Below are 230,686 nucleotides of genomic sequence, written 5' to 3' on the forward strand. Positions count from 1 at the left end.
GGCCGTCGCCCCGGAAGAACGCCGGGTCCTGGCGCACCTCGTCGGGCAGGTCCACGACCTCCGGCAGCCCCAGCTCCTCGCCCTGATAGACGTAGGCCGAGCCCGGCAGCGCCAGCATCAGCAGTGCCGCCGCCCGCGCCCGCCGCAGCCCCGGCTCACCGGCGCCGTAACGCGTGGCGTGCCGCACCACGTCGTGGTTGGAGAGCACCCACGTCGTCGGCGCGCCCACCGACAGCGTGGCGGCCAGCGACTCGTCGATCACCGTGCGCATCGCGTCCGCGTCCCACGCGCAGTTGAGGAACTGGAAGTTGAACGCCTGGTGCAGCTCGTCGGGGCGCACGTAGAGCGCGAGGCGCTCCGAGGTCGGCGCCCACGCCTCGGCCACCCCGATCCGCTCGCCCTCGTAGGAGTCCAGCAGGGCCCGCCACGAGCGGTGGATCTCGTGCACCCCGTCCTGGTCGAAGAAGGGCAGCACCTGCGCGCCGATCAGCTTCGCCTGCTCCTTGCGGCCGATGTCCGGCAGCCCCGGCGCCTTGACCATGCCGTGCGCCACGTCGATGCGGAAGCCGTCCACCCCCAGGTCCAGCCAGAACCGCAGCACGGAGGCGAACTCCTCCCGGACCTCCTGGTTCTCCCAGTTGAGGTCCGGCTGCTCGGGCGCGAAGAGGTGCAGGTACCACTCGCCCGGCGTGCCGTCCGGGCCGTACGTGCGCGTCCAGGCCGGGCCGCCGAAGACGGACTCCCAGTCGTTGGGCGGGAGTTCGCCCGAGACGCCCTTGCCCGGCCGGAAGTGGTAGCGCTCGCGGGCCGTCCCCCCCGGACGGTCCGCGAGCGCGGCTCGGAACCACGCGTGCTGCTCGGACGTGTGGTTGGGCACGATGTCGACGATGATCCGCAGACCCAGCCGGTGCGCCTCCCGCACCAGGTCGTCCGCGTCCGACAGCTCACCGAACAGCGGGTCCACCGCGCGGTAGTCCGCCACGTCGTAACCGCCGTCCGCCTGCGGCGACGCGTAGAACGGCGTCAGCCACACCGCGTCCACGCCCAGCTCCGCCAGATACGGCAGCCGCTGCCGGATCCCCCGCAGATCGCCGATGCCGTCACCGTCGCTGTCGGCGAACGAGCGCACGTACACCTGATAGATGACGGCGCTGCGCCACCAGCCCTCCGCATGCGCGGACGAGGAGTCGGCGGCCGGGCGGACGGAGGGCGCGAGATCCTGGGTCATGTACTTCCCTAGGTCGAAAAGTGCGGTCACGGAAACAGGCGGTGCGAAGGGCCGTACGGGGCGGTGCTGGCGGTACCAAGGTGACAACGCGCGTCCGGCGCGTCCGGTGACGCACCCCGGGCCGGGTCAGCCCTTGGTGCCACCGGCGGTCAGCCCGGCGACCAGGTGCCGCTGGGCGAGGAAGAAGACGACGGCCGCGGGGACGGTGATCAGGACGGCCGCGGCCGTCATCAGACCCCACTCGGCCTTCTGCTGGCCGACGAAGGTCTGGAGCCCGACCGCGAGGGTGTAGTGCTCCTCGCTGCTCATGAACTGGGTGGCGAAGGCGACTTCGCCCCAGGCGGTGATGAAGGAGTAGAAGGAGGTGACGGCCAGGCCGGGCCGGGCGAGCGGCAGGATCAGCCGCCAGAAGGTGCCGAACGGGCTCAGCCCGTCCACCCGGCCCGCCTCGTCGATCTCGGCGGGAATGGTGTCGAAGTACCCCTTGAGCATCCAGGCGCAGAACGGGACGGACACCGAGCAGTAGGTCACGATCAGACCGGTGTAGGAGTCCAGGAGTTCGAGCTCACCCAGAATGTTGTACAGCGGCACGATCAGTACCGCCATCGGGAACATCTGCACGATCAGGAAGGTCCACATCAGCGGCCTGTGCCCGGGGAAGCGCATCCGCGACACCGCGTAGCCCGCCGTCGCCGCGACGAACACCCCGAGCAGGGTGGCGCCCACCGCCACGATCACCGAATTCCCGAACCAGGTCAGGAACTTGGTGTGCCCCAGGATGTGGGAGTAGTTGGAGAAGTCGAAGCCGACGAACCGCGTCGGTTCCTGCCAGCCGTCGCGGCCGCGCAGCGAGACGAAGACGACGAACAGCACGGGGAAGACAGCGACCAGGCTCGCGAGGGCCAGCGCCGTGTGCAGGGCGGCCGAGGCGCCGCGCGACCGCTCGCCGCGGAAGCGTGGGGTGGTGGAGCTCATCGCGTGGTCTCCTCCTGTCGGGAGAGCATCCGGCGGTAGAAGACGGCGAAGACCAGCAGCAGCGAGAGGATGAGGATGCCGTAGGTGGCAGAGCCCGCGTAGTCGCGCACCCCCTGGAAGGCCAGGCGGTAGGCGTACGTCACCAGGATCTCGCTGTCGGAACTCGCGCCCTGCCCGATCAGCAGATAGATCACCTGGAACATGTTGAACGTCCAGATGACGCCCAGCAGGATCACGGTCCCGCTCACCGGCCGCAGGCCCGGCAGCGTCACGTGCCGGAACCGCTGCCAGGGCGAGGCCCCGTCCATCTCGGCCGCCTCGTGCAACTCCCGCGGTATCGCCTGGAGTCCGCCGAGTATCGCCACCATCATGAACGGCACGCCCAGCCACACGTTGACCGCGACGGCCGACACCTTCTGGAGCGTCGAGTCCCCGAGCCAGTCGACGGGGTCCAGGCCGAGCTTGGTCATGAAGGCGTTGAGCACGCCGTACTTCTCGTTGAACATCAGCCGCCACGAGAAGGTCGCGACGAACGCCGGTACCGCCCACGGCAGGATCAGCAGCACGCGGTAGAGCACCCGGAACCGCATCGGCCTGTTGAGCAGCAGGGCCAGCCCGAGGCCGATCGTGTAGTGCAGGAACACGCACGACGCGGTCCAGATCACCGTCCAGCCGAGCCGCGAGTAGAAGTGGCCCTCCTGCCCCGAGAGCACCTTCCAGTAGTTGTCGAGACCGACGGACTTGTACGTCGAGGCGATGTGGTTGACGCCGATGGTCCGGCCGACGTTGGCCTCGTTGGCGTCGGTGAAGGACAGATAGATCCCGCGCCCCAGCGGATACCCGACGAGCACCGCCAGCACGACGACCACGGGCAGCACCATGGCCCAGGCGTACCAGTGCGTATCGAACGACCGCCGGAGCCGGGTGAACAGCGTGGGCGGACTACCGGTTTCGGAGACTGCTGCGGACATGGGCGACGGCTTTCTGAGGGGGGACGCGGATCGAGGAAAGGGGCGCCTCCCAGCGGCAGCTGGGGGAGTCCGGGGCGGAGCCCCGACTTCTGGGCACTTCCAGCCCGTTGAGGGCGGGGGGCGAAGCCCCCGACTTCCGGGTAACTTCAGCCCGTCCGGCGTTTGAGGACAACGCGGCAAGCCGTGTTGCGGGGTCTGGGGCGCAGCCCCAGTTGCGGGAAGGGGCGGGGTGGGGAAAAGACCCCCGCCCCCTACTGCCGCACCGACCAGTCCTTCAGCAACGCCCCCTGCCAAGCCTTGGCCGTCGCGTCCAGCCCCTCCTTCGGCGACTCCTTCAGCGTCAAGATCTTCGTGTAGTGCTGGAGCCAGTCCGTGAAGAGATCCCCGCCCTGCGGAATCTGCGGCCGCGCGTGCGCCTTGCCCAGTGCCTCGTAGAAGGACTTCCGCACGGGATCGGCCAGCACCTCCGACGTGTACGCCGACTTCCGCGTAGGCAGCACCCCGACCGCCGACGACACCGACTCCTGCTGCGTGGCCTCGGTCATGAACCGCGTGAAGAGGTAGGACGCGTCGAAGTTCTTCGACCCGGCGTAGACGACGAGGTTGTGCCCGCCGACCGGCGCCCCCGCCGTGCCCGTGGAGCCGGCCGGGATCGGTGCGATCCCGAGGTTGTCCTTCGACTTGTACGCGTCGCCGCCGAAGATCTCCTTCGTCGCCCACGGCCCGTCGATCAGCATCGCCAGCTTGCCGTTCTTGAAGTCCGTCTTGAGCGCGTTGTAGCCGTCCGTGCCCGCCGGCTTGGGCGCCGCGCCGGACTTCACCAGGTCGACGGCCGTCTCGATGCCCTTGAGGGACGCCGCGTCGGAGATGGTGATCTTCTTGTCGGCGACGTCGACCATGTCGCTCTTCTCGCCGTAGAGGAAGGGCAGCGAGTAGTAGCTGTCCGGGCTGAGACCGATCCCCTCGGCGCCCGTCCTGTCCTTGATCTTCAGGGCCGCCTCCTTGACGGCGGCCCAGTCGGCCGGGGGTTTGTCGATGCCGGCCTTCTGGAAGAGCTCCTTGTTGTAGAGCAGCCCGAGCGTGTCGGTGACCTGGGGGACGCCGTACGTCTTGCCCTGGTACGCGGCGTTCTTCAGCGGCCCGTCGAGGAAGTCCTCGGGCTTGTCGAGCGCGGGCGTGCCGGTGAGGTCCTTGAGGTAGCCGAGCTGGGCGAAGCCCGGGGTCCAGCCGACGTCCGAGCGCAGCACGTCCGGCGCGCCCTTGCCGGTGGAGGCCGCGGTCTTGAACTTCTGCTGGGCCTGGTCGAAGGGCACGTTGACGTAATCGACCTTGATCTTGGGGTACTTCGCCTCGAAGGCCGACACCAGCTTCTTGAAGGCCGGTGCCTCGTTGGTGGCGTCCGAGGTGTCCCACCAGGTGACCGTCCCGCTCACGCTGCCCGGGTCGTTCGCCGCCTTGGATCCGTCGCCGCCGTCACCGCCGCCGTCACCGCCGCACGCGGTCGCGGTCAGGGCCAGCGCGCCGATGACGGCCGCAACCGATATGCCTCTTCGCATATGGATCTCCTCATCAAGGAGGCCGACCAGTCGCGGACGGCCCGAGCTGTGGAGGAAGTTAACAGGCTGCAATCTCTTGCGAAAGGGTTTGCAAGAACGAAACAGCGAGATTTCCGGGTCGTAACCGGACCGTGTCCCAAGGGTTGACCAGCGGCTACCGGCCTCGTACGGTCTCGTGCGCGGCAGTTGTCGCGGTCGTGCGGACCGGAAGTTGCAGCAAGAAGAGCAAGAACCTTCATCGGCCTGCTGGGTGCGGTGCGTTGCCGCACCAGGTCGTTCTGTCCCGGTTCGTCAGGAACCGGTCACCCCCCCCTCAGGAGGCGCCGTGCCCCCCTTCGCCCTGCCCGGAACCGGCCGGAGAGCCCTGCTCGCCGTCGCCGCCCTGGTCGCCGGAACCCTCACCTGCGCCCCGCCCGCCCAGGCGGCCGCCCCTGGTGAACGCGACGTCACCGCCGTGCTCTTCGAGTGGAGTTACGCCTCCGTCGCCAAAGAGTGCAAGGACACCCTCGGCCCGGCCGGCTACGGCTATGTCCAGGTCTCCCCGCCCCAGGAGCACATCCAGGGACCGCAGTGGTGGACCTCCTACCAGCCCGTCGGCTACCGCGTCGCCGGACGGCTCGGCGACCGCGCCGCGCTGAAGAACATGGTCGACACCTGCCACGCGGCCGGGGTCAAGGTCGTCGCCGACGCCGTCGTCAACCACATGGCCGCCGGCTCCGGCACGGGCACCGGCGGCACCACGTATACGAAGTACGGCTATCCGGGCACGTACGAGGACCGGGACTTCCACGGCTGCCGCAAGCCCGTCGGCGACTACCGCGACCGCGGCGACGTCCAGAACTGCGAACTCGTCGGCCTCGCCGACCTCGACACCGGCGCGGAGCGCGTACGCGACCGCATCGCCGCCTACCTCGACGACCTGCTCTCGCTCGGCGTCGACGGCTTCCGCGTCGACGCCGCCAAGCACATCGCCACCGAGGACCTCGCCGCGATCAAGTCCCGGCTGAGCAAGCCCGATGTCTACTGGAAGCAGGAGACCATCTACGGCGCGGGCGAGGCCGTCCAGCCGGACGAATACCTGCGCAACGGCGACGTCCAGGAATTCCGCTACGCGCGCGACCTCAAGCGCGTCTTCAACGGAGAGCGGCTCGCCTATCTCAAGAACTTCGGCGAGGGCTGGGGCTATCTGCCCGGCGGCCAGGCATCCGTCTTCACCGACAACTGGGACACCGAGCGCGGCGGCGACACCCTCAGCTACAAGGACGGGGCGAACTACACCCTCGCCAACGTCTTCATGCTCGCCTGTCCCTACGGTTCCCCCGACGTCCACTCCGGCTACGAATTCACCGACCGCGACGCGGGCCCGCCCAACAGCGGTGCGGTGACGGCCTGTTGGCAGGACGGCTGGAAATGCCAGCACAAATGGCCCGAGATCAAGTCCATGGTGGCCTTCCGCAACGCGACACGGGGCGCGGCCGTCGGCGACTGGTGGGACAACGGATACCAGGCGATCGCGTTCGGGCGCGGGGACAAGGGCTATGTGGTCGTCAACCACGAGTCGTTCGCGCTGAGCCGCACCTTCAAGACGTCGCTGCCGGCGGGTGACTACTGCGACGTGCAGGGCGGCCGAAGGGTGGCGGTCGCGGGGGACGGCACCTTCACGGCGACGCTGGCCCCGAACACGGCACTGGCGCTGCATGTGGGTGCGCGCACGTGCGCCTGATTTTTCCCCACACCGGCTCTTCCCGTATCCAGGGGCTTCGCCCGAGGACAAGCGGCGCAGCCGCTTTGGGGGTCTGGGGGCTTGCCCCCTCACGCGGCGGAGCCGCATACCAATGCGGCCGGGAAGGGGCGGGACTGGGGCAGACAAACGGATCAGCGAGCCCAAGGAGCCCCATGCGCCGTCGTAAACGCCTGGCCACCGTCGTCCTGCTACTGCTGCCCCTGGCGGGGCTCGGGCCGGCCCGGGCCACCACGCCCCAACCCACCCCGCCCCAAGCCACCGTGCAATGGATCGACCGCACCACCGTCGCCTGGCCCAAGAACCTCGGCGACCCCGGCCACCCCCACCGCCTCGTACACGACACCGGCACCTTCGCCCTCACCCCGCAGCCCGGCGGGCTCACCCCCGGCCAGCGGGCGAAGTATCCCCACCTCGCCGCCTACGACGCCTTCCGCATCGCCCCCGGCGACCGGTCACGCGTCCCCGCAGCGCTGCGCGGCCAACTCACCGCCACTACGGACGACATCACCACCGGCGTACAGACAGCCGGCGTCCTCGACGACCTCTACGCCGCGCCCGCGGCCAAGGCCGAGCTCGGCCCCGCCTTCCGTCGAGGCTGCCCCACCCTCTCCGTCTGGGCGCCCACGGCGCGTCGCGTCGCCCTCGAACTCGACGGCCGCACCGTGCCCATGCGGCGCGACGCCACCAGCGGCGTCTGGAGCGTCACCGGCCCCCGCGAGTGGACCGGCAAGCCCTATCGGTACGCCGTCACCGTCTGGGCCCCGACCGTGCGGAAGGTGGTCACCAACCTCGTCACCGACCCGTACTCCACCGCCCTCACTGCGGACTCCGCGCGCAGCGTGGTCACCGACCTCGCCGACCCCGCCCTCGCCCCGCCCGGCTGGCAGGGGCTCCGCAAGCCCCGGGCCGTGCCCCTGCGGGACGCGCGGATCCAGGAACTGCACATCCGCGACTTCTCCGTGGCGGACCGCACCTCGGCGCACCCGGGGCAGTACCTCGCCTTCACCGACCGGACCTCGGCCGGCATGCGCCACCTGAAGGGCCTCGCCGACGCGGGCACCTCCTACGTCCACCTGCTGCCCGCCTTCGACTTCGCCACCGTCCCCGAGAAGCGCGCCGACCAGGCCACGCCCGCCTGCGACCTCGCCGCCCTGCCCGCCGACTCCGAGCGGCAGCAGGAGTGCGTGGGGCGGACGGCCGCCCGGGACGCCTACAACTGGGGCTACGACCCGCTGCACTACACCGTCCCCGAGGGCTCCTACGCCTCCGACCCCGACGGCCCCCGGCGCACCCTCGAATTCCGGCGGATGGTCCAGGGCCTGGCCGGCGCCGGGCTGCGCACCGTCATGGACGTCGTCTACAACCACACGGCCGCCTCCGGACAGGACCCGAAGTCCGTCCTCGACCGCATCGTCCCCGGCTACTACCAGCGGCTGCTGGACGACGGCACCGTCGCCACCTCCACCTGCTGCGCGAACACCGCGCCCGAACACGCCATGATGGGCAAGCTCGTCGTGGACTCCGTCGTCACCTGGGCCAAGGCGTACAAGGTCGACGGCTTCCGCTTCGACCTCATGGGCCACCACCCCAAGGCCAACATCCTGGCCGTGCGCAAGGCCCTCGACGCGCTCACGCCCGCCAAGGACGGCGTCGACGGCAAGTCGGTGATCCTCTACGGCGAGGGATGGAACTTCGGCGAGGTCGCGAACGACGCCCGCTTCGTCCAGGCCACCCAGAAGAACATGGCGGGCACTGGCATCGCGACCTTCTCCGACCGCGCCCGCGACGCCGTCCGCGGCGGCGGCCCCTTCGACGCGGACCCGCGCGTCCAGGGCTTCGCCTCCGGCCTCTACACCGACCCCAACGGCGCGACCCCCGGCACCCCCGAGGAACAGCGGGCCCGCCTCCTGCACGCCCAGGACATCGTCAAGGTGGGCCTGACCGGCAACCTCGCCGCGTACCGCTTCACGGACTCCACCGGCCACAGCGTGCGCGGCTCGGACGTCGACTACAACGGCGCGCCCGCCGGCTACGCCGCCGCCCCCGGCGACGCCCTCGCCTACGTGGACGCGCACGACAACGAGACCCTCTACGACGCCCTCGCCTTCAAACTGCCGCAGCGCACCACACCCGCCGAGCGGGCCCGCACGCAGGTCCTCGCCATGGCCACCGCCGCGCTGTCCCAGGGGCCCGCGCTCTCCCAGGCCGGTACGGACCTCCTGCGCTCCAAGTCCCTGGACCGCGACTCCTTCGACAGCGGCGACTGGTTCAACGCGATCCACTGGGACTGCGCCGACGGCAACGGCTTCGGCCGCGGCCTGCCCCCGGCCAAGGACAACGCGGCCAAGTGGCCCTACGCCCGCCCCCTCCTCGCCGACCCGGCCCTGCGCCCCGGCTGCGCACCCACCGAGGCGGCCTCCGCGGCCTACCGCGACCTGCTGCGCATCCGCACGACGGAAAAGGCGTTCAGCCACACCACGGCCGCCGACGTCCAGGCGGACCTCTCCTTCCCGCTCTCCGGCAACGACGAGACACCGGGCGTGATCACGATGCGGCTGGGCAACCTGCTCATCACCCTGAACGCCACCCCCGGCCGCCTCACCCAGCACGTCCCGACGCTGTCCGGAACGCCGTACGCCCTCCACCCACTCCAGGCGGCGGGATCCGACCCGGTGGTCAAGTCGGCGTCGTACGACCGCACATCGGGCACCTTCACGATCCCGGGCCGCACGGTGGCGGTCTTCCGGCAAGGGGGCTGAGGACCGACGCAGGCTGACGCCCCTCAGACCGACAGCGGCGCCAGTGCCGAGAGGCGGGTCAGGAGGTCCGTGAAGGGGCCGAGGTCCGATTCGTCGGTGAGCATGTGGCGGAGGACCTCCGCCATGTCCTCGTCGTAGGCCGCGCTCACCGCCGTGAGGGCCACGAAGTCGTGGACCAGCTGGCGTTCCAGCTCGGCGCGGGGGATGCGGCGGTCGTCGAGCCAGAGCAGGGCCGTCGTCTCGGTCAGGGAGATCCAGGAGCGGACGGTCAGCTCCAGCCGCGGGGGCGGTGACTGCACGCCCAGGTGGCGCAGCACCTCGGCGTACGCCGCCTGCCGCACTCCGCCGATCACGGCGCAGGCCCGGCCGCTCCCGGCGGCGGGGCCGCCGCGCATCAGGGCGGAGAAGCCCGTGCCGTGCTCCTCGACGAAGTCGAAGAAGCGGTGCATCACCCGCGCGAGCCGCTCGCCCAGCGGGCCCTCGCACGGCTCGTCGAAGAGCGCCGCGAGCTCGTCCGCCGCCCGGCGCAGCGCCGCCTCGTACAGGCTCTGCTTGCCGGGGAAGTAGTGATAGACGAGCGGCCGGGATATCCCGGCCGCCGCCGCGATCTCGTCGATGGAGACGTCGTCCGGGCGGCGTCGGCCGAACAGCTCGAGTGCGACCGCGATCAGTTGCTCGCGTCGCTGCTCGACCGCCATTCTGCGCCGTATCCCGTTCGTCATGGCGGTCATACTAATGGCAGCCCGGAGGGGCTGACCGTGCTCAGGAGGCAGGTGGGCAGGGGTCGTTCGTCACCGGGAGCCCCTCACTGGATGGCCGTGAGCTTCTTCCCGTCCGTCAGCCGTGCGCTGAGCGCCGTCCGGGAGCCGGGCTTCGCGGGGACGGCCAGCAGGTGGCCGGAGGCGGTGGTCTGCACCGCGCCGGTCGCGGCGATCGACTGCACGTCGTCGCTGCCGGCCGCGAGCGCGTACCAATTGCCGCCGGGCGACTTCCACAGCACCCCCGCCAGGGCGTGCGGGTCGCGCTCCCCGCATGCGGGGGAGCCCTCGGCGCGGGCGACGGGCGGGCTCGCCGCGCCCGGCCGGGTGCCCGGCGGCTGGAACAGCGCCAGCACCCGGCTCCCCGCGCCGCGCCACGTCTCGGCCCGGGTGCACAGCCACTCCGCGCTGCCCGCCGTGCCGCCGGGCAGCGGCTGGGTCGCGAAGGGCCAGGAGTTCACCGAGCGCACGCCCTGCGCCCGCATGGTCTGCAGGTGGCAGGCGGTGTGCGCCCAGTCGGCGCGGGCGGCCGGGCCGGTGACGTCGTGCTGCTCGCCGGGGGCGCCCGTGGTGAGCCGGGCCGGGGTCAGCTCGCCGAGGTCGGTCACCAGGCGGCCGCCCATCTGGAGGGCGGGCCAGCTGTGGCAGTCCCTGGCCGAGGCCGGGCTGATGGTCGGGTCGGTCACCCCGTCGGCCGCCGTGCGCAGCGGCCGCGGGCTGTCGCCTGGCTTGAGGAGGTCGCGCACCGAGACCTCGCTCACCCAAGGGGCCGTCAGATAGCGGACGTCGCTGTCGGCCCGGCCGACGACGACCGCGGTCGCGGAGTCCTCGTCCGCCGCGTCCGCGCGGGCGAAGTCGAGGGCCGCGCCGCCGGTGTCACCGCTCCTGGCCTCGGCGTAGCGCACCAGGCGCAGCCCGTCGTGGAAGACCACGACCGTGGCCTGGCCGACCTCGCCCGCGTACAGCAGCTGCGGCGGGCCGGCGGCGGGGCCGGTGGCGGTGCCCGGCGTGGCGGTCACCCGCACGCTGCTCCCCGGCCGCGCCCAGACGGCGAGGGCCCGGCGCAGCAGTGCCTGGTCGTCGGTGCGGCTGCCGCGGGCGGGCCAGACGGCGAAGCCGGAGCGGTCCGCGCGCTGCCACGCGTCCGCGCTCGCGCGGGTCAACTTCGCGGGGTCCAGGGCCTGTTGCGCCGAGGCGTTCTGCGCGTACGGGGGAGCGGCGGCGCCGTCCGGGCCCCAGCCGCTGTCCGGCAGCACCAGCAGCGTGCCGCACACGGCGGCCGCCGCGGCCGCCGCGAGGGCGGCCCGGCCGTGCTGGCGGCGGCGCATCAGGTCCGTGGGCCGCGCCTGGAGGGAGCAGGGGTCGAACTCCATCGACTCCAGCAGCGACGCGTCCCGGCTCCCGGCCGGCGTGCGCAGCCCGTCCGCCTCGATGAGCGCGGACGCCGGGTCCTCGACGCCGGCGGCCTTGAGCGCCTGCCGTACGTCACGGTCGGAGGGCAGCTCCAGGGCGCGCAGCACATAGGCGGCCCGGCCGGGCCCGGAGAGGGCGGCGAGCGCCTGGTCCAGGGCGAGTTCGTCGGCGCCGCCGGAGCGGGGGAACAGCCGCAGCCCCCACACCTGCGGCAGCAGCGGTGGAAGCCGGCCCGCCTTCGGCAGCTGCCACCGCCCGCGCGGGCGGCCCGCCTCCAGCGCGGCCCGCAGCACCCGCTGCCGCACATACGTATAGCCCGGGTCGCCCGGGGAACCGGCGCCCCCGCGCGGGGCGGGCACGGTCAGTCCGGCGAGCTCGGCCTGGGTGACCCGGTTGCGGGGCAGGGCGCGCTGCACGAGGGCGTGCGCGGTGAGCACCCGGCGATTGCGGCCCAGGGTGGGCGGCAGCACGAGATACCCGAGCCTCACGAGACGCGGGTAGTGCTCGATGAGCGCGGCCTCCGCCTGCTCGACGTCGACGGGCGGGACGGTCCGGGGGGCTGTCGCTTGCTGCTCCACGGTCCGTAGAACGAGTGAATGGTGAGATGGTCACCTCACGCCCGTCGGGTGACCGGGGGCACGGGGTCGGCGCTGGTGGAAGCCCGCGGGCCGCCGTTCCCGCGCCACCGCGGCGCGGCGTCCGCCGTGCCGCGGGTTGACGGCCGGGCCGTGCGCCGGTCAGGCCGCCTCAGGCCACGTAGCGCGCGCGGATGCGGTCGACCGCGTCGTCGGGGACGCCGAGGCCGTCGCGGACGTACGCCTCCACCCCGCCGTACGCCCGCTCCATCTCCTCCAGCGCCGCCGCGAGATAGGCGGGCCGCACGCCGAGGATCGCGTCGGAGATCTCCGGGTCGCCGCCCGCCTCGGTGAAGCGGTCGATGAGCGGCGCGAACGCGGCCCGCACGGCCGGGTTGACCGAGAGGTACTCCTCCTGGACGGTGGCCTCGTCCGCGCCGAGGAGCAGCAGGATCACGGTGGCCGCCCAGCCCGTGCGGTCCTTGCCCGCGGTGCAGTGGAAGAGGAGCGGGCCGCAGTCCGGCTCGGCGAGGGCCGACAGCAGGAGGCGGTACGCGTCGCAGGCGGACTCGGAGGTCACGAAGGCGCGGTAGGCGTCGCAGAGCAGCTTCTCGGCCTTGCCGTTGCCCAGGTGCTCGTCCGCGACGGCGGGGTTGCCGAGCACCGAGTCGAGCTTGGCGGGGACGCTCTCGGCGCCCGTCATCCCGGCGGCCATCACGTCCGCGACGATCAGCCGGGCGCTCTCGGGCACCTGGTCGGGGCGCTCGTGCCGCTCGTGCTCGGAGCGCAGGTCCACGACCGTGTGGATGCCGAGGGCGGCGACCGCGGGGTCGAGCTCCGGGTCGAGCCGGTCGAGCTGGCCGGAGCGAAGCAGCAGGCCTGGGCGGACGGCCGAATTGCCGGCGAGCGCGATGCCGCCGAGATCGCGGAGATTGATGATGGTCGAGGCATCGAGCTGCGGCATGGTCGCGTCTCTCCTTGTCGGATATCTACCGTTATTGTGCCGAACGGTAGCCGAGGGCGCGCTCGCACCCCAGCCCCAGGGCCACCCCCAGCCCCAGTGCGGTCAGGTGCCCGGCGTCCGTGAACGTCGGCCTCCCGCGCAGCAGGGGGCGCACGCCGAACGCCAGGAGCGCGGCGTACGCGGTTGTGCGCGCGGCGCCCCGTGGAAGCAGTGCGCCGAGCGCGCCGAGGACCGCGTGGTAACCGTAGCTCGGACCGACGTCCGTGGCGGACCGTGTGCGCGGAGAGGTGCGTACGGCCCGCAGGCCGCCGTACACCAGCAGGGTCGCGCCGACGTGCCCCAGGGCGAAGGCGCCCGCCGCCCACCACGCGCCGTACGCGTACTCGGCGTAGCCCAGGACCGCCAGGAGCAGCAGGGCGTACGGCAGTTCCATCGCACCCTCCATGACCAGGGCGCTGGTGGCGAGGGTGTCCCAGCGGCCGCTCCCCAGATTGTCGACGTTCGTCGAGCAGCGCTTCAGCAGGCGCTCCCGGGCGGCCGGGGCGAGCCAGTGGTGGGTGGCGGCCGTGGCAAGGGAGAGCGCGCCCACGTAGGCGGGGGCGAGGCGGGGGAGGCGTCGGGGCGTGTGTGGTGCGGTCATGCGGCCATGGTCGCCCGTGCGGGCCCGCTCCGGCAGGGTTCGGGCCCGCACGGGCATGCGGGGTTCACGGCCGGCCGAGCCGCCACCCGCTGAATTCCGCCAGCCCCCGCGCACCGCTGCCGTCATTGCCCGCGGTCAGGAAGAGCCCGACGTCCTGCGCCGGGGCCGTGCCCGGAACCCGTACCTCCGCGACCGTCCGCCACGGCCCGCCCTCGTCCGAGGAGCACTCGCCCCGGAAGACCCCCGGGGCGACCCGGCCGAGCCTGAGCCACACGGGCCCCCGCACCCCCGTGATGCGCCGGTAGGTGTCGAAGGCGCCCGAGCCGCTCGCGTCGTAGGACAGGACCACGCCCTGCCCCGGCGTCAGCGCGAGGTTCACGGCCCCCGGCGACCGCGCCGTCAGGTCGTCGCGCACGATGATGCCCGCACGCGCCCAACTGCCGGTGTCCGTCTGCGAGTCGACCCGCACGGTGGCGGTGTCGCCGGTCCGCAGCGCGCCCGCGCGGTAGAGCGCGCCGAACTGCTCGGTGCCCTTCCACAGGTCGTCGCCCGAGCCGTCGATCGCGAAGCGGTCGTCCTCCAGCTGGCCGAAGACGGCGGCGTTCCCACTGACCGTGCGCCACCCGGCGGCGAGCGGACCGGCCAGGAACAGCACGTCGCTGCGTGCGCTCCGCACCCGCGTCGCGCCCTGCGGGCCGTAGAGCGCGCCGGCCTCGTACGGCAGCCGGCGCAGCGGGCGGTCGAGCGGTGCGGCGGGCGCGGTGACGCGCCAGCGGGCCGTGCCCGTGCCGCCGGGCGGCAGGCCGGGCAGCGAAGTGGGGCCCTGTGCCTCGGCGTTGACGCCCGTCACGTCGAGGTCGACGCGGCCGGTGGCCCGCAGGCCGTTCACGTTGGTGAGGGCGACGGTGACCGTGGCGGTGCCGCCCGGCGGCACGGCGGCGGGACGCACGGTGGTGGACAGCGCGCCCTGGTACGGGGCGGCGGCCAGGGCGTCCCGTACGCGTACGGCCGTGCCGTAGGTGTCGCCGGCCGGCCGCTGCGCGTACGCCGTTCCCGCCCGCGTCCACGGCTCCTCCACCGCGAACCAGTCCACGGCGCGCGGCGCCCGCCCCTCGCGCAGCGCGTCCTCCAGCTCCTCCAGCCAGCGCCGCCAGCGCGGCAGATAGAAGCCGCTCATCAGGCCGTGCCAGTCGCGGTTGGCGTAGTCGTGCAGCTTGCCGCCGTCGGAGGTGGCCCGTCCGCCCCATATGGTCAGCAGCGCCCGGCCCGCGCGCACCAGCTCGTCCGCCTCCTGCGGCCCGGTGGCCATGGCCCGCGCGGCGGCGTCCCAGGGCCCCAGCAGGAACGCCTGGTGCGTGCCCGCGATGTCCTCGGCCAGGCCCATCAGCTTCAGCCACAGCGCCGCGAGCGCCCGGAAGGCGGGCAGGTCGCCGCGCTCGTGAGCGGCCCGCAGCTCGGGGAGGAGCTGCCTGCTGCGGTGCGCGAGCGCCTGGCGGGCGACGTCGGCCAGGTCGTAGCGGTAGGTGTCGCGGCCGCGCAGGCCCGCGCCGACGGCCAGCAGCCCGGTGAGCGCGGCGTCGAAGCGGACCGGGTCGTACGACAGGGCGCTCGGCGCGTACTCCCCGGCCCGGTCCGTGGCCAGGTCCGGGCGGGCGGCGAAGAGGCTGTCGTGCGGGTCGCTGCGCCCGGGCGCGTGCTGCCGGTAGGCGGTGTCCCGCAGCGCCGCCCACGCGTCCCGGGCCGCGGCGTCCCGGCGGCCGTAGCGGAAGTCGGCGTACGCGCGGAACCACTGCTCGCGGTCCGGCGCCTCCTCGTGCCAGGCCAGCTCCGAGAAGAACTCGAAGGCAGCCGGGTCGCGGTCGGCGGCCTCGGGCATGTACGCCGTGCCGGCCAGGGCACTGCCGGGCTTGTCCCGCCACGCGAAGAACTTCGCCTCCCAGACGTCGGTCTTCGCGCCCAGCGTCGTGCGCCCGCCGAAGTTCGGGATGCTGCCGAAGGCGTAGGGAGTGCCGCCCCAGTCCTTCTCCCGGTCGGTGATGCCCTCGAAGCGGTCGGAGATGCCGTCGACGATCAGCATCCGCCCACGGTCGACGGCGTCGAGCAGCTCGGGGACCGGGTTGCTCTCCCAGCCGAGGATCACCCAGGTCGCCTCCGGGTGCGCGGCGCGCAGCGCCTTCTCGACGCCCCGGGCCGCCGCCGCCACGGGGACGTCGCCCGCGGTGCCGCCCTCGTGCAGCAGGTCCATCTTGAAGTGCGCTGCCTCACCGAAGAGTTCGCGCTGGTGGCGGTAGAAGGACGCCGCGGTACGGGCGAAGGCGCCGGTGCGCGGGTCGAGCCAGTCGGGGCGCCCGAAGCCGTGCCACACGCCCTGCGGGACGACGCGCGCGTCCGGGTTCCGCTCGGTGAAACCGTCGGGCACGGAGCCGCAGTAGCCCGGCAGGACCGGGGCCATGCCCAGCTCGCGCAGCCGGTCGCAGATCCGCCGGCCCAGCGCGGCGCGCCGGGCGATCAGCGCGGGGGAGAGGGGGCCGCCGTACCCGCTCAGGTTCTGCAGCAGCCACCACGGCTGGTGGGAGGGGGCGGGCAGCCAGGCGCGCGCCTCGGCGTCCGTGTAGCCGCTGTCCAGCAGGACGCGGTGGTGTACGGCCTCGTGCCCGGCGATCACCAGCACCTCGTTGCAGCCGTGCAGGGCGAGGATGTCGATCATCCGCTCCCAGTAGGGCCAGTCGGCGTACGGGAAGGTGTAGCCGTCGTTGGTGTCGTTGAGCGCGAAGCGGTGCGGCAGCGCGGTGGAGCGCCGCAGCGGCTCGCCCGGCGCGGGGAGGGCGGCCGGCAGGTCGAGGTGACGCGCGCTCCAGGTGATGTGGGCCCCGCACACGTATTTGAGGTACCAGTGCACACCGGTCAGCAGCACCGCCGGGCTCGTGCCCGCCACCTCGATCCGGCCGGCCGTGCCGGTGACCTCGAAGCGCTCCCGGCCCGAGGGCAGCGGGGTCAGCGTGAACTGCCGCGCGTGCGCGGGCAGCAGGCGCTCCAGCGCGGCACGGGCGGGAGCGGAATCGAAGGGGGCGGAGGGGGCGGTGTCGGAGGGGACGGGGAGCCGGGGGTCGGAGGCGGCCGCGGGAGAGGTGGTGCCGAGGGCGGCTCCCGCGCCGATCGCTCCGACGGCCCCCAGCACCGCACGTCTGGACGGCGACGGCGTCGGCAGCTCGGTCATGGCGCTCCCCACTGTGCGGTACGCGACAACGCGCGCGTGCGAGGCGCACGCTAGCGGGGGCCATCAGAGGGAGCAATGACGGCTCGTCGGCGGCTTCGCCCGGCCGCCGGTCAGGCGAGGCTCTCGCCCCGGTCGAGATAGGCCAGAACCGCCAGCACCCGCCGGTTGTCGTCGTCGGACGGCGGCAGGCCGAGCTTGGCGAAGATGTTCGACGTGTGCTTGGTGACCGCCCGCTCCGTGATGTGCAGCTGCGCGGCGATCGCGGCGTTCGACCGCCCCTGGGCCATCAGCTCGATCACCTCCCGCTCGCGCGGCGTCAGCCGCCCCATCGGCGTGTCCCGCGACCGCCGGGTCAGCAGCTGGGAGATCACCTGCGGATCCATCGCGGTGCCGCCCGCCGCGACCCTCCGCACGGCGTCGACGAACTGCGCCGCGTCGAACACCCGGTCCTTCAGCAGATACCCGATGCCCCCGCTGCCGTCGGCGAGCAGTTCCCGCGCGTACAGCTGCTCCACGTGCTGGGACAGCACCAGCACCGGCAGCCCCGGCGTCTCCCGGCGGGCCGCCAGGGCGCACTGGAGCCCCTCGTCCGTGAACGACGGCGGCAGCCGTACGTCCACGACCGCGACGTCCGGCTTCAGCTCGGCGAGCGCCCGGCCGAGCTCCGGGCCGCTCTCCACGGCCGCGGCGATCTCGAAGCCGAAGGCCTCCAGCATCCGGACCAGCCCGTCCCGCAGCAGGAACAGGTCTTCGGCGAGCACGACGCGCAAGGGGTTCTCCCTGGGATGGTGACGGGGCGTCAGCGGAGGGCGCAGGGGATCTCCATCGTGACCATCGTGGGCCCGCCCACCGGGCTGCTCACGGCCAGGACGCCGTCGAAGGCGCCGAGGCGCCGCTCGATGCCGAGGAGGCCGGTGCCGCCGCCTCCCTCACCGGGTCCGCCCTTCTCGCCGCGTCCGCCGCCGGAGCCCGGCGCCGCGCCGCCGCGGCCGTCGTCGGTCACCGAGATCCGCAGCGCTCCCTCGGTGTGGTGCACGTCGAGCTGGACCCGCTGGGCGCGGGAGTGCTTGGCGGCGTTGGTGAGCACCTCGCTGACCGCGAAGTACGCGGCCGACTCGACCGGCTCCTCGGCCCGCCCCGGCAGTTGGACGTCCACCTCGACGGGCAGCGGCATCCGCAGGGCGAGGGCGCGCAGGGCGTCACCGAGGCCGCGCTCGGCGAGCACGGGCGGGTGGATGCCGCGGATGAGGTCGCGCAGTTCGGTGAGGGCCTCGGCGGAGTCGGCGCGGGCCGCGGCCAGCAGCCGCTTGGCCTGGGCGGGGTCGTGCTCGACCAGCGCCTCGATCGTGCCCAGGCTCATGCCCATCGCCACCAGCCGGGCCTGCGCGCCGTCGTGCAGGTCGCGCTCGATGCGGCGCAGCTCGGCGGCGGAGCTGTCCACCGCGTCGTGCCGGGTCTCGGTGAGGTGCTCGACGCGCAGGGCGAGCTCGCGCTCCGGGGTGGGCCGCAGCAGCACCGCGGCGAGCCGGAAGTGCGTGCGCACGAGGTACTGGTTGACGAACACCCCCAGCAGGCCGAATCCGAACCCGGTCGCCGCCGCGAGGTTGGCCGTGAACTGGTCGGTGACGGGCACGAACGCGAACCACTGCACGTCATTGACCCGGACGATCGGCTTCCACACCCCGAGGGCCAGGACCAGGCCCCAGAACACGTAGAGGATCAGCGTCGCGGGCAGCACCCCGAGCACCGCACCGGCCGACAGGTCCACGAACAGCCACTGGATGTCGCGCCACGTCGCCTTGTCCTTGAGCAGGTTCAGGCAGTGCTCCACCTGGCCGGCGAACCCGCCACGCCGCTCGGGCAGCCTGCGGTACGGGACCGGGATGCGCACCCCCGACCACGCCTCGGCCTGGCGGCGGCGCGCGTTCGCGTACGACCGCACGGCCGACAGGACGACCGGGGTGGTGAAGAAACCGATCCCCAGCACCATCAGCACCAGGGACACCAGGGTGAACGTGAAGAGCAGCGTGGACATCACCAACCCGGAGACCGTCAGCCACAGCCCGCGCGCAGCGGCCAGTAGTGCCTTGGCGATCTTCATGCCGGTGTCCCCCGTGTGCGTCGTGCCAGGACCGCGGCTCGGCCCTGGACCGACTCTAGTCTCTGTCCGCACACACGGTCGGTCACTGGGGCGGGCACCCCGGCCATGGTGTACCTAACCCCCCTGACCTCGGGCGATGCCTTCTCGGGGGCGGCACGTGGAGTGCGCCGGGAGCCTCGCGTGACGCCGCGGGGCCCCGGCGCGCGCCGGGGTGGATCAGTAGCCGGCGGGCGGCGCGTACTTGTAGCCCACGCGCCGCACCGTCACGATCGAGGCGCGGTGCTCGGCCCCCATCTTGCGGCGCAGCCGGGCGACGTGGACGTCGACCGTACGGCCGTCGCCCACGTGACCGTAACCCCACACCGTCGTCACCAACTGGTCGCGCGTGTGCACCCGGTGGGGGTGCGCGACGAGGTGGGCGAGCAGCTCGAACTCCAGGTAGGTCAGGTCCAGCGGCTTGCCCGCGATGCGCGCGATCCGCTGCTCCGGGTCGATGCTCACCAGCGCGTCCCCGCGCCCGCCGGGCGCCGTGGCCTCGGGGACGGGCTGCTCCGCCGGTACGAGCACGAGATAGCCGATCATCGGCGGCTGGCCGGGGAGCGTGGGCACGGTGTGCTGGGGGGCGGGCATCCAGGTCGCCGCCCCGGAGTGCAGCAGCTCGGCGACCGGGGGCACCTCGTCCGGGGCGACGGCCCGCAGTCGGTGCCGGTGCGCCCCGTGGGCGGCGGCGGTGGTGTGGGCGGCGCCCGAGGACGCCGGGGCGGACGCGGCGAGGGTACGGAGGTTCGTCATGGAGAGCTCAGCTCTTTCGCGCGGGGACCGTCGAGGGACGTGCGTGTGCGCGGGGCCGTTGGCCGGGACGAGGTGTCCGGCGGCTGACTTCGACGTGAGGGTCAGCGAGGGGAGTGGGCCTGCGCGGAAGTCGCGCGGCAACACACTCGGTCGAAGTCGTGGTGCTGGCGGGAAGGCCAGAAGGGCTCGAGGTCGCTGCGACCCGTCGCGGTGTTCTGGAAGCTGGCCATGCGCCTATTGAAACATGCCGCGCGCCGGGAGAGCAGGGGTTACCGGGGGTTGTTGACGCGAGATGAACGCGCTTCGGGGCGGGGCCGGTGCGGGGCAGGCAGGGCGGAGGGGGAGGTTCCGGGCGATGTGTTGCGGGAAGTGGGGGCGGGGCGGACGGCCCCGGAGTCCCGGTGCGGGGCCGGAGTCGGGACGGGCCCCTGGAGCCCCGCTGTGGGCGGGGGCCCCGGGTACCCCGGGTACCCCGGGTACCCCGGGTACCCGTCCCTTCCGCGCTCGCCTCTCCCGCGCCGCGCGGGAGGGACCGGAGCAGGGACGGGTGAACCCCCGGAGCCCCGCGCGCCCGTCCCTTCGGCACCCGCCCCTCCCGCGCCGCGCGAACCGTTCGGCCCCGCGCCGCGCGAACCGCCCAGCCCGGGGCCATCAGCCCACGCGCCGGCGCCAGTCCAGCCCGGCGAGGGATATCGAGCGCTCCGGATCGCCGTCCCACGACACCGTCAGGCCCGCCTCCGTGAGGGCGTCCACCACATCCCGCCCCACCTCCGCCACGGCCTCCCGGTCCCCGGACGCGTGCGTTCCGTACGACAGCCACATCTCCTGTCCCTCCACCGCGGCCCTCGTGTCCTGGGAGTGGAAGAAGACGAATCCGTGGTCCCCCTCCGCCGCCTCCCCGCCGATCTCCGCGAAGCCGCACCGCGAGCAGCAGGTGAAGTGCATGCGGGCCGTGATCCCGGCCGAATCCAGCGCCGCGAAGGCCGCCTCGACCCGGTCGGCGTCCGTCACCTCCGGCCAGTCGGCCTGCTCGGCCAGCCGCTCGCGCCACAGCCTGCCGACGATCCGCCGCGCGGTGGCCACGGGAAGCGGCGTGGCGCCGTCCGCGTGGAAGTGGTCGGAGATCTCGTCCGCTATGTCTTCGGCCTCGTCGAAGCCGCACCGGATCAGCAGCCGGACCTGCCCCTCGGCCTCCTTGAGCAGCCGGGGCCCCAGCTCGGCCTCCAGCTCCGCCACGGGCACGTCCGCGAAGTCCGCCCCGAGACCGGAGCCGGGGTCCTCCTCACCCAGCTCGACCCGCTCCCAGGCGTAACCCTCCGACCAGCCCTCCGTGCCGCGCGCCCACGCCACGAAGACGGCCGCGACCTCGTCCGCGCTCGCCATCCGCACCCCGAAGTGCCGCTCCGCCGAGCCCTCGCGGTACTCCACCTCGTACGGCCCGGCGCCCTCGTGCCACGTCTGGAGATAGTGATCGCCCCCGCTCTCGTCGGCCGTGCGCTCGGCCACCACGAACCGGTCACCGTCCGCGCCCAGCCGGCCGATCAGGCGGCCCAGCTCCTCGGCGCCGATCCCCGAACGGACCTCGCCTGACTCGGTGTTCACGGTGATGGGCAGCATGGTTCCCCCTCGCTCCGGGGACCGCTCGCGATCAGCGGCCCGCTTGGAGGAATCCTGTCACCCGCCACTGACAGTCGGGCGACGGCGGGGTGCCGGGCGCCCGGCACCCCGCCGTCCGGCTCACTTGTTCCCGGCGATCAGCGGGTAGTGGTCCGACAGGTTGGTGTACGTGTAGCCCTTGCCCCAGCTGGAGACCGTCCACGGCGCGGACTGCTCCTTGACCACCGTGTTCTGCCAGTTACCCGGCCGAGCGTGGCCGTTGCGGTGCAGCACGTAGTCGAGATCCTCGCGGGCCTCGCCCGGATAACGGAAGGACGCGATCGAGTTCTCCTCGGTGTCGAAGGAGTACGGGTGGCCGGTGCGGGCCGCCGCGGGCGCCAGACCGGCGTTCGCGAGCATCGAGGCGTATTCCGGGCCGTGCGAGTCCACATTGAGATCCCCGGCGAGCATGACCTGCTCACCGGCCGGAATCTTCTTGGCGTCCAGGAAGGCGCCGATCTGCCGGAACTGCTTGGCGCGGTCCGCCACCGCCTCGCCCGCCTTGCAGCCGCTGTCGGTCGACTGGGTGTGCGTGCCAACGAGGTGCACCTTGGTGCCGTTCACGTCCAACACCACATAGGCGAAGCCCTTGTTGGACCACCAGTCCGAACCGCACGCGTCCTGGTAGATCACCTGCTCCTTGTGCACGATCGGCCATTTGCTGAGCACGGTGACGCCCCCGTCCTCCGGTGTGGTGGAGGAGTAATTCCCGCCCGTGGCGTCCCAGCCGTCCTTGCTCCGTCCGACGACCGGTGTCTGATACGGATATTGCGCCGCCGCGTTCACCTTCAGGGCGTCCGAGGCGCTGTTGTCGAATGCTTCCTGGAGAACCACGACATCATTGCCCTGGAAGAATCCGGCGGCGGGTATCGCCTTGGCCCGGTGGTCCTGTCCCCAGTTCGGATAGAGGTTCTTGCTCATCAGGAAGGTGTTGTACGTCAGCACCCTCAGCTCCGGGACGGCGCCGTCCGCCGGCGCTGCCTGGGCCGTTTGCGGCAGTGCCGCGGATATCGCCACAGCGGCGAGTGCTGTGGCGAGGATTCTCGCGGACTTCACGGGCTTGATGTGCGGCACTGCGTCTCCCTGGGGGGTGTGGGGGCGAAACAGACGAACCGTCAACATCAAATCAGGTGCGGTTACTTGGAGACAGCCTTGAGGTGAACGAATTACTTACGGTAATGGTCGAATGCGCTCAGGGTGGCGTGCCGGGGCCCGGCGGTCTTTCGGTGGCGGGGGTCAGGAGGTCGCCGACCTCCCCAGTGCCTCCCGTACCGCCTCCTCCGTACGACCCACCACCGCGGACCCGTCGTCCGCCGTGATGATCGGCCGCTGGATCAGCTTCGGGTGCCCCGCGAGCGCCGCGATCCAGCGGTCCCGCGACCCCGCGTCACGCGGCCAGTCCTTCACCCCGAGCTCCTTGGCCTCCGCTTCCTGCGTCCGCGTGATGTCCCACGGCTCCAGCCCGAGCCGGTCGAGCACGGCGCCGATCTCCTCGGCGCTCGGCACGTCCTCCAGATAGCGGCGGACGGTGTAATCGGCCCCTTCCGCATCGAGCAACGACAGCGCGCCACGGCACTTCGAACAGGCGGGATTGATCCAGATCTCCATGCCGGACACCGTACCGCGTGAGCGCTCAAGTGGCGTCTGACCTGGGCCGATTGTCAGTGCCCGGCAGTAAAATAGGAGGTGTTGAGCGAGGGCTCACACACGCGTCAGGAGGATGTCGATGGCCGTAGCCGCACCACCTCACCCGAACCTGCCCAGTCTCCCGACCCTGCCGAAGAAGCGCCTGCCCGCCGAGCAGCCCCGCGAGTGGTACGAGACGCACAACCGCCGCCTGAAGGCCATGCGCCTCGCGATCGCCCTGCTCCACTCGGGCGTCTACACCCCGGACCGAGCCGACAACCGCCGCATCCGCGTCGCCGCGACCCAAATAGGTGTCCACACCCCTTCGGACACGACGTGCGCGCTGGTGCGCGCGCTGATTGCCGGCTGAGGGGGGAACGCCGGTCCCCTGGCCTCCCCGAGGCGAGGGGACCGGTGGCGGCGTCACACGGCTACGAGACGCACCCGGTCGCCGCACAGTTTCGTCATGTCGTCGATGTCCGAGATGAGCATGGCGACCGGCCGCCGCTGCCGCAGCGCCAATTCGGCCACGACCGCGTCGGTGGCGTACTTGTGCCCGTGCAGCCCGGTGTTCAGCAACAGTTCGGAGGCGGCCTTGGCCTCCTCGTCCCCGATGTGTGCGATCCGCATCCCGGAGAGCGCCCACGCGAGTCTCGCTCTGTGCGTCCGGCGGTGCGTGGCCTCGATGACGGTGAGCGCGCTGATCACGACTTCCATGCCGCGCCTGCGGGCCTCGGCCACCAGCGCGACCACCGGCTCGTGGTCGTCGACGAATTTCGACAGGCCCGCGCAGTCCAGAACGAGCGTCCCTTCATGGCTCAGCCTGCGGCGGGCCACTCGCCCTCCTCGGTGAACACCTCGTCGAAGATCTGCCGAGCGCGTTCCTGCTCGTGCGCCGACACCGGACCTTTGCGGTGCTCGTAGTCGGCCAGATACTCGTCCAGGATCCGCCCCCGCAGCTCGCGCTCGACGGCCGCCGCGATGAAGGCGGAGAACTCGCGCTTGCCCACCCGCTGTTTGATGGCTTCGGCTGTGCCCTCCGGCAGCGACAGACTCACCCTGGTCGCGGGTCCCTCACCGATGTTGTACGGAGTCTCGGCCACGCATCGAGATTATCAAAGAAGTAGGAATCTGCTCGGCGTGCGCACGATCCGCGCCGGGCAGCACGAAGGCCGCCGTCCCCTGGAAGGAGACAGCGGCCCTCGCGCCTGACGGCAACGGCGATTTAGATGTCGAAGTACATCTCGAACTCGTGCGGGTGCGGCCGCAGCTGGATCGGGGCGATTTCCTGGGTGCGCTTGTAGTCGATCCAGGTCTCGATCAGGTCGGCGGTGAAGACGCCGCCCGCCTGGAGGTATTCGTTGTCGGCCTCGAGGGCCTCCAGGACCGCCGGGAGGGAGGTGGGGACCTGGGGGACGCCCGCGTGCTCGTCGGGGGCGAGCTCGTAGAGGTCCTTGTCGATCGGCTCGGCCGGCTCGATCTTGTTCTTGACGCCGTCGAGGCCGGCCAGGAGGAGGGCCGAGAAGGCGAGGTAGGGGTTCGAGGACGGGTCCGGGGCGCGGAACTCGACGCGCTTGGCCTTCGGGTTGGAGCCCGTGATCGGGATGCGCATCGCGGCGGAGCGGTTGCGCTGCGAGTAGACCAGGTTGACCGGGGCCTCGAAGCCGGGGACCAGGCGGTGGTAGGAGTTCACCGTCGGGTTGGTGAAGGCCAGCAGCGACGGGGCGTGCTTGAGGATGCCGCCGATGTAGTAGCGGGCGGTGTCCGAGAGGCCCGCGTAGCCCTGCTCGTCGTAGAAGAGCGGCTCGCCGCCGCTCCACAGCGACTGGTGGACGTGCATGCCCGAGCCGTTGTCACCGAAGATCGGCTTCGGCATGAAGGTCGCGGTCTTGCCGTTGCGCCAGGCGACGTTCTTCACGATGTACTTGAAGAGCATCAGGTCGTCGGCCGCGGCGAGCAGCGTGTTGAACTTGTAGTTGATCTCCGCCTGGCCGGCCGTGCCGACCTCGTGGTGCTGGCGCTCGACCTGGAGGCCGGACGCCTCCAGCTCCAGGGAGATCTCGGCGCGCAGGTCGGCGAAGTGGTCGACCGGCGGGGCCGGGAAGTAGCCGCCCTTGTAGCGGACCTTGTAGCCGCGGTTGTCGTTCTCCGCACCGGTGTTCCAGGCGCCGGCCTCGGAGTCGATGTGGTAGAAGGACTGGTTCGCGCTGGTCTCGAAGCGGACGCTGTCGAAGACGTAGAACTCCGCCTCCGGACCGAAGTACGCCGTGTCCGCGATGCCGGTGGAGGCGAGGTACGCCTCGGCCTTCTTGGCGATGTTGCGCGGGTCGCGGCTGTACTGCTCGCCGGTGATCGGGTCGTGGATGAAGAAGTTGATGTTGAGCGTCTTGTCCCGGCGGAAGGGGTCGACGCGCGCCGTCGACAGGTCCGCGCGGAGCGCCATGTCGGACTCGTGGATGGCCTGGAACCCGCGGATCGAGGAGCCGTCGAAGGCGAGCTCCTCGGCCGGGTCGAACGCCGCCGCCGGGATCGTGAAGTGCTGCATCACGCCAGGCAGGTCGCAGAAGCGGACATCGACGAACTTGACGTCCTCGTCCTTGATGAACTTCTTGGCGTCGTCGCCGTTCTGGAACATCCAACTCCTCCTAGCCCGGCCGCGAGCGGTCGGGGTTGCTTCGGTGGCGCGGCCCATATGCGGGTGTGGTGCACGTTCATATGCGGGTCCATATGCAGCGCCGCGCTGAGGCCGACCCTAGAGAGACGGGATTTCCCAAGCATGACCCATTTGTTTCGCCGAGGTTAACCGGAACGCGCCTCGAAGCGTGGTCGAAACGGCGAATACCGGACCCGGACGGAAGTGAACGTATGCGGTCGCAGTACCGTTGTCGGGTGGACAACAGGCAAGCAATGGGCTCATGGCTCTCCGGACCGCGCGCGGCCGCCGAGGAGATGGGCATCGACTTCGGGTACCGCGGCGAGCGCCTCGGACTGCCGGAGAGCGGGCCGGGCTCGATCGCACGGCCCGGCCGCCGTCTCGCGGCGATCTTCATCGACTGGGCGCTGTGCATGCTCGTCGCCTACGCCTTCCTGGCGGGCGGCAAGGCCCAGCAGTCGGGCAACTGGGCGCTGCTGATCTTCTTCGTACTCAGTGTGCTCACCGTCGGTACGATCGGCTGCACCCCGGGCAAGCGGCTGCTCGGGCTGCGCGTCATCAGCGAGAACGGCGGCCGGCTCACGCTCCCGCGGGTCCTGCTGCGCAGCGTGCTCCTGGCGATCGGCATCCCGGCGCTCATCTGGGACCGCGACGGCCGCGGCCTGCACGACCGGCTCGCCCGCGCCGTCCAGGTCCGCATCTGAGCGAACAGCGAGCTCTGAGCGAGCGGGGCGCGAGGGCGAAGAAGGCGAAGAAGACAGAGAGGCGGGGCGGAACCGAGAGGTTCCGCCCCGCCTTCGTCGCTGTGATCCGGGGTGCGTACGGGCCTCAGCGGCCCTTCGGCATCCGCGTGCCCTTCGGCATCGGCCCCTTCGGGATGGGCATGTTGCTGAGCAGGTCGCCGAGCGCCCGCAGGCGGTCGTTGACGACCGTCACCTGGGCGCCGGGCAGGACGCGGGGCAGCTTGAGCAGCGTCGTGCGCAGCTTCTTGATGGGCACCTGGCCCTCGCCGTCGCCCACCACGATGTCGTGCACCGGGACGTCCGCCACGATGCGCGCCATGCGCTTCTTCTCGGCCGCCAGCAGGCCCTTGACCCGGTTGGGGTTGCCCTCGCCGACGAGCACGATGCCCGCCTTGCCCACCGCGCGGTGCACGACGTCCTGATTGCGGTTCATCGCGACCGCGGGCGTCGTGGTCCAGCCACGGCCGACGTTCTCCAGGACCGCGGCAGCGGCGCCCGGCTGGCCTTCGAGCTGCCCGAAGGCAGCGTGCTCGGCGCGGCGTCCGAAGACGATCGCCATCGCGAGGAAGGCCAGCAGGAAGCCCAGGATGCCCAGGTAGACCGGGTGGCCGATCCAGAAGCCGATGGCGAGGAGCACACCGAAGGTGACGATGCCCACAGCCGCGACGACAAGACCGACCTTCGAGTCGACCTTCTTGGTCATCTTGTAGGTCAGGGCGATCTGCTTCAGTCGCCCGGGGTTCTCGGATGTTTCCTTCCTCGCCATAAGGCGAAGTTTACGTGGCCTGCGGACCTGGGGCGGCCACGGCCTCCAGCAGGTGCTGCGCCTCGCGCCGGGCCTTGGCCCGACGGCGGTCCTCCAGCACCGCGGTCCAGGCGTTCCGGCGGGCGGTGCGCTGACCGCCGCGCATCAGCAGCCCCTCCAGAGCGCGCAGGGCCCCCGTGACGGACGGGGGCCGCACGGAGAGGGTGGCGGGCAGTGCGGAGGGCGGAACGGAAGAGGCGCGTACCGGCGCGGCCTGCATGTCATGGTCCCCTCGGAGAGCGGAATGGGATGACTGAGCAGCGGGGGGCTGGCGGTGCGGGTGCGGGAGCACTGCTGCGGTGCGTGCCCCCATCGTCACTGAACGGTGTTACCAATGGATGACCAGTTGGTCAAACACCTATGAAACGTTGACGCGGCCGATACCGTGCCCACTTTCGGGTGGGGGGTACCGGCCGCGTCGGGGTACTTGCGGGCGGGTCGTTCAGACCGCCTGCGCGGAGGCGGCCGCGCGCCGCTCCATCGCCTGCTGGAAGAGCCGGCCCGCGCGGTAGGAGGAGCGGACCAGCGGCCCGGACATCACGCCGGAGTAGCCGATGGCGTCGGCCTCGTCCTTGAGCTCCACGAACTCCTGCGGCTTCACCCAGCGCTCGACGGGGTGGTGGCGCGGGGTGGGGCGCAGGTACTGCGTGATGGTGATCAGCTCGCAGCCCGCCTCGTACAGGTCGCGCAGCGCCTCGCTGACCTCCTCGCGGGTCTCGCCCATGCCCAGGATCAGATTGGACTTGGTGACCAGACCGGCCTCGCGCGCCTTGGTGATGACCTCGAGGGAGCGCTCGTAGCGGAAGCCGGGGCGGATGCGCTTGAAGATGCGCGGCACCGTCTCGACGTTGTGGGCGAGCACCTCGGGGCGGGCGGAGAAGACCTCGGCCAGCTGCGCGGGCACCGCGTTGAAGTCGGGGATCAGCAGCTCGACCTTGGTGTGGCCGCCCTCGCGCTCCGCCGTCATCGCGTGGATCTGCCGGACCGTCTCCGCGTAGAGCCAGGCGCCGCCGTCCTCCAGGTCGTCGCGCGCGACGCCGGTGATGGTGGCGTAGTTCAGGTCCATCGTGACCACGGACTCGCCCACGCGGCGCGGCTCGTCGAGGTCCAGTGCCTGCGGCTTGCCCGTGTCGATCTGGCAGAAGTCACAGCGCCGGGTGCACTGGTCGCCACCGATGAGGAAGGTCGCCTCGCGGTCCTCCCAGCATTCGTAGATGTTCGGACAGCCGGCCTCCTGGCACACGGTGTGCAGGCCCTCGCTCTTCACGAGGTTCTGCATCTGGGTGTACTCGGGGCCCATCTTCGCCCGGGTCTTGATCCACTCGGGCTTGCGCTCGATGGGGGTCTGGGCGTTCCGGACCTCCAAGCGCAGCATCTTGCGTCCGTCGGGTGCGACAGCGGACACGTCCGGCTCCCTATGGCTTCGATTCTTCGGCGGACACCAGGGTACGCCCGTTAATTCGTACGTGTTTACGCGTATGGGGGCGCGTGCGCGTTACGGGTGGGACAACCCGTGGCCGGTGGGGGCCATTCCCCCGGGCCGCCGGGGTGTCCCGGGGTAACGGCTAGACCGCCCGTGGCAGGGGCTCCGCCGACTCCAGGACCTCTCGCAGCCGCTTCTCCACCACGGGCACCACCTCGGTCACGGGCACCCGGCGTCCCAGCTCGTTGGAGAGCGAGGTCACTCCCGCGTCCCGGATGCCGCAGGGCACGATCCGGTCGAACCAGGTGTTGTCGGGGTCACAGTTCAGCGCGAAGCCGTGCATGGTCACGCCCTTGGCGATGCGGATGCCGATCGCCGCGAGCTTGCGGTCCTCGCCGCGCTGACCGGCGTTCGAGGGGGCGTACTCCGGGCCGTTGAGCCGCGGGTCGAACTCCTCGTCCGCGAGCCGCGGGTCGAAGTCCAGCTTCAGCCCGCCGGTCGCCGGGGCGCCCTCCCGCGCGTCGCCCAGCACCCATACGCCGCTGCGGCCCTCGACCCGGGTCGTCTCCAGGCCGAAGTCCGCGCAGGCGCGGATGAGCGCCTCCTCCAGGCGGCGCACGTGCGCGATGACGTCCACCGGGCGCGGCAGCTTCAGGATCGGATAGCCGACGAGCTGGCCCGGGCCGTGCCAGGTGATCTTCCCGCCCCGGTCGACGTCGACGACGGGGGTGCCGTCCAGGGGGCGCTCGCTGTCCTCCGTGCGCCGTCCCGCGGTGTAGACCGCCGGGTGCTCCAACAGCAGACAGGTGTCCGGGACCTCGTCCGCGAACCTGGCCGCGTGCACCCGCCGCTGCTCCTGCCACGCCTCCTGATACTCGACGGCGTCCGCCCCGAAGCCCAGGTGGACAAAGCGCAGCTCACTCACGGCAGCTCCTCTTCGAACCTTTTCGAACCTTGCAGTGCACCGTGGGTGCCGCCCGCGCGTCTCTCGCCGTCTCACGCGATTCCGCACGCTGTCACTCACGCCCTTGCCACTGTACGGCGGGCCGCCGGCAGGGCCGCAGGCGGCCGGTCGGCCCCGCCCCGGCCCCGTGCGCGCCGGGGGCGCCTTCCATGCGTATTTGATCTGTCCTCACACGATCGGATGAATGCGGGGCGAAGGCGGCGATCGGGGCGTTGCGCGGCCGCTAAGTTCGCGCCGTTCCACAACGCGATCAGGGAGACCGGCAGGCTGATGACGGAACGACCCCCGCAGCGCATCCCCAACCGCCAGCTCGCCGCGTTGATCGCGGAGGCCGGCTTCTCCAACGCAGGGCTGGCTCGGCGCGTCGATCAGTTAGGGCTTGAGCACGGCCTCGACCTCCGCTACGACAAGACCTCGGTCACCCGGTGGCTGCGCGGCCAGCAGCCGCGCGGCACCACACCGGCGCTGATCGCCGAGGTCTTCACCCGGCGGCTCGGCCGGCGGCTGTCCGCACAGGATCTCGGACTGGACGCGTGCGCGCCGGTGTACGCCGGGCTGGAATTCGCCGCTTCGCCGGAAGAGGCCATTGACATCGTCAGCGGCCTGTGGCGGAAGGACTCCGGCAGCCACACCGAGCTCCGGAAGATCGCCTTCACCCCGGCGGGGCTCGTGGTGCCGAGCCGGGACTGGCTGATCGGCCGGGCCGACGAGCGGGTCGCCCGCGGCGCGGCCCCCGTGCCCGTCACGGACGGCGCCGCCCGGGTGCCCGCGCAGGCCCGCGGGCTGCCGCCGCGCCAGCGGCACGCCGAGCGCGGCCCCGGCGGCCGGGTCTCGATGGGCGACATCGCCGCGCTGCGGTCGGTGGGCGAGCTCTTCCGGACGCTCGACCACGCCTATGGCGGCGGGCACGCCCGGCAGGCCCTGGTGCGCTATCTGGAGCACGAGGCCGAGCCGATGCTCCGCGGTACCTACGGCGAGGCGGCCGGGCGGCGGCTCTTCGGCGCCGTCGCCGACCTCACCCGGCTCGCCGGGTGGACGTCGTACGACATCGCCGCCCACGGCCTGGCGCAGCGCTATTTCGTGCAGGCGCTGCGGCTCGCCCAGGCGGCGGGGGACCGGCCCTACGGCAGCTATGTGCTGGTGACCATGAGCAGACAGGCGGTCTATCTCGGGCACGGCCGGGAGGCGGTGCAGCTGGCCCGGGTCGCCCAGCAGGGCGTGGGCTCGGGCGCGCCGTCCGTGGTGCAGTCGCTGCTGCACGCGGTCGAGGCCCGTGGGCACGGTGTGCTCGGCGAGGTACGGGCCTGCTCGGCGTCGCTCGCACGGGCGGAACGGGCGCTGGAGAGCGCGCGCCCCGGCGACGAAGTGCCGTACTGGGCACGCTTCTTCGACGAGGCGCAGCTGGCGGACGAGTTCGGGCACTGCCACCGCGACCTCCAGCAGTACCGGGCCGCGGCGCAGCACGCGGAGCGGTCCCTGCAACTGCGCAGCGCGGCGTACGCCCGCAGCCGCCTCTTCTGCCGCGTGGTGCTGGCCACGGCGCGGCTGGGGCTGGGCGAGCTGGAGCAGGCGTGCACGCTGGGCGCGGAGGCGGCGGCGCAGGCGGCCGAGATGCGGTCGGTTCGGGCGCTGGAGTATGTGCGGGATTTCGAGCGGCGGTTGGAGCCTTATCGCGACGCGGCGGCGGTTCGGGCTTACCGGGAGAAGGTGGCTCTGCTCTAGCGCTGCCGCGCGCGGGCAGGTGTGGGGTCCGGGGATGTCCCCGGGCCCCTCGCGTTTTCCGGGGCTGCGCCCCGGAGCCCCGCGTTATTCCCGGGGCTTCGCCCGGGCCCGTTGCGCCTACCGGGGAGGGGCGTGAGGCCGGTTCGCGGCTGCCGGTTGGCTGCGGCTGGTCGCGCAGTTCCCCGCGCCCCTGATGGGGCGCGCCCCGGTAACTTCGGCCAGCCGCTCATAGTGACAGTCCCGCGCCCCTTACGGGGCGCCCCCGGTAACTTCGGCCGGCCGCGCCCCGCCCACCCTCTACGCCGCCTGCAGTTCCTCCGAGTCGTGCGGTGCGCGGATGCCCAGGTCTCGTAGGACTGCCAGGGCCGCCCTGCGGCCCGAGAAGAGGGCGCCCTGGACTGTGCTGGTGTCGCGGTGGTCGCCGCAGACGTAGAGGCCGGACAGCAGGCGGACCGGGCGGCGTACGTCGTGCGGGGCCGGCATCGCCGGGACCGCGTCCGCGTCGTGGTGGGCGGCCAGCAGCTGCCAGCCGGTGGTGGACGTGCCGTAGACCCGGGCGAGTTGGGCGCGGGCCGCGCGGTCCAGTTCGGCGGTGGGCAGCCCGGCCGCGGCGCCGAGCACCGTCGAGGTGATCAGGGCCCGGCCCGCGGGCGCCCTGGTGGGGTCGACCTCGCTGGCCACCATCGTGTGCGCGACGGGCCCGCGCCGCCCCCCGGCGATGATCAGTGACGCTTCGCGCAGCGGCGGTTCCGGGGTGGTGTGGTGCAGCACCGTCACCGGGTGGAACCCCGGCATCCGCAGGCCCGGGATCAGCTCCGCCGCCGCCCGGGCACCCGTGGCCACGACCACAGAACGGCAGCGGAACTCGCCGTGCCCGGCCGTCTCGACGGAGGTGGTGCAGGCGGCCTCGGCGCGGACGCCCGTACGGACCGTGCCGGGCGGCAGCAGCGCGGCGAGCAGTTCGGGGACGGTGTCCGCGCCGCCCTCCGGCAGGCACAGGCGGCCGCGGGCGTAGCCGCGCAGCACCAGGTCGGCGCAGCGGCTGGACGTCGTGAGGTCCGGATCGCACAGCAGGGACGCCAGCAGGGGGCGCAGGAAGCCCTCGACCGTGCGGGACGGCAGGCCGCGCCCCGCGAGGGTGTCGGCGGTGGGCCGGTCCGGGCGGGCGAGCACCCGGTGGGCGGGCAGGGCGGCCAGCCGGGCCAGGGCGGTGCCGAGCCGGGCCTGGTCGAGGCCGCCGGCGCGGGAGGAGCGGGCGGCCGTGGCGAGGGCCCGGGCCGTGGTGAACGCGCGCTTGCCGTGGCCCGGTTCGCCGGTGCGCTGGTTGCGTCCGTCGGCGTGGACCAGGACGCCGGGGGCGAAGGGGCGCAGGGTGAGGGCGTCCAGGCCCGGGGTGCGGAGCAGTTCGGGGAAGGCGGTGTTGAGCAGCTGTGCCGTGCGGTCCAGCCGGAACCCGTCGACCTGGCCGGTTGTCATCCGTCCACCGACGTAAGGGGCGGCCTCCAGGACGGTGACTGTTACCCCGGCGGCGGTGAGCCGGTGCGCCGCGGAGAGCCCGGCGAGGCCTGCTCCCACGATGACGACGTCGGCGTCGTGTGCGGTGTCGCGTGCGCTGCTGAGCACGTGCCCTCCTGGGGTCGGTCCGCTCGCTCTGGGGCCTGATGCCCTCAACGGGCAGCGGCAATGCGCGATTTGCCTCGACCGTAGAGAGAAATTCGGTCAACAACAGTCGCGCACGGACAGAGCACGGTCGCACGGTGGTCGCACGTTCCGGAGGGCCGCGTCGGGGCCGTGTTCAGCGTGTGTCGGTCAGCGCCGCGCGTACGGCGCTCTCGACGTCGGGGAAGGCGAAGGAGAAGCCGGAGTCCAGCAGCCGCCGTGGCAGTACGCGCTGGCTCGCGAGCACATCACCGGCCATCTCGCCCAGTGCCAGCCGGAGCGCGGGCGCGGGCGCGGTGCACAGCGTCGGCCGGTGCAGCACGCGCCCCATGACCTCGGTCACCTCGCGGTTGGTGACCGGCCGGGGCGCCGTGAGGTTCACGGGCCCGGACAGGCCCTCGGTGTCCAGAAGATGGCGCAGGGCGGCGACGTGGTCGTGCAGCGCGATGAAGCTCCAGAACTGCCGCCCGCTGCCCAGCCGTCCGCCCAGGCCGAACCGGAAGAGCGGGAAGAGCTTGGCCCAGGCGCCGCCGTCGCAGGAGACGACGAGCCCGGTGCGCGCGAAGACCGTGCGCACGCCGGCCTCGGCCGCGGCACCGGTCGCCTCCTCCCACTCCTGGCAGAGGTCGGCGAGGAAGCCGTGGCCGGGCGGGGTGCTCTCGTCGGCCTCCTGCTCGCCCGTGTCGCCGTAGATGCCGATCGCGCTGCCGCTGACCAGCACGCGCGGCGGGGTGTCGAGGGAGGCGAGGGCCTCGGCGAGGGCGGCGGTGCCCAGCACGCGGCTGTCGCGGATCTTCTTCTTGTAGGCCGCGGTCCAGCGGTGGTCGCCGATGCCGGCGCCCGCCAGGTGCACCACGCCCTCGCACCCGGCGAGCCCGTCGGTGTCCACCCACTGCCGCTCGGGGTCCCACTCCACCTCCGCCGCGGACCGTGGCGGGCGGCGCACCAGGCGCACGGCCTGGTGGCCGTCCTCGGTGAGGGAGCGTACGAGTGCCTTGCCGATGAGACCGGACGAGCCGGTGATCGCGATCCGCATGTACCCATCCTGTCGGGTGGTTCACTGCTCCCTGAAGCGGGACCACAGTCTGGGGAAGCGTTCCGCCAGCACGGACTCGTCCTCCAGGTCGAAGGGCGTGCCCAGCGGTTCGCGCGGCGGGGCGGGCAGCGCGAGGTCGGGCGTCTCGGCGCCGGTCAGCTGTTCGTACGCCTCGTCGGCCGCGTAGCCCAGGTCCTCCCCGTCGCCGTCCACCTCGTCGTCGAAGTCCTCCAGGAGCTCCGCGAGGTGGTCGGGGTCGTGTATGCCGCCCTCGAAGACCTCCCGGCCCTGGCCGATGAGCCAGCAGCGGAAGTAGTCGAAGGCGTCGTCGCCGGCGCCGTTCAGCAAGACGGCCGCCGCGCCCCACAGGTCCCACAGATAGGACCGGTTGTAGCGCGCCTCGAAGTGCCGGGCGAAGTCCACCACGTCGTCGGGGTCGAGCTGCATCAGCCGCTCGACCAGCAGATCGGCCTGGTCCTCGGCGTCGCCCTCGGCGGCCTCGCGCGTGGCGTCGATCAGTTCCCAGAACTCCGTCTCGTCCATCACGGCACCAGCATCGGGCCAACCACCGGGCGCCGCACGTGGAGCGGACCGGATGCGGCCGTGTCGTTACCGGCGCGTCGCCCGAAGGGGATCCCGCGAATCAGGACAGGAGGTGTCTGGAATGGCTGGCAGGGTCCCCCGTGCGAAGACCGGCAGGACATCGGCAGGACATCGGCACGACGGAAGGACACCAGGACGTGAACACTCAAAGCGCGTCGGACGGACCGCTGGCGGGCAAGGTGGCCCTCGTCGCGGGAGCGACACGGGGAGCGGGCCGGGCCATGGCCGTGGCGCTGGGCGAGATGGGCGCGACCGTCTACGCGACGGGCCGCACCACGCGCGAACACCGCAGCGAGGTCGGGCGGGCGGAGACCATCGAGGAGACCGCCGGGCTGGTCACGGCGGCGGGCGGCACCGGCGTCGCCGTGCCCACCGACCATCTGGAGCCGGAGCGGGTGAAGGCGCTCGTCGAGCGGATCGACCGCGAGCGGGGGCGGCTGGACGTGCTCGTCAACGACGCCTGGGGCGGCGATCACCTGATCGAGTTCGACAAGAAGGTGTGGGAGGCGGATCTCGGCAAAGGGCTGCGCATGCTGCGGCTCTCCCTGGAGACGCACGCGATCACCAGCCATTACGCGCTGCCGCTGCTGATCCGGCGGCCCGGGGGACTGGTCGTGGAGATCACCGACGGCACGGAGGAGTTCAACGCCGCCTACCGCGGCAACCTCTTCTACGACCTCGCGAAGTACGGGCCGATCCGGATGGCGCGCGGCCTCGCGGAAGAGCTCAAGGAGTACGGCGGGACCGTCCTCTCCCTCACGCCGGGGTTCCTGCGCTCGGAGGCGATGCTCGATCACTTCGGGGTGACCGAGGAGACGTGGCGCGACGCGGTGCGCAAGGACCCGCACTTCGCGATCTCGGAGTCACCAGTGCTCGTCGGCCGGGCGGTCGCGCACCTCGCGGCGGACCCGGACAGGGCCCGCTGGAACGGGGCCTCGCTCTCGAGCGGTGAGCTGGCCCGGGAGTACGGGTTCACCGACGCGGACGGTTCGCGCCCGGACTGCTTCGCGTACTTCAAGAACGTGGTCTCCGGCGGAAAGGAGGCGCCGGCGGCGGACTACCGCTAGGGCACGCCCTCCGGCCCGTACAGCTCCGCGCTGCGCGCCGCAGCCGAGGCGAACCGTTCACGCAGGGGCTCGGGTTCCAGGACCTCCGCCTCCGGGCCCAGGGCCAGCAGCTGTTCGTAGGCCACCTCCAGCGACTCCACGCCCAGGGTGACCGTGATCCGGCCCCGGTCGTCCGGCGGGCCGGCGGACTCGGTCGCCTCGCGGGCCGCCGTGCGGTCGGTGACGTGGGGGAGGCGGCGGGCGCCCTCGGGGGTGAGGCGGAGCACGGTCTGTTCGCGCAGCAGTGAGCGGGTGAACTCCGCCGCCCGCGCCTCCCAGAAGACCGGCAGGTCGAAGTCCTCGGCGCGGAGGAACCGTTCCTCCCCGACGGTCACGGCGGTGAAGCGGTCCACGCGGTAGACCCGGAAGTCCGCGCCCGCGCGGGCCGCGAGATACCAGACCCCGGCCTTCAGGACGAGGCCGTACGGGTCCAGGTCCCGCTCCACCTCGGCGTCGCGCCTGCGGTAGCGGGCCGTCAGCCGGCGGTCGTCCCAGACCGCGTCGGCGATCGCGGGCAGCAGTTCGGGAGGGTCGGCCGGCTGCCACCAGCCGGGGGCGTCCAGGTGGAAGCGCTGGGCCGCGTTCGCCGGGGCGTCGCGGAGCTCGGGCCGGAGCGCGGCGGAGATCTTGAGCCGGGCGGCGGAGGCGGCGTCGGCGAGACCCATCTCGCGCAGCGCGGACGGGACCCCGGAGAGGAACAGCGCTTCCGCTTCCGTGCGCCCGAGACCGGTCAGCCGCGTGCGGTAGCCACCGACGAGGCGATAGCCGCCGGACCGGCCGCGGTCGGCGTAGACGGGGACGCCCGCTTCGGACAGGGCGAGGACGTCCCGGGCGACGGTACGCTCCGAGACCTCCAGCTGCCGCGCCAGTTCGGACCCCGTCATCGACGTCCGGGACTGGAGGAGCAGCACCAGTTTGATCAGGCGGGCCGCGCGCATGAGTTCATCATGCCCAGTGGCACCGGCGTTACGGTTTCCGGCATCCGGTGATCGCGGCGACGACAGGACTCCGCGCGTCGGCCAGGGCATGGAAGGCGCACGGAGTCCTGCCCTCACCGTCGAGCCTCGCCATGTCACAGGACAGGGCGCCATGGCGGGGCTCGCACCGGAAGGACCGGATGACCGGGACGCGATGCGTCCCGCGGAGACGATACGCCTCTGATCGATGATCGATCAACGTCGGGTACGGAAAAACTTTCCCGCGCAGCGGAGACCGGGGGGTCAGATCCGCGGCGCGCAGCTCAGGACGTGGGTCTTCAGCAGCTCGCCGATGTCCGGGTCGCGCCGCCTGAACGCCTCCACGATCTCCGCGTGGTCCTCGGCGTAGGACCGCGGCTCCGGGCTCAGCCAGCGGATCGACAGCGTCGTCCACACCTCGATGCCCAGCGACTCCCAGGTGTGCAGCAGGACGGCGTTCCCGGCCGCCCTGACGATCTCCCGGTGGAAGGCCACCGTGTGCCGCACCTGCGCCTCCCCGTCGCCCGAGCGGTCCGCGGCGTACAGCGCCTCCACCTCCGGCCGCAGCGCCGAGTCGTCCTCGGCGAGCACGGGCGCGGCGAGCTCGGCCGCGAGCCGCTCCAGGCCCGCCCGCACGGGGTAGCTCTCCTTGAGGTCGGTGGCGGTGAGGCCGCGGACCCGTACGCCCTTGTTGGGCACCGACTCGATCAGCCGCAGCGACTCCAGCTCGCGCAGGGCCTCCCGGACGGGCGTCTGGCTCACCGCCAGCTCGGCGGCGATCCGGCGCTCCACGATCCGCTCGCCCGGCTGCCAGCGGCCGCTGATGATTCCCTCGAGGATGTGCTCGCGGATCTGCTCACGCAGCGAATGCACGACGGGTGTGGCCATGGGGGCTCCTTAGGGGCGGGCCCGGATCGGACCGGAGGTCATTATTCCCGGGAGGTGGACGCCGTCGGCGGCGCGGCTGGTTTCGGGAGCGTAAAGCCGCGCGTACGGCGAAGGGCGCGGCCCCGGTCCGTACCGCAGTACGGGACCGGGGCCGCGCCCTTCAGGCTGCCCTGGGAGGCGAGGAGCTACAGACCGATCTCGGTCTCGAACTCGGCGGCCTCCAGGATCTCCTTGACGGCCGTCAGGTAGCGGGCCGCGTCGGCGCCGTCCACCAGGCGGTGGTCGTAGGAGAGCGACAGGTAGGTCATGTCGCGGACGGCGATGACCGTGCCCTCGGGGGTCTCGACGACCACCGGGCGCTTGACGGTCGCGCCGATGCCCAGGATGCCGACCTGGTTCGGGGGCACGATGACCGTGTCGAACAGCGCACCGCGCGAGCCGGTGTTGCTGATCGTGAAGGTCGCGCCGGCGAGGTCGTCCGGCGTGATCTTGTTGGAGCGGACCTTGCCGGCCAGCTCCGCGGTCTTCTTGGCGATGCCCGCGATGTTGAGGTCACCCGCACCCTTGATGACCGGGGTCATCAGGCCCTTCTCCGAGTCGACGGCGATGCCGACGTTCTCGGAGTCGAAGTAGGTGATGGTGCCCTCTTCGTCGTTGATCCGGGCGTTGACGACCGGGTGGGCCTTCAGCGCCTGGACGGCGGCCTTGACGAAGAACGGCATCGGGGAGAGCTTGACGCCCTCACGCTGCGCGAACGCGTCCTTGGCCTTGCCGCGCATCTTCATGATCTTGGTGATGTCCACCTCGACCACGGAGGTGAGCTGCGCCTGGCCGTGCAGCGCCTTCATCATGTTGTCGCCGATGACCTTGCGCATGCGGGTCATCTTGACCGTCTGGCCACGCAGCGGCGACGGGGCCGCGGCAGCGGCCTTCGGCGCGGCGGCGGGGGCGGCGGCCGGAGCCGGCGCGGCCTTGGCGGCCTCGGCGGCGGCGATGACGTCCTGCTTGCGGATGCGGCCACCGACACCGGTGCCCTGGACGCCCGCGAGGTTGACGCCGTTCTCGGCGGCGAGCTTGCGCACCAGCGGGGTGACGTAAGCGCCGTCGGACGCGGCAGCGGCGGCCGGGGCCGGGGTGACGGGCGCGGCAGCCGGAGCGGGCGCGGCCGGAGCCGGAGCCGGGGCGGCAGCCGGGGCCGGGGCAGCGGCGGGAGCCGGGGCCGGGGCGGCCGGAGCGGCGGGGGCGGCCGGGGCCGGAGCCGGGGCAGCCGGAGCCGCGGGCGCCGGGGCAGCGGCCGGAGCCGGAGCGGCGGCCGGGGCAGCGGCGGCCGGAGCGGCACCCGCGGCACCGATGACGGCGAGCTTGGCGCCGACCTCGGCGGTCTCGTCCTCACCGACGACGATCTCCAGCAGGACGCCGGCGACCGGGGCGGGGATCTCGGTGTCGACCTTGTCGGTGGAGACCTCGAGCAGCGGCTCGTCGACCTCGACCGACTCGCCGACCTCCTTGAGCCAGCGGGTGACGGTGCCCTCGGTCACGGACTCGCCCAGGGCGGGGAGCACGACCGGGGTGCCCTCGGCGGCACCGGCGGCGGGGGCCGCGGGGGCCTCCTCGACCGGAGCCGCGGGGGCGGCGGGGGCCTCGGCGACCGGGGCGGGAGCCTCGGCCGGAGCGGCGGGGGCCTCCTCGGCCGGGGCCGCGGCCTCGGCCGGGGCGCCGGTGCCGTCGTCGATGATGGCCAGCTCGGCGCCGACCTCGACCGTCTCGTCCTCGGCGACCTTGATGGAGGCCAGGATGCCGGACGCGGGCGCCGGGATCTCGGTGTCGACCTTGTCGGTGGAGACCTCGAGCAGCGGCTCGTCGGCCTCGACACGCTCACCCTCGGCCTTGAGCCAGCGGGTGACGGTGCCCTCGGACACGCTCTCGCCGAGCGCCGGCAGTGTTACGGAAACCGCCATGGTTGCGGTTGCTCCTTACGAGTAGTGCGGATGGTGGTGCGCTCGGGAATTAGTCGTGCGCGTGCAGCGGCTTGCCGGCCAGGGCCAGGTGGGCCTCGCCGAGAGCCTCGTTCTGCGTCGGGTGCGCGTGGATGAGCTGCGCGACCTCGGCGGGCAGCGCCTCCCAGTTGTAGACCAGCTGGGCCTCGCCGACCTGCTCACCCATACGGTCACCGACCATGTGGACGCCGACGACGGCACCGTCCTTGACCTGGACGAGCTTGATCTCGCCCGCGGTCTTGAGGATCTTGCTCTTGCCGTTGCCCGCGAGGTTGTACTTCAGGGCGACGACCTTGTCCGCGCCGTAGATCTCCTTGGCCTTGGCCTCGGTGATGCCCACGGAGGCGACCTCGGGGTGGCAGTACGTCACCCGGGGCACGCCGTCGTAGTCGATCGGCACGGGCTTGAGACCGGCCAGTCGCTCCGCCACCAGGATGCCCTCGGCGAAGCCGACGTGCGCGAGCTGGAGCGTCGGGACGAGGTCACCGACGGCCGAGATCGTCGGCACGTTGGTCTGCATGTACTCGTCGACCAGGACATAGCCGCGGTCCATCGCGACGCCCTGCTCCTCGTAGCCCAGGCCCTGCGAGACCGGGCCGCGGCCGATGGCGACGAGCAGGATCTCGGCCTCGAACTCCTTGCCGTCCGCGAGGGTGACCTTCACGCCGTCGGCGGTGTACTCCGCCTTCTGGAAGAAGGTGCCGAGGTTGAACTTGATGCCGCGCTTGCGGAAGGCGCGCTCCAGCAGCTTGGAGCTGTTCTCGTCCTCGACCGGGACGAGGTGCTTGAGGCCCTCGACGATCGTGACGTCGGTCCCGAAGGACTTCCACGCGGAGGCGAACTCGACGCCGATGACGCCGCCGCCCAGGACGATCGCGGACTTCGGCACGCGGTCCAGGGTCAGACCGTGGTCCGAGGAGATGATGCGGTTGCCGTCGATCTCCAGGCCCGGCAGCGACTTCGGCACGGAGCCGGTCGCCAGCAGGATGTGGCGGCCCTGGATGCGCCGGCCGTTCACGTCGACGGAGGTCGGGGAGGACAGACGGCCCTCGCCCTCGATGTAGGTCACCTTGCGGGAGGCGACCAGACCCTGGAGGCCCTTGTACAGGCCGGCGATCACGTCGTCCTTGTACTTGTGGACGCCCGCGATGTCGATGCCCTCGAAAGTGGCCTTGACACCGAACTGCGCGGCCTCGCGGGCCTGGTCGGCGATCTCACCGGCGTGCAGCAGCGCCTTGGTGGGGATGCAGCCGTTGTGCAGGCAGGTGCCGCCGAGCTTGTTCTTCTCGATCAGAGCGACGTCCAGACCCAGCTGCGCTCCGCGCAGGGCAGCGGCGTAACCGCCGCTACCGCCTCCGAGGATCACTAGGTCGAAAACGGTGCTGGCGTCGTTCGCCACGTCACGTCCTCCATGCATGGAATACGCCGGAGCCGGTCGTCTCTGACCGGGCGGCGGCTGTTGTTCGGCCGCTTTTGCTTCGGCCCTGGGTCAATGGGGCCCTGTCCTGCCGAGACAACATCTTCGCACTTGTTGACGGACGGCGGGACGCCGGGCGGGGGCTCCGAGGAGACTGATGCGTCACCTTCGGGGGTTACTCGCGCGTACGAGGTGTGGATTTCGTTACGGGCGAACGAATGGCGGGCGGCCCCGGGCGAAACGCTCGGGGCCGCACATTTCGTACGCGGGTCCGATCCGGCTCAGCCGAGGTCGCCGTCGGCGGTGTGCTCCGCCAGCCGGACCAGGGTGCGGATCGCGGAGCCGGTGCCGCCCTTCGGGGTGTAGCCGAAGGGAGCGCTCTCGTGGTACGCGGGACCGGCGATGTCCAGGTGCGCCCACGGGATGCCCTCGCCCACGAACTCCTTCAGGAAGATGCCCGCGAGCAGGCCGCCGCCCATCCGCTCGCCCATGTTGGCGAAGTCGGCGACCGGCGAGTCCATCGCCTTGCGCAGCTCGGCCGGGAGCGGCATCGGCCACGCCTGCTCGCCCGCCTCCTCGGCGATCTCGTGGACCGAGGCGCGGAACGCGTCGTCGTTGGCCATGACGCCGAACGTGCGGTTGCCGAGCGCGAGCACCATGGCACCCGTCAGGGTGGCGACGTCCACGATCGCGTCGGGGTTCTCCTCCGAGGCGCGGGCCAGGGCGTCGCCCAGGACCAGGCGGCCCTCGGCGTCGGTGTTGAGGACCTCGCAGGTCTTGCCGCCGTACATCCGCAGCACGTCACCCGGGCGGGTGGCGGTGCCGGACGGCATGTTCTCGGCGAGAGCCAGCCAGCCGGTCACGTTGACGCGCAGGCCGAGCCGCGCGGCGGTGACGACCGCGGCGAACACGGCGGCGGCGCCGGCCATGTCGCACTTCATCGTCTCGTTGTGGCCGGCCGCCTTCAGCGAGATGCCGCCCGAGTCGTAGGTGATGCCCTTGCCGACCAGCGCGAGCGTCTTCTCGGCCTTGGGGTGGGTGTAGCCGAGGCGCACCAGCCGCGGCGGGTTGGCGGAGCCCTGGCCGACGCCCATGATGCCGCCGAAGCCGCCCTTGAGCAGCGCCTTCTCGTCCAGCACCTCGACCTTGAAGCCGTGCTCCTTGCCCGCGGCCTGGGCCGTGGCGGCGAAGACCTTCGGGGTGAGGTCGTTCGGCGGGAGGTTGACCAGGTCGCGGGCCCGGTTGATCTCCTCGGTCAGCGCGGTCGCGCGCTCGGCCGCCGCCTTGAACGCCTTGTCGCGGGGCTTGGCGCCCAGCAGCGCGACCTCGCCGAGCGGGGCGTTCTTGCCCGACTTGTCGGCGTTTTTGCTGCTGCCGTCGACCGGCACGAAGGAGTACGCGCCGAGCAGCGCGCCCTCGGCGACGGCCGCGGCCGCCTCGGCGTCCTCCACCGGCAGGGCGAACCCGGCCTTCTTGACGCCCGTCAGCGCGCGGGCAGCGGAGCCGGCGGCGCGGCGGAGGGCCTCGTGGCCGAAGCCCTCGTCCTTCGCCGGGGCGTCGCCCAGCCCGACCGCCAGCACGAGCGGGGCCTTCAGCCCGGACGGGGCGGGGAGCTTGGTCGTCTCGCCCTCGCCGCCCGCGGCGCCGAGGGTCTCCAGGACGGCGGCGAGCTTTCCGTCGAACGCCTTGTCCACGGCTTCGGCGCCGGGCGCGACGACCGGGCCCTTGGGGCCCTTCGCCACGCCGATGACGATGGCGTCCGCGCGGAGCGTCGCCGCACTGGATGTGCTGAGAGTCAGAGCAGACACGGTGGTGGGGTCCCTACTTCCGTTGAGTTCCTCGGCCGATGGGTGGGCCGGCCGCACCCTGCGCATCGTATGCGCCTCCTGCGCGCCGCCGGGGTGCGGCCTCCCGGCGGGGCCCTTCTTCGGCCCTTCTTCGGCCGCTCTTCGGCCGCTCTTCGGCCGCGACCGGCTCCGCTCCCGACTGCGGAGCGTGGCGGTCAGCCCATGGTCAGGACGACCAGAGCCGTCGTCGCCGAGGTCTCCGCGAGGGCGCCGAAGACATCGCCCGTCACCCCGCCGAAGCGGCGTACGCAGTGGCGTAGCAGCAGCTCACCGGCCATGAGGGCGAGCGCCACCGCGACCCCCGCGCGCAGCGCGGCGTACGGTCCGGCGGCCCACCGCGCACCCGCCGCCGCGCAGACCACCGCCGCCGCCACCGCCACCGCGGACCGGGTCCGTACGACGCCCGCGACCGCCGCGCCCAGCCCCTCCGGGCGTGCCGCCGGGACGCCGGAGCGGGACGCGAGGGTCAGGGAGCAGCGGGCGGCCAGGGCGGCCGTGGCGGCCGCGAGCGCGCCGCGGGCCGGGGCCGCGGCGTAGAGCGAGGCGAGCGCCGCCACCTGGCCGAGGAGGGCCAGCAGCAGGGTGACGACGCCGAAGGGCCCGATGTCGGACCGCTTCATGATGCGCAGCGCGTCCTCGGCCGGCTTGCCGCTGCCCAGGCCGTCGGCGACGTCCGCGAGGCCGTCCAGGTGGAGGGCGCGGGTGAGGACCGCGGGCACCGCGACCGTGGCCACGGCCGCGACCGGGGCGCCCGCGCCGAGCAGCAGGAACAGCAGCCCCACCGCGCCCGCGACGGTCCCCACGGCCAGCCCCGCCAGCGGTGCCGCGAGCATGCCGCCGCGCGCCGCACCCCGGTCCCAGCGGGTGACCCGCACGGGCAGGACGGTCAGGGTGCCGAAGGCGAACCGGAGGGCCTCGCCGGGAGTCGCGCGAGCTGAAGTCGTGTCGGTCATCGCGGGCACCCTATCCCGCCCCCTCAGCGCAGTAGGTTTGCTGGTGAGAGGCGTTCGGGAGCGGGAGATCCATGGGCCACTGGTGGGCGCGCAACATCGTCGAACCGGGCAAGTTGCCCCTGCTGCTCGCGCTGACCGCCTTCGTCATGACGTTCCTGGTGACCCGGGTGATCACCCGGCTGATCCGGGCGGGCCGGGGCCCCTTCCGCAACATCAGCCCCGGCGGCCTGCACGTGCACCATGTGGTGCCCGGCATCGTGCTGATGGTCGTCGGCGGCTTCGGCGCGGTCGCGGAGGGCCGGCACGGCTTCGGCGCCTCGGTCTCGGCCGTCCTCTTCGGCACCGGCGCAGGTCTCGTGCTGGACGAGTTCGCGCTCGTCCTGCACCTGGACGACGTCTACTGGACGGAGCAGGGCCGCAAGAGCGTCGAGGTCGTGGTGATGACGGCCGCCCTGGTGGGGCTGGTGCTCTCCGGCTTCCTGCCCTTCGGGGTCAACGAGCTGACCCCGGACGAGCTCCAGAACCGCAGCATCGTGGTGACCAACTTCGTGGTCAACTTCGTGATCGCCCTCTTCGCCCTCGCCAAGGGCAAGCCGCGGATAGCCGTGATCGGCTGCGTGGTGCCGCTGGTGGCACTGATCGGCGCGGTGCGGCTGGCCCGGCCCGGGTCACCGTGGGCGCGGCGCTTCTACCGCCACCGCCCACGGGCCCGCCGCAGGGCGCGGGTGCGCGCCTACCGCCACGACGCCCGCTGGGCCGCGGTGCGCAACCGCCTCCACGACCTGCTGGCGGGCGCCCCGGACCGCTGACCGGCGGCCTCCTGGTACGCGTCGTCGCCGGGTTTGCGCCGCCTGCGCACCTCGTCGGCGACGCACAGCACGAGCATCGTGAGCACCGCCGCTATGTGCTCCTTGCCGGCCAGATTCGGCTTGATCACGGCCTCCGCCACTATGCCCAGCACCACCGCGCCGCAGGTGAACCAGGCGCGGTAGCGCCAGGAGACGTACACCGCGAGGCCCACCACCGCGGCCGAGGGGCCGGTGTCGATGACCTTGGCGGCCTCCGGCGGCAGGCCGAAGACGGAGTCCGGCCCGATGTGGATGGCCAGCCGCGCGTACATCGTCCCGGCGAGGGTGGCGACGTACGAGATGGCGAGCGTGCGCCACTTGCCCAGGCAGATCTCCGCGATGCCGAAGACCAGCAGGATCTGGGCCAGCGCGCCCCACACCGGCAGGTCGAGCGCGGGGACGAACAGCGACAGCGGGGTCCGCAGCAGCGCCAGCCACCAGGGCAGCTGTGCCTGCACGGACCCCAGCTTCTGGACCGGCTCGAACCCCCAGGACTGGTTCTGCACCAGCTGGAAGACCGAGGTCAGCACCACGGCCGTGAGCGTCATCGGGATCGCGCGCAGCCTCTTGCGCGCGAGGGCCCGCCGGACGGTGCCGACGAGCGGACCCCATTCGGTGTACGCGGCGCGACGCAGCGCCGCGCGGTTCATCGCGGGCTCTCCAGATGCTTGCGGTTGAGCCACTTGGGCAGTCCCGGGGCCTCCAGGAAGCCTTCGGCCCGGGCGCTCGCGATCCCGATCCGCAGCAGATCGCTGCTCTTCTCGAAGAGCATGAAACGAGGTTCCCAGATGGGGCGGTACTTCGCATTTGCGCGGTAGAGCGACTCGATCTGCCACCAGCGCGAGAAGAAGCTCAGCAGCGAGCGCCAGATCCGCAGCACCGGGCCCGCGCCCAGCCGCGAGCCCCGCTCGAAGACGGACCGGAACATCGCGAAGTTCAGCGACACCTGGGTGATGCCGAGCCCCTTGGCCTGCTGGAGCAGCTCGATGACCATGAACTCCATCAGGCCGTTCTCGGAGTCCCGGTCGCGCCGCATCAGGTCCAGGGACAGACCCTTGGGGCCCCACGGCACGAAGCTCAGCAGCGCCCGCAGCTCTCCGTCGCCGTCGTGGCACTCCAGCATCACGCAGCGGCCGTCACCGGGGTCGCCGAGCCGGCCCAGCGCCATGGAGAAGCCGCGCTCGGTGGCCCCGTCGCGCCAGTCGTCGGCGCGCCGCAGCAGCTCGGCCATCTCCGCCTCGGGGATGTCCTCGTGACGCCTGATGGTGACGCCGTAACCGGCGCGCTTGACGCGGTTGTACGCCTGGCGCACGGTCCGCATCGCGCGTCCTTCGAGCGTGAACTCGCCGGTGTCCACGATGGCCTCGTCGCCGATCTCTAGGGCGTTCAAACCGTGCCGGGCGTAGATGGTGCCGCCCTCCTCGCTCGCGCCCATCACCGCCGGGCTCCAGCCGTGCTCGCGCGCCTCGGTCAGCCAGGGCTCGATGGCACCGGGCCATGCCTCGGGGTCGCCGATCGGGTCGCCGGAGGCCAGCGAGACCCCGCCCACCACCCGGTAGGTGACCGCCGCCTTGCCGCTGGGCGACCAGATGACGCTCTTCTCGCGGCGCAGCGCGAAATAGCCGAGCGAGTCCCGGTCGCCGTGCCTGGCGAGCAGGGCGCGCAGCCGCTCCTCGTCCTCCCCGGTGAGCGGGTCGGTGGCCCGGCGGGCGCGGAAGGCCGCGTACACCACGAGCAGCAGCAGGGCCGTGCTCATGACGTTGATGAAGACGTTCACCCAGCTGGGCGTGGAGACGCCCGGATAGCGCTCCTCGTCCACGGAGATCGAGATCAGCCGCATGAAGCCGTAGAGCCAGCGGTCCCAGAAGGTGGAGCGCCAGGCGTCGGCTGCCTCGTTGGTGGCCGTCACCAGCAGCCCGGCGATCAGCGAGGTGACCAGCAGGCCGCCCGCCGCGACGAGCGTGGCGAGACGGGGGTTGGCGCGGTCGCCCTTGGCGTAGAACTCGCGCCGGCCCGTGATCAGCGCGGCCACGAAGAGGCCGGTCACCACCAGGGAGAACCAGTTCAGGCCGTGCCTGCTGAACTGCCGGTCGGTCATGAGCAGCGCCATGAACACCAGGAACAGCCCGGACAGCACCAGATTGAGGATCCACGAGGCGCGCTTGCGCCGGCGCAGGGTGACCGCCATGACGAACGACCACAGCGCCGACGCGAAGCCCGCCGTCAGCAGATAGGGGGTGAAGAACTCGTCGACGTTGTGCCGCCGGATGTCCGCGCCGAACGACACCCATACCGCGCTGAGCAGATTGACGAACGTGACCACGCGCAGATACCACACGGCGAACGTGGCGGAACGCCGTGGCCAGACGCTGCCGGTCGGCGTTCCCTCATCCGGAGTCAAGCGAGCTTCTCCCATGAAAAGTGAGCATATGGGGCACCTTCTGCGGTGGAATTCCGGCGTCGGACGGACCCCTGGTCACAGAGGCCGGTCAGGCACGCTCCGGGAGTTCCGCCGCCAGGGCCGCGGCCGCCTGCACCAATGGCAGGGCGAGCAGCGCTCCTGTCCCCTCGCCCACTGTGACGCCATGATCGAGCAAAGGGTTGAGAGCCATCCTGTCGAGTGCCTTCGCCTGGGCCGGGTCCCCGCTCGACTGCCCGGCCAGCCACCAGTCCGGTGCCCGGAACGCCACCCGCTGTGCCACGAGCGCGCAGGCCGCCGAGACCACCCCGTCGAGGATGACCGGCGTCCGGCGCACCGCGCTCTGCAGCAGGAAGCCCGTGGCCGCGGTGAGGTCCGCGCCGCCGGCCGCCGCCAGCAGCTGGAGCTGGTCGCCCAGCACCGGACGGGCCCGGCGCAGCGCGTCGCGGATCGCGGCGCACTTGCGCATCCACGCCAGGTCGTCGATGCCCGCGCCGCCCCGGCCGGTGACCACGGAGGCGTCCGTGCCGCACAGTGCGCCGATCAGGGTGCCCGCCGCGGTGGTGCCGCCCACGCTGAGGTCGCCCAGGACCACCAGGTCCGTGCCCGAGTCGGCCTCCTCGTCGGCGATCGCCATGCCCGCGCGGAACGCCGCCTCGGCCTCCTCGGCCGTCAGCGCGTCCTCGATGTCGATCCGGCCCGAGCCGCGGCGCACGCGGTGCCGCGTGACCTCCTCGGGCAGCTCGGCGGGGTCGCAGTCCACCGACATGTCGACGACCCGCAGCCGCGCCCCGGACCGCCGCGCCAGGATCGCGCCGGTGCTCCGCCCGTCCAGGGCCGCCCGTACGAGCTCGTGGGCGCCCCCCTTCGGGCCCGCCGAGACGCCCAGCTCCGCGACGCCGTGGTCGCCCGCGAACAGCAGCGCCGTGACCCGCTCGACCGGCGCGACCGGTACGGAGCCCTGCGCCGCGGCGAGCCACTCGCCCAGCTCGTCCAGCCGGCCCAGGGCCCCCGGGCGGGGCGCAAGACGCTCCCGCCGTGCTTCGGCATCCCTGCGGACGCCGGGGTCGGGGCGCTCGATCAGGGTGGCGAAGTCATCAAGATTCAGACCGCTCATCCGCGCAACACTACCCGTGGGGGCGGGGGGTATCCCTGTCGGTGCGCCGTGCTTTGCCGCCGCCGGGCCGGGGTCCGCTCCGCCGCCTGTGCCGCGGGCGCCGGCGGGTTCGCCCCCGGCACAGGTCAGCGCAGGGGCAACGCCTGTCCCGCCACCACGAGCACCACCTGCTCGCACTCGCCCGCGACCCTCGCGTTCAGCCTCCCCAGCGCGTCGCGGAAGCGGCGGCCCGAGGACGTCGCGGGGACCACGCCCGAGCCCACCTCGTTGCTGACGGTCACCACCGTGCGGGTCGTCGCGCGCAGGGCCGCCACCAGGGCGTCCACCCGGGCGGCGAGCGCGGCGGAGCCGCCGTTCGACCACGTCGCGTCGTCCCAGGCGCCGGCGGAGTCCATCGCGTCCGTCAGCCACAGCGACAGGCAGTCGATCAGCAGCGGAGGGCCGTCGGCGGCCAGCAGGGGGACGAGGTCGCAGGTCTCCGCCGTACGCCAGGAACCCGGGCGGCGCTCGCGGTGGAGTGCCACCCGGGCCGCCCAGTCGGCGTCGCCCTCCCGCGTGCCGCCGGTGGCCACGTAGAGCACGTCGGGGAAGGACTCCAGCCGCCGCTCCGCCTCCACCGACTTGCCCGACCGGGCGCCGCCCAGGACCAGCGTGCGGCGCGGCAGGTCCGGCACCGCGTGGTAGTCGCCGACGACCAGCGTCGTGCCGTCCGGCACGGCCCGCGCGCCCGCGGCGGCCAGCCGCCGGTGCAGCTCGCGGCCCGGCGGCACGTCGTGGTCGAGGTGGACGGCGAGCACGTCGGTCGTCGCGGCGACCGCGCCCGCGCCGCGCAGCCGGGCGAGCGCGTCGGGCCGCCCGGCGACGTCGAGCAGCACCATGTCGTACGGCTTCGGCCCCACCGGCCCGGCCGTGGCGCCGCCCGGCGGGAGGTAGAGCAGGCGCTCGCCCTCGGGGGACGTCACCTCGTAGCCGGTGCCCGGCGAGTCCAGGGCCATCGCCCGCACCTTGTGCCCGCTGATCAGCGACAGCTCGCGCCCGTCCGGGACCCGCACCGGCGCGGGCAGCCCGGCCGGGAACTCCACCGACGGCCCGTCGTGCGGGTGCGAGAGCAGCACCTGCCGCACCCCCGCGATCGAGCGCCCCGCCCGCGCGGCCGCGAAGGCCGGGCCCGGGGTGAGGTCCAGGAGCAGCGCCCCGTCGACGAGCAGCGCGGTCGCGGCCCGCGCGTCGTCGCCGACGGCGGTGGCGCACGACGCGCAGGGGCAGGCGGGGCGCGGCAGCCCGTCGGGGGCTCCGGTGCCGAGCAGAGTCAGTTCCACGCCCTGATCGTCTCGCGTCCCCGGGCCGCGGGCGCGCGGGGCTCACCCCTTCGCCACGCCGCGCGGCGGTGGCGGGGCCGGAGCGGCCCGCGGGGAGGGCGTACAGGATCCGGCGCGCACGGCCTAGGCTGCGCTGCACAGCACATGGACGTGCGTTGCTATCGAAGGCCCAGGAGGCGGACATGGCGTGGGTGTGGCGGTTCGAGAAGGCCGACGGGACGGAGACGTCGCCCGCGGTGGAGCCGGAGGACTTCACGACGCAAGGGGACGCGGAGTCCTGGATCGGTGAGGTCTGGAAGGACCTCCTCGATGGCGGGGCCGAGCAGGTCACGCTGTTCGAGGACGGCACGGAGATCTACCGGATGAGCCTGCGGGCGGCCGTCGACGGCTGACGCGCTGTGGCCCGGCGCCCCCCGGCGGGGTGCCGGGCCGCGGATTACATCTGGCCCAGGGTCACATTCGCCGTGTGCTCCGAGCCGTCCCGGTCGTACGCCACCTCCGCCCGGTCGCCCGGCTTGAGGGCCGCGAGGGCCTCGGTCAGCGACTGCATGGTCGTGATCGGGTTCTTGTTCACCCGGGTGATGATGTCGCCCGCCTTGAGGCCCGCCTTGTCGGCGGCGCCGTCCCGGGTGACGGAGACGACCGCGACCCCGGCCGGCGCGAAGTCCTGGCCGATGATGGTCCGCGCGGTGATGCCCAGCGCGGCGCGGCCGGAGTCGGTGACCTTGCCGCTCTTGACGATCTGCCCGGCGATGGTGCGCACCGTCGTGGCGGGGATCGCGAAGCCGATGCCGGGCGCGGCGCCCTGGCCGAGCTCCGGGTCGGTGGCGGCGAGGGTCGGGATGCCGATGACCTGACCGGCGAGGTTGACGAGGGCGCCGCCGCTGTTGCCGGGGTTGATGGCCGCGGACGTCTGCACCATGTTGGAGATGGTCGCGCCCGTGCCGCCACCGCCGCGGCCCTCGCTGACCGTGCGGCCCACGGCCGAGACGATGCCCTGGGTGACGCTGCTGGACAGCCCGAGGGGGTTGCCCATGGCCAGCACGATCTGGCCGACCTCGACCTTGGCGGAGTCGCCGAGCGTGGCGGGCTTGATGTTCTTGGGCACGCTGTCGAGCTGGACGACGGCGAGGTCCTGCTCGGGGTAGCTGGACACGAGCCGGGCGCCGACGGTGTCGCCGCCGGTGGCCAGGGTGACCTTGAAGCTCGTGGCGTCGCCGACGACGTGCGCGTTGGTGACGACGTGCCCCTTGTCGTCGTAGACGACCCCGGAGCCGAGGCCCTCACCTGTGGTGATCTGCACGACGGACGGCAGGACGTCCTTGACGACCTTCTCGTACGCGGCCTGGAGGTCCCCGGCGGGCCCGGCGACCGAGGGGGCGGCGCCGGAGGAGGCCGTCGAGGGGGCCGGGGAGGCCGAGGTGTGCGAGGGGGAACACCCGGCGAGGAGAGCGGAGGCACAGGCCGTGGCGGTCAGGGGGAGGAGGATCCGGCGGGCGAGGGCAGGTGCGCGTGAACCGTCCATAGGGGGAGTATCACGGGCGGGGCCGCCGGTGTCCTGGCCGATGAGGCATCGGGGGCGAACGGTGAGCAGGAGCGGTGACAGGAGATCGGTCCCGGGCGCCGGCCGCCCGGAGACCGAGCCCGCTCGGCCTCAGCCCCGTACCCCGCACAGGTGCAGCAGCGCCGCCACCGCGCGGTAGGGATCCGTCCGCCCCGCCCGGTCCTCCGCCGCCAGCAGGCGGTACAGCTCCGCCCCGGACGGCGGCTCGGCCGCGTCCGGGGCCTGGTCGGTGAAGACCCGCACGCCGTACCACGCGTGGAGCGGCGCCCCGATGCCCGCGAGGGTCGCGGTCAGGGTCTCCAGCTGGTCCGCCCGCACATTCAGGCCGAGGCGGTTGGTGTAGGCGGGCGAGTCGAAGGCCGCCAGCGCGGTCTCCCAGTCACCGGCCAGCCCGGGGCGCATCGCCAGCGCGTCGGCGTTCCGTACGACCAGGGAGAGCAGGCCGCCGGGCGCGAGCACCCGGGCCAGCCCGGCGAGCATCGGGTCGGGCTCCGGCACGTACATCAGCACGCCGTGGCACAGGACGACGTCGAACGCGCCGGGCAGGAAGTGCGCGCCGGTGTCCCGGCCGTCGCCCTCGATGACCCGCACCCGCTCCTGGATGCCCTCCGGCTCGGCGGTCAGCGCCTGCCGGACGGCGGCCACCATCCGCGGGTCGGACTCCAGGCCGGTCACCTCGTGGCCGGCGCGGGCCAGCCGCAGCGCCTGGGTGCCCTGGCCGAGGCCGACGTCCAGGACGCGCAGCCGGCGGCCCACCGGGAAGCGGGCCGCTATCTGCTCGTCGAGCTGGCGCGCGACCAGCTCCTGGCGGACGGTGTTCCGTACCCCCCCGAGCCCTCGTAGCCAGGCGTCGGCGCCACCGCCGAAGCCGGCCGCGGGGGCGGCGCCGGTCAGGGCTTCGCCCCGCGCTTGACCATGGGCTTGGGCAGCCGGAGCCGGCGGATCTGGAGCGTGCGCATCAGGCCGTAGGGCACCGCGCCGCGCAGGTTCTCACCCGGGAAGCGCTGCTTGAGCGCGCGCCGGAGGGTGATGCCCGTGATCACGGAGTTGATGACGATCAGGGCGATGACGACCATCCAGGCGAGCAGCACGTACGCCTGGAAGGAGCCGCGGTTGATCATGCTCATCACGAGGATGATCACGGCGAGGGGGAGGAAGAACTCCGCCACCGAATAGCGCGCGTCCACGAAGTCGCGCGCGAAGCGGCGGATCGGGCCCTTGTCACGGGCCGGCAGGAACCGCTCGTCCCCGTTGGCCAGGGCTTCGCGCTGCTTGGCCAGGTCCACGCGGCGGGCCTCGCGGGCGCGCTTGGCGGCGTCCTTGCGGTTGGCCGGCGTGCTGGCCAGACTGCGGCGCTGCGACGAGGCCTCGCTGCGCTTGGGGGTCGGGCGGCCCTTCGGGGCCTGCGGGTCACGGGGCTGCTGAGGCCGGTCCGCGGTCGCCTTGGCGGCTGCGGCCTGCTCATCCTTGGAAGTGGAACGGCTTCGGAACACGAAACCCAAGGGTACGGGGTGCGGCCGGGCGGTCACCGGCCGCACGGGGAACGATCCGGCAACGGCGGCCCGTTCACCCTGCGGGAGCGGGGGCGAGGCGCACCCCCGGCACCCCGACGCCCGCGTACTCCTTGCGCCGGAGGGCGACGGTCTTCTGATCGTCCTGGAGGAGGAGCGCATCGGCGCCCGAACAGTGCGGTAATGGAAGCAGGCCCCGTACTGTGGGTTCTGCAAGATGTGCTGGAGTTCGTAGTCCGTCAGAAGGGGGCGCCCGAGGCCCATGAGCGGTGTCATGAAGCGTATGGGAATGATTTTCCGCGCGAAGGCCAACAAGGCCCTGGACCGGGCCGAGGATCCGCGCGAGACCCTCGACTACTCGTACCAGAAGCAGCTCGAGCTGCTGCAGAAGGTGCGGCGCGGAGTGGCGGACGTCGCCACCTCCCGCAAGCGCCTGGAGCTCCAGCTCAACCAGCTCCAGGGCCAGTCCGCCAAGCTGGAGGACCAGGGCCGCAAGGCGCTCGCGCTCGGCCGCGAGGACCTTGCGCGTGAGGCGCTCTCCCGCCGGGCCGCGCTCCAGCAGCAGGTCAGCGACCTGGAGACGCAGCACTCCACGCTCCAGGGCGAGGAGGAGAAGCTGACGCTCGCCGCGCAGCGCCTCCAGGCCAAGGTCGACGCCTTCCGCACCAAGAAGGAGACCATCAAGGCCACCTACACCGCCGCCCAGGCCCAGACCCGCATCGGCGAGGCCTTCTCCGGCATCTCCGAGGAGATGGGCGACGTCGGCATGGCCATCCAGCGGGCCGAGGACAAGACGCAGCAGATGCAGGCCCGCGCCGGCGCCATCGACGAGCTGCTCGCCTCGGGCGCCCTCGACGACCCCACCGGCACCGCCAAGGACGACATCACCGCCGAGCTGGACCGCCTCTCCGGCGGCTCGGACGTGGAGCTGGAGCTCCAGCGGATGAAGGCCGAGCTCGCGGGCGGCACCAGCGGCCAGCAGCAGGCCATCGAGGGCGGCAACGGCGGCCAGGCGCACCAGGCGCAGCCGCAGGAGCGGCCGCGCTTCGACAAGCAGTGACCGGGTAATGACCGACAGTGAGTCAGCAGGCACCGGACCGAGGGAGACCGTCATGATCGTGCGGATCATGGGGGAGGGGCAGGTGAAGCTGGCCGACAGCCACTTCACCGAGCTGAACAGGCTGGACGACGAACTGCTCGAGGAGATGGAGAGCGGTGACGAGGAAGGCTTCCGCCGCACCCTCGGCGCTCTCCTCGACGCCGTGCGCCGCCTCGGTACGCCCCTGCCCGACGATGCCCTGGAGCCCTCCGAGCTCATCCTCCCCGCGCCCGACGCGTCGCTGGACGAGGTCAAGGACATGCTGAGCGACGACGGTCTCATCCCCGGCTGACGCCGCCGGACCGGCCACCGGCCGCGCCCCGGCCGGCCCCGCACACTCCAGCACCCGCGGCGCCCCCTCCCCCTCGTGGGGCGGGGGCGCGGCCGGTTCCGCCGGTGCGCCCCGCGCCCCACGAGGGCACCGCGAGACCCTCCTGCCGCGAGACCCTCCTGATGGGACCCGATGACCTCTCTCGCCGTCACCGGTCTGGCCCGCCCCCGCGGCTGGCTGCGCGCCCACCCGCTCGCCGCGGACTCGCTGCTGGCCGCCGCCACCTTCGCGACCGTCCTCATCGGCTCGGTCGTCAACCGCCGCTCCGGCACCCTGCCCCCGCCGGGCGCCGGCTTCATCCTGCTGAGCACCCTGGCCTGCGCCTGCCTGGTGGCCCGCCGGAGGGCACCCAGGACGGTGCTCTGCGCCACCTCCGCGCTGACGCTCATCGAGGTCGTCACCGGCCGTGACGGCCTGCCCCGCACCCAGATCGCGGTGGCCGTCGTCGTCGCCCTCTACACGGTCGCCTCCCGCACCGAGCGGCCCGCCGCCTGGCGCATCGCCGCGCTCACCGTCGCCCTGCTCGGGGGCATCGTGGTGCTCTCGGGGGTGCCGCCCTGGTACTCGCAGGAGAACCTCGGCCTCCTCGCCTGGACCGGCCTGGCCGCCGCCGCGGGCGACGCCGTCCGCAGCCGCCGCGCCTACATCGCGGCGATCGAGGAGCGGGCCGTACGCGCGGAGCGCACCCGCGAGGAGGAGGCCCGCCGCCGCGTCGCCGAGGAACGGCTGCGGATCGCCCGCGAGCTCCACGACGTCGTCGCCCACCACATCGCCCTCGTCAACGTCCAGGCCGGGGTGGCCTCGCACATCATGGACAGCCGCCCCGACCAGGCCAAGGAGGCCCTCGCGCACGTCCGCGAGGCCAGCCGCTCGGCGCTGGCGGAGCTGCGCGCCACGGTCGGCCTGCTGCGGCAGTACGGCGACCCCGAGGCGCCCACCGAACCCGCGCCCGGCCTCGCCGTCCTCGGCCACCTCGTCGACGGCTTCGCCCGCGCGGGCCTGCGCGTCGACGTCGGCGCGGCCTCGGGCCTCCCGGGCGACCGCGCCACCGGTACGGACGCGGCGGAGGCGGCCGCCGTGATCGGCAAGCTGCCCGCCGCCGTCGACCTGGCCGCGTACCGCGTGCTCCAGGAGGCCCTGACCAACGTCCAGAAGCACGCGGGGCCCGGCGCCCACGCCGAGGTCCGCCTCGTACGCGACCCGGAATCCCTCCTCGTCGTCGTCCAGGACGACGGCGGCGACCCGCCCCCGGAACCGGGCGGCACGGCCCGAACCCCTGGCGGCCACGGCCTGATCGGCATGAAGGAGCGCGCCTGCGCCCTGGGCGGCACGTGCGAGGCGGGCCCCCGCGACGGCACCCCCGGCTTCCGGGTCCGCGTCCGGCTTCCGACCGGTGTGGCGGGAGATCGCGCCTAGGCTGAGGCCATGCCTGACGAGCCGTCCGCAGAAGCCATACGAGTCCTCCTGGCCGACGACCAGGCGCTGTTGCGCAGCGCCTTCCGGGTGCTGGTGAACTCCGAGCCCGACATGACCGTGGTGGGGGAGGCCGCGGACGGCGCGGAGGCCGTCGAGCTGGCGCGCCGCCACCTCCCGGACGTCGTCCTGATGGACATCCGCATGCCCGGCACGGACGGCCTCGCGGCCACCCGCGCGATCTGCTCCGACCCCGTGCTCTCGGAGGTGCGGGTGGTGATGCTGACGACCTTCGAGGTCGACGAGTACGTGGTGCAGTCGCTGCGCGCGGGCGCGTCCGGCTTCCTGGGCAAGGGCGCGGAGCCGGAGGAGTTGCTGTCCGCGATCCGGATCACCAGGGCGGGGGAGTCGCTGCTGTCACCGGCCGCGACGAAGGGCCTCATCGCGAAGTTCCTGGCCCAGGGCGACCCGGAGCCGTGGCACGACGGCACGACCCCGGCGGCGACCCGCCTCGACGCCCTGACCGGCCGGGAGCGGGAGGTCCTGGTGCAGGTGGCCGGCGGGCTGTCGAACGACGAGATCGGCGAGCGGCTCGCTGTCAGCCCGCTCACGGTGAAGACGCACGTGAATCGTGCGATGGCCAAGCTGGGGGCTCGTGACCGGGCTCAATTGGTGGTGATCGCTTATGAGTCGGGGCTGGTGCGGCCGCGGGCGGAATGACTGCCTTTGACGCCTGCGGCGGCGCCGTGTTTTCCCCAGCCCCGCCCCTTCCCGAACCGGGGCGCGTGCCCCGGGCCCCCGGCTGCGGGCCGGTTCGCGCTTGCGGCGGGCTTTTTCCCCTACCCGCCCCTTCCCGAACTGGGGGCAAGCCCCCAGACCCCCTGACCGCGCTCCGCGCGGTGTCCTCAAACTCCCCCAGCGGTAGCTGGGGGAGTTTGAGGACGCGGCCGCAGGCCGCTCCCGCCGCAGGCAGCAACGAACCCGCGCAATTCAGCCCGGCCGGCGTTTGAGGCCGCCCGCCGCAGGCGCACACAACCCGCACCCGGCAACGAACCCGCACCCCCAAAACCGCTGCCTACGGCAACGAAAGCATTCGTTCCAGAGCCATCTTCGAGAACGCCGCGACCTCCGGGTCGACCTCGATGCGGTTGACGACCTTGCCGTCCGCGAGGGACTCCAGCGCCCACACCAGGTGCGGCAGGTCGATGCGGTTCATCGTCGAGCAGAAGCAGACCGTCTTGTCGAGGAAGACGATCTCCTTGCCCTCATCGGCGAAACGGTTCGCCAGGCGGCGTACGAGGTTGAGCTCCGTGCCGATGGCCCACTTGGAGCCGGCCGGGGCGGCCTCCAGCGTCTTGATGATGTATTCCGTCGAGCCGACGTAGTCCGCCGCGGCCACGACCTCGTGCTTGCACTCGGGGTGCACCAGCACGTTGACGCCCGGGATGCGCTCGCGCACGTCGCGCACGGAGTCCAGGGAGAAGCGGCCGTGCACGGAGCAGTGGCCGCGCCACAGGATCATCTTCGCGTCCCGCAGCTGCTCGGCGGTCAGTCCGCCGTTCGGCTTGTGGGGGTTGTAGATCACGCAGTCGTCCAGGGACATGCCGAGGTCGCGGACGGCGGTGTTGCGGCCGAGGTGCTGGTCGGGAAGGAAGAGCACCTTCTCGCCCTGCTCGAAGGCCCAGGTCAGGGCGCGCTCGGCGTTGGAGGAGGTGCAGATCGTGCCGCCGTGCTTGCCGGTGAAGGCCTTGATGTCGGCGGAGGAGTTCATGTAGGAGACGGGGACCGTCACCTCGGCGACGCCCGCCTCGGTCAGCACGTCCCAGCACTCCGCGACCTGCTCGGCGGTGGCCATGTCGGCCATCGAGCAGCCGGCGGCCAGGTCCGGCAGGATCACCTGCTGGGCGTCCGTGGTGAGGATGTCCGCGGACTCGGCCATGAAGTGGACGCCGCAGAAGACGATGTACTCGGCGTCGGGCCGGGCGGCCGCGTCGCGCGCGAGCTTGAAGGAGTCCCCGGTGACGTCCGCGAACTCGATGACCTCGTCGCGCTGGTAGTGGTGCCCCAGCACGAAGACCTTGTCGCCGAGCTTGGCCTTGGCCGCCCGGGCGCGCTCCACGAGGTCCGGGTCGGACGGCGCCGGCAGGTCGCCCGGACATTCCACGCCGCGTTCGCTCTTGGCGTCGGCCTCGCGGCCGAGCAGCAGGAGCGCGAGGGGGGTGGGCTGGACATCCAAGGGTTGGGCGGTGGTCACGACACGCACCCTTTCTGTTTCCGCTGACGGCCCTGAACGGCCTTGTCGTCAATTTGACGCTATCTATCATAGTCGCTTCACGTCACTTTGACGATGTCCATAGTGTCGATGTGACGCATTCCCGATCGGACGCGGGGTGTGCGAGCATGAAAGGCGAGAAGTGACATGCCAGGCCCGGAATGAATCCGGGAGACCGGCGGTTGCAGCCGAGGGCAAGCAGTCCGCACAAAACCCGGGAGTGAAGCAGATGTCCGTTCAGGACGAGAAGACCACTGTGAGCGACGGCATCCTCCTGTCCGACGCCGCGGCCGCCAAGGTCAAGGCCCTGCTGGAGCAGGAAGGCCGTGAGGACCTCGCCCTGCGTGTGGCCGTCCAGCCCGGTGGCTGCTCCGGTCTGCGCTACCAGCTCTTCTTCGACGAGCGCTCGCTCGACGGCGACGTCGTCAAGGACTTCGACGGCGTCAAGGTCGTCACCGACCGCATGAGCGCCCCGTACCTGGGCGGCGCCTCGATCGACTTCGTCGACACCATCGAGAAGCAGGGCTTCACGATCGACAACCCCAACGCCACGGGCTCCTGCGCCTGCGGCGACTCCTTCAGCTAGGCGCTCCGCCGGAAGTCCGGTGCGTTCATCCGCGGGTAGGTTCTGGCTGATCGCGCGGTTCCCCTCGCCCCTTCGGGGCGCTGCCGAACCGCTCCGGATTTCGTCGAGCCCGCTCAGGTGACGCGGGGCCGCCCCCGGCGCGGCCCCGCACGACGCGCGAAGGCGGCGCCCCCGAAGAGGGGGCGCCGCCTTCGGCGTTCCCGTGAACTACTTCCCCTGGCCGGACGCCGGCACGGGCTCACCCGTGACCGCGTCCACCACCTTCCGCCCGTCCAGCGGGCTGTCCAGCGTCACCGTCCGGTCGAAGCGCTCCGCCATCATCACGCACATCCGGCCGGGCTGCTTCTCCGTGCCGGTGACCTTCACCGTCACCGCGTCCGACGACTGCTCGGCCGAGACCGCGTAGTTGTCGCACACCCCGCCCCAGAAGTGCAGGACGAGGTTCTTGCCGTCCTGGTCGTACGCGTAGACACGCACCGCGGTCGTCCTGGGCGTGCCCGTCGCCGGAGGGCCGGACGGCGTCGAGGGCGCGGCGGACGGCGCCGCGAGGAACTTCGGGTCCACCGCGGGCTGGACGACCGGCACCGTGGCCTCCTCGTCCGTGACACCCGGCATCCGCACCTGGAAGACCCACGACGGCACCAGCGTCTCCCGCCCCCGCACATACAGCTGGGCGAGCGCGAACGAGGCGCCGCGCACCACCGCGGCCTCCCCGCCCGGCTTGGCGGACGCCGGCGGGCAGGGCGCGGTGGGGTTGTCCGGCGTGGCGGGCACGGCCGTCGCGCAGCCGCCGACGGCCACCGGCTGCCCCGGGCCGCTGTGCTTGTTGAGCTCCTTCAGCGCCTCGGTCGCGTTGATCAGCGGGTACTCGACGCCCTTCTTCGGTGCCTCCAACTGCCCGGCACCCTTGACCAGTTGCGCGTCCGAGCCGACCTCCAGCGTCGTCTGCCTGCCGTACGTGGGCGTGCCGTCGACCACCGGGTCGGCGCGCACGGCCCGTACCGCCCCGAAGGTCTGGTGGGCGTCGAGCTTCGCATCCGACTGGCCGAGGGCCCTCAGCACGGGCGCGGCGGCGTTCTTCGCCTTCTCCTGCGTCACCGCCCGCGCGTCACCGGGCGCGATGCCCCTGGACTGCGGGCAGTTCGTGGAGGGCGAGGCGAGACCCTTGTCCAGGCCCTTGTCCGCGCTCTGCTGCGGACCCGCGCCCGGCGGGTGCGCGCAGCCGCCGCCCGGCGAGCCGTACCGCGAGAACGACCAGTCGCCCGGCCCCTGTTGCTTCACCTGGAGTGTCGGCTCGTCGGAACCGGGCGCGCCGCCCACCCGCCACACGCCCCCTTCGAGCCGGGGCGCGCCCTGCACCGACAGGGCCTTGGCCAGTGCCGCCACCCGGTCCTTGCCTACCTGGTCGCCGGGCGGATACACCGCCGCCTTCCGCGGCCCGTCCGGCAGTTGCCCCTCCGCGCGGTACCGCACGCCGTTCGGATCCGGCTCGCCCACCGCGATGCCCTGCGAGGAACCGCCGCCCGTGCGATAGCCGTCCAGCACCAGGGGTGGGGGAGGGCCGTCACCGCCCGGACCGCCGGACGCCTTGGAGTCCCCGTCCGTCGCGGTCGAGGCCCAGTACGCGCCGCCGCCACCGGCCAGCAGCACCGCCGCCGCCACCGACGCCACCGCCAGCCGCGGGTGCTTCCGCCGCCCTTTGGTGTCCGGGGTGCGATCGGCGGGGGCATTGCTGTCCGGTGTGCCGCCCTCGGTGCTCACCACATCGCTCCTTCGCTCCGCTCAATGTCTGTACTGCCCTGTCCCCCGAGAAGGGGACGCCGCTTGGACGGAGCGGAGGAGCGAGCGGTTCCACCAGGCTCAGTCGCCGTACTCCGACATGGCGTCGAGCAGCCGGGCGGACCGCACGGGCACCGACACCCCGTGGATCCGGGACGGCGGTACGGGAGCGACGGCCGCGGCCGCCTTGGCGGCCGCCCAGTGCGGGGCCATCCGGGCGCACAGCCCGCGCAGCTCCTCCAGTGACTCGGGGTCGTACTCGGTCTCGGACGGAGTGACGTGCTTCACAGGGTTCGGCATACCGGCACCGTACGCACCATGGAGCACACCGAGAAAGGGCTACTATTAGGTAATTTTGTCCCTTCGGTGGCTTGATTCACCCCCCTGGGACGAGGGCGGGACCCGATAGCGTGGTGTGGCTTTTCCCGTTTTCCCGTTCGTCCAGTCTTGCCGCCATGTTCACCTCGCCCCGCAGGAGCAGACCCGCCGTGCGTATCGCTGTCACCGGCTCCATCGCCACCGACCACCTGATGACTTTCCCCGGCCGTTTCGCCGATCAGCTCGTGGCGGACCAGCTGCACACCGTCTCCCTCTCCTTCCTCGTCGACGAACTGGACGTGCGCCGCGGTGGCGTCGGTCCCAACATCTGCTTCGGCATGGGCCTGCTCGGCCTGCGTCCCGTCCTCGTCGGCGCGGCCGGCCAGGACTTCGCCGAGTACCGCGCCTGGCTCGACCGGCACGGCGTCGACACCGCCTCCGTCCGCATCTCCGAGGTCCTGCACACCGCGCGCTTCGTCTGCACGACGGACACCGATCACAACCAGATCGCGTCCTTCTACACCGGCGCGATGAGCGAGGCCCGCCAGATCGAGCTCCAGCCGGTCGCCGACCGCGTCGGCGGCCTCGACCTCGTCCTCATCGGCGCGGACGACCCCGAGGCGATGCTCCGCCACACGCAGGAGTGCCGCACCCGGGGCATCCCCTTCGCCGCCGACCCCTCCCAGCAGCTTGCCCGGCTCGAGGGCGACGACATCCGCCAGCTGGTCGAGGGCGCGGCCTACCTCTTCACCAATGAGTACGAGAAGGCCCTCATCGAGTCCAAGACCGGCTGGTCGGCGGACGAGATCCTGGCCAAGGTCGGCACCCGCGTCACCACGCTGGGCGCCCGGGGTGTGCGCATCGAGCGCGTCGGCGAGCCCGCCGTCGAGGTCGGCTGCGCCCAGGAGGAGGCCAAGGTCGACCCGACCGGCGTCGGCGACGCCTTCCGCGCGGGCTTCCTCGCGGGCGTCACCTGGGAGCTGTCCCTGGAGCGCGCGGCCCAGCTGGGCTGCATGCTGGCCACGCTCGTCATCGAGACCCTGGGCACGCAGGAGTACGAGCTCCGCCGCGGCCACTTCATGGAGCGCTTCACCAAGGCGTACGGCGAGGACGCCGCCGCCGAGGTGAAGGCCCACCTGGGCTAGGGCCGACGCCGGGTCACCCTCCGGGGCTGCCGCCCCGGACCCCGCCGCCCACCGGGCTGCCTCGCCTGCCCCGTGCGCGGCCGCGGGCCGCCTTCGGCCGGTCGCGCAGTTCCCCGCGCCCCTGTGGGGCGCCGTCTCGCACGAGGTGCGCCCCGTGAGGGGCGCGGGGAACTGCGCGAGCAACCCCCGCCGGGGCGCAGACGCACGACAAGCCGAGGCGGCACCCCGGTGGGCGCCGCGTCAGCGGCCCGGCACCCCGGTGGGCGCACCGTCAGCGGTCACGTGAGGCGCCGCACCGTGTAGGCGACCCCGCCTTCCACCGGCCGCTCGCCCACGTACTCCTGCTCCCGCATGGCGCACCACGCCGGCACGTCGAGCCGGGCGGCCTCGTCGTCGGACAGCACCGTGACCAGCCCGCCCACCGGCACTCCCGGGAACGCCTTCGCCAGCTCGATCACCGGGATCGGGCACCGCTTGCCGAGCGCGTCGACGACCAGCTCCGCCGTCTCACCGGCCGGCGCCGCCGCCTCCGTCGGGGCGCCCAGCTGCTCCCGTACCGACGCCACCACCCCGGGCAGCACCTGAAGGAACCGCTCGACGTCCTCCTCGGCGGTGCCCACCGGCAGCGATACCCGGACGTTGCCCTCCGACAGCACCCCCATCGCCCGCAGCACATGGCTGGGCGTCAGCGTGCTGGACGTGCACGAGGAGCCGGACGACACGGAGAAACCGGCCCGGTCCAGGGCGTGCAGCAGGCTCTCGCCGTCCACATAGAGGCACGAGAAGGTGACCAGGTGCGGCAGCCGCCGCTCCGGGTCGCCGACGACCTCCACGTCCCGTACGAGCTCCGGCACCCGCGTCCGCACGTGGTCCACCAGCGCCCGCAGCCGGGCCCCTTCGGCCGCCGCCTCCGCCTGCACGGCCCGCAGCGAGGCCGCGGCGGCCACGATCGCCGGGAGGTCGGGGAAGCCGGGGGCGCGCCCCGACTCCCGCTCGTCCGCCGGTCCCTGGGCCGCGAACCGCACCCCCTTGCGCACGGCCAGCAGCCCCACGCCCGAGGGCCCGCCCCACTTGTGCGCGCTGGCCGTCAGCAGCGACCAGCCGCCCCCGACGCGCCCCCAGCCGAGCGACTGCGCCGCGTCCACGAGCAACGGCACGCCCGCCGCCCGGCACTCCTCGGCCACCTCGGCGACCGGCTGCTCGGTGCCCACCTCGTGGTTGGCGGACTGGAGGGCGGCGAGCGCGGTGTCCGCCCGCAGGGCCGCGGCGTACGCGCCCGGTGCCACCCGGCCCGTACGGTCCACCGGCACCTCGGTGAAGCCGCCGCCGGCCGCTTCGAGCGCCGCGGCCGACTGGAGGACGGCGGAGTGCTCCACCGCGGACACCACCAGATGGCGGCCGACGCGCCGCCGGCCCGCGAGGGCACCGGCGATGCCGTCGTGCAGCGCGCGGGTACCCGAAGGGGTGAACACCAGCTCGTCCGGCCGGCAGCCCACGGCGTCCGCGGCGGCCTCGCGCGAGGCGTCCAGCAGCAGGCGGGCCCGCCGCCCCTCGCGGTAGAGCCGGGCGGGATCGGCCCACCCCTCGTCGAGCGAGGCCAGCAGGGCCTGACGGGCGACGGGGTGCAGGGGCGCGGCGGAGGCGGCGTCGAAGTAGGGCACGTCTTACGCTAACGCGCTGCCCGCTGGGCCGTTCGGCGACGCTGCCGCAGCCACGAATCACCCTGGCGAAACACGGTGGATCCGTGTGTCGGACGCCCCTGCTGACGGTCTTCCAGATAGCCTCCGGACGCCGAGATTCCATCCCTTCGGGGAGTGACCCGGCGCGTTGGGCACCCTCCCCGCGCGACCCCAAATAGCGTCCAGTAGGGTTTGGTCCGCATAAACATCCAAACCCCTGCCCGCAGCGGGCCGGCGACCGACCAGAGAGACGGCCGCAGCCGGCCGCACGGGCGAGACTCTCGGGAAGGCGCTACGTGAGTCCCAACGGCTCCGACCGCTCGTCGCGGCGCCCGGTGCGGCGGAAGCTGCTGCAGGCGCTGGCCGCGGGCGCTGTCCTGGCGACCGCCTCCGGTTGCACATATAAGGACTTCCCCCGCCTCGGAATGCCCACTCCCGTCACGGAAGAGGCCCCGAGGATCCTCTCCCTGTGGCAGGGCTCTTGGGCCGCCGCCCTCGTGGTCGGCGTCCTGGTGTGGGGCCTGATCATCTGGAGCGTCATCTTCCACCGGCGTAGCCGGACGAAGGTGCAGATCCCCACGCAAACCCGGTACAACATGCCCATCGAGGCGCTGTACACCGCGGTTCCGATCATCATCGTGTCGGTGTTCTTCTACTTCACCGCGCGCGATGAGAACAAGCTTCTGACCAACCCTGAGAAGCCGAAGCACCTCATCAACGTGGTGGGCTTCCAGTGGAGCTGGGCGTTCAACTACATGGAGAACGTCGACGGCAACACGGCCACTCCGGCGCAGCCGCTCCGTGCCAACAAGGAGCTGGACGCGATCCCCGACCGGTTCCTGAAGAAGGCACCGCAGGGCGCGGAGGGTGTGTACGAGGTCGGTACCCCCGGTGAGCGGAACCCGCAGAACGGCAACCCGGGCCCGACCCTGTGGCTGCCCAAGGGTGAGACGGTGGAGTTCGTCCTGACCTCGCGGGACGTCATCCACTCCTTCTGGGTGGTGCCGTTCCTGATGAAGCAGGACGTCATCCCGGGGCACACCAACAGCTTCACGGTGACCCCGAACAAGGAGGGCACCTTCTTCGGCAAGTGTGCCGAGCTCTGCGGCCAGGACCACTCCCGCATGCTCTTCAATGTCAAGGTCGTCTCGCCTGAGCGCTACCAGCAGCATCTGAAGGATCTTGCGAAGAAGGGCCAGACCGGCTACCAGCCGGCGGGCATCGCGCAGACGGATCACGCGAAGAACGCGGAGACCAAGAACAAGTGAGCATCCTCAACGAACCCCAGGGTGCCGCCGCCGCGACGGCCTCGGCAGCACCACCCGTACGCCAGAAGCAGCCCGGTAATCAAGTGATCAAGTGGCTCACCACCACTGACCACAAGACCATCGGCACGATGTATCTGGTCACGTCGTTCGCGTTCTTCTGCATCGGCGGCCTGATGGCGCTCCTCATGCGCGCCGAGCTCGCCCGTCCCGGCACGCAGATCATGTCGAACGAGCAGTTCAACCAGGCGTTCACGATGCACGGCACGATCATGCTGCTGATGTTCGCGACGCCCCTGTTCGCCGGTTTCGCGAACTGGATCATGCCGCTCCAGATCGGTGCGCCCGACGTGGCGTTCCCGCGGCTGAACATGTTCGCCTACTGGCTCTACCTCTTCGGCTCGCTGATCGCGGTGGCCGGCTTCCTCACCCCGCAGGGTGCGGCCGACTTCGGCTGGTTCGCCTACTCCCCGCTGTCGGACGCGGTCCGCTCGCCGGGCGTCGGCGCCGACATGTGGATCATGGGTCTGGCCTTCTCCGGCTTCGGCACGATCCTCGGTTCGGTCAACTTCATCACCACGATCATCTGCATGCGCGCTCCCGGCATGACGATGTTCCGCATGCCGATCTTCACCTGGAACGTCCTGCTGACCGGTGTCCTGGTCCTGCTGGCCTTCCCGGTGCTCGCGGCGGCGCTGTTCGCCCTGGAGGCGGACCGTAAATTCGGTGCGCAGATCTTCAACGCGGCCAACGGCGGCTCACTGCTGTGGCAACACCTCTTCTGGTTCTTCGGCCATCCAGAGGTGTACATCATCGCCCTGCCGTTCTTCGGCATCATCTCCGAGGTCATTCCGGTCTTCAGCCGGAAGCCGATGTTCGGTTACGGCAGCCTCATCGCCGCCACGATCGCCATCGCCGGTCTCTCGGTGACGGTGTGGGCGCACCACATGTACGTGACGGGCGGCGTGCTCCTGCCGTTCTTCTCCTTCATGACCTTCCTGATCGCGGTCCCGACCGGTGTGAAGTTCTTCAACTGGATCGGCACCATGTGGAAGGGCTCGCTCTCCTTCGAGACGCCCATGCTGTGGGCCATCGGCTTCCTGATCACCTTCACCTTCGGCGGTCTGACCGGTGTCATCCTGGCCTCGCCGCCGCTGGACTTCCACGTCTCCGACTCGTACTTCGTGGTGGCGCACTTCCACTACGTGATCTTCGGTACGGTCGTCTTCGCGATGTTCGCCGGCTTCCACTTCTGGTGGCCGAAGTTCACCGGCAAGATGCTGGACGAGCGCCTGGGCAAGATCACCTTCTGGACGCTGTTCGTGGGCTTCCACGGCACGTTCCTGGTGCAGCACTGGCTGGGTGTCGAGGGCATGCCGCGCCGCTACGCCGACTACCTGGCGGCGGACGGCTTCACCACGCTGAACACGATCTCGACGATCAGCTCGTTCCTGCTCGGCCTGTCGATCCTGCCGTTCTTCTACAACGTCTGGAAGACCGCCAAGTACGGCAAGAAGGTCGAGGTCGACGACCCGTGGGGCTACGGCCGCTCGCTGGAGTGGGCGACCTCCTGCCCGCCGCCGCGGCACAACTTCCTCACGCTGCCGCGCATCCGCTCCGAGGCCCCGGCCTTCGATCTGCACCACCCGGAGATCGCGGCGCTGGAGCTCGAGGAGAACCTCGCCGGTTCGCATGACAAGGCCCTCGCGGGTGGCAAGGAGGCCGGCAAGTGAAGGTCCAAGGCCGGATGTTCATCTGGCTCTCCGTCTTCGTCCTCGCCATGGCGATCGTCTACGGCGTGTGGTCGAAGGAGCCTGCCGGTACCACCGCGCTGTTCCTGGCCTTCGGCCTGTGCATCATGGTCGGCTACTACCTGGCGTTCACCGCGCGCCGGGTGGACGTCGGCGCGCAGGACAACGTGGACGCCGATGTCGCGGACGACGCCGGTGAGCTGGGCTTCTTCGCCCCGCACAGCTGGCAGCCGCTGGCCCTGGCCGTCGGTGGCGCGCTCGCCTTCATGGGCGTCGTCTTCGGCTGGTGGCTGATGTACTTCTCCGCCCCGGTCATCCTGGTCGGCCTCTTCGGCTGGGTGTTCGAGTTCTACCGCGGTGAGAACGCGAACCAGTAGGTTCGCCGGACCGCGCGCACGCCGTGCCCCGCACACCGCAAGGTGTGCGGGGCACGGCTGTTTTTCCCCGGGACATCAGGGCGGTGCCACGGACGGAGCAGTGGCGGCCCGGCGTTGCCAAGTGCACCCGTTCGCAGTCACCCCGCAGGCCGTGCCCTCCGTTCCTTCCTACGGTGTGACCATGAGTCACTCACCTCGACGCCGCACGGTGGTCCGGGGGGCCCTGCTGATGGTCTCCCTGGCCTTGGGGGCCTCCGCGTGCGGCGGCTCGTCCAACCCGCTGGCCGACAAGCCCTACGACGCCACCGGGCAGGTCATGCTCGCCAGCGCCGGTGACGGGGAGAAGGCCGACCCCAGCAAGCCACTGGAGGTGCGGGCGAGCGGCTCCGACCGGATCACCGACGTCACCGCCACCGACGCCGCCGGGCGCTACGTGCAGGGCGAACTCGCCCCCGACGGCACCCACTGGCACAGCACCGGCGCCCTGGCGGCCGGTGCCCACTACACGGTGCGGGTGAGCACCGAGGACGAGAACGGCGCTCCAGGGCGCCGGACGATCGGTTTCGACACCAGCGCGGCGGACCGCCTGCTGAGGGTGAATTTCGGCCCGCAGAGCGGCACCTACGGCGTCGGACAGCCCATCACCGCGGAACTCAGCGCCCCCGTCCAGGACCCCGCGGCCCGGTCCACCATCGAGCGGGCCCTCAAGGTCGACTCGGAGCCCTCCGTGGAGGGCGCCTGGCACTGGGTGGACAACCGCACCCTGCACTACCGCCCCAAGGACTACTGGCCCGCCCACGCCACCGTGCAGGCGCGCTCCGGCCTGGACGGCATCAAGGTGGGCGGCGGGCTCTACGGAGGGTCCTCCAAGCCCGTGAAGCTGACCATCGGCGACCGGATCGAGGCCATCACCGACGCGGCCGGCCACAGCATGACCGTGCTCCGCAACGGCCAGGAGATCCGGTCCATCCCGGTGACCACGGGCAAGCCCGGCTACGCCACCCGCAACGGCGTCAAGGTGGTCCTCGGCCGCGAATCCTTCGTACGGATGCGCGGCACCAGCATCGGCATCGCCGAGGGCAGCGACGACTCCTACGACCTGCCCGTCTACTGGGCGACCCGGGTCACCTGGAGCGGCGAGTACGTGCACGCCGCCCCCTGGTCGGAGGGGTCGCAGGGCGCCGAGAACGTCAGCCACGGCTGCACCGGCATGAGCACCGAGAACGCCAAGTGGTTCTTCGACACCATCCACCTGGGCGACGTCGTCAAGGTCGTGGGCAGCGCCGGGGCCACCATGACGCCCTTCGACAACGGCTTCGGCGACTGGAACATGTCGTGGCAGCAGTGGCGCGAGGGCAGCGCCCTCGCGGCCGGGAAGCGCGACGGGAGCAGCCCCGCCGATGCGGCCCGCCTCCGCCCGCGGCTCTGACCCCGCCGCGGGCCGTGACCGGCCCTCAGGCGCCCACCACGTGCTTCCCCGGGCCGTCGGGCTGCGGCCGCGCGGCGTCGCGCAGCAGCCCGGCCAGGGTGTCCGCGAAGGCCGCCGGGTCCAGCGGGTGGGTGACCGCGGCGTCGGCACGGCTCCAGGTGGCCAGCCAGGCGTCCTGCGGGCGGCCCATGAGCAGCAGCACCGGCGGGCAGCGGAACACCTCGTCCTTGAGCTGCCTGCAGACGCCCATGCCGCCCGCGGGCGCCGTCTCACCGTCCAGGACGCACACGTCGATCCGGCGCTCCTCCAGGGCCTTCAGGACCGCGGGGAGCGTCGCGCACTCCACGTACCGCACCGGTGGCACATCGGCGGCGGGACGTTGCCCGGCGGCCAGCCGCACCTGCTCGCGGGTGCCCGCGTCGTCGCTGTAGACCAGCACCGTGGCGGTCGGCTGCATCGTTCCTCCAGGCTTGTGGACGAAGGGCACGGCTGTGGCTCGGATGCGGAACGCACCAATGCGCGGATGCTACTCCGCGGGCGCCGCGCCCGAGGAGGGGCGGGAAAACCCGGATGCGTCGTGAGGCGGTCCGACGGCCCGTCACCAGCGCCGCCCGCCGGGGCCGCAGGGGTCGGCGGAACCCACGCTTCCCCCCTTTGGGGGATCGCCGGCCTGGGCCGTACGAGCAGCGCATACGGTCTTGACACACCGAACGGCACCCCCCGGAGTGAGCGCGAGATAAGCGACCGACATAATGTCGGTCGTGGCGACAGCAACAGCAGTAGATACCGGGCACGCGCACCCGTCGGTCAACCGGCCGAACCTCACCAGCGTCGGAACCATCATCTGGCTGAGTTCCGAGCTGATGTTCTTCGCGGCCCTCTTCGCGATGTACTTCACCCTCCGATCGGTGACCGGAACGGACCACTGGAAGGAGATGGCGTCCTCGCTGAACGTTCCGTTCTCAGCGACGAACACCACGATCCTGGTGCTCTCCTCCCTCACGTGCCAGCTCGGCGTCTTCGCTGCCGAGCGTGGCGACGTGAAGAAGCTGCGCACCTGGTTCGCGATCACGTTCGTGATGGGTGCCATCTTCATCGGCGGTCAGATCTTCGAGTACACGGACCTGGTCAAGAAGGACGGGCTCTCCCTGTCCTCCGACCCGTACGGCTCGGCGTTCTATCTGACGACCGGCTTCCACGGACTGCATGTGACGGGCGGCCTGATCGCCTTCCTGCTGGTCCTGGGCAGGACGTACGCGGCCAAGAGGTTCACTCACCACCAGGCGACGGCGGCCATTGTCGTGTCCTACTACTGGCACTTCGTCGACGTGGTCTGGATCGGCCTCTTCGCCACGATCTACTTGATCAAGTAATCGAAGATTTCGGTTTCGGTCCGACCGGACCAAACAGTCCAGCATCGACGCAGAAGATCCTGACACCGGGGTAATCCGTGAAAAAGCTCTCCGCACGACGACGCCATCCGCTGGCGGCGGTCGTCGTCCTACTCTTCGCGCTGGCGGTAACTGGGGGGCTGTACGCCGCGTTCGCGCCGGCGGACACGGCCAAGGCCGATGACACCGCCGCCCAGTCCCTTGCCATCGAGGAGGGCAAGAAGCTCTATTCCGTGGGCTGCGCAAGCTGCCACGGCACCGGCGGTCAGGGCACCTCCGACGGCCCGAGCCTCGTCGGCGTGGGCGCCGCGGCCGTCGACTTCCAGGTCGCCACCGGCCGCATGCCGCTCCAGCAGCAGGGTGCCCAGGCGCCGCGGAAGAAGGCGATCTACTCGCAGGCCGAGATCGACCAGCTCGCGGCCTACATCGCCTCGCTCGGTGCCGGTCCGTCGGTCCCGTCCAAGGACCAGTACAGCCCCGACGGCGCGGACATCGCCAAGGGTGGCGAGCTCTTCCGGACGAACTGCGCCCAGTGCCACAACTTCACCGGCAAGGGCGGCGCGCTCTCGAACGGCAAGTACGCTCCGGACCTGACGGACGTCAACCCGAAGCACATCTACGAGGCCATGCAGACCGGCCCGCAGAACATGCCTTCCTTCCCCGACACCACGATGACGGAGAAGAACAAGAAGGACATCATCGCGTACCTCGACACGGTCAACAGCAGCAAGTCGGAGAGCCCGGGCGGCCTCGAACTCGGTGGCCTCGGCCCCGTCAGTGAGGGCCTGTTCGCGTGGATCTTCGGCCTGGGCGCGCTGATCGCCGTCGCCATCTGGGTCGCCGCCCGGACCGCAAAGGCCAAGAAGTCATGAGTAGCCAAGACATTCCAGAAGAGAACCTGCCGAGCGCGCAGGGCGACACGCACACCAGTGCCGTGACCAAGCCGGTCGGCGACCCGTTCGCCGACCCGGGCCTGCCGCCGCACGAGCATCGCGTCCAGGACATCGACGAGCGGGCCGCGAAGCGCTCCGAGCGCGCGGTCGCCTTCCTGTTCCTGCTGTCGATGGTGGCCACGGTCGGCTTCATCGCCTCGTACGTGTCCATCCCGGTCGACAAGATCATCTACGTCTTCCCGATCGGCCACATCAGCGCGCTGAACTTCGCGCTGGGCCTCACCCTGGGCGTGGCGCTGTTCTGCATCGGCGCGGGCGCGGTCCACTGGGCCCGCACCCTGATGTCCGACGCCGAGGTCATCGACGAGCGGCACGCGATCGCCGCCGAGCCCGAGGTCAAGGCCAAGGTCCTGGCGGACTTCGCGGCCGGTGCCGAGGAGTCGGCGTTCGGCCGTCGCAAGCTGATCCGCAACACCATGTTCGGCGCGCTGGCCCTGGTGCCGCTCTCCGGTGTGGTGCTGCTCCGCGACCTCGGTCCGCTGCCGGGCACCAAGCTCCGCAAGACCGCCTGGTCCGAGGGCAAGATGCTGATCAACCAGAACACGAATCAGCCGCTGCGCCCCGAGGACATCCAGGTCGGGTCCCTCACCTTCGCCATGCCCGAGGGCATGAAGGAGGAGGACCACGACTTCCAGCAGAAGATCGCCAAGGCTGCCCTGATGATCGTCCGGCTCCGTCCGGAGAACATCAAGGACAAGAAGGAACTGGACTGGTCGGCGGACGGTATCGTCGCCTTCTCCAAGATCTGCACGCACGTCGGCTGCCCGATCAGCCTCTACGAGCAGCAGACGCACCACGTGCTCTGCCCGTGCCACCAGTCCACCTTCGACCTGTCCGACGGCGGACGGGTGATCTTCGGTCCGGCCGGGCACGCTCTGCCGCAGCTGCGGATCAAGGTCAATGACAAGGGCTACCTCGAGGCGATGGGCGACTTCGCCGAGCCCGTCGGTCCTGCCTTCTGGGAGCGCGGATGAGTACTTCAACGACCGATGCCTACGGCGCCGACGCGCAGGGCAGGCGCAAGGCGCCCGCCGGCGAGCGGGTTGCCGACTGGGCCGACGGCCGACTGGGCATCTACAGCCTGGCCAAGGCCAACATGCGCAAGATCTTCCCGGACCACTGGTCCTTCATGCTGGGCGAGGTCTGCCTCTACAGCTTCCTGATCATCATCCTCACGGGTGTGTATCTGACGCTGTTCTTCCACCCGAGCATGGAGGAGACCGTCTACCACGGTCCCTACGTCCCCATGCAGGGCATGCGCATGTCGGAGGCGTTCGCCTCCACGCTGAACATCAGCTTCGACGTCCGTGGCGGTCTGCTGGTCCGGCAGATCCACCACTGGGCCGCGCTGGTCTTCCTCGCGGGCATGTTCGTGCACATGATGCGCGTCTTCTTCACGGGCGCGTTCCGCAAGCCGCGTGAGATCAACTGGCTGTTCGGCTTCCTGCTGTTCGTGCTGGGCATGTTCACCGGCTTCACCGGTTACTCCCTGCCGGACGACCTGCTGTCCGGCACCGGTGTGCGGTTCATGGAAGGCGCGATCCTCTCCTTCCCGATCGTCGGCACGTACATGTCGATGTTCCTCTTCGGTGGCGAGTTCCCCGGCTCGGACTTCGTGCCGCGGTTCTTCTCGATCCACGTCCTGCTGCTGCCGGGCATCATGCTCGGCCTGGTCGTGGCCCACATGATCCTCGTCGTGTACCACAAGCACACGCAGTTCCCCGGCCCCGGCCGGACGAACAAGAACGTCGTCGGCATGCCGCTGATGCCGGTCTACATGGCCAAGGCCGGAGGCTTCTTCTTCCTGGTCTTCGGTGTGATCGCGGCCATCGCCGCGCTCGCCTCGATCAACCCGATCTGGGCCATCGGCCCCTACCGGCCGGACCAGGTGTCCACCGGCGCCCAGCCCGACTGGTACATGGGCTTCGCCGAGGGTCTGATCCGTGTCATGCCGGGCTGGGAGATCAACCTCTGGGGTCACACGCTCGTCCTGGGCGTGTTCATCCCGATGATGGTCTTCCCCGTGGTCCTGGGCGCCATCGCCGTCTACCCGTTCATCGAGTCCTGGGTCACCGGCGACAAGCGTGAGCACCACCTGCTGGACCGTCCGCGCAACGCCCCGACGCGCACCGCGTTCGGCGTCGCCTGGGTCACCGCGTACTTCGTGATGCTCATCGGTGGTGGAAACGACCTGTGGGCCACCCACTTCCACCTCTCGATCAACGCCATCACCTGGTTCGTCCGCATCGGCTTCTTCGTCCTTCCGGTCCTGGCCTTCATCGCCACCCGCCGGATGTGCATGGGCCTCCAGCGGCGCGACAGGGACAAGGTGCTGCACGGCCGCGAGTCGGGCATCATCAAGCGCCTGCCGCACGGTGAGTTCGTCGAGATCCACGAGCCGCTCTCGCAGGAGCAGCTGCACACCCTCACGGCGCACGAGCAGCCCAAGCCGCTCGAGCTCACCCCCGAGGTCGACGAGAACGGTGTCGAGCGCAAGGCCGGCGCCACGCAGAAGCTCCGCGTGAAGCTCTCCAAGGGCTTCTACGGCGAGGGGACGCAGATCCCCAAGGCCACCGCGGAGGAGTTCCAGGAGATCACCAGCGGCCACGGCCACCACTGATCCGCCTCGCACCGGCCCCGGCCGGTCAGTGATCGCTGATCGCCACAGCAAGAGCCCCGTCCAGCGCGTGGACGGGGCTCTTCGCCGTTCCCCGGGCCTGGATAGGCTGGACCGGCAGAGCCCCGGACGGCCGCGGCTCTCCGACCGACCACCAGGAGCGTGGACCATGAACGTTGTGACCCCGGCGGGCGGCGACAGCGCGGTGGCACCCTCCTGGCCGGGTCTGCTGAACACCCTGCTGAGCGGTTCGGACCTCGGCGCGGACGACACCGCCTGGGCCATGGACCGGATCATGCGCGGGGAGGCCACCGACGCCCAGATCGCCGGATTCGCGGTCGCGTTGCGGGCCAAGGGGGAGACCGTCGCCGAGATCTCCGGCCTGGTGCGCGCGATGTACTCGCACGCCAACCTCATCGAGGTGCCCGGCCCGAGCGTGGACATCGTGGGCACCGGCGGCGACGGCGCCAAGACCGTCAACATCTCCACCATGGCCTCGATCGTCGTCGCCGGCACCGGCGTCAAGGTCGTCAAGCACGGCAACCGCGCGGCCTCCTCCTCCAGCGGCGCCTCCGACGTCCTGGAGAAGCTGGGCGTCAATCTGGACCTGACGCCGCGCCGGGTGGTGGAGGTCGCCGAGGAGGCGGGCATCACCTTCTGCTTCGCGGTGAAGTTCCACCCCTCGCTGCGCTATGTGGCGCCCGCGCGGCGCGAGTTGGGCATCCGCACCACCTTCAACGTGCTCGGCCCGCTGACCAACCCCGCGCAGGTGCGCGCCCAGGCGACCGGTGTCGCCGACGCCCGCATGGCCCCGATCCTCGCCGGGGTGCTCGCCGAGCGCGGCTCCTCGGCGCTGGTCTTCCGCGGGGACGACGGGCTGGACGAGCTGACCACCACCGCGACCTCACGCGTGTGGACCGTCCGCGACGGCCAGGTGCGGGAGCAGCCCTTCGACCCGCGGGACGTGGGCATCCCGCTGGTCCCGGTCGAGGCGCTCAAGGGTGCCGACGCCGCGTACAACGCCGATGTAGCCCGCCGTCTGCTGGCCGGTGAGACCGGGCCCGCGCGGGACGCGGTGCTGCTGAACGCGGCCGCGGCGCTGGTGGCGCTGGAGCAGACGGACGCGCCGCTCACCGAGCAGATCGCGGCGGGCATCGCCCGCGCCGCCGAGTCGGTCGACTCCGGGGCGGCGAAGCGGGCCCTGGACCGCTGGGTGGCCGCGAGCAACGCGTAGAGCCGCCGGTCCGGGGTGCGGTGATCCCGTGCCCCGGACCGGAAGTCCGGGCATCCGCGCCGGTGGCGTGCGGCCCGCGTCCGTGATGCGGACGGCCTTCCCGCCCGACGATCAGTTGTGCCATACTCTCCGCCAGGTCACGAGTGACAGCGACACGGCCCCGGCCCGCTGTCCGGCAACCCTCCTTCCGTGGCGGGGTGCCCCGGGTGATGACCAGGTCGCAGGCAAAGAGGTCTGCGGCAAGCGCGGATCCCTCGCCAGGGATCCTGGTTGTCGAGGGAGATCCTCCATGATTCAGCGAATGCGATAGGGCCTCGGGCCCGTTTCCCCTTGCGTCCCGCCGCGGCACCGCCGTGCGCCGGGCCGTTCTTTCCGCACACCGCTGAGGTCTCTCGCGGGTGCGTGTACACAGCCTTTCCGCCTGTACCCGGGAGAATTCGCCATGTCCGCATGCCCTGTTGCCGCCCCGTCCGCCACCGACTACGCCCCCCTGCCCGTCCTCGGCAACGACGTCCGCGTCCCGCTCGTCACCGGCGGCGAGGTGACCTACGCGGCCCTGGACTACGCGGCGAGCGCCCCCGCGCTCCAGCGGGTGTGGGACGACGTGGCGGCGTACGCCCCGTACTACGGCAGCGTGCACCGCGGGGCGGGCCACCTCTCGCAGCTGTCGACCGACCTCTTCGAGAACAGCCGGGCGGAGATCGCCGCGTTCCTCGGCTGCCGCGCCGGTGACCAGGTCGTCTTCACCCGCTCGACCACCGACTCGCTCAACCTCCTCGCGGCCGCGCTGCCGCCGGGCACCCGGGTGTTCGTCTTCGAGTCCGAGCACCACGCCGCGCTGCTGCCGTGGGAGCGGCGCGCGGACGTCACCGTCACCTACCTCGACGCGCCCCGCTGCCCGCGCCAGGCGGTCGAGATCCTGGAGCGCGCCCTCGCGGACCGCGAGCCCTACGGACCGGCCCTGGTCTGTGTGACGGGCGCGTCGAACGTGACCGGAGAGCTTTGGCCCGTACGGGAGTTGACGGCCGCGGCCCACGCGCACGGCGCCCGGATCGTCGTCGACGCGGCACAGCTGGTCCCGCACCACCCGGTGGACCTCACGGAGCTGGGCGCCGACTGGATCGCCTTCTCCGGGCACAAGCTCTACGCGCCGTTCGGCGCCGGGGTGCTGGCCGGGCGGCCGGACTGGCTGCGGGACGCCGAGCCGTACCTCGCGGGCGGCGGCGCCAGCCGTGCGGTGACGCGGGGCGCCGGGGGCGGCGTGGACGTCGAGTGGCACGACACCGTCGCCCGGCACGAGGCCGGCTCGCCCAACGTCATCGGCGCCTACGCCATCGCGTCGGCCTGCAAGGCGCTCCGCGAGGCGGGCTTCGACCGGCTCGTCGAGCGGGAACGGCAGCTCGTCGCGGCCGTCCGCGAGGGCCTCGCCCGGGTGCCGGGCGTCCGCGTGCTGTCGCTCTTCGGCGACGACGCCCCGCGCGTGGGAGTCCTCTCCTTCGTCGTCGACGGCTGGAACAGCTCGCACTTCGCGGCGGCGCTGTCCGCGGAGTACGGCATCGGTGTGCGCGACGGGCTCTTCTGCGCCCACCCGCTGGTGCGCACGCTGCTCGGCGGCGAGGGGGACGCCCCCGGCGAGTGCGGCGCGCCGGAGGGGCAGTCGCTCAACGCGGTACGGGTGAGCTTCGGCGCGGGGACGCCGGACGAGCACGTGGAGCGGTTCGTGGGGGCGGTGGGGGAGCTGGTGACACACGGTGCGCGCTGGAACTACCGCACGGAAGGCGGCCGTTGCGTGCCCGTCTAGGCATCCGCGGATCCCAGATTTCACAAGAGTTCAACCGTTCAACACGTTCAACATGTTCATATGCCAGTGTCACTTCCAAAGCCGGTTCTCCTGAGGCGTACTGGAGGTCATGTACTCGAACGGGATGCCTGACCGACCGGTCGGGCGCATCGGGGGGACCGGCTCGTGACTGCCTCTGTACTGACCTCGGATCTATTGGAACCCGCTGACATCCTGCTGTCCGTCGACGACGTCCTGGAGGAGTTCCTGACGGCCAAGGCGGCCGCCTCGGACGAGCCCTATCTGTCCTATCTCGCCGGGCTCCTGCGGGAGTTCCTGTCGGGCGGCAAGCGGATCCGGCCGTTGCTCTGTGTCACGGGGTGGCGTGCCGCCGACGGCGGCACGGACACCGAGTCCGTGATCAGGGTGGCGGCCTGCCTGGAGCTGTTCCACGCCTTCGCGCTCATCCACGACGACGTCATGGACAGCAGCAACACCCGGCGCGGCAGGCCGACCGCGCACCGCGCTCTGGCCGACTCCCGGCCCGCGGGCCGGGACCCGGAGCAGGCCGACCGGTTCGGCATGGGCGCGGCGGTCCTGCTGGGCGATCTGGCGCTGGTCTGGTCCGACGAACTGCTCCACACGGCGGGACTCTCGGCCGGCCAGTTGAGCGCGGTTCTCCCGCTCCTGGCCGAAATGCGGACCGAAGTCATGATCGGCCAGTATCTCGACCTGTGCGCGACCGGGATGCTGTCCGACGACGTCGACGCCACGCTGAACGTCATCCGCTACAAGACCGCCAAGTACACCATCGAACGCCCCCTGCACATCGGTGCCGCCATCGCCGGCGCGAGCGCGGAGGTCATGGCGGCGTGCACGGCCTACGCGCTGCCTCTCGGCGAGGCGTTCCAGCTCCGGGACGACCTCCTCGGCGTGTACGGCGATCCCCGGGACACCGGTAAGTCCCGCCTGGACGATCTCCGGGAGGGGAAGAACACCACCCTCACCGCCCTCGCCCTGAGCCGCGCCGACGCCGAGCAGACGGCAAGGCTGCGCGAGCTGATGGGCGACCCGCAGCTGGGGGAGGAAGGCGCGGCCGTCGTCAGGGCCGTGCTCGATGCCACCGGTGCGCACGCGGCTGTCGAAGCGATGATCGACGACCGCCTCGGACAGGCCCTGAAGACCCTGGAAGATTCTCCGTTCACCCCGGACGCGACCGCCGCTCTGCGGCGGGTCGCCCGTATGGCCACTGTGAGGAACTCATGACCACCGGCATTTCCGTCCCCTCCGCGCTCGACCAGGGACGCGCACCGGCCGGAGCGGGTATGAGCCGGCATCTGGACTACTGCACCAGCCGGTTCGGCGAGGTGTTCGCACGGGACATCGGCTACGCACCCGAGATGTGCGGACTGACGGATTCCGAACTCAGGGAGTGCATCGACGCCTGCAATGCCGCCGTCGCCCCCTTCGGGAAGACGATCTCGGACGAGCGCTGGATCTCGTACATGGGCGTGGTCTTCTGGTCCCAGAGCGCCCGCCACATCCGGGACCGGGAGGCATTCAAGGCCGTATGCATCCTGAACTGCGTGACCTTCGTGTGGGACGACATGGACCCGGCGCTCCACGACTTCGATCTCTTCCTGCCCGAGCTCCGCGGGATCTGCGAGAGGTACTACAGCGAGGAGGACGCGTGGTTCGCATACGAGGGCGCGCGTGCCTTCGTGACGAGTGACCACATGTTCCGGAACTCCTCGATCAAGGAAGCGCTCTGCACCTCCTCTCCCGAGCAGTACTTCCGGTTCCGCGTCACCGACGTCGGGGTCGACTTCTGGATGAAGATGTCGTATCCGATATACCGGAACGAGCAGTTCACCGAGCACGCCAAGTCCGGGCTGGCGGCGCGCATGACCACCCGTGGGCTGGCCATCGTGAACGACGCCTACTCGTTCGACCGGGAAAAGGCGCTCGGCCAGATCACCAACTGCTTCCACCTCTGCGACGTCGACGACGCGGAGTCCTTCCGCCCCTTCTTCGAGAGCCGCCTGGCGGACATCGTCGAGGACATCCGCTGCATCAAGGCGTTCGACGACGTCACCCGGGACGTCCTGCTGGACCTTCTCCAGGGGAACTTCACCTGGACCACGACGAACAAGCGGTACAAGGCCGCGGTGAACGACGTCAATTCGCGCATTCAGTAGGACGCGGGGACACCTCCGTGTCCGAACGACCGGCCAAGCGCGCAGAGAACGAAGGAAAGCGGAGAACGTGACCACGGTCAAAGCGGCAGGGGATGCGACCCGGACCTGGACGACGGGTGTGGCGCCGGGAGCGCTCCCGGGGCTCGGGCACGTCCTCGAACTGTGGCGCCGGCCCTTGGAATTCCTGGCGTCGGCGCCGTCCCACGGGGACCTCGTCGAGGTCCGCCTCGGCCCCCGTCCGGCCTACCTCGCCTGCCACCCCGAGCTGGTGCGGCAGGTCCTGGTGAACACGCGCACCTTCGACAAGGGCGGGCTGTTCGACAAGGCCCGGCAACTGCTGGGCAACAGCCTCTCCGTGTCCCGCGGAGAGGAGCACCGCTACCAGCGCCGACTGATGCAGCCCGCCTTCAACGGCGCCCGGATCGCCGACTACACCGCCGCGGTCGGCGAGGACACCCGCAAGGTGATCGCCTCCTGGCGGCAGGGCAAGGTGCTGGACATCAGCGACGCCATGCACGCCCTGCTCATGCGGGTCGCGGCCCGGACCCTGTTCTCCACCGGGATCGACGACCGGACCATCGACGAGGCGAGGCACTGTCTGCGCATCGTCTCGCAGGGCCTCTACAAGCGCACCATCGCACCCCTGGGCGTGATGGAGAAGCTGCCCACCCCGGCCAACCGCCGCTACGACGAGGCCAACAGGCGGCTCCGGGAGATCGTCGACGAGATGATCACCGAACGCCGCCGGTCGGGGGAGGACCACGGCGACCTGCTGTCCACCCTGCTCAGCGCCCGGGACGACGAGACGGGCCGGGGCATGTCGGACCGTGAGGTGCTCGACCAGGTCGTCACCTTCCTGGTCGCCGGGAGCGAGACCACCGCCTCGACCCTGGCCTTCGTCTTTCACCTCCTCGGCCAGGACCGCGGGGCCGAGGAGCGCCTGCACGCCGAGATCGACAGTGTGCTGGAGGGGCGGCTGCCGGTCTTCGAGGACCTGGACAAGCTGCCGTACGCCCGGAACGTCGTCACCGAGGCGTTGCGCCTCTACCCACCGTCCTGGATGTCGATGCGGGTCACGGCGGTCGACACCGAGCTCGCGGGACGGCGGCTGCCGGCCGGCACCACCGTCCTCTACAGCGCACAGGCGCTGCACCACAACCCGGAGCACTTCCCCCGGCCCGGAGTCTTCGACCCCGATCGCTGGCTGCCGGAGCGGGCCAGGGAAGTGCCGCGAGGCGCCCTGCTGCCGTTCGGCGCGGGCAGCCACAAGTGCATCGGCGACGTCCTCGCGATGGCCGAGACGGCTCTCATCGTCGTGACCATCGCTTCCCGGTGGCGCCTGCGTCCCGTGCCGGGCTCGAAGCTGCGGCCGCAGCCGAAGGCGACCCTGGAGCCCGGCCCGCTGCCCATGGTGTGCGAGCCGCGCTGACCGCGCCCGGCACCGCCGCATTCCCGTCAGACCCCACTCTTAAGGACAACAGACCATGAGGACCGAGGAACGGCCCGTTCAGCACTGGAAGTCGGTGACGGCTCCCGGCGGCCTGCCGTTCGTGGGCCATGCCCTGCGCCTCGGCCGGCGCCCCCTAGAGTTCCTGACCTCGCTGTCCGCCCACGGCGACCTGGTCGAGCTCCGTCTCGGGTCGCAGCGCGCGTTCCTTCCGTGCCACCCCGAGCTGGTGCAGAAGGTGCTTCTCAACTCGCGTGTCTTCGACACGGGCGGGCCCGTCAAGGACAAGGCGCGGCCGATCCTCGGCAACGGCCTCATCACTTCCGACTGGGCCGATCACAAGCGGCAGCGGCGGATGGTCCAGCCCGCCTTCCACCCGGCCCGGATCGCGACGTACGCCGAGGTGATGCGTGAGGAGTGCGACGCCGAGACCCGGTCGTGGCAGTCCGGTCAGGTCATCGACGTCAGCAAGGCGATGCAGGCGCTGACCGCGAGGGTCACCGCCCGCACGCTGTTCTCCACCGCCATCGCGCCGCATGCCGTCGCCGAGATCCAGCACTGCCTGCCGGTGGTCGTGCAGGGCGCCTACCGGCGGGCGGTCGACCCCACGGGGCTGCTCGCGAAGCTGCCGATCCCGGCGAACCGGGAGTTCGACGAGGCGCTCGGCCGCCTCAACCGGCTCATCGCGGGCATCACCGAGGACTACCGGCAGCGGGAGGGGGACCAAGGGGACCTGCTCTCCGCCCTGTTGGAGGCGCGGGACCCCGAGACGGGCGAGCACCTGACCGGCCAGGAGGTCCACGACCAGGTCATGACGCTGCTGCTCGCGGGGATCGAGACCACCGCCAGCGCGCTGACCTGGTCCCTCCACCTGCTCAGCGGGAACCGGGCGGCCGAGGAGCGCCTCCACGCCGAGGTCGACGAGGTCCTCGGCGAGCGCCCGCCGGCCTACGGCGATCTGCCCCGGCTCGACTACACGCGGAGGGTCTTCACCGAGACACTGCGGCTGTTCCCGCCCGCCTGGCTCTACACCCGGACCACCACGGCGGACACGGAGCTCGGCGGCCGTCTGGTGCCGGCGAAGAGCGACATCCTGATCAGCCCGTTCGTCATCCACCGGCACCCGGAGCTGTTCCCGGCGCCGGGGCGCTTCGATCCGGACCGGTGGCTGCCCGAGCGGGCCAAGGACGTGGCCCGCGGTTCCTATCTCCCGTTCGGGGGCGGGAGCCGCAAGTGCATCGGTGACGTCTTCGGCATGACGGAGGCGACCCTGGCCCTCGCGGCCATCGCGTCACGGTGGCGGCTGTCGCCCGTGGCCGGCACGCGCATCCGCCCCCGCGCGCACATGAGCCTGACGGCCGGTCCGTTGCCCATGGTCCCCCGCGCGCGGTGAACGGCCCGGCCCGCGCGGCTCAGGCCCACAGCAGCCCGCCGTTCACCTCCAGTACGGCGCCGTTGACGTAAGAGGCGTCCTTTGAGGCGAGGAAGACCGCGGCGCGCGCGGCTTCCCGTGCCTCACCGGTCCTGCCCAGCGCGAAGCGCTTGCGGTAGGACTCCCAGAGCCGGGGATTGCCGGTGAGCTCCCGCCCCATGCCCGCGTCGAGGAAGCCGGGCGCGATCGCGTTGACCCGGATCGCGTCCCGGCTCAGCTCGATCGCGGTGACCTTGGTGAACGTCTCGACCGCGGCCTTGGTGGCGCTGTAGCACGCGGCGCCGACGGCGACCCGGTTCGCCAGGGCGGAGGAGACGTTGACGATGGCACCGCCGCCGCGCCGGCGAAGGTAGGGCACGGCGGCCCTCGTGCACAGGAAGACGCCCTTGAGGTTGGTGGCCGTCATCGCGTCCCAGTCGGCCGGGTCCAGCTTCTCCACCCGGGCGTCCCGGCTTATCCCCGCGTTGGCGACCACGATGTCCAGCCCGCCGAACTCCTCCTCGGCGGCACGCATCGCCTCCGCCACCGAGTCCGGCTCCGTCACATCCGTCGGCAGATGCAGGCATCGGCCGGGGTATTCGTCCTGAAGTGCCTTGATGTCACCGGGAGTACGGGAGGCGCAGACGACGTCGGCCCCCTCCATCAGGTACTCGTTCACGATGGCCAGCCCGAGGCCGCGGTTGCCGCCGGTGACCACAGCCGTCTTTCCGTGCAGTGTGCCCTGGTGATGCTGTGCGTCCGTGCGCCGCATGACAGTCCCTTTCGTGGATGGGCGGGTCAGTACCGGTCCGGGAGCGGGAGCCGGGGGCGTTCCTGGATCTCCAGGACGGCGCACGTCCAGCTGAAGCCGCCGCCCACCCCGATCAGGACGATGCGTTCGCCCGGTTCGAGCGTGCCGCCGCGGACCAGGTGGTCCAGGCCGGCGAGCTGGTCACCGGCCCCGAGGTGGCCGACGCGCCGCGCGTACTCCCACGTCGTACGGGAGAAGTCGGCGAGCCCCAGGGGATCCAGGCACTGCCCGCGGAGCACTCGCTCACCGAAGTGCGGGAGTACGACGTGGTCGGCCTGGAGCACGTCGGTGCCGGCCTCCTCCGTGGCCTCGGTGACGGCGGCGCGCACTCCGGCCGCGCACCGTGCGAGGAACTCCGGCTTCGGCATGGTCTCCAGGAACTCCCTGCCCTGGGCGAAGAGGTCGACCGGGTGCTCGGCGCTGTGCCGGTAGGGGCCGAACTCCTGCTTGCCGCGGTGCAGGCCCTCCAGCTCGGGGTCCTGGGTGGTCACCATGGACACCAGCCGGGCGAAGCCGGGCCCGGCCGATGCGACGAGTGCGCTGCCGCCGTCGCCGAAGACCAGTCCGCGGTCGGCCCGCCACCGGTCGATGTGCGGGTCGCGCCAGGCGTCGGCGCAGGTGAGCAGGGCGGGCCCGGTGTCCGGCCGGGCGCGGAGCCGGGCACAGGCCAGCTCCAGGCCCGCCAGCCCGCCGTTGGAGCCTGCCCGCACCTCGACGCCCAGGGCCCGGCGGGCGCCGAGCTCGCGCTGGACGTAGGCGGTGGAGTTCCAGACGTCGATGCCGTTGTGCATGGTCACGCCGAACAGGACGGTGCCGAGCTCCTCGGGCGCGGTCCCGGCCATCCGCAGGGCTTGCCCGGAGGCGCGGACGGCCATGTCGGGCGTGCGTTCGTCGTCGTCCGCGACGACGAGGCACAGCTGCCCGCTGCGCTTGGCGTCCTCGGGGGTGTAACGGCCGGTCCGGACGGCCTCGTCCGCGGTCACGACGCGCTCGGCGAGCCAGGTGCCGGTTCCGGATATGTAGATGTCGTCCCACCGCATTGCGGCATCCTTCCTGTTCGGATCTCTGGTGCCGGGGTCCGGCCGTCAGCCGGCCGGGGTGAACCGGACCGGCAGGTGGTGCAGGCCGCGCAGCATCAGGCCGGGGCGCCAGGACAGTTCGGCGGGCTCGGTGTCCAGCGCGAGATCGGGGCAGCGCTCGAGGAGGGACCTGAAGGCGATGGCCGCCTCCAGCCGCGCGAGCGGGGCGCCGAGGCAGTGGTGGACACCGTGGCCGAAGGCGAGGTGCCCGCGGGCGTCACGGCGGATGTCGAAGACGTCGGGCGCCTCGAAGCGCTGCGGATCGCGGGAGGCGGCGGCGAGCACCGCGACCACGGGCTCCCCGGCGGGGATCGTGGTGCCCGCGATCTCGACGGGCTCGGTGGTGAAGCGGAAGGCGGCGGTCTCCACGGGGCCGTCGTAACGGAGCATCTCCTCGATCGCGCCGTCGAGCAGGCTCCAGTCGGCGCGCAGCGCGGCGAGCTGTCCGGGGTGGCGCAGGAGCGCGAGGGTGCCGCTGGAGATGAGGTTGGCGGTGGTCTCGTGCCCGGCGACGATGAGGAGGAAGGCCATGCCGAGCATCTCCTCGGTCGTGAGCTGGTCCTCCCCGCCCTCCATGGACCTGACCAGCGCGCTGAGCAGGTCGTCCTCCGGCGCGTGGCGCTTGGTCTCGATGAGGCCCGCCAGATAGCCGGTCATCTCCTGCACGGCTGCGCCCGCGGCCTCCGGGTCCGTCGGGGAGACGCTGTCGGCGTACCAGTCGTGGAACGTCTTGCGGTCGGCCGCGGGCACGCCGAGCAGCTCGCAGACCACGGCCAGCGGGAGGGGGAGGGCGAACGCCTCGACCAGATCGGCCCGGCCCTGCTGGAGCATGGCGTCGAGCAATTCGTCCGCGGTCTGCTGGATGCGCGGCGCGAGAACCTCGATGCGGCCCTGGGTGAACTCCTTGGCCACCAGCTTGCGCAGCCGGGTGTGGTGCGGTGGGTCCGTCTGGACCATGTTCAGGCCGATGGCGTTGCCGCCGTCGTCCTCCCACGCGGACGAGTGCCGTATGTCGTTGCTCAGCCGGGGGTCGGTGAGAGCGGCCCGGGCCTCCTGGTGTCCCACGATCAGCCAGACCTCGCCGGAGGCGGCGGTGCGGACCTTGTGGACCGGGCCCTGCTCGCGCAGGCGGGCGTAGACCGGGTAGGGGTCGGACGCGAAGTCGGTACCAGGAGCTGACAGGGCCTCGATCTCGGGCGCGGGCATGGGTGTTCCCTTCCTCGGCACTTGGCGAACCGTGGAGGGCTCCCCGGTTCCCTGAGCTGACATTACATCAAGTGGGGAGTGCTCCACTCTTCTTGTAGGGTGGCCGCCATGGTTGCCGCTGCGAAGAGGGAGACGGTGTTGCGGAGTGATGCCCGGCGCAACAGGGAACTGCTGATCGCGGCGGCCCGGGAGATCTATGCCGAGCGGGGGCTGGAAGCGCCGCTGGACGACATCGCACGCCGGGCGGGAGTCGGCAACGCCACCCTCTACCGGCGGTTCTCCACCCGGGCGGAGCTCATCGAGGCGGTCTTCCACGACGCGCTGACCGGGATCCTGCACGTCGGCGAGGAGGCCCGGCAGGTCGAGGACGCGTGGAGCGCCCTGACCGGATACCTGGAGCGTGTCTTCGCGCTGCTGGCCGCGGACAGGGGCACCAACGACCTGATGACCACGGGCATCGAGGGAGTTCCCTCGCTGGACGCGCTCCGGCAGCACAACTACGAGACCATCAGCACCCTGCTCGGCCGTGCCCAGGAACAGGGCACCGCGCGCGACGACATCGTCGTCGAGGACCTCCTGTGCGCCCTGGCCGCTCTCGGCAGGGTCGTGCCCGCCTCGGTCGTCGTCGCCCCGGACGCGTGGCGCCGCTTCCTCGCGCTCTTCCTCGACGGGCTGCGCGCCGAGGCCGCGCACGCGCTGCCCGGCCCACCGCTCACCCTCGACCAGGCCGGCCGGCTCATGGGGGAGCTCGGAGGCTCGTCCGCGTCCTCCTGAACGGGAGCGCGGTGGGCCGGCCTTCAAGTGCTCCGCAAAGTCAGGAGAAAACGTAAATGAACGTCCAACGGCATATCTCCCCCTTCGAAAGCGCCTATTTCCGCGAAGGCGGGCCACTGCCGCTCTTCGACATGCCCATATTCATGGGATCGGCGGTCCGGGGTGCGATCGATCCCGGAACGGCCGAGGAAGTCCTGATCCGGCTGGCAGCCCGGCATCCCTTGCTGCGCTGCCGGGTGGTGGACGGCGAAGAGGGGCACATACTGCGCCTCGACGGAGAATTCCGACCGCGTGTGGAGACAGGGGAGGGCGGCGAGAGCGCACACCTGGAACTCGTCAACTCGCGGCCGGATTGGCGGAATGGACTCTTCCAGGCGCACATTCTCAGTGACGGGGAGGTGAGCCGGATCGTCCTGGTGATTCACCACGGTGTGGCGGACGGCCGCTCCTCCTTCGCTCTGCTCAACGAGTTCTGGCAGTGCTACACCGCTCTGGCCGGCGGCGCGGAACTCCCCGCGGTCGTCGAGCGCGCACTGCCGGACGCCATCGACGCACGGCTGGCCGGTGTCTTCAAGGACGACGAACTGGACGCCCTGGCCGTGCAGATGGCCGCGGGGGCGGCCGCGGGCGGCCCGGGCCCGGTCGCGCTGCCCGTCGACGGCGACGGCCGGCCGCGGGCCGGGGACGACTCCCCCCGGTTCGTCATCGACCGCACGGAGTTCGACCGGGAGACCAGCGCGGCGGTCGTCGCCGCGGCCCGCTCGCACGGCATCACGGTGAACGGCCTGGTGGCCGGGGCCCTGATGGTGGCGGTACGCGAGCAGCTGGACCTCGGTCCCGAACCGGTCCCGATGGTCTGCGGGCACGCCGTCGATCTGCGCTCGCGGGTGACTCCGGAGCTGACGTCGGAGGACGTACTGAACTGCGTGGCCGGTCTGCTGACCCCGGTGGAGGTCTCCGGGGACGACCGGGCGGCCGACGTGGGCCGGAAGATCCACGCCTCCTTGGCCGCGGCTCTCGAGCGGGGCGATGCCGAGCGGTTCATGCTCGCGTCCCTGCGGGCCACCCCGGACGCCCTGCCTCCGGTCCCGGCCCCGGCCCCGGTTCCCGCGACCGAGCCCGTGCCCATGGTCAGTTATGGCTTCTCCAATGTCGGCCGGATCGCCCCGCACCCGACGCCGGAAGGAGTCGAATTCCTGCGGATCGAGGTGTCCGGCAATGCCCCGGGGATGCCGCCGAAACTCGGCTCGTTCACCGTCGACGGCCGCATCACGCTGCAGAACGAATACGACAGCTGGGTCTATGACCGCGACCGGATGCGGCGACTGATCGCCTCAGTGCGCGGGGCCCTGGAAAAGTCTCTTGCGTGTTGATCGTTTCTGGACAAGGCTGAGCCGGAGTTGAACGTACCGTCGGAGGGGGAACGGTGGTGCAGCGTGAGCGTGTTCCGAATCAGCATTTGCGGGCCCTGGTCGCCGAGGCGGGACTGACCGCCCAGGGTCTGGCCCGCGCGATAAACACCTTGGGGGCGAGGTACGGCACAAGGCTCACCTACGACCGTACTTCCGTGGCCCATTGGCTCAACGGCTCGCGCCCTCCGGCACCCGTGCCCGAGCTGGCCGCGCAAGTGCTGAGCCGGCACCTGCGGCGCCGGGTCGGCGCCCACGAGACGGGTCTGACGTCCGGCGGCGACGGCTGGGAGGCCCTGGGCCTGTCCGCGGGACCGCGCTCCGCTCCGGCGGTACGGCTGGACGAGCTGTGCCGGGCGGACCTCGACCCCGTCCGCCGGCCCGCCCTGAACCGGGTGATGTACCGGGCGTCGGAGGTCAGCGTGCCGCCGTACGCCGGTGAGCGGGACGCGGAGGGAGCACCGAGTGCCTTCGTGGTGGCGGACGTGCGGCTGCCGGCCGCGCAGAGCCTCTACGACATGACGGTGATCTTCGTTGCCCTCGGCGAGCGGCACGGCGGGGCGCACGCCCGGACCTCGCTGATCTCCTACCTGGCCGACAGCGCCCTGCCGCTGCTCGACGACGCCAGGACGGAAGCGGCCCGGCGGCGGCTCGGCTCCGGTCTGGCATGGCTCACCCAGGTGCTCGCCGACGCCACCATGGACACGGGCTCCCACGGCCTCGCACAGCGCTATCACCGGCTCTCCCTGGACCTCGCGGCCGCGGGCGACGACCCGAGCGTCCGCCTCGTCTCCCTCGCCTCGATGAGCGTGCACGCCCATCTTCTGGGCCACCGCGCCCACGGGCTGGCCCTCGCGGAAGCGGGACTGGCCGCCGCGGGGCCGGGGGCGCCGCCTCTTGTCCGGGCGTTCCTGCTGGCACAGAGGGGGCATTTGCGGGCACGCACGGGATGCAGCCGCGAGGCGGTCGCCGATCTCTCCGCTCTCGACCGGTACCGCGCCGAGGGGGAGTCGGAAGCCGGGGCCTACGGTGCCTTCGCCCGCGCGTCCGTGGACTTCAAGAGAGCCGAGGCGTTTCTCGCGCTCGGTGATCACCGGACCGCGGTGGCGGTCCTCGAAGCGTCCCTGCGCGCCCGGCCGGTCGACCACGTCCGTGCCCACGCCCTCACCCACGCGCTGTTGGCGATGGCACACCTCCGGGCGGGGCGGCTCGAAGTCGCCTGTCACCACAGCCGTACGTTCCTCGACACGGCGGGGAGCGTCGACTCCCATCACGTGCGGTCGGCGCTGGGGCGGCTCCGCGCGGAGTTCCGGCCCTACCACCGGGCCTCGCCCTCGGCGGCGCTGGTCGAGCGGCTGGCCCAGGACGTGGTGCGGTCCCCGGTCGTGGTCGCCTAGGAAGCGGCCCCGCTCGCGGGAATCACGCCTCCAGGCCGATCGCGAACGCCGCCTCCAGGTCGTGCTGGGAGTACGTGCGGAAGGCGATGTGCGTCTCCGTGAACGTCACCCCCGGCACCTTGCTGATGCGCCCGGGGATGACGTCCGCCAGGTCATCGTGCCGGGCCACCCGCACCATCGCGATCAGGTCCTGTGCCCCCGTCACCGAGTAGACCTCGCTGACCCCCTCCATCGCGGCGATCTCCTCCGCGATCTCGGGGATCCGGGCGCCGTCGGTCTTGATGAGGACGATGGAAGTGATCACGGTGGGGGCTCCTATCGGGGGGTCGCGGCCCGTCGCCGGACGCGGCCGTTCTCTTCACTCTAGCCGCACACCTGTACCGGGCCCACGCGTACAGGAAGCCCAGCGAGAAGCCCAGCACATGGGCCAGGTAGGCCACCCCGGGCCGGTCGCCGGCCGTGCGGGCGGCCAGCCACTGGAGGACGAACCAGAAGAGCAGCACCGCCCACGCCGGGAAGCGCAGCGGCAGGAAGAAGAGGAACGGGAAGAGACTGGTGACCCGGGCCCGGGGGAAGAGACAGAGGAACGCCCCGAGCACCCCGGAGATCGCCCCGGACGCCCCCACCAGTGTCTGGACGGAGTCGGCGTGCACGGCCGCGTAGCCGAGCAGGGCCAGCACCCCGGCGGCGAGGTAGAAGAAGGCGAAGGAGGCCCGGCCCATCCGCTCCTCGGCCATGGCGCCGAAGACATGGAGGAAGAGCATGTTCCCCAGCAGATGCAGCCAGTTGCCGTGCACGAAGAGAGCGGTGAGCGGGGTGAGCAGCCGACCCGGCGAGCCGTGCCAGAGCTCCTGTGGCACCACGCCCCAGCGTTCGAAGTAGGCGGTCTGCGCGACCAGCAGATCGCCGGCGCTCCCGTGGGCGCCCTGGGGGGCGGTCAGGCCCGACGCGGGGCCGAGCAGGAAGACGGCGCAGCAGAGGCCGATGAGGGCGTAGGTGACCAGGGGTCTGGCCCGGCGGTGGGACGGTGGGCTCCGGCGCGCTGCCTTTCCGAGCATGGCCAGATCATGGCGTACGGGCAGCAAAGCACACAGAGTGCCTCGCCGGGCCGGGGCCGGGTGGCCCGGGCTCGGTTGTGCCCCGCGCCGCATGACCATCAGGCCGTAGGGTTACGGGAAGCACCCTGGCGGTGACAGCGCCACGCGGGACCCACGGCGTTGTCGGACACGACGCAGTTGACGAGGACGGACGACGAATCATGGGCGTTCCCCAGCCGACGGACCGGACGCGCTGGCGCTGCACGCTGTGCGGCAATCTGACCCGGTTCGACGTCACGCGGACCACCAGGGCCGTGGAATACGTGCACCTCGACCTGGCCGGAGCGCCTCGGGTGGAGGAACGGGACGTGGTCAGTGAGACGATCGAGTCCGTACGTTGCCGGTGGTGCAACGCGGTCGACCAGATCGAGCTGGTGGACAGGCCGGGCGCGAGCGCCTGAAGAACGGGAGCGGTGAGCGGTGGTTGAGCACACAGGCGGCGCGGACGCGGCCGGTGAACCGGATGACACCGGTGGGGCCGACGGCGTCGCCGAGGTGCTCGACCGACCCCTGCCCGAGGGCGTCCGGCGCCGGGTGGTCAACCTGGTCGCCGAGGCGTTCGGCGGCCTGACGGTCACCGAACTGCCGCCCGCGCTCCGGCAGTACGCCCGCTTCACCCCCAGCCGCCGGGCCAAGTTCGCGGGCAACGCCATGGCCGCCGCCGTGGAGAACGACGCCGCCTTCCGGCAGCGGATCTCCGCCCGGCTGCGGGAGACGGGCTCCGAGCTGGCCGAGGCGCTCGACTCCGGGGCGCCGCCCGCGGCGGCCGACCCCGAGGACGTCGCGGCCATGGCCTTCGTGCTGCGGCCCACGGGCTGGGTCAAGCTGGTCACCGCGGCCGGCGAGGAGGCCCAGCGGGCGAGCGCCGAGCGGGCCGGTGAGGAGGCCCAGCGCGAGCTGCGCCGCCTGCGCGAGGAGCTGGCCGGGGCCCGCGCCGAGGCGCGCACGGAGGCCGACCGGATCCGCGTGGAGCTGGAGGCCGCCCGCAAGGAGAACGACGCGATGCAGCGCAAGCTGCGCAGCGCCCTGAGCGATGTGCGGCGCGGCGAGGCGGCGTTGCGCAAGGCGGAGGGCGAGCTGGAGTCCGTACGGGCCGCCGGGGCAGCCGAGAAGGCCGCCGCCCTGGGCGAGGCGCGGCGGCTCAAGGCGCGGCTCGCGGAGGCCGAGGCGGGGCTGGAGGCGAGCCGCCGTGCGGTGCGCGAGGGCCGCAGCGTGGAGGACATGCGGCTGCGGCTGCTGCTCGACACCGTCCTGGACGCGGCACAGGGGCTGCGCCGCGAGCTGGCGCTGCCGCCCGCGTCCACGCGCCCCGCGGACACCGTGGACGCCGTGGAGCCGGGCCGGATGACGCCCAAGGACATCGCCACGCGCGCCCTGTCGGAGATGGACCCGGCGCTCCTCGATCAGCTCCTCGCCCTGCCGCAGGCGCATCTGGTGGTCGACGGCTACAACGTCACCAAGACCGGATATCCGACGATGCCGCTCGACAAGCAGCGGCTGCGGCTGCTGGGCGGCCTCTCGATGCTCGCCGCGCAGACGGGCGCGGAGATGACCTGTGTCTTCGACGGCGCGGAGCTGGCCGCGCCCGTGCTGCTGGCGCCGCCGCGCGGGGTGCGGGTGCTCTTCAGCAAGCCCGGTGTGACGGCCGACGAGCTGATCCGCCAGCTCGTACGGGCCGAGCCGCCGGGCCGGCCGGTCGTCGTGGTCTCCACCGACCGCGAGGTCGCCGACGGGGTGGCGAAGGCGGGCGCGCGCCCGGTCGCCTCCGCGCTGCTGCTCAAGCGGCTCGCCCGCACCTGACCGCTTGTGCGTGGCTTCTCCCGGCACGGGTGGAATGGGAGCCTCCGCCTGGTGCCTGAGCGTCCATCAGGCGTCACCCACTGTGTCGCGCGGGTAAAGGATGTGCTTGTGGGGCGAGATTTTCCGCCGGGGGATTTGAACGGATCATAGGGAGGTCACTAAGGTCGGGCCTCGAACCTTCGCGCGGTGATCATCCATTCGGGGTGACGGTGAAGGTCCCGCCGGAACCGCGGACTTCGCGCGGCAGGCGGCTGAGGAAGAAGGAGCTCGTCTCCGTGGCGTCCCACCGTCGACCCAAGCAGCCGGGCCGCACTCGCGTGACCGTGCTGACCGCGACCGCCGCCGCGGCCGTGGCCCTCTCCGCCCAGGCTGCGCACGCCGACTCGCCCTCGAAGTCGGACGCCAAGGCGAAGGTCGACAAGCTCTACGAAGAGGCGGAGCAGGCCACCGAGAAGTACAACGGGGCCAAGGAGAAGCAGGACAAGCTCGACAAGCAGGTCGGCGAACTCCAGGACAAGGTCGCCCGCGGCCAGGAGGAGCTCAACAAGCTCCGCGACAGCCTCGGTTCCCTGGCCACCGCGCAGTACCGCAGCGGCGCCATCGACCCCTCCCTCCAGCTGCTCCTCTCCTCCGACCCGGACACCTTCCTGGAGAAAGCCTCCACGCTCAACCAGCTGAGCGCCAAGCAGGCCGACACCCTGAAGCAGATATCCGAGAAGCAGCGCACCCTCAAGCAGCAGCGCGAGGAGGCGACCGGCAAGCTCAAGGACCTCGCCGACACCCGCAAGGCACTGGGTGACAAGAAGGAAGAGGTCCAGAGCAAGCTCGCCGACGCCAAGGAGCTCCTCAACACCCTCTCCGCCAAGGAGCGCGCCGAGATCACCGGCGGCGACGGTGCGGGCGCCGGGCAGGGCGGTGGCGCCAAGAGCGGCGGCGACCGCGCCAGCCGCGGGGACAGCCGCCCGGACATCAAGATCCCGGCCGGCTCGGGCCGCGGCGCCGCCGCGCTCGCCGCCGCGCAGTCCGTCATCGGCTCCCCCTATGTCTGGGGCGCGACCGGGCCGGACTCCTTCGACTGCTCGGGCCTGACCTCCTGGGCGTACGCACAGGCGGGCGTCACCCTGGACCGCGTCTCGCAGGACCAGGCCAACGACGGCACCCGCATCTACGACCAGAGCCAGCTCAAGCCCGGTGACCTGGTGCTCTTCTACGGCGACCTGCACCACATCGGCCTCTACGCGGGCAACGGCATGACGCTGCACGCCCCCAAGCCGGGCGCCAACGTGCGCTACGAGTCGATGGGCAACATGCCCTTCCAGTTCGGTGTGCGCATCGGCTGACGCGCTTGGGCCGAACGGCTGACGTGCCGCCCGTTCGGGCGAATCACGGCGAGCCCCGCTGACTCCACGCCCCGCCGGTGACCTGCGTCTCCGGCGGGGCGTCAACGTTCCCGCCCCGCCGGGTCTTTGAACCGGGGGTGACCGCGCCGCTACTGTCTGGCGCGCGGTACCCGCACAGTGCTCCGCCCCTCTCCGGGCGGCAGGAGGGCACCGCGCACCCAGTGGAAGAACGGAAGGAGTGCGGCAGCCCGTGGCGTCACACCGTCGTCCCGCGCAGCCCGGTCTCACCCGGGTCACCGTCCTGTCCGCCGCCGTGGCCACCGCGGCCGCCGGCCTGGCGGCACCCGCCGGGGCCGCGCCCGGCGACCCCTCCGGCACGGCCAGGGGGACCGGCACGGTGAAGGCACAGGTCGACCGGCTCTACGAGCAGGCCGAGGCGGCCACCGAGAAGTTCAACGCGGCCGGCGAGCGCACCGGCACCCTGCGGCAGAAGGTCGCCCAGGCCACCGACCGCGTCGTACGCGGCCAGGAGCACGTCAACCGGATGCGCCGGGCACTGGGCATGATCGCCACCGCGCAGTACCGCAACGGCGCCGTCGACCCGGCGATCCAGCTGCTGCTCTCCTCGGATCCCGACGCCTATCTGGAACGGGCCGCCGTCCTCGACCGGGTCACGGGCCGTCAGGCCGAGCAGCTCAAGGCGCTCCTGGAGGCGCAGCGCACCCTGCGCCAGGAGCGCGCGGAGGCCGTCCGCGTCCTCGCGCAGCTGGAGGACAGCAGGCAGGCCGTCGAGCAGCACAAGCGCGAGGTCGAGGGCAAGCTCGCCACGGCCCGCCGCCTGCTGAACTCGCTGCCCGAGCGGGACCGCGAGGCGTACGCGCGGGCGTCGCGCTCCGGCGGTGACCGCTCGGAGGGCTCGCTCGCCGGGCTGCCGAACCTCGCGGGCCTCTCCTCGCGCGGGGCCGCCGCCGCGATGGCCGCCCGCTCGGCCGTCGGCACCCCCTACGCCTGGGGCGCGACCGGGCCGGGCGCCTTCGACTGCTCCGGTCTGATGCAGTGGGCCTACGGACGCGCCGGGGTGGGCCTGCCGCGCACCTCGCAGGCGCAGCGCAACGCCGGCCGCCACGTCTCCCTGGCCGAGGCCCAGCCCGGGGACCTGGTGATCTACCGCAATGACGCCAGCCACGTGGGCATGTACGTCGGCAACGGACAGGTCGTGCACGCCCCCTACCCGGGCGCCAGGGTCCGCTACGACCCGGCCAACATGATGCCGATTTCGTCCGTCACCCGGCCATGAACACCACCTGAGCGCACGGCGCGGGGTGCGTGGCTCGTACGATGCGGGGCGTGACGGGCCGGTGGAGGTGGAGCGGAGTCCTTGGCGGACGGTCCTGCGGCGTGCCTTCGGGCCGCGCGCCTCGCGCGGCGCTCGTCCGTTCGCTGGTGGCGGGGCTGCTCGTCCTCCAAGCCCTGTGCGGCTGCGGCTCCGTGGGGCTCTCCGGCGGCCAGGACGACGAGCACAAGGCCGTGACCGCCCTGCTGGACCGCTGGGCCAAGGCGCTGCGCGACCGCGACGAGCGCGCCTTCCTCGCGGCCCTGGACCCCGATGCCGAAGGCTTCCGCACCGAGCAGCGCGCGCGGTTCGCCAACCTCGCCGCCGTGCCCCTCACTTCCTGGGACTACCACCTGGTGCGCACCGGCGGCTTCGCCCCCTCCGGCGGCGACGGCCACCGTGTCGCCGCCGAGGCCGAACTGCGCTACCGGCTCGCGGGCTACGACATCGTCCCCGTCACCACCACCGAGCGGCTCACTGTCGTACGCAAGGACGACCAGTGGTACGTGGCGGCCGAGGACACCCGGCACGGCCCCCGGCAGCTCTGGCAGCAGGGCCCGGTCACGGCCGTACGGGGCGCGCACAGCCTCGTCCTCGGCGTCGGCCAGGACCAGGCCCGGCTGAAGGCCCTCGCGGACCTCGCCGACGCCGCGGTGCCCGCGGTCAGTTCCGCCTGGCGCGGCGGACCGGCCGCGCCCGGCACGGCACCGCCCGAGCGCGACGGCACCACCGCCACCCCCGCCCGGCACAAGGGCGACTGGCCGGGCCGGGTCGTCGTCGAGATGCCCGCCTCCGTCGACCGGATGGCCGAGCTCCTGGACTCGCCGGCGGCGAACTACCGGGGCATCGCCGCCGTCACCACCGGTGAGGTCGGCGGCTCCGGCAACGCCCCCGCCGACCGGATCATCGTCAACCCCGAGGCGTACGGCACACTGGGCGACTTCGGCCGCCGCGTCGTCCTCACCCACGAGACCGCCCATGTCGCGACCCGCTCGCTGACCTCGGCCGCCACCCCGCTGTGGCTCTCCGAGGGCTTCGCGGACTGGACCGCCTACCGCGGCACCGGCCGCACCGCCCGCCAGGCCGCCCCCGAACTGGCGCGCGCCGTCGGCGAGGGCCGGCCGCCCGGGAACCTGCCCACGGACGCCGACTTCGGCTTCGCGGGGGAGCAGGGACGGCTGGCCCGCGCGTACGAGGAGGGCTGGCTGGCCTGCCGCATGATCGCCGAGCAGTGGGGCGAGGAGAAGCTCGTCGCGTTCTACCGCGCGGTGGGCGGCCACCAGCGGCGGGCGGGGGCGATGGCCGCGGCGCTGCACCAGGTGCTGGGCGTCCCGGAGGCGGACTTCACCCGGCGGTGGCGCGCCTATGTGACCCAGCAGCTGGGCTGAGCGGCACTCAGCCGACGGTCAGCGGCTGCTCCTTCTCCGTGGGCGGGTCCGTCGGCGGGTCCGTCGCACCGGAGCGACCCGCCCCGGTGACCGTGTCCCGCCACAGCCGGGTGCAGGAGATGACCGTCGCCACCACCAGCAGGGTGTTGCGCAGGGTCAGCGTCGCGACGCCCAGCTTGTCGCTGGCCACCACGTGGGAGAACCAGATGGGGAATTCGAGCTGCGTCAGCGGAGCCGCCAGCAGCACCAGCGCGATCGGCAGGCCCTGCCGCGTGGCCCGCATCGTCATGCAGACGGCGGCGAGACCGATCAGCCAGACCACGTACTGCGGGCTGATCACCCGGCTCGTCGTGGTGAACAGCAGGACCGCCGCGAAGGCCGCGTCGGAGGGCGTGCACGCCGTGAACCTCCGCGCGCGCAGCCGCCACACCAGCAGCCAGCCGAAGGCCAGCACGGTCAGCGCGAGCGCGAGCCGGCTGACGGTGTGGACGTACCGGCCGAGGAACTCCACCGAGCCGTAGTTCAGCCGGGCGTGACCGTGCCACCCCACGTGCCGGCCCAGGTGGAAGACCAGCGACCCCAGCGACTCGACCTCCGTGCCACGGGCCCGCTGGAAGCTCAGGAACGCCAGCGCCCCCGGCATCGTCACCGCGAAGAACAGCCCGACCGCCACCGCGCCCAGCGCCGCCGCGCTCCAGGCCGCGCGGGTGCGGGGGCCCCGGGGCGTCCCGACGAGCAGCAGCACGGGCCAGACCTTCAGCAGCGCGCCGAACCCCATGAGCACCCCCGCCAGCCGGGTCCTGCGCCCCGCCGCCAGCAGGGCCGCGACCGCGACGGCCGTCACCATCACGTCATAGCGGGCATAGACGATCGGCCCCAGCAGCGGCACCCCCACCACCCACACCCAGACCCCCTTCACGCTGCGCCGGCCGCCCCGCACCGCGTACAGCAGCAGGGCGAGGACGGCGGCGTCCGCGGCGAAGCACACCAGGAAGAACGCCGGGGCGTAGTCGAGGAAGGGCAGCAGCCCGGGAGCGAGCACGGCGAGCGCGGCGGCCGGCGGGTACTGCCAGGTCACGTCGTCGTACGGGAAGATGCCGGTGCGCAGGACCCCGTACCAGCCCTGGTAGATGACCTCGATGTCGACGGAGACGTCCGAACCCGGCATCACCCACACCCGGAACACACACAGCAGCAGCACGGCCCGGGTGACGGCCCACACCGCGATCGAGAGCCGCAATCCAGCGCCCGCCATCATTCACCTCGTTCGTCACGGTCCTCACACGCCGCGAGCACCCCGCTACTGGAAGGCATGATGCCCTTCCCGGCCGCCGGTGGCCGGTGACGTGCCCGGTGCACCCGCCGTTGCCGCCCGATCGCCGCCCCCGCGCACCCGGTACTGTCGGCCCCGATGCACAAGACCCTGATCGTCACCAACGACTTCCCGCCCAGGCCCGGCGGTATCCAGGCATTCCTGCACAACATGGCGCTGCGCCTGGACCCGTCGGAGATCGTCGTCTACGCCTCCACCTGGAAGCGCGGCAAGGAGGGCGCGGAGGCCACCGCCCGCTTCGACGCCGAACAGCCCTTCCAGGTCGTCCGCGACCCCACGACCATGCTGCTGCCCACGCCCCGGGTCACCCGGCGCGCGACCGGGCTGCTGCGGGAACACGGCTGCTCCTCCGTGTGGTTCGGCGCCGCCGCACCGCTGGGGCTGATGGGGCCCGCGCTGCGCCGGGCCGGCGCCCGGCGGATCGTCGCCACCACGCACGGCCACGAGGCGGGCTGGGCCCAGCTGCCGGCCGCCCGGCAGCTGCTGCGGCGGATCGGGGAGGGCACGGACACCCTCACCTATCTGGGGGAGTACACGCGGTCGAGGATCGCCGGCGCGCTGACCGCCGAGGCGGCCGCGCGCATGGTCCAACTGCCGCCCGGCGTCGACGAGAAGACCTTCCACCCGGGCTCCGGCGGCGACGCCGTCCGGGCCCGCCTCGGGCTCGCCGACCGCCCGGTCGTCGTCTGCGTCTCCCGGCTCGTCCCGCGCAAGGGCCAGGACACGCTCATCCGGGCCATGCCGCGCATCCTGGCGGCCGTGCCGGACGCGGTGCTGCTGATCGTCGGCGGCGGCCCCTACGCGAAGGACCTGCGCGAGCTGGCCGACACGACGGGCGTCGCCCACGCCGTCCGCTTCACCGGCCCCGTCCCGTGGGAGGAACTGCCCGCGCACTACGGCGCCGGTGATGTCTTCGCCATGCCGTGCCGTACGCGGCGGGGCGGGCTGGACGTCGAGGGCCTCGGCATCGTCTACCTGGAGGCGTCCGCGACGGGCCTGCCGGTGGTCGCGGGCGACTCCGGGGGAGCGCCGGACGCGGTCCTGGACGGGGAGACGGGCTATGTGGTGCGGGGTGGTTCGGCGGAGGAGTCGGCTGACCGGGTCGTGACGCTTCTCCGCGATTCCGCTTTGCGGGAGAGGCTGGGGGCGCGGGGGCGTTCTTGGGTGGAGGAGAAGTGGCGCTGGGATCTGCTGGCGGGGCGGTTGCGCGAGCTTTTGTAGTGAGGGTTCGTTGTCGCCTGCGGCGGCTGATTTTTGTTCCCCAGCCCCGCCCCTTCCCGAAACTGGGGCTTCGCCCCAGACCCCCTGACCGCGCTTCGCGCGGTGTCCTCAAACGCCGGACGGGCTGGATGGTGCTGGCTACGGTCAGCACCATCCAGCCCATTGGGGGCACCTCCCAGCGGTAGCTGGGGGAGTTTGAGGACGAGCGCCGCAGGCGCTGCGCGTCAGCCGACGCGCCCGCAGTCGGGGGCCTGGGGCGCGAGCCCCAGTTCGGGAAGGGGCGGGTAGGGGAAAAGCCCGCCGCAGGCGCCACGCACCCGCACCCCCCTCCGCCCCTACCCCCGGTAAATCGCCTCGATCTCGTCCGCGAAGTCCTTCGCCACAACGTTCCGCTTGAGCTTCAGGGACGGCGTCACATGACCCGACGCCTCCGTGAACTGCGCCGGCAGGATGCGGAACTTGCGTACGGATTCCGCCTTCGAGACCGCCGCGTTGCCGTCGTCGACCGCCTTCTGGACGGCCGCGAGGAGGTCGGGGTCGTCCGCCAGCTGGGCCGGGGTCGTGCCGGCCGGCTTGCCGTGGTCGGCGAGCCAGCGGGGGAGGAAGTCCTCGTCGAGGGTGATCAGGGCGCCGACGAAGGGGCGGGCGTCGCCGACGACCATGCACTCGGCGATCAGGGCGTGCGCGCGGATGCGGTCCTCGATCACCGCGGGGGCGACGTTCTTGCCGCCCGCGGTGACGATGATCTCCTTCTTCCGCCCGGTGATCGTGAGGTAGCCGTCCTCGTCGAGCGTGCCCAGGTCGCCGGTGTGGAACCAGCCGTCGGAGAGCGCCTCCTCGGTGGCGGCCTCGTTGTTCCAGTAGCCCTGGAAGAGGTGCTCGCCGTGCAGCAGCACCTCGCCGTCGTCGGCGATCCGGACGACCGAGCCGGGCAGCGGCTGCCCGACGGTGCCGATCTTCTGCCGGTCCCAGGGGTTGAAGGCGGTCGCCGCGCAGGACTCCGTGAGGCCGTAGCCCTCCAGGACGGTGAAGCCGATGCCCCGGTAGAAGTGGCCGAGGCGCTCGCCCAGCGGCGCGCCCCCGGAGATCGCGTGGGTCGCCCGCCCGCCGAGCACGGCGCGCAGCTTGCCGTAGACGAGCCGGTCGAAGATCGCGTGCTTGATCCGGAGCCCCAGCGACGGCCCGCCGGGGCCGTCCATGGCGCGGCTGTACGCGATGGCCGTGTCCGCGGCCCGGTCGAAGATCTTGCCCTTGCCGTCGGCCTGGGCCTTGGCGCGCGCCGAGTTGTAGACCTTCTCGAAGACGCGCGGCACACCGAGGATCAGCGTGGGCCGGAAGGCGGCGAGCTCGTCGGTGAGGTTGCGGATGTCGGGCACGCAGCCCAGCTTGATGGGCGCCAGCACCGCCGCGATCTCGACCAGCCGGCCGAAGACATGGGCGGTGGGCAGGAAGAGGAGCACGGAGGAGTCGCCCGTGCGGAACAGCGGCTTGAGCCGCTCCACGGCGTTGCCGCACTCCACGAAGAAGCTGCGGTGGGTGAGCACACAGCCCTTGGGGCGCCCGGTGGTGCCGGAGGTGTAGACGATGGTCGCGGGCGAGTCGGCGCCCGCGAGCGCGCTGCGCTCGTCCACCTCCTCGTCGCTCAGCCCTTCGCCGGCCGTGCCCAGCCGCCCGACGGCGTCGTCCTCGATGCGCCAGACGTGCCGCAGCTCCGGCAGCCGGTCCTTGACGGACTCGACGGCGCTCTCGTGCGCCTCGGTCTCCACGACGCAGGCGACGGCCCCGGAGTCGCCGAGGATCCACTGGATCTGCTCGGCCGAGCTCGTCTCGTAGACCGGCACGGTCACCGCGCCCGCGCTCCAGATGGCGAAGTCCAGCAGCGTCCACTCGTAGCGGGTGCGCGACATCAGCCCCACGCGGTCGCCCGGCCGGACGCCCGAGGCCATCAGACCCTTGGCCGCGGCCCGCACCTCGGCGAGGAAGGCGGCGGCGGTGACGTCCTCCCAGCGGCCGCCGACCTTGCGCCCTATGACGGCGACGTCGGGGCGCTGCGCGGCGTTGCGGCGGATCAGATCCGTCAGGTTTCCGTCCGCGGGGACCTCGTAGAGGGCCGGAAGGCTGAACTCGCGCAAGACTGCTGCTCCTCGTCGGGCGCCGGCGCCGCCGCGTCGTCGAGGGGCGCTGCGTCGGCTGCGGTCCATGTCAGGCAAGGGGGGTATTGGACTGCCCGGACGTTACCCACCAGTACGGCTTTCGAATAGGGGTGGCGCTCAGATGTTCTGTGCGTCACACGCCACCGGACCGCCTTCCGAACCCTAGCCCCTCCGCTTGGTGACCGGGAAGTAACCGCAGGTCGGCGACCTTCCGGAGGGCCGCCCGCAGAGCCTAGGGTGATCGGCATGCGAGGTGGCTTCAGAGTTCACGTGGTCAGCGATGTGCACGGCAACAGCGAGGGTCTCGCACGGGCGGGCGACGGCGCCGACGCCGTGGTCTGCCTCGGCGACCTCATCCTCTTCCTCGACTACGCGGACCACTCGCGCGGCATCTTCCCCGAGCTCTTCGGCGTGGAGAACGCCGACCGGATCGTGGAGCTGCGCACCGCCCGCCGCTTCGAGGAGGCCCGCGAGCTGGGCCGGCGGCTGTGGGAGGGCGTCGACCGCGACGCGGCCATCGAGTCCGCCGTCCGCAAGCAGTACGCCGAACTCTTCGCCGCCTTCCCCACCCCCACCTACGCCACCTACGGCAACGTCGACATCCCCCGGCTCTGGCCCGAGTACGCCGCCCCCGGCACCACCGTGCTCGACGGCGAGCGCGTCGAGATCGGCGGCCGCGTCTTCGGCTTCGTCGGCGGTGGCCTGCGCACGCCCATGCGGACCCCCTTCGAGATCGGCGCCGAGGAGTACGCAGCGAAGATCGAGGCCCTCGGCGACGTCGACGTCCTCTGCTCGCACATCCCGCCCGACGTGCCCGAACTCTGCTACGACACCGTCGCCCGCCGCTTCGAGACCGGCAGCGCCGCCCTGCTGGAGGCGATCCGCAGGACCCGCCCCCGCTACGCCCTCTTCGGCCACGTCCACCAGCCCCTCGCGCGCCGGATGCGCATCGGCACGACCGAGTGCGTCAACGTCGGCCACTTCGCCTCCAGCGGTACACCCTGGGTGCTGGAGTGGTGACGCGCGCCGGGATGTAGCCTTCAGCGGCAGGCATACGAGGCGGTCGGACCGGTACGGAGGAGCCACGGAGATGGCGGAACACACCAGCTCGAGCATCACGATCGAGGCGACCCCGGCCGAGGTCATGGCGGTGATCGCAGACTTCGACCGCTACGCGGAGTGGACCGGGGAGGTCAAGCAGGCGGAGGTGCTCGCCAAGGACGAGCAGGGCCGTGCCGCGCAGGTGCGCCTCGTCCTCGACGCGGGCGCCATCAAGGACGACCACACGCTGGCCTACACCTGGCCCGCGGAGAACGTCGTGAGCTGGTCCCTGGTCAAGTCCCAGATGCTGCGGCAGCTCGACGGCTCGTACAGCCTGGAGCCGGAGGCCGGCGGCCGCCACACCAAGGTGACCTACCAGCTCACCGTCGACGTCAAGATCCCCATGCTCGGGATGATCAAGCGCAAGGCGGAGAAGGTCATCATCGACCGCGCGCTCGACGGTCTCAAGCAGCGGGTGGAGAGCGGCGAAGCCACCTCCTGAGGTCCGGGTCCGGGGGCTTTCGAGGCCCCCGGACGACAACGGCGCCGCACCCACGTCCCAGGAGAAACCTTGCGCACGGTCCTCGTCACCGGCACCGGCGGCGCGGGCCGCACCACCACGGCCGCGGCCACGGCGCTCGTCGCCGCCCGCCGGGGCCGTCGCGTCCTGCTGCTCACCACCGACCGCGGCCCCGCGCCCGACGCCGTGCTCGGCACCGTCCTGCCGTCGCCGCCCGCGGCCGGCGCTGCCGGTGTGCCCTGGGCGGAGCCCGTCGAGGCGGCCCCCGGCCTGTGGGCCGCCCGCATAGCCACCGGCGAACACTTCCAGGACCGCGCCCGCGACCTCCAGGAGCGCGGCGCCTCCCTCTTCGACCTCCTCGGCGCCGCCCCGCTCGACCCCGAGGAGCTCACCGAACTCCCCGGCGCCGAACCGCTCGCCGTCCTCGCCGCCCTGCGCGCCGCACACACCGCCGCCGCGTGGGACCTCCTCGTCGTCGACATGCCCCCCGCGCACGAGACCGTGCGCCTCCTCGCTCTGCCCGAGCAGCTGCGCCGCTATCTGCGCCGGCTGCTGCCCGCCGAGCGGCAGGCGGCCCGCGCCCTGCGGCCGATGCTCGCCCAGCTGGCCGGGGTGCCGATGCCCGCGCAGCGGATGTATGAGACCGCGGAGCGCTGGGAGGCCGAACTCGCCGCCGTCCAGGACGTCGTCGAGGCGGGCGGCACGACCGTGCGCCTCGTCGCCGGGCCCGGGCCGCTCGCCGTAGAGACCCTGCGCCTCGCCCGCGCCGGACTCGCCCTCCAGGGCTGCCGCGTCGACACCCTCGTCGCCAACCGCGTGCTCCCCGCGGGCGACGGCGCCGACCTCTGGCCGGCCGGGCTCGTCGCGGAGCAGCGGACCGCCCTCAAGGCGCTCCACGAGGAGTACCTCATCGACGGCATCACCCTCTGTGAACTGCCGCACCTGGGCCGTGACCCCCGCGGCCACGAGGACCTCGGCGCGCTCGTCGACGCCGCCACGTCGACGACCATCTGCGGCGAGGGCGGCACCGTCGGGATCGTCGAGGGCGAGGGCCTGGCCGACGAGCTCGACGGCTGGCCCGCCACCGGCTCCGAGCCCGACGCCTGGACCGTGGAGGACCGGCTGGCCACCGACGGTGTCCTGCTCTGGCGGCTGCCGCTGCCCGGCGCCGACCGCGACGCCCTCGACCTCATACGCAGGGGCGACGAACTCATCGTCGGCGTCGGCCCGTTCCGCCGCGTCCTGCCGCTGCCGTCGGCGCTGCGCCGCTGCACCGTCTCCGGGGCCGGGCTGCGCGACGGCGCGCTGTGCGTGCGCTTCACCCCCGACCCCGCCCTGTGGCCACGGACTCCGTGAACACCGATCCACCGTTCGGGTAACGTCGAAGGAAACCCCCGTCGCAGGAGTCCGCCATGAGCGATGCCACCGAGCGCCCCGCCCCCGACGCGGCGGCCGATCCCGATGCCTGGGAGCAGGCGTGCGCCGAGGATCTCGCCGCGGAGCGGGCCCGCCGCCGTCACGAGCAGCCCGGCACCGCCGCCGAGGAGCTGCGCAAGCTCGTCGACGCCGTGACCGAGAAGGTCTCCGCACTCCAGCTGCCGCTGGCGGGCCTGGCGGCCCAGGAGGTCGTGCAGCAGGTCATCGCCCAGGCGAAGGCCGCCGTCGAACCGGTCATCGAGCGCAACCCCGACGTCTTCGACCACCTCGCCTCCGCCGGCTCCGAGCTCCTCGCCGCCTACCGCGCGGCCGTCCAGGGCCAGGAGGCCCGCTGGACGCGCGGCGAGGCCGCGAAGCCCGCCGAGCCGCCCGCGGGACCCGGCCGGGGCGATGCCGGAGCGGGCGGTGCCGAGCGCATCGACCTCGACTGACCTGGGGCTCCGGTACGGTGGGTCGCGGCGGGGTTCGAGCGAATAACTGAGGGACACATGGGACTCACCATCGGCGTCGACATCGGCGGCACGAAGATCGCGGCCGGCGTGGTCGACGAGGAGGGCAACATCCTCGCGACGTGCAAGGTACCGACCCCGTCGACCCCGGAGGGCGTCATCGACGCCATCGCGGACGCGGTACGCACGGTCAGCGCCGACCACAAGGTCGAGGCGGTCGGCATCGGCGCCGCCGGCTACGTGGACGAGAAGCGGGCCACGGTCCTCTTCGCCCCCAACATCAACTGGCGCCACGAGGCACTGAAGGACAAGGTCGAGCAGCGCGTCGGCCTCCCGGTCGTCGTGGAGAACGACGCCAACGCCGCGGCCTGGGGCGAATACCGCTTCGGCGCCGGCCAGGGCCACGACGACGTCATCTGCATCACGCTGGGCACCGGCCTCGGCGGCGGCATCATCATCGGCAACAAGCTGCGCCGCGGCCGCTTCGGCGTGGCCGCCGAGTTCGGCCACATCCGGGTCGTGCCGGACGGCCTGCTGTGCGGCTGCGGCAGCCAGGGCTGCTGGGAGCAGTACGCCTCCGGCCGTGCCCTCGTCCGCTACGCCCGCCAGCGCGCCCAGGCCACCCCGGAGAACGCCGAGATCCTCCTCGGTCTCGGTGACGGCACCCCCGAGGGCATCCAGGGCAAGCACATCAGCGACGCGGCCCGGCGGGGCGACGCGGTGGCCGTCGACTCCTTCCGGGAGCTGGCGCGTTGGGCCGGCGCGGGCCTCGCCGACCTCGCCTCGCTCTTCGACCCGTCGGCGTTCATCGTCGGCGGCGGCGTCTCGGATGAGGGCGACCTCGTCCTCGACCCGATCCGCAAGTCCTTCCGCCGCTGGCTGGTCGGCGGCCAGTGGCGCCCGCACGCGCAGGTGCTGGCCGCCCAACTGGGCGGCAAGGCCGGTCTCGTGGGCGCGGCGGACCTGGCCCGCCAGGGCTGACACAAGGGCCCGTCAGGGCCGTCCTTCCGGACGTCGTACTGCTTGAGGAGTGGTGATGCTCGCGGATCTGCCCCCGTCGCACACGGAGTCCGACGGTTCGGCCGTCGTCCGCGTGCTCAGTTACAACGTCCGGTCGATGCGTGACGACGTGGGGGCGCTGGCCCGGGTGATCCGGGCCTGCGCCCCCGACGTCGTCTGCGTCCAGGAGGCGCCGCGCTTCTTCCGCTGGCGCAAGGCCGCGGCCCGGCTGGCCCGTACGTCCGAGCTCGTGTACGTCACCGGCGGGGCCACCGCCTCCGGGCCCATGATCCTGTCCTCGCTGCGGGCCACCGTGGAGCGCACGCAGGACATCCTGCTGCCGCGGACACCGGGACTGCACCAACGCGGCTTCGCCACCGCCGTGCTGCGCTTCGGCCGGGCCCGCCTCGGCGTCCTCAGCTGCCACTTGAGCATCAAGGACGGGGAGCGGTACGGGCAGGGGAAGCTGCTGCTCGACACGCTGGCCGGCCTGGACGTGCCGCACGCGGTCGCCGCCGGGGACCTCAACGACCGCCCCGACGGCCGGACGTTCGGCCTCCTCGCGGACGCGCTCCAGGACGGCTGGGCCACGAAGCCGTGGGGCCGTGAGCACACCACCCGCCTCGGCGACCCGCTCCAGCGCATCGACGCGGTCCTCGCCACGGAGGGCGTCGAAGTGCTGGGGTGCGGCGTGCCCATGGGGCTGCCGGGAGTGGCCGAGCGGGATCTGCGGGCGGCCACGGACCACCTGCCGGTGCTGGCCGCGCTCCGGATCCCGGCCGCGTCCTAGGGCGCGGGCTCTTCGGCTTCAGACGACCGCGCCGCGGCCCGGGTCGTCGTCCTCCTCGTCGGAGTCCTTCATGCGCAGGACCAGCGTGGCGAAGCCGCCCAGGAAGCCACCGACGCCGAGCGTGGTGACCCACCACGTCAGCTCCTGCCGGAAGAGCACCATCAGCAGCAGGAGCAGCGGCCCGCCCAGCACCGCGATCCACGCGAAGCGCGCGGTGACGTCGCCGGTGGGGAGCGGCGGCGGCTCCGGGGGCACGAAGTGGCCCTCGTCAGGCTCGTCGAGGTCGTCGTCGCCCGCCGCGCCCGGGGTGTCCCAGTCGCGGGGGCCGACCCCCGGGGCGTAGACGACGAAGCTGCCCACGGGCCGCTCCGGAGTCTCCGGTGCCCGGGGTGTCCTGTCGGCGGCACCCTCGGGGTCCGCGTCCGGGGCGTCCTTGCCCTCGGCGGGGCCGGGCGGGGGGTCGGCGACATCACCGGAGGCGGGCCAGCGGCCCGCCTCGGGGTCGGGCTGCTCGCCGTACGCGGCGACGAGCTCCGCCCACGCGGCGTCCTCGTCCAGGGGGTCGCGGCTCTCGTCGCGGTCGCGGTCCGCGTCGTGCTCAGCCACGGGAGGCCGCCCCGGCTTCACCGACGCCCGCTTCACCGACGCCCGCGGAGAGCCTGCTGATGAACGCGAACGTCTCCTCGAAGATGATCTCGGCGTCGTGATCCAGGGTCGCCACGTGATAGCTGCGCTCCAGCAGCCGCTCGGTGACGTCACGCGAGGAGACCCGGGCCAGGATGCGGGCCGAGTCCACGGGCGGCACCACGTGGTCCTCGGGGCTGTGCATCAGCAGCAACGGCTGGGTCACCTGCGGCAGTTCACCGTCCAGCATCCGCAGGAACCGGCGGAAGGAGTGCGCCGCGTGCAGCGGCACCCGGTCGTAGCCGAGCTCCTCGTTGCCCGGCTTGGCGATGTCGCTGGCGATGCCCCTGCGCGAGGGGACCAGATGGCGCACCACCGGCAGCGCCTTCGCGCCGAGGCCGTGCACCTTGTTGGCCGGGTTGACCACCACGATGCCCTTGACCGCGTCACCGTGCCGGGCCGCCAGCCGCAGCGCCAGCGCCCCGCCCATGGACAGACCGCAGACGAAGACCTCGGAGCAGCGCTCGCGCAGCTCGCCCAGCGCCCGGTCGACCTCCGCGTACCAGTCCTGCCAGCCGGTGAGCTGCATGTCCTGCCAGCGGGTGCCGTGCCCGGGCAGCAGCGGCAGCGAGACGGTCAGTCCGCGCTCCGCGAGATACCCGGCCCAGGGCCGTACGGACTGCGGGGAACCGGTGAAGCCGTGGCACACGAGGACGCCGACCTCTCCGCCGTCGTGGCGGAACGGCTCGGCGCCGGGGAGGAGCGGCACCGGAATCTCCGATCGGTGGAACGGGAAAAAGGGGTCTGGCCCTCAGCGTACGCGGAGCGCCGCACGGCGGGTAGGCAGGTTAAGGTCTCCTCGTCACTACAGGAGGTTCTCGGTTGTTCTACGGCGCTATGAAGCTGTCCATCGGCGGGTCGCTGAAGCTTGCCTTCCGGCCGTGGGTGGAGGGCTTGGAGAACATCCCGGCCGAAGGGCCCGCCATCCTGGCGAGCAACCACCTGTCGTTCTCGGACTCCTTCTTCCTCCCCGCGGTCCTGGATCGCAAGATCACCTTTATCGCGAAGCAGGAATACTTCACCTCCCCGGGGGTCAAGGGAAAGCTGACGGCCGCCTTCTTCAAGGGCGTGGGCCAGCTGCCCGTCGACCGTTCGGGCGGCCGCGGGGCCGGCGAAGCGGCGATCAAGAGCGGTCTGGAGGTGCTGGAGCGCGGTGAGCTCTTCGGCATCTACCCGGAGGGCACCCGCTCCCCGGACGGCCGCCTCTACCGCGGCAAGCCCGGCGGCCTGGCCCGGGTGGCGCTGCTGTCCGGCGCCCCCGTGATCCCCGTCGCGATGATCGACACCGAGAAGGTGCAGCCCCCGGGCAAGGTCCTGCCGAAGATGATCAGGCCGGGCATCCGGATCGGCGAACCGCTGGACTTCAGCCGCTACCACGGCATGGACGGCGACCGCTTCATCCTGCGCTCGGTGACCGACGAGGTCATGTACAAGATCATGGAGCTGTCCGGCCAGGAGTACGTCGACATCTACGCGACCGCCGCCAAGCGGCAGATCGCGGACGAGGCGAAGCGCAAGGCCGAGGAGGAGAAGGCGGCCAAGGCCGCCGGACTCGACAAGGCGGACAAGCGGCCCGAGGCGTAGCACGCCCGGACCGGGGGGTTGGGTCGATGACACCGCGCAGCACGAGGCCGCGCGTCGTACGGATGTCGGTGGAGCTGCCGCTGTGGCGCGCGCTGACCGGCTACCGCATCCTGACGCTGGGCTACGCCCTCGCACTGTTCTTCCTGAACTACCGCGAGTACGCCCATCCGGCCGGGGCGGCGCTCTACATGGGCGCACTCACGCTCTGGATGCTGCTGACCTGGAACCGGGTCACCTCTCCCGAGCGCTGCACCAAGCGGTTCCTCGTCGCCGACCTGACCATCGCGCTGGCCGGGATCCTGCTCACCTCCGTCGTCGACTCCGCCGAGCGCATCGACGGGGGAGCGGCCACCCTGCCGTCCATCTGGGCGGGCGGCGCCGTACTGGGCTGTGCCATCAAGGGCGGCTGGCGCTGGGCGATCGTCGGCTCCACCCTGGTGGCCGCCGCCAACCTCGCCGAGCGCGGCGGCATGGCCCGCGACACCGTCCACAACGTGCTGCTGGTGTGGGTCTCCAGCGTCGCCATCGGCTACATCGTGGAGGTCGCCCGGGCCAGTGAGCGCACGCTCGCCCGCGCCCTCCAGATCGAGGCGGCCACCCGCGAGCGCGAACGGCTCGCCCGCGACATCCACGACAGCGTGCTCCAGGTGCTCGCCATGGTGCAGCGCCGGGGCGCCGCGCTGGGCGGCGAGGCCGCCGAGCTCGGCCGGATGGCGGGCGAGCAGGAGATCGCCCTGCGCACCCTCGTCGCCGGGGGCCTGCGGCCCCCGCGGGGCACGCGGGAGCAGCTCGCCGGGGACGCGGAGCTCGTACGGTCCGTGGGCACCCCGCCGCTGGCCCCGGAGGGGCCCTGCGACGTGGGCGCGCTGCTCGCACCGCACGCGGGGGCCGCGGTCTCCTACGCCGGGCCCGGCACGCCCGTCCTGCTGGAGGCGGCCGCGGCGGCGGAGCTGGCGGCCGCCGTCGGAGCCGCACTGGACAACGTCCGCGAGCACGCCGGGGACGGCGCGCGGGCCTGGATCCTGCTGGAGGACGAGCCGGACGCCGTGATCGTCACCGTGCGGGACGACGGGCCGGGCATCGCCGAGGGCCGGCTGGCGGCGGCCGAACGGGAGGGACGCATGGGTGTCGCCCTGTCGATCCGCGGCAGGCTGCGTGACCTGGGCGGCAGCGCCGAGCTGCTGTCCGTGCCCGGCCAGGGCACAGAAGTCGAATTGAGAGTTCCACGGGGGAGCGAGGCCAGGAAATGAGTGACGAGCAGACCGTGAAGGTCATGGTGGTCGACGACCACCCCATGTGGCGCGACGCCGTCGCCCGCGACCTGGCCGCCGCCGGGTTCGACGTGGTGGCGACGGCCGGTGACGGCCCCCAGGCGGTGCGCCGGGCCCGGGCCGCCGCCCCCGACGTGCTGGTCCTGGACCTCAACCTGCCCGGCCTGCCCGGCGTCGCCGTGTGCAAGGAGCTCGTCGGCGAGAACCCCGCGCTGCGCGTCCTGGTGCTCTCCGCGAGCGGCGAGCACGCGGACGTCCTGGAGGCCGTGAAGTCCGGCGCGACCGGCTATCTCCTGAAATCGGCCAGCACCGAGGAACTGCTCGACGCCGTCCGCCGGACCGCCGCGGGCGACCCGGTGTTCACCCCTGGCCTGGCCGGACTGGTCCTCGGGGAGTACCGCAGGCTGGCCTCCGACCCGGCCCCCGCGGCCCCCGACCAGCGGGACGCGCCCCGGCTGACCGACCGCGAGACCGAGGTGCTGCGGCTCGTCGCCAAGGGCCTCTCGTACAAGCAAATCGCCGAAAGGCTGGTTATCTCGCACCGTACGGTGCAGAACCATGTTCAGAACACCTTGGGCAAACTCCAGTTGCACAACCGCGTGGAGCTCGTGCGCTACGCGATAGAGCGAGGTCTCGACGGCGCCTGACCGTTCCCGGCCGGGCGGTGTCCCCGGCTGAAGGGAGATTGTCATGCGGGTCGGAATGCTGACCGGCGGCGGTGACTGCCCCGGGCTCAACGCGGTCATCCGCGCCGCCGTCCGCAAGGGCGTCCAGGACTACGGTCACGAATTCATCGGCTTCCGCGACGGCTGGCGGGGGCTGGTCCAGGGCAACACCGTGCCGCTCGGCATCCCCGCCGTGCGCGGCATCCTGCCCCGGGGCGGCACGGTGCTCGGCTCCTCGCGCACCAACCCCTTCAAGGACCCGGAGGGCGTCCACCGGATCCGGGAGAACCTCGTCAAGGACGACGTCGACGCCCTCATCGCCATCGGCGGGGAGGACACCCTCGGCGTCGCCGCCCGGCTCCACGAGGAGCACGGCGTCCGCTGCGTCGGCGTGCCCAAGACCATCGACAACGACCTCTCCGCCACGGACTACACCTTCGGCTTCGACACCGCCGTCAACATCGCGACCGAGGCCATCGACCGCCTGCACACCACCGCCGAGTCCCACATGCGGGTCCTCGTCGTCGAGGTCATGGGCCGGCACGCCGGCTGGATCGCCCTCCACTCCGGCCTCGCCGGGGGCGCCAACGTCATCCTCATCCCCGAGCAGCGCTTCGACCTCGACGAGGTCTGCGGCTGGGTCACCTCCCGCTTCCGCGCCAGCTACGCCCCGATCGTGGTCGTCGCCGAAGGCGCCATGCCGAAGGACGGCGACCTGGTGCTGAAGGGCGCCGCCGCGCACGACTCCTTCGGCCACGTCCGGCTGTCCGGGGTGGGCGAGTGGCTGGCCAAGGAGATCGAACAGCGCACGGGCAAGGAGGCCCGCACGATCGTGCTGGGGCATGTGCAGCGCGGGGGGACGCCGAGCGCGTTCGACCGGTGGCTGGCGACGCGGTTCGGCCTGCACGCGATCGCCGCGGTCCGGGACGGCGACTTCGGCCGGATGGTGGCGCTGCGGGGCACGGACATCGTCCGTGTGCCTCTCGCTGACGCGACGGCTCGCTTGAAGACGGTGCCGGAGTCTTTGTACGAGGAGGCGCGTACGTTCTTCGGCTGAGGGCCGGGGGGCCTGCGGCGCTTTGTTCCCCACCCCGCCCCTTCCCGAACTGGGACTGCGCCCCAGACCCCCTGACCGCGCTTCGCGCGGTGTCCTCAAACGCCGGACGGGCTGGATATCCAGCCCGTCCGGCGTTTGAGGACGCGGCCGCAGGCCGCTCCCGCCGCAGGCGGCAACGGACCCGCGCTCGGGGGTCGGGGGCACGCGCCCCAGTTCGGGAAGGGGCGGGGTGGGGGAAAAATCAGACCAGCACCGCAGCCAGCAGCTCAGCCACCAGCGTCGCCCCCGACAGCGTCAGGATCGACTCCGGATGGAACTGGACGCCGGCGAATCCGGGCCCCCGGAGGGCATGCACATCCCCCGTCACCGCGTCACGGCAGACCTCCACCCGGTGCATCGCCAACTCCGCCGTCGCGGACTCGTCGCATCGCGCGGTGAACGTGTTGTAGAACCCCACCCTCTCCGCCCGCCCGAAGAAGTCGATCCGTTCCTGCGCCCCCTGGAACGGCACGTCCTTGCGTGCGATCTCCAGACCCAGCTCCGCCGCGATCAGCTCGTGCCCGAGGCACACCCCGAGCAGGCCGTGCGGGTGCCCGCGCAGCAGTTCCGCCGCCAGGCCGCGCAGCAGCCGCATCTTGGGGTCGGCCACGTCGGAGGGGTCGCCGGGGCCGGGGCCCAGCACCACCGGGCCCTCGTGCGCCAGGGCGGCCTCCCGCAGCCCGGGTTCGTCGTAGCGCCGCACGGTGACCGTCAGCCCCGACGTCCGCAGCAGGTGCGCCAGCATCGCCGTGAAGGTGTCCTCGCCGTCGACGACGAGCGCGTGCCCGCTGAGCCGCGCCGTGGACGTGGGGCTCTGCATCCGCAGCCAGAAGGGGGCCAGATCCTCGCGGCGCGCGTCGAGCGCTGCGCGCACCTCGGGGTCGTCCGCGAAGCGCGCGGCGGGAGCCGTCCCGCCGCGGCGCGCGGTCCGCACGCCGAGCGCGGCCAGCACGCCCGCCGCCTTCGCGTGCGTCTCGGCGACCTCGCCGTAAGGGTCGGAGTGCCGCACGAGCGTGGCCCCGACGGCGAGCCTCAGCCGCCCGCGCCGGTCGATGTCGGCGGTGCGGATCAGGATCGGCGAGTCGAGCGTCCGGCCGCCGCCCGCGTCCCGCCCGATGAGCGCGAGCGCGCCCGCGTAGTAGCCGCGCCCGCTGCCGCCCGGCCCCGCCGGCTCGTACCGCTCGATGACGCGGCACGCGTTCTGCACCGGTGACCCGGTCACGGTCGCCGCGAACATCGTCTCCCGCAGCACGTCCCGCACGTCCAGCGAGGAGCGTCCGCGCAGCTCGTACTCGGTGTGCGCGAGGTGGGCCATCTCCTTCAGCCGCGGACCGACGACGACCCCGCCCATGTCTCCCACGGTGCACATCATCTTCAGCTCCTCGTCCACGACCATGGACAGCTCCTCCACCTCCTTGCGGTCGTGCAGGAAGGCCAGCAGCCCCGCCCGGTCCGGGCCGTCGGCGGGATAGCGGTAGGTGCCGCTGATCGGGTTCATCACGACGGTGTTGCCGGCCATCCGCACGTGCACCTCCGGGCTGGCGCCGATCAGCGTCCGGTCGCCGGTGTGCACGACGTACGTCCAGTACGCGCCGCGTTCGCCCGCCAGCAGTCGCCGGAACAGGGCCAGGGCATCGGCCGCGGTGAAACCGTGGACCTCGCCCTCGAAGGTCCGCCGGATGACGAAGTTGGCGCCCTCCCCGGAGCCGATCTCGTCCTCGATCACCCGCCGGACGATCCGCGCGTACTCCTCGTCCCCCACGTCGAACGCCCCGCCCTCCACCCGCACCTCGTGCGCGGGCAGCGCCGCCAGGACCTCGGCCAGGGGCAGCTCGTGCGCCTCATCCGGGCGCAGCACCGCCAGCGGGGTGCCGTCGTCGCGGACGTCGAAGCCGCGCTCGCGGATCTGCCGGAACGGGATGAGCGCGAGCGCGTCCAGGACCGGGCCGCTGTCGGCGGGCGGCCCGTCCGGCAAGGGGATGTGGGCCAGCCGCTCGACCTCCCGCACGGTGCCGGTGAGCAGCTCGACGACGTCGTCCGGCCGGCCGGGGGTGCGGCGGTGCAGCAGGGCGAAGGGCGGGCAGGCGGGGTCGGTCAGCCGTGCGAGGAGGGTGCGGGTGTCGCCGGTCATGCGGGTTCCTTCCGGTGAGGAGAGGAACGGCCCGGGAAACACGGAAGGCCGCCCCTCCGGGCGGCCTTCGCGGTGTGTCTTCGGTGTACGCGCGATCAGTGGGCCGCCGGTCGAGCGGTCCACCACCAGTTCTGGTTCGTCGGTGCGTACATGCTGCGCACCTTACCGGACCGGCCGGGGGCGGGGGCAGGGCCGGCGGGTGGCGGGGAGGCGCGCACCGGGGCGCGGACCGGGGCGGCACGCCGGGCCCGACCACCGGGAACGGCGGTTTTCCGCCACCCCCCGGCTCCATGACCCGTCTCACAGTGCGGTCCGGCGGATGGACCGCGCTCGCCGACCCCGTAGGGTTGGAGCGTGACCGTGAACGCTGAACTCCACGCCGGTGGCAACACCTGGCGCTCCCTTCCCGCGGCGCAGCAGCCTGAGTGGCCGGACCAAGAGGCTCTGCGCGATGTGATCGCCGAGCTCGAGTCCTATCCGCCGCTGGTCTTCGCCGGCGAGTGCGACCAGCTGCGTCAGCGCCTGGGAGCCGTCGCCCGTGGTGAGGCGTTCCTGCTCCAGGGCGGCGACTGCGCCGAGGCGTTCGACGCCGTCGGCGCCGACCAGATCCGCAACAAGCTCAAGACGCTGCTCCAGATGGGCGCCGTGCTGACCTACGCGGGCTCCGTGCCCGTCGTGAAGGTGGGCCGGATCGCCGGTCAGTACAGCAAGCCGCGCTCGAAGCCGACCGAGACCCGCGACGGCGTGACCCTGCCGACCTACCGCGGCGACTCCGTCAACGGCTTCGCCTTCACCCCCGAGGCCCGCACGCCGGACCCGCAGCGGCTGAAGCGGATGTACCAGGCGTCGGCGTCCACGCTGAACCTCGTCCGCGCCTTCACCACCGGTGGCTACGCGGACCTGCGCCAGGTGCACGCCTGGAACCAGGACTTCGTGAAGTCCTCCCCGTCCGGGCAGCGCTACGAGGCGCTCGCCCGCGAGATCGACCGGGCGATGAGCTTCATGAACGCCTGCGGGGTGGACCCGGAGGAGTTCAAGACCGTCGAGTTCTACGCCTCCCACGAGGCGCTCGTCCTCGACTACGAATCGGCGCTGACCCGCGTCGACTCGCGGACCGGCGACCTCTACGACGTCTCGGGCCACATGGTCTGGATCGGTGAGCGCACCCGCCAGCTGGACGGCGCGCACATCGAGTTCGCCTCCAGGATCCGCAACCCGATCGGGGTGAAGCTCGGCCCGACGACCACGCCCGAGGACGCGCTGACGCTGATCGAGCGGCTGGACCCGGACCGCGAGCCCGGCCGGCTCACCTTCATCACCCGCATGGGTGCCGACAAGGTGCGCGACAAGCTCCCGACCCTGGTCGAGAAGGTCACGGCGTCCGGTGCCCAGGTGGCGTGGATCTGCGACCCGATGCACGGCAACACCTTCGAGGCGGCCTCGGGCCACAAGACCCGCCGCTTCGACGACGTGCTGGACGAGGTCAAGGGCTTCTTCGAGGTCCACAAGGGCCTCGGCACCCACCCGGGCGGCATCCACGTCGAGCTGACCGGTGACGACGTCACCGAGTGCGTGGGCGGCGGCGACGAGATCTTCGTCGACGACCTGCACCAGCGCTACGAGACGGCCTGCGACCCGCGGCTCAACCGCAGCCAGTCGCTGGACCTGGCGTTCCTGGTGGCGGAGATGTACCGCGATCAGTAGCAGACCCCGAGAGGCCTTTGGCGAACGGCGTGGGGCGCGGATCACTTCGATCCGCGCCCCACGCCGTTGTCATCCGCCCACCGGGCCGGGTAAGGTAAGGGTAACCTTATTGATCAACCCGGTAGGGCGGTGACCCGCGTGTACGTCTGCTCTTGCTTCGGCATCACCGAGCAGCAGGTGCGTGAGCACGCGGACAAGGGGGCGTGCACGCCCCGCCAGATAGCCTCCGCGAGCAAGGCCGGCACGGACTGCGGCAGCTGCGTCCGCCGCATCCAGTCCCTGCTAGGCCGTGGCGCGTGCCCGCGCCGCGAGCTGGCCGACCAGGGCGACCGGGACGTGCTGGGGACCGAGGTCCCGCGGATACCGCAGGCGCCGCTGGCCCGGGTGGCCGAGGCCCGCGCGGCCTGACCGCCGTTCCGCCGGCCCGCCGGCCCGCCGGGATCAACTCCGGGTCACGCTCCGGCTCACTCCGCCCCGCCGTTCGACTGCTCGATGAACTGCGCGAGGTAGAGCGGCTCGCCGAGCTTCTCGATCAGCTCCAGCTGCGTGTCGAGATAGTCGATGTGCTCCTCCTCGTCGGCGAGGATCGACTCGAAGATATTGGCCGAGGTGATGTCGCCCTTGGCCCGCATGACCTCCACGCCCCGCTTGAGCCGGTCGATCGCCTCGACCTCGACCTGCCGGTCGGCCTGGAACATCTCCACGATCGACTGCCCGATCCGCACATGGAAGAGCCGCTGGTAGTTGGGCAGCCCTTCCAGGAAGAGGATGCGGTCGGTCAGCACCTCCGCGTGGCGCATCTCGTCGAACGACTCGGCGCGGGTGTGCGCGGCGATCTTCGTCCAGCCGAGGTGCTCCTGCATTTTCGCGTGCAGGAAGTACTGATTGATGGCGGTCAGCTCGGCAGTCAGCTGTTCATTGAGAAATTCGATGACCTCGGGGTCGCCCTGCATTGCAGAGGCTCCTTCCAAGAGGGTGACTGGCAGGTTGCGCGCATCCTCGCACCGCCCCCCTGAAGCGTCCAGTAAGTGCACACTTAGTGGGAGTTGCCCTGATAGCGGAACCCCTGGTCATCAGCACTGTCCAAGGTCTGACACCATGGAGACATGGGTCAGTCGGAAAGCCGCAAAGGGGCGCAAGTCGAGTTGCCTCCGGGGCAGCGCCTTCAGCGCGGATGGCCGGTGACGCACTACGGGCCGGTCCCGAAGTTCAGGCCGGAGCGCTGGGAGTTCCGTGTCTTCGGGTCGACCGCCGACGGCGACAAGCACTGCTGGACGCACGAGGAGTTCTCCGCACTGCCGTATTCGACGGTGGTCGCGGACCTGCACTGCGTCACGAAATACAGCATGCTGGACGCCGAATGGGGCGGCGTGCCCGCGCGGACGATCCTCGAACTCGCCCCGCCCGCACCCGAGGTCACCCATGTCATGGTGTGGGCGGAATACGGCTTCTGCTCAAATCTCCGGCTGTCCGATTTCGCGGCCGAGCAGACCATCTTCGCGACCCACAAGGACGGCGAACTCCTCACCGCCGAGCACGGCTTTCCCGTACGCCTGGTGGTCCCGCACCTCTATGCGTGGAAGGGGCCCAAATGGGTGCGTGGCGTGGAGTACATGACGGCCGACCGCCGGGGTTTCTGGGAAGAGCGCGGATACCACAATCTGGGTGATCCCTGGCAGGAACAGCGCTATTCCTACCAGGAGAAACCGGGCGACGGACCGGAGGTCTGAGGGACCGGGGGAGGCCCCCGTCAGGCCGCGACGCCGTCCCGCAGACCCCTCAGCCGCGCCACGTCGGCCGCGTGCCCCTCGGGCCCGCCCGGGGTCTCGATGATCAACGGCACGCCCGCGGTCGCGGGATGACCGAAAAGCTCCGCGAAGGGCTCCGCCCCGATGTGGCCGGAGCCGATGTTCTCGTGCCGGTCCCGGTGCGCGCCGACCCCCTCCTTGGAGTCGTTCGCGTGGATCAGCCGGAGCCGCCCCTCGCCCACCACGTCCACCAGCTCGTCGAGCGTCCGCTTCATCCCGCCCGGCTCGGCGAGATCGTGGCCCGCCGCGAACACATGGCAGGTGTCCAGGCAGACGCCGAGCTTCGGGTGGCGCTCCAGCGCCTCGAAGTACGGGCCGAGATCCTCGACCAGCGAGCAGAGCGACGCGCCCTGCCCGGCCGTCGGCTCCAGCAGCAGCCACGGGTCGTCGTCGTGGGTCAGCTCGTCCAGCAGCGGCAGCAGCCGCTCGTGTACCTGCGCCAGCGCCTCCCGGCGCGGGCGGCCACCGGTCGCCGAGCCCGTGTGGACGACGACGCCGAGGGCGCCGATCGCCCGCCCGCGGTGCAGTGAGTGCCGCAGCGACTCCCCGGACAGCTCGACCGTCGCCTCGGTGTGCGAGCCGAAGTTGATCAGATACGGGGCGTGCACCCAGACCGGGAGCGACTCCTGCTCACAGGCCGCCCGGAACGCCTCGTCCTGCCGCGGGTCGCCGGCGGGCGTCGCCCAGCCGCGCGGGTTGGCGACGAAGACCTGCACCGTCTCGGCGCCCATCGTCCGCGCGTACGGCAGGCCGGTCTTCGCCAGGCCCCCGGCGACGGGGATGTGCCCGCCGACGGGGTTGCGGGCGCGCGGGGCCGGGAGGAGGCCGGAGGGCCCGGGGAGCCCGGGGAGCCCGGGGAGCCCGGGGAGCCCGGGAAGCTCGGTCATCCCTACAGCCCGCCCTTCATCCGGATGGTGATGGTGTCACCCTTGGCCGCCTGGTCGCCGCCCTTGACGGACTGGCTGTCGACCGAGTCGCGCGGGAAGAAGAACGGCCGGTCCACGCTGACCTTGAAGCCCGCCGAGGTGAGGGCCTGCTTGGCGGCGGCCTCACTCTTCCCGGTGACGTCCGGGACCGTCACCATCTCCTTGCCCTTGGAGACCGTGAGCGTGACCGTGTCGCCCTTCGCGAGCTGCTCGCCGTCGCCCGGCGACTGCGCGGCCACCGAGCCCTTGGCGACGTCGGAGTAGACCTGGGTGTCCGAGACCTCGACCTTCAGCCCCTTGTCCTCCAGCGTCGAGGTGGCGGCCGCCACGGTCATGCCCTGCACCTTCGGCACGCTCAGGGCCGCGCCCTTGCTCACCGTCAGCGCGACCGGGGTGTCGGGCCTGCGCTCCACCCCCGGCTTGGGGTCGGTGGCCAGCACCGAGCCCTGCGGGGTCTCGCCGCTGAACTGCTTGCCGACCTCGCCGACCGTCAGGCCCGCGCCCTCGATCTTCTTCTTCGCCTCGTCGAAGGTCATGCCGACGACATTGGGCACCTCGGCCCGCGCCGGGCCCTTCGACAGGGTGACCGTCACCTTGCCGGTGTTGCGGATCCGGCCGCCGGGTCCGGGGTCCGTCGAGATGACGTGACCCCGCTCGACGGTGTCGCTGAAGTCCTGCTTGGTCCGCATCCCGAGCCCGGCCTTGTCGAGCGACTGCTCCGCCTTGTCCTGGGTCATGTCCAGGACGGCCGGGACGGTCGTGAACTGGCCGGAGTTGATGTACCAGACGCCCGTGCCCACCACGGCCAGCAGGACGGCCGCGAGCACCGCGAGCAGGGTGCGGCTCGGCCGGGGCCGGCCGGTCCGGGCCACCGCGGCGGCCGGCGGGGCCGGGGGAGCGGGCGGCTGCTCCAGCCGCGTCGTGCGGTTGAGCCGCTCGTCCTCCGCGGCCGGCAGGGGCCGGACCGCGGCGGGCCGGGGGATCACGCTCGTACGGTCCTCGGAGCCGCTCGGCGCCCCCTGCTCCGGCGTCCGCGCCTGCGGGGGCACGGCGTCCAGCTGCTCGTCGGACAGCGCCTCGCGGGCGGCGCGGACCAGCGCCAGCAGGCCCACCGCGTCGGCCGGGCGCTGCTGCGGGTCGCGGGCGGTGGCCTGGGCCACCAGCTCGTCCAGCGGCGCGGCCAGTCCCGGTACGGCGGCCGACGGCGGCGGCACGTCCTCGTGGAGGTGCTGGTAGAGGACCTGCGCCGGGGTGCTGCCGGTGTGCGGCTTGGCGCCGGTGAGCATTTCGTAGAGGACGACACCGCAGGCGTAGACGTCCACCCGGGTGTCGGCCGTGCCGTGTTCCATCTGCTCGGGGGCCAGATACGACACCGTGCCCAGGACCGAGCCGGTGGAGGCGGTGGAGTGGGTGTCCACGGCCCGGACGAGCCCGAAGTCGGCGACCTTCACCCGGCCGTCGTCCCCGATCAGCACGTTCTCCGGCTTCATGTCCCGGTGGACGAGCCCCGCGAGGTGGGCCGCGCCGAGCGCCGCGAGCACCGGCTCCGCGATGTCGAGCGCGGCGCGCGGCTGGAGCGCGCCGCGCTCGCGCAGCACGTCACGCAGGGTGCATCCGGCGACGTACTCCATCGCGAGATAGACGTACGTGCCGTCCGTGCCCTGGTCGAAGACGCCCACCACGTTCGGGTGGTCGAGCCGGGCCACGGACTTGGCCTCGCGGATGAAGCGTTCCACGAAGACCTCGTCGGCGGCGAGCCCCGGGTGCATCACCTTCAGGGCGAGCACCCGGTCGAGCCGCGTGTCGAGGGCGCGGTAGACCGTGGCCATGCCGCCGACGGCGATCCGGGCCTCGACCCGGTAGCGGCCGTCCAGCATGTGCCCGACGAGCGGGTCTCCTAGCGTCGTATCCACGCTAGGAGTCTAAGAGCCGTCAGGGGGCGCCCCCTAGTGGCCTTGTTTCCGGGGGGTTCCCCGGGCTCCTGGGTGCGGGTGCTTGGCGCCTGCGGCGGGCTTTGTTCCCCTACCCCGCCCCTTCCCGAAACTGGGGCGCGTGCCCCAGACCCCCGAGTGCGGGCCCGTTGCCGCCTACGGCGGGGACGCCCTGCGGGCGTGTCCTCAAGCGCCGGACGGGCTGGTGGTGCGGGTTCGCTGCTCCTCCCAGCCCCGCTCGGAGGTGCCCCCAACGGGTTGGTGGGGTGGACCGTGGCTCGTGATGCTGCGGGCCGGCAGGCTACGAGACCCGCAGGTGACGAACTCACGGTCCGTTCATCCAGCCCGTCCGGCGTTTGAGGACACGGCCGCAGGGCGTCCCCGCCGCAGGCGGCAAAACAACCCGCAGGGTAGAACCCACGGTCCGTGAATCCAGCCCGTCCGGCGATTGAGGACACCGCCGCGCAGCGGTGGTGCGGATGGGACGGCCCGCAGGCGACGCGCCAAGAGAAACCCCCGGCCTATCCGCCGTCGCCAAAGGCAGGGCGTTCCGGGTCGAAGGTCGGCAGACCCTCTGTGGGGGACGACGCCTCCGCGAAGTGGCGGCGCGGGATGCGGCCCGCTCGGAAAGCCAGGCGGCCTCCCTCGACCGCGTGGCGCATCGCCTCCGCCATCAGGGCCGGGTCCTGCGCGCGGGTGACCGCCGAGGCGAGCATCACCGCCGAGCAGCCGAGCTCCATCGCGATCGCCGCGTCCGACGCCGTGCCCGCGCCCGCGTCAAGGATCACCGGCACCCCCGCCCGCTCGGTGATCAGCTGGAAGTTGTGCGGGTTGCGGATGCCGAGGCCGGAGCCGATGGGCGAGCCCAGCGGCATGATCGCGGCGCACCCGGCGTCCTCCAGGCGGCGGGCGAGCACCGGGTCGTCGTTGGTGTAGGGCAGCACCGTGAAGCCGTCGTCCACCAGGATCTCCGCCGCTTCCAGCAGCTCGACCGGGTCGGGCAGCAGCGTGCGCTCGTCGGCGATCACTTCGAGCTTGACCCAGTCGGTGCCGAGCGCCTCCCGGGCCAGGCGGGCGGTGAGCACGGCCTCCCCGGCGGTGTAGCAGCCCGCCGTGTTCGGCAGGACCCGGATGTCGTGCCGGGCGAGCAGCGACAGCACCGAGCCCCGTACGTTCGTGTCCAGCCGCCGCATGGCCACCGTGGTGAGCTCGGTGCCGGAGGCGAGCAGCGCGCGCTCCAGGACGTCGAGGCTGGGCGCGCCGCCGGTGCCCATGATCAGGCGGGACGTGAAGGCGGTGCCCGCGACGGTGAGCAGATCGTCTGCCATCTGGGCTGATCAGCCTCCCTGCACTGCGGTGAGGACCTCGACGCGGTCGCCCTCGCCGAGCGTGGTGCCGGGCCACTGGCCGCGCGGTACGACGGCCTCGTTGACGGCCGCCGCGACCCCGCTGTGCGCCGTGGTCAGCGAGGCCACGAGGCCGTCGAGGGTCAGGCCCCGGGGCACCGAGCGGCTCTCGCCGTTGAGGCTGATGCCGACGTGGGCCTCGGGGCTGTCGGTGGGGTCCATGGGGTTCATACGGGCAGCTCCTGGAGCGCGTTCGAGAAGCGGAGGGGAGAGAACGGGCGGGCCTCGTCCGGCAGCCGTCCGGTGGTCAGCGCCTCGGCCATCACGTCGCCGGTCAGCGGGGTGAGGAGCACGCCGTTGCGGTAGTGGCCGGTGGCGGCGAGCAGGCCGGGCAGGGCCGTGGGGCCCAGCAGCGGGGCGTTGTCGGGCGAGCCGGGGCGCAGCCCGGCGCGCGTCTCCACCAGGGGCAGCTCGGTGATGCCGGGCACCAGCTCATGGGCGTCGCGCAGCAGTTCGTAGACGCCGCCCGCGGTGACGGTCGTGTCCCAGCCCAGCTCCTCGGTGGTCGCGCCGACGACCAGCTCGCCGTTCTCACGCGGCACGAGATAGACGTGGCCGCCGCGCACCACCGCCCGCACGGTCCGCGACAGGAAGGGCGCGTACGCGTCGGGCACGCGCAGCCGCAGGATCTGGCCCTTGACCGGGCGCACCGGCGGCAGGACGTGCTCGGGGACGCCGGCGAGGGTGCCGCTGCGGCTGCCCGCGGCGAGCACGGTCCGGCCGGCGCCGACGCGGGTGCCGTCGGCGAGTTCGGCGCCGGTGGCCCGGTCACCGGAGAGCAGCAGCCGTACGGCCTCCGCGCGGTGGAAGGCGACCCCCGCCCGTTCGCAGGCCGTCAGCAGGGCCCCGGCGAGCCGCCGGGGGTCGGTCTGGTGGTCGCCGTCCACCCGCACGCCTCCGCGCACGCCCGGCGCGAGCATCGGCTCCAGCCGGCGGCACTCACGCCCCGACAGCCACTGGGCGTCCAGACCGCACCGCTCCTGGAGGGCGTGCAGCTCCCGCAGATGGGCCCGGTCGTCGGCGTCGAGGGCGACGGCGAGGGTCCCGCAGGCGCGGTAGCCGGTGTCCTGGCCGCTCGCCTCCTCCAGCTCCGCCGTGAACTGCGGATAGCGCCGCGCGGACGCCAGATTGAGCGCGAGCAGCTCCTGCTCGCCGTAGTGCAGCTCGGTCACCGCGGCCAGCATCCCGGCCGCCACCCCGGCCGCGCCGCCGCCCGGCGCGGGATCCGCGACGGCGGTGCGCAGGCCGCGCTGCGCGGCACGCCACGCCGTGACCAGACCGATGACACCGCCGCCGACCACGAGGACGTCGTACGTCCCCGGTGACGCTGTTGAAGACGCGTGCATGGGCGTCCAGCCCCTCCCTTCGCCGGCATGACCCGGATCAGGTTCGTACGGTCGGAGGCCGCCAGCCTCCCTCTCAGCCCGGTCCGTCCGGGCTCCCGCGAGTGCTTGTACAGCGGCCACCCTAGTACGCGCCGCGAACCGTCCGGAAGGCCGGACGGGGGCGGCCGGAGGGGCGTGCGCGGCACCGGGGCGCGCCAAACACCGTGACGTTGTGTCAGAGGTCTCGCTACGCGGTGCTCCGGTCGGGACGGGCCGCCGCCCTACAGTTGACCGGGTGAGCGAGCACCGGAACGAACCGCAGACCACCAGTGACCGGCGGGCCGTCATCGTGGGGGCCGGAATGGCCGGGGTGCAGACCGCCGTCGCCCTGCGTGAGCAGGGCTGGACCGGCGCGATCACCCTGCTGGGCGCCGAGCCCCACCAGCCGTACGACAGGCCGCCGCTGTCCAAGGCCGTGCTGCTGGGCAAGGCCGAGGGCTCCGCCTTCGAGGTGGACTTCGCCTCCCTCGGCATAGACCTCGAACTCGGCCGGGAGGTCACCCGGCTGCGGGCCGGCGAGCGCCTGGTGGACACTTCCGCGGGGCCCGTTCCGTACGACGTGCTGGTCATCGCCACCGGCGCCCGGCCCGTCGAACTGCCCGGCAGCGCGGGTGTCCCGGGCGTGCACCTGCTGCGCACCCTGGACGACGCGGAGCGGCTGCGCCCGGTGCTCGCCGGGCAGCGCGACGTGGTGGCGGTCGGCGCCGGGTGGATCGGCGCCGAGTTCGCCACCGCCGCGCGCGAGGCGGGCTGCCGGGTGACCGTCGTCGAGGCCGCGGACCGCCCCCTGGCCGGTGCCCTGCCGGCCGAGGTCGCCGCCCACATGACCGCCTGGTACGCCGACAGCGGCGCCCGCCTGCTCACCGGCGCGCGCGTGGCCGCCGTGGAACCCGGCGCCGTGGTGCTGGCCGACGGCACCCGGCTGCCCGCGGACGCCGTACTCGTCGGCATCGGCGCCCGCCCGGCGACGGAGTGGCTGGCGGGCTCGGGCGTCGAGCTGGCCGCCGACGGCTCCGTGGTCACCGACGACCGGCTGCGCACCTCCGTGCCCGGCGTCTACGCGGTCGGCGACTGCGCGTCCTTCCCGTCCGCCCGCTACGGCGAGCGGCTCCTGGTCCACCACTGGGACAACGCCCTCCAGGGCCCGCGCACGGTCGCCGGGAACATCGTGCACGGCACGGCCGAGGGGCCCATCTACGACCCGGTGCCGTATTTCTGGTCCGAGCAGTTCGGGAGGTTCGTGCAGTACGCGGGCCACCACGTCGAGGGCGACGAGCTCATCTGGCGCGGCGACCCGGCGGGCGCCGCCTGGACGGTGTGCTGGGTGCGCGGCGAGGTCCTCGTCGCCCTCCTGGCCGTCGGCCGCCCGCGCGACCTGGCCCAGGGCCGCAAGCTCATCGAGCGCGGCGCGGCCATCGACCGGGCACGGGCGGCGAACGCCTCGGTCCAGCTGAAGGCGGCGGCGGTGTGAGCGCCCGCTGAGGGCTCCGGGGGAGGCCGCCTCCCCCGGGCGTCTCCCGGGCCCCGCGCGACGCGCCGCCGACAAGGTCGGGTCAACCTGGCTACCGACTGTCAGTCCCAGATGGCAGGCTTGTCCCGTGACCGAGATTGACGCAAAGATCGATGCTCTCGTCCCCGCCTGGCTCAACCTCCCCGACATCGCGGAAATGCTCGATGTCGAGGTGACGCGCGTCCGGCAGCTGGTCAAGGAGGGCCAGCTGATCGCGGTGCGCCGTGGCGAGAACCGAGTGCTCCAGGTGCCCGCCGAGTTCATCGGCGAGGGCAAGGTGATCAAGGGCCTCGCCGGCACCTTGACGCTGCTGAGGGACGACGGCTTCAGCGACGAGGAAATGCTGGAGTGGCTCTTCACTCCGGACCCGACCCTGCCCGGCACCCCGGCGCAGGCCCTGCGCGAGAATCGTGGCACGGAGGTGAAGCGCCGCGCCCAGGCGCTCGCCGTCTGACCCGTCCGCAGGCGCTGTAGAAGCGTAAGAGAGAACCGTCCGGTGTGCGGGCGGGGCCCCGGGCCCCGCCCGCACACCGCCGACCCGGGGGGATCCACCCGATGTCCGTCACCGCGCGCGAGCGGCTCGCCGACGCCCGGCTGTATCTGTGCACCGATGCCCGCAAGCGCCAGGGAGACCTGCCGGAATTCCTGGACGCGGTCCTCGCCGCCGGGGTGGACGTCGTGCAGCTGCGCGACAAGGGCATGGAGGCGGGGGAGGAGCTGGAGCACCTCGCCGTCCTCGCCGACGCGGCCCGCCGCCACGGCAAGCTCCTCGCGGTCAACGACCGCGCGGACGTAGCCCACGCCATCGGCTCCCAGGTGCTGCACCTGGGCCAGGGCGACCTGCCGGTGCCCGCCGCCCGCGCGATCCTCGGCGCCACGGTGCTGATCGGGCGCTCGACCCACGCCGAGGCGGAGGTGGACGCCGCCGTCGCCGAGCCCGGCGTGGACTATTTCTGCACCGGCCCCTGCTGGCCCACCCCGACCAAGCCGGGCCGGCACGCGCCGGGCCTGGACCTGGTCCGCTACACCGCCGCACTGAAGCCCGCGCGGCCCTGGTTCGCCATCGGCGGCATCGACGCCACCAATCTGGACGAGGTGCTGGAGGCGGGCGCCCGCCGGGTCGTGGTGGTCCGCGCGATCACCGAGGCCGACGACCCCGCCGAGGCCACGGCCCGCCTCGCGAAGCGCGTCCGCGCGTACGGAGCGTGATGCCCGGCGGCGCGACGCCGCCGGCACCATCCGCCACGGACCGGTCAGGAAGCGGCCAGGGAACGTCGGTCAAATGTCAACGGGACATGAACAGACTGTCCAGAAAGTGGACGAGAGACCGGCTAATCGGTCATATCGCAAATGAGGGTTGGGGCTGCGCGGAACCGCTGGTTAACTTGCCGGTATGGCCCTTGGCACAGCCTCCACCAGGACAGACCACGCCCGCACGGTGCGTGAGCTGCTCGCCTCAGGCGCGCAGTCCTATTCGTTCGAGTTCGCGGCCCCGAAGTCCGAGAAGGGCGAGCGGACCCTGTGGAACGCCATCCGGCGGATCGAGGCCGTCGGACCCACCTTCGTCTCCGTGACCTACGGCGCGGGCGGCTCCTCCCGTGAGGGCACCGTCCGGGCGACCGAGCGGATCGCGACGGACACCACGCTGACGCCCGTCGCGCACCTCACCGCCGTCAACCACTCGCTGGCCGAACTGCGCAACATCATCGGCCAGTACGCCGACGCCGGCATCCGCAACATGCTGGCCGTGCGCGGCGATCCGCCCGGCGACCCCATGGGCGAGTGGGTGCGCCACCCCGAGGGCGTCGGCTACGCCGCCGACCTCGTCCGGCTCATCAAGGAGTCCGGCGACTTCTGCGTCGGCGTCGCCGCGTTCCCCGAGATGCACCCGCGCTCCACCGACTGGGAGACCGACATCGGTCACTTCGTGGCCAAATGCCGGGCGGGCGCGGACTTCGCCATCACCCAGATGTTCTTCTATCCGGAGGACTATCTGCGGCTGCGCGACCGGGTCGCGGCGGCGGGCTGCGAGACCCCGATCATCCCCGAGATCATGCCGGTCACCAACGTCCGGCAGATCGAGCGGTTCGCGCAGCTCAGCAACGCCGCCTTCCCGCCCGAGCTGGCCGAGCGGATCCTCGCGGTGAAGGACGATCCGGCCGCTGTACGCTCGATCGGGATCGAGTACGCCACCGAGCTGTGCTCACGGCTGATGGCCGAGGGGATCCCGGGGCTGCACTTCATTACCCTGAACCACTCCACGGCGACGCTGGAAATCTACGAGAATCTGGGACTGCACCAGCGGTCCTGATGGCTGTTCCCCGGGGCAACAGCCGCACGAGAGGGGCGTAAATGGGCTGGACGGTCCTCTACATCGCGTTCGGCATCGTCGCGCTCTGGCTGCTGGGCGAGGTGCTGCTCCAGTACAAGGCGCGACTGCGCTGGCGGTTGCTGGCCTTCGTCGGCTTCCTCGGCGTCGTCGCGGGCGTCGTCCTCTCGTCCGTGCCGGTCATCGCCGTGGGCGCGATCGCCTTCGCGGTCGGCCAGACCTATGTGACGCTCTCGTTCCGGCGTGGGTTCGCCGAGGGCTGGGCGATCCGCCGGGAGAAGGGCACCGGCACCGGCGGGCAGCCCGCCGCCGAGGAGAAGGGGCGCGCCGGGCGCCGGCGCAAGGGCGACCGGAAGCCCAAGGCCGCACCGCTCCCCGACCCCGCCGCCGAGACCGCCGCGATGCCGCGGGTCCCCGAGCGCGAGGACGCCCCGGACCTGCTCCCCAACGCGGCCCACCAGCCCGCCCCGCCGTACGACGGCCACGACGAGACGGCATACCTGCCGCCCGTGCCCCCGGGCCAGGACGCGGGCGGTTTCGCCCCGTACGACACCTATGGCGCTCAGGGCGGCACCCAGGGCGCGCCGTCCCACGACGGTCAATTCGACTACGGGCAGGGGCAGTACGCCGCCTACTCCGACCCCTACATCGGCAGCCGGCCGCCGGCGCAGGAGCAGTACGACGCGTTCGGGCAGCCGCAGTACGAGCCCTATCCCCAGCAGCAGTACGGGGCGGAGCAGTACGGAGCGGGCCCGTACCCCGCGGAGGCGTACGCGCTGACGCAGCAGTACGACATGGACACCCCGCCCGGCGGGGTCTGGGTCCCGCAGCAGCGTGACACCGAGGCCGCACCGCCTCAGCCGCCGATGCCGGGGCATGGGCCCGGCCACGACGGGCAGCAGTACCGCTACTGACGTCGCACGCCGAGGGCCGGCTTTCCGGCCCTCGGCGTGCGGGCAGCGCTACTCTGAGCCGCGCCAGTCCGCTCCCGAGACGATCAGCCCGGCCACCATCGCGCCCGACATCCCCGCGTGGGCCAAGCCTCCGCCGGGGTGGGCGAAGCCGCCCGTGAGATACAGGCCCGGCACCCGCGTCGCGTTCCCGGGCCGCAGGAACGCGCCGTCCGCCCCCGCCAGTACGGGCGCGGGGACGCCGCCCCCTTCCGCGCCGGTCGCCGCCTCGACGTCGGCCGGAGTGCGGAGCTCCCGCCACAGCACCCGCTCCCGCAGCCCGGGCAGCACCGCTTCCGCGGCGTCGGTCATCCGGTCCGCGAAGCCCGCGGCCGTCTGCTCGTCGCTCCAGTCGACCCGCCCGTGTGGGGCCACCGTGGCGGTCAGGGTGACCGCCTCGTGACCGTCGTCGGGGCGGGTGGCCGGGTCGTCCGGCCGCAGCACGGTCACCGTCGGGCGGTAGCGCCACGGGCCGGGCTCACGGACCCCGCCGCCCGCGGGGAAGACCTCGGCCAACTCCGCGCCGCGGTCCGGCGCGTGGACCACCGTGCGGTGGGCCGCGGCGGTGGGCCGGGCGCCCCGCAGCGCGAGACAGACCGTGAACCTGCCGGGCGGCACCGGCCGTCCAGCGCCTCCGGTCCCCTCGGCCGCGGCCGGTGCGATCGAGGCGAGCCGCCCGGGGGACACCCCGGCGACCACCATGTCCGCCTCGGCCACCTCGCCACCGGCCAGCTCCACGCCGGCGGCGCGCCCGTCCTTCTCGAAGAGGCCCAGAACCTCCTCGCCGAAGCGGAACTCGACCTTACGGGCCAGGCACCGCTCGTACAGCGCGTCGGCGAGCGCCCGCAGGCCCCCGCGCACGTACCAACTGCCGAAGGTCTGCTCCATGTACGGCAGCACCGTCGCGCTCGCGGGCGCGTGCCGGGGGTCGAGACCGTACGCCAGGGCGTGGCTCTCCAGGAGGGCGGCCAGCCGGGGGTCCTTCAACTCCCGCTCCGCGACGGAGGCGAGCGTGACCGGGGCGCTCCGCCGGAACAACCCGCGCTTGCGGACGGCCGGATAGGGGTCGCGCCCCAGCGGCTCGCGCGCCGCCGGGTCCGCGCGCAGCGGCTCCTCCAGCAGCGGCCGGCGCGTGGCGTCCCACACCTCGCGCGCCCGGTTGACCAGATCGCTCCAGCGCTCGCCCGCGCCCGCGCCGACCGTCTCGTCCAGCGCCTGGACCACACCGGCGCGCGAGGCGTTGGGCAGCGAGAGGACCGTGCCGTCCGCGAAGACGTGGCTGCTCGCCGGGTCGACCTGCACGAGATCGACGCACCGCTCCAGCGGCTCCTTGCCGGTCTTCACGAACAAGTCGCGGTAGACGGCGGGCAGATGCAGCAGGCCCGGCCCCGTGTCGAAGGCGAAGCCGTCCCTCGTCAGCCTTCCGACGCCGCCGCCATGAGTCGCCGCCCGCTCGTACACCACCACCCGGTGGCCCGCGACGGCCAGCCGGGCAGCAGCCGCCATCGCGCCCATCCCGGCGCCGATCACCGCAATCCGTGCCATGGGAGCGACTTTATCCGCAGGCACTGACAGCCCGGACCGACAGCCCGGACCGACAGCTCGGAGGGCAGCTCAGGCCGACGGCTCGGACGGCGGCTCAGACCGACGGCTCAGACCGACGGTCGCCGGGCCTCGTCCGGCCAGGCCGCGCGCTTCTCGGCGCGCCTCTGCCGCCTGCGCTGCCAGAAGCGGCGGACCCGCCTCCAGAAGAACACCACCAGGGCGATCCCCAGCGCGAGCAGTACCGCAGCGATGATGGCGGCGGCCAGCGGGTGGAACAGCGCGAAGACGACGAGCCCGGCGACGCCCAGATCCTCGACGGTGCTCAGCACGATGTTGCTGGCGGGCTCGGGCGAGGTGTTGACCACCGCCCTGGTGCCCGCCTTGACCAGGTGGCTCACCAGCGCGGTCGAGCCGCCCACCGCACCCGCGGCGAGGTCCGACAGGGAGCCGCTCTGCCCGGCCAGCAGCGCCCCGACCACCGCTCCGGCGACCGGCCTGACGACGGTGTGCACGGCGTCCCAGGCCGAGTCCACGTACGGGATCTTGTCGGCGACCACCTCGCAGAGGAAGAGCACACCCGCCGCGATCAGGACGTCAGGACGCTGCAACGCGTCCGGCACCTGGTCGCTCACACCGGTCGCGCCGAGCACGCCGAGCAGCAGGACCACGGCATAGGCGTTGACACCGCTCGCCCAGCCACTCGTGAACACCAGAGGAAGCACCGACACGCCGTGATCGTATCCGGGGCCCGCGACTGCGTCTGAACGCTCACGGGTGAGTACACGTACTCAGACGAGGAGATGAGTAGCCGCACGGATGGGGCATGCCCCGGAGGCAAGGAAGAGTGGTGTTCACGGAAGGGGCGTCCGCGCCGCACCGCCGACACGGGGCGGCGGAACGGTGCGGCGACCCTGACGCGACCGGGGGGTCTGGGGGGCTCCCGGAAGAAGTACGGGGGCTCGGGGGACGTACGGGGGAACGCTGCTCCGGTGTGGGCCGAGGGGGATCGGCCGGCGCCGGGGCAGCGCCGTTTCCCGGACCGGCCCGCGTGCTCAGACGCCGCCCTGCGGCTGCCGGACCTCGCCGCCCACCCGCCCCCGCAACAGCTGGGACAGTGCCGCGTGCACCTCCTCGACCGAACGCCCGGGCTGGAACGACAGCCAGTCCAGCGCCGTCACCAGCACCATCCCGAACAACGCGGCCGCCGTCAGCGGGACATCGAGCTCCGTGCTCAGCTCGCCCGCCTCCACCGCCTGTGTGAGGACCCCCTCGATCACCGCGAGCGCCCGCTCGCGCACCCGCGCCAGCGTCGGCTGCCAGGCCCGGTTGGTGCGCCACAGCTCGGCCGCGTACAGCTGGGCGAGCGCCGGACAGCCGGAGATGAAGTCCAGGCCCGCGCGGACCATCGCGTCCAGCGCCTCGACCCTGCCGCCACCGCGCGCGGCGGTCGCGTCGGCGGCCCGTCGCAGAGCGTCGCTCAGCAGCTCCATGCCGTGCCGCAGCAGCTCTTCGAAGAGGACGGTCTTGCTCGCGAAGTTGTAGTAGACCGTGCCCTTCGCGACTCCGGCACGTTCGGCGATCTCGTCCACGGTGGTGGAGGAGAAGCCCTGTTCGGCGATGAGGGTGACCGCGGCTTCGAAGAGCTTTCGCCGGGTGTTCTGACGGCGCGTACTACTGCTGTCGCTGCTGTCCATGCGCAGATTCTCCCTGCCGTGGCCCGGCCGCCGGAGGGCACCGCCGAGCTTCCGCCCGTCCGTGCGCACCGATGCCGGCCGGAACTGGCGGGGCAGAGCGCGGTGTTCACCCGGAGCCGTCGCTTCCGGGGCGGCGGGGCCCGGCCGGGCGGCACGGGGGTCGTGGCGGAGGGAAGCCCTGGACAGGCCCTAGGCTGGAGGCACCCAGAACCGCTGGGCCCTCCTGTCCGTCCCTGTTCCAGCACCGCCGAGGAGCCACCCGCCGTGTCAGACCCGCTGCGCCCCCGGGCGTCCCTCCGTACCGCCGTGGTCTGGGAGGTCCTGCGGGACGCCCTGGACCGCCGGGTCAAGGCCGCCGGGCGGGAGGGCACGGGCGCCCTGGAGGTCCTCGACACCGGTGGCGGCTCCGGCAACTTCGCCGTGCCCGTCGCCCGCCTGGGCCACCGGGTCACCGTCGTCGACCCCAGCCCCAACGCCCTGTTCGCGCTGGAGCGCCGGGCCGCCGAGGCCGGGGTCGCCGACCGGGTGCGCGGTGTCCAGGGCGACACCCACGGCCTCTTCGACGTGGTCGAGCGCGGTGCCTACGACGCCGTCCTGTGCCACGGCGTGCTCGAGTACGTCGAGGAGCCCGCGGAAGGCGTCCGCAACGTCGTCGAGGCGCTCCGCCCCTCCGGCACCCTCAGCCTGCTGGCCGCGGGCCTCGGCGGCGCCGTGCTGGGCCGGGCGCTGGCCGGCCACTTCACCGAGGCCCGTCAGGTGCTCGCCGACCCGGCGGGGCAGTGGGGCGCCGGTGACCCGGTCCGCCGCCGGTTCACCGCCGAGCAGCTCTCCGAGCTGGTCACCGCGGCCGGCCTGGAGGTCGGAGCGGTGCACGGCGTGCGCGTCTTCGCCGACCTGGTGCCCGGTGTGCTGCTGGACGCCGAGCCCGGCGCCATGGACGCGCTGCTCCAGCTGGAAGCGGCGGCGGCCGAGCTCCCGGCCTTCCACTCGGTGGCCACCCAGCTGCACGTACTGGCTGAGCGTGGCTGACCGCAAGCGGTAGGTGACCGGCCACCCGATCAGCCGCTTCGCCCCGTATGATCGGGGGGACACCGTCTGGCATGGCGCATCGGCGGAGAGGGAATGTACGTCCCGACACCACCGATCGCCACACCGACATCGGTGGGCGGATTGGCGCAGAGGGGCGGGTTTCACGGGGGCGATTCCCTGCCTATCCTGAAAGGGTCGCACCCCGGTCGCCCCCCGCGACCGACGAGTAGGAGGACTCCGTGCCGCTCTCGGAGCACGAGCAGCGCATGCTCGAGCAGATGGAGCGAGCGCTGTACGCCGAAGATCCCAAGTTCGCGACAGCGCTCGAGGGCAGCGGCCTGCGCACGTACACCCGGCGACGGGTATACCAGGCGGTCGCCGGGTTTCTGGTGGGCATCGCGCTCCTGATGGCCGGCGTGATGATTCCGGGACAGTACTGGATCAGCGTGGTGGGATTCCTCGTCATGCTGGGCTGCGCGGCACTGGCCGTCACCGGCTGGCGCAAGGCGCCCCGGCCCGGTGCGCAGCGTGGTGGTGTCGGCCCGGCGGGGGGAATGGGCGGCCGGGGTCAGGCCCGGCAGCGTCGCACCGTGATGGACCGCATCGAGCAGCGGTGGCAGCGCCGCCGTGACGAGCAGGGTCACTGAGAAGTCTTCCGCCGAAACGGCGTGATGTGGGGCCAGGACAATCGTCCTGGCCCTTTGTCGTTGCCCGGCCGAGCGTTCCTCGGCGCGGGCCCCGGGGGCACCGGATCCCTCTACGGGCCGCCGCCCCCACGCTCTTGACGAACCGTCAAGTCTGGCCGCGGGCCGTGCGGAGCGCTCCGCCCGCCCGGCGCCAGGCCGTGCCCAGCCGTCCCGACCGCAACCGCCCCGCCGCCGCCGTGCGGCGCCGGGAGAGGCCCCACACCAGGCGGACCGCCGAACGCGGGGCGAGCACCGCCCGCAGCCGCGCGGGCCGCCGCGCCGAGGAGCGCAGCCCCGCCCGTACGCGCTCCACATCCTCCGCGAGCCCCGCGGGAGGCCGCGGCCGTGGCGCGTACAGCACCTGCTCCACCGCGGTGGCGACCCGGTGCGCCGACTCCTCGGCCACGCCCGTCAGCCCACCAAGCCGTACGATGCGCGCCGCCGCGCTGCGGGGCGTGCGTGATTCGTCGGGCAGGACGCCGTAATCCCAGGCGGAGTCGGTCAGTTCGGCCCAGGCGGCGAGGATGTGCTCCGCGCCCGGCTCCGCGGGAGCGCGGGCACTCTCCGCCTGCCGGCCGGGGCCCGCGAGGCGCCGGGCCCGCAGCCTTCGCCGCCACAGCAGTGGCAGCAGGGGCAGCACCAGCACGGCGAGCCCGCCCGCCGCGATGCCCGCCACCGCCCCCGGCGACAGCCCGCCGCCGTGACCGTCGCCCGCCGTGGCCTGGGGGGCGTTCGGCGGGCACTCGCCCAGCCGCTTCAACTGCGGGGTGCAGCCGCTCGCCGCGGGCGGCCGTGCCGACGGCGCGGTGCTGCGGTCGGGCAGCGGCGCGGGCGCCCCCGGATCGGCGCCGGACGGCTCCTGCGCCGCGGTGTAGTCGGGGGCCGTGCCCCGGCTCGGCGTCGGCTCGAAGCGGGTCCAGCCGACGCCCTCGAAATACAGCTCCGGCCAGGCGTGCGCGTCCTTGGAGCCGACCGACATGGAGCCGTCGGGCAGCGGGGTGCCCGGGGTGAAGCCGACCGCCACCCGGGCGGGGATGCCCAGGGTTCGCGCCATGGCCGCCATGGAGAACGAGAAGTGGATGCAGAAGCCCCGCTTGGCATCGAGGAACTTCGCGATGGCATCGCTGCCGCCGCCCGACGCGACCTCCGTGTCGTAGCTGAAACCGCCGTCGGCCGCGAACCAGTCCTGGAGCCTGACGGCCTGCTCGTACGCGTTCGCCGACCCGGCCGTCACCTTCCTGGCCGTCGCCCCCACCACCTCCGGCAGCGACCCCGGCACCTTGGTGTACTCCCGCAGCACCTCCTCGCGCGGCGCCGGGGCTCCCGCCAGCTGCGCGGCCGTGGGCTGCACCAGAAGGCTCGACACCTGATAGCGCACGCCCCGGGTGGTCTGCCCGCGGTCACCGGCGACGGTGCGGCCCTCCGGTTCGTACCGCCAGCGGCCGTCCACGCGGACCCGCTCGGCGGGATAGGGGAGCGGCAGATAGTTCTGCGCGTACGAACCGGCGGCGGCGACCGAGGTGTTCACCGGCTCCGTGCGCACCCCGGGGGCGAGGCCCGCAGGGGTGGGCAGCACCTCCGGGAGGCCCGTGACGCGGCGCTCGGACGGCTGCCAGGACGCGCCGTCGAACCGGTCGAGCGCGACGATGCGCAGATACATCTCCCGGGTGCTCTCCGTGGACGTGCGATAGCGCATGACCTCGCGGTTCTCCGGCTGGTTGAGGCTGTCCCGGAGCGTGACCAGGGGGCGGACGGCGTCGAAGCCGGAGCTGTCCTCCCGGTCGGACGCGGCCGCCTGGCCGCGCGGCTCCAGCAGCCCGCCCTCCATCGTCGGCAGCACGGCCGGCACCGCCAGCGCGATACCGAGCGCGAGCGCGCCGATCCTGCGGCCGGTGCGCACCGGAGCGAGCGCGGGGCCGGAGCCCGGCGCCAGGAGCCGGGGGGAGGGCGACCGGGCGCCGCCGCCGAAGACCCGGCCCCACCGGGCGAGCCGGTCGCGGCCCTCGGCCAGGAGCAGCAGCAGATAGCCGGCCGCCGCCACCAGGAACCACAGCCAGTCCTTGCCGCTCTGGGCCAGCCCGGCCGCGATGGAGTAGAGCGCGAGCAGCGGCAGCCCCGCGGGCGCCGCGCTGCGCCAGGTCACCGCGACGGCGTCCACGGTCAGGCCGACCACCAGCAGGCCCCCGACCAGCATCAGCCGGATCCCGGTCGTCGCCGGTGCCGGGATGGCGAACCGCCCGACGTCGTCCGAGCCCTCCTGGAGCAGCTGCCCGAACTCCCGGAAGACGTCCGGCCCCGGCAGCAGCCCGCCGAGTGCCTGCGCGCGGGCGAAGACCAAGGTGAGCAGCACGAGCGTGACCAGTGCCTGCACGGCCACCGTCAGGGGCCTGGCGAGCGGCACCCGGCGGGCGAGCGCGCCCACCGCGCTCTGGACGGTGAGCAGGATCGCGGCCTGGACCATCCACGTGGTGGTGTCGATCAGCGGCAGCAGCGCGCACGCGGAGGCCAGCGTCGCCACCACCGCGCACACGGCGAGCCGCGCGCTCCCACTCATCCGCGCCCCCCTGCCGACGGCGGCCCGAAGGGCCAGGGCGGCACGGCGGGCATGGGCGGCACAGGGGGTCTCCCGGCGGGGGCGGTCGCCGTAGCCTCGCCCGGCTGCCCGGTGTGACCGGAACTTCCGGGGGGAAAGGCGGCTGCGCCGTCACCCGGCTGCCCGACGGGACCGGAGCCTCCGGCCGGGAAGGCGGGAACCGCGGCCGTACCGCCGCCCGGCTGCCGGGAGAGGTCAGAAGGATCCCCGGCAGGGAAGACCTCGCCCGGCTGCCGGGAGAGGCCGGCAGAATCCCGGGCAGGGAAGGCAGCATCGCCGCCCGGCCGCCCGGAGAAGCCGGCAGAGCCCCCCGCGGGGAAGGCACCGCCACCCGGCTGCCCGGAGAAGCCGGAAGGATCCCCGGCAGGGAAGACCTCGCCCGGCTGCTCGCCCGTCCCACCCCGAGGCATGCCCGGCGTGCCGTGCGGGGTGCCCGGAGCGCTTCCGGGGCCGTGTCCGCCTGCCATGCGCCACAGCTCCGGCAGTGACGCGCCGGGGCTCACCGCCAGAGCCGTCCAGCCCGCCTCGCGCAGTGCGCGCAGCCGCTGCTCGGTGCTGTGCGCGGGCCGCGGGGAGCGGGCGTCCTGCGGCCACGCGGAGCGGTCCAGCACGAAGGCGACCGCCGTGCCGCTGCGGCGGCGCATCTGCCCGGCCAGCGCCGTCTGCCGCTCGTCCAGGTCGCCGAAGAACGCCACGAGCAACCCGCCACCGCCCCGCAGCGCCTCATGGGCGGGAGCGAGACTCTCGCCCTCGGAGTGGTCGACCACGGCCAGGGTGTCGAGCAGCAGACCCACCGCCTCCGCGGAGTCGTGGGAGGAGCCGGAGTGCCCGCCCACGCCGTCCGGCAGCACGCTCCCGGCATCGGTGAGCAGCCGCACCGAGAACCCGCGCTCCATCAGGTGCGCCGCGGCGGAAGCCGCCCCGGACACGGCCCACTCGAAGGGCGAGTCGGGCCCCGCGCCGTCGAAGGCGATGCCCCGGGTGTCCAGCAGCACCGTGCAGTGGGCCCGCTGGGGCTGCTCCTCGCGGCGCACCATCAGCTCGCCGTAGCGCGCGGTGGAGCGCCAGTGCACCCGGCGCAGGTCGTCGCCGTGGCGGTAGCCGCGCGGGATGATGTCGTCCGCGCCGGCCAGGGCGGGCGAGCGGCGGCGGCCGTCGCCGTAGCCCGTGGCCTCGCCGCCCAGGCGCACCGGCGGCAGGGGGACGACGCGCGGCACGACGGTCAGCGTGTCGAAGGCGCTGAAGCCGCGGGTCAGCTCGCACATCCCGAAGGGGTCCGTCAGCCGCAGCTGCAAGGGCCCGAGCGGATAGCGGCCGCGCAGGTCGGACCGGATGCGGTAGGAGACCTCGCGGCGCCCGCCCGGCTCCACCCGGTCCAGCACGAAGCGGGGGCGCGGCCCCAGGACGTACGGCACCCGGTCCTGGAGCATCAGCAGGCCGGTGGGCAGCCGGGAGACGTTGTCGATCCGCAGGTGCACCCGCGCCTCGGAGCCGGCGTGCACCCGGGACGGGGACAGCCTCCGGCTGCCGGTGACCCGGTGGCGGGTGCCGTGCAGCACGATCACGCACACCAGGGGCAGCACCGTGAGCAGCAGCCCGACGCGCAGCAGGTCGGACTGGCCCAGGACATAGGAACAGGCCGCCGCCGCGATGCCCGCGGCGAGGAAGGAGCGGCCGCGGGTGGTCAGCCCGCCGAGGGACACCCACAGCCCGCCCCCGCCGCCGGGCCGCGGGCCCGCTTCCCCCGAGGACATCACAGCCTCCGCGTGCCCGGCTGATGAAGGCCGTGCGGCTGCTGCCCCCATGCCTGCGTGGACAGGTCGGGCACCGGGGTGCGCTGGAGGATCTCGAAGACGACCTGCTCGGCCGTGCGCCGGTTCAGCTGGGCCTGGGCGGTGGGCAGCAGCCGGTGCGCGAGCACCGCCACGGCCAGGGCCTGCACGTCGTCGGGGAGGACGAACTCCCGGCCGGCCATGGCCGCCGCCGCCTTCGCCGCCCGCACCAGGTGCAGCGTCGCTCTCGGGGAGGCGCCCAGTCTGAGATCGGGGTGGTGGCGGGTCGCGGTGACCAGATCCACCGCGTAACGCCGGACGGGATCGGCGACGTGCACCGCACGGACCGCGTCGACCAGCTTGATGATGTCGTGGGCGTGCGCGACGGGCTGGAGGTCGTCGAGCGGGGGCAGCACGCCGTGGGTGTCCAGCATCCGCAGCTCGGCCTCGGGGCTCGGATAGCCCATCGAGACGCGGGCCATGAAGCGGTCGCGCTGCGCCTCGGGCAGCGGATAGGTGCCCTCCATCTCGACCGGGTTCTGCGTGGCCACCACCATGAAGGGGGCGGGCAGTTCATAGGTGTGCCCGTCGACGGTGACCTGTCCCTCCTCCATCGACTCCAGCAGGGCCGACTGGGTCTTGGGGGAGGCGCGGTTGATCTCGTCGCCGATGACGATCTGGGCGAAGATCGCGCCCGGCTTGAACTCGAAGTCCCGCCGCTGCTGGTCGAAGACGCTCACTCCCGTGATGTCGGACGGGAGCAGGTCCGGCGTGAACTGGATGCGCCGGACCGAGCAGTCGATCGACCGGGCGAGGGCCTTGGCGAGCATGGTCTTGCCCACCCCCGGCACATCCTCGATCAGCAGGTGCCCCTCGGCGAGCAGCACGGTCAGCGAGAGCCGTACGACCTCCGGCTTGCCCTCGATCACACCCTCGACCGCCCGGTGCACCCGCTCGGCGGTGGTGGTCAGATCGCTGAGGCTCGCTCGCTCTTCATAGGTCGTCACCCGGCCCTCCTCGGCCCGTCCCGTGGGCCGCGCCCGCTTCACGGACCCGGCCCACCCCGGCATTCGGTCACCGCGCCCGTGGTGCGGAGGCGGCTTCCATGTAGGCATTCTGGCCGTCCGGGCGGCGATCCGTCACCGCCTGTGGATAACTCAGTGCCGTGGGTCGATCTCCCGTAGCAGACCCGTCGTCACGTCGAAGACGAAGCCCCGCACGTCGTCGGTGTGCGGCAGGAACGGCGAGGTCCGCACCCGCTGCATGGACTGGCGGACGTCCTGGTCCAGGTCCTTGAACGCCTCCACCGCCCAGGCGGGGCGCTGGCCGACCTCGGCCTCGATCTCGTGCCGGAAGTCCTCGGTGAGGGTCAGCAGACCGCAGTTGGTGTGGTGGATGAGCACCACCGAGCGGGTGCCCAGCGCGCGCTGGCTGATCGTCAGCGAGCGGATGATGTCGTCGGTGACCACGCCGCCCGCGTTGCGGATGGTGTGGCAGTCGCCGAGCTCCAGGCCGAGCGCGGCGTGCAGGTCGAGCCGGGCGTCCATGCAGGCGACGACCGCGACCTTGAGGACCGGGCGGGCGTCCATCCCGGGGTCGGTGAAGGCGGAGGCGTACTCGGCATTGGCCTGAACGAGACGGTCGGTGACGGTGGCCGGTTCGTGGGCACGGACGCCGGCGGAGTTCCCGGGCGTCGGCTGGGACGCGGATATCGACATGTGAACGACGTTAGTCGGCCGACGGCCCGCAGGCCCGTCCCACTTCGGTAAAAAGGCCGCTCACATGCCCTTCTGTGAGGTAAGCCACAAGGCCGCCGGCCGTGCCGCCATACGGGTGAGAGGGGCCCGGACCATGATCCGCCGACCGCTTCCCGCCGCCCGCGCACCGCCGCCGGGACGCGCTGGCCGGTTGATTGACCAGGGGGACGAGTGGACTAAAGTGGCGCGAAGTGGGAGGCCCGACGCTCCCCTTGGAACCGAATACCCGCAACGGCGCGACGCGAACGTACCTCTCGGCCTCCTCCCGCTCCCCGGTCGTCCGGCGCCACTTCCCCGGTGCCGGATCCGGCCGCTTCCCCTTGGGGCGGGCGGGGACCCGGCGGTACGTACGCCCGTGCCCGCCGAATTCTCAGAAGGGCGCATGAGCAGCAACGCGCGACACGTCCCCGTCATGCTCCAGCGCTGCCTGGACATGCTCGCTCCCGCCCTCACCGAGCCCGGTGCCGTCGTCGTCGACTGCACCCTCGGCGCCGGCGGGCACAGCGAGGCGCTGCTCGCGCGGTTCCCCGAGGCCCGCCTCGTCGCCCTCGACCGCGACCCCACCGCCCTCGCCCTCGCCGGTGAGCGGCTGGCCCCCTACGGCGACCGCGCCACCCTCGTCCGCGCCGTCTACCACGAGCTGCCCGACGTGCTGAAGCGGCTCGGCATCCCCAAGGTCCAGGGCGTCCTCTTCGACCTCGGCGTCTCCTCCATGCAGCTCGACGAGGCCGACCGCGGCTTCGCCTACGCCCAGGACGCGCCGCTGGACATGCGCATGGACCAGACGACGGGCATCAGCGCCGCCGAGGTCCTCAACACCTACGCGCCCGGCGAACTGGTGCGCATCCTGCGCGCGTACGGCGAGGAGAAGCAGGCCAAGCGGATCGTCTCGGCCATCGTCCGCGAGCGCGAGAAGGAGCCGTTCAGCAACAGCGCCCGGCTCGTCGAGCTGATCCGCGACTCCCTGCCGCAGGCCGCCAAGCGCACCGGCGGCAACCCCGCCAAGCGCACCTTCCAGGCCCTGCGCATCGAGGTCAACGCCGAGCTGGCCAGCGTCGAGGAGGCCATCCCGGCCGCCGTCGGGGCCCTCGCGGTCGGCGGGCGGATCGCCGTGCTGTCCTACCAGTCGCTGGAGGACCGCATCGTCAAGCAGGTCTTCGCGGCCGGTGCCGCCACCACCGCGCCCCCCGGGCTGCCCGTGGTGCCCGAGCGGTACCAGCCCCGGCTGAAGCTGCTCACCCGCGGCGCGGAGCTGCCGACCGAGGAGGAGGTCGCCGAGAACCGGCGCGCCGCCCCCGCCCGGCTGCGGGGTGCCGAACGCATCAGGGAGGACGCCCCGTGACGCCCGCCGCCCGCGGCCGGGGCACCCGGCTCGGCCGGCTGCGGGCAGCGGGCCCGGCCGGGGCGAAGCGCACCCCGTTCGTCTTCCTCGTGGTGGTGCTGCTCGGCTCCGGGCTGATCTCGCTGCTGGTGCTCAACTCCGCGCTCAACCAGGGCTCCTTCGAGCTCACCAAGCTCCAGCGCAAGACCACCGAGCTCACCGACGAGCAGCAGGCGCTCCAGCAGGAGGTCGACCGGCTCGCCGCCCCCGACGCCCTGGAGCGCCGCGCCCGGAAGCTCGGCATGATCCCCGGCGGCACCCCCGCCTTCCTCGGCCCGGACGGCACCGTCCGCGGCTCGCCGGCCCCGGCCGGCCAGCAGGACCCCGCGGACCTCACCACCCAGCTGGCCCCCGGGCCCCGCCCCGCGCCCGCGCCCGCCCCCGCGCCGGTCCAGGCCCCCGGCCCGAAGCCTCCCCCCAGCGCCCAGCCCGCCCCGGCCGTGGGCTTGGGCGCGCCGCCGCACGCTCCGAACCTCCCCGGCGCCGGGCCCCTGCCCGCGCCCCCCGCCCCCACGGCAGAGAAGACCGCTCCGACCACCGGCAGGTGACGCTGTGCCGCTTACCCCCGGGGGCCTGCCCCCGCGCTCCCCGCAGCCGGCGCGGGCCGAAGCCACGGCCGGTGCGTCATGAGCGCCCCCAGGAACCCCAGACCGCCCCGGCAGTCCGGTGCCGCCCGCCGGAACGTCCCCGGCCCCGCGCGCCCCGCCGCCCGCCCGCCCCGCCCCCGCGCCGGGACGCAGTCCCTCCGGCTCGGCAGCCCGCGCCCCCGGCTGCGGCTGGTCGGCTTCGGGCTCACCCTCGTCCTGCTCGCCTTCACCGTGCGGCTCCTCCAGGTGCAGGCCGTCGACGCGAGCGCGTACGCGGCCCGCGCCAACGTCAACCGCTACATCCCGGTCACCCTGGCCGCCGAGCGCGGTGCCATCACCGACCGCACCGGCGTGGACCTGGCCACCACCGTCGACGCGTACGACATCACCGCCGCGCCCGACCTGCTGACCCCCGAGCGGATCAAGGCCGACGGCGCCGCCCGGAAGGCCGCCGGACTGCTGGCCCCGGTCCTCGACGAGCGGCCCGCGGTCCTGGAGCAGAAGCTCACCGCCAACCCCCGCTCGAAATACGTCGTCCTCGCCCGCCAGCAGAGCCCCCAGGTCTGGAACCGGATCAAGGAGCTGAAGAAGACCTCCGCGCAGCAGGCGGCGAAGAAGAAGGGCGCCGACGTCCTCGCGGGCATCAACCGCGAACCGCACAGCAAGCGCGTCTACCCCAACGGCACCCTCGCCGCCGGGATACTGGGCTTCGTCAACGCCGGCGGCCGGGGCGGCGGCGGCATCGAGGCGCAGCTGGACAAGGAGCTCGCGGGCCGGGACGGCAAGCTCGTCTACGCCCAGTCCGGCGGCCGCCAGGTGCCCACCGGCGACGTCAAGGAACAGCCCGCCGTGCCCGGCTCCGACATCGAGCTGACCATCGACCGGGACATCCAGTGGGCGGCGCAGAACGCCATCACCCAGCAGGTGCAGGAGTCGCAGGCGGACCGCGGCTACGTCGTCGTCCAGGACACCCGCACCGGCGAGATCCTGGCGATGGCCAACGCCCCCGGCTACGACCCCAACGACCTCGCCCACGCCGACCGCGCCGCCCTCGGCAACGCCGCCCTGCAGGACGCCTACGAACCGGGCAGCGTCAGCAAGGTGATGACCATGGCGGCCGTCCTGGAGGAGGGCAAGGCCGCCCCGGACACCCGCGTGGAGGTGCCGAACCGGCTGCTGCGCGCCGACCGGTCCTTCGCCGACGACATCGACCACGCCACCTGGCACCTCACGCTCAACGGCGTGCTCGCCAAGTCCAGCAACATCGGCACGATCCTCGCCGCCGAACGGCTCGGCTCCACCCAGGCGCAGGCCAACGAGGTGCTCGACTCCTACCTGCGGAAGTTCGGCATCGGCTCGCCCACCGGCCTCGGCTTCCCCGGGGAGACCCCGGGCATCCTGGCGAAGGCGGGCAAATGGAGTGAATCGCAGCAGTACACGATCCCCTTCGGCCAGGGCCTGTCCCTGAACGCCGTCCAGGCCGCCTCCGTCTACTCCACGATCGCGGGCGGCGGGCAGCGCGTGCAGCCCACCCTCGTGCGCGGCACCAAGGGCCCCGACGGCCGCTTCACCCCCGCCCCGGCGCCGGACCGGACCCGCGTCGTCAGCGAGAAGACCGCCCGGGAGCTGACCACCATGCTGGAGTCCGTCGTCGACGACCGGGAGGGCACCGGGACGAAGGCGAAGATCCCCGGCTACCGCGTCGCGGGCAAGACCGGCACCTCCAACCGGGTGGATCCGCGGACCGGCCGCTACCACGGCTACACCGCCTCCTTCGCCGGCTTCGCCCCCGCCGACCAGCCCCGGATCACCGTCTACTGCGCCATCCAGAACCCCACCAAGGGCAGTTACTTCGGCGGCCAGATCTGCGGTCCCGTCTACAAGCAGGTGATGGAGTTCGCGCTCAAGACCCTCCAGGTACCGCCGTCCGGCACCGAGCCCCCGCGGCTGCCGGTGAGCTACGACGGCCAGTGACCCGGAGCCTGGCGTGACGACGATCACTACGGATCACGGGAACCGCGGCGCGGTGCGCCCCTCGCTTCGCGACGGGGCGGGTGCGCCCGGTACGCTCACCGCCGTGCCCCACGCTGATCAGTCCCACACCAGCCCCAAGGACGCCCCCGCCGTGCAGCCCGTACAGCCGGGAGCGCCCCGCCCCACCCAGGTCCGCCCCGTGCCCCTCACGGAGCTGGCCGGTCAGCTGGGCATCCCCGCTCCCGAGGCGCCCGGCGCGGCCGTCACCGGCATCACGCACGACTCGCGGGCCGTGCGCCGGGGCGACGTCTACGCCGCCCTGCCCGGCGCCCGCTTCCACGGCGCGGACTTCGCCGCCCAGGCCGCCGGCCTCGGCGCGGCGGCCGTGCTGACCGACCCGGCGGGCGCCGAGCGCGCGGCCGCCACCGGCCTGCCCGTGCTCACGGTCGACGACCCGCGCGGCCGGATGGGTGAGCTCGCGGCGACGATCTACGGCCAGCCGGGCCACGACCTGCTCCAGATCGGCATCACCGGCACCTCGGGCAAGACCACCACCGCGTACCTCATCGAAGGCGGCCTCAAGGCCCTCGGCGGCCTCACCGGCCTCATCGGCACGGTCGAGTCCCGCATCGGCGACGAGCGCATCAAGTCCGAGCGCACCACGCCCGAGGCCACCGACCTCCAGGCGCTCTTCGCGGTGATGCGCGAGCGCGGCGTCCGCTCGGTCGCCATGGAGGTCTCCAGCCACGCCCTGGTGCTCGGCCGGGTCGACGGCTGCGTCTTCGACGTCGCGGTCTTCAACAACCTCAGCCCGGAGCACATGGAGTTCCACTCCGGCATGGAGGACTACTTCCAGGCCAAGGCGGAGCTCTTCACCAAGGCCCGCAGCCGCACCGGCGTCGTCAACCTCGACGACGAGTACGGCCGCCGCCTCGCCGAGGGCGCCTCCGAGGTCCCCGTGGTCACCTTCTCCGCCGAGGGCCACCCCGACGCCGACTGGCGCGCGGCGGACGTCGAGATCGGCCCCTTCGACTCGGTCTTCACCGTCCTCGGCCCGAACGGCGAGTCCGTACGGGCCCGCTCCCCGCTGGCCGGCCCCTTCAACGTCGCCAACGCCCTCGCCGCCGTCACCGCCCTCGTCGTCGCCGGGGTCGACCCGCAGGCCGCCGCCGACGGCGTCGCCGCCGTACCCGGCGTCCCGGGCCGGCTGGAGCGCGTGGACGCGGGCCAGCCCTATCTGGCCGTCGTCGACTACGCGCATAAGACGGACGCCGTCGAATCGGTTCTCCGCGCCCTGCGCAAGGCCGGCACCGGCCGGATCCACGCCGTGCTCGGCTGCGGCGGCGACCGCGACACCACCAAGCGCGCCCCCATGGGCGCCGCGCTGGCCCGGCTCGCCGACACCGCCGTGCTGACCTCCGACAACCCCCGCTCCGAGGATCCCCTCGCGATCCTCGCCACCATGCTCGCGGGCGCCGCCGAGGTGCCCGCCCACGAGCGCGGCACGGTCCTCCTCGCGGAGGAGCGCGCCGACGCCATCGCCGCCGCGGTCGCCCGCGCCGAAGCCGGCGACACCGTCGTCGTCCTGGGCAAGGGTCACGAACAGGGCCAGGACATCGCCGGAGTCGTCCGGCCCTTCGACGACCGCCTGGTGCTGCGCGAGGCCATCGAGCGCCGCCACGCGGCCCCCACGCACCGGAACGACCAGGGATGACAGACCGCCATGCGCGCACAACCCTCCCCCCGGCAGCACTCCCGAACGGACGGAGGTAATTCCCAGTGATCGCTCTGTCCCTCGCCGAGATCGCCGCCATTGTCGGCGGGCAGCAGCACGACATACCGGACCCGGGCCGCACGGCCGACGGCCCGGTCGTGATCGACTCCCGTGAGGTACGCCCCGGCAGCCTCTTCGCCGCCCTGCCCGGCGACAACGTCGACGGCCACGACTTCGCCGAGCGCGCGGTCGCCGCGGGCGCGGTGGCCGTGCTGGCCGCCCGGCCCGTCGGCGTCCCCGCCATCGTCGTCGACGACGTGGTGGCCGCCCTCGGCACGCTCGCGCGCGCCGTCGTGGAGCGGCTCGACGCCACCGTCGTCGCCCTCACCGGCTCCGCGGGCAAGACCAGCACCAAGGACCTCATCGCGCAGCTCCTGGAGCGCCTCGGCCCCACCGTCGGCCCGCCCGGCAACTTCAACAACGAGATCGGCCTGCCCCTCACCGCGCTGCGCGCGGACGAGGACACCCGCCACCTCGTCCTGGAGATGGGCGCCCGCGGCATCGGCCACATCCGCTACCTCGCCGAGCTCACCCCGCCGCGCATCGGCCTCGTGCTGAACGTCGGCACCGCCCACATCGGCGAGTTCGGCGGCCGGGAGCAGATCGCCCAGGCCAAGGGCGAGCTGGTCGAGGTGCTGCCGCCGGCCGCGGAGGGCGGCGTCGCCGTGCTCAACGCCGACGACCCGCTGGTCCGCGCGATGAGCGCCCGCACCAAGGCCCGCGTCCTCCTCTTCGGCGAGGCGGCCGACGCCGACGTGCGCGCCGAGGACGTCCGCCTCACCGCGACCGGACAGCCCGCCTTCACGCTTCACACACCCACCGGGTGCGGGGACGTGACCATGCGGCTGTACGGTGAGCACCACGTGTCGAACGCGCTCGCCGCCGCCGCCGTCGCCCATGAGCTGGGCATGCCCGCGCACCGGATCGCCACCGCGCTTTCCGAGGCCGGCCAGCTCTCCCGCTGGCGGATGGAGGTCACCGAGCGTGCGGACGGCGTGACGATCGTCAACGACGCCTACAACGCGAACCCCGAATCCATGCGAGCCGCGCTGCGCGCGCTGGCCGCCATGGGACAGGCCGCCACGGCGAGGGGGGGCCGCACGTGGGCCGTGCTCGGTCAGATGGCCGAGCTCGGTGACGACGCGCTCGCCGAGCACGACGCGGTCGGACGGCTCGCCGTCCGGCTCAACGTCAGCAAGCTCGTGGCAGTCGGGGGCAGGGAAGCGGCCTGGCTGCAGATGGGCGCCTATAACGAGGGTTCGTGGGGTGAGGAGTCGGTGCACGTGTCCGACGCGCAGGCGGCGGTCGACCTGTTGCGCAGCGAGCTGCGACCGGGTGACGTCGTGCTGTTGAAGGCGTCCAGGTCGGCGGGGCTGGAGCGGGTCGCGGCGGCGCTGCTCGCCGGCGAGGGCGAGGGTGCCCGCTGATGAACCAGATCCTCTTCGCGGGTGTCATCGGTCTCTTCCTGACCCTGGTCGGCACCCCGCTGCTGATCAAGTTCCTGGCCCGCAAGGGCTACGGCCAGTTCATCCGTGACGACGGCCCCCGCGGGCACGCCGGGAAGAAGGGCACGCCCACCATGGGTGGCATCGCCTTCATCCTGGCCACGCTCATCGCATACGCCGTCACCAAGGTCATCACCAGCAAGGAGCCGACGACGTCGGGCCTGCTGGTGCTCTTCCTGACGGCGGGCATGGGCCTCGTCGGCTTCCTCGACGACTACATCAAGATCGTCAAGCAGCGGAGCCTGGGCCTGCGCGCCAAGGCGAAGATGGCCGGCCAGCTGATCGTCGGCATCGCCTTCGCCGTGCTGGCGCTCCAGTTCGCGGACACCCGCGGCCAGACCCCGGCCTCCACCCGGCTCTCCTTCACCCAGGACTTCGGCTGGTCCATCGGCCCGGTCATCTTCGTGGTGTGGGCGCTGTTCATGATCCTCGCGATGTCGAACGGCGTGAACCTCACCGACGGCCTCGACGGCCTCGCCACCGGCGCCTCCGTGATGGTCTTCGGCGCGTACGTCTTCATCGGCACCTGGCAGCACGGCCAGTGGTGCGGCAACTCGGTGACCGCCGACGCGGCCTGTTACGAAGTGCGCGACCCGCTCGACCTGGCCGTCGTCGCCTCGGCCCTGATGGGCTCCTGCTTCGGCTTCCTGTGGTGGAACACCTCGCCCGCCAAGATCTTCATGGGTGACACCGGCTCGCTGGCCCTCGGCGGCGCGCTCGCGGGCCTCGCGATCTGCTCCCGCACCGAGCTGCTGCTGGCCCTCCTGGGCGGCCTGTTCGTCCTCATCACCATGTCCGTCGTGATCCAGGTCGGCTCCTTCCGCATGACCGGGAAGCGCGTCTTCCGCATGGCCCCGCTCCAGCACCACTTCGAACTCAAGGGGTGGAGCGAAGTCCTTGTGGTCGTCAGGTTCTGGATCATCCAGGGCCTGTGCGTCGCCGTCGGACTCGGAATCTTCTACGCCGGATGGTTGGCCATCAAGTGACCCCCGCCCAGAACAGCACGGACTGGACCGGCAAGCACATCACCGTCGCCGGCCTCGGCGTGAGCGGCGTCAGCGCCGCCCGCGCCCTGGCCGGTCTCGGCGCCCGGGTGACCGTCGTCGACGGCGGCGACAGCGAGGCGCTGCGCAAGAGCGCCGCCGAGCTTGAGGCGCGGGGCATCACCGTCCGCCTCGCGGACGCCACCACCCTGCCCGAGGGCACCGAACTGGTCGTCACCTCGCCCGGCTGGAAGCCCGGCAGCCCGCTCTTCGCGGCCGCGGCCGAGGCGGGCGTCGACGTGGTCGGCGACGTTGAGATCGCCTGGCGGCTGCGCGGCGAGGACGCCGCGCCGTGGCTCGCGGTCACCGGCACCAACGGCAAGACCACGACCGTCCAGATGCTCGCCTCCATCCTGGAGGCCGCCGGCCTGCGCACCGCCGCGGTGGGCAACATCGGCACCCCGATCATCGACGTGGTGCTCTCCGACGAGCCCTACGACGTCCTCGCCGTCGAGCTCTCCAGCTACCAGCTGCACTGGGCCCCCTCGGTGCGCGCCCACTCCGCGGCCGTCCTCAACCTCGCGCCCGACCACCTCGACTGGCACGGCTCCATGCAGGCGTACGCAGCCGACAAGGGCCGCGTCTACGAGGGCAACCGGATCGCCTGCGTCTACAACGTGGCCGACCCCCGCACCGAGCAGCTGGTGATGGAGGCGGACGTCGAGGAGGGCTGCCGCGCCATCGGCTTCACCCTCGGCCCGCCCGGCCTGTCCATGCTCGGCGTCGTCGACGGCATCCTCGTCGACCGGGCCTTCGTCGCGGACCGGCAGAAGAACGCCCAGGAGCTCGCCGAGGTCTCCGACATCAAGCCGGCGGCCCCGCACAACATCGCCAACGCCCTCGCGGCCGCCGCCCTGGCCCGTGCCTTCGGGGTGCAGCCCGCGGCCGTACGGGACGGGCTGCGCGCCTTCCGCCCGGACGCCCATCGCATCGCCCACGTCGCCGACGTCGACGGCGTCGCCTACGTGGACGACTCCAAGGCCACCAACACCCACGCCGCCCAGGCGTCCCTGGCGGCCTACGACTCGATCGTGTGGATCGCGGGCGGCCTCGCCAAGGGCGCCACCTTCGACGACCTCGTCGCGGGGTCCGCCGAGCGGCTGCGCGGCGTCGTCCTCATCGGCGCCGACCGGGCCCTGATCGCGCAAGCGCTGGCGCGACACGCCCCGGATGTCCCGGTGGTCGACCTCGACCGGACCGACACTGGGGCGATGGCCGCGGCGGTCCAGGAGGCCGCGCGGCTCGCCGGCCCGGGGGACACCGTACTCATGGCCCCGGCCTGCGCCTCGATGGATATGTTCGTCAACTACAACAAGCGCGGCGAGGCATTCGCCGAGGCGGTCCGGGCCCTGGCCGGCCCGGAGCCGGACCGCGGCACGGAGCAGTAGCCGCACGGTCCCCACGGCCCGGCACCGGCCCGGTCCGGGCCCCGGCGGCGTGACCGGGCGGCGCCGGAGACCAGCGAAGGGGACACCCGGATGCACGCGGACGACATCGCGAGGCCGCCCGGCGCCTGGACGGCCCTGCGCGGCTCCCTCGCGCGCTCCCGCACCGCGGGGACGGCCCGCCCGCGCCCCGCGGCGGGCCGTGGACGCACGGGCGGCCCCCGCGGCCCCCGGCCGCCCCGCGGCACCCTGCTGGGCGGCCTGCGGACCCTCCACGGCCGCGCGAAGCGGGCCTGGGACCGCCCCCTGACGGCGTATTACCTCGTCCTCGGCGGCTCCCTGCTGATCATCGTGCTCGGCCTGGTGATGGTCTACTCCGCCTCCCAGATCAAGGCGCTGCAGAACGGCCTGCCCCCCAGCTTCTTCTTCCGCAAGCAGCTGCTGGCCGCCGCCATCGGCGCCGTCCTGCTGCTCGCGGCCGCCCGGATGCCCGTACGGCTGCTGCGGGCCTTCGCCTACCCCGCGCTGGCCGGCTCGCTCTTCCTGCTCTGCCTGGTCCAGGTGCCCGGCATCGGCGAGACCATCAACGGCAACACCAACTGGATCGCGCTGGGGGGTCCCTTCCAGATACAGCCCAGTGAGTTCGCCAAGCTGGCGCTGGTCCTGTGGGGCGCCGACCTGCTCGCCCGCAAGCAGGCCAAGAAGCTGCTCACCCAGTGGAAGCACCTGCTGGTGCCGCTGGTGCCCGTCACCTTCGTGCTGCTCGGGCTCATCATGCTGGGCGGTGACATGGGGACCACCGTCGTCCTCACCGCGGTGCTGCTCGGGCTGCTGTGGATCGCGGGCGCCCCCACCCGGCTCTTCTCCGGGGTGTTTGTCGTCACCGCCCTGCTCGCGGTGCTGTTCATCAAGACCAGCGCCAACCGGATGTCCCGCCTCGCCTGCATCGGCGCCACCGACCCCGGCACCAATGACCAGTGCTGGCAGGCCGTGCACGGAATCTACGCGCTGGCCAACGGCGGCTGGTTCGGTGCGGGCCTCGGTGCGAGTGTGGAGAAATGGGGCGAACTACCGGAACCCCACACCGACTTCATCTTCGCCATCACCGGCGAGGAGCTCGGTCTGGCGGGGACGCTGTCCGTACTCGCCCTCTTCGCGGCTCTAGGCTATGCGGGTATCCGCGTGGCCGGACGCACGGAGGACCCCTTCGTGAGGTACGCCGCGGGAGGTGTGACCACCTGGATCATGGCTCAGGCCGTGGTCAACATCGGTGCGGTGCTCGGCCTGCTGCCGATCGCCGGTGTCCCCCTGCCGCTGTTCTCCTACGGAGGGTCCGCCCTGCTGCCGACCATGTTCGCCATCGGACTGCTGATCGCCTTCGCGCGCGACGAACCCGGTGCGCGGGCGGCACTGGCCATGCGGCAGCCTGGGGTGAGATGGAAGACGATGAGACGGCGCGTCAAGAAGCGACCGTCCGGAGAGCGGTGAATTTCGGTGCATGTCGTACTCGCCGGCGGGGGGACCGCCGGCCACATCGAGCCCGCGCTCGCCCTCGCGGACGCCCTGCGCAGGCAGGACCCGACCGTGGGGATCACGGCGCTCGGCACGGAGCGGGGCCTGGAGACCCGGCTCGTGCCCGAGCGGGGCTATGAGCTGGGCCTGATCCCCGCCGTACCCCTGCCGCGCAAGCCCACACCCGAGCTGATCACCGTCCCCGGGCGGCTGCGCGGCACGATCAAGGCCGCCGAGCAGATCCTGGAGCGCACCAAGGCGGACTGCGTGGTCGGCTTCGGCGGCTACGTGGCGCTGCCCGGCTATCTGGCCGCCAAGCGGCTCGGCGTGCCGATCATCGTGCACGAGGCCAACGCGCGCCCCGGCCTGGCCAACAAGATCGGCTCGCGCTACGCGGCCGGCGTCGCGGTGTCCACGCCGGACAGCAAGCTGCGCAACGCCCGCTATGTGGGCATCCCGCTGCGCCGCACCATCGCCACCCTCGACCGCGGCGCGGCCCGGCCGGAGGCGCGGGCCTACTTCGGGCTCGACCCCAACCTGCCCACGCTGCTGGTCTCCGGCGGTTCGCAGGGCGCCCGCAGGCTGAACGAGGTCGTGCAGGCCGTCGCCCCGGCGCTCCAGCGCTCCGGCATCCAGATCCTGCACGCGGTCGGCCCGAAGAACGACGTGCCGCGCGCGGACAACATGCCCGGTATGCCGCCCTACGTCCCGGTACCGTACGTGGACCGGATGGATCTCGCGTACGCCGCGGCCGACATGATGCTCTGCCGCGCGGGTGCGATGACCGTCGCCGAGCTGTCCGCCGTCGGGCTCCCGGCCGCCTACGTCCCGCTGCCCATCGGCAACGGCGAACAGCGGCTCAACGCCCAGCCGGTGGTCAAGGCGGGCGGCGGCCTGCTGGTCGACGACGCCGAGCTGAGCCCCGAATGGGTGCAGAGCCAGGTGCTCCCGGTGCTCGCCGACCCGCACCGGCTGTACGCGATGTCCCGCGCCGCCTCCGAGTTCGGGCGGCGCGATGCCGACGAGCTGCTCGTCGGCATGGTCTACGAGGCGATTGCCGCACGCAGGGCGGGCTGAGGCCCGCGGGAGCAGGAGGCTAGGGGAGCGTGGCCGGACCGACGACCGCTCAGCGCGGTGGCTCGAAGAGCAAGAACGCGAAGAGCGGGAGACCGGTGCGGTCCGGCCCCTCCCGACCGGCCCCCGGGCGTCCGCCGCGCCGCCGCAGGATCCTCTTCTGGGTGATCGCCGCCACGCTCGTGGTGGCGGCCGCGGCCTGGGCGCTCTACGGCTCCAGCTGGCTGCGCGCGTCCCGGGTGGACGTCAGCGGCGCGCGCGTGCTGACCCCTGACGAGGTACGCGCGGCCGCCGAGGTCCCCCTCGGCGAGCCGCTGATCTCCGTGGACACCGACGCCATCGCCGACCGGTTGCGCGAGGCGCTGCCGAGGATCGACACCGTCTCCGTCGAACGGTCCTGGCCGCGCACGATCGGCCTGAAAGTGGTCGAGCGGCAACCCAGGGCGATCGTCGAAAAGGGCGGAAAGTTCATCGAAATCGACGGCACGGGCGTGCGGTTCGCCACAGTCGATCACGCTCCCCAGGGCGTCCCGCGGCTGTCCCTGGAGGCCGCGGACTCCCCGAGCCTGCGGCGGTTCGGCACCGGCCGCCTGGAGCGGGAGGGCGTGCGCGTGGCCGAGTCGCTGCCCGCCGCCGTGCGCGCGGACACCCGCGTCATCCACGTACGCTCGTACGACTCCATCACCCTCGATCTGACGGGCGGTCGGACGGTGGTCTGGGGGAGCGGCGAGCGGGGCGACGCGAAAGCCCGTACGCTCACGGCATTGCTGAAGGCGGCGCGGGGTGCCGACCACTTCGATGTGAGCGCGCCCAGCGCTCCGGCGGCGTCCGGGAGTTGACGGGCCGAAGGGTCGGCCAGCACCCTGACTGGCTACGGCTATGGGTGATCACATAGGGTGAAAAGAAAAACGGGAGGTTCGGCGTGTTCGTTGAACACGCGCCACTTGTCGACTTAGTGTCCTGTTCGGAGAACCCCAGCGAACAGCGGCACCGGTAACCCTAAACTTCACGTTGAGGGTTCGGGTCGGCATTGAGAACCGTCCCCCAGGCATACGTAACTCGAGGCGAGAGGCCTTCGACGTGGCAGCACCGCAGAACTACCTCGCAGTCATCAAGGTCGTCGGCATCGGCGGCGGTGGCGTGAACGCCATCAACCGGATGATCGAGGTCGGTCTCAAGGGCGTCGAGTTCATCGCGATCAATACCGATGCGCAGGCCCTGCTGATGAGCGACGCCGACGTCAAGCTCGACGTCGGCCGGGAGCTCACCCGCGGCCTCGGCGCCGGCGCCAACCCCGATGTCGGCCGCAAGGCGGCCGAGGACCACCGCGAGGAGATCGAGGAGGTCCTCAAGGGGGCCGACATGGTCTTCGTGACCGCGGGCGAGGGCGGCGGCACCGGCACCGGTGGCGCCCCCGTCGTCGCCAACATCGCCCGCTCGCTGGGCGCCCTGACGATCGGTGTGGTCACCCGGCCGTTCACCTTCGAGGGCCGCCGCCGCGCGAACCAGGCGGAGGACGGCATCGCGGGTCTGCGCGACGAGGTCGACACCCTCATCGTGATCCCCAATGACCGGCTCCTGTCCATCTCGGACCGTCAGGTGAGCGTGCTCGACGCGTTCAAGTCCGCGGACCAGGTGCTGCTGTCGGGTGTCCAGGGCATCACCGACCTCATCACCACCCCCGGCCTGATCAACCTCGACTTCGCCGACGTCAAGTCCGTGATGTCCGAGGCGGGCTCGGCGCTCATGGGCATCGGCTCGGCCCGCGGCGACGACCGCGCCGTGGCCGCCGCGGAGATGGCGATCTCCTCGCCGCTCCTGGAGGCGTCCATCGACGGCGCCCGCGGTGTGCTGCTCTCCATCTCCGGCGGTTCCGACCTCGGTCTCTTCGAGATCAACGAGGCGGCGCAGCTGGTCAGCGAGGCCGCCCACCCCGAGGCCAACATCATCTTCGGCGCGGTCATCGACGACGCCCTCGGTGACGAGGTCCGGGTCACGGTCATCGCCGCCGGCTTCGACGGCGGCCAGCCGCCGGCCAAGGGCAGCCGCGACAAGGTGCTCGGCTCCTCCTACGGCAACGGCCGCGAGGAGAGCGGCGCGTCGGCCGCGGCCCCCCGTCAGAGCGCCCCGGCCGAGCCGGTCCGCTCCTCCTTCGGCGGTCTCGGCAACGTGACCCCGCGCACCGAGGAGCCCCCGGCCGCCGACCCGTCGCCGGTCGGCGAGGTCCCCCCGCCGCCGGTGTCCTCCCCGCAGGTCCCGCCGGCGCGGCCCTACCAGGACTCGACCGCCGAGGAACTCGATGTCCCGGACTTCCTCAAGTAGGACCCGCGAGTGAGCGGCCCAAAGTGATAGGGCATCAACACGCAGTGACATCCGAACAGCACGCGAGCGGCGCGCACTTCGCCTTCACCGACAGGTGGGGCGGGGTGAGCGCCGCTCCGTATGACGAGCTCAATCTGGGCGGCGCGGTCGGCGACGACCCCGCCGCCGTCCGGACCAACCGGGAGCGGGCGGCCAAGTCGCTCGGCCTGGACCCGGCGGCGGTCGTCTGGATGAACCAGGTGCACGGCCGGGACGTGGCCGTGGTCGACGGGCCGTGGGACACCAGCGGCACCGCTGAGATTCCCGCCGTCGACGCGGTGGTGACGGCCCGTCGGGGCCTCGCCCTCGCGGTGCTGACCGCGGACTGCACGCCGGTGCTGCTGGCCGACCCGGTCGCCGGGGTCGCGGGCGCGGCCCACGCCGGCCGCCCGGGGCTGGTCGCCGGGGTCGTCCCCGCCACCGTCGAGGCGATGATCGAGCTGGGCGCCGACCCCGCCCGGATCATCGCCCACACCGGCCCCTCGGTCTGCGGCTTCTGCTACGAGGTGCCCGAGGCGATGCGCGCCGAGGTCACCGCGGCCGTGCCGGAGGCCTGGGCCACCACCCGCAAGGGCACCCCGGCGGTGGATGTCGCCGCAGGGGTTTGTGCCCAGTTGCACCGAGTCGGCGTGAATGTCAGCGGACAATCTCACATTTGCACGCTGGAGTCGGCAGACCACTTCTCGTACCGGCGCGAGCACACCACGGGGCGGCTCGCGAGCTATGTCTGGTTGGACGCAGAGCTGTGACGGACCGCAAGACGGAACTGGCCGCGAACCTGGCGCGCGTGGAGGAACGTATCTCCGCAGCGTGCGCCGCGGCCGGGCGCAAGCGCGAAGACGTGACCCTCATCGTGGTCACCAAGACCTACCCCGCGAGCGACGTTCGCCTCCTCGCCGAGCTGGGGGTCCGTCATGTCGCCGAGAACCGCGACCAGGACGCCGCCCCCAAGGCCGCCGAGTGCGCGGATCTGCCACTGACCTGGCACTTCGTCGGGCAATTGCAGACGAACAAGGTCCGTTCGGTGGTGAGTTATGCCGATGTGGTGCACTCTGTCGACCGAATCAGACTGGTCACCGCCCTCTCCGCCGCCGCCCTCCGGGCGGGCCGCGAGCTCGACTGCCTGATCCAGGTGGCTCTTGACGCCGAGTCGGGAGAGCGCGGCGACCGCGGCGGTGTCGCGCCGGACGGGGTCACCGAACTCGCCCACGCGATCGCGGCGGCCGAAGGGCTGCGCCCCGCCGGACTGATGACGGTCGCTCCGCTCGCCGGCCCTTACGCGGGACGGCCCCGGGCGGCATTCGACCGGCTGATGGAAATCTCAACGGGCCTGCGCGCGGCCCATCCTGCTGCGAACATGGTGTCAGCAGGGATGAGCGCGGACCTGGATGACGCCGTGGCAGCCGGGGCGACACATGTACGTGTCGGATCGGCGGTACTCGGAGTCCGACCCGGGCTCGGGTAACGTCGCCAAGAAGTCGGACCACAGCAGAAAATATGGTCAATCCCACCAAAAGGCGGGCAGACCAAGTGGATCCAAGGCGCCGTTGACGGAGCCGATCCACCACAGAGCGGAGGACGCAGAGAATGGCCGGCGCGATGCGCAAGATGGCGGTCTACCTCGGCCTCGTGGAGGACGATGGGTACGACGGCCCGGGGTTCGACCCCGATGACGAGTTCGAGCCCGAGCCGGAGCCCGACCGACGCAGGCAGCAGCATCAGTCCCAACAGACGCAACCGGACGAACCGGTTCGAGTCGCCCAGCCGCCGGCACAGCGCGAACCCGCTCCGCTCGTAGCGGAAACGGGACGACCCGCCCGAATCGCCCCCGTGGCATCCATCACACCCGAACGCCACTCTCTGGAGAAGAACGCACCGGTGATCATGCCCAAGGTTGTGTCCGAGCGGGAGCCCTACCGCATCACGACATTGCACCCCCGGACCTACAACGAGGCCCGTACCATCGGGGAACACTTCCGCGAGGGCACCCCCGTGATCATGAATCTCACGGAGATGGACGACACGGACGCGAAGCGACTTGTCGACTTCGCCGCCGGTCTGGTCTTCGGACTCCACGGCAGCATCGAGCGGGTGACGCAGAAGGTGTTCCTGCTGTCTCCTGCTAACGTCGATGTCACGGCGGAGGACAAGGCCCGCATCGCAGAGGGTGGGTTCTTCAATCAGAGCTGAGGCGCAAAACCGGTCATTGCCGGATGAATGACGGCCCGACAGGCCGGGTACGAAGGGGAGAGGGAAGCGCGAGATGAGCATCGCACTACAGGTGATCTACATCGCGCTGTACTGCTTCCTGTTCGTACTCATCTTCCGGCTGGTGATGGATTACGTCTTCCAGTTCGCACGCTCATGGCAACCCGGTAAGGCGATGGTGGTCGTCCTTGAGGCCACCTACACTGTCACCGATCCGCCACTCAAGCTTCTGCGGCGGGTCATCCCGCCGCTGCGTCTCGGGGGCGTAGCGCTCGACCTGTCCTTCTTCGTACTGATGATCATCGTCTACATCCTGATCACCGTCGTGAGCCGGCTGTGAACGCGGCTGTGAACGATACGGTCTTGCCGATTGCCGACGACTACGTTGAGGTGAAGAAGAGATGCCGTTGACCCCCGAGGATGTGCGGAACAAGCAGTTCACGACCGTCCGTCTCCGAGAAGGCTATGACGAGGACGAGGTCGATGCCTTTCTGGACGAGGTCGAGGCCGAACTGACCCGACTGCTCCGGGAGAACGAGGACCTGCGCGCCAAGCTGGCTGCCGCCACACGCGCCGCCGCGCAGAACCAGCAGCAAGGAATGCGCAAGCCGGAGCAGCAGGACCAACGCCCCGGCGCGCCGGTGCCCGCTGCCATATCCGGACCGCAGCCGGTGCCGCAGCAACAGCAGATGGGCGGCCCGCCGCAGCTGCCGGGCGGTGCCCCGCAGCTTCCGGCAGGCCCCGGCGGTCACGGCCATGGTCCCCAGGGCCCGCACGGTCCCGGCCCGATGGGACAGAACGGTCCGATGGGTGGCCCGATGGGCGGCCCCATGGGACAGAACGGCCCGATGGGTCAGAACGGCATGGGCCAGAACGGCCCCATGGGGCAGAACCCCATGGGTCAGAACGGTCCGATGGGCGGCCCCGGCCCCCAGCTGCCCCAGCCGGGTCAGGGACCGGGCGGTGACAGCGCCGCGCGTGTGCTGTCGCTCGCTCAGCAGACCGCCGACCAGGCGATCGCGGAGGCCCGTTCCGAGGCCAACAAGATCGTCGGCGAGGCGCGCAGCCGGGCCGAGGGTCTGGAGCGGGACGCCCGCGCCAAGGCCGACGCCCTGGAGCGGGACGCGCAGGAGAAGCACCGTGTCGCGATGGGCTCCCTGGAGTCCGCCCGCGCCACGCTGGAGCGCAAGGTCGAGGACCTGCGCGGCTTCGAGCGCGAGTACCGCACGCGTCTGAAGTCCTACCTGGAGAGCCAGCTGCGTCAGCTGGAGAACCAGGCGGACGACTCGCTGGCCCCCCCGCGCAACCCCAACACCCCGTCGCTGCCCGCGGCCCCCTCGATGAGCGGGTCCATGGCCTCGGCAGGTGCGGGCATGGGTGGCCACAGCATGGGCGGCAACCCGTCCATGGGCGGTAACACCTCCATGGGTGGCAACACCTCGATGGGTGCCCCGTCGTACGGCGGTCAGCAGCAGATGTCCCCGGCGATGACCCAGCCGATGGCACCGGTCCGGCCGCAGGGCCAGCAGCCGATGCAGCAGGCGCCGTCGCCGATGCGCGGCTTCCTGATCGACGAGGACGACAACTAAGCCGCGGCGCAGCCGTCGGCAATCAGCGGGCCGGGCCCGGGACATCAGTCCCGGGCCCGGCCCGTTTTCTCGTATATCCCGGCCAAGGCCTGATAAACGACGAAATGAACAGTGAAATAAACAGCGAAAAGCCGGTCGTCCGGGAGCGTGCGGCTCCCGGACGACCGGCTCTTGTGGGGTCGTTACGCCTTGCGGAGGCGGAACGTCAGACCGAGGCCCTCGTCCTCGAACGGCTCGCCGTAGGAGGCGTCCGCCTCGCCCTGCTCATTCACGAAATCCGTGGCGAGCACCTCGTCCGCGATGAGGCCGGCGTGCTCGGTCAGCGCCGTGGTGGTCTCGTCGTCCGTGGACCGCCAGCGCAGGGCGATCCGGTCGGCGACGTCGAGGCCGCTGTTCTTGCGGGCCTCCTGGATCAGCCGGATCGCGTCACGGGCCAGGCCCGCGCGGCGCAGCTCCTGCGTGATCTCCAAGTCGAGCGCCACCGTCGCGCCCGAGTCGGAGGCCACCGACCAGCCCTCGCGGGGGGTTTCGGTGATGATGACCTCGTCGGGGGAGAGGGCGACCGTCTCGCCGTCCACGGTCACGGACGCGGTGCCCGCGCGCAGCGCCAGCGACAGCGCCGCGGCATCCGCCTCGGCGACGGCCTTGGCCACGGCCTGGACGCCCTTGCCGAACCGGCGGCCGAGCGCCCGGAAGTTGGCCTTCGCGGTGGTGTCGACCAGCGAGCCCCCGACCTCCGAGAGGGAGGCGAGCGAGGAGACGTTCAGCTCCTCGGTGATCTGGGCGCGCAGCTCCGGGCCCAGGTCCTCGAAGCCGGCGGCCGCGACAAGCGCGCGGGACAGCGGCTGCCGGGTCTTGACGCCGGACTCCGCGCGGGTGGCGCGGCCCAGCTCGACCAGCCGGCGCACGAGCAGCATCTGCCGTGAGAGCTCGGGGTCGATCAGGGCGGTGTCGGCCTTGGGCCAGGTCGCCAGGTGCACCGACTCGGGCGCCTCCGGGTCCACCGGCACCACGAGGTCCTGCCAGACGCGCTCGGTGATGAACGGCACCAGGGGCGCCATCAGCCGGGTCACCGTCTCGACGACCTCGTGCAGCGTGCGCAGCGCGGCCGCGTCACCCTGCCAGAACCGGCGGCGGCAGCGCCGCACGTACCAGTTCGACAGGTCGTCCACGAAGGAGGACAGCAGCTTGCCCGCGCGCTGGGTGTCGTACGCCTCCAGCGCCTGGGTGACCTGGTCGGTCAGCGTGTTGAGCTCGCCGAGCAGCCAGCGGTCGATCAGCGGGCGGTCGGCCGGGGCCGGGTCGGACGCGGAGGGCGCCCAGCCGGACGTACGGGCGTAGAGCGCCTGGAAGGCGACGGTGTTCCAGTAGGTGAGGAGCGTCTTGCGGACGACCTCCTGGATCGTGCCGTGCCCGACGCGGCGCGCGGCCCACGGGGAGCCGCCGGCGGCCATGAACCAGCGGACGGCGTCGGCGCCGTGCTGGTCCATCAGCGGGATCGGCTGGAGGATGTTGCCCAGGTGCTTGGACATCTTCCGGCCGTCCTCGGCCAGGATGTGCCCGAGGCAGACCACGTTCTCGTACGCCGACTTGTCGAAGACGAGGGTGCCCACGGCCATCAGGGTGTAGAACCAGCCGCGGGTCTGGTCGATGGCCTCCGAGATGAACTGCGCGGGGTAGCGCTTCTCGAAGAGCTCCTTGTTCTTGTACGGGTAGCCCCACTGCGCGAAGGGCATGGAACCCGAGTCGTACCACGCGTCGATGACCTCGGGCACGCGGACGGCGGTGTGCGGGCAGCCGTCGGCGGAGCAGGTGAAGGTGACGTCGTCGATGTACGGGCGGTGGGGGTCCAGGCCGCTCTGGTCGCTGCCGGTGAGCTCACTGAGCTCGGCCAGGGAGCCGACGCAGGTGAGGTGGTCGTCCTCGCAGCGCCAGATCGGCAGCGGGGTGCCCCAGTAGCGGTTGCGGGAGAGCGCCCAGTCGATGTTGTTGTTCAGCCAGTCGCCGAAGCGGCCGTGCTTGACGGACTCCGGGAACCAGTTGGTCTTCTCGTTCTCCGCGAGCAGGCGGTCCTTGACGGCCGTGGTGCGGATGTACCACGACGGCTGCGCGTAGTAGAGGAGCGCGGTGTGGCAGCGCCAGCAGTGCGGGTAGCTGTGCTCGTACGCCACGTGCTTGAAGAGCAGGCCGCGCGCGGACAGGTCCTCGACCAGCGCCTCGTCGGCCTTTTTGAAGAACTGCCCGCCGACGAGGGCGAGACCCTCCTCGAAGGTGCCGTCGGGGCGGACCGGGTTGACGACCGGCAGGCCGTAACCGCGGCAGGTGCGGAGGTCGTCCTCACCGAAGGCGGGGGCCTGGTGGACCAGACCGGTGCCGTCCTCGGTCGTCACGTACTCCGCGTTGACGACGAAGTTGGCGCCCTCCAGCTCGACCAGGTCGAACGGGCGGCGGTAGGCCCAGCGCTCCATCTCGCGGCCGGTGAAGGACTCGCCGGTCGCGGTCCAGCCCTCGCCGAGCGCCTTCTCCAGCAGCGGCTCGGCGACGACCAGCTTCTCGGCGCCGTCCGTCGCGACGACGTAGCGGACGTCGGGGTGCGCGGCCACCGCGGTGTTGGAGACCAGGGTCCAGGGGGTGGTCGTCCAGACGAGGAGCGCCGCCTCGCCCGCGAGCGGGCCGGAGGTCAGCGGGAGGCGGACGTAGACGGACGGGTCGACGACCGTCTCGTAGCCCTGCGCGAGCTCGTGGTCCGACAGGCCGGTGCCGCAGCGCGGGCACCAGGGGGCGACGCGGTGGTCCTGGACCAGCAGGCCCTTGTTGAAGATCTCCTTCAGCGACCACCACACGGACTGGACGTATTCCGGGTCCATCGTGCGGTACGCGTCGTCGAGGTCGACCCAATAGCCCATGCGGGTGGTGAGCTCGGCGAAGGCGTCCGTGTGCCGGGTCACCGACTCGCGGCACTTGGCGTTGAACGCCGCGATGCCGTACTTCTCGATGTCCTGCTTGCCGTTGAAGCCCAGCTCCTTCTCGACCGCGAGCTCGACCGGCAGGCCGTGGCAGTCCCAGCCGGCCTTGCGGCCGACGTGGTAGCCCTGCATCGTGCGGAAGCGGGGGAAGACGTCCTTGAAGACGCGGGCCTCGATGTGGTGGGCACCGGGCATGCCGTTGGCGGTCGGGGGGCCCTCGTAGAACACCCACTCGGGGCGGCCCTCGGACTCTTCGAGGCTACGGGCGAAAACCTTGCTCTCGCGCCAGAAATCGAGCACGGCGTGCTCGAGCGCGGGCAGGTCCACCTGAGCGGGTACCTGGCGGTACTGCGGCTGCGGACTCATCGGGTGCTTCCTCCGGCGGGACGTCTTTGCGCTGTCCGTCGGAGGGACGAGAGCCGTTGCACGGTGCTCCCGCGGTACCACCCTCCTTGGCCGCAGGCGTGCTGCCTGTGGCCCCCTCATTGGGCCGCGATGCCGGTTCTACTGACCTGCCGGGCAACACCCGGGGCGTTCTTCCGGCGGCTCAGGGCTGATCTTCGACACCGCGCACGCCCCCGGGCTCCCACCGTCCCCGAGTCGCTCCTGGCTGCGTGCGGCGCTACTCGTCCCATCCACGCCTCTCGCTGCGCCCAGTGTACGGGCCCGCGGCGGCCACGGCCCACCGGATATCGGCGGGGGCCGTGCGGACGCGGATTACAGGGCCGGGGGCGGGGCACAACGGTGGAGACCGGCGTGCCCCGTTGCCGCGTGCCCGATGGAGATTTATCGTTCCGGCACGATTCGCGCGCTAGATCATAAAATGTGAAGGGGTCGCGGCCATGGTGGCGAAGAAGACCGCTCCGGCGAAAAAGGCCGCCCCGGCGAAGGCGGCCGAGGCCGCGCCCGCGGAGAAGACCGCACCCGCGAGGAAGACGGCCCCGGCGAGGAAGACGACGGCCGCGGCGAAGCCTGAGAAGACCGAGAAGCCGGACAAGGCGGAGAAGGCCGCCGCGCCCGCCAGGACGGCGAGCAAGAAGAAGGCCCCCGCCAAGGCCCCCGCCAAAACCGCTGCCAAGACCCCCGCCAAGAACGCCACCAAGAACGCCACCAAGGTGCCCGCCAAGGCCGGGTCCGAGGCGAAGGCCGCGAAAGCGGCATCGGCCAGGAAGCCCGAGGCTCCGGCGGCCGTCCCCGGCGAGCTCGCGGTCCGGCCCGGGGAGGAACCCTGGTCGCCCACGGAGGTGAACGAGGCACGCTCCGAGCTGCAGAGCGAGGTGCTCCGGCTGCGGGCCGAGATCGCCGCCTCGGAGGAGGCGATCAGCGGGCTGATGCGCGATTCGGGTGACGGCGCCGGTGACGACCAGGCGGACACCGGCACCAAGAACATCACCCGGGAGCACGAGCTGGCCCTGGCCGCCAACGCCCAGGAGATGCTGCTCCAGACCGAGCGCGCCCTGGAGCGGCTCGACGCCGGTACGTACGGGCTCTGCGAGAACTGCGGGAAGCCCATCGGCAAGGCGCGCATGCAGGCCTTCCCCCGGGCCACCCTGTGTGTGGAGTGCAAGCAGCGCCAGGAACGCCGCTGACCCGCGCCCGTGCGCGTGCCGTACCCTCGTCCTCAGTCAGGGCGGCCCTGACACCCATCGAGCGCGGGACGACGTCGAAGGACTCACGTGACAGAGGCGGAACAGACCACCGGCACACCCGGCAGCGGGACGGCGGCCGAGGCGCCGGGCGGGGTCAGGGGCAGACGGCGCATCGCCGTCCTCCTCGTGGTGGCCGCCTTCGCCTACCTCCTCGATCTGGGCAGCAAGCTCCTCGTGGTCGCCAAGCTGGAGCACCACGACGCGATCGAGGTCATCGGCACCTGGCTCCAGTTCGAGGTGATCCGCAACCGCGGCGCGGCCTTCGGCATCGGCGAGGCCATGACGATCGTCTTCACGGTCATCGCGACCGCGGTGATCGTGGTCATCGCCCGGATCGCCCGCAAGCTCTACAGCCTGCCCTGGGCCATCGCGCTCGGCCTGCTCCTCGGCGGCGCGCTCGGCAATCTCACCGACCGGCTCTTCCGCTCGCCCGGCGGCTTCCAGGGCGGCGTGGTGGATTTCATCGCCACCCCGCACTTCGCGGTCTTCAATCTCGCGGACTCCGCGATCGTCTGCGGCGGCTTCCTGATCGTGATCCTCTCCTTCCGCGGCCTGGACCCGGACGGCACCGTCCACGACGACTGAGAACGGCCCCCACCGGACGCTGCCGTGCGGGGCCGTCCGGGCCGTCCGTCATACTCGACGGGTGAGCACCATTCCCGAGATCCGCGCCCTGCCCGTACCCGATGGCCTCGAAGGTGAGCGAGTCGACGCCGCCATCGCCCGTATGTTCGGCTTCTCCCGCACCAAGGCGGCCGAGCTGGCGGCCGCGGGGAAGGTCCAGCTCGACGGCGCCGCGGCCGGGAAGTCCGACCGGGTGACCGGCGGGGCCTGGCTGGAGGTCGAGATGCCGGCCGCCCCCGCGCCCGTGCAGATCGTCGCCGAGCCCGTCGAGGGCATGGAGATCATCCATGACGACGACGACATCGTCGTGATCGTCAAGCCCGTCGGCGTGGCCGCGCACCCCAGCCCCGGCTGGACCGGCCCCACCGTCATCGGCGGCCTCGCCGCCGCCGGCTACCGCATCTCCACCTCGGGCGCGGCCGAGCGCCAGGGCATCGTGCACCGCCTGGACGTCGGCACCTCCGGCCTGATGGTCGTCGCCAAGTCCGAGCGCGCCTACACCCTGCTCAAGCAGCAGTTCCGCGAGCGCACCGTCGACAAGCGCTACCACACGCTGGTCCAGGGCCACCCCGACCCGATGAGCGGCACCATCGACGCCCCCATCGGCCGCCACCCCAACCACGACTACAAGTGGGCGGTCACCGCCGACGGCAAGCCGTCGGTGACGCACTACGACCTCATCGAGGCGTTCCGCGCCGCCAGCCTGCTCGACGTCAAGCTGGAGACCGGCCGTACGCACCAGATCCGCGTGCACATGGCCGCGCACCGGCACCCCTGCGTCGGCGACCTCACGTACGGCGCCGACCCCACGCTCGCCAAGCGGCTGAAGCTGACCCGCCAGTGGCTGCACGCCGTCCGGCTGGGCTTCGAGCACCCCGAGGACGGGCGCTGGGTGGAGTTCGAGAGCGAGTACCCCGCGGACCTGCGGCACGCCCTGGAGATCATCCGGGCCGAGAGCTCATGAGCGGGGCGGCGCCCGTCACGGTCCGCGTCGTCGCCTCCGACGACCTGACCGGCTGCCACGCGGTGCGCCGTGAGGTCTTCGTGGCGGAGCAGGGCGTCCCGGAGGCCGAGGAGATGGACGCGTACGACGCGCTCGCCGTCCACTTCCTGGCCTCCGGCCCGGCCGGTCCCCTCGGCACGGTGCGCTTCCTGCACGGAGCGCCCGCCCGGAAGAAGTACGGCCACGCGGGCGTGACCGACGACGCCACCGCCGTCCTCGGCCGCCTCGCGGTCAGCCGCGCGGCGCGCGGCACGGGCCTGGGGGCGATCCTCGTCCGGGCCGTGGAGGAGGAGGCCCGGCGGCTGGGGCTGACCCGCGTCTATCTGGAGGCGCAGACCCACGCGCTCGGCTTCTACGAGCGGCTGGGGTACGCGGCGCACGGACCGGAGTTCGACGAGGGCAGCGGTATCCCGCACCGGGCCATGACGAAGGGGCTCTGACGCCGCGGGGGTACCCCCCCACGGGCTGAAATCCCCCTCAAGTGGCACGCTTGATCGAAGTTCGGTCAAGTCGTCCGGAGGGCCCCCTTGGATCAGCTCGCCCTGCTCTTCGTCCTGCTCATCGGCGCCGTCGTCATGGTGCCGTGCGCGGACCGGCTGGGGCTGCCGTCGCCGGTGCTGATGACCCTGGGCGGCATCGTCCTCGCGCTGCTGCCCTTCGTCCCCAATGTGGACGTACCGCCGGAATTCATTCTCCCGCTGGTGCTGCCGCCCCTGCTCTACGCCTCCGTGCAGCGCACCTCCTGGCGGCAGTTCGCGGCCAACGTGCGGCCGATCCTGCTGCTCGCGGTCGCGCTCGTCTTCGTGACCACCGCGGCCGTGGCCGTCGTGGCCAACGCCGTCGTGCCCGGCATCTCGGTGGCCGCGGCCGTCGCGCTCGGCGCGCTCATCGCCCCGCCCGACCCGGTCGCCGCCACCGCCGTCGCGGGCTCCCTCGGACTGCCGCGCCGCCTGGTGTCGATCCTGGAGGGCGAGGGCCTCTTCAACGACGTCACCGCCATCGTGCTCTACCACGTGGCCATCGCCGCGGCCGTGACCGGGAGCTTCTCCCTGCCGAAGGCCGTCGGCGAACTGGTGCTGTCCGCCGTGGTGGCCGTGGCCGTCGGGCTGGCGCTCGGCTGGGCCGCCAAACGGCTGATGGACATCCTCGGCGACGCCACGCTCCAGATCGGCCTGACGCTGCTCGTCCCCTTCGTCTCCTACGTCCTGGCCGAGGAGTTCAAGGGCTCCGGCGTGCTCGCGGTGCTCACCACCGCGCTCTTCCTCGCGGAGTACGCCATGGACGCCGACGACGTCCTCGGGCGGCTCGCCGGGCACACCTTCTGGGAGATCGTCGACACCCTCGTCACCGGCGTCGCGTTCGGCCTCATCGGCCTCGAACTCCACAACGTCTTCGGCACCGGCGCCGGCCGGTGGGGCGAGATGCTGGAGATCAGCGCCGCCGTCATCGGCGTCGTCGTGGGCGTACGGCTGCTGTGGCTGCTGCCCGCCGCCTGGCTGGCGAAGCAGCTGCACGGCCGCCGGGACATCGACGAGGACATCCCCCTGAGCTGGCGCGAGACCGTGATCATGTGGTGGTCGGGGATGCGCGGGGTCGCCTCCGTCGCCCTGGCCCTCGCGATCCCCCTGCGGATGGACGACGGCTCGCCCTTCCCCGGCCGCGACGAGATCCTCTTCATCGCCTTCGCCGTGATCATGGCCACCCTCGTCGTCCAGGGCCTGACCCTGCCCTGGCTGGTCCGGCTGCTGGGCGTGCGGTCGGACTCCGACGCCGACCGGGAACTCGCCCGGCAGCTCGCGGTCCGCGCCGCCAAGGCGGCCAAGCTCCGGCTCAAGGAGATCGAGCGGGCCGAGGAACTCCCCGAGGACCTCGTCGAACACCTCAGCCGCCGCGCCTTCGACGTCGGTGCCCGCATCAGCCCCGACATCCTGGACGAGGAACGGCGCGAGGCCCACGCCCAGCGCGTCGAGCGGATCCGCACCGTCCAGCGCATCCAGAGCGAGATGCTCTCCGCGGCCCGGCACGAGATCCTCGCCGCCCGCAGCGAGCCCGGCGCCGACCCGGAGATCGTCGACCGGGTGCTGCGCCACCTGGACGTACGAAGCCTGCGCGGCTGACGCTCAGGGCGCCCCGGGGCCTTCCGCTGCGCTCTCGACGCCGGGCGCGGGCGCGGTGTTCACCCGCGGCAGCGCGTACGGGTGCTCCCGCCGCAGCCAGGCGATCAGCTGCTCCCGCACGATGCAGCGCAGCGCCCATATGTCGTCCGAGTCCTTCGCGGTCACCAGCGCCCGCACCTGGATCGTGGTCGGCGTGGTGTCCGTGACCACCAGGCTCCAGGCCCGCTGGTCCCACTCCAGGGACGCCTTGAGCACCTGGTGCAGATAGTCGCGCATGAGGTCCACGGGGGCCGAGTGGTCGAGGTGGAAGAAGACCGTGCCGGTCATCCGGGGGTTGTTGCGGGACCAGTTCTCGAACGGCCTGCCGGTGAAGTAGGAGACCGGCATGGTGAGGCGGCGCTCGTCCCAGGTGGCCACCACCAGATAGGTCAGCGTGATCTCCTCGACCTTGCCCCACTCGCCGGCGACCACGACCGTGTCCCCTATGCGCACCACGTCGCCGAAGGCGATCTGGAGGCCCGCGAAGAGATTGCCCAGCGTCGACTGGGCGGCCACACCGGCGACGATGCCGATGAGCCCGGCCGAGGCCAGCATGGACGTCCCCACCGTCTTCATGTCCGGGAACGTCAGCAGCATCGCCGCCACCGCCACCACGCAGACGGCCGCGGTGACGATCCGCTCGATCAGCGTCACCTGCGTACGCACCCGGCGCACGCGCGCCGGATCGGGCGCCCCGGCGGCGTAGCGCGCGTACATCGCCTCGACCACCGCCACCGCCAGCCGGACGACCAGCCAGGCGCACGCGCCGATCAGCACCAGGCTCAGCACCTGGCCGACCGCCGCCCGGTGCCACTCACCGAGGTCGGCGAAGGGATAGCTCGCGCGCAGCAGCGCCGTGCACAGCACCAGCCGGAACGGCAGCCTGGCGCGGCGCAGCAGGCCCCACAGTGGCGTGTCCGGCCTGCGTGCGTCGATCCGGCGCAGCACCTGGTCCGCGATCCACCCCACGATCACGGTGACGACCAGTGCACCGCCGATGACGGACAGCGGACGCAGTACGCCCTCCATGGACACCTCAGCTCCTTCCGGCCGGCCGTGGCTCACCGGTGGGCGCTTCCCTCCGACCGTAGCTGGCACGATGGGGGCACGCGATCCACCTGTAAGGAAGTGACTCCAGTGGCGTCCTCTACCACGATTGTCCTTTTTCATTCGGCCTACGGCCTCCGGCCCGCCGTGCACGCCGCCGCGGAGCGACTGCGTGCCGCCGGGCACGAGGTGCACGTACCGGACCTCTACGAAGGCCGGACGGCGGACACCGTCGAGGAGGGCATGGCGATCAAGGACGAGATCGGCAAGGAGGAGCTGTTGAAGCGCGCCATCGTGGCGGCGGCGCCCCTGTCGGACCGCGGCCTGGTCTACGCCGGCTTTTCGCTCGGCGGGTCGATCGCGCAGAACCTCGCCCTCGGCGACGAGAAGGCGCGCGGGCTGCTGCTCCTGCACGGCACGTCCGACCTCGCCGAGGACGCGTCCGTGGACGAGCTGCCGGTGCAGCTGCATGTCGCGGACCCGGATCCGTTCGAGCCGCACGACTGGCTCAACGCGTGGTACTTGCGGATGCGGCGGGCCGGGGCGGAGGTGGAGGTTCACCGGTACGCGGGGGCGGGGCATCTGTTCACGGATCCGGAGCTTGCGGATTACGACGCGGAGGCCGCGGAGGCGGCTTGGCGGGTGTCGCTGAGCTTCTTGGAGGAGCTGGCCGTTTAGGCGGGTTTTGTTCCCCAGCCCCGCCCCTTCCCGAAACTGGGGCTTCGCCCCAGACCCCGCAACACGCTTCGCGCGTTGTCCTCAAACGCCGGACGGGCTGAAATTCCCGGACTGTGGGTTCGTAGCCTGCGGGCCGCAGGATTCGAACCACGGTCCGCACAATTCAGCCCGGCCGGCGTTTGAGGCCGCCCGAAGGGCGCCCCGCCGCAGGCGGCGAAAGAGGGCGCCCCGACAACCCGGTCAAGCCACCGGCTTGGACACCCGTTCCACCCGCTGCGTCCCCGACAGGGTCCGGTACGAGCGGGTCCAGGACGTCGTCGCGTCGCGCTTTCGTTTGTCGGACAGGACGTAGTAGTCCATCTGCGCCCGCTCGGCGGTGACGTCGAGGACGCCGTAGCCGTGCGAGTCCATGTCCAGCCACTTCACGTGCCGGTTGGCGGCCTTGATCGCGCCGGCGGCGGGGAGCGAGACCGTGTGCGGCAGGACGTGCAGGGTCTCGTCGAAGTTGTCGGCGGTCACCGAGGTCACCACGAACTCGGTGGCGAGGGAGGGCGAGAGGGGATAGGTGGCGGCCTGCTTCGGCACGTCGTTGGCCCAGGCCATGTGGATGTCGCCGGTCAGGAAGACCGTGTTGCGGACGGCGTGGTCCGAGAGGTGGTCCAGCAGCTCGCGCCGGTCGTGCGTATAGCCGTCCCACTGGTCGGTGTTGACGGTGATGCCGCCCGTCGGCAGGCCCAGCAGCTTGGCGACCGGCTCCAGGAGGTGCGCGGGCAGGGCGCCGAAGGCCACGGGGGCCATCATCACGGGGTTGCCGACGAGGCGCCACGTGGTGTCGGAGGACGCCAGGCCCGCCTTCAGCCAGTCGAGCTGGGCGCGGCCGGTGAGCGTGCGGTCCGCGTCGTCCACCTTGCCGCTCCCGGCCTTGACCTGCTGCGAGCGGAAGGACCGCAGGTCCAGCAGGTGCAGGTCGGCGAGCTTGCCGAAGCGCAGCCGCCGGTAGGTGGTGCCCTCGACGGAGGGTCTGACGGGCATCCACTCGAAGTACGCCTGCTTCGCCGCCGCCATCCGCTTCGACCAGTCGCCCTCCGCGCCCGGCGTGTGGTTCTCGGCGCCGCCCGACCACGCGTCGTTCGCGAACTCGTGGTCGTCCCAGATCGCGACGATCGGGTGCGTGTGGTGCAGCGCCTGGAGGTCGGCGTCGGTCTTGTAATGCCCGTGCCGGGTGCGGTAGTCGGCGAGCGTGACGATCTCGTGGGCGGGCCGGTGCGGGCGCACGACGTACTTCGCGGCCGGGTACTCGCCGGACTTGTATTCGTAGATGTAGTCGCCGAGGTGCAGCACCGCGTCGAGGTCGCGGCGGGCGGCGAGGTGGCGGTACGCCGCGAACCAGCCCGACTCCCAGTTGGCGCAGGACACCACGCCGAAGCGGAGGCCCGCGGTGGCCGCGTCGTGCGCGGGCGCCGTACGCGTACGGGCGGCGGGGGAGCGCACCTCGCCGACGGCGAAGCGGAACCAGTAGCCGGTGGCCGGACGCAGGCCGCGCACGTCGGCCTTGACGGTGTGGTCGCTCGCGGCCGTGGCCTTGGCGGTGCCCCTGGCGACGACCCTGGCGAACGACGCGTCCTCGGCGACCTCCCAGCCGACCTCGACCGCGGGCCCGAGCCCGGAGCCGGGGACGGCGTCCGGGGTGGGGGTGACGCGCGTCCACAGCAGGATGCCGTCGGGGAGCGGGTCGCCGGAGGCGACACCGTGCAGGAAGGCCGGGCCGCTGTCCGCCGCGTGGGCCGAGGGGGCCGTGGCGAAGGGGAGCAGCGCGGCGGAGGCGGCGACGGCCGTGACGGCGGTGCGGCGCGATATCCGGTCGTTATCGATCACGGGCGATCACCTTACCTCCGGGTAAGGCGTGGGCCGTACGAAACCTGACAGTTCATCCGGGCTCTGGACTGTTGGTGGCTTTTCCGCTACGACCGGGATGCGGGCCGCCGTACGCGCGCCCCGCGCCGGGAGGGACCGACCATGTCGAAGCGCACCCGCAAGCGCCGCTGGCGCCTGAAGAAGAACAAGGCCAACCACGGGCGACGGCCCGCCTGATCGAGCGAGAGGGCGGCCCGGCCACCGGCCGGGCCGCCCGTACGGCGCTCGCGTGGATCCGGCGGCCGCTCAGCCCGCGTCGGCGGCCGGTCCCACGCCCGGCCAGTGCGGCTCCGGTTCCGGGTCACGCGGCCCGAAGGCCGCCGTCAGCCCCAGGTGCACGGCCATCGCCGCCAGCGGCCACGCCAGCAGGACACCCTTGGCGCCCAGCTTCAGCGGGGCGTCGAAGACCACGCCCTTGCCCACGGACTTCGCGGTCGCGACGACGTCGGAGGACGGGCCGAGCCAGACGCCCAGCCGCCAGCCGATCAGCGCGGCGAGCAGCGAACCGAGGGCCAGTCCGGCGACCAGCGGGATGCCGCCGCGGCGGCGGAACCAGAACACCACCGCCGAGCTCAGCACGCCGAAGCCCAGCGCCAGCAGCGCGAACGTGCCGTCCGCGCCGATCGCCTGCTCGCCCTCGGAGTTCTTCAGATAGACGGCCCTGCCGTCCGAGATCAGCGGGACGCGCGGCGCGAGCCACACCCACAGCAGCCCCAGCAGCACCCCGGCCACCGCCACCGCCGCGGCGACGACCGCGGCTTCCCGCAGCTCGGTGCGCAGCCCCGGATCCCGCTCGTCGGCGGCGTGCTCCGGGGCGAGGGGCCCGTGCGGCGGCTCGTGCGGCGGCGGGTCGTGCGGCGTCAGCGGTGCGGTCACCTTGCCATCGTGCCAGGTGGACGGCGTGCCGTCGGCGGCAGGACCGTCACTGCGGCGCGTCATCGCACGGCCGCCCGGCGGTACGCCCAGGTCGCGGCGGCCAGCGAGACCACGCCGACGGCCGCGCACACCCCCAGATCCGCTGCGATCAGCAGCCAGTCGGGCCGCGCGTCGAAGCTGTGGGCCAGCGCCTCCACGCCGTAGGTGGAGGGCAGCAGATCGCGCGCGTAGGCGATCGGCGCGGGCATCCGGGCGGCCGGCAGCACACCCAGCAGCAGCGCCGCGGACATGCCCAACTGGCCGCACAGCGTCGCCAGTTCCTGCCGGGGCGCGAGCAGGCCCAGCGCCGCGCCGAGCCCGGCGAGCGCCGCCCCCGCCAGCGGGACGACCGCCGCGAGGATCCACAGGTGCCCCAGCGGCAGCTTGAACAGCACGCTTCCCACCACCGCCGTCACGGCGGTCCCGGGCACGGTGAACGACGCGTACGCGCCCGCCGCCCCCAGCACCACGGCCGCGGGCGGCACCGGCAGCGTCGCGTAGTGGTCGAGGCCACCGCTCGCGCGCAGCTGACCGAAATACTGGGCGAGGAGGTTGAGCGCGACGAACGCGACGACCAGCACGCTGGAGCCGGCCACGACGGCCCGCGCCTCGTCACCGCCGTCGACCACACCGCGCATCAGGATCATGATCCCGACGGACTGGAACGTCGCCACGAACAACAGCGGTATCCGCGCCACCCGGGCCCGTGACAGCTGCGCGCGGTAGACCGCGGCCAGGGACGGCAGCAGCCGCGCCCTCGGCGCGAGCGGGGCCGCCGCCGCGCCGTCCGGGCGCGGGCGGGCCCGCTCCTCCGGCCGGACCTGTCCGGGTGCCGCTTCTGCGGATACAGCAGTCACGCCGCGATGCTCCTCTTCGGTACGGACCGGTGCCCGGCCGCCCGCCTCGCCGACGGTGTGCGGGCGCTCATCCCTTGACCAGCCCTTCCGTACGGCCGCCGAGAGCCAGATAGACATCCTCCAGGCTCGGGGTGGCGAGGGTGAAGTCGTCCAGCGCGGCGAAGGCGGGACCGCCGGTCACGGCGGCGACGGCCGCCCGCGCCTCGGCGGGGGCGAGCCGCAGCGACCAGCGGCGGCCCGTGGCCCGGGCCGTGTCGCGCAGCGCGGCGACCTCGGGGACGTGCAGCGGCGGCTCGGAGCGCCACACCAGCTCGACGCGCACCTCGTCGCCGACCAGCTCCTTGAGCCCGGCGGGAGAGTCGCACGCGATGATCCGGCCCTGCTCCAGCACCGCGACCCGGTCCAGGACGGTCTCGGCCTCGATGACGTTGTGGGTGACGAGCACGACGGTCGTGCCGCGCTCGGCGCGGCGGCGGTCGACGGCGGCCCATACGGCGCGGCGCGCCACGGGGTCCATGCCGGTGGTGGGCTCGTCCAGGACGAGGACGGGACGCTCGCCGACCAGCACCGCGGCGAAGCAGGCCAGCCGGCGCTGCCCGCCGGAGAGCTTCTTCAGCGGCCGCCCGGCGATCGGGCCCAGGCCGAGCTCCTCGACGACGGCGTCGCGCTCGGCGCGGGCCGCGCGCAGGCCGAGACCGCGCAGCCGGCCGGTGGTCTCGGCGGCGAGGGCGACGGTCAGCTCGTCCAGGGCCGTCGACTCCTGGCCGAGATAGCCCACCAGCCGGGAGGCGCGCTCGGGGTGGCGCACCAGGTCGTGGCCGAGGAGGTCGACGCTGCCCGCGTCGGGCCGCAGCAGGCCGGTGAGCTGGCGCACGAGCGTGGACTTGCCCGCGCCGTTGGGGCCCAGCAGCCCGAAGATCTCGCCGCGCCGGACGTCGAGATCGATGCCGTCGCTGGCCCGTACGGCCGCCGTTCCGGGCGCTCCGCGGCGGCCGCGCGCGGCAGGATAGGTCTTGACCAGGCCGCGCACGGTGCATACCGCGCTGCCCGTCGCCGCCTGTGGTGCACCCGTCCTCACGAGCTATGAGGGTACGCGCTCGGCCACGCCCCCTCGCGCTCGGGGCCGCGCGGCACGGCGCCCGGCGGCTGTCCGGTATGCGGTCAGTCCCCGGCGGGCGCGTGCTCCGCGGCCGTCCTGGCGTCGATCTCGCGCCAGAACCCCGCCCTGATCGCATAGCGGTCGTGCTCGTCGATCTGGTCGTCCTTGTGCGCCAGCAGCCCGAACCGCGCCGCGTAGCGCAGCAGCTCCCCGTCGATGCGGTGCGGGATCCGCGGGTATTCGGTGGACAGGTGCTGGAGGTGCACGGCGTCGGTGAGGCGCTCGGCCCAGCGGCGGGCGAAGACCTGGCCCACCTCGAAGGGGTCGCCGCCGACGGTGGTGATGTCCTCCTCGCGGTCGGCCCACCGCTGCTCGGCGCTGGTGAGCTGGGCGAGCATCGGCAGGGAGGCGGTTTCGGGCGGCTCGCCGAGCCCGGCGCCCGTGCCGCGGTCGACCCAGCCCTTGTCGGAGGACCAGCGCAGGGTGGCGTTGGGGGCAGCCACGGACGCCGGCTGGCCCGGGCCCGCGGGCTGGCCGGAAGGGGCGCCCTGGGACTGCCCGGCGAGACCACGGGCGAGGCCCGCGAGGTCCTTGGGGGTGGGCACGCCCCGCGCCGCGGGCGCCTCGCCGTTCTCCTGGCCGCGCTCGGTGGTGCAGGGCGAGGCGGCCGCCGCCGGCCGGGAGCCGTTGCGCTCGGCGGGGCGGGGGTCCGCGGGGTGGGTCGCGGCGGCCGCAGCGGCGGCAGCGGCGGTCTCGGGCAGGGGCGCGGAGAGGATCGCGGCGATCTCCGGGCGGGGCGCGGGGGAGGGGGCGCAGGCGCCGGTGAGCTCCTTGGCGCGGACGGCCCGGGTGATCCACGTACGGTCCAGGACGCGCCGCTCGTCGGCCTCGGCGACGAGGTCCTCCGACTGGTTGTAGTCGCCGTCGGCGGCCTGGACGGCCCACAGGTGGACGGCGACGCCGTGCTCCTTGGCCGACATCAGGCCGGGCAGCAGGTCGCCGTCGCCGGTGACGAGGACGATGTCCGAGCAGGCGCGGTTGCGGGCGAGCTCGGTGAGCTCGGCGTGCATCGCGGCGTCGACGCCCTTCTGCGCCCAGCGGCCGTCGCTGCGGGTCAGGGCGCCCAGCCGGACGGTGACCCGGGGCATCACGCGCAGCCTGCGGTGCTCGGGCTGCGGGACCCGGTCGGGGGCGCCGTCGAACCAGTAGATCCGCAGCAGGGGCTGTTCCGTCTCGGCCTCGGCGCGTTCTCGGAGCCCCTGGATGAGCGTCGCGTGGTCCACGGTGATGCGGGACCGGGCGGGCTCCCCCGCCAGCAGGCTCGCGGCGGCGCCCAGCAGATAACCGGCGTCCACCAGGACGACGCAGCGGTCCACGTTCCACCCTCTTTCTGTCCGTCCAGACGTGCGGTCGCCCCCCGGCACTGCCGTGCCCTGATTTTCCTTGGCTTTCCTGGAGTCTGCCCGACCGTGCGGGGGTTATCAGTCCGAACTGGATCTTCGGCGTGGCGGATACGGGCTGACCGCGATAAGTGCACCTATCACGCACGGTAATTACCCGAAATGCATGGTTCGCCAGCGCGTGCGAGGGTGACGGCAGGGGGTCGCACGGAAGTGGAGGCACTTCAGCATGGCCAAGAACAAGAACCGGAAGCAGCCGCAGGCGTCGAGCGCGGCCGAGCGCGGGCAGCAGCAGGCCAAGAGCTCCTCGCTCGAGTCCCAGAGCGAGCAGCGGGCCACGCAGGTCACCCCGGGCGACATGGCACGCAAAGGCAAGCAGAAGCGCTTCGGCCACAACTGAGCGGCGCCCGACCGGTAACGGACGGCGCCCACCGGCGCCTTGAAGCAGCGAGGGGCGCGCCCGGTGATCCGGGCGCGCCCCTCGTGCGCGTACGTGGACTCAGCCGGCCAGGCAGGACGGGCCGAGCAGCACCTTGAGATCGCCGAAGAGCGCCGGGTCGGGGTTGACCCGGTGGCGGTCCAGCCGCAGCACGGTCGTCTTGCGCGGGCCCTGGAGCTTGATGCGCACCTCGGTGGAGCCGCGGTGATGGGTGAGCACCTGACCCAGCTTCTCCACCATGGGCGGGGTGACCTTCACCGTCGGAATGGTGATCACCACGGGGGCGTTGGTGCCCGCGTTGGACAGGTCGGGGACCATCAGCTCCATGGCGACCAGGCGCGGGATGTCCTCGCGCTTGTCCAGCCGGCCCTTGACGAAGACGACGGCGTCCTCGACGAGCTGGGTGGAGACCAGCTGATAGGTGGCCGGGAAGAACATGCAGTCGATGGAACCGGCCAGATCCTCGACGGTGGCGATGGCCCAGGCGTTGCCCTGCTTGGTCATCTTGCGCTGGAGGCCCGAGATGATGCCGCCGATGGTGACGATCGCGCCGTCCGCGTGCTCACCGCCGGTGAGCTGCGAGATCGCGGCGTCGGCCTTGTCGTTGAGGACGTGCTCGATGCCGAAGAGCGGGTGGTCGGAGACATAGAGGCCGAGCATCTCGCGCTCCTGCGCCAGCAGATACGCCTTCTCCCACTCGACGTCGGAGAACTCCACGTCCAGGCCGAAACCGGGGCCGTCGTCGGCGCTCTCGTCGCCCATGCCGCCGAAGAGGTCGAACTGCCCCTCGGCCTCCTTGCGCTTGACCTGCACCACATTGTCGATCATCGGCTCGTAGTGCGCGGTGAGGCCCTTGCGGGTGTGGCCCATCTCGTCGAAGGCGCCGGCCTTGATCAGCGATTCGACGGTGCGCTTGTTGCACACGACGGCCTCGACCTTGTCGAGGAAGTCGGGGAAGGAGCTGTACTTCCCCTTGGACTTGCGGCAGCGGATGATCGAGTCCACCACGTTCTGCCCGACGTTGCGGACGGCGGTGAGGCCGAAGAGGATCACGTCGTCGCCCTGGGCCGCGAAGTTGGCCTCGGACTCGTTGACGTTCGGCGGGAGCACCTTGATGCCCATGCGGCGGCACTCGTTGAGATAGATCGCCGACTTGTCCTTGTCGTCGCGCACCGAGGTGAGCAGCGCCGACATGTACTCGGCGGGGTAGTTGGCCTTGAGATAGGCCGTCCAGTAGGTGACCAGGCCGTACGCCGAGGAGTGGGCCTTGTTGAAGGCGTAGCCGGCGAAGGGCACCAGGACGTCCCACAGGGCCTGGATGGCCTCGTCGGAGAAGCCCTTCTTCTGCGCGCCCTCCTTGAAGAAGACGAAGTTCTTCGCCAGCTCGTCGGGCTTCTTCTTGCCCATGACGCGGCGGAGGATGTCGGCCTCGCCCAGGGAGTACCCGGCGATGATCTGCGCGGCCTTCTGCACCTGCTCCTGGTAGACGATCAGGCCGTAGGTGACGCCGAGGACCTCCTTGAGGGGCTCCTCCAGCTCCGGGTGGATCGGCGTGATCTCCTGCTGGCCGTTCTTGCGCAGCGCGTAGTTGGTGTGCGAGTTCATGCCCATCGGGCCCGGCCGGTAGAGGGCCGAGACGGCGGAAATGTCCTCGAAGTTGTCGGGCTTCATCAGGCGCAGCAGCGAGCGCATCGGCCCGCCGTCGAACTGGAAGACACCGAGCGTGTCACCGCGGCAGAGCAGTTCGTACGTCGTCGGGTCGTCCAGCGGGATCTTCAGCAGGTCCAGCTCGACGCCCTTGTTGGCCTTCACCATCTTGACGGCGTCGTCCATGATGGTGAGGTTGCGCAGGCCCAGGAAGTCCATCTTCAGCAGGCCGAGCGACTCACAGCTCGGGTAGTCCCACTGCGTGATGGTCACACCGTCGGAGGCCCGGACCCAGACCGGGACGTGGTCGGTGATCGTCTCGCTGGACATGATCACGCCGGCCGCGTGCACACCCATCTGCCGGACGAGGCCCTCGACGCCACGGGCGGTGTCGATGACCTTCTTGACGTCCGGCTCGTTCTCGTACATCCCGCGGATCTCGCCGGCCTCGCCGTAGCGCGGGTGGGAGGGGTCGAGGATGCCGGAGAGCGGGATGCCCTTGCCGAGGACGTCGGCGGGCATCGCCTTGGTGAGGCGGTCGCCCATCGCGTACGGATAACCCAGCACGCGGGCCGAGTCCTTGATCGCGTTCTTGGCCTTGATGGTGCCGTAGGTGCCGATCATGGCGACCTTGTCGGCGCCGTACTTCTCGGTCACATAGCGGATCACCTCGGCGCGCCTGCGCTCGTCGAAGTCGATGTCGACATCGGGCATGGAGATGCGCTCGGGGTTGAGGAACCGCTCGAAGATCAGGCCGTGCTCGATGGGGTCGAGGTCGGTGATGCCCATGGCGTAGGCGACGATCGAGCCGGCCGCGGAGCCTCGGCCGGGGCCGACCGCGATGCCGTTGTTCTTGGCCCACATGATGAAGTCGGCGACCACGAGGAAGTAGGCCGGGAAGCCCATCGAGATGATGATGTCCATCTCGTACTCGACCTGCTTGAGGCGGTCCTCCGGGATGCCGCCGGGGTAGCGGCGGGCCATGCCGCGCATGGTCTCCTCGCGGAACCAGCTGGTCTCCGTGTGCCCCTCCGGCACGTCGAACTTCGGCATCAGGTCGCGCTTCTCGAACCAGCCCGTGGTGTCGACCTGCTGCGCGACGAGGAGGGTGTTGGCGCAGCCCTCCTGCCAGGCGTCGGAGGAGTCGATGGCGTACATCTCCTCCGTCGACTTCAGGTAGTAACCGGTGCCGTCGAAGCGGAAGCGGTCCGGGTCGGAGAGGTTCTTGCCGGTCTGGATGCACAGCAGGGCGTCGTGGGCGGACGCCTCGTGCGCGTAGGTGTAGTGCGAGTCATTGGTGACCAGCGGCGGGATGCCGAGCTTCTTGCCGATCTCCAGCAGGCCGTCGCGGACCCGGCGCTCGATCTCGATGCCGTGGTCCATCAGCTCCAGGAAATACCGGCCCTCGCCGAAGATGTCCTTGTAGTCGCTCGCGGCCTGCACGGCCTCGTCGAACTGGCCGAGCCGCAGCCGGGTCTGCACCTCGCCGGACGGGCAGCCGGTGGAGGCGATCAGGCCCTCCGACCACTGGGAGATCGTCTCCTTGTCCATCCGGGGCCACTTGGTCAGCCAGCCCTCGGCATAGGCGTCGGAGGACAGCCGGAAGAGATTGTGCAGACCGGTCTTGTTCGCCGCCCAGATCGTCTTATGCGTATAACCACCCGAACCGGACACGTCGTCGCGCTTCTGGTGCGGCTGGCCCCACTGGATGCGCCGCTTGTTGCGCCGGGACTCGGGCGCCACATACGCCTCGATGCCGATGATCGGCGTGATCTCCGCCTTCTTGGCCTGGTGGAAGAAGTCGTACGCGCCGTGGAGGTTGCCGTGGTCGGACATCGCGATATGGGTCATGCCCATCTCATTGCACGCGTTGAACATGTCCTTGAGCCGCGCGGCACCGTCCAGCAGGGAGTACTGCGTGTGTACGTGCAGGTGCGTGAAGGGCGGCTTGGTCACGGTGGAAGACCTCCGGCGAACGGTCGGCGACAGCGGGGAGACAGCATTGAAGGTTACCGGCCCCCACTGACAATCGAGGGCCCGCCGGGACGTCCCGGGGCTTTGGTCGACGTTTACCGGGGCCCATGACAGACTCGGCAGTCATGGACATTTCGGCGGCGGCCCCGAGGGCGGCGCGGGCGGCGGTCTTCACGGCGCTGTGCGTGCTGCTGTCCGCTGCTTCCCACGTCCTGCTCTCCGGCGTCGCCCTGCCGCTGCCGGCCGTCGCCGCGACCTCGGCCGCCGTCTTCGCGCTCGCCTACGCCCTGGCGGGCCGCGAGCGCCGCTTCGGCCACATCGCCGCCCTGCTCGTCCCCCTGGAGCTGGCCGCCGACGCCGCCTTCACCACGGGACAGCGCACCTGCTTCGGCACGGACGGCCACCCCGTCCCCGGAGCGCTCACCGCGCTCTGCGGCGGGGGAGCGCTCGACGGCCCCTTCGCGCCGGTCACCGGCCCGGACACCGCCTCCTGGCTGCTGCTGGCCGGACACGTCACGGTCGCGCTGCTGGCCGCCGCCTGGCTGCGCCGCGGCGAGACCGCGTGCGTCCGGCTGCTGGCAGCCGCCGCGGCGGCCGCCTTCCGGCCCCTCCCGCGGATCGCCGCCCCCGTGACCGTACGGCCGGGCGGCGCGCGCGTACGGCCCGTGCGCCACGCGCGCGTGCCCGTCACCGCGCCCCGGCTGACGCACTCCGTCGTCCGCCGTGGTCCACCGCTCGGCGCCGCCCCCGCCTGAGCAGAAACGGACCACAGCACCGACACGGAGAAGTCACACCCATGAGCAAGCGCAACAGCCAGCAGAACAAGCAGGCGGCCCGCGAGCGGCTGCGCGTCGAGCGCGAGCGCCAGGCCAAGAAGGACAGGACGCGCCGCCAGCTCGTCGTCGGCGGCTCGGTCGTCGCGATCCTGGCCGTCGCCGCGGGCATCGGCGTCGCCGTCTCCCAGATGGGCAAGAGCGGCTCGGACTCCACCTGGGCGGCTGCCGCCAAGAAGGACCTCGTCAAGCCGGCCAACACCGCCGGCGACAAGGGCACCGAGATCGTCATCGGCGACAAGAACGCCAAGCACACCCTGGACGTCTTCCAGGACATGCGCTGCCCGATCTGCTCGGTCTTCGAGCAGAACGTCGGCGGGACGATCGAGAAGGACGTCAAGGACGGCAAGTACAAGGCCTCGTACCACGTCGCGACCTTCCTCGACCGCAACTTCGGCGGGGTCGGCTCCAAGAACGCCCTCAGCGCGCTCGGCGCCGCGCTGAACGTCAGCCCCGAGGCGTTCAGCGCGTACAACAAGGCCCTCTACGCCAAGGACAACCACCCGCAGGAGACGAAGGACGACTACGCCAAGGACAGCGTCCTGCTGAAGATCGCGGACGAGGTCCCGGCGCTCAAGGACAACGCCGGCTTCCGCAAGAACGTCGAGGACGGCACCTTCGACAAGTGGGCCCTGGAGGTCTCCGACGCCTTCGACACCCACAAGGACGTCACCGGCACCCCGACCGTCAAGCTCGACGGCAAGAAGCTCACCTCGCCGGACGGCAAGAACGTCCCGATCACCCCGGACCAGTTCACCAAGGCGCTCGACGAGAAGCTGAAGTCCTGACCCCTCCGGACCCTTCGGCCCCTTACGCCCCAGGTGTCCCGTCCCCGCCCACTGATGCCGAATCTTGACACGACACTTACCCGAGAGCGTGGCAAACTTCCGCTTCATGGAGGGGACGGGAGTTCGACTGAGGGCGTTGCGTGCGACGCTCTTCACGGCACTCTGCGTCACGCTCTCCGCCGCCTCCCACGTCCTGCTCTCCCGGGCACCGCTGCCCATGACCACCGTCGCCGTGCTGTCCGCCGCGTTCTTCGCGATCGCCTACGCACTGGCCGACCGTGAGCGCGGCTACGGCCGGATCGCCTCCCTGCTCATCCCGCTGGAGCTGACGGCCGACACCGTCTTCACCACCGGCCAGCAGGCGTGTTACGGACGGGCGGGCGGCCCGATAGCGGGCCCGCTGCACTCCCTCGGCGTCGACCTGGTCTGCCGCGGCGGCGACTTCGGCACCCCGCTCGCCCACATGGCCGGCCAGGGCGGCCCCGCCACCGGCGCGGACGCAGCCGCCCTGCCCTGGCTGCTGCTCGCCTGCCACATCACGGTGGGCCTGCTGGCCGCCGCCTGGCTGCGGCGCGGCGAGGTGGCCCTCGCCCGGATGCTGCGCGCGGTGGCCGCGTTCGCCTTCCGCCCGCTGCTGCTGGCCGTCGCCGCGCTCACCGCCGGCGCCCGGCCCCACCGGGCCCCGGACCGCCCCGCCCGCCGCGTCCTGCCCCCGCGCACCCTCCCGCTCCTCGTCCACTCCGTCGTACGGCGCGGACCGCCCCGCTGCACAGCAGCAGCCGTCTAGCGGTCCCACACCCCGTACCCCATCGGAGAAGACATCATGAGCAACCGCAACAACCCCCAGAACAAGCAGGCAGCCCGCGAGCGGCTGCGCGTCGAGCGCGAGCGCCAGGCCAAGAAGGACAAGACCCGCCGCCAGCTCTTCGTCGCCGGGTCGATCGTCGTCGTCCTCGCGATAGCGGGCGGCATCGGCTACGCCGTGTCCAACATGGACGACAAGGGCGGCTCCGGCAAGGGCGAGTGGGCGGCCATGGCGAAGAAGGACCTCGTCAAGCCCGCCAACACCACCGGCGAGAACGGCAACGAGATCGTCATCGGCGACAAGAACGCCAAGGAGACCCTCACCCTCTTCGAGGACGTGCGCTGCCCCGTGTGCGCCATGTTCGAGCAGAACTCCGGTGAGCAGCTGCGCCAGGACGTCAAGGACGGCCGCTACAAGGTCCGCTTCGTCATGGTCAACTTCATCGACGACACCCCGGCGCACGGCACCGGCTCCAAGAACGCCGTCAGCGCCCTCGGCGCCGCGCTGAACGTCAGCCCCGAGGCGTTCGTCGAGTACAAGGAAGCGCTCTACTCCAAGCAGAACCACCCCGAGGAGACGGACGACGCCTACGCGGACAACAAGAAGCTCCTCGACGTCGCCCAGCAGGTCCCGGCCCTCAAGGGCAACAAGGACTTCGAGAAGAACGTCAACGACCACACCTTCGCCAAGTGGGGTCTGGAGATGGGCAAGCTCTTCGGCAAGAACGGCGTCAACGGCACCCCCACGCTCCTGCACGGCGACAAGAAGCTGACCACGCCGGGCTCGACCAACCCGCCGATCGCCAAGGAGGACTTCGTCTCGGTGATCGACAAGGAGTTCGGCCCGAAGAAGAAGTAGCGGACCGCCGGCGGGAGGACGGGACCCGAGCCCCGTCCTCCCGCCGGGACTGCCGCTACCGGCCCCGGGCCACCGGCGCGAGGACCGCGTCCGTGAGGGCCGCGAGATCCGCCGGGGAGAGTTCGGCCTCCAGGCCGCGGCGCCCCGCGGAGACACAGATCGTGGCGTACGCCCCGGCCGAAGCGTCCAGCACCGTCGGCAGCTTCCTGCGCTGCCCCAGCGGCGAGATCCCGCCCCGTACGTATCCCGTCGCGCGCTCCGCCGCCGCCGGGTCGGCCATCGCGGCGCGCTTGCCGCCCACCGCCGTCGCCAGCGCCTTGAGGTCGAGGGAGCCGGACACCGGCACCACCGCCACGGTCAGCGCCCCGTCCACCTCCGCCACCAGCGTCTTGAAGACCTGCCCGGGATCCACGCCCAGCGCCTCGGCCGCCTCCTCGCCGTAGGAGGCGACGGCGGGATCGTGCGCGTACGCGTGCACCGTGAACGGCACGCCCGCCCGCTCCAGGGCGACGACCGCCGGGGTCCCACCGGACTGCTGCTTCTTCTGCTTCTTCACCGCGCCCTCCCGGCCGCGCTCAGTTGGGGCTGGTCGGCTGCTGGGTGAGGTCCACCGCGGGCAGCGACGGCAGCTTGGCGATCACCGCGGTCTCGGCGCGCAGCACCTTCAGCTCCTCCGCGAGCCTGCTCGCGGTGTCGGGCGCCTGGAGCAGCCGCTGCTTCGCGGGGGTGTCGAGCATCGCCGCGGCCGCGACCAGATACGACAGCACGGACGGCTCCCCGGGCAGATCCGACTGCCCGGCGAGCGAACTCTCGGCCGCGCCCGCCAGCCGCTTCTGATAGGCGCGGAACGCCCGCACGACCCCGGTGGCCAGCGCGCCCGCCTCGTCCCCCTGCCGCTCCTCCAGATACTCCACCTCGCCCGTCAGATACGGGCCCGACGCGTCGACGGACAGCAGCCGGAAGCGACTGGTCCCGGAGGAGAGCACCTCGAACGTGCCGTCCGGGCGCTCGCGGATCGTGGCCGCCTCCGCCACGCAGCCGACCGAATAGAACGACTTCAGCGGATCGGTGCCGAAGCCGGACGCGGGCCCGGGCTCCGGCCGGGACCCCTCCGGCAGGCCCGGCGCGGTGGGCGCGACCTCATGGCCGTCGCGGATGGCGACGACCCCGAAACGGCGCGGCTCGTCCTCCGGCAGCTCCGACAGATCGCGCATCAGAGCGCGGTAACGCTGCTCGAAGACGTTCAAGGGGAGGACGAGGCCGGGGAACAGCACGGTGTTCAGGGGAAACAGGGGGAGGCGAGCGGTGGTCACAGCCCGTAGCCTAATGGCCTGGACGGTCGGCCGGTCGGGGGTTTCCCGCTGTGGTCCGTCGCCGCCGGCCGCTCACTGGCGGCGCAGCAGGCGGGACGCCCCCGCCGCGACCGTCGTCGCCAGGACCCAGCCCAGCAGGATCAGGGCCACCACCACCCACTGCGCCGCGCCCGTCGGCCGCCAGGACTGCCCCTGGCCCAGGTCGATGACCGGCAGCAGCAGATCCAGGGCGTACAGCTCGGGGTTCCACGCGGGCCCCTCGTGCTCCTTCATCGGCTCCAGCGGGTGGCAGGTGAAATAGACCGTGGCCGCCGCCCACAGCACCACCATCCACACCGCGGCCCGCCCCGGGCGGTAGCCGTAGGCCACCGTCCAGTCCTGGAGATACCCCCACGCCTTGCCCGCCGGCGGCAGCGTCTCGCGCCGTCTGCGCTGCTTGGCCAGGAGCACCGCCCGCGCCTCGGCGTCCTCGCCGCTGTCCCGCAGGGCGCCCGCCAGCCGTTCGTAGGGCTCCGGCGCGTACTCCGGGGTCGCGGCGGCCACCCACTCCAGCCGTCTGCTCAAGGGGAAGTGGCCCAGCGGTATCAGGTTCTCGTAGAAGAAACCGGCCATCACCAGCCCGCCGGGCCCCGGCCAGCTCTCCGCCCGGTCGACGAGATTGACGATCCGGGCGCCCGACAGCACGACCCGGCCGCGCTGCTCCCACTCGCCGAGGAAGCGCAGCTCGGGCGTCTGGATCCGGCGCAGCGACAGCTCCTGGTCCGCCTCCAGCACGAACCGCGCCTGGCTGAAGTCCACCGCGTCACCGAACCGGCCGTCGTCGAGGCGCACTCCGCCCTGGCATTCGAAGTGCTGCGTCCTGGTGCCCCGCCCGGGTGTGGTGACGGTGCCGTACGGGGGAGTGAAACCGCTCGCGAAGGCGGCGCTGCTGTATCCGGCGGTCGTCAGATAGAGGGTGCGCTCGACCGTCATCTGCGGGGCGTTCAGCGCCCGTCGCCCGTACGGATTGCTCAGGGTGCTGCCGCGCAGGCTGAGCGAGACCCCTATGGTCGCGCCGCGCATGCTCAGCTCGCCGTAGGACCGCATCAGCTCCGCCTGTAAGTCCTGCCCGACCGACATGCCGTCGGCGGCGATCGACACCCCTCGCCGGTCCCGGCGCACCATCAGCTGATTGAGCAGCAGGTCCGTGCCTATGTGGGCGTCGGTCAGGCGGATGCCGTTCTGCACGACACAGCGCGGCAGGTGCAGATCGCCCTCCGTCCGCAGCCGGGCGGCCTCCAGCCGGGGCATGGTGCAGCCGACCAGCCGCAGCGTGGTGAAGTGGCACTCCGGCAGCAGCACCTGCTGGTCGAAGCGGCAGTTGAGCATCTCGACGTACGGCACGACGGTCCCGCCCGACAGGTCGAGCGTGCCCGTGATCCGTACGCCGTTGAGCTTGAGGGCCGACACCCGGCCCGGCTGGGCGGGCGGCCCGTCGAGGAGGAGCAGTGCGACGATCCGGGCGCGCACACTGCGCTCGGGGCCCCAGGGGTGCGGGCCGCCGGGGTCGTTGCGCTCGGGCTCCGGGGCGCGCAGATCGTGGGTGCTGCCCATCCGGAACGCCTGCCACATCCCCCATTCGGCGGTCGAGAGATCCAGCCCGGTGGGTGGTTCGCCGTCGTGCGGTTCGGTCACGGACCGTGCCCCCTTCCGCCACGCATACCACTCGGTACCGTCCCCATTCCCGCTGTGTGACCGCTTGAACACTCATGGTGAGAGCTCCGCGCGGGCCGGCGGCGCGTATCACTGATTGGTACAGGGAGCCGTGTGCCGGGACGTGTCTGAGACAATTGACCCTGTGATCTCCCGAATCGATCTGCGCGGCACCGCCTCCGGCGTCGACCGCGATCTGCTGCCCCGAGCCGAACTCGACGTCGAGGCCGCCCTGGAGAAGGTGCGGCCCATCTGCGAGGACGTGCATCATCGCGGCACCGCGGCCTTGATCGATTACGCGGAGCGGTTCGACGGCGTCACCATCGACCGGGTGCGGGTCGCGCCCGAGGAGATCACCGCCGCCCTCCAGGAGCTCGACCCCGACGTGCGGGCCGCCCTGGAGGAGTCCATCCGCCGCGCCCGCATCGTCCACCGCGAGCAGCGGCGCACCGACAAGACCGTCACCGTGGTGCCCGGCGGCACCGTCACCGAGCGCTGGGTCCCCGTCGACCGCGTCGGGCTCTACGTCCCGGGCGGCCGCTCGGTCTACCCCTCGTCCGTGATCATGAACGTGGTGCCCGCCCAGGAGGCGGGCGTCGGCTCGATGGCCGTCGCCTCCCCGCCCCAGGCCGACTTCGGCGGCCTGCCGCACCCCACGATCCTGGCCGCCTGCGCGCTGCTCGGCATCGACGAGGTCTACGCCGCGGGCGGCGCCCAGGCCGTCGCCATGTTCGCCTACGGCACCGAGGACTGCCGCCCGGTCAACATGGTCACCGGCCCCGGCAACATCTGGGTCGCCGCCGCCAAGCGGCTGCTCAAGGGCCGCATCGGCATCGACGCCGAGGCCGGCCCCACCGAGATCGCCATCCTCGCGGACGCGACCGCCGACCCCGTGCACGTCGCCGCCGACCTCATCAGCCAGGCCGAGCACGACCCGCTGGCCGCCGCCGTGCTCGTCACCGACTCCGAGGAGCTGGCGAAGGACGTCGAGCGGGAGCTCGAGACGCAGGTCGCGGCCACCAAGCACATCGAGGACCGGATCGTCCCCGCCCTCGCGGGCCGCCAGTCCGGCATCGTGCTCGTCGACGACATCGACCACGGCCTCGCCGTCGTGGACGCCTACGGCGCCGAGCACCTGGAGATCCAGACCGCGGACGCCGCCGAGGTCGCCGCCCGCGTCCGCAACGCCGGAGCGATCTTCGTCGGGCCGTACGCCCCGGTCTCCCTCGGCGACTACTGCGCCGGATCCAACCACGTGCTGCCCACCGGCGGCTGCGCCTGTCACTCCTCCGGCCTGTCGGTCCAGTCCTTCCTGCGCGGCATCCACGTCGTGGACTACACCCGCGACGCCCTCGCCGAGGTCACCCACCACGTGGTGACCCTCGCCGAGGCCGAGGACCTGCCCGCCCACGGAGCCGCGCTCAAGGCGAGGTTCGGATGGAAGGTGCCGAGCTAAGTGACCGGCATCGACGATCTCCCCATCCGGGACGAGCTGCGCGGCAAGACCCCGTACGGAGCGCCCCAGCTCGACGTGCCCGTACGCCTGAACACCAACGAGAACCCCTATCCGCTGCCCGAGCCCCTCGTCGCCCGCATCGCCGAGCGCGTCGCGGAGGCCGCCCGGCACCTCAACCGCTACCCCGACCGGGACGCGGTCGAGCTGCGCACCGAGCTCGCGAAGTACCTCAGCCGCACCGCCGGCCACGAGGTCACCATGGGCCAGGTCTGGGCGGCCAACGGCTCCAACGAGATCATCCAGCAGTTGCTCCAGACCTTCGGCGGGCCCGGCCGCACCGCGATCGGCTTCGAGCCGTCGTACTCGATGCACGCCCTGATCTCGCGCGGCACCGGCACCGGCTGGATCGCCGGGCCCCGCCGCGACGACTTCACCATCGACGTCGACGCGGCCGTGGCCGCCATCGCCGAGCGGCGGCCCGACGTGGTCTTCGTCTGCTCGCCCAACAACCCCACCGGCACGGCCGTCGAGGCGGACACCGTCCTGCGGCTGTACGACGCGGCACAGGCGGCCAAGCCGTCCCTGGTCGTCGTCGACGAGGCGTACGGCGAGTTCAGCCACCGCCCCTCGCTGCTGCCGCTCATCGAGGGCCGGCCGAACCTCGTCGTCTCCCGCACGATGTCCAAGGCGTTCGGGGCCGCCGGGCTGCGGCTGGGCTATCTGGCCGCGCACCCCGCGGTGGTCGACGCCGTGCAGCTCGTACGGCTGCCGTACCACCTGTCCTCCGTCACCCAGGCCACCGCCCTCGCGGCGCTGGAGCACACGGACACGCTCCTCACCTATGTCGAACAGCTCAAGGCGGAACGCGACCGCGTCGTCGCCGAGCTGCGGGCCATGGACTTCGAGGTGACGGAGTCCGACGCGAACTTCGTCCAGTTCGGCCGCTTCCCGGACAGCCACGAGGCGTGGCAGGCGATCCTCGACCAGGGCGTCCTGGTCCGGGACAACGGCGTACCAGGATGGCTGCGGGTCACCGCGGGCACCCCCGCCGAGAACGACGCCTTCCTCGACGCCGTGCGCACCATTCGCAAGGAGGGCCGATGAACGGCCCGGACCGCGCGTCGCGAACGGCACATCTGCAAGGAGATCAACCCATGAACCGCGTGGGCCGCGTAGAGCGCACCACCAAGGAGACCTCCGTCCTCGTCGAGATAGACCTCGACGGCAGCGGACAGGTCGACGTCTCGACCGGGGTCGGCTTCTACGACCACATGCTCGACCAGCTCGGCCGGCACGGGCTCTTCGACCTCACCGTCAAGACCGACGGCGACCTGCACATCGACAGCCACCACACCATCGAGGACACCGCCCTCGCGCTCGGTGCCGCCTTCAAGCAGGCCCTCGGCGACAAGGTCGGCATCTACCGCTTCGGCAACTGCACGGTCCCCCTGGACGAGTCCCTCGCCCAGGTCACCGTGGACCTCTCCGGCCGCCCCTACCTCGTGCACACCGAGCCCGAGAACATGGCGCCCATGATCGGCTCCTACGACACGACGATGACCCGGCACATCCTGGAGTCCTTCGTCGCGCAGGCCCAGATCGCCCTGCACGTGCACGTCCCGTACGGGCGCAACGCCCACCACATCGTCGAGTGCCAGTTCAAGGCCCTCGCCCGCGCACTGCGCTACGCCAGCGAGCGCGACCCGCGCGCCGCCGGAATCCTTCCCTCCACGAAGGGCGCCCTGTGACCGGCCTGTCCACCATCCTGATCGTCGTCGGGCTCTTCCTCCTCGGCGGCATGATCTCCTTCTACAAGCAGGGCCTGCCCAAGGGCGTGATCGTGCTGCTCGGCATCGGCTGCGCGATGTGCCTCGTGGCCGGAGTGATGCGCCTGGAGGTCTGGGCATGAGCGACCGCAAGAAGGTCGTCGTCTTCGACTACGGCTTCGGCAACGTCCGTTCCGCCGAGCGCGCCCTCGCCCACGTCGGCGCGGACGTCGAGATCACCGGCGACTACGAGGCGGCCATGAACGCCGACGGGCTGCTCGTCCCCGGCGTCGGCGCCTTCGAGGCCTGCATGAAGGGCCTGCGCGCCGCCCGCGGCGACTGGGTCGTCGGCCGCAGGCTCGCCGGCGGCCGCCCCGTCATGGGCATCTGCGTCGGCATGCAGATCCTCTTCGAGCGCGGCATCGAGCACGGCGTCGAGACCGAGGGCCTCGACGAGTGGCCCGGCACCGTCGAGCCGCTCAAGGCGCCCGTCGTCCCGCACATGGGCTGGAACACCGTCACCCCCGCCGAGGGCTCCCGGCTCTTCGCGGGCCTCGACGCGGAGACCCGCTACTACTTCGTGCACTCCTACGCCGTGCGCGAGTGGGGCTTCGAGATCACCGCGGACCACATCCGGCCGCCCCAGGTCACCTGGGCCACCCACGGCGAGCCCTTCGTCGCCGCCGTGGAGAACGGGCCGCTGTGCGCCACCCAGTTCCACCCCGAGAAGTCCGGCGACGCCGGCGCCCAGCTGCTGACCAACTGGATCGAGACCCTGTGAGCCCCGTGATGCCGAAGCTCGAACTCCTCCCCGCCGTCGACGTCCGCTACGGCCAGGCCGTCCGGCTCGTCCACGGCGCCTCCGGCTCCGAGACCTCCTACGGCGACCCGCTCTCCGCCGCCCTCGCCTGGCAGCGCGCCGGCGCCGAGTGGCTGCACCTCGTCGACCTCGACGCCGCCTTCGGCACCGGCGACAACCGGCCGCAGATCGCCGAGGTCGTCCGCTCCATGGACATCAAGGTCGAGCTGTCCGGCGGCATCCGCGACGACGCCTCGCTCGCCGCGGCCCTCGCCACCGGCTGCACCCGCGTCAACCTCGGCACCGCCGCCCTGGAGACCCCCGAGTGGGTCGCCAAGGTCATCGCCGAGCACGGCGACCGGATCGCCGTCGGCCTCGACGTCCAGGGCACCACCCTGCGCGGCCGTGGCTGGACCCGCGACGGCGGCGACCTCTACGAGACCCTCGCCCGCCTCGACGCCGAGGGCTGCGCCCGCTACGTCGTCACCGACATCGCCAAGGACGGCACGCTCCAGGGCCCCAACCTGGAGCTGCTGAAGAACGTCTGCGCCGCGACCGACCGGCCGGTAGTCGCCTCCGGCGGCGTTTCGTCCCTTGACGATCTGCGGGCGATCGCCAACCTGGTACCGGAGGGCGTCGAAGGCGCCATCGTGGGGAAGGCCCTCTACGCCAAGGCGTTCACCTTGGAAGAGGCCCTGGAGGCAGTGTCCGTATGAGCGAAGCCGTGCAGCGCGTGCGAAGCGACAGTCCCTGGGAAGAGACCTTCGGCGGTGCGCGCGCTGTCGCGGCGGGGGACCGGGTGCTGGTGGCCGGAACGCTGCCGTTCAACGGCTCCGTCCTGCACGGCGAGGGCGACCCCTACGAACAGGCCAAGGCGGCCTTCGCCAACGCCCTCGCCGCCCTGGAGCAGTTCGGACTCGGCCCCGGGTCCGTGCTCCGCACCCGGATGTATCTGACCCACGCGCGGGACGTGGACGCGGTCGGCCGTGCCCACAAGGAGTTCTTCGACGCGGTGCGGCCCGTGGCGACCCTCGTGGTCGTCTCCGGCTTCGTCGACTCGCGCGTGCTGGTCGAAGTGGAACTGGAAGCGTATCGAGGAGCAACGAGCACATGACCCTCGCGGTCCGAGTCATCCCCTGCCTGGACGTCGACAACGGCCGGGTCGTCAAGGGAGTCAACTTCCAGAACCTGCGCGACGCCGGCGACCCCGTCGAAATGGCCAAGATCTACGGCCAGGAAGGCGCGGACGAACTCACCTTCCTCGACATCACCGCCTCCTCCGGCGACCGTGAGACGACCTACGACGTGGTGCGCCGCACCGCCGAGCAGGTCTTCATCCCGCTGACCGTGGGCGGCGGCGTCCGCACCGCCGGCGACGTCGACAAGCTGCTGCGCGCCGGTGCCGACAAGGTCGGCGTCAACACCGCGGCCATCGCCCGGCCCGAGCTCATCCAGGAGATCGCCGAGCGCTTCGGCCGCCAGGTGCTGGTGCTCTCCGTGGACGCCCGGCGCACCGCTTCGGGCTCCTTCGAGGTCACCACGCACGGTGGCCGCCGCGGCACCGGCATCGACGCCGTCGAGTGGGCGCACCGCGCGGCGGAGCTGGGCGCCGGCGAGATCCTGCTGAACTCCATGGACGCCGACGGCACGAAGGACGGCTACGACACGGAGATGATCGCGGCCGTGCGCAAGCACGTGTCCGTGCCGGTGATCGCCAGCGGTGGTGCCGGGCGGCTGGAGCATTTCGCCCCAGCCGTGGCGGCCGGGGCGGACGCGGTGCTGGCCGCTTCCGTCTTCCACTTCGGCGATCTGAAGATCGCGGAGGTCAAGGACTCCCTGCGGCAGGCGGGCCACCCGGTCCGCTGAGGGACACCCGCGGGCGCGGCTCTCGGGTGCCGCGCCCCCGACCCCGCCGCGCCCACCGGGGTGCCTCTCGCGCTCGGTGCGCGGCTGCGGGTTGTCCGTGGCCGGTCGCGCGGTTCCCCGCGCCCCTGAAGGGGCGCGGGGCCGCCTTGCCTTCCCGGTTACAGGCCCAGCGCCGCTTGTTTGAGCTTGGCCACCGCGTTCTCGTCGCCGTCCAGTTCCACCCGCGCCGCCGCCTGGCGGCCGAACGCGAACAGGGTCAGTTCGCCCGGCTCGCCCGTCACCGTCACCACCGGCGTGCCCCGGTGGGCCACCGCCGTGCGGCCGTCGGGGCGGCGCAGGACCAGGCCCACCGGCGACTTCCGGCCGAGCATCCGCGCCACCCGCTCCAGCCGGGCCCACAGCGCGTCCGCGAACACCGGGTCCGGCTCGCGCGGCGTCCAGTCCGGCTGGGCGCGCCTGACGTCCTCCGTGTGCACGAAGAACTCGACCGTGTTGGCCGCCTCGTCGACCTGTTTGAGGGCGTACGGCGACAGGCGCGGCGGCCCGGTGCGGATGAGCTGGAGCAGCTCCTCGTACGGCTTGGCGGCGAACTCGGCCTGCACCCGCTCCAGGCGCGGGGCCAGCGCCTTGATCACCAGCCCCGCCGCCGCGTCGGAGCGGCGCTCCCGCACGACGACATGGGCGGCGAGGTCACGGGCCTGCCAGCCGGTGCAGAGCGTCGGGGCGCCGGGGCCCACGGTCTCCAACAGATCGGCCAGGAGCAGACGTTCGCGCTGTGCGTGGGTCGACATGCGGCCCACCCTACGACCGCCGCCCCGCCCGTGCCACGGCGCCGCGACCGGCCGCGTCAGTCCGGCAGCGGCGCAGTCAGCTTCGCGCCGCCCGGCGTGATGCTGCGCGTGATCGCGCACGTGATCTGGTTCTGGCCGTGGTCGTAGGTGCGCTTCGCCGGATACAGCACGTACGAGTAGTACGTCCGGCCGTCGGATATGGAACCCACCCGCTGCTGCGCGGTGGACTCGCACAGGTCCTTCGCCTTGTCCTGGATCGCCTGCTCGGTGTCGAAGGAGCCCGTCAGCGTCGCGTTGGATATCACCTCGCCGTCGTGCGTGCCCGCGCACAGCCGCGTGACGACCGTGGAGATGCCCGTGGTCAGGCTCGGGTGGTCGAAGCACTGGCCGGGCTTGAGCACCACGTACGGCACCCGCTCGTCCGCGGGCAGCGACGGGTCGGCGGACGGCGTGGGGCCCGACAGATCCGAACCGGGCTCGCCGGCCGCCGCCGAGGGCGCGGACGACGTCACCGACGGACTCGGCGAGCTCTTCCCCTTGGCCTTCGCGTCACCGCCGCCGCCCTTGGCGGTCAGGATGATCCCGCCGACGACCAGACCCGCCACCAGCACGACGGCGACCACGATCGCCGCCACCTTCGCGCCGTTGCCACCCGAGGGCGGCGGGGGCGGCGGCATCGGTGGCGCGAACTGCTGACCGTACTGCTGCCCGTATTGGCCGAAACCCTGCTGCTGCCCATAGCCCGGACCGCCCTGCGGCGGCCCGTACGGCTGACCGTGAGGCTGCGCGGGCGGCTGGGCCGGCGGCGGCCCGAAGCTCTGGGGCGGGCCGAACCCACCGCCGTCTCGGGGCGGTTCAGGGGAATTCGGCGGCGGCGGAGACGTCATGGTCGAAGCATGCCGTACGCCACTGACAGCCCCGCCCCCGGGCTCCGGATCACGACCACGGCCGGTGCGCTCGCCCGATCGCCGGGGCAGGCTCGTCAGGCCACGCCCTGAAGGCAGAATGGACACCATGACCGGCACCGCTCGCCCCCTCCCCTCCGGCCTCGACCCCGCCCTCGCCGCGCGCCTCAAGCGCAGCGCCGACGGACTGGTTCCCGCCATCGCCCAGCAGTACGACACCGGCGAGGTGCTCATGCTCGGCTGGATGGACGACGAGGCCCTGCACCGCACCCTCACCACCGGCCGCTGCACCTACTGGAGCCGCAGCCGCCAGGAGTACTGGGTCAAGGGCGACACTTCCGGCCACGTCCAGCACGTGAAGTCCGTGGCCCTCGACTGCGACGGCGACACCCTCCTCGTGAAGGTCGACCAGGTCGGCGCGGCCTGCCACACCGGCGACCGCACCTGCTTCGATGCCGATGTCCTGCCGCTGGGCCAGTAGGCTCCGCTGCCATGGCTGCCATGACCACGGGTGACATCACGCCCGACGCCGACACCTTCCGTACGCTCGCGAAGGACCGCCGGGTCATCCCGGTGACCAGGCGCTTCCTCGCCGACGGGGACACCCCCGTCGGCCTCTACCGCAAACTCGCCGCCGAGCGCCCCGGCACCTTCCTGCTGGAGTCCGCCGAGAACGGCCGCACCTGGTCCCGCTACTCCTTCGTCGGCGTCCGCAGCGCCGCCACCCTCACCGTGCGCGACGGGCAGACCCACTGGCTCGGCACCCCGCCCGTGGGCGTCCCCACCGACGGCGACCCGCTGGAGGCCCTGCGCGCCACCGTCGCCGCCCTGCACACCCCCCGCGACCTCATCGAGGGCACCGGACTGCCGCCCTTCACCGGCGGCATGGTGGGCTACCTCGGCTACGACATCGTCCGCCGCCTGGAGAAGATCGGCGAGCACGGCGAGGACACCCTGGGCCTGCCCGAACTGACCATGCTGCTCACCTCGGACCTCGCCGTCCTCGACCACTGGAACGGCACGGTCCTGCTGATCGCCAACGCGATCAACCACAACGACCTCGACACCGGCATCGACGAGGCGTACGCGGACGCCGTCGCCCGCCTCGACGCCATGGCCGCCGACCTGTGCCGCCCGGTCCCCACCGACCCCACCGCCCTGCCGCCCTCCGAACTCCCCGAGTACACCGCCCGCTGGGGCGGACCGGACTACATGGCGGCCGTCGACGACATCAAGGAGCGCATCCGCGCGGGCGAGGCCTTCCAGGTCGTGCCCTCCCAGCGCTTCGAGACGCCCTGCACCGCCTCCGCGCTCGACGTCTACCGCGTCCTGCGGGCCACCAACCCCAGCCCGTACATGTACCTGCTGCGCTTCGACGGCTTCGACATCGTCGGCTCCAGCCCCGAGGCGCTGGTCAAGGTCGAGGACGGGCGCGCCATGGTGCACCCGATCGCCGGCACCCGCCCGCGCGGCGCCACGCCGCAGACCGACGCGGCCCTCGCCGAGGAGCTGATGGCCGACCCCAAGGAGCGCGCCGAGCACCTCATGCTCGTCGACCTCGGCCGCAACGACCTCGGCCGGGTCTGCGAACCGGGCAGCGTGGAGGTCGTCGACTTCATGTCGGTCGAGCGCTACAGCCACGTCATGCACATCGTCTCCACCGTCACCGGCCGCCTCGCCGAGGGCCGCACCGCCTTCGACGTGCTCACCGCCTGCTTCCCCGCGGGCACCCTCTCCGGCGCGCCCAAGCCCCGCGCCATGCAGATCATCGAGGAGCTGGAGCCCGTCCGCCGCGGCCTGTACGGCGGCTGCGTCGGCTACCTCGACTTCGCCGGGGACTCCGACACCGCCATCGCGATCCGCACCGCCGTGCTCCGCGACGGCACCGCCTACGTCCAGGCGGGCGCCGGAGTCGTCGCCGACTCCGACCCGGCCGCCGAGGACGCCGAGTGCCGCAACAAGGCCGCCGCCGTCCTTCGCGCGGTGCACTCCGCCAACCGGCTCGCCCCGCGCGCCTGACCCGCTTCGCGGGCTCCCGGGGGACCCCCGGGAGCCCGCGAAGGCGACACAAGAGATAGTGGTAACCGTGAGCGCAGCCGTACCCCACCCCCGTCCCCATGCCGAGCCCGCCCCCCGTGCCGGTGGCGCCCGGCGGCGCAGCGTCGCCGCCGCCCTGCTGCTGGGCGCGGCCGGAGCCACGCTCGTCCTCCTCGCCGGAGGCCGCACCTGGGCCGAGGGCACGGCGGCCGCCGACATCGCGCAGAGCGCCGTCTCCAGGCAGGTCAGCGGCCAGGACGTGAACGGCCTGCCCGGCGCGCTGGCCGTCGTCGGCCTCGCCACGCTCGTCGCCGTCTTCGCCGTCCGCGGCGTCTGGCGCACCGTCGTCGCCGCGGTCCTCACCCTCTGCGGCGCCGGGATCGTCGCCGGTGCCGCCGCCGGCGCCTACGACACCAGCGCCCTGGAGGAGAAGGCCGCCAAGGCCCAGGGCCTGACCAGCACCGCCGTCGACCACATCAGCCGCACCCCCTGGCCGTGGGTCGCCCTCGCGGGCGGGTTCCTGCTCTTCCTCGCCGGACTGCTCGCCCTGCGCTACGGCCGCCACTGGCCCGCGATGTCCGGCCGCTACGAGCGCGACGGCACCCCCCGCCCGCGCCGCCCCCGCACCGCCCCCGACCCCGAGCGCCCCGAGGAGCTCTGGAAGGCACTCGACCGCGGCGAGGACCCCACCGGCGAGACCGGCGGAGCGCACACGGCTCCCCCCGGCGACGGCCCGGGGAAGCGGCCGTGAAAGACGGCCGGGAACACGCCCCACCCCCAACTCAAGGCACCCCCGGGCGTCGGGGACAATGACCATGAGCGTTCTCCGCGCCCGCGGGCGCGCCACAGCAACGAGGAGTCATAGTCATGGCGGGTAGCAGCCACGGACACACCCCGGCCGCCTGGACCGGTGTCATCATTTCGTTCATCGGCTTCTGCGTCGGCGGTGCGTTCATGGTGATCGCCAACCCGGTCGGGTTCTGGGCCGGCATCGGCATCGTCCTGCTCGGCGGCGTCGTCGGCGGCATCATGCGCCTGATGGGCTACGGCATGGAGCCCAAGGGACGCGCGAAGGGACAGCCGCAGACCCAGGGCTGATCCACCCCGCCCGCTCACCGAGGCGCGGCCCGGGGCCCGTACGGACGCAACGACGTCGGCCCCGTGCTGCGCCTTCGTGCGCTCCGGCGCAGACTGCCACTGTGACGGACCGCGCTGACAGCCCGCCCGACGGCCGCGTGCACGGCCACGCGCCCGCGCCCCCGCGCGCCCCGGGCCCGGTGCGCCTCCTCGCCGCCCCGGCCGGTGTCGCCGCCGGTGTCGCCGCGGCCTTCACCTGGATCGGCGCCGTCGACCCGGGTGAGCCCGGCCACTACCCCGCCTGCCCGCTGCTGCGCTGGACGGGCCTGTACTGCCCCGGCTGCGGCGGCCTGCGTGGGGTGCACGCGCTCGCCCACGGCGACCTCCCGGCGGCCCTGGGCGCGAACGCGGCGGCCGTGGCCGCGTACGCCGCCTTCCTCCTGCTGTGGCTGGCCTGGGTGCGCGCCGCGCTGCGGGGACAGGACGGCGTACGGCTGCCGCTGCGCGCGCCCCACTGGTGGGCAGTCGGAGCGGTGCTGCTGGTCTTCACCGTCGTACGGAACCTGCCCTGCGGCTCCTGGCTGGCGCCGTAGCGAAGGGCCCCCGGAAAAGCGCGCCGAAGGCGGGAAACGCGCCATGTGACATCACCGGCGTCAACCGGATGCGAATCCTTCGGTCCGTGGCAAGTACCATCACCATGCCTGGTGAGGAGATTCCGCCGCACCAGCCCAGACCATCCGAGTCCGGAAGGGGGCCGCTCGCGTGAGTGTGCTCGACGAGATCATCGACGGAGTCCGTGCCGACCTCGCGGAGCGGCAGGCGCGCGTCACCCTCGACGAGCTCAAGGAGCGGGCCGCCAAGGCCCCGCAGGCCAAGGACGGGGTGGCCGCCCTCCGCGGCGAGAACGTCAGCGTGATCTGCGAGGTCAAGCGCTCCAGCCCCTCCAAGGGCGCCCTCGCCGCGATCGCCGACCCCGCGGGGCTCGCCGCGGACTACGAGGCCGGCGGCGCGGCCGTCATCAGCGTGCTCACCGAGCAGCGCCGCTTCGGCGGCTCGCTCGCCGACCTGGAGGCCGTCCGGGCCAAGGTCGACATCCCGGTGCTGCGCAAGGACTTCATCGTCACCGCCTACCAGCTGTGGGAGGCCCGCGCCTACGGCGCCGACCTGGCCCTGCTGATCGTCGCGGCCCTGGAGCAGGAGGCCCTGGTCTCCCTCATCGAGCGCGCCGAGTCCATCGGCCTCACCCCCCTCGTGGAGGTCCACGACGAGGAGGAGGTCCAGCGCGCGGTCGACGCCGGCGCCCGGATCATCGGCGTCAACGCCCGCAACCTCAAGACCCTCGAGGTCGACCGCGACAACTTCGCCCGCGTCGCGCCCGAGATCCCGGACCACATCATCAAGATCGCCGAGTCCGGTGTCCGCGGCCCGCACGACCTCATCGCCTACGCCAACGACGGCGCCGACGCGGTGCTCGTGGGGGAGTCCCTGGTGACGGGGCGCGACCCCAAGGGCGCGGTGGCCGACCTGGTCGCCGCCGGCGCCCACCCGGCCCTGCGGCACGGGCGGAGCTGACGCACGCCGTGGGGACGTACGCGCGACTGGCCCGGGGATGCCGTCCCCGGGGCTGCCGCGCGCCCGCGCGCCGCGTGCTCGGCCGGCGCGTGCGTTACCACATCGGCTGTGAGCCGGGGCAGATCAACGGGATGCGATGGTGCGGCGCGAGCGCGCGCTGACCATTCACTCCGTCACACATCTGCCTGAGGAGTACCCGCATGTCCTCCGAATTCTTCGTCCCCGACCCGGAGGGTCACGTTCCGAGCGCCGAAGGCTACTTCGGCGCCTTCGGCGGCAAGTTCATCCCCGAGGCCCTCGTCGCCGCGGTGGACGAGGTCGCCGCCGAATACGAGAAGGCCAAGGCGGACCCCGCCTTCGCGGCCGAGCTCAACGACCTCATGGTCAACTACACCGGCCGCCCCAGCGCCCTCACCGAGGTGCCGCGCTTCGCCGAACACGCCGGTGGCGCCCGCGTGTTCCTCAAGCGCGAGGACCTCAACCACACCGGCTCGCACAAGATCAACAACGTGCTGGGCCAGGCGCTGCTCACCAAGCGCATGGGCAAGACCCGCGTCATCGCCGAGACCGGCGCCGGCCAGCACGGCGTCGCCACGGCCACCGCCTGCGCGCTCTTCGGCCTCGAATGCACCATCTACATGGGCGAGGTCGACACCCAGCGCCAGGCGCTGAACGTCGCCCGCATGCGGATGCTCGGCGCCGAGGTCATCGCCGTGAAGTCCGGCAGCCGCACCCTCAAGGACGCCATCAACGAGGCGTTCCGCGACTGGGTCGCCAACGTCGACCGCACCCACTACCTCTTCGGCACGGTCGCCGGCCCCCACCCCTTCCCGGCGCTCGTCCGCGACTTCCACCGGGTGATCGGCGTCGAGGCCCGGCGGCAGATCCTGGAGCGGGCCGGGCGGCTGCCCGACGCCGCCGTGGCCTGCGTCGGCGGCGGCTCCAACGCCATCGGCCTCTTCCACGCCTTCCTGCCCGACACCGGTGTCCGCCTGATCGGCTGCGAGCCCGGCGGCCACGGCGTCGCCAGCGGCGAGCACGCGGCCACCCTCACCGCGGGCACCCCCGGCATCCTGCACGGCTCGCGCAGCTACGTCCTCCAGGACGAGGACGGCCAGATCACCGAGCCGTACTCCATCTCCGCCGGGCTCGACTACCCCGGCATCGGCCCGGAGCACTCCTATCTGAAGGACACCGGCCGCGCCGAGTACCGCGCCGTCACCGACGACGAGGCCATGCAGGCGCTGCGGCTCCTCTCGCGCACCGAGGGCATCATCCCGGCGATCGAGAGCGCGCACGCGCTCGCCGGCGCGCTGGAGATCGGCAAGGAGCTGGGCCCCGACGGCCTGCTCCTGGTCAACCTCTCCGGGCGGGGCGACAAGGACATGGACACGGCGGCCCGCTACTTCGGGCTGTACGACGGTGCGACGGGCGAGGGGGCCAACTGATGGCGGGCAACATCGAATTGCTGAGCTCGGTGCTGACGGCGGCCAGGGCGGAGAACCGCGCCGCCCTCGTCGGCTATCTCCCGGCCGGCTTCCCGACCGTCGACGACGGTGTGCGGGCCGTGACCGCGATGCTCGAAGGCGGCTGCGACATCGTCGAGGTCGGGCTGCCGCACAGCGACCCGGTCCTGGACGGCCCGGTCATCCAGACCGCCGACGACATCGCCCTGCGCGGCGGCGTCAAGATCGTCGACGTGATCCGCACGGTCCGTGAGGCGCACGCCGCGACGGGCGCGCCGGTGCTGTGCATGACCTACTGGAACCCGGTGGACGCCTACGGCGTCGAGCGCTTCGCCGCCGACCTCGCCGCCGCCGGGGGAGCGGGCTGCATCCTGCCCGACCTCCCGGTCGAGGAGTCCGAGGTCTGGCGGAAGGCCGCCGACCAGCACGGCCTGGCCACCGTCTTCGTGGTCGCGCCGAGCAGCCGCGACGAGCGGCTCGCCAAGATCACGGCGGCGGGCAGCGGCTTCGTCTACGCGGCGTCCCTGATGGGCGTCACCGGCACCCGCGAGTCCGTCGGACAGGAGGCGCAGGACCTGGTGCGGCGCACCCGCGCGGTCACCGAACTGCCCGTCTGCGTCGGGCTCGGCGTCTCCGACGCCCGGCAGGCGGAGGAGGTCGCGCAGTTCGCCGACGGAGTCATCGTCGGCTCCGCCTTCGTCAAGCGGCTGCTCGAGGCGCCCGACCTCGAATCGGGCCTCGCCGCCGTGCGCACCCTGGCGGGTGATCTGGCCGCGGGCGTACGCAAGCGCGGCTAACTCTTTTGGTGGAACCGGACGACCGGGGGCGCGCAGGCCGTGCCTCCGGTTCGTTTACGGGGACGTGAGCCAGAAGAACTCTGATGGGAAGCGCAGCGCCCGTGAGCGGCTGCAGGAACAGCGCCAGAGGGAGGAGTCCCGCGCCAAACGGAAGCGGGGCATCGTCGCGGGCGTGATCGTGGTGGCGGTCCTCGGCGCGGGCGCCGGGATCGGCGCCCTGGTGGCCCATTCCGGCAAGAGCAAGAAGCAGGAGACGGCCGGCCCGCTGGTCGCCCCGCAGGGCGCCATGGGCAAGGACACCGTGATGATCCCGGTCGGCAGGACCTCGGCGAAGGCCACCCTGACCGTCTACGAGGACTTCCGCTGCCCCGGCTGCGGCCAGTTCGAGAACGCCTTCCGCGACACCGTCCACGACCTGGAGGGCAAGGGGCAGCTGAAGGCCGAGTACCACCTGGTCACCCTGATCGACAACAACCTCGGCGGCAAGGGCTCGCTCAACGCCGCCAACGCGGCCGCGTGCGCACAGGACGCCGGGAAGTTCGCCGCGTACCACGACGTGCTCTACAAGAACCAGCCGGAGGAGACCGACGACGCCTACGGCAAGAAGGCCCGCCTGGTCGAGCTGGCCGGGCAGGTCCAGGGGCTGAAGAGCCCCGCCTTCGAGAAGTGCGTCGACGACGGCACCCACGACAGCTGGGTCAAGAAGTCCCACGAGACCTTCGGCAAGTCCTCCTACCACGCGACGCCGACGGTCCTCCTCGACGGCAAGAGCGTCTACGGCGACCAGGCCAATCCGCTGACCCCGGACAAGCTGCGGCAGCTGGTCGCGGCCGCACAGCGCTAGGGGCGTTACGCAGCTGTTGTGCCGGGTGGGTTGCCGTCCGTGCGGCCCGGCAAGGTAGCGTCGGAGCTGCCATGGACATCGCTTACATTCCCAGCCCGTCGACCGGAGTGATCCATCTCGGACCAATCCCGTTGCGCGGCTATGCCTTCTGCATCATCATCGGCGTCTTCGTCGCCGTCTGGCTCGGCAACCGGCGCTGGATCGCACGGGGCGGACGGGCCGGGACGGTCGCCGACATCGCCGTGTGGGCGGTGCCGTTCGGCCTCGTCGGCGGCCGGCTCTACCACGTGATCACCGACTACGAGCTGTATTTCGGGGCCGGACGCGACTGGGTCAACGCCTTCAAGATCTGGGAGGGCGGCCTCGGCATCTGGGGCGCGGTCGCGCTCGGCGCGGTCGGCGCGTGGATCGGCTGCCGCCGCCGTGGCATCCCCCTCCCGGCCTGGGCGGACGCCCTCGCGCCCGGCCTCGCCGTGGCCCAGGCGATCGGCCGCTGGGGCAACTGGTTCAACCAGGAGCTCTACGGCAAGCCGACCGACCTGCCCTGGGCCCTCAAGATCGACGCGGACCCGGCGATCGGGCGGCTCGCCGGGACGTACCACCCGACGTTCCTCTACGAGTCCCTGTGGTGCCTGCTCATCGCGGGCCTGGTGATCTGGGCCGACCGGCGCTTCACCCTGGGCCACGGCCGGGCCTTCGCCCTCTACGTCGCGGCGTACACGGTGGGGCGCTTCTGGTTCGAATACCTCCGCGTCGACGACGCCCACCACCTGTGGGGGCTGCGGCTCAACGGCTGGACCTCGATCGTCGTCTTCGTCGCCGCGGTGGCCTACATGATCATCTCCGCGAAGCGGCGCCCCGGGCGGGAGCCGGTCGTCGAACCGGCCGCGGTCGTGGCCGAGGGCACGTCCGCGGATTCCCCCGCCGAGTCCGACGGCTCGGAACGCCCGACGAAGGCTTGACGGGTTTACCCCAGCCCCAGGGCCCCGGCTGCGGGGGGTTGGCGCCTGCGGCGGGCTTTTCTTCCCCTACCCCGCCCCTTCCCGGCTGCATCCGATTTGCGGCTCCGCCGCGCGGGGGGCTCCGCCCCAGACCCCTGACCGCGCTTCGCGCGGTGTCCTCAAACTCCCCCAGCTACCTCCCCCAGACTCCGTCCGGGGGTGCCCCCAGAGGTGCCCCCAACGGGCTGGATTTGGCTGATGTGGGTCACAACTTCAGCCCGTCCGGCGTTTGAGGACGCGGCCGCAGGCCGCCCCCCGCCGCAGGCGGCAACGGACCCGCAGCTCGGGGTCTGGGGCAGCGCCCCAGTTCGGGAAGGGGCGGGGCAGGGGAACAAAAACCCCTGAGGCATGGCTCAGCCGAACCGGCAGCACCCCGCCGAAGCCGAGCAATTTCCAGGACCCGCACCACAAACCCGCAGGTCACAGAGGTAAGTTCGGCCTTCCTTGCTAGCGCAGCCCCCGCATTCGTGCGTACCTTCGACGCAGGGGGCGAGCGAACGAGTGGCCCGCCCCGTGGGGAAAGGGAGCACCCGGAGCAATGTCTGTCCTCGATGCGGTTGAGGCACCACACGTGGCCCATCGCGACAACCACACGCACCGCGATGTGAACGGCGGCTGGCTGCGCCCCGCCGTCTTCGGTGCCATGGACGGACTCGTCTCCAACGTCGCCCTGATGACGGGCGTCGCGGGCGGCTCCGCCTCCTCGCAGACCGTCGTCATCACCGGCCTGGCCGGACTCGCGGCCGGCGCGTTCTCCATGGCCGCCGGTGAGTACACCTCGGTCGCCTCGCAGCGCGAACTCGTCCTCGCCGAGCTGGACGTGGAGCGCCGCGAGCTGCGCAAGCACCCCGCCGACGAGCAGGAGGAGCTCGCCGCGCTGTACGTCTCGCGCGGCGTCGAGCCGGAGCTCGCGCGCGAGGTCGCCCGGCAGCTGTCGAGCGATCCCGAGCAGGCGCTGGAGATCCACGCCCGCGAGGAGCTCGGCATCGACCCCTCGGACCTGCCCTCGCCGATGGTCGCCGCCGTCTCGTCCTTCGGTTCCTTCGCCCTGGGCGCGCTGCTGCCCGTCCTGCCCTATCTCCTCGGCGCCACCGAGCTGTGGCCCGCCGTGCTGCTGGCCCTCGTCGGCCTCTTCGGCTGCGGCGCCGTCGTGGCCCGGGTGACGGCGCGCAGCTGGTGGTACAGCGGACTGCGCCAGCTGGTGCTCGGCGGCGCGGCCGCGGGTGTGACTTACCTCCTCGGTATTGCGTTCGGCACCGCCTTGGGGTGATGCTTATGCGGGCTGCCGCATAACGTGCGCGTTACCTCGCGGTTTCAAGCCCTTGACGATCGGGCACAATCCGGGAGCGCAGCGGGCAACGCCGCCTACGCTGCGCTGCGCCCGGCGCTGCCGGGCCGGGTGATCCCACGGCTTCCGGGGCTCACCCATCGTCAGCAGCGTCCGCATGCTGGACCAGGTCTTCCGCTTTTTGAGAAGCGCCCCATCATGTAACCTGCACCAAATTTCTTCGCAGAGGGCCAGCGTCGTCCCTCGGCACATGCACACGCCATGACTGCCATGACGACGACGGGAGAGCCGATGCGTTCCTTCATTGCCGCATCCCACCCCGCCCAGCAGGGGATGTACGACCCGCGCAATGAGCACGACGCCTGTGGCGTGGGCTTTGTCGCGACCCTCACCGGCGAGGCGAGCCACGCGCTCGTGCAGCAGGCACTCACCGTCCTGCGGAACCTCGAGCACCGGGGCGCCACCGGCTCCGAGCCCGACTCGGGCGACGGAGCGGGCATCCTGCTCCAGATTCCCGACGCCTTCCTCCGCGAGAGCGTCACCTTCGGCCTCCCCGACGCCGGGGCGTACGCCGTCGGCATCGCCTTCCTCCCCGCGGAGACCGCCGCCGCGGACGCGGCCGTCTCGCGGGTCGAGACGATCGCCGCCGAGGAGGGCCTCACAGTCCTCGGCTGGCGCGAGGTCCCCGTCGCCCCCGAACTGCTCGGCAACGGCGCCCGCGCCACGATGCCCGGCTTCCGCCAGCTGTTCGTCACCGACGGCAGCAGCACCGGCCTCGCCCTGGACCGCAAGGCGTTCGTCCTGCGCAAGCGCGCCGAGCGCGAGGCGGAGGTCTACTTCCCCTCGCTGTCCGCGCGGACCATCGTCTACAAGGGCATGCTCACCACCGGCCAGCTGGAGCCGTTCTTCCCCGACCTCTCCGACCGGCGCTTCGCCACCGCCATCGCACTGGTCCACTCCCGCTTCTCCACCAACACCTTCCCCAGCTGGCCGCTCGCCCACCCGTACCGCTTCGTCGCCCACAACGGCGAGATCAACACGGTCCAGGGCAACCGCAATTGGATGCGCGCCCGCGAATCCCAGCTGGCCAGCGACCTGTTCGGCGCGGGCAGCCCGGAGCGGGTCTTCCCCGTCTGCACCCCCGACGCCTCCGACTCCGCCTCCTTCGACGAGGTCCTGGAGCTGCTCCACCTCGGCGGCCGCTCACTGCCCCACAGCGTGCTGATGATGATCCCCGAGGCCTGGGAGAACCACGCCTCCATGGACCCGGCCCGCCGCGCCTTCTACCAGTACCACTCCACCCTGATGGAGCCCTGGGACGGCCCCGCCTGCGTCACCTTCACCGACGGCACCCTCGTCGGCGCCGTCCTCGACCGCAACGGCCTGCGCCCCGGCCGCTACTGGGTCACCGACGACGGCCTCGTCGTCCTCTCCTCCGAGGTCGGTGTCCTCGACATCGAGCCCGCCAAGGTCGTCCGCAAGGGCCGCCTCCAGCCCGGCCGGATGTTCCTCGTCGACACCGCCGGGCACCGCATCATCGAGGACGACGAGATCAAGGCACAGCTCGCCGCCGAACAGCCCTACACCGACTGGCTGGAAGCCGGCCTGATCGACCTCGCCGACCTCCCCGAGCGCGAGCACATCGTGCACACCCACGCCTCGGTCACCCGCCGCCAGCAGACCTTCGGCTACACCGAGGAAGAGCTGCGCGTCATCCTCGCGCCCATGGCCAAGTCCGGTGCGGAGCCCATCGGTTCCATGGGCACCGACTCCCCGATCGCGGCCCTCTCCGAGCGGCCCCGGCTGCTCTTCGACTACTTCACCCAGCTCTTCGCGCAGGTCACCAACCCCCCGCTGGACGCCATCCGCGAGGAGCTCGTCACCTCGCTGATCTCCTCCCTCGGCCCGCAGGGCAACCTCCTGGACCCCACCGCGGCCTCCTGTCGCAGCGTCACCCTGCCGTTCCCCGTCATCGACAACGACGAGCTCGCCAAGCTCATACACATCAACGCCGACGGCGACCTGCCCGGTCTCAAGGCCGCCACCCTCTCCGGCCTCTACCGCGTCGGCGGCGGGGGAGAGGCGCTCGCCGCCCGGCTCGCCGAGATCCGCGCCGAGGTCGACGCCGCCATCGCCGGCGGCGCCCGGCTGATCGTCCTCTCCGACCGCCACTCGGACGCCGAGCACGCCCCAGTCCCCTCCCTGCTGCTCACCTCCGCCGTCCACCACCACCTCATCCGCACCAGGCAGCGCACCCAGGTCGGCCTGATCGTCGAGGCCGGTGACGTCCGCGAGGTCCACCACGTCGCCCTGCTCATCGGCTACGGCGCCGCCGCCGTCAACCCCTACCTGGCCATGGAGTCCGTCGAGGACCTCGTCCGCGCCGGCACCTTCCTGCCCGGCATGGACGCCCAGGACGCGATCCGCAACCTCATCAAGGCCCTCGGCAAGGGCGTCCTCAAGGTGATGTCCAAGATGGGCATCTCCACCGTCGCCTCCTACCGCGGCGCCCAGGTCTTCGAAGCCGTCGGCCTGGACGAGGAGTTCGTCGAGACCTACTTCCAGGGCACCGCCACCAAGATCGGCGGTGCCGGCCTCGACGTCATCGCACGCGAGGTCGCGGCGCGGCACGCCAAGGCCTACCCCGCCACCGGCATCGCCGCCACCCACCGCCGCCTGGACATCGGCGGCGAGTACCAGTGGCGCCGCGAGGGCGAGCCCCACCTCTTCGACCCCGACACCGTCTTCCGGCTCCAGCACTCCACCCGCGCCCGCCGCTACGACATCTTCAAGCAGTACACCCAGCGGGTGAACGAGCAGTCCGAGCGGCTGATGACCCTCCGCGGCCTGTTCGCCCTCAAGAACGACCGCACCCCCGTGCCGCTCGACGAGGTCGAGCCCGTCAGCGAGATCGTCAAGCGCTTCTCCACCGGCGCCATGTCCTACGGCTCCATCTCCCGCGAGGCCCACGAGACCCTCGCCATCGCCATGAACCGCCTCGGCGCCAAGTCCAACACCGGCGAGGGCGGCGAGGACCCCGAGCGGCTGCACGACCCCGCCCGCCGCTCCAGCATCAAGCAGGTCGCCTCCGGCCGCTTCGGCGTCACCAGCGAATACCTGGTCAACTCCGACGACATCCAGATCAAGATGGCCCAGGGCGCCAAGCCCGGCGAGGGCGGCCAGCTGCCCGGCCACAAGGTCTACCCCTGGGTCGCGAAGACCCGGCACTCCACCCCCGGCGTCGGCCTGATCTCCCCGCCGCCGCACCACGACATCTACTCCATCGAGGACCTCGCCCAGCTCATCCACGACCTGAAGAACGCCAACCCCGCCGCCCGCATCCACGTGAAGCTGGTCTCCGAGGTCGGCGTGGGCACGGTCGCCGCCGGCGTCTCCAAGGCCCACGCGGACGTCGTCCTGATCTCCGGCCACGACGGCGGCACCGGCGCCTCCCCGCTGACCAGCCTCAAGCACGCGGGCGGCCCCTGGGAGCTCGGCCTCGCCGAGACCCAGCAGACCCTGCTGCTCAACGGCCTGCGCGACCGCATCGTCGTCCAGACCGACGGCCAGCTCAAGACCGGCCGCGACGTGATCATCGCCGCGCTCCTCGGCGCCGAGGAGTTCGGCTTCGCCACCGCGCCCCTGGTCGTCTCCGGCTGCGTCATGATGCGCGTCTGCCACCTCGACACCTGCCCCGTCGGCATCGCCACACAGAACCCGGTGCTGCGCGAACGCTTCTCCGGCAAGGCCGAATTCGTCGTCAACTTCTTCGAGTTCATCGCCGAGGAGGTCCGCGAGCTCCTCGCCGAGCTGGGCTTCCGCACGCTGGAGGAGGCCGTCGGGCACGCCGAGCTCCTCGACACCGCCCCGGCCGTCGACCACTGGAAGGCCCAGGGCCTCGACCTGGCCCCCCTCCTGCACGTCCCCGACCTGCCCTCCGGCGCCGTCCGGCACCGCGTCACCGAGCAGGACCACGGCCTGGCCAAGGCGCTCGACAACGAACTGATCGAGCTCGCCGCCGACGCCCTCACCGCCGAACGCCCCGAGGACGCCCGGCCCGTACGCGCCCAGGTCGCCATCCGCAACATCAACCGCACCGTCGGCACCATGCTCGGCCACCGCGTCACCAAGAAGTTCGGCGGCGCCGGACTGCCCGACGACACGATCGACATCACCTTCACCGGCTCCGCGGGCCAGTCCTTCGGCGCCTTCCTGCCGCGCGGCATCACCCTGCGCCTGGAGGGCGACGCCAACGACTACGTCGGCAAGGGCCTGTCCGGCGGCCGGATCGTCGTCCGCCCCGACCGCGGCGCCGACCACCTCGCCGAATACTCCGTCATCGCCGGCAACACCCTCGCCTACGGCGCGACCGGCGGCGAGATGTTCCTGCGCGGACGCGTCGGCGAACGGTTCTGCGTCCGCAACTCCGGCGCCACCGTCGTCTCCGAGGGCGTCGGCGACCACGGCTGCGAATACATGACCGGCGGCCGGGCCGTCGTCCTCGGCGAGACCGGCCGCAACTTCGCGGCCGGCATGTCCGGCGGCGTCGCGTACGTCATCGGCCTGGACCCCGACAACGTCAACAAGGAGCTGGTCAGCGCCCTCGACACCCTCGACGAGGACGACCGGCGATGGCTGCACGACGTGGTGCGGCGCCACCACGAGGAGACCGCCTCCACCGTCGCGGCCACCCTCCTCGCCGACTGGGACACCGCGGTGACCCGCTTCACCAAGGTCGTCCCGGCCACCTACAAGGCAGTGCTCGCCGCCAAGGACGCCGCCGAGCGAGCGGGTCTCTCCGAGACCGAGACCCACGAGAAGATGATGGAGGCGGCGACTCATGGCTGACCCCAAGGGCTTCCTGACCACCGGCCGCGAGGTCGCGCGGACCCGTCCCGTCGACGAGCGCGTCAAGGACTGGAACGAGGTCTACGTCCCCGGCTCCCTGCTGCCCGTCATCAGCAAGCAGGCCGGCCGCTGCATGGACTGCGGCATCCCCTTCTGCCACAACGGCTGCCCGCTCGGCAACCTCATCCCCGAGTGGAACGACTACGCCTACCGCGAGGACTGGCAGGCCGCCAGCGAGCGGCTGCACGCGACCAACAACTTCCCCGAGTTCACCGGGCGGCTGTGCCCCGCACCCTGCGAATCCGCCTGCGTGCTCGGCATCAACCAGCCCGCCGTCACCATCAAGAACGTCGAAGTCACCATCATCGACAAGGCGTGGGACCACGGCGACGTCACCCCCCAGCCCCCCGAGCGGCTCTCCGGCAAGACCGTCGCCGTCATCGGCTCCGGCCCCGCCGGCCTCGCCGCCGCCCAGCAGCTGACCCGGGCCGGCCACACCGTCGCCGTCTACGAGCGCGCCGACCGCATCGGCGGCCTCCTGCGCTACGGCATCCCCGAGTTCAAGATGGAGAAGCGGCACATCAACCGCCGCATCGAGCAGATGCGCGCCGAGGGCACCAAGTTCCGCACGGAGGTGGAGATCGGCCGCGACATCGACGCGGTCAAACTGCGCGGGCGCTACGACGCCGTCGTCGTCGCCGCGGGCGCCACCACATCCCGCGACCTGCCCGTCCCCGGCCGCGAACTGCGCGGCATCCACTTCGCGATGGAATACCTGCCCCTCTCCAACAAGGTGCGGGAAGGCGACTTCGTCACCCCGCCCATCACCGCCGAGGGCAAGCACGTCGTCGTCATCGGCGGCGGCGACACCGGCGCCGACTGCGTCGGCACCGCCCACCGCCAGGGCGCCGCCTCCGTCACCCAGCTGGAGATCATGCCCAAGCCGGGCGAGGACCGCGCACCGCACCAGCCCTGGCCCACCTTCCCCATGCTCTACAAGGTCACCTCGGCCCACGAAGAGGGCGGCGAACGGGTCTACTCCGTCTCCACCACCCACTTCGAGGGTGACGAGGACGGCAACGTCCAGTGGCTGCACCTGATCGAGGTCGAGTTCACCGACGGCAAGCTCACCCAGAAGCCCGGCACCGAGCGCCGCATCCCGGCCCAGCTCGTCACCCTCGCCATGGGCTTCACCGGCACCGACGTCAAGAACGGCCTCGTCGAGCAGTTCGGCCTCGAACTCGACGAACGCGGCAACATCGCCCGCGACGCCGACTACGCCACCAACGTCCCCGGCGTCTTCGTCGCCGGCGACGCCGGGCGCGGCCAGTCCCTCATCGTCTGGGCCATCGCCGAAGGCCGCTCCGCGGCCCGCGGCGTCGACCGCTATCTCACCGGCGCCAGCACCCTCCCGGCCCCGGTCCGGCCGACCGACCGGGCCCTGACCGTCTGACCCCCACCAGCCCGCGGCACCCGCCCCCACCCCGACCGGTGAGCGGGTGCCGCGCCATTTCCTTAGCCCGCCCGCCTCAGGGCGCCTCCAGCGGCTGCGCCGAAAGACCGCTGAACTCCACGCGCGCGTCCTCCGTGTACACCCCGACGCTGCCCCTCAGATACGGGTGCTCCTGGTCCTCGTAGGAGACCAGGCCCTTCCCGCCGACGCTCACCTCCATCCGCGCGCCCTGCTGGGCGACGTGGACGTCCGACCACGCGCCGACCGGGAACTCTCCGCCACCGGTCGCCAGGAAGCGCTGCCCCCCGCCGTACGCGGGGTCCCGCTTGCCCAGCTCCCAGCCGTTCGGCTTCAGGGTGATGTAGTAGAAGTGCTCGGGGTCGGTGTACGCCCAGACCAGCCACGGCACTTCCCAGGGATTCGGCTTCGGGGTGCGCAGCTGGGCCACCGTCCGCATCCGGGCCCGGAAGTCCACCGACTCGTAGACCGCGGTGGAGACGATCAGCCCGGCGTGCGTCTCCTCCGGCTTCCGGGCCGCCTCGGGGGAGAGCACCAGGCTGTCGTGGCGGCCGATGTTCTCCCCGTGGCCGTCGAACACCGAACGCCAAGGGCCGTGGACGGAACCCTCCGCCCACGGCCGATCGGGCTTGCCGTCACCGGACCCCCAGATGCCGCTCACCGCCAGGGCGGCACCCGCCACCACGACGGCGGCGAGCAGAGCGAGGCCGAGCAGCCGGTGAACTCTCGTCATGCCGTCGAGTATGACCCCGGACCCTCGGGACGGGAGGCGACCAGTGGGACGACGCCCCGATCGGGTCCGGCGTCCGCCCCGAAGTCCTCCGCGAGCTGCGCGACGATCCGGTCGGTGGCGTGCCCGTCCCCGAAGGGATTGCCGGCCGTCGCCATCCGCTCGTACGCGGCCGCGTCGTCCAGCAGCCGCATCGCCGCGTCCAGGATGGCCTCCGGCTCGGTGCCCACCAGCCGCGCCGCGCCCGCCTCCACCGCCTCGGGCCGCTCGGTCGTCGTCCGCAGCACCAGGGCCGGCTTGCCCAGGGTGGGCGCCTCCTCCTGGATGCCGCCGGAGTCGGTCAGCACGAGGTCGCAGGCGGCCAGCGTCGCGGAGAAGTCCACGTAGCCGAGCGGCTCGACGACCCGGATGGCCGGGTGACCCGACAGCTCCGGCAGCAGCGCCTCCCGCACCGCGGGACTCTTGTGCAGCGGCACCACCATCTCCACGTCACCGCGGTCGGCCAGCCGGCACATGGCCCTGCCCATCGCCCGCATGGTGGCGCCCTGGTTCTCCCGGCGGTGCAGCGTGAGCAGGACGCGCCGCCGGTCGCTCTCGAAGAGGCTGCGCCCACTGCCCTGCTCCAGGACCCACAGCAGATTGTCGATGACGGTGTTGCCGGTGGTGAACACCTCCGCGTCGGGGACGCCTTCGGCCGCCAGGTGGGCGGCGGCCCGCGGGGTGGGGGCGAAGTGCCAGCGGGCCATGCGGCCTATGAGGCGCCGGTTCAGCTCCTCGGGGAAGGGGTTGTCGAGGACACCGGTGCGCAGGCCCGCCTCGACGTGGGCGATGGGCAGGTGTTCGTAGAACGCGGCCAGCGCGCCGGTCAGCGCGGTGCTGGTGTCGCCCTGGACGACGACGAGGTCGGGGCGTTCCTCGCGGACCACCTCGCCCAGTCCGTCCACCAGCCGTGCCGTGAGGGTGGACAGCTGCTGCCGCTCGCGCATCACGTCGAGCTCGGTGTGCACGGGCACCTGGAGGAGGTCCAGCATCTGGTGGAGCATCTCGCGGTGCTGGCCGGTGGTGACGACGACCGGGTCGAAGAGCGGTGAGGCGGCCATGGCGCGGGCCACGGGCGCCAGCTTGATGGCCTCCGGCCGGGTGCCGAGGACGAGCATGGCGCGAACGGGTGCGCTGATGATGTCAGTGGACATGGTTCTCCCTGGACAAGGGCGTGCCGATGGGCGAAAGAGCGCCGCGCGTCAGGTGCGCGCGGTCTTCAGCCAGGTCTGTTTGCCGGTGAGCATCCGCCACAGGCCCCACCATCCGGCGGCGAACCAGATGTAGCCGTAGAGGACGAAGACGTGGGAGAGCAGGATCGAGCGCAGCAGCCCGAGCCCTTTCTCACGCCGGGAGTAGACGAAGGCGTAGACGAACGCCGCGGTGAAGGAGAGGACGTACGGGCCGAGCACCCACCAGGGGGAGATCAGCGAGTGGCCGGCCTCGACGGAGCCGACGACGGTGCCGCCGAGGGCGACCAGGAAGGACACCGGCAGCAGCGAGGTGAGCAGGATGAGGACCGGGCTGGAGAGGTGGTAGAGCAGGTCGACGGCGGGCCGGGTGGGCACCTCGCGCAGGATCAGCGGCACCAGGCCCGCGGACTGCAGGTGGCCCTGGAACCATCGGGAGCGCTGCCGCACCAGGCGGCGCACGTCGAGGACGGCCTGCTGGGAGACCGCAGCGTGGGTGCAGTGCTGATTGACCCAGCCGCGGGCTATCAGCCGTACGCCCAGGTCGAGGTCCTCGGTGAGCGAGTCGCTCCAGGGGCCCGCGCCGTCGGGCCCGAGGAGCGAGTCCAGGGCGGCGAGCCGCATGAACTGCCCGTTGCCGCCCATCCCGACGCTGCCGATGTAGCGCCGGGCGCTCTGGAAGATGTCGCCGTAGATGACGAATTCCATGTCCTGGAGCCGGGCCAGCAGGCCCTTGTCGCGGTTGTACATCCGCACACCGATCTGGGTGCCGCCGGTGCGCGGGTCGTCGAAATACGGGTCGACGGCCTGCACCACGTGCTGGTCGAGCCGGCCGTCGGCGTCCACGACACAGACGATCACCTCGCTCGGGTCGTAGCCGTCGAGCAGGCCGGAGGTGCGCAGGTGGCGGATCCCGGCGTTGAGGGCCGCGCCCTTGCCGCGCCGGGCGTCGGGCAGGTGCCGCTGGAGGAGGTGGACCTTGCCGGGCGCGGCGCGCTCGGCGGCGGCGCGGGCGATGGCGGCGGTGCCGTCGTCGGAGGCGTCGTCGATGACCAGGGCCATGAAGTTGCCCGCGGGCAGGGCTGTGATCCGGGCCAGGCTCTCCCCGAGGACCCGCTCCTCGTTGAGGCAGGCGAGCAGGAAGACGTAGAGACGGGGCCGTCGTGGGCCGCGGCCCCGGCGCATCCGTCGTCTGGACAGGACGAAGAGGGTGGTGTTGTAGCCGCCGGCCATCACGATGATGGCCATGGCGGCCCAGAGGAGTATTCCGCTGATCAAGGCCGTTCCCCGGTGTTCCGCAGCAGGAACCAGAACTTGACCGACAGCATGGCCATCGCGACCGTGCAGTAGAGCAGGAAGCCGGCCCCCGCGGCCTCCTGCAATCCCTGGGCGAAAGGCAGGCCCGGCAGCACTTTCGGTGCCACGGTGAGCCCGGCCATGGGCAGGACTGTGCCCAGCACAGGTTTTCCGTACATGAGTTCCCCCCGAATTCGCCTCGCTTATGAGGCGTGCGGACGGAAGGTATCAGACTCGACCGGTACGACAGTCGAACTTGGGGAGAGTTGTTTGATCGGAATCTCAAATTCGGTGGAACGGTCGTTTGTTAGGGCTGGTCAGAGCCTTGTGTGACGGGTGTGACGAATAGTCCGGACTAATTCCTGTGAACGTAATTGGCCCTCGGGGATCGAATCTGTCTATTGACACCGGCTCTTACGGGCCAGAAGGATTGGCCAACTGCCGGGCCTGGTGATTTGCATGGGGCGACGGCAAAGAAAGCAGCACCCAGGGGGAAACACAATGCAAAAAAGGAGAAGGAGGTCCGTGAAATTCCGGACCTCCTCGGTCATCATGGTGGTCGCCGCACTGCTGGGCGGCCTCGGGCTTTCGTCCACCGCCGAGGCCACGAAGAGCCCGATACCCGGGACGCCCGGCCGGGGCGGCAGCCACCCGATCTCGCTCTCCGCGCAGAGCGCCAAGGACCTGGCCGCCTGGACCCGGTCCCGGCTGGCACTCGAGAAGCAGCGCAAGGCCCACACCCTCGTCGTCCGCCCGGCAGTCCCGGCGGCCGCCACGAAGTCCGCGCCCTCCGCCCCGGTGAAGGCGGCTTCCGCACTGGCCGCCCCGGCCACGGTCACGCAGGCGCAGCCCGCGGTCTTCAAGCAGGCCGCCGCCGCTCCGGCCGCCGCCTCCGCGCTCGTCCTCTACGACAACACCGGCCCGTACGGCCAGCTGGGCGAGCTCTACGCCATGGCCCTGTCCAACCTCGCCGGCCACTTCGGCACCGTGAGCGCCAAGCCCGTCTCCTCCTACACCGCGGGCCTCGTCGGGCAGTACACCGCCACCTTCTACATCGGCTCGACGTACTACGGGGGCTCCGTCCCGGACGCCGTGCCCGCCGCCTTCTACCAGGACGCGCTGACCACCAGTCACCCCGTCACCTGGATCGGCGACAACATCTGGAACATGGCGAACTCCGTCGGCGTCACGCAGTTCGAGCAGCACTACGGCTGGGACCCGACCAACTCCTACTTCGCGCCCAACGGCACCGTCGGGGACATCAACCAGGTCGCCTACAAGGGGCAGACGCTCACCCGCTCCATCCCGGCCGGACAGGACGGCGGCGTCCTGCACCCCGCCCTCCTGTCCGGTCCCGGCTATCCGCAGGTGAACCAGCTCGCCCAGGCCACCGACGCCAACTCCGGCACCACCAGCCCCTGGGCGATCCGCTCGGGCAACCTCACGTACGTCGGTGAGATCCCCTTCGCCTACGTCTCCGAGAGCGACCGCGTCGTCGTCATGGAGGACCTCCTCTTCGACTCGCTCGCCCCGGCGACCGCCGAGCGGCACCGGGCGTTCGTGCGCCTGGAGGACATCAGCCCCAAGTCGGACCCGACACAGCTGCGGGCCATGGCCGACTACCTCTCCTCGCAGAGCATCACCTACGGGATCAACGTCATCCCGACCTACACCGACCCCAAGGGCGTCTACAACAACGGGAAACCGGAGACGGTCACCCTCGCGCAGAGCCCCCAGGTCGTCTCGGCGCTCAAATACATGCTCCAGCACGGCGCCGTGCTGATGAACCACGGGGACACGCACCAGTACAGCAACGTCAACAACCCCTACACCGGCGTCACCGGCGACGACTTCGAGTTCTTCAAGGCGCACGTCGACACCTCCAACAACGTCGTCTACGACGGACCGCCGCCCGAGGACTCCACCCTCTGGGCACAGAGCCGCGTCACCGCGGCCCTCGCCGGCTTCGCCGCCGCCGGGCTGCCCAAGCCGACGCTGTGGACCACCCCGCACTACGCCGCCTCGGCCGCGGACTACCGGGTGTTCGGGCAGAACTACACGGCCCGGCTTGAGCGTTCGCTGTACTTCGCGGGAACGCTCAGTGGCGGAACGGTGGATTCCAGCCGCTACATCGGCCAGTTCTTCCCCTACTGGGTGAAGGACGTCTACGGTACGACCGTGCTCCCCGAGAACATCGGCAACTACGAGCCCCTGCCGTACAACAACCACCCGGCCAGGCTCCCCGCCGACCTCATCGCCTCCGCCAAGGCCAACCTGGCCGTGCGCGACGGCGTGGCGAGCTTCTTCTACCACCCCTACTACGCGGTGGACCCGCTGAAGCAGACCGTCGACGGCATCCGCGCCCTCGGCTACACCTTCGTCGGCCCCACGGAACTCGGCCAGTGAACGCGATGAAGAGGGCGGCCGCCGCACTGGTGGTGACGGCCGCCCTCTTCCTCGCGGGCTGCTCCTCCGGCGGCTCCCCGGACGGCGGGGGGCCCAGCGGCGCGTCCAGCGCCCCACCCGGCGACAGGAAGGTGAGCGGCATGCGGGGCATCACGCTCCCCTCGTGGAACACCGACGACTACGAACGCCCCGAGGCAGGGCAGTTCCTCCGGCAGATCGCCGCCACCGGGGCCCGCTGGGTGACCTTCACCCCCACCTGGTACCAGGACGGCATCACCGACCCCGGCATGCACACCACCGAGGAGACCGCGAGCGACGGCAGCCTCCGCCACATCATCGGCCTCGCCCACGCGAGCGGCCTCAAGGTCATGGTCAAGCCGCACGTCGACCTCGTGAACGGCACCGACCGCGCCGAGATCCGGCCGAAGGACCAGGACGCCTGGTTCCGCGCGTACGGCGACTTCATCACCCACTACGCGAAGCTCGCGGCGGACACCAAGTCCGAACAGCTGTCGGTGGGCACGGAGTTGGCGGGCACCTCGGGGGACGGTACGCGCTGGAGCCGCGTCGTCGCGGCGGTCCGCAAGGCCTACGGCGGACCGCTGACCTACGCCGCCAACTACGACGAGTACCAGAAGGTGGCCTTCTGGGGCGACCTGGACGTCATCGGCGTCGACGCGTACTGGCCGCTGGCGCGGAAGGCCACCACGGACGCGGCCGGGCTGCGGGAGGCGTGGAAGCCGATCGGCGACGAGCTGGCGGCGTTCTCCGCCCGGTGGCACCGGCAGATCCTCTTCACCGAGGCGGGCTACGTCAGCCAGCGCGGCACGACCGCACAGCCGTACTCCTGGACGGTCTCCAAGGCCTCCGGCGACGACGAACAGGCGGCGGCGTACGAGGCGTTGCTCGCGGCGTTCGAGGGCAAGCCGTGGTGGGCGGGCGTGTGCTGGTGGATGTGGGACGACTGGCCGGGCAGCGGGGAGACGGCGAAACGCCTCGCGTACACCCCGCACGGCAAACCGGCGGAGCGGGTGCTGCGGCAGTGGTGGGGGCAGCACTGAACCGCACGGCGGCCGGCCCGGAGCCCGGGCGCCCGGAAATCCGCCGCTCGCCGCCAGGCGTCATGTGTCGCAGTCCAGCACCGAGCCGCACAGCCCGCACCGGGCCCGCAGCCGGCCCTGCACCGGCACCCGCAGCCGCTGGTGGCACGTGGGGCAGGGGAAGCTGACCCGCAGCGGGTCGTGCCCTTCGAAGGCGTAGCCCCCGGCGGGGGAGCTGTGCGCGGAGCGCCGGTCGCGCGCGTAGCGGTGGCGGCCGAGGCGGCCCGCCGCGGCCAGCGGGGGCCGCTGTCCGTCGCGCCGGGCCCGCGCCATGCCCTTCACATACGCGTCGTACGCCTGCGGGCTGGTGAACCACGGCGCGGGATCCTCCCCGAAGGCCAGCGCCCGCTTGGCGAGGACGTAGCCGAACTCCTCGGGCGTGAGATAGCCGAGCTTCTGCGTGGAGACGGACGACTCGCGGTACGCGTCCAGCAGCAGCCAGCCCGAACCGAGGTACGCCGCCGCGGTGTCCGTGAGGATCTCGTTGTCCCGGGTGCCGGGGAAGGCGAGGTCGAGCCGGTGCAGATAGACGTGCATGACCTCGTGCGCGAGGGCCGCGCCGATGTCCTTGCGGTGGGTCTTGAAGCGGGAGTTGAGCTCGATGAAGTATTCGGGGCCGGCGGCGAGTTCGACGCTCCCGGCGTGCCGCATCTCGCGGAAGCTGACGATCATCCGCGCGTCGGGCAGCCGGAGGTGGCGGACCATCGCCCCGGCGACCCGCTGGACGCCCAGATAGGGGTTCTCGTCGTCGGAGAAGGCGACGTCCACCGGGAGCACACTCGCGGCGAAGGAGTGCACGGTGTCGTAGGAGAGCCGCTTGTACAGCGCGGTGATCGCGGAGTGCACGGTGTCCAGGTGCGGAAACCCGTGCGCGATCTCGAGCCCCGAGCCCACGCGACCACCCCCTAGGTCGGTCCTGCGGCTTCCACTGTACGTGGGGGTCTGCCAGGTGGGGGGCCGTTCGCGCCCGCCGCGAGGCGCGGGCGCCGTGCGGGGCGGGGTCCGGGTGCCGTACGCCTGGCCGAAACGGAAGGCTTGTCGCCTGTTCGCCCGCTCCTCATAATCACACCGCACCGCAAGGACTCATGTTCGAATATCGGATTGACATGAGCCTGACAGTTGTTTGTTCGTCGGTGCAACCCTCCACGAAGGGAAGTCCGTTGCGCACCTTCCTCACGACACTGAAGAGAACCGCGGCCGTCCTCGCGGTCACCGCCGCCGCGTTCACCCTCCAGCCCTTCACCCCCGCCCACGCCCAGGACCCCACCCCCCGCCCGCCCGGCCCCCACGTCGTCGGCGGCACCCCCGCCCAGCAAGGCGAATTCCCCTGGATGGTCCGCCTGTCCATGGGCTGCGGCGGCGCCCTCTACACCCACCAGATCGTGCTCACCGCCGCCCACTGCGTCGACGGCAGCGGCCCCAACACCTCGATCACCGCGACCGCGGGCGTCGTCGACCTCCAGTCCTCCCAGGCCATCACCGTCAACTCCACCCAGGTCCTGCAAGCCCCCGGCTACAACGGCACCGGCAAGGACTGGGCCCTCATCAAGCTCGACCGGCCCATCGACCGGCCGACCCTGAAGATCGCCGACACCACCGCGTACAACAACGGCACCTTCACCATCGTCGGCTGGGGCGCGGCCACCGAGGGCGGCCCCCAGGAGCGCTACCTCCTCAAGGCCACCGTCCCCTTCGTCGACGACGCCACCTGCCAGAAGGCGTACGGCGGCGCCCTCACCCCCGGCGACGAGATCTGCGCCGGCTACCTCCAGCAGGGCGGCGTCGACACCTGCCAGGGCGACTCCGGCGGCCCGATGTTCCGCGCGGACGACACCGGCGCCTGGATCCAGGTCGGCATCGTCAGCTGGGGCCAGGGCTGCGCCCGCCCCGGCTACCCCGGCGTCTACAGCGAGGTGAGCACCTTCGCCGCGAACATCAAGGCCGCGGCGGCGAGCCTCGGCGGCTGACGCCGCGGGATCCCACGGCGGGGTGGCCCGGAAACCGGCGCCTGTTCCTGTGTCTGTGACCTCAAGCGCCGGACGGGCTTCGTCCGGGAGCCGTACGGGAACCGGTTCGTCCGCGGGCGCGTCGTGGCCGGTCGCGCAGTTCCCCGCGCCCCTTCGGGCGCGGCCGGACCGCGCCTTCGCCAAGCCCGCGATCCGCCGAACGGATCTCTCCGCTGCGCCGTCCGGTGGGTTGCGCCTCCCCGGACGGCGCAGTCCGGCACGCTGCCCGGTACGGCTTTCCGCGGCCCGTTCACACGACCCCGGTATGACGTGAACGGGCCACCGTCATCCTTTCGGCCGATGCAGGAATGGTCGGACAGTCGACGTGTGGAGCCCATAAAGGTCCGTAACGTGAGAGCAGTGGCCGACCGCCGGCCGCGCGCCGACCCGTCCGTACGAAAGGGACCTCCGTGTCCGCCAAGCACCGCATCGCCGCCGCCACCGTCCTCACCGCCGCCGTCGCCGCGGTGGTCTGGCCGACGGCCGACGCCTTCGCAGCGGGCGCCGCGGACAAGGACGGACACCCCGGCCGCCCCACCACCGTCCGCCAGATCCAGCTCCCGGACGGCAGCCACGCCCGCCTCACCTCCGGCGACGGCGGCACCAAGGCCACGGTCACCACCCACGGCAAGCAGCAGCGCACCATCGACACCACCAGCCCCGCCGCCGACATCGACCGGCTGCACCTGCGGATCATCGGCGGCGACACCGCCCGCCCCACCCTGCGCGCCGCCGTCGACGGCACCGAGGAGCCCAGCTACTACGACTTCACCTCCGGCACCCTGGTCAAGGACCAGCCGAAGGACCAGCAGCGCGACCACCAGCAGCGCGGCACCAAGGCCGCGCAGGGCCACGCCACCAGGCCCGCCCACGACGGCCGCACCCAGCACGGCAACCCGCACACCCGCCCCGCCACCCCGACGGCCGCCGCCGAACACCACGGCAAGGTCCGCGCCGCGTCCAGCAACCCCGTCAAGCGCGTCGTCGAGGCCGGCGAGGCCATCAAGGGCCGGCACGACATCGGCACCCCCGCCATCGCCGGAGCCGCCCTGCTCGCCGCCGGCGGCGGCGCCTACGGCGTGCGGATCGCCCTGCGCCGCTCCGGCCGCACCGGGACGGACGCGTGAGCACAGCGGTTGCGGCACCCCGCCGCCACCGCTGACATGGAAAGACTCCGCCGACCGCGACGCGGCGGCGGGAAACAGGGCGAGGGACAGGCGAGGGACACAGCATGGCGATCACCGTGGTCATCGCGGACGACCAGGAGATGGTCCGCACCGGCTTCCGGATGATCCTGGAGAGCCAGCCCGACATCGACGTCGTCGCCGACGTCGTGGACGGCGAGGCCGCCCTGGCGGCCGTCGAGGAACACCGCCCCGACGTCCTCCTCCTCGACATCCGCATGCCCAAGCTCGACGGCCTGGAGGTCACCCGCCGCCTGTCCGCGCTCTCCGCCGCCCACCCCGAACACGGCCAGCGCCCCCGCATCGTCATCGTCACCACCTTCGACCTCGACGAGTACGTGCACACCGCCCTCCGCAACGGCGCCTCCGGCTTCCTCCTGAAGGACGCCAGCCCCGCCATGCTCGTCGAAGCCGTGCACGCCGCCGCCGTCGGCGACTCCCTCATCTCGCCCGCCATCACCGTCCGCCTGCTGCGCGACATGGCCCCGGCCGGCACGGCACCGCCCGCCCGCACCCCCTCCGAACCGCTCACCGACCGCGAGGCCGACGTCGTCCGCTGCCTGGCCCGCGGCGCGACCAACGCGGAGATCGCTTCCGAACTCTTCGTCTCCCTGTCCACGGTCAAGACCCACCTGGCGAACGTGCAGCTCAAGCTCGACGCCCGCAACCGCGTCGAGATCGCCGCCTGGGCCTGGGAGAGCGGGCTGGCCGCGGGCGGACCGTGAACAGACTGGCCGGGTGGGCCACCCGGCACCCCCGCCGGGCCGCCATGGCCAAGGCCGCCCTCGGCGCCGTCCTGCTGTGCCTGGTCGGCTTCGAGGGGTTCGCCCTCGCCCGCCAGCCCAGCCAGCCGCACGCCATGGTCCTCGCCTCCGGCGTCGCCGTCTGCCTGTGCGCCGTCCCCTACAGCTGGATCCCGCTGTCCGTGCGCGCCTCCGTCGCGGTCACCGTCTCCCTGACCACCTCCGCCGTCCTCATGGGCACCGCCCACCCCTCCGCCGTCTGGGGCATGGGCGAGGACATCGCCCTGCTCGTCCTGCTGACCGCCGTCGTCCAGCAGGCCCCCGTCCGCCTCGCCGCCACCCTCGGCCCGCTGCTCGGCGCCGCCTGCGTCGCCGCCCCCATGCGCGACCTCGACCCCGGCCGCTTCACCGCCGTCTTCGGCACCCTCACCGTGGTCGTCGCCGCCTACTCCCTGCTCCTGCGCAGCCAGTCGGGCCAGCGCGTACGGGACATGGCGGCCGTACGCACCGCCGAACGCCTCGAACTCGCCCGCGAACTGCACGACCTCGTCGCCCACCACGTCACCGGCATCGTCGTCCAGGCCCAGGCCGCCCGCTTCACCCACCTCGACGGACCCGCCGCCGCGGCCGCGTTCGAACGCATCGAGACCTCGGCGAGCGAATCGCTCCACGCCATGCGGCGCCTCGTCGGCGTCCTGCGCGAAGGCGACGCCCAGACCGAACCCGTCGCCGGCCTGCCCGAGGTGCGCGCCCTCACCGAATCCTTCGCCCGCACCGGCCCGCCCGTCGTCCTCTACATCGAACAGGGCCTGGAGGACTGGATCCCCGGCGACGTCGCCGCCGCCGTCCACCGCGTCGTCCGCGAGGCCCTCACCAACATCCGCAAACACGCCGCCGACGCCACCGCCGTACGCATCGGGGTACGCGGCGTCCCCGCCGGCGTCGAACTGCGCATCGCCGACGACGGCAAGCACGCCGCCACGCTCAACGAACAGGCCAGGGGAGGGGGGTTCGGCCTCGTCGGCCTCAGCGAGCGGGCCAAAGCCATGGGCGGCCTCCTGCGCGCCGGCCCCGCGCCCGAAGGCGGCTGGGAGGTCACCGCCCTTTTCCCCGCACCCCGGCCCCCGCGCTGAGTCAGACCGTCACGGCCGGCTGGCCGTAACACAGACAGAACGGATGCCCCGCCGGATCTCCGAACGCTCCAGAACCACCGTTCTGGAGGACCCCGGTCATGGCGGCATCGAAGCAGGTCAGGGCGGACAGGAAACCCTTGCGCTCTAGCGAGGGCATGGCTCTTCCCTCTCAGCCCGACGCGGGCAGGCGTTCCACACTCTCGAACGCTTCCGTGGACACTGACACGCACCCCGGCTCCGCCGGGCAACCAACTCACCAGACCACGGGCATGGACACCCTTGCCCGGCTCAGGGGCGTACGCGCAGTGCGCCTCTCAGTGCTGACCGACGAGACGACTTCCCCGGAGCGGCAGCGCGAAGCAGACGACCTTGCCGCTGCCGCACTGGGCATCGACTTCGACGGGCGTGAAGCCGTCGACCTGGACGTGAGCGCGTCCAAGGTGGGGCCGTTCGACCGGCCGGAGCTGGGCGCGTGGCTCGCGCGACCGGACGAGTTCGACGCCATCGTGTGGTGGCGTTTCGACCGTGCCATCCGCTCCATGAGCGACATGCACGACTTGGCCAAGTGGGCCAAGAGCCACGGCAAGATGCTGGTCTTTGCAGAGGGAATTGGCGGGGGTCGGCTGGTCTTCGACTTCCGGAACGCCATGGACCCGACCGCTGAGCTCATGATGATGATGCTTGCCTTTGCGGCTCAGGTGGAATCGGCGAGCATTCGCGATCGTGTTTTGGGCGCTCAGGCGGCCATGCGAAAGATGCCCTACCGCTGGAAGGGTGGGCGGCCACCCTATGGGTACATGATCGCTCCCATGCCCAAGGAACATGGTGTGGGAAAGACCCTGGTTCCGGACCCTGACGCTGTGAAGGTAATCGAGCGCATCATCAGAGACCTTCTGTCGGGTGTGACCATTACCAAGATTTGTCAGGATCTCAGGGCGGATAAGGTGCCCACTCCGCGCGACCACTGGTCTCTGAAGGCGGGGCGTAAGACCGGCGGTAAGACCGGTGGGGCCAAGGGGGAGACGACGATACGGGACGTCTTCTGCTGGGTTCCTCAGGTGATACGTAAGGTATGCACTTCCCTCGCGCTGCTGGGATGGAAGCTGCATGACAACAAGCCCGTGCGCGACAGCGAGGGTACGCCGATTATGGCGACTGAACATCCTATCCTGTCGCGCGAAGAGTTTGATGCGATTACGAAGCTCTTTGAGGATCGAAAGCTTGGGCCGCATGATCGCGTTGATCAGAAGTCCAAGTTGCTGCGTGTGATCCATTGCGCAGGGTGCGGTAGCCGCATGTATCACATGTCGAACAAGCGCAAGGGTGTGCAGCGGGAAAGCTACAAGTGCACGGCGCACCTGACGGGAATTGTGTGCCCCGCGTCCGTGACCATCCGGGCCGACTGGGTTGAAGAGTACGTAGAGCGCGAGTTCTTGTCTCTGGTTGGGGATCTCCAGACGCAAAAGACGGTTGTCACGCCTGGATATGACCCCGGCCCTGAAATCGCTGCCACGCTGGCGGAGTTCAGTGCGCATCAGGAAGAGAAGGGGCGGCAGAAGTCGATGGCAGCAAAGCGCGCATGGCAGGAGCGGGCAGAGGCGTTGGACAACCGGCTTGCTGTGCTGGAGAGCACTCCGGCCCGTCCGGAGAAGCGGGAAATGGTGCCGACCGAACGCACTATCCGGGAGTTGTGGGAAGAGGCAGGCGACCAGGAAAGGCGGCATCTCCTCCTTGAAGCGGGGGCGCGTCTGCTGATCAAGAAGGGCACCCGGGGTGGCTGGCGCTCACTGGATGAGTCCCGTGTGAGCTTCGCTTTGGGTAACGGGTTCTTCCGGGAGGCTGCGGACGCGCTCTTCGCGCTCCGCGAGGAACTTGCCTACGAGACTCGGCCGGACATGCCCACAGCGCGTGGCGCAGGTCTCCGGCTTAAGGAGGCGGCCGACTTCCAGACGGCTGCATAGCCGCTGAGGCTCCGAACAGGCCCCGTTGACCTTACTGGTCGGCGGGGCTTCTCCGTGCCCACGAGTCAGGGCCTGGAAGCCCTCTCGCGCCCATCAGGAACGGCAAGCAATCGACCCGCTCTAGGGGTGTGGCGGGCGTGTCACTCGCTCTCTCCTCACTGAGGGAAGGCAACCCGCTCCCTAGACCCATGGAGAGGGCAGGGCGGACCACCTACTCAAGTTAGTAGGTGGTGAGCAGGTGTCCCCCTGTCCCTTTCTGTCCCGCCCATAGACCGGCCAACACCTACCAACGAGAGGGTGCAAACCCAATGGCGATAACCCATGCCCAGGCGCTTCGGCGTGCTACTGAGCGGCTGAATTCTCCGCGTCAGGACGGCGAGAAGTGGTCAACGGACTTCTTCCCACACGGTCACGACGTGCTGGTGAACTACCTTGCTAGACAAGGACGTTCAGGTGACTACGGCAGCCGCTACGAGGACCTTGCCGACCCGCACGCCGTGCATATTCCCGGATGTGCTGAGCGGTCCGTGTCAGCACTGCTGGACGCCGTTGCCGACACGGGGCTATCTGTAGCCGTCGAGATGAAGCCGGGGAAGCCCCCTCGCTTCGGGCTGGGCGGCAAGCACGCCACAGCGGGGCTCATGGACCTTCGCGGCGTCGTCCTGGCCCTTGTGGTCGAGTACGCGGAGAACGGCCGTCAGGCGCCCACTGAACTCGTTTACGCGGCAAGCCGCATCAGCACATCCGGAACACACAGTGGAGGCGTCGCATACCGCTTCGGTAAGGCACTCAAGCGGGTGGTCGGCGCGTGACCGACTCCCTTACGGAGATCCTCAAGGCTCAGGCCAAGGTGACCGCCGGCGGCGCCGAAGCCCTCACACGGGCGGAGGCAGCGCTTCGGCGCTTCGTGTGGTTCCCCGAGCCTCGGCATTTCGATGTGGTGACGCTGTGGACGGCGTACACGCACCTGCTCACGCGCTGCCCTGATCTCCCCGTTGCGCCGCGACTTGGTTTCTTCTCCGGATCACCTGGCAGTGGGAAGACACGCGCTCTGGAAATCCTTAGCCATCTTGCCGCTAACGGTCAGGATGTGGGCTCACTGTCTGCGGCTTCCATGCTCCGCATCATCAGCGCGGCAGCGTCGGCAAACGAGCCGGGTGCATACCCGGTGACGCTATTCCCGGATGAGCTTGACCGTACCTACTCAGCGAACTCCGCTGGAAATCAGGATGACTTGACCATCATCTTGAACTCTGGCTACAAGCGCGGGGCGGTGGTCGTGCGAGCGCATAAAGACAAGCAACAGGAGGTGATTCGTTACCCGTGCTTCGGCCCGGTCGCATTCGCCGGACTGGCAACAGCCCGACTCCCGGACGCGCTACTGACGCGGACTTTCGTGGTTCACACGAAGCGCGCCCGTAGCGAGGAACGCCCCGACTCATTTCTGCCTGTGGCGCACGGTGGCGAACTGAAGAACGTCCATACGGCGCTTGCCGATTGGGCGGCTCAGGCGGCAGTTCGGATCACCGACCCGGCGGACATGCTTGCGGTATTGCTAGATGACCGGATTACCAGCGTCACGGACGGGCGTGACCATGAGATTTGGTCCTGCCTGTTTCTGACCGCCGTCCTCGCGGGCGGGGTCTGGCCTGAACGCTGCCTGGCAGCGATTGAGGCAGCCAAGGAGGACGCTGCGGAGCGGGTAGACGGCTCAGCCTCCGCACGGCTCCTTACAGCGCTCAGGCTGCATTACGCGGCCCGCCCGGCTCATGTCTGGCCAGTCGCTATCAGCAAGGACGACCTTGCCTCTGCCGCAATCGACTTGGACCCGCTGACCTTCCAGAGATTCAGCGGACCCGACGAACTGCGCGCCGAAGACGTTGCCGCCCTTTTGCGTGAGCACGGGCTCAAACAGGTTCGCGTGCGGACGGCACACGGCCGCGCTTACGGCTACCGATGGTCGGACCTTGCCGACGCATGGGAACGCGCTTTGCCGCCGCTCGTGACCGAGCACGACGAAGAGCACGACGGCGAAGGGACGGAAGAGGAAACCGGGTCGCTCTTCCGTCAATAGGCGGGACAGGCAGGGACGCAGGGACACAGAACGAAAGTGCAGAGCAACCGTCTGCCCCGTGTCCCTCTTTGCTGCCCTGCCCCGCTCCACACCAGACCCGGCGAAGGGAAAACGGGCTGTGCCCACTTCAGAAATCCAGCGGCGGACTGCTCCGCTGCCCGTATCACTCCGTAGTGCCGGAGGGGTCAACACGATCAGCGGTTACGCGATCCGCTTCAACGAGCTGAGCCACGACCTAGGCGGCTTCCGAGAGCGAGTTTCCCCGTCCGCGTGGAATCCGGCGACGGCACGCAATGACGTGCTGGCCACGTTCAATCACAACGTTGACAACGTGCTTGGTCGTCGTAGTTCGGGAACGCTCCGCCTGATGGCTGACGCCGTAGGTGTGCGATACGAGATCGATATCCCGAATACCCAACCCGGCCGTGACGTGGCGGAATTGATCAAGCGCGGCGACGTAATCGGCAGCTCATTCGCTTTCCGTGTTAATCCGGGAGGCCAGGAACGAGCAAGTAGCGATGACCCGGAAACTGGCCTGCCTGTTCGTGTCGTCACGTCGATGACCGTTTACGAACTCGGCCCCGTCACGAACCCCGCCTACCCGACCACGACGGCGAGTACTCGCGCACTTGACGCCCTGTACCCGATTGAAAGGGAATCCCGCATGACTGCCGCCCCTATCCGCACCGCTGACGGCTTCCTGCCGGTGAACCGACGCGAGATACCGAACAATTCACAGTGGACGGCCACCGAACCGGCTGGCCTGTGGGTCAACATGATTGGTCCGAAATCGCGGTTCCTGGCCAACATTCCGGCATCCAACAAGTTGCCCATGCATGAGCCCGCGATGATGCTTCCTGCCGTCAAGACTGGAGACGGCGGGTACGTGGATGCAAATACAGCGATTCCCGAGCCTGAGAGCGACCTCACTTCCCGCACCGCTCGCGCAACCAAGTTTGGTGCACTTGAGCGCGCTTCCTCGGAAGTTCTCCAGGACGCACGCCCGGACCTCGTGGCAGGCATCAACCAGTCTCTTGCCGCTGCCCTGGCTCGTGCCATCGATAGGGGCCTATTCCACGGTGCTGGACCGGCCGACCCGAACGACAACCGCCGCGTAATCGGTCTACTCGCTCAGGGAAACACGAAGCATGTGGCCCCGTCCGTGGCGGAGATCAACGCAGCGCTTGAGCGAATGGAGGCGACCGGCGCTGAGGCCACCACCCTTTGGGTTGACCCGATGGCGGCAAAGGCTCTTCGCGTCGAGATTCCGGCCGCCGAGTGGCCGAAGGGAATTTACGGTCTGACCCCTGTTGTCTCTCAGTATCTCCCTGCCAATACGGCGATTGTCGCTGATGCTTCCCGGATTTTCGTCGGCCTGCACACTGATATCTCCATCACTGTCTCGCGGGTTGCGCCACAAGCATTTTCCGAGGATCGTGCGCTGTTCCGTGCGATTGCTCGTGTGGCTGGTGTGTGGGTGCAGGAATCGGGTTCGGTGCAGATCATCAGTTCCACCCTGCCGGACAACATCCCGGACCTTATGGCCTTCGCAGACAAGCCTGAGCTTGATCTCAACCATCCGACTGCGCTTGCCGATGAAGCCGCTAAGCACGTCGCCGAACTTGAGGCACGGCAGGCGGGGGTGGAGAAGTGAGGGGGGAATCTAAAGAGGGGGGTACCCTGACAAGATGGTGTGACCTTCTCGTCGGGCACATCCGTTGGCTTGGCCGTTCTCCTGAACGAGAGCCCGAGATCATCGCGGCGTGTGTTCGTCTCGCCCGACTGAGAACGGATGTACTCCGCTGCGAACCATGCGATGCGTTCGGGCCGTCCAAGGCGGTCGGTGTTGGGTGGCGATCACCCATTCAGCGCGGTGGGAAGCGGACGCGGGAGAACCTGAGTGTGATGTGCCGGGGCTGCTGGATTGAGTCGGGCCGGACTGACTGGCTCGCTGTTCCCACGGGCGCACGTCTCCATGAGCAGGCGACACCGAACGATTCGCCCATCCAAGTGATCGAGCTCTGACGGCCGGCTCGAAGGGAAGGGGTAACCGCTCCCAAAGTTGGCAGGGGTCCCCTTCCCCGATCCCGGCCCCAGCTCGCCTTTCATGTCCGTCCCGGACGCGAGAAATCCAAAGTGTCCGCCAAACCACAGGAGAAAATTGAAGAGACGATGTGCTCACGCGCCATGCGACGTGGAACTACCCGCCGATGGTGACCAGCGGACGCGCTATTGCAGCGATGCGCACCGGAAGGCGGCAGCGCGCGCCCGGAAGGCTGCCGACAGAACGGCCGCGACGAAGCCCGAGATGGTCTCCGAGGGCGACGGGGAGCGTTACGAGGACCTTCGGGCCGTTTGGGGCGCCCTGGTTGCCCAGATCGCCAGGGACGGGGTTCTTGTGCCTGGCAGCGCCGGGGCGCCGGTCGCGCATCCGGGTCTTCGCTTCCTGGCCCAGCTCGATGCCGCCCTGTCGGCCCACGAGCGGGCCACCGACGTCGGAGACGTTGACCCGCTTGCCGCTATGAGGGCGGCCGCCCGCGCTGCCGTAGAGGAGTCCCGCCGTGTATGACCCGAACTTCGCTGCGATCATGCGTCACCAGCCGGACGAGAACGGCGAATCGCTGTACCAGCGTCAGCGCCGCTGGGCTGACAGCCTGCCGTCCGTGAGTGATGAACTCCGGGAACTGGCTTGCGTGTTGGCCGACGAAGACCCCGAGAATATCGGCACGCACCCGCTATGGCCGCTCTTCTCGGAGCTGTACCGCGCTGAGGCCGGGTGCGACCCCGACCCGGCCGCCCTGGGTGTCATCTGTGAGTGCCCGGAGCACTTCTGACCACTGCCCCCGACGACTGCCCGTGCTGGGCGGCCGTCGGGGGCCTTTTGCGTTGGGCGCGAATCCAGGCCGATCCCCGATTGAGGATGGCAGGCGCTACCTCATTCCCTGGGCGACCGGTTGTACTCGGCCATTGTGGGCTTAGAGGTTGATGCGTCCTTGAAGGTCAGTTCCCATGGACCAGTGTTCACGTCGAAATCCTTGCCGAAGCCGACCCACTTGCCGCTCATCTTCCGGCCCGTAGGTTCGACAAGGAGCTGAATAGCCCCGTGGTAGACGGCCCCGGCGTAGTAGCCATCCCTTGCTGTTTCCTCGCGCCATGTTCCCGTGACCACGTTTCCTTCAACGGTCAGGTCGAGCGTCAGCGGAGAATTCGGGTTCGAAGAGCCTTCCGGTAGTGAGCGCGCCGTCAGCTTGTTGCCGTGCTGGAGCACCACTACATAGTGCTCTCCGGTGAAGTCGGATTCCCGCCCCGACGAGTGGTACTCGTATCGGGACAGCCAGATGCCGGACAGTGTTCCGTGATCGTTGTGCTTGGTCATGGGGGCGATACCTCCTGGGGCTGTTGCGGCTCGCGCCTTCGCCGCCTCTCGCTGTTCTGGTTCACGACCGTTCAGCACGGCTGACTCTGTCGCTCGTGCGTTCGGCCCCGGTGGGGCGAACCCTAAAGCCTCGATCGGTAGACCTGTCACGCGCTCCAGGGCCCTGGCGTAGACGGGGCGGGGGTTGAGGACCTTCCCTGACTCCCATCGCTGAACGTTGCGTTTGGCGCAGTCGTTCGGTTCACCTGATTCCTTCCCCGCCTGACGTATGGCGAGAGCTAGATCATCTTGCGACATGCGCAGGCTGATTCTGACGGCACGAAGGATCGTGTTGGGTTCGGCCACGCCTTCGACAGTAGGGCGCTGGGCGACAGTTGGTCACCGGTTTTGACCGACGAATGACGCCGGTATGACGCCTTGACGGTCGCCGCGCTGCCTCTGCGCCCGGCGGTACATCTGTGGCACTGACGGGGGCAACGCCCGAAGGGATTGGCCTGCATGAGCACACGTGCCGTGATCAGACGCGCTGATTGGATCGTTCGGCCCGACCACGAGCCGGACGCGAAGCCCCACACCTACGCCCAGGAGTGCGAGGTGTGTGGCGAGGGTTCCCCCCGGAGCACCGACCAGGAGGTTGGTTCGCTCTGGATCTTGGAGCACGTCAGGGCCAACCCGTCGCACCACTCCTACACGCAGATCGTCAAGCGCCCGTTCCACGCGTGGATGAGGTAGCCGTGATCCGACGCGCAGTCCTCCGATGGGCCGGTGCGATCTGGGCCACGACGGTCGTCGTCTCCGTCGCCCTGGTGATCCCGCTTGCGATCATCAGCAACCCGTACCACCGGTGAGCCCCCGCCTTGATGGCTGAGGCGGCAAATACACGCAACCGAAAAGGAGAGTGCAGTGGTGAACACCACCCTTGTTCGTCCGGCTCCCGAGAGGGTGTCCGAGCGTGCACGAGAGATCCTCTCGGCAATTGAGGCCGACCCGGAGTTCGAGCGTCTGCGCACCGGGTGCGCCAAGTACGACAAGGACTGGCAGTGCTTCACGGGCTACGCGCTCGTCGACGGCTTCGACGTCGAGAAGGACACCGTTCCGCTGTTCCCGGAAGCCCTCCGGGCAATGGCGATCAAGTCGGCCGTCTACGAGATGACGGATGGTGACGAGTACGCGGCAGAGGTTCCCGTCTCCGTCCCCGTGGACGAGATGATCCACGCCCTTGCCGCTCAGTTCACCGTGCTGAGCCGTGTTCAGGAGCGGACTGGGATCAAGTTCGTTCACGCCACGGACCGCGAGGAAATTGGCGGCTGGGACCACGGCGACTACACGCACCAGGTCTACCGGGCCGCGTGGGGGCCGGTGAACGAGCGGTTCTGGATCGGCAAGGCCGAAACCGAGAAGCGGCGCGCTGCCGCCATCAAGAAGTATGAGCCGCTGGGTGTCTTCGAAGGCGGACGCAGGTTCGCCCCCGGCTTCGCCACGGCGAGCTAGCTGAGAGCGCGGCGCAGCGTCGTGATGACGTCCACTCCGGGGAAGGTACGGGGAATCTCGGTGGCGGCTTGCTCGATCAGCAATTCGAGCACTCCCGGCGCTGCGCTGTGCATGACGTCGCGCAGGTACGAGTCCAGCTCGGCTACGTCGTCAGGCAACGCAAGCTTCGTGGCCACGGGCAAGCCATCGGTCTTGTATCTCCCCGCAGGGATGCCCACCTTCTCCGGATGCACGCACACGGGCACGCCGTCGGTGGTGTACCGGTGCCCGTCGGCGGGGTTGAACGGGCAGTCGCGCGAGGGCCGTTCGAACACGTCGAAGGCTCCGAGAGGGAAGCGGCGTGACGGGCAGATCCCGCATGCCGGGTGCTCATCGCTGGTGACGTAAGCCTCAGCCATGGCACCGAAGCCTAGGCCCCTGGTCGCCCCGTCTGTGCGTTTCTCCCCCGAGGCGCATGGGCGGGGCTTCATGCTGCCGTCGACAGCCCGGTACCGTAGAACGGTAAGTCGAGAGCGTTCGGGTCCCTGAACACCCGGAACCCCCTCGTCCGGCCACCGCTGTCGTGCAGGAACACCGCACCGAGCGCCTCCACCGCACGCTGCGCCACCTCCACGTCCTCGACCGTGTCCACCTCGAAGTCCAGGTGGAACTGCTGCGGACGCTCCGGATCCGGCCACCGCGGCGGCCGGTGGTCCGCCACCTTCTGGAACGAGAACCGCCGCCCGTCCGGCGCGTACAGCTCCACCCACTCCGGATCCGCCGCATCCAGCCGCCCGCCGAGGATCCCCGCGTAGAACGTGCCCAGGGCCACCGGGTCCGGACAGTCGATCACCGTGCTCAGAAGTTTCGCGATCATCATCGGATGATGCCCGCCCCCAGCCGTTAGTCCAACATCCGCTCACCCTTTGTCCATGGTCGCCCGCCCGTCCACCCCTCAAGGTGGCGCCGTACGGACCGCACGGAGGGAGCGCGCAGCATGGACCCCGAACCCGCGGACACAGGCCCCACCCGGCGGGCCGTCGTCCTCACCACCGCCCTCGCCGGCGTGACCACCGCCCTCCCCGCCGCCACCGCGAGCGCCGCACCACGGGAGGCCGTCCTGCGCTCCACCGCGCTCGACGTCCGCGTCGACACCGCCTTCCCCCGTGTCATCTCCTACACCGACCGCACCACCGGAGCCACCCTGCACGCCCAGGAGGACCCCCTCACCACCCTCCTCGTCGACGGCATCACCCACACCCCCCACGTCACCACCACCACCCACCACGACCGCGCCCACTACACCCTCACCCTCCCCGGCAACACCCGCGTCGACGTCGAGATCCACACCGACGCCTGGCTCGTCCACTGGCGCGTCACCCGCATCACTGACACCCCCGCCCTGCGCATCGGCACCCTGGAGATCCCCGCACTGGCCCTGCTCAGCGTCCGCAGCACCCAGGACGCCCCCACCCTGCTCGCCGCCCGCCTCCAGCTCGACAAGAACACCAGCGGCGACACCCTCGTACGCCCCACCCCCACCACACCCGCCGACCCCCGGCCCACCGGCTGCGCCTACGCCGTCGTCAGCGCGGGCCCGCTCGCCGCCGCCGTCGAGACGAACACCAGCTACGACCGGCCCGACGCGCACAGCGCCTGGGAGAACGGGCGCCTGTGGTGGCAGACCCTCCGCCGCGACGGCTACACCAAGACCCAGCTCACCTGCGGCCAGTGGACCCACCGCGCCGCCGGAGCCGCCGCCTCCGACACCGAGCCGCTGCCCCGCGCCACCGTCGTCCTCACCCGCGACCGCAACGGCGACGGGAAGACGGACTGGCAGGACGCCGCCATCGCCTTCCGCGACATCATGACCGACCCGCCCGGCGCCGACGAACAGCACCTGCGCGTCGTCCCCCACATCCCCTTCAACTTCGCCAGCCAGGCCACCAACCCCTTCCTGGCCACCCTCGACCACATCAAACGCATCGCCCTGGCCACCGACGGACTACGGCAGTTCACCCTCCTCAAGGGCTACCAGTCCGAAGGCCACGACTCCGCCCACCCCGACTACGGCGGCAACTACAACGAACGCGCCGGCGGACTCGCCGGCCTCAACACCCTCCTGCGCACCGGCAAGAAGTGGAACAGCGACTTCGCCGTACACGTCAACACCACCGAGGCCTACCCCGTCGCCCACGCCTTCTCCGAGCAGCTCGTCGACAGACACGACCGGCAGTGGGACTGGCTCGACCAGTCCTACCGCATCGACGCCCGCCGCGACCTCCTCTCCGGCGACATCGCCCGCCGCTTCCGGCGCCTGCGCGACGAGACCCACCCCGCCCTCGACACCCTCTACATCGACGTCTACCGCGAATCCGGCTGGACCTCCGACCGCCTCCAGCGCACCCTGCGCGCCCAGGGCTGGCACATCACCACCGAATGGGGCCACGGCCTGGAACGCTCCAGCCTCTGGTCGCACTGGGCGGCCGAGACCGACTACGGCCCCGACACCTCACGCGGCGTCAACTCCCGGCTGATCCGCTTCATCCGCCACCACCAGAAGGACGTCTTCGCCGACAAATGGCCCCTCCTGGGCACCGCGAAACTCGGCACCTTCGAAGGCTGGCAGGGCAAGACCGACTGGGCCCCCTTCCACCGGCAGCTGTGGACCGAGAACCTCCCCGCCAAATACCTCCAGGCATACCCGATCCACACCTGGGAAGACCACCGCGTCACCTTCGCCGGACCCACCCGCACCACCGTCTGTGACGAGGACGGCACCCGCCGCATCACCACCGACGGCCGCACCGTCTACGAAGCCGGCACCTACCTCCTGCCCTGGGAACCCCGCACCGCCACCGACCCCGCCAAGCTCTACCACTACAACCCCCAGGGCGGCACCACCACCTGGACCCTCCCACGCGGCTGGTCACGGCAGCACACCGTCGTACTCCACCGCCTCACCGACCAAGGCCGCGCCGACACCCGCGAACTGCCCGTACGCGACGGCACGATCACCATCGACGCCACCGCCGGACAGCCCTACGTCCTCACCCGCACCCACCGCGCCGCCGCCCTCCCCGACAACCCCTCCTGGGGCGAGGGCACACCCCTGCGCGACCCCGGCTTCCACTCCGGCACCCTCGACGCCTGGCACGTCACCGGGCCGGCCACCGTCGCCCTCAGCAGCGTCGGCGACCACGAGCTGGTCATCGGCGCCGGGGGAGCGGCCGCCGTCGCCCAACGCCTCAGCCGCCTCGCACCAGGCACCTGGACCGCCTCCGTCCAGGTCGAGATCGGCGACACCGCGGGGGAGCGGCGCCGGGCCCGGCTGGAGATCCGCACGGCCGACGGCATCACCGCCGCCAACTGGACCGACACCTCCACAGCCGTCAACCACGTCGCCGCCGACCGCAAACACGGCACCCGCTTCCAGCGCATGTTCACCCCCTTCACCGTGCCTCCGGCGGGCGGACCCGTCACCCTGACCCTCACCGCCGCCGCCGGACAGGCCCGCGTACGGTTCGACGCCGTACGCGTCGTCCGCACCGCCCACCCCCCGGCCACCCCCGAAGGCACCCTCGTCCACGAGGACTTCGAACACGTCCCCCAGGGCTGGGGACCCTTCGTCAAAGGCGACGCGGGCGGCGCCACCGACCCCCGCACCCACATCGCCCAGCGGCACGCCCCCTACACCCGACGCGGCTGGAACGGCAAAGCCGTCGACGACGTCGTCGACGGCACCCAGTCCCTCAAATCCCGGGGCGAGAACGAAGGGGTCGTCTACCGCACCGTCCCCCACACCGCCCGCTTCACCCCCGGCCACCGCTACCGCGTCACCTTCCGCTACGAGAACGAGACCGCCGGACAGTACGCCTGGATCACCGCCGTCGACGAACCCGCACCACGCG

Annotated in this window: 206 protein-coding genes, 2 pseudogenes and 2 riboswitches (2 of these 210 cut by a window edge); of the genes and pseudogenes, 120 read left to right on the forward strand and 88 right to left on the reverse strand. The window is 71.9% G+C overall.

The annotated features are described in order from the left end of the window. The 4 genes from ACFY1P_RS11245 to ACFY1P_RS11260 all read right to left on the reverse strand — a co-directional run. Positions 1–1,228, reverse strand: the 5' portion of a protein-coding gene (locus tag ACFY1P_RS11245) for a glycoside hydrolase family 13 protein (protein WP_361521583.1). 428 nt of this gene lie to the left of the window's left edge; 1,228 of the gene's 1,656 nt are visible here — the first part of the coding sequence; the start codon lies at positions 1,226–1,228; its stop codon lies beyond the left edge, outside the window. Between the two features lie 126 nt (positions 1,229–1,354). Then, positions 1,355–2,203 (reverse strand): sugar ABC transporter permease, encoded by an 849-nt coding sequence (locus ACFY1P_RS11250; protein WP_390750499.1) that lies wholly within the window; start codon positions 2,201–2,203, stop codon positions 1,355–1,357. After that, on the reverse strand, positions 2,200–3,174 hold the full coding sequence (locus tag ACFY1P_RS11255) for a carbohydrate ABC transporter permease (protein ID WP_390750500.1): 975 nt from the start codon (positions 3,172–3,174) through the stop codon (positions 2,200–2,202). The genes ACFY1P_RS11250 and ACFY1P_RS11255 overlap by 4 nt, the downstream gene beginning before the upstream one ends. A 251-nt stretch (positions 3,175–3,425) precedes the next feature. Next, positions 3,426–4,730 carry an extracellular solute-binding protein gene (locus tag ACFY1P_RS11260; protein WP_361521592.1) on the reverse strand — a complete coding sequence of 435 codons (1,305 nt, stop codon included), beginning with the start codon at positions 4,728–4,730 and terminating at the stop codon, positions 3,426–3,428. A gap of 325 nt (positions 4,731–5,055) precedes the next feature. Here ACFY1P_RS11260 and ACFY1P_RS11265 point away from each other — a divergent pair, with 325 nt between their 5' ends. Both ACFY1P_RS11265 and pulA read left to right on the forward strand, forming a co-directional pair. Then, on the forward strand, positions 5,056–6,453 hold the full coding sequence (locus ACFY1P_RS11265) for an alpha-amylase family protein (RefSeq protein ID WP_390750501.1): 1,398 nt from the start codon (positions 5,056–5,058) through the stop codon (positions 6,451–6,453). Positions 6,454–6,668: 215 nt separating this feature from the next. Then, positions 6,669–9,233 (forward strand): pullulanase-type alpha-1,6-glucosidase, encoded by a 2,565-nt coding sequence (pulA, locus tag ACFY1P_RS11270; RefSeq protein ID WP_390750576.1) that lies wholly within the window; start codon positions 6,669–6,671, stop codon positions 9,231–9,233. A 23-nt stretch (positions 9,234–9,256) separates the two neighbouring features. Here the strand turns inward: pulA and ACFY1P_RS11275 are convergent, their stop codons facing one another. The 11 genes from ACFY1P_RS11275 to ACFY1P_RS11325 form a co-directional block, all read right to left on the reverse strand. Then, on the reverse strand, positions 9,257–9,955 hold the full coding sequence (locus ACFY1P_RS11275; protein ID WP_361521601.1) for a TetR/AcrR family transcriptional regulator: 699 nt from the start codon (positions 9,953–9,955) through the stop codon (positions 9,257–9,259). An 83-nt stretch (positions 9,956–10,038) separates the two neighbouring features. After that, positions 10,039–11,982 carry a hypothetical protein gene (locus ACFY1P_RS11280; protein WP_390750502.1) on the reverse strand — a complete coding sequence of 648 codons (1,944 nt, stop codon included), beginning with the start codon at positions 11,980–11,982 and terminating at the stop codon, positions 10,039–10,041. A 169-nt stretch (positions 11,983–12,151) separates the two neighbouring features. Beyond that, positions 12,152–12,943: a tyrosine-protein phosphatase gene (locus ACFY1P_RS11285; RefSeq protein WP_390750503.1), complete on the reverse strand. Its 792-nt coding sequence runs from the start codon at positions 12,941–12,943 to the stop codon at positions 12,152–12,154. 31 nt (positions 12,944–12,974) lie between these two features. Continuing rightward, on the reverse strand, positions 12,975–13,583 hold the full coding sequence (locus ACFY1P_RS11290) for a rhomboid-like protein (protein ID WP_390750504.1): 609 nt from the start codon (positions 13,581–13,583) through the stop codon (positions 12,975–12,977). Positions 13,584–13,647: 64 nt separating this feature from the next. Then, complete coding sequence (locus ACFY1P_RS11295; protein ID WP_390750505.1) at positions 13,648–16,800, reverse strand: alpha-N-acetylglucosaminidase TIM-barrel domain-containing protein; 3,153 nt, start codon at positions 16,798–16,800, stop codon at positions 13,648–13,650. 110 nt (positions 16,801–16,910) lie between these two features. Next, positions 16,911–17,570: a response regulator transcription factor gene (locus ACFY1P_RS11300; RefSeq protein ID WP_361521614.1), complete on the reverse strand. Its 660-nt coding sequence runs from the start codon at positions 17,568–17,570 to the stop codon at positions 16,911–16,913. 29 nt (positions 17,571–17,599) lie between these two features. Further along, positions 17,600–18,901 (reverse strand): sensor histidine kinase, encoded by a 1,302-nt coding sequence (locus ACFY1P_RS11305; protein ID WP_390750506.1) that lies wholly within the window; start codon positions 18,899–18,901, stop codon positions 17,600–17,602. Between the two features lie 216 nt (positions 18,902–19,117). Further along, the gene (locus tag ACFY1P_RS11310) at positions 19,118–19,693 is read right to left on the reverse strand and encodes a winged helix-turn-helix domain-containing protein (protein WP_361521620.1); all 576 of its coding nucleotides are present in this window, start codon (positions 19,691–19,693) and stop codon (positions 19,118–19,120) included. 651 nt (positions 19,694–20,344) lie between these two features. After that, positions 20,345–21,310, reverse strand: coding sequence for a DUF6891 domain-containing protein (locus tag ACFY1P_RS11315; protein WP_390750507.1), 966 nt, complete (start codon positions 21,308–21,310; stop codon positions 20,345–20,347). A 120-nt stretch (positions 21,311–21,430) separates the two neighbouring features. Beyond that, a complete protein-coding gene (gene sph / locus ACFY1P_RS11320; RefSeq protein ID WP_390750508.1) occupies positions 21,431–22,423 on the reverse strand; it encodes a sphingomyelin phosphodiesterase in 993 nt (330 codons plus the stop codon). A gap of 162 nt (positions 22,424–22,585) precedes the next feature. Continuing rightward, entirely contained in the window at positions 22,586–22,957 is a 372-nt protein-coding gene (locus tag ACFY1P_RS11325; RefSeq protein ID WP_390750509.1) for an arsenate reductase family protein, read from the reverse strand. A gap of 118 nt (positions 22,958–23,075) precedes the next feature. On the opposite strand from ACFY1P_RS11325, the gene ACFY1P_RS11330 reads away from it, so the two are divergent. After that, positions 23,076–23,345, forward strand: a complete 270-nt coding sequence (locus tag ACFY1P_RS11330) for a hypothetical protein (protein WP_361521635.1) — start codon at positions 23,076–23,078, stop codon at positions 23,343–23,345. 53 nt (positions 23,346–23,398) lie between these two features. Here ACFY1P_RS11330 and ACFY1P_RS11335 read toward each other — a convergent pair whose 3' ends face one another. The 3 genes from ACFY1P_RS11335 to glnA form a co-directional block, all read right to left on the reverse strand. Next, entirely contained in the window at positions 23,399–23,812 is a 414-nt protein-coding gene (locus tag ACFY1P_RS11335; protein WP_390750510.1) for a DNA-binding protein, read from the reverse strand. Beyond that, positions 23,794–24,078, reverse strand: coding sequence for a hypothetical protein (locus ACFY1P_RS11340; RefSeq protein ID WP_361521640.1), 285 nt, complete (start codon positions 24,076–24,078; stop codon positions 23,794–23,796). The genes ACFY1P_RS11335 and ACFY1P_RS11340 overlap by 19 nt, the downstream gene beginning before the upstream one ends. Positions 24,079–24,200: 122 nt before the next feature. Then, positions 24,201–25,610: a type I glutamate--ammonia ligase gene (gene glnA, locus ACFY1P_RS11345; protein WP_361521654.1), complete on the reverse strand. Its 1,410-nt coding sequence runs from the start codon at positions 25,608–25,610 to the stop codon at positions 24,201–24,203. Positions 25,611–25,864: 254 nt separating this feature from the next. Between glnA and ACFY1P_RS11350 the strand changes: the two genes are divergently transcribed. Next, positions 25,865–26,332 (forward strand): RDD family protein, encoded by a 468-nt coding sequence (locus ACFY1P_RS11350; RefSeq protein WP_361521657.1) that lies wholly within the window; start codon positions 25,865–25,867, stop codon positions 26,330–26,332. A 124-nt stretch (positions 26,333–26,456) separates the two neighbouring features. Here the strand turns inward: ACFY1P_RS11350 and ACFY1P_RS11355 are convergent, their stop codons facing one another. From ACFY1P_RS11355 to lipB, 4 genes are all read right to left on the reverse strand, one after another. After that, positions 26,457–27,137 (reverse strand): DUF4191 domain-containing protein, encoded by a 681-nt coding sequence (locus ACFY1P_RS11355; protein ID WP_116211338.1) that lies wholly within the window; start codon positions 27,135–27,137, stop codon positions 26,457–26,459. A gap of 10 nt (positions 27,138–27,147) precedes the next feature. Then, positions 27,148–27,396 carry a hypothetical protein gene (locus tag ACFY1P_RS11360; protein WP_361521661.1) on the reverse strand — a complete coding sequence of 83 codons (249 nt, stop codon included), beginning with the start codon at positions 27,394–27,396 and terminating at the stop codon, positions 27,148–27,150. Between the two features lie 222 nt (positions 27,397–27,618). Next, entirely contained in the window at positions 27,619–28,581 is a 963-nt protein-coding gene (gene lipA, locus ACFY1P_RS11365) for a lipoyl synthase (RefSeq protein ID WP_361521663.1), read from the reverse strand. Between the two features lie 160 nt (positions 28,582–28,741). Then, positions 28,742–29,524: a lipoyl(octanoyl) transferase LipB gene (gene lipB / locus ACFY1P_RS11370; protein WP_361521666.1), complete on the reverse strand. Its 783-nt coding sequence runs from the start codon at positions 29,522–29,524 to the stop codon at positions 28,742–28,744. Positions 29,525–29,833: 309 nt separating this feature from the next. Here lipB and ACFY1P_RS11375 point away from each other — a divergent pair, with 309 nt between their 5' ends. Beyond that, positions 29,834–31,285 (forward strand): regulator, encoded by a 1,452-nt coding sequence (locus tag ACFY1P_RS11375; protein WP_361521669.1) that lies wholly within the window; start codon positions 29,834–29,836, stop codon positions 31,283–31,285. Between the two features lie 297 nt (positions 31,286–31,582). On the opposite strand, the gene ACFY1P_RS11380 is transcribed toward ACFY1P_RS11375, so the two are convergent. From ACFY1P_RS11380 to ACFY1P_RS11390, 3 genes are all read right to left on the reverse strand, one after another. Beyond that, the gene (locus ACFY1P_RS11380) at positions 31,583–32,908 is read right to left on the reverse strand and encodes an NAD(P)/FAD-dependent oxidoreductase (protein WP_390750511.1); all 1,326 of its coding nucleotides are present in this window, start codon (positions 32,906–32,908) and stop codon (positions 31,583–31,585) included. 172 nt (positions 32,909–33,080) lie between these two features. Continuing rightward, positions 33,081–33,980: a TIGR01777 family oxidoreductase gene (locus ACFY1P_RS11385; RefSeq protein ID WP_390750512.1), complete on the reverse strand. Its 900-nt coding sequence runs from the start codon at positions 33,978–33,980 to the stop codon at positions 33,081–33,083. Positions 33,981–34,001: 21 nt separating this feature from the next. Further along, on the reverse strand, positions 34,002–34,523 hold the full coding sequence (locus ACFY1P_RS11390) for a DUF4240 domain-containing protein (protein ID WP_361521689.1): 522 nt from the start codon (positions 34,521–34,523) through the stop codon (positions 34,002–34,004). 197 nt (positions 34,524–34,720) lie between these two features. Here ACFY1P_RS11390 and ACFY1P_RS11395 point away from each other — a divergent pair, with 197 nt between their 5' ends. Continuing rightward, positions 34,721–35,650 carry an SDR family oxidoreductase gene (locus ACFY1P_RS11395; RefSeq protein ID WP_390750513.1) on the forward strand — a complete coding sequence of 310 codons (930 nt, stop codon included), beginning with the start codon at positions 34,721–34,723 and terminating at the stop codon, positions 35,648–35,650. Here the strand turns inward: ACFY1P_RS11395 and ACFY1P_RS11400 are convergent. The 6 genes from ACFY1P_RS11400 to ACFY1P_RS11425 all read right to left on the reverse strand — a co-directional run bounded on the left by ACFY1P_RS11400 (position 35,647) and on the right by ACFY1P_RS11425 (position 43,747). Continuing rightward, positions 35,647–36,627 (reverse strand): WYL domain-containing protein, encoded by a 981-nt coding sequence (locus ACFY1P_RS11400; RefSeq protein WP_361521680.1) that lies wholly within the window; start codon positions 36,625–36,627, stop codon positions 35,647–35,649. The genes ACFY1P_RS11395 and ACFY1P_RS11400 overlap by 4 nt on opposite strands. Before the next feature lie 282 nt (positions 36,628–36,909). Continuing rightward, entirely contained in the window at positions 36,910–37,533 is a 624-nt protein-coding gene (locus ACFY1P_RS11405; RefSeq protein ID WP_361521683.1) for a GntR family transcriptional regulator, read from the reverse strand. Between the two features lie 185 nt (positions 37,534–37,718). Beyond that, positions 37,719–39,491 (reverse strand): 2-oxoglutarate dehydrogenase, E2 component, dihydrolipoamide succinyltransferase, encoded by a 1,773-nt coding sequence (sucB, locus tag ACFY1P_RS11410; protein ID WP_390750514.1) that lies wholly within the window; start codon positions 39,489–39,491, stop codon positions 37,719–37,721. 49 nt (positions 39,492–39,540) lie between these two features. Further along, entirely contained in the window at positions 39,541–40,929 is a 1,389-nt protein-coding gene (gene lpdA, locus ACFY1P_RS11415; protein ID WP_361535156.1) for a dihydrolipoyl dehydrogenase, read from the reverse strand. A 299-nt stretch (positions 40,930–41,228) separates the two neighbouring features. Continuing rightward, positions 41,229–42,755 (reverse strand): leucyl aminopeptidase, encoded by a 1,527-nt coding sequence (locus ACFY1P_RS11420; protein ID WP_361535159.1) that lies wholly within the window; start codon positions 42,753–42,755, stop codon positions 41,229–41,231. Positions 42,756–42,949: 194 nt separating this feature from the next. After that, on the reverse strand, positions 42,950–43,747 hold the full coding sequence (locus ACFY1P_RS11425) for an adenosylcobinamide-GDP ribazoletransferase (protein ID WP_390750515.1): 798 nt from the start codon (positions 43,745–43,747) through the stop codon (positions 42,950–42,952). Between the two features lie 71 nt (positions 43,748–43,818). On the opposite strand from ACFY1P_RS11425, the gene ACFY1P_RS11430 reads away from it, so the two are divergent. Continuing rightward, on the forward strand, positions 43,819–44,556 hold the full coding sequence (locus ACFY1P_RS11430) for a hypothetical protein (protein ID WP_361532872.1): 738 nt from the start codon (positions 43,819–43,821) through the stop codon (positions 44,554–44,556). On the opposite strand, the gene ACFY1P_RS11435 is transcribed toward ACFY1P_RS11430, so the two are convergent. From ACFY1P_RS11435 to ACFY1P_RS11450, 4 genes are all read right to left on the reverse strand, one after another. Continuing rightward, on the reverse strand, positions 44,481–45,245 hold the full coding sequence (locus tag ACFY1P_RS11435) for a hypothetical protein (RefSeq protein ID WP_361532869.1): 765 nt from the start codon (positions 45,243–45,245) through the stop codon (positions 44,481–44,483). The genes ACFY1P_RS11430 and ACFY1P_RS11435 overlap by 76 nt on opposite strands. Further along, on the reverse strand, positions 45,242–47,011 hold the full coding sequence (locus ACFY1P_RS11440) for a phosphatidylglycerol lysyltransferase domain-containing protein (RefSeq protein WP_361532866.1): 1,770 nt from the start codon (positions 47,009–47,011) through the stop codon (positions 45,242–45,244). Before ACFY1P_RS11440 ends, ACFY1P_RS11435 begins: the two co-directional genes overlap by 4 nt. Before the next feature lie 73 nt (positions 47,012–47,084). Further along, positions 47,085–48,131 carry a nicotinate-nucleotide--dimethylbenzimidazole phosphoribosyltransferase gene (locus ACFY1P_RS11445; protein WP_361532863.1) on the reverse strand — a complete coding sequence of 349 codons (1,047 nt, stop codon included), beginning with the start codon at positions 48,129–48,131 and terminating at the stop codon, positions 47,085–47,087. Positions 48,132–48,256: 125 nt separating this feature from the next. Further along, positions 48,257–49,450 (reverse strand): bifunctional adenosylcobinamide kinase/adenosylcobinamide-phosphate guanylyltransferase, encoded by a 1,194-nt coding sequence (locus tag ACFY1P_RS11450; protein ID WP_361532860.1) that lies wholly within the window; start codon positions 49,448–49,450, stop codon positions 48,257–48,259. A gap of 182 nt (positions 49,451–49,632) precedes the next feature. Here ACFY1P_RS11450 and ACFY1P_RS11455 point away from each other — a divergent pair, with 182 nt between their 5' ends. Beyond that, a complete protein-coding gene (locus ACFY1P_RS11455) occupies positions 49,633–49,842 on the forward strand; it encodes a hypothetical protein (protein ID WP_361532857.1) in 210 nt (69 codons plus the stop codon). Between the two features lie 44 nt (positions 49,843–49,886). Here ACFY1P_RS11455 and ACFY1P_RS11460 read toward each other — a convergent pair whose 3' ends face one another. From ACFY1P_RS11460 to ACFY1P_RS11470, 3 genes are all read right to left on the reverse strand, one after another. Continuing rightward, a complete protein-coding gene (locus ACFY1P_RS11460; RefSeq protein WP_390750516.1) occupies positions 49,887–50,975 on the reverse strand; it encodes a S1C family serine protease in 1,089 nt (362 codons plus the stop codon). Positions 50,976–51,104: 129 nt separating this feature from the next. Next, positions 51,105–51,815, reverse strand: coding sequence for a class I SAM-dependent methyltransferase (locus tag ACFY1P_RS11465; protein ID WP_390750577.1), 711 nt, complete (start codon positions 51,813–51,815; stop codon positions 51,105–51,107). 89 nt (positions 51,816–51,904) lie between these two features. After that, positions 51,905–52,507, reverse strand: coding sequence for a DUF3043 domain-containing protein (locus tag ACFY1P_RS11470; protein WP_361532851.1), 603 nt, complete (start codon positions 52,505–52,507; stop codon positions 51,905–51,907). Between the two features lie 280 nt (positions 52,508–52,787). Here ACFY1P_RS11470 and ACFY1P_RS11475 point away from each other — a divergent pair, with 280 nt between their 5' ends. From ACFY1P_RS11475 to ACFY1P_RS11490, 4 genes are all read left to right on the forward strand, one after another. Beyond that, a complete protein-coding gene (locus tag ACFY1P_RS11475) occupies positions 52,788–53,585 on the forward strand; it encodes a PspA/IM30 family protein (RefSeq protein WP_361532848.1) in 798 nt (265 codons plus the stop codon). Between the two features lie 52 nt (positions 53,586–53,637). After that, positions 53,638–53,916, forward strand: coding sequence for a hypothetical protein (locus ACFY1P_RS11480; protein WP_361532845.1), 279 nt, complete (start codon positions 53,638–53,640; stop codon positions 53,914–53,916). Positions 53,917–54,087: 171 nt separating this feature from the next. Continuing rightward, entirely contained in the window at positions 54,088–55,371 is a 1,284-nt protein-coding gene (locus tag ACFY1P_RS11485) for a histidine kinase (RefSeq protein ID WP_361535738.1), read from the forward strand. 9 nt (positions 55,372–55,380) lie between these two features. Then, on the forward strand, positions 55,381–56,088 hold the full coding sequence (locus ACFY1P_RS11490) for a response regulator (RefSeq protein ID WP_390750517.1): 708 nt from the start codon (positions 55,381–55,383) through the stop codon (positions 56,086–56,088). Between the two features lie 355 nt (positions 56,089–56,443). Here the strand turns inward: ACFY1P_RS11490 and nadA are convergent, their stop codons facing one another. Further along, positions 56,444–57,622 (reverse strand): quinolinate synthase NadA, encoded by a 1,179-nt coding sequence (nadA, locus tag ACFY1P_RS11495; protein ID WP_361535769.1) that lies wholly within the window; start codon positions 57,620–57,622, stop codon positions 56,444–56,446. 247 nt (positions 57,623–57,869) lie between these two features. On the opposite strand from nadA, the gene ACFY1P_RS11500 reads away from it, so the two are divergent. Beyond that, positions 57,870–58,226: an iron-sulfur cluster assembly accessory protein gene (locus ACFY1P_RS11500; RefSeq protein WP_301887915.1), complete on the forward strand. Its 357-nt coding sequence runs from the start codon at positions 57,870–57,872 to the stop codon at positions 58,224–58,226. Between the two features lie 207 nt (positions 58,227–58,433). Here the strand turns inward: ACFY1P_RS11500 and ACFY1P_RS11505 are convergent, their stop codons facing one another. Beyond that, positions 58,434–59,987: a hypothetical protein gene (locus ACFY1P_RS11505; RefSeq protein WP_390750518.1), complete on the reverse strand. Its 1,554-nt coding sequence runs from the start codon at positions 59,985–59,987 to the stop codon at positions 58,434–58,436. A gap of 99 nt (positions 59,988–60,086) precedes the next feature. Next, positions 60,087–60,305 carry a hypothetical protein gene (locus tag ACFY1P_RS11510; RefSeq protein WP_361535448.1) on the reverse strand — a complete coding sequence of 73 codons (219 nt, stop codon included), beginning with the start codon at positions 60,303–60,305 and terminating at the stop codon, positions 60,087–60,089. A 188-nt stretch (positions 60,306–60,493) separates the two neighbouring features. Between ACFY1P_RS11510 and ACFY1P_RS11515 the strand changes: the two genes are divergently transcribed. Then, entirely contained in the window at positions 60,494–61,468 is a 975-nt protein-coding gene (locus tag ACFY1P_RS11515; RefSeq protein ID WP_361535445.1) for a carbohydrate kinase family protein, read from the forward strand. A 278-nt stretch (positions 61,469–61,746) separates the two neighbouring features. Here the strand turns inward: ACFY1P_RS11515 and ACFY1P_RS11520 are convergent, their stop codons facing one another. Beyond that, positions 61,747–63,129, reverse strand: a complete 1,383-nt coding sequence (locus ACFY1P_RS11520) for a cysteine desulfurase/sulfurtransferase TusA family protein (RefSeq protein ID WP_390750519.1) — start codon at positions 63,127–63,129, stop codon at positions 61,747–61,749. A gap of 314 nt (positions 63,130–63,443) precedes the next feature. Here ACFY1P_RS11520 and coxB point away from each other — a divergent pair, with 314 nt between their 5' ends. The 4 genes from coxB (at position 63,444) to ACFY1P_RS11540 (ending at position 67,969) form a co-directional block, all read left to right on the forward strand. Continuing rightward, positions 63,444–64,415 (forward strand): cytochrome c oxidase subunit II, encoded by a 972-nt coding sequence (coxB, locus tag ACFY1P_RS11525; protein ID WP_361523356.1) that lies wholly within the window; start codon positions 63,444–63,446, stop codon positions 64,413–64,415. After that, positions 64,412–66,145: a cytochrome c oxidase subunit I gene (ctaD, locus tag ACFY1P_RS11530; protein WP_361523354.1), complete on the forward strand. Its 1,734-nt coding sequence runs from the start codon at positions 64,412–64,414 to the stop codon at positions 66,143–66,145. Before coxB ends, ctaD begins: the two co-directional genes overlap by 4 nt. Continuing rightward, positions 66,142–66,540, forward strand: coding sequence for a cytochrome c oxidase subunit 4 (locus ACFY1P_RS11535; RefSeq protein WP_361523352.1), 399 nt, complete (start codon positions 66,142–66,144; stop codon positions 66,538–66,540). Before ctaD ends, ACFY1P_RS11535 begins: the two co-directional genes overlap by 4 nt. 181 nt (positions 66,541–66,721) lie before the next feature. Next, positions 66,722–67,969 carry an Ig-like domain-containing protein gene (locus ACFY1P_RS11540; protein WP_361523349.1) on the forward strand — a complete coding sequence of 416 codons (1,248 nt, stop codon included), beginning with the start codon at positions 66,722–66,724 and terminating at the stop codon, positions 67,967–67,969. 25 nt (positions 67,970–67,994) lie between these two features. On the opposite strand, the gene ACFY1P_RS11545 is transcribed toward ACFY1P_RS11540, so the two are convergent. Then, positions 67,995–68,426 (reverse strand): hypothetical protein, encoded by a 432-nt coding sequence (locus ACFY1P_RS11545; RefSeq protein WP_361523346.1) that lies wholly within the window; start codon positions 68,424–68,426, stop codon positions 67,995–67,997. A gap of 295 nt (positions 68,427–68,721) precedes the next feature. On the opposite strand from ACFY1P_RS11545, the gene ACFY1P_RS11550 reads away from it, so the two are divergent. The 10 genes from ACFY1P_RS11550 (at position 68,722) to ACFY1P_RS11595 (ending at position 80,982) form a co-directional block, all read left to right on the forward strand. After that, positions 68,722–69,342, forward strand: coding sequence for a heme-copper oxidase subunit III (locus tag ACFY1P_RS11550; RefSeq protein ID WP_361523343.1), 621 nt, complete (start codon positions 68,722–68,724; stop codon positions 69,340–69,342). A gap of 77 nt (positions 69,343–69,419) precedes the next feature. Further along, positions 69,420–70,232, forward strand: coding sequence for a c-type cytochrome (locus ACFY1P_RS11555; RefSeq protein WP_361523341.1), 813 nt, complete (start codon positions 69,420–69,422; stop codon positions 70,230–70,232). Further along, on the forward strand, positions 70,229–71,287 hold the full coding sequence (locus ACFY1P_RS11560; RefSeq protein WP_361523339.1) for a Rieske 2Fe-2S domain-containing protein: 1,059 nt from the start codon (positions 70,229–70,231) through the stop codon (positions 71,285–71,287). The genes ACFY1P_RS11555 and ACFY1P_RS11560 overlap by 4 nt, the downstream gene beginning before the upstream one ends. After that, positions 71,284–72,933, forward strand: a complete 1,650-nt coding sequence (locus ACFY1P_RS11565) for a cytochrome b N-terminal domain-containing protein (RefSeq protein ID WP_361523336.1) — start codon at positions 71,284–71,286, stop codon at positions 72,931–72,933. Before ACFY1P_RS11560 ends, ACFY1P_RS11565 begins: the two co-directional genes overlap by 4 nt. Before the next feature lie 166 nt (positions 72,934–73,099). Further along, a complete protein-coding gene (gene trpD / locus ACFY1P_RS11570; protein ID WP_361523333.1) occupies positions 73,100–74,164 on the forward strand; it encodes an anthranilate phosphoribosyltransferase in 1,065 nt (354 codons plus the stop codon). 135 nt (positions 74,165–74,299) lie between these two features. Continuing rightward, positions 74,300–74,416: riboswitch (SAM riboswitch) on the forward strand. A 190-nt stretch (positions 74,417–74,606) separates the two neighbouring features. Further along, entirely contained in the window at positions 74,607–75,965 is a 1,359-nt protein-coding gene (locus ACFY1P_RS11575) for an aminotransferase class V-fold PLP-dependent enzyme (protein ID WP_390750520.1), read from the forward strand. A 165-nt stretch (positions 75,966–76,130) separates the two neighbouring features. Next, entirely contained in the window at positions 76,131–77,210 is a 1,080-nt protein-coding gene (locus ACFY1P_RS11580; protein WP_390750521.1) for a polyprenyl synthetase family protein, read from the forward strand. After that, entirely contained in the window at positions 77,207–78,142 is a 936-nt protein-coding gene (locus ACFY1P_RS11585; RefSeq protein WP_361523324.1) for a hypothetical protein, read from the forward strand. The genes ACFY1P_RS11580 and ACFY1P_RS11585 overlap by 4 nt, the downstream gene beginning before the upstream one ends. Before the next feature lie 67 nt (positions 78,143–78,209). Further along, positions 78,210–79,571 carry a cytochrome P450 gene (locus ACFY1P_RS11590; protein ID WP_390750522.1) on the forward strand — a complete coding sequence of 454 codons (1,362 nt, stop codon included), beginning with the start codon at positions 78,210–78,212 and terminating at the stop codon, positions 79,569–79,571. A 55-nt stretch (positions 79,572–79,626) separates the two neighbouring features. Beyond that, positions 79,627–80,982 carry a cytochrome P450 gene (locus ACFY1P_RS11595; protein ID WP_361523318.1) on the forward strand — a complete coding sequence of 452 codons (1,356 nt, stop codon included), beginning with the start codon at positions 79,627–79,629 and terminating at the stop codon, positions 80,980–80,982. A 19-nt stretch (positions 80,983–81,001) separates the two neighbouring features. On the opposite strand, the gene ACFY1P_RS11600 is transcribed toward ACFY1P_RS11595, so the two are convergent. The 3 genes from ACFY1P_RS11600 to ACFY1P_RS11610 are packed head-to-tail and all read right to left on the reverse strand — an operon-like array spanning position 81,002 to position 84,096. Continuing rightward, entirely contained in the window at positions 81,002–81,772 is a 771-nt protein-coding gene (locus ACFY1P_RS11600) for an SDR family NAD(P)-dependent oxidoreductase (protein ID WP_361523315.1), read from the reverse strand. A gap of 26 nt (positions 81,773–81,798) precedes the next feature. Then, positions 81,799–82,851, reverse strand: a complete 1,053-nt coding sequence (locus tag ACFY1P_RS11605; RefSeq protein ID WP_361523313.1) for a ketoacyl-ACP synthase III family protein — start codon at positions 82,849–82,851, stop codon at positions 81,799–81,801. Between the two features lie 45 nt (positions 82,852–82,896). Continuing rightward, positions 82,897–84,096 (reverse strand): cytochrome P450, encoded by a 1,200-nt coding sequence (locus tag ACFY1P_RS11610; protein WP_390750523.1) that lies wholly within the window; start codon positions 84,094–84,096, stop codon positions 82,897–82,899. 108 nt (positions 84,097–84,204) lie between these two features. Here ACFY1P_RS11610 and ACFY1P_RS11615 point away from each other — a divergent pair, with 108 nt between their 5' ends. The 3 genes from ACFY1P_RS11615 (at position 84,205) to ACFY1P_RS11625 (ending at position 87,676) form a co-directional block, all read left to right on the forward strand. After that, a complete protein-coding gene (locus ACFY1P_RS11615) occupies positions 84,205–84,870 on the forward strand; it encodes a helix-turn-helix domain-containing protein (RefSeq protein ID WP_361523307.1) in 666 nt (221 codons plus the stop codon). 56 nt (positions 84,871–84,926) lie between these two features. Further along, entirely contained in the window at positions 84,927–86,243 is a 1,317-nt protein-coding gene (locus ACFY1P_RS11620; protein WP_390750524.1) for a hypothetical protein, read from the forward strand. Between the two features lie 194 nt (positions 86,244–86,437). Beyond that, positions 86,438–87,676 carry a hypothetical protein gene (locus tag ACFY1P_RS11625; protein WP_390750525.1) on the forward strand — a complete coding sequence of 413 codons (1,239 nt, stop codon included), beginning with the start codon at positions 86,438–86,440 and terminating at the stop codon, positions 87,674–87,676. Positions 87,677–87,698: 22 nt separating this feature from the next. On the opposite strand, the gene ACFY1P_RS11630 is transcribed toward ACFY1P_RS11625, so the two are convergent. After that, positions 87,699–87,980: an Lrp/AsnC family transcriptional regulator gene (locus ACFY1P_RS11630; protein WP_121797853.1), complete on the reverse strand. Its 282-nt coding sequence runs from the start codon at positions 87,978–87,980 to the stop codon at positions 87,699–87,701. 16 nt (positions 87,981–87,996) lie between these two features. Next, a pseudogene (locus ACFY1P_RS11635) lies at positions 87,997–88,734 on the reverse strand (rhomboid family intramembrane serine protease); the annotation flags it as partial. 200 nt (positions 88,735–88,934) lie between these two features. On the opposite strand from ACFY1P_RS11635, the gene ACFY1P_RS11640 reads away from it, so the two are divergent. The 5 genes from ACFY1P_RS11640 (at position 88,935) to ACFY1P_RS11660 (ending at position 94,634) form a co-directional block, all read left to right on the forward strand. Further along, positions 88,935–89,174 carry a hypothetical protein gene (locus ACFY1P_RS11640; RefSeq protein ID WP_361523298.1) on the forward strand — a complete coding sequence of 80 codons (240 nt, stop codon included), beginning with the start codon at positions 88,935–88,937 and terminating at the stop codon, positions 89,172–89,174. A gap of 19 nt (positions 89,175–89,193) precedes the next feature. Beyond that, the gene (locus ACFY1P_RS11645; protein ID WP_390750526.1) at positions 89,194–90,573 is read left to right on the forward strand and encodes an NYN domain-containing protein; all 1,380 of its coding nucleotides are present in this window, start codon (positions 89,194–89,196) and stop codon (positions 90,571–90,573) included. A 275-nt stretch (positions 90,574–90,848) separates the two neighbouring features. Then, positions 90,849–91,913: an NlpC/P60 family protein gene (locus tag ACFY1P_RS11650; protein WP_361523296.1), complete on the forward strand. Its 1,065-nt coding sequence runs from the start codon at positions 90,849–90,851 to the stop codon at positions 91,911–91,913. Positions 91,914–92,163: 250 nt separating this feature from the next. After that, on the forward strand, positions 92,164–93,210 hold the full coding sequence (locus ACFY1P_RS11655; protein WP_361523293.1) for an NlpC/P60 family protein: 1,047 nt from the start codon (positions 92,164–92,166) through the stop codon (positions 93,208–93,210). A 101-nt stretch (positions 93,211–93,311) separates the two neighbouring features. Then, positions 93,312–94,634 carry a hypothetical protein gene (locus tag ACFY1P_RS11660; protein ID WP_361523290.1) on the forward strand — a complete coding sequence of 441 codons (1,323 nt, stop codon included), beginning with the start codon at positions 93,312–93,314 and terminating at the stop codon, positions 94,632–94,634. A gap of 7 nt (positions 94,635–94,641) precedes the next feature. Here ACFY1P_RS11660 and ACFY1P_RS11665 read toward each other — a convergent pair whose 3' ends face one another. Continuing rightward, positions 94,642–95,889, reverse strand: a complete 1,248-nt coding sequence (locus ACFY1P_RS11665) for a glycosyltransferase 87 family protein (protein WP_361523287.1) — start codon at positions 95,887–95,889, stop codon at positions 94,642–94,644. A 156-nt stretch (positions 95,890–96,045) separates the two neighbouring features. Between ACFY1P_RS11665 and ACFY1P_RS11670 the strand changes: the two genes are divergently transcribed. Further along, positions 96,046–97,188, forward strand: coding sequence for a glycosyltransferase family 4 protein (locus ACFY1P_RS11670; RefSeq protein ID WP_361523284.1), 1,143 nt, complete (start codon positions 96,046–96,048; stop codon positions 97,186–97,188). 335 nt (positions 97,189–97,523) lie between these two features. On the opposite strand, the gene ACFY1P_RS11675 is transcribed toward ACFY1P_RS11670, so the two are convergent. Further along, positions 97,524–99,320: an AMP-dependent synthetase/ligase gene (locus ACFY1P_RS11675; protein WP_361523281.1), complete on the reverse strand. Its 1,797-nt coding sequence runs from the start codon at positions 99,318–99,320 to the stop codon at positions 97,524–97,526. A 267-nt stretch (positions 99,321–99,587) separates the two neighbouring features. Here ACFY1P_RS11675 and ACFY1P_RS11680 point away from each other — a divergent pair, with 267 nt between their 5' ends. The 6 genes from ACFY1P_RS11680 to ACFY1P_RS11705 all read left to right on the forward strand — a co-directional run bounded on the left by ACFY1P_RS11680 (position 99,588) and on the right by ACFY1P_RS11705 (position 104,577). Next, positions 99,588–100,361 (forward strand): metallophosphoesterase, encoded by a 774-nt coding sequence (locus ACFY1P_RS11680; RefSeq protein WP_361523279.1) that lies wholly within the window; start codon positions 99,588–99,590, stop codon positions 100,359–100,361. A gap of 70 nt (positions 100,362–100,431) precedes the next feature. Then, the gene (locus ACFY1P_RS11685; RefSeq protein WP_361523276.1) at positions 100,432–100,884 is read left to right on the forward strand and encodes an SRPBCC family protein; all 453 of its coding nucleotides are present in this window, start codon (positions 100,432–100,434) and stop codon (positions 100,882–100,884) included. A 69-nt stretch (positions 100,885–100,953) separates the two neighbouring features. Beyond that, positions 100,954–102,258: an ArsA family ATPase gene (locus ACFY1P_RS11690; RefSeq protein WP_390750527.1), complete on the forward strand. Its 1,305-nt coding sequence runs from the start codon at positions 100,954–100,956 to the stop codon at positions 102,256–102,258. Positions 102,259–102,314: 56 nt separating this feature from the next. After that, positions 102,315–102,770: a DUF5304 domain-containing protein gene (locus tag ACFY1P_RS11695; protein ID WP_361523270.1), complete on the forward strand. Its 456-nt coding sequence runs from the start codon at positions 102,315–102,317 to the stop codon at positions 102,768–102,770. Between the two features lie 57 nt (positions 102,771–102,827). Next, on the forward strand, positions 102,828–103,769 hold the full coding sequence (locus ACFY1P_RS11700) for an ROK family glucokinase (protein WP_361523268.1): 942 nt from the start codon (positions 102,828–102,830) through the stop codon (positions 103,767–103,769). Between the two features lie 55 nt (positions 103,770–103,824). Continuing rightward, positions 103,825–104,577, forward strand: a complete 753-nt coding sequence (locus tag ACFY1P_RS11705; protein ID WP_390750528.1) for an endonuclease/exonuclease/phosphatase family protein — start codon at positions 103,825–103,827, stop codon at positions 104,575–104,577. A gap of 18 nt (positions 104,578–104,595) precedes the next feature. Here the strand turns inward: ACFY1P_RS11705 and ACFY1P_RS11710 are convergent, their stop codons facing one another. Both ACFY1P_RS11710 and ACFY1P_RS11715 read right to left on the reverse strand, forming a co-directional pair. Next, complete coding sequence (locus ACFY1P_RS11710) at positions 104,596–105,183, reverse strand: hypothetical protein (RefSeq protein WP_390750529.1); 588 nt, start codon at positions 105,181–105,183, stop codon at positions 104,596–104,598. Beyond that, entirely contained in the window at positions 105,176–105,970 is a 795-nt protein-coding gene (locus tag ACFY1P_RS11715) for an alpha/beta hydrolase (RefSeq protein ID WP_390750530.1), read from the reverse strand. Before ACFY1P_RS11715 ends, ACFY1P_RS11710 begins: the two co-directional genes overlap by 8 nt. A 128-nt stretch (positions 105,971–106,098) precedes the next feature. Between ACFY1P_RS11715 and ACFY1P_RS11720 the strand changes: the two genes are divergently transcribed. The 4 genes from ACFY1P_RS11720 to ACFY1P_RS11735 are packed head-to-tail and all read left to right on the forward strand — an operon-like array spanning position 106,099 to position 109,838. Next, a complete protein-coding gene (locus tag ACFY1P_RS11720) occupies positions 106,099–106,845 on the forward strand; it encodes a 1-acyl-sn-glycerol-3-phosphate acyltransferase (RefSeq protein WP_205519343.1) in 747 nt (248 codons plus the stop codon). A gap of 26 nt (positions 106,846–106,871) precedes the next feature. Continuing rightward, positions 106,872–108,095 carry a MacS family sensor histidine kinase gene (macS, locus tag ACFY1P_RS11725; RefSeq protein WP_390750531.1) on the forward strand — a complete coding sequence of 408 codons (1,224 nt, stop codon included), beginning with the start codon at positions 106,872–106,874 and terminating at the stop codon, positions 108,093–108,095. After that, the gene (locus tag ACFY1P_RS11730; protein ID WP_390750532.1) at positions 108,092–108,763 is read left to right on the forward strand and encodes a response regulator; all 672 of its coding nucleotides are present in this window, start codon (positions 108,092–108,094) and stop codon (positions 108,761–108,763) included. Before macS ends, ACFY1P_RS11730 begins: the two co-directional genes overlap by 4 nt. A 43-nt stretch (positions 108,764–108,806) precedes the next feature. Continuing rightward, positions 108,807–109,838 (forward strand): 6-phosphofructokinase, encoded by a 1,032-nt coding sequence (locus ACFY1P_RS11735; protein ID WP_361523253.1) that lies wholly within the window; start codon positions 108,807–108,809, stop codon positions 109,836–109,838. A 241-nt stretch (positions 109,839–110,079) separates the two neighbouring features. Here ACFY1P_RS11735 and ACFY1P_RS11740 read toward each other — a convergent pair whose 3' ends face one another. Together ACFY1P_RS11740 and ACFY1P_RS11745 are read right to left on the reverse strand one after the other, a co-directional pair. Next, positions 110,080–112,008, reverse strand: a complete 1,929-nt coding sequence (locus ACFY1P_RS11740) for an anthranilate synthase family protein (RefSeq protein WP_390750533.1) — start codon at positions 112,006–112,008, stop codon at positions 110,080–110,082. Between the two features lie 95 nt (positions 112,009–112,103). Further along, entirely contained in the window at positions 112,104–112,160 is a 57-nt protein-coding gene (locus tag ACFY1P_RS11745) for a trp operon leader peptide (protein ID WP_361535349.1), read from the reverse strand. Between the two features lie 202 nt (positions 112,161–112,362). Here ACFY1P_RS11745 and ACFY1P_RS11750 point away from each other — a divergent pair, with 202 nt between their 5' ends. After that, positions 112,363–113,712: a class II 3-deoxy-7-phosphoheptulonate synthase gene (locus ACFY1P_RS11750; RefSeq protein WP_361535346.1), complete on the forward strand. Its 1,350-nt coding sequence runs from the start codon at positions 112,363–112,365 to the stop codon at positions 113,710–113,712. A 138-nt stretch (positions 113,713–113,850) separates the two neighbouring features. Next, positions 113,851–114,120: a (2Fe-2S)-binding protein gene (locus ACFY1P_RS11755; RefSeq protein ID WP_361535393.1), complete on the forward strand. Its 270-nt coding sequence runs from the start codon at positions 113,851–113,853 to the stop codon at positions 114,118–114,120. 56 nt (positions 114,121–114,176) lie between these two features. Here ACFY1P_RS11755 and bfr read toward each other — a convergent pair whose 3' ends face one another. Next, entirely contained in the window at positions 114,177–114,665 is a 489-nt protein-coding gene (gene bfr / locus ACFY1P_RS11760) for a bacterioferritin (RefSeq protein ID WP_366005821.1), read from the reverse strand. A 153-nt stretch (positions 114,666–114,818) separates the two neighbouring features. Here bfr and ACFY1P_RS11765 point away from each other — a divergent pair, with 153 nt between their 5' ends. Continuing rightward, the gene (locus ACFY1P_RS11765; protein ID WP_361535399.1) at positions 114,819–115,442 is read left to right on the forward strand and encodes a sulfite oxidase-like oxidoreductase; all 624 of its coding nucleotides are present in this window, start codon (positions 114,819–114,821) and stop codon (positions 115,440–115,442) included. A 20-nt stretch (positions 115,443–115,462) separates the two neighbouring features. Here ACFY1P_RS11765 and ACFY1P_RS11770 read toward each other — a convergent pair whose 3' ends face one another. The 5 genes from ACFY1P_RS11770 to thiO form a co-directional block, all read right to left on the reverse strand. Continuing rightward, positions 115,463–116,407, reverse strand: coding sequence for a deoxyribonuclease IV (locus tag ACFY1P_RS11770; RefSeq protein WP_390750534.1), 945 nt, complete (start codon positions 116,405–116,407; stop codon positions 115,463–115,465). A gap of 2 nt (positions 116,408–116,409) precedes the next feature. Continuing rightward, positions 116,410–118,359 (reverse strand): Stk1 family PASTA domain-containing Ser/Thr kinase, encoded by a 1,950-nt coding sequence (pknB, locus tag ACFY1P_RS11775; RefSeq protein ID WP_390750535.1) that lies wholly within the window; start codon positions 118,357–118,359, stop codon positions 116,410–116,412. Between the two features lie 539 nt (positions 118,360–118,898). Further along, complete coding sequence (locus tag ACFY1P_RS11780) at positions 118,899–119,705, reverse strand: thiazole synthase (protein WP_361527112.1); 807 nt, start codon at positions 119,703–119,705, stop codon at positions 118,899–118,901. Positions 119,706–119,714: 9 nt separating this feature from the next. Next, the gene (thiS, locus tag ACFY1P_RS11785; protein WP_361527110.1) at positions 119,715–119,954 is read right to left on the reverse strand and encodes a sulfur carrier protein ThiS; all 240 of its coding nucleotides are present in this window, start codon (positions 119,952–119,954) and stop codon (positions 119,715–119,717) included. Continuing rightward, complete coding sequence (gene thiO, locus ACFY1P_RS11790) at positions 119,951–121,129, reverse strand: glycine oxidase ThiO (protein WP_390750536.1); 1,179 nt, start codon at positions 121,127–121,129, stop codon at positions 119,951–119,953. Before thiO ends, thiS begins: the two co-directional genes overlap by 4 nt. Next, positions 121,127–121,238, reverse strand: a riboswitch (TPP riboswitch). (Overlaps the previous gene by 3 nt.) A 165-nt stretch (positions 121,239–121,403) precedes the next feature. Between thiO and ACFY1P_RS11795 the strand changes: the two genes are divergently transcribed. The 5 genes from ACFY1P_RS11795 (at position 121,404) to ACFY1P_RS11815 (ending at position 125,921) form a co-directional block, all read left to right on the forward strand. Further along, entirely contained in the window at positions 121,404–122,639 is a 1,236-nt protein-coding gene (locus ACFY1P_RS11795; RefSeq protein WP_390750537.1) for an NAD(P)/FAD-dependent oxidoreductase, read from the forward strand. 127 nt (positions 122,640–122,766) lie between these two features. Next, entirely contained in the window at positions 122,767–123,132 is a 366-nt protein-coding gene (locus ACFY1P_RS11800) for an Rv2175c family DNA-binding protein (protein ID WP_361527106.1), read from the forward strand. 101 nt (positions 123,133–123,233) lie between these two features. After that, complete coding sequence (thiE, locus tag ACFY1P_RS11805) at positions 123,234–123,887, forward strand: thiamine phosphate synthase (RefSeq protein ID WP_390750538.1); 654 nt, start codon at positions 123,234–123,236, stop codon at positions 123,885–123,887. A gap of 184 nt (positions 123,888–124,071) precedes the next feature. After that, positions 124,072–124,989: a methylenetetrahydrofolate reductase [NAD(P)H] gene (gene metF, locus ACFY1P_RS11810; RefSeq protein WP_361527102.1), complete on the forward strand. Its 918-nt coding sequence runs from the start codon at positions 124,072–124,074 to the stop codon at positions 124,987–124,989. Positions 124,990–125,030: 41 nt separating this feature from the next. Further along, positions 125,031–125,921, forward strand: coding sequence for a hypothetical protein (locus ACFY1P_RS11815; RefSeq protein ID WP_390750539.1), 891 nt, complete (start codon positions 125,031–125,033; stop codon positions 125,919–125,921). 48 nt (positions 125,922–125,969) lie between these two features. On the opposite strand, the gene ACFY1P_RS11820 is transcribed toward ACFY1P_RS11815, so the two are convergent. The 3 genes from ACFY1P_RS11820 to ACFY1P_RS11830 form a co-directional block, all read right to left on the reverse strand. After that, positions 125,970–127,502, reverse strand: coding sequence for a phytoene desaturase family protein (locus ACFY1P_RS11820; RefSeq protein WP_390750540.1), 1,533 nt, complete (start codon positions 127,500–127,502; stop codon positions 125,970–125,972). Positions 127,503–127,609: 107 nt separating this feature from the next. Further along, positions 127,610–128,230 (reverse strand): DUF4126 domain-containing protein, encoded by a 621-nt coding sequence (locus ACFY1P_RS11825; protein ID WP_361527096.1) that lies wholly within the window; start codon positions 128,228–128,230, stop codon positions 127,610–127,612. 324 nt (positions 128,231–128,554) lie between these two features. Then, complete coding sequence (locus ACFY1P_RS11830) at positions 128,555–129,196, reverse strand: TetR/AcrR family transcriptional regulator (protein WP_361527094.1); 642 nt, start codon at positions 129,194–129,196, stop codon at positions 128,555–128,557. Positions 129,197–129,460: 264 nt separating this feature from the next. On the opposite strand from ACFY1P_RS11830, the gene ACFY1P_RS11835 reads away from it, so the two are divergent. Next, entirely contained in the window at positions 129,461–130,225 is a 765-nt protein-coding gene (locus ACFY1P_RS11835) for a methyltransferase (RefSeq protein ID WP_361527092.1), read from the forward strand. Positions 130,226–130,464: 239 nt separating this feature from the next. Further along, positions 130,465–130,872, forward strand: coding sequence for a DUF3040 domain-containing protein (locus ACFY1P_RS11840; RefSeq protein WP_361527090.1), 408 nt, complete (start codon positions 130,465–130,467; stop codon positions 130,870–130,872). A 145-nt stretch (positions 130,873–131,017) separates the two neighbouring features. Here ACFY1P_RS11840 and ACFY1P_RS11845 read toward each other — a convergent pair whose 3' ends face one another. The 4 genes and pseudogenes from ACFY1P_RS11845 to ACFY1P_RS11860 all read right to left on the reverse strand — a co-directional run bounded on the left by ACFY1P_RS11845 (position 131,018) and on the right by ACFY1P_RS11860 (position 136,994). Further along, a complete protein-coding gene (locus ACFY1P_RS11845; RefSeq protein ID WP_390750541.1) occupies positions 131,018–133,465 on the reverse strand; it encodes a transglutaminaseTgpA domain-containing protein in 2,448 nt (815 codons plus the stop codon). 437 nt (positions 133,466–133,902) lie between these two features. Then, positions 133,903–135,258: pseudogene (locus ACFY1P_RS11850) on the reverse strand (DUF58 domain-containing protein); the annotation flags it as partial. Then, complete coding sequence (locus ACFY1P_RS11855) at positions 135,258–136,283, reverse strand: AAA family ATPase (protein WP_390750542.1); 1,026 nt, start codon at positions 136,281–136,283, stop codon at positions 135,258–135,260. The pseudogene ACFY1P_RS11850 and the gene ACFY1P_RS11855, both read right to left, overlap by 1 nt. Positions 136,284–136,433: 150 nt before the next feature. Further along, entirely contained in the window at positions 136,434–136,994 is a 561-nt protein-coding gene (locus ACFY1P_RS11860) for a carbonic anhydrase (RefSeq protein ID WP_361527084.1), read from the reverse strand. A gap of 421 nt (positions 136,995–137,415) precedes the next feature. On the opposite strand from ACFY1P_RS11860, the gene rsmH reads away from it, so the two are divergent. From rsmH to ACFY1P_RS11940, 16 genes are all read left to right on the forward strand, one after another. Continuing rightward, positions 137,416–138,375: a 16S rRNA (cytosine(1402)-N(4))-methyltransferase RsmH gene (gene rsmH, locus ACFY1P_RS11865; protein ID WP_361527082.1), complete on the forward strand. Its 960-nt coding sequence runs from the start codon at positions 137,416–137,418 to the stop codon at positions 138,373–138,375. After that, on the forward strand, positions 138,372–138,962 hold the full coding sequence (locus ACFY1P_RS11870) for a septum formation initiator family protein (protein WP_390750543.1): 591 nt from the start codon (positions 138,372–138,374) through the stop codon (positions 138,960–138,962). The genes rsmH and ACFY1P_RS11870 overlap by 4 nt, the downstream gene beginning before the upstream one ends. 78 nt (positions 138,963–139,040) lie before the next feature. After that, positions 139,041–140,975, forward strand: a complete 1,935-nt coding sequence (locus tag ACFY1P_RS11875; protein WP_390750544.1) for a peptidoglycan D,D-transpeptidase FtsI family protein — start codon at positions 139,041–139,043, stop codon at positions 140,973–140,975. 13 nt (positions 140,976–140,988) lie between these two features. After that, positions 140,989–142,689, forward strand: coding sequence for a UDP-N-acetylmuramoyl-L-alanyl-D-glutamate--2,6-diaminopimelate ligase (locus tag ACFY1P_RS11880; protein ID WP_361527078.1), 1,701 nt, complete (start codon positions 140,989–140,991; stop codon positions 142,687–142,689). Positions 142,690–142,754: 65 nt separating this feature from the next. Then, positions 142,755–144,176: a UDP-N-acetylmuramoyl-tripeptide--D-alanyl-D-alanine ligase gene (gene murF / locus ACFY1P_RS11885; RefSeq protein ID WP_390750545.1), complete on the forward strand. Its 1,422-nt coding sequence runs from the start codon at positions 142,755–142,757 to the stop codon at positions 144,174–144,176. Further along, positions 144,176–145,240: a phospho-N-acetylmuramoyl-pentapeptide-transferase gene (gene mraY / locus ACFY1P_RS11890; protein WP_361527074.1), complete on the forward strand. Its 1,065-nt coding sequence runs from the start codon at positions 144,176–144,178 to the stop codon at positions 145,238–145,240. Before murF ends, mraY begins: the two co-directional genes overlap by 1 nt. Further along, positions 145,237–146,685, forward strand: a complete 1,449-nt coding sequence (murD, locus tag ACFY1P_RS11895; RefSeq protein ID WP_361527072.1) for a UDP-N-acetylmuramoyl-L-alanine--D-glutamate ligase — start codon at positions 145,237–145,239, stop codon at positions 146,683–146,685. The genes mraY and murD overlap by 4 nt, the downstream gene beginning before the upstream one ends. A gap of 90 nt (positions 146,686–146,775) precedes the next feature. After that, positions 146,776–148,170 carry a putative lipid II flippase FtsW gene (gene ftsW, locus ACFY1P_RS11900; RefSeq protein ID WP_390750546.1) on the forward strand — a complete coding sequence of 465 codons (1,395 nt, stop codon included), beginning with the start codon at positions 146,776–146,778 and terminating at the stop codon, positions 148,168–148,170. Between the two features lie 6 nt (positions 148,171–148,176). Next, on the forward strand, positions 148,177–149,271 hold the full coding sequence (gene murG / locus ACFY1P_RS11905; RefSeq protein ID WP_361533909.1) for an undecaprenyldiphospho-muramoylpentapeptide beta-N-acetylglucosaminyltransferase: 1,095 nt from the start codon (positions 148,177–148,179) through the stop codon (positions 149,269–149,271). Between the two features lie 29 nt (positions 149,272–149,300). Then, complete coding sequence (locus tag ACFY1P_RS11910; RefSeq protein WP_361533912.1) at positions 149,301–150,107, forward strand: FtsQ-type POTRA domain-containing protein; 807 nt, start codon at positions 149,301–149,303, stop codon at positions 150,105–150,107. Between the two features lie 241 nt (positions 150,108–150,348). After that, positions 150,349–151,590, forward strand: a complete 1,242-nt coding sequence (ftsZ, locus tag ACFY1P_RS11915; protein WP_361533915.1) for a cell division protein FtsZ — start codon at positions 150,349–150,351, stop codon at positions 151,588–151,590. A 23-nt stretch (positions 151,591–151,613) separates the two neighbouring features. Next, complete coding sequence (pgeF, locus tag ACFY1P_RS11920) at positions 151,614–152,378, forward strand: peptidoglycan editing factor PgeF (protein WP_390750547.1); 765 nt, start codon at positions 151,614–151,616, stop codon at positions 152,376–152,378. Further along, positions 152,375–153,094: a YggS family pyridoxal phosphate-dependent enzyme gene (locus ACFY1P_RS11925; RefSeq protein ID WP_361533921.1), complete on the forward strand. Its 720-nt coding sequence runs from the start codon at positions 152,375–152,377 to the stop codon at positions 153,092–153,094. Before pgeF ends, ACFY1P_RS11925 begins: the two co-directional genes overlap by 4 nt. 122 nt (positions 153,095–153,216) lie before the next feature. Beyond that, complete coding sequence (locus tag ACFY1P_RS11930; protein WP_087928499.1) at positions 153,217–153,819, forward strand: cell division protein SepF; 603 nt, start codon at positions 153,217–153,219, stop codon at positions 153,817–153,819. A gap of 73 nt (positions 153,820–153,892) precedes the next feature. Continuing rightward, on the forward strand, positions 153,893–154,177 hold the full coding sequence (locus ACFY1P_RS11935; protein WP_361533925.1) for a YggT family protein: 285 nt from the start codon (positions 153,893–153,895) through the stop codon (positions 154,175–154,177). Positions 154,178–154,238: 61 nt separating this feature from the next. Then, positions 154,239–155,426, forward strand: a complete 1,188-nt coding sequence (locus ACFY1P_RS11940; protein ID WP_361533928.1) for a DivIVA domain-containing protein — start codon at positions 154,239–154,241, stop codon at positions 155,424–155,426. A 182-nt stretch (positions 155,427–155,608) separates the two neighbouring features. Here ACFY1P_RS11940 and ileS read toward each other — a convergent pair whose 3' ends face one another. Then, positions 155,609–158,758, reverse strand: a complete 3,150-nt coding sequence (ileS, locus tag ACFY1P_RS11945; RefSeq protein WP_361530685.1) for an isoleucine--tRNA ligase — start codon at positions 158,756–158,758, stop codon at positions 155,609–155,611. Positions 158,759–159,234: 476 nt separating this feature from the next. Between ileS and ACFY1P_RS11950 the strand changes: the two genes are divergently transcribed. The 5 genes from ACFY1P_RS11950 (at position 159,235) to ACFY1P_RS11970 (ending at position 163,785) form a co-directional block, all read left to right on the forward strand. Next, the gene (locus tag ACFY1P_RS11950) at positions 159,235–159,981 is read left to right on the forward strand and encodes a TraR/DksA family transcriptional regulator (protein ID WP_390750548.1); all 747 of its coding nucleotides are present in this window, start codon (positions 159,235–159,237) and stop codon (positions 159,979–159,981) included. Between the two features lie 87 nt (positions 159,982–160,068). Further along, positions 160,069–160,626, forward strand: a complete 558-nt coding sequence (lspA, locus tag ACFY1P_RS11955; RefSeq protein WP_361530679.1) for a signal peptidase II — start codon at positions 160,069–160,071, stop codon at positions 160,624–160,626. Positions 160,627–160,687: 61 nt separating this feature from the next. Further along, positions 160,688–161,629 (forward strand): RluA family pseudouridine synthase, encoded by a 942-nt coding sequence (locus ACFY1P_RS11960; RefSeq protein WP_361530676.1) that lies wholly within the window; start codon positions 160,688–160,690, stop codon positions 161,627–161,629. Then, complete coding sequence (locus ACFY1P_RS11965) at positions 161,626–162,108, forward strand: GNAT family N-acetyltransferase (protein ID WP_361530673.1); 483 nt, start codon at positions 161,626–161,628, stop codon at positions 162,106–162,108. Before ACFY1P_RS11960 ends, ACFY1P_RS11965 begins: the two co-directional genes overlap by 4 nt. Before the next feature lie 87 nt (positions 162,109–162,195). After that, the gene (locus ACFY1P_RS11970; RefSeq protein ID WP_361530670.1) at positions 162,196–163,785 is read left to right on the forward strand and encodes a Na+/H+ antiporter; all 1,590 of its coding nucleotides are present in this window, start codon (positions 162,196–162,198) and stop codon (positions 163,783–163,785) included. 3 nt (positions 163,786–163,788) lie between these two features. Here ACFY1P_RS11970 and ACFY1P_RS11975 read toward each other — a convergent pair whose 3' ends face one another. Continuing rightward, positions 163,789–164,853 (reverse strand): mechanosensitive ion channel family protein, encoded by a 1,065-nt coding sequence (locus ACFY1P_RS11975; protein ID WP_390750549.1) that lies wholly within the window; start codon positions 164,851–164,853, stop codon positions 163,789–163,791. Positions 164,854–164,961: 108 nt separating this feature from the next. Between ACFY1P_RS11975 and ACFY1P_RS11980 the strand changes: the two genes are divergently transcribed. Then, positions 164,962–165,549, forward strand: a complete 588-nt coding sequence (locus tag ACFY1P_RS11980) for a dienelactone hydrolase family protein (RefSeq protein ID WP_361530664.1) — start codon at positions 164,962–164,964, stop codon at positions 165,547–165,549. Positions 165,550–165,789: 240 nt separating this feature from the next. Here the strand turns inward: ACFY1P_RS11980 and ACFY1P_RS11985 are convergent, their stop codons facing one another. Then, positions 165,790–167,424 carry an alkaline phosphatase D family protein gene (locus ACFY1P_RS11985; protein WP_361530661.1) on the reverse strand — a complete coding sequence of 545 codons (1,635 nt, stop codon included), beginning with the start codon at positions 167,422–167,424 and terminating at the stop codon, positions 165,790–165,792. Positions 167,425–167,565: 141 nt separating this feature from the next. Here ACFY1P_RS11985 and ACFY1P_RS11990 point away from each other — a divergent pair, with 141 nt between their 5' ends. Then, positions 167,566–167,640 carry a 50S ribosomal protein bL37 gene (locus ACFY1P_RS11990; protein WP_374223834.1) on the forward strand — a complete coding sequence of 25 codons (75 nt, stop codon included), beginning with the start codon at positions 167,566–167,568 and terminating at the stop codon, positions 167,638–167,640. Between the two features lie 69 nt (positions 167,641–167,709). Here ACFY1P_RS11990 and ACFY1P_RS11995 read toward each other — a convergent pair whose 3' ends face one another. From ACFY1P_RS11995 to ACFY1P_RS12010, 4 genes are all read right to left on the reverse strand, one after another. Continuing rightward, positions 167,710–168,339 (reverse strand): hypothetical protein, encoded by a 630-nt coding sequence (locus tag ACFY1P_RS11995; RefSeq protein WP_390750550.1) that lies wholly within the window; start codon positions 168,337–168,339, stop codon positions 167,710–167,712. A gap of 59 nt (positions 168,340–168,398) precedes the next feature. Continuing rightward, positions 168,399–169,235 carry an ABC transporter permease gene (locus ACFY1P_RS12000; protein ID WP_361530655.1) on the reverse strand — a complete coding sequence of 279 codons (837 nt, stop codon included), beginning with the start codon at positions 169,233–169,235 and terminating at the stop codon, positions 168,399–168,401. 67 nt (positions 169,236–169,302) lie between these two features. Beyond that, on the reverse strand, positions 169,303–170,313 hold the full coding sequence (locus ACFY1P_RS12005) for an ABC transporter ATP-binding protein (RefSeq protein ID WP_361530652.1): 1,011 nt from the start codon (positions 170,311–170,313) through the stop codon (positions 169,303–169,305). 83 nt (positions 170,314–170,396) lie between these two features. After that, entirely contained in the window at positions 170,397–171,710 is a 1,314-nt protein-coding gene (locus tag ACFY1P_RS12010; RefSeq protein ID WP_390750551.1) for an NYN domain-containing protein, read from the reverse strand. 253 nt (positions 171,711–171,963) lie between these two features. Here ACFY1P_RS12010 and ACFY1P_RS12015 point away from each other — a divergent pair, with 253 nt between their 5' ends. Then, complete coding sequence (locus ACFY1P_RS12015) at positions 171,964–172,134, forward strand: hypothetical protein (RefSeq protein ID WP_361530647.1); 171 nt, start codon at positions 171,964–171,966, stop codon at positions 172,132–172,134. Positions 172,135–172,233: 99 nt separating this feature from the next. Here ACFY1P_RS12015 and dnaE read toward each other — a convergent pair whose 3' ends face one another. Beyond that, on the reverse strand, positions 172,234–175,776 hold the full coding sequence (dnaE, locus tag ACFY1P_RS12020; RefSeq protein ID WP_361529632.1) for a DNA polymerase III subunit alpha: 3,543 nt from the start codon (positions 175,774–175,776) through the stop codon (positions 172,234–172,236). Between the two features lie 143 nt (positions 175,777–175,919). Between dnaE and ACFY1P_RS12025 the strand changes: the two genes are divergently transcribed. The 4 genes from ACFY1P_RS12025 to ACFY1P_RS12040 all read left to right on the forward strand — a co-directional run bounded on the left by ACFY1P_RS12025 (position 175,920) and on the right by ACFY1P_RS12040 (position 179,078). Next, a complete protein-coding gene (locus ACFY1P_RS12025; protein WP_361529629.1) occupies positions 175,920–176,549 on the forward strand; it encodes a hypothetical protein in 630 nt (209 codons plus the stop codon). Positions 176,550–176,590: 41 nt separating this feature from the next. Then, positions 176,591–177,415: a thioredoxin domain-containing protein gene (locus ACFY1P_RS12030; RefSeq protein ID WP_390750552.1), complete on the forward strand. Its 825-nt coding sequence runs from the start codon at positions 176,591–176,593 to the stop codon at positions 177,413–177,415. Between the two features lie 106 nt (positions 177,416–177,521). After that, positions 177,522–178,202 (forward strand): hypothetical protein, encoded by a 681-nt coding sequence (locus tag ACFY1P_RS12035; protein WP_361529623.1) that lies wholly within the window; start codon positions 177,522–177,524, stop codon positions 178,200–178,202. A gap of 36 nt (positions 178,203–178,238) precedes the next feature. Next, a complete protein-coding gene (locus ACFY1P_RS12040; protein ID WP_361529620.1) occupies positions 178,239–179,078 on the forward strand; it encodes a thioredoxin domain-containing protein in 840 nt (279 codons plus the stop codon). A gap of 55 nt (positions 179,079–179,133) precedes the next feature. Here the strand turns inward: ACFY1P_RS12040 and ybaK are convergent, their stop codons facing one another. The 3 genes from ybaK to ACFY1P_RS12055 form a co-directional block, all read right to left on the reverse strand. Beyond that, positions 179,134–179,634 (reverse strand): Cys-tRNA(Pro) deacylase, encoded by a 501-nt coding sequence (gene ybaK / locus ACFY1P_RS12045; RefSeq protein ID WP_361529617.1) that lies wholly within the window; start codon positions 179,632–179,634, stop codon positions 179,134–179,136. A 19-nt stretch (positions 179,635–179,653) separates the two neighbouring features. Then, positions 179,654–180,391, reverse strand: a complete 738-nt coding sequence (locus ACFY1P_RS12050; RefSeq protein ID WP_390750553.1) for an LON peptidase substrate-binding domain-containing protein — start codon at positions 180,389–180,391, stop codon at positions 179,654–179,656. A 72-nt stretch (positions 180,392–180,463) separates the two neighbouring features. Beyond that, a complete protein-coding gene (locus tag ACFY1P_RS12055) occupies positions 180,464–182,065 on the reverse strand; it encodes an oxidoreductase (RefSeq protein WP_390750554.1) in 1,602 nt (533 codons plus the stop codon). 163 nt (positions 182,066–182,228) lie between these two features. On the opposite strand from ACFY1P_RS12055, the gene hisD reads away from it, so the two are divergent. The 8 genes from hisD to hisF are packed head-to-tail and all read left to right on the forward strand — an operon-like array spanning position 182,229 to position 187,970. Then, entirely contained in the window at positions 182,229–183,539 is a 1,311-nt protein-coding gene (gene hisD, locus ACFY1P_RS12060) for a histidinol dehydrogenase (protein WP_361529608.1), read from the forward strand. Continuing rightward, on the forward strand, positions 183,540–184,643 hold the full coding sequence (locus ACFY1P_RS12065) for a histidinol-phosphate transaminase (RefSeq protein ID WP_390750555.1): 1,104 nt from the start codon (positions 183,540–183,542) through the stop codon (positions 184,641–184,643). 50 nt (positions 184,644–184,693) lie between these two features. Continuing rightward, a complete protein-coding gene (gene hisB, locus ACFY1P_RS12070) occupies positions 184,694–185,287 on the forward strand; it encodes an imidazoleglycerol-phosphate dehydratase HisB (protein WP_361529602.1) in 594 nt (197 codons plus the stop codon). Then, positions 185,284–185,448 (forward strand): hypothetical protein, encoded by a 165-nt coding sequence (locus ACFY1P_RS12075; protein ID WP_361529599.1) that lies wholly within the window; start codon positions 185,284–185,286, stop codon positions 185,446–185,448. The genes hisB and ACFY1P_RS12075 overlap by 4 nt, the downstream gene beginning before the upstream one ends. After that, positions 185,445–186,086 carry an imidazole glycerol phosphate synthase subunit HisH gene (gene hisH, locus ACFY1P_RS12080; RefSeq protein WP_361529596.1) on the forward strand — a complete coding sequence of 214 codons (642 nt, stop codon included), beginning with the start codon at positions 185,445–185,447 and terminating at the stop codon, positions 186,084–186,086. The genes ACFY1P_RS12075 and hisH overlap by 4 nt, the downstream gene beginning before the upstream one ends. Positions 186,087–186,094: 8 nt before the next feature. Further along, positions 186,095–186,820, forward strand: coding sequence for a bifunctional 1-(5-phosphoribosyl)-5-((5-phosphoribosylamino)methylideneamino)imidazole-4-carboxamide isomerase/phosphoribosylanthranilate isomerase PriA (priA, locus tag ACFY1P_RS12085; protein WP_361529635.1), 726 nt, complete (start codon positions 186,095–186,097; stop codon positions 186,818–186,820). Then, the gene (locus ACFY1P_RS12090) at positions 186,817–187,218 is read left to right on the forward strand and encodes a Rid family hydrolase (RefSeq protein ID WP_361529593.1); all 402 of its coding nucleotides are present in this window, start codon (positions 186,817–186,819) and stop codon (positions 187,216–187,218) included. The genes priA and ACFY1P_RS12090 overlap by 4 nt, the downstream gene beginning before the upstream one ends. After that, on the forward strand, positions 187,215–187,970 hold the full coding sequence (hisF, locus tag ACFY1P_RS12095) for an imidazole glycerol phosphate synthase subunit HisF (RefSeq protein ID WP_361529590.1): 756 nt from the start codon (positions 187,215–187,217) through the stop codon (positions 187,968–187,970). Before ACFY1P_RS12090 ends, hisF begins: the two co-directional genes overlap by 4 nt. A gap of 158 nt (positions 187,971–188,128) precedes the next feature. Here the strand turns inward: hisF and ACFY1P_RS12100 are convergent, their stop codons facing one another. Together ACFY1P_RS12100 and ACFY1P_RS12105 are read right to left on the reverse strand one after the other, a co-directional pair. Beyond that, a complete protein-coding gene (locus ACFY1P_RS12100; RefSeq protein WP_361529587.1) occupies positions 188,129–188,761 on the reverse strand; it encodes a TIGR03085 family metal-binding protein in 633 nt (210 codons plus the stop codon). Between the two features lie 56 nt (positions 188,762–188,817). Continuing rightward, a complete protein-coding gene (locus ACFY1P_RS12105; protein ID WP_361529584.1) occupies positions 188,818–189,648 on the reverse strand; it encodes a hypothetical protein in 831 nt (276 codons plus the stop codon). 127 nt (positions 189,649–189,775) lie between these two features. Here ACFY1P_RS12105 and hisI point away from each other — a divergent pair, with 127 nt between their 5' ends. The 14 genes from hisI to ACFY1P_RS12175 all read left to right on the forward strand — a co-directional run bounded on the left by hisI (position 189,776) and on the right by ACFY1P_RS12175 (position 206,049). Then, positions 189,776–190,147: a phosphoribosyl-AMP cyclohydrolase gene (gene hisI / locus ACFY1P_RS12110; protein WP_361529581.1), complete on the forward strand. Its 372-nt coding sequence runs from the start codon at positions 189,776–189,778 to the stop codon at positions 190,145–190,147. Positions 190,148–190,158: 11 nt separating this feature from the next. Beyond that, positions 190,159–191,685 carry an anthranilate synthase component I gene (locus tag ACFY1P_RS12115; protein ID WP_390750556.1) on the forward strand — a complete coding sequence of 509 codons (1,527 nt, stop codon included), beginning with the start codon at positions 190,159–190,161 and terminating at the stop codon, positions 191,683–191,685. Between the two features lie 67 nt (positions 191,686–191,752). Then, positions 191,753–192,454, forward strand: coding sequence for a TIGR02234 family membrane protein (locus ACFY1P_RS12120; protein ID WP_390750557.1), 702 nt, complete (start codon positions 191,753–191,755; stop codon positions 192,452–192,454). 116 nt (positions 192,455–192,570) lie between these two features. Further along, positions 192,571–192,801 (forward strand): HGxxPAAW family protein, encoded by a 231-nt coding sequence (locus ACFY1P_RS12125; RefSeq protein ID WP_361535860.1) that lies wholly within the window; start codon positions 192,571–192,573, stop codon positions 192,799–192,801. 101 nt (positions 192,802–192,902) lie between these two features. Next, positions 192,903–193,373, forward strand: a complete 471-nt coding sequence (locus ACFY1P_RS12130; RefSeq protein WP_390750558.1) for a DUF2752 domain-containing protein — start codon at positions 192,903–192,905, stop codon at positions 193,371–193,373. Between the two features lie 169 nt (positions 193,374–193,542). Beyond that, on the forward strand, positions 193,543–194,352 hold the full coding sequence (trpC, locus tag ACFY1P_RS12135) for an indole-3-glycerol phosphate synthase TrpC (protein WP_361526730.1): 810 nt from the start codon (positions 193,543–193,545) through the stop codon (positions 194,350–194,352). 8 nt (positions 194,353–194,360) lie between these two features. Beyond that, entirely contained in the window at positions 194,361–194,513 is a 153-nt protein-coding gene (gene trpM / locus ACFY1P_RS12140; protein WP_390750559.1) for a tryptophan biosynthesis modulator TrpM, read from the forward strand. A gap of 39 nt (positions 194,514–194,552) precedes the next feature. Continuing rightward, positions 194,553–195,800, forward strand: coding sequence for a tryptophan synthase subunit beta (gene trpB, locus ACFY1P_RS12145; RefSeq protein ID WP_361526733.1), 1,248 nt, complete (start codon positions 194,553–194,555; stop codon positions 195,798–195,800). Further along, positions 195,800–196,615, forward strand: coding sequence for a tryptophan synthase subunit alpha (trpA, locus tag ACFY1P_RS12150; RefSeq protein ID WP_390750560.1), 816 nt, complete (start codon positions 195,800–195,802; stop codon positions 196,613–196,615). The genes trpB and trpA overlap by 1 nt, the downstream gene beginning before the upstream one ends. Before the next feature lie 64 nt (positions 196,616–196,679). Continuing rightward, positions 196,680–197,459, forward strand: coding sequence for a thioredoxin domain-containing protein (locus ACFY1P_RS12155; RefSeq protein ID WP_361526739.1), 780 nt, complete (start codon positions 196,680–196,682; stop codon positions 197,457–197,459). A gap of 71 nt (positions 197,460–197,530) precedes the next feature. Continuing rightward, the gene (lgt, locus tag ACFY1P_RS12160; protein WP_361526741.1) at positions 197,531–198,421 is read left to right on the forward strand and encodes a prolipoprotein diacylglyceryl transferase; all 891 of its coding nucleotides are present in this window, start codon (positions 197,531–197,533) and stop codon (positions 198,419–198,421) included. 577 nt (positions 198,422–198,998) lie between these two features. Then, on the forward strand, positions 198,999–199,730 hold the full coding sequence (locus ACFY1P_RS12165; protein ID WP_361526744.1) for a VIT1/CCC1 transporter family protein: 732 nt from the start codon (positions 198,999–199,001) through the stop codon (positions 199,728–199,730). A gap of 351 nt (positions 199,731–200,081) precedes the next feature. After that, a complete protein-coding gene (gene gltB, locus ACFY1P_RS12170; protein WP_361526791.1) occupies positions 200,082–204,596 on the forward strand; it encodes a glutamate synthase large subunit in 4,515 nt (1,504 codons plus the stop codon). Next, a complete protein-coding gene (locus ACFY1P_RS12175; RefSeq protein WP_390750561.1) occupies positions 204,589–206,049 on the forward strand; it encodes a glutamate synthase subunit beta in 1,461 nt (486 codons plus the stop codon). Before gltB ends, ACFY1P_RS12175 begins: the two co-directional genes overlap by 8 nt. Before the next feature lie 76 nt (positions 206,050–206,125). Here the strand turns inward: ACFY1P_RS12175 and ACFY1P_RS12180 are convergent, their stop codons facing one another. The 4 genes from ACFY1P_RS12180 to ACFY1P_RS12195 are packed head-to-tail and all read right to left on the reverse strand — an operon-like array spanning position 206,126 to position 209,486. Continuing rightward, entirely contained in the window at positions 206,126–206,800 is a 675-nt protein-coding gene (locus ACFY1P_RS12180) for a calcium-binding protein (protein WP_390750562.1), read from the reverse strand. Continuing rightward, a complete protein-coding gene (gene wecB, locus ACFY1P_RS12185) occupies positions 206,797–207,990 on the reverse strand; it encodes a non-hydrolyzing UDP-N-acetylglucosamine 2-epimerase (protein WP_361526753.1) in 1,194 nt (397 codons plus the stop codon). The genes ACFY1P_RS12180 and wecB overlap by 4 nt, the downstream gene beginning before the upstream one ends. 48 nt (positions 207,991–208,038) lie before the next feature. Next, positions 208,039–209,304, reverse strand: a complete 1,266-nt coding sequence (locus tag ACFY1P_RS12190; protein WP_361526756.1) for a glycosyltransferase family 2 protein — start codon at positions 209,302–209,304, stop codon at positions 208,039–208,041. After that, positions 209,301–209,486 (reverse strand): hypothetical protein, encoded by a 186-nt coding sequence (locus ACFY1P_RS12195; protein ID WP_361526759.1) that lies wholly within the window; start codon positions 209,484–209,486, stop codon positions 209,301–209,303. The genes ACFY1P_RS12190 and ACFY1P_RS12195 overlap by 4 nt, the downstream gene beginning before the upstream one ends. A gap of 361 nt (positions 209,487–209,847) precedes the next feature. Here ACFY1P_RS12195 and ACFY1P_RS12200 point away from each other — a divergent pair, with 361 nt between their 5' ends. Further along, positions 209,848–211,728: a DUF2334 domain-containing protein gene (locus tag ACFY1P_RS12200; RefSeq protein WP_390750563.1), complete on the forward strand. Its 1,881-nt coding sequence runs from the start codon at positions 209,848–209,850 to the stop codon at positions 211,726–211,728. A 5-nt stretch (positions 211,729–211,733) separates the two neighbouring features. Beyond that, positions 211,734–212,789, forward strand: a complete 1,056-nt coding sequence (locus ACFY1P_RS12205) for a glycoside hydrolase family 113 (protein WP_390750578.1) — start codon at positions 211,734–211,736, stop codon at positions 212,787–212,789. A 60-nt stretch (positions 212,790–212,849) separates the two neighbouring features. Here ACFY1P_RS12205 and ACFY1P_RS12210 read toward each other — a convergent pair whose 3' ends face one another. Further along, on the reverse strand, positions 212,850–213,722 hold the full coding sequence (locus tag ACFY1P_RS12210; protein ID WP_361526765.1) for a hypothetical protein: 873 nt from the start codon (positions 213,720–213,722) through the stop codon (positions 212,850–212,852). A gap of 266 nt (positions 213,723–213,988) precedes the next feature. Between ACFY1P_RS12210 and ACFY1P_RS12215 the strand changes: the two genes are divergently transcribed. From ACFY1P_RS12215 to ACFY1P_RS12255, 9 genes are all read left to right on the forward strand, one after another. Continuing rightward, complete coding sequence (locus ACFY1P_RS12215) at positions 213,989–214,795, forward strand: serine protease (RefSeq protein ID WP_361526768.1); 807 nt, start codon at positions 213,989–213,991, stop codon at positions 214,793–214,795. Positions 214,796–215,244: 449 nt separating this feature from the next. Further along, entirely contained in the window at positions 215,245–215,961 is a 717-nt protein-coding gene (locus ACFY1P_RS12220; RefSeq protein WP_361526771.1) for a hypothetical protein, read from the forward strand. Positions 215,962–216,065: 104 nt separating this feature from the next. Further along, the gene (locus tag ACFY1P_RS12225; protein WP_361526774.1) at positions 216,066–216,743 is read left to right on the forward strand and encodes a response regulator transcription factor; all 678 of its coding nucleotides are present in this window, start codon (positions 216,066–216,068) and stop codon (positions 216,741–216,743) included. Between the two features lie 5 nt (positions 216,744–216,748). Beyond that, positions 216,749–217,894 carry a histidine kinase gene (locus tag ACFY1P_RS12230; RefSeq protein ID WP_361526797.1) on the forward strand — a complete coding sequence of 382 codons (1,146 nt, stop codon included), beginning with the start codon at positions 216,749–216,751 and terminating at the stop codon, positions 217,892–217,894. Between the two features lie 269 nt (positions 217,895–218,163). Next, positions 218,164–219,855 carry a recombinase family protein gene (locus ACFY1P_RS12235; RefSeq protein WP_390750564.1) on the forward strand — a complete coding sequence of 564 codons (1,692 nt, stop codon included), beginning with the start codon at positions 218,164–218,166 and terminating at the stop codon, positions 219,853–219,855. A 416-nt stretch (positions 219,856–220,271) separates the two neighbouring features. Beyond that, positions 220,272–220,667: a hypothetical protein gene (locus ACFY1P_RS12240; protein WP_390750565.1), complete on the forward strand. Its 396-nt coding sequence runs from the start codon at positions 220,272–220,274 to the stop codon at positions 220,665–220,667. Then, positions 220,664–221,929: a DUF3631 domain-containing protein gene (locus tag ACFY1P_RS12245; protein ID WP_390750566.1), complete on the forward strand. Its 1,266-nt coding sequence runs from the start codon at positions 220,664–220,666 to the stop codon at positions 221,927–221,929. Before ACFY1P_RS12240 ends, ACFY1P_RS12245 begins: the two co-directional genes overlap by 4 nt. A 58-nt stretch (positions 221,930–221,987) precedes the next feature. Beyond that, positions 221,988–223,583, forward strand: coding sequence for an HK97 family phage prohead protease (locus ACFY1P_RS12250; protein WP_390750567.1), 1,596 nt, complete (start codon positions 221,988–221,990; stop codon positions 223,581–223,583). A 907-nt stretch (positions 223,584–224,490) separates the two neighbouring features. After that, a complete protein-coding gene (locus tag ACFY1P_RS12255) occupies positions 224,491–224,763 on the forward strand; it encodes a hypothetical protein (RefSeq protein WP_390750568.1) in 273 nt (90 codons plus the stop codon). Between the two features lie 101 nt (positions 224,764–224,864). Here the strand turns inward: ACFY1P_RS12255 and ACFY1P_RS12260 are convergent, their stop codons facing one another. Beyond that, on the reverse strand, positions 224,865–225,602 hold the full coding sequence (locus ACFY1P_RS12260) for an XRE family transcriptional regulator (protein ID WP_390750579.1): 738 nt from the start codon (positions 225,600–225,602) through the stop codon (positions 224,865–224,867). Positions 225,603–226,208: 606 nt separating this feature from the next. On the opposite strand from ACFY1P_RS12260, the gene ACFY1P_RS12265 reads away from it, so the two are divergent. Next, the gene (locus ACFY1P_RS12265; RefSeq protein WP_390750569.1) at positions 226,209–226,796 is read left to right on the forward strand and encodes a hypothetical protein; all 588 of its coding nucleotides are present in this window, start codon (positions 226,209–226,211) and stop codon (positions 226,794–226,796) included. Here the strand turns inward: ACFY1P_RS12265 and ACFY1P_RS12270 are convergent. Both ACFY1P_RS12270 and ACFY1P_RS12275 read right to left on the reverse strand, forming a co-directional pair. After that, positions 226,793–227,194: a hypothetical protein gene (locus tag ACFY1P_RS12270; RefSeq protein WP_390750570.1), complete on the reverse strand. Its 402-nt coding sequence runs from the start codon at positions 227,192–227,194 to the stop codon at positions 226,793–226,795. The two genes, ACFY1P_RS12265 and ACFY1P_RS12270, sit on opposite strands and share 4 nt — an antisense overlap. A gap of 68 nt (positions 227,195–227,262) precedes the next feature. Further along, the gene (locus ACFY1P_RS12275) at positions 227,263–227,652 is read right to left on the reverse strand and encodes a VOC family protein (protein WP_390750571.1); all 390 of its coding nucleotides are present in this window, start codon (positions 227,650–227,652) and stop codon (positions 227,263–227,265) included. Positions 227,653–227,772: 120 nt separating this feature from the next. On the opposite strand from ACFY1P_RS12275, the gene ACFY1P_RS12280 reads away from it, so the two are divergent. Then, positions 227,773–230,686 carry the 5' portion of an endo-alpha-N-acetylgalactosaminidase family protein gene (locus tag ACFY1P_RS12280; RefSeq protein ID WP_390750572.1) on the forward strand. Its footprint extends 167 nt past the window's final position, so only the first 2,914 of its 3,081 coding nucleotides appear in the window; the start codon lies at positions 227,773–227,775; its stop codon lies beyond the right edge, outside the window.

Source organism: Streptomyces sp. NPDC001407 (assembly GCF_042895325.1).
Taxonomy (GTDB): Bacteria; Actinomycetota; Actinomycetes; order Streptomycetales; family Streptomycetaceae; genus Streptomyces.

Excerpts from the sequence above, each read along its gene's own strand:
- ACFY1P_RS11250 (WP_390750499.1), bottom strand. The coding sequence starts at position 2,203 with ATGAGCTCCACCACCCCACGCTTCCGCGGCGAGCGGTCGCGCGGCGCC.
- ACFY1P_RS11255 (WP_390750500.1), bottom strand. The coding sequence starts at position 3,174 with ATGTCCGCAGCAGTCTCCGAAACCGGTAGTCCGCCCACGCTGTTCACC.
- ACFY1P_RS11260 (WP_361521592.1), bottom strand. The coding sequence starts at position 4,730 with ATGCGAAGAGGCATATCGGTTGCGGCCGTCATCGGCGCGCTGGCCCTG.
- ACFY1P_RS11275 (WP_361521601.1), bottom strand. The coding sequence starts at position 9,955 with ATGACGAACGGGATACGGCGCAGAATGGCGGTCGAGCAGCGACGCGAG.
- ACFY1P_RS11285 (WP_390750503.1), bottom strand. The coding sequence starts at position 12,943 with ATGCCGCAGCTCGATGCCTCGACCATCATCAATCTCCGCGATCTCGGC.
- ACFY1P_RS11290 (WP_390750504.1), bottom strand. The coding sequence starts at position 13,583 with ATGACCGCACCACACACGCCCCGACGCCTCCCCCGCCTCGCCCCCGCC.
- ACFY1P_RS11295 (WP_390750505.1), bottom strand. The coding sequence starts at position 16,800 with ATGACCGAGCTGCCGACGCCGTCGCCGTCCAGACGTGCGGTGCTGGGG.
- ACFY1P_RS11305 (WP_390750506.1), bottom strand. The coding sequence starts at position 18,901 with ATGAAGATCGCCAAGGCACTACTGGCCGCTGCGCGCGGGCTGTGGCTG.
- ACFY1P_RS11310 (WP_361521620.1), bottom strand. The coding sequence starts at position 19,693 with ATGACGAACCTCCGTACCCTCGCCGCGTCCGCCCCGGCGTCCTCGGGC.
- ACFY1P_RS11315 (WP_390750507.1), bottom strand. The coding sequence starts at position 21,310 with ATGCTGCCCATCACCGTGAACACCGAGTCAGGCGAGGTCCGTTCGGGG.
- ACFY1P_RS11325 (WP_390750509.1), bottom strand. The coding sequence starts at position 22,957 with ATGGAGATCTGGATCAATCCCGCCTGTTCGAAGTGCCGTGGCGCGCTG.
- ACFY1P_RS11330 (WP_361521635.1), top strand. The coding sequence starts at position 23,076 with ATGGCCGTAGCCGCACCACCTCACCCGAACCTGCCCAGTCTCCCGACC.
- glnA (WP_361521654.1), bottom strand. The coding sequence starts at position 25,610 with ATGTTCCAGAACGGCGACGACGCCAAGAAGTTCATCAAGGACGAGGAC.
- ACFY1P_RS11355 (WP_116211338.1), bottom strand. The coding sequence starts at position 27,137 with ATGGCGAGGAAGGAAACATCCGAGAACCCCGGGCGACTGAAGCAGATC.
- ACFY1P_RS11360 (WP_361521661.1), bottom strand. The coding sequence starts at position 27,396 with ATGCAGGCCGCGCCGGTACGCGCCTCTTCCGTTCCGCCCTCCGCACTG.
- ACFY1P_RS11375 (WP_361521669.1), top strand. The coding sequence starts at position 29,834 with ATGACGGAACGACCCCCGCAGCGCATCCCCAACCGCCAGCTCGCCGCG.
- ACFY1P_RS11385 (WP_390750512.1), bottom strand. The coding sequence starts at position 33,980 with ATGCGGATCGCGATCACCGGCTCGTCCGGTCTCATCGGCAAGGCACTC.
- ACFY1P_RS11390 (WP_361521689.1), bottom strand. The coding sequence starts at position 34,523 with ATGGACGAGACGGAGTTCTGGGAACTGATCGACGCCACGCGCGAGGCC.
- ACFY1P_RS11400 (WP_361521680.1), bottom strand. The coding sequence starts at position 36,627 with ATGCGCGCGGCCCGCCTGATCAAACTGGTGCTGCTCCTCCAGTCCCGG.
- ACFY1P_RS11405 (WP_361521683.1), bottom strand. The coding sequence starts at position 37,533 with ATGGCCACACCCGTCGTGCATTCGCTGCGTGAGCAGATCCGCGAGCAC.
- sucB (WP_390750514.1), bottom strand. The coding sequence starts at position 39,491 with ATGGCGGTTTCCGTAACACTGCCGGCGCTCGGCGAGAGCGTGTCCGAG.
- ACFY1P_RS11425 (WP_390750515.1), bottom strand. The coding sequence starts at position 43,747 with ATGACCGACACGACTTCAGCTCGCGCGACTCCCGGCGAGGCCCTCCGG.
- ACFY1P_RS11430 (WP_361532872.1), top strand. The coding sequence starts at position 43,819 with ATGGGCCACTGGTGGGCGCGCAACATCGTCGAACCGGGCAAGTTGCCC.
- ACFY1P_RS11435 (WP_361532869.1), bottom strand. The coding sequence starts at position 45,245 with ATGAACCGCGCGGCGCTGCGTCGCGCCGCGTACACCGAATGGGGTCCG.
- ACFY1P_RS11440 (WP_361532866.1), bottom strand. The coding sequence starts at position 47,011 with ATGGGAGAAGCTCGCTTGACTCCGGATGAGGGAACGCCGACCGGCAGC.
- ACFY1P_RS11445 (WP_361532863.1), bottom strand. The coding sequence starts at position 48,131 with ATGAGCGGTCTGAATCTTGATGACTTCGCCACCCTGATCGAGCGCCCC.
- ACFY1P_RS11455 (WP_361532857.1), top strand. The coding sequence starts at position 49,633 with ATGGCGTGGGTGTGGCGGTTCGAGAAGGCCGACGGGACGGAGACGTCG.
- ACFY1P_RS11460 (WP_390750516.1), bottom strand. The coding sequence starts at position 50,975 with ATGGACGGTTCACGCGCACCTGCCCTCGCCCGCCGGATCCTCCTCCCC.
- ACFY1P_RS11475 (WP_361532848.1), top strand. The coding sequence starts at position 52,788 with ATGAGCGGTGTCATGAAGCGTATGGGAATGATTTTCCGCGCGAAGGCC.
- ACFY1P_RS11480 (WP_361532845.1), top strand. The coding sequence starts at position 53,638 with ATGATCGTGCGGATCATGGGGGAGGGGCAGGTGAAGCTGGCCGACAGC.
- ACFY1P_RS11485 (WP_361535738.1), top strand. The coding sequence starts at position 54,088 with ATGACCTCTCTCGCCGTCACCGGTCTGGCCCGCCCCCGCGGCTGGCTG.
- ACFY1P_RS11490 (WP_390750517.1), top strand. The coding sequence starts at position 55,381 with ATGCCTGACGAGCCGTCCGCAGAAGCCATACGAGTCCTCCTGGCCGAC.
- ACFY1P_RS11500 (WP_301887915.1), top strand. The coding sequence starts at position 57,870 with ATGTCCGTTCAGGACGAGAAGACCACTGTGAGCGACGGCATCCTCCTG.
- ACFY1P_RS11510 (WP_361535448.1), bottom strand. The coding sequence starts at position 60,305 with ATGCCGAACCCTGTGAAGCACGTCACTCCGTCCGAGACCGAGTACGAC.
- ACFY1P_RS11540 (WP_361523349.1), top strand. The coding sequence starts at position 66,722 with ATGAGTCACTCACCTCGACGCCGCACGGTGGTCCGGGGGGCCCTGCTG.
- ACFY1P_RS11545 (WP_361523346.1), bottom strand. The coding sequence starts at position 68,426 with ATGCAGCCGACCGCCACGGTGCTGGTCTACAGCGACGACGCGGGCACC.
- ACFY1P_RS11550 (WP_361523343.1), top strand. The coding sequence starts at position 68,722 with ATGTCGGTCGTGGCGACAGCAACAGCAGTAGATACCGGGCACGCGCAC.
- ACFY1P_RS11560 (WP_361523339.1), top strand. The coding sequence starts at position 70,229 with ATGAGTAGCCAAGACATTCCAGAAGAGAACCTGCCGAGCGCGCAGGGC.
- ACFY1P_RS11565 (WP_361523336.1), top strand. The coding sequence starts at position 71,284 with ATGAGTACTTCAACGACCGATGCCTACGGCGCCGACGCGCAGGGCAGG.
- trpD (WP_361523333.1), top strand. The coding sequence starts at position 73,100 with ATGAACGTTGTGACCCCGGCGGGCGGCGACAGCGCGGTGGCACCCTCC.
- ACFY1P_RS11575 (WP_390750520.1), top strand. The coding sequence starts at position 74,607 with ATGTCCGCATGCCCTGTTGCCGCCCCGTCCGCCACCGACTACGCCCCC.
- ACFY1P_RS11585 (WP_361523324.1), top strand. The coding sequence starts at position 77,207 with ATGACCACCGGCATTTCCGTCCCCTCCGCGCTCGACCAGGGACGCGCA.
- ACFY1P_RS11595 (WP_361523318.1), top strand. The coding sequence starts at position 79,627 with ATGAGGACCGAGGAACGGCCCGTTCAGCACTGGAAGTCGGTGACGGCT.
- ACFY1P_RS11600 (WP_361523315.1), bottom strand. The coding sequence starts at position 81,772 with ATGCGGCGCACGGACGCACAGCATCACCAGGGCACACTGCACGGAAAG.
- ACFY1P_RS11605 (WP_361523313.1), bottom strand. The coding sequence starts at position 82,851 with ATGCGGTGGGACGACATCTACATATCCGGAACCGGCACCTGGCTCGCC.
- ACFY1P_RS11610 (WP_390750523.1), bottom strand. The coding sequence starts at position 84,096 with ATGCCCGCGCCCGAGATCGAGGCCCTGTCAGCTCCTGGTACCGACTTC.
- ACFY1P_RS11615 (WP_361523307.1), top strand. The coding sequence starts at position 84,205 with ATGGTTGCCGCTGCGAAGAGGGAGACGGTGTTGCGGAGTGATGCCCGG.
- ACFY1P_RS11620 (WP_390750524.1), top strand. The coding sequence starts at position 84,927 with ATGAACGTCCAACGGCATATCTCCCCCTTCGAAAGCGCCTATTTCCGC.
- ACFY1P_RS11640 (WP_361523298.1), top strand. The coding sequence starts at position 88,935 with ATGGGCGTTCCCCAGCCGACGGACCGGACGCGCTGGCGCTGCACGCTG.
- ACFY1P_RS11665 (WP_361523287.1), bottom strand. The coding sequence starts at position 95,889 with ATGGCGGGCGCTGGATTGCGGCTCTCGATCGCGGTGTGGGCCGTCACC.
- ACFY1P_RS11670 (WP_361523284.1), top strand. The coding sequence starts at position 96,046 with ATGCACAAGACCCTGATCGTCACCAACGACTTCCCGCCCAGGCCCGGC.
- ACFY1P_RS11680 (WP_361523279.1), top strand. The coding sequence starts at position 99,588 with ATGCGAGGTGGCTTCAGAGTTCACGTGGTCAGCGATGTGCACGGCAAC.
- ACFY1P_RS11685 (WP_361523276.1), top strand. The coding sequence starts at position 100,432 with ATGGCGGAACACACCAGCTCGAGCATCACGATCGAGGCGACCCCGGCC.
- ACFY1P_RS11695 (WP_361523270.1), top strand. The coding sequence starts at position 102,315 with ATGAGCGATGCCACCGAGCGCCCCGCCCCCGACGCGGCGGCCGATCCC.
- ACFY1P_RS11700 (WP_361523268.1), top strand. The coding sequence starts at position 102,828 with ATGGGACTCACCATCGGCGTCGACATCGGCGGCACGAAGATCGCGGCC.
- ACFY1P_RS11705 (WP_390750528.1), top strand. The coding sequence starts at position 103,825 with ATGCTCGCGGATCTGCCCCCGTCGCACACGGAGTCCGACGGTTCGGCC.
- ACFY1P_RS11720 (WP_205519343.1), top strand. The coding sequence starts at position 106,099 with ATGAAGCTGTCCATCGGCGGGTCGCTGAAGCTTGCCTTCCGGCCGTGG.
- macS (WP_390750531.1), top strand. The coding sequence starts at position 106,872 with ATGACACCGCGCAGCACGAGGCCGCGCGTCGTACGGATGTCGGTGGAG.
- ACFY1P_RS11730 (WP_390750532.1), top strand. The coding sequence starts at position 108,092 with ATGAGTGACGAGCAGACCGTGAAGGTCATGGTGGTCGACGACCACCCC.
- ACFY1P_RS11735 (WP_361523253.1), top strand. The coding sequence starts at position 108,807 with ATGCGGGTCGGAATGCTGACCGGCGGCGGTGACTGCCCCGGGCTCAAC.
- ACFY1P_RS11740 (WP_390750533.1), bottom strand. The coding sequence starts at position 112,008 with ATGACCGGCGACACCCGCACCCTCCTCGCACGGCTGACCGACCCCGCC.
- bfr (WP_366005821.1), bottom strand. The coding sequence starts at position 114,665 with ATGCAGGGCGACCCCGAGGTCATCGAATTTCTCAATGAACAGCTGACT.
- ACFY1P_RS11765 (WP_361535399.1), top strand. The coding sequence starts at position 114,819 with ATGGGTCAGTCGGAAAGCCGCAAAGGGGCGCAAGTCGAGTTGCCTCCG.
- ACFY1P_RS11770 (WP_390750534.1), bottom strand. The coding sequence starts at position 116,407 with ATGACCGAGCTTCCCGGGCTCCCCGGGCTCCCCGGGCTCCCCGGGCTC.
- ACFY1P_RS11780 (WP_361527112.1), bottom strand. The coding sequence starts at position 119,705 with ATGGCAGACGATCTGCTCACCGTCGCGGGCACCGCCTTCACGTCCCGC.
- thiS (WP_361527110.1), bottom strand. The coding sequence starts at position 119,954 with ATGAACCCCATGGACCCCACCGACAGCCCCGAGGCCCACGTCGGCATC.
- thiO (WP_390750536.1), bottom strand. The coding sequence starts at position 121,129 with ATGCACGCGTCTTCAACAGCGTCACCGGGGACGTACGACGTCCTCGTG.
- thiE (WP_390750538.1), top strand. The coding sequence starts at position 123,234 with ATGTCCGTCACCGCGCGCGAGCGGCTCGCCGACGCCCGGCTGTATCTG.
- metF (WP_361527102.1), top strand. The coding sequence starts at position 124,072 with ATGGCCCTTGGCACAGCCTCCACCAGGACAGACCACGCCCGCACGGTG.
- ACFY1P_RS11815 (WP_390750539.1), top strand. The coding sequence starts at position 125,031 with ATGGGCTGGACGGTCCTCTACATCGCGTTCGGCATCGTCGCGCTCTGG.
- ACFY1P_RS11820 (WP_390750540.1), bottom strand. The coding sequence starts at position 127,502 with ATGGCACGGATTGCGGTGATCGGCGCCGGGATGGGCGCGATGGCGGCT.
- ACFY1P_RS11830 (WP_361527094.1), bottom strand. The coding sequence starts at position 129,196 with ATGGACAGCAGCGACAGCAGTAGTACGCGCCGTCAGAACACCCGGCGA.
- ACFY1P_RS11845 (WP_390750541.1), bottom strand. The coding sequence starts at position 133,465 with ATGAGTGGGAGCGCGCGGCTCGCCGTGTGCGCGGTGGTGGCGACGCTG.
- ACFY1P_RS11860 (WP_361527084.1), bottom strand. The coding sequence starts at position 136,994 with ATGTCGATATCCGCGTCCCAGCCGACGCCCGGGAACTCCGCCGGCGTC.
- rsmH (WP_361527082.1), top strand. The coding sequence starts at position 137,416 with ATGAGCAGCAACGCGCGACACGTCCCCGTCATGCTCCAGCGCTGCCTG.
- ACFY1P_RS11875 (WP_390750544.1), top strand. The coding sequence starts at position 139,041 with ATGAGCGCCCCCAGGAACCCCAGACCGCCCCGGCAGTCCGGTGCCGCC.
- mraY (WP_361527074.1), top strand. The coding sequence starts at position 144,176 with ATGAACCAGATCCTCTTCGCGGGTGTCATCGGTCTCTTCCTGACCCTG.
- ftsW (WP_390750546.1), top strand. The coding sequence starts at position 146,776 with ATGCACGCGGACGACATCGCGAGGCCGCCCGGCGCCTGGACGGCCCTG.
- ACFY1P_RS11930 (WP_087928499.1), top strand. The coding sequence starts at position 153,217 with ATGGCCGGCGCGATGCGCAAGATGGCGGTCTACCTCGGCCTCGTGGAG.
- ACFY1P_RS11935 (WP_361533925.1), top strand. The coding sequence starts at position 153,893 with ATGAGCATCGCACTACAGGTGATCTACATCGCGCTGTACTGCTTCCTG.
- ACFY1P_RS11940 (WP_361533928.1), top strand. The coding sequence starts at position 154,239 with ATGCCGTTGACCCCCGAGGATGTGCGGAACAAGCAGTTCACGACCGTC.
- ileS (WP_361530685.1), bottom strand. The coding sequence starts at position 158,758 with ATGAGTCCGCAGCCGCAGTACCGCCAGGTACCCGCTCAGGTGGACCTG.
- ACFY1P_RS11950 (WP_390750548.1), top strand. The coding sequence starts at position 159,235 with ATGGTGGCGAAGAAGACCGCTCCGGCGAAAAAGGCCGCCCCGGCGAAG.
- ACFY1P_RS11965 (WP_361530673.1), top strand. The coding sequence starts at position 161,626 with ATGAGCGGGGCGGCGCCCGTCACGGTCCGCGTCGTCGCCTCCGACGAC.
- ACFY1P_RS11975 (WP_390750549.1), bottom strand. The coding sequence starts at position 164,853 with ATGGAGGGCGTACTGCGTCCGCTGTCCGTCATCGGCGGTGCACTGGTC.
- ACFY1P_RS12015 (WP_361530647.1), top strand. The coding sequence starts at position 171,964 with ATGGCCAAGAACAAGAACCGGAAGCAGCCGCAGGCGTCGAGCGCGGCC.
- ACFY1P_RS12025 (WP_361529629.1), top strand. The coding sequence starts at position 175,920 with ATGGACATTTCGGCGGCGGCCCCGAGGGCGGCGCGGGCGGCGGTCTTC.
- ACFY1P_RS12030 (WP_390750552.1), top strand. The coding sequence starts at position 176,591 with ATGAGCAAGCGCAACAGCCAGCAGAACAAGCAGGCGGCCCGCGAGCGG.
- ACFY1P_RS12035 (WP_361529623.1), top strand. The coding sequence starts at position 177,522 with ATGGAGGGGACGGGAGTTCGACTGAGGGCGTTGCGTGCGACGCTCTTC.
- ACFY1P_RS12040 (WP_361529620.1), top strand. The coding sequence starts at position 178,239 with ATGAGCAACCGCAACAACCCCCAGAACAAGCAGGCAGCCCGCGAGCGG.
- hisB (WP_361529602.1), top strand. The coding sequence starts at position 184,694 with ATGAACCGCGTGGGCCGCGTAGAGCGCACCACCAAGGAGACCTCCGTC.
- hisH (WP_361529596.1), top strand. The coding sequence starts at position 185,445 with ATGAGCGACCGCAAGAAGGTCGTCGTCTTCGACTACGGCTTCGGCAAC.
- priA (WP_361529635.1), top strand. The coding sequence starts at position 186,095 with ATGCCGAAGCTCGAACTCCTCCCCGCCGTCGACGTCCGCTACGGCCAG.
- ACFY1P_RS12090 (WP_361529593.1), top strand. The coding sequence starts at position 186,817 with ATGAGCGAAGCCGTGCAGCGCGTGCGAAGCGACAGTCCCTGGGAAGAG.
- hisF (WP_361529590.1), top strand. The coding sequence starts at position 187,215 with ATGACCCTCGCGGTCCGAGTCATCCCCTGCCTGGACGTCGACAACGGC.
- ACFY1P_RS12100 (WP_361529587.1), bottom strand. The coding sequence starts at position 188,761 with ATGTCGACCCACGCACAGCGCGAACGTCTGCTCCTGGCCGATCTGTTG.
- ACFY1P_RS12105 (WP_361529584.1), bottom strand. The coding sequence starts at position 189,648 with ATGACGTCTCCGCCGCCGCCGAATTCCCCTGAACCGCCCCGAGACGGC.
- hisI (WP_361529581.1), top strand. The coding sequence starts at position 189,776 with ATGACCGGCACCGCTCGCCCCCTCCCCTCCGGCCTCGACCCCGCCCTC.
- ACFY1P_RS12115 (WP_390750556.1), top strand. The coding sequence starts at position 190,159 with ATGGCTGCCATGACCACGGGTGACATCACGCCCGACGCCGACACCTTC.
- ACFY1P_RS12125 (WP_361535860.1), top strand. The coding sequence starts at position 192,571 with ATGGCGGGTAGCAGCCACGGACACACCCCGGCCGCCTGGACCGGTGTC.
- trpB (WP_361526733.1), top strand. The coding sequence starts at position 194,553 with ATGTCCTCCGAATTCTTCGTCCCCGACCCGGAGGGTCACGTTCCGAGC.
- trpA (WP_390750560.1), top strand. The coding sequence starts at position 195,800 with ATGGCGGGCAACATCGAATTGCTGAGCTCGGTGCTGACGGCGGCCAGG.
- lgt (WP_361526741.1), top strand. The coding sequence starts at position 197,531 with ATGGACATCGCTTACATTCCCAGCCCGTCGACCGGAGTGATCCATCTC.
- ACFY1P_RS12165 (WP_361526744.1), top strand. The coding sequence starts at position 198,999 with ATGTCTGTCCTCGATGCGGTTGAGGCACCACACGTGGCCCATCGCGAC.
- gltB (WP_361526791.1), top strand. The coding sequence starts at position 200,082 with ATGTACGACCCGCGCAATGAGCACGACGCCTGTGGCGTGGGCTTTGTC.
- ACFY1P_RS12175 (WP_390750561.1), top strand. The coding sequence starts at position 204,589 with ATGGCTGACCCCAAGGGCTTCCTGACCACCGGCCGCGAGGTCGCGCGG.
- ACFY1P_RS12180 (WP_390750562.1), bottom strand. The coding sequence starts at position 206,800 with ATGACGAGAGTTCACCGGCTGCTCGGCCTCGCTCTGCTCGCCGCCGTC.
- wecB (WP_361526753.1), bottom strand. The coding sequence starts at position 207,990 with ATGTCCACTGACATCATCAGCGCACCCGTTCGCGCCATGCTCGTCCTC.
- ACFY1P_RS12205 (WP_390750578.1), top strand. The coding sequence starts at position 211,734 with ATGAAGAGGGCGGCCGCCGCACTGGTGGTGACGGCCGCCCTCTTCCTC.
- ACFY1P_RS12225 (WP_361526774.1), top strand. The coding sequence starts at position 216,066 with ATGGCGATCACCGTGGTCATCGCGGACGACCAGGAGATGGTCCGCACC.
- ACFY1P_RS12235 (WP_390750564.1), top strand. The coding sequence starts at position 218,164 with ATGGACACCCTTGCCCGGCTCAGGGGCGTACGCGCAGTGCGCCTCTCA.
- ACFY1P_RS12260 (WP_390750579.1), bottom strand. The coding sequence starts at position 225,602 with ATGTCGCAAGATGATCTAGCTCTCGCCATACGTCAGGCGGGGAAGGAA.
- ACFY1P_RS12270 (WP_390750570.1), bottom strand. The coding sequence starts at position 227,194 with ATGGCTGAGGCTTACGTCACCAGCGATGAGCACCCGGCATGCGGGATC.
- ACFY1P_RS12275 (WP_390750571.1), bottom strand. The coding sequence starts at position 227,652 with ATGATCGCGAAACTTCTGAGCACGGTGATCGACTGTCCGGACCCGGTG.